This window comes from Nitrosomonas eutropha, from assembly GCF_900116685.1.
Classification (GTDB): Bacteria; Pseudomonadota; Gammaproteobacteria; order Burkholderiales; family Nitrosomonadaceae; genus Nitrosomonas; species Nitrosomonas eutropha_A.
This window is the reverse complement of record NZ_FPBL01000002.1, coordinates 57,672-288,357: the sequence shown is the minus strand read 5'-3', so window position 1 is coordinate 288,357 and position 230,686 is coordinate 57,672. Positions and strand designations below refer to the sequence as shown.

195 protein-coding genes, 6 tRNA genes and 2 pseudogenes (2 of these 203 only partly in view) are annotated in these 230,686 nt (G+C 47.1%); 108 read left to right on the top strand and 95 right to left on the bottom strand.

Annotated elements, in window-relative coordinates; genetic code table 11:
* Together BM331_RS03935 and BM331_RS03930 are read left to right on the top strand one after the other, a co-directional pair.
* Positions 1–842, top strand: the 3' portion of a protein-coding gene (locus BM331_RS03935; RefSeq protein ID WP_074927251.1) for a DUF2868 domain-containing protein. 550 nt of this gene lie to the left of the window's left edge; the window shows 842 of its 1,392 coding nt (coding positions 551–1,392); its start codon lies off the left edge, out of view; it ends in the stop codon at positions 840–842.
* Positions 842–2,269, top strand: a complete 1,428-nt coding sequence (locus BM331_RS03930; RefSeq protein ID WP_074927249.1) for a DUF3482 domain-containing protein — start codon at positions 842–844, stop codon at positions 2,267–2,269. The genes BM331_RS03935 and BM331_RS03930 overlap by 1 nt, the downstream gene beginning before the upstream one ends.
* A gap of 6 nt (positions 2,270–2,275) precedes the next feature.
* On the opposite strand, the gene BM331_RS03925 is transcribed toward BM331_RS03930, so the two are convergent.
* Positions 2,276–4,249 carry a GumC family protein gene (locus tag BM331_RS03925; RefSeq protein ID WP_074927247.1) on the bottom strand — a complete coding sequence of 658 codons (1,974 nt, stop codon included), beginning with the start codon at positions 4,247–4,249 and terminating at the stop codon, positions 2,276–2,278.
* A gap of 231 nt (positions 4,250–4,480) precedes the next feature.
* Complete coding sequence (ppc, locus tag BM331_RS03920) at positions 4,481–7,282, bottom strand: phosphoenolpyruvate carboxylase (protein ID WP_074927246.1); 2,802 nt, start codon at positions 7,280–7,282, stop codon at positions 4,481–4,483.
* 125 nt (positions 7,283–7,407) lie between these two features.
* Between ppc and hemC the strand changes: the two genes are divergently transcribed.
* Genes hemC through BM331_RS03900 form a run of 4 tightly spaced genes read left to right on the top strand, consistent with a single transcriptional unit; the run spans position 7,408 to position 11,366 of the window.
* Positions 7,408–8,334, top strand: a complete 927-nt coding sequence (gene hemC, locus BM331_RS03915; RefSeq protein WP_074927474.1) for a hydroxymethylbilane synthase — start codon at positions 7,408–7,410, stop codon at positions 8,332–8,334.
* Positions 8,335–8,353: 19 nt separating this feature from the next.
* Complete coding sequence (locus tag BM331_RS03910; RefSeq protein WP_074927244.1) at positions 8,354–9,136, top strand: uroporphyrinogen-III synthase; 783 nt, start codon at positions 8,354–8,356, stop codon at positions 9,134–9,136.
* 14 nt (positions 9,137–9,150) lie between these two features.
* A complete protein-coding gene (locus BM331_RS03905; RefSeq protein ID WP_074927472.1) occupies positions 9,151–10,188 on the top strand; it encodes a uroporphyrinogen-III C-methyltransferase in 1,038 nt (345 codons plus the stop codon).
* A complete protein-coding gene (locus tag BM331_RS03900; protein ID WP_074927243.1) occupies positions 10,185–11,366 on the top strand; it encodes a heme biosynthesis protein HemY in 1,182 nt (393 codons plus the stop codon). Before BM331_RS03905 ends, BM331_RS03900 begins: the two co-directional genes overlap by 4 nt.
* Before the next feature lie 6 nt (positions 11,367–11,372).
* Here the strand turns inward: BM331_RS03900 and BM331_RS03895 are convergent, their stop codons facing one another.
* On the bottom strand, positions 11,373–12,419 hold the full coding sequence (locus BM331_RS03895) for a CDP-6-deoxy-delta-3,4-glucoseen reductase (protein WP_074927241.1): 1,047 nt from the start codon (positions 12,417–12,419) through the stop codon (positions 11,373–11,375).
* A gap of 29 nt (positions 12,420–12,448) precedes the next feature.
* Between BM331_RS03895 and BM331_RS03890 the strand changes: the two genes are divergently transcribed.
* From BM331_RS03890 to BM331_RS03865, 6 genes are all read left to right on the top strand, one after another.
* Complete coding sequence (locus BM331_RS03890; RefSeq protein WP_074927240.1) at positions 12,449–13,354, top strand: SDR family oxidoreductase; 906 nt, start codon at positions 12,449–12,451, stop codon at positions 13,352–13,354.
* A 59-nt stretch (positions 13,355–13,413) separates the two neighbouring features.
* A complete protein-coding gene (locus BM331_RS03885; protein WP_074927238.1) occupies positions 13,414–14,634 on the top strand; it encodes a type II secretion system F family protein in 1,221 nt (406 codons plus the stop codon).
* Between the two features lie 43 nt (positions 14,635–14,677).
* Positions 14,678–15,538 (top strand): prepilin peptidase, encoded by an 861-nt coding sequence (locus BM331_RS03880; RefSeq protein ID WP_074927236.1) that lies wholly within the window; start codon positions 14,678–14,680, stop codon positions 15,536–15,538.
* A 3-nt stretch (positions 15,539–15,541) separates the two neighbouring features.
* Positions 15,542–16,153: a dephospho-CoA kinase gene (gene coaE, locus BM331_RS03875; RefSeq protein ID WP_074927234.1), complete on the top strand. Its 612-nt coding sequence runs from the start codon at positions 15,542–15,544 to the stop codon at positions 16,151–16,153.
* Between the two features lie 72 nt (positions 16,154–16,225).
* Positions 16,226–16,981, top strand: a complete 756-nt coding sequence (zapD, locus tag BM331_RS03870; protein ID WP_074927232.1) for a cell division protein ZapD — start codon at positions 16,226–16,228, stop codon at positions 16,979–16,981.
* Positions 16,982–16,997: 16 nt separating this feature from the next.
* A complete protein-coding gene (locus BM331_RS03865) occupies positions 16,998–17,192 on the top strand; it encodes a DNA gyrase inhibitor YacG (protein ID WP_074927230.1) in 195 nt (64 codons plus the stop codon).
* A gap of 66 nt (positions 17,193–17,258) precedes the next feature.
* Here the strand turns inward: BM331_RS03865 and argA are convergent, their stop codons facing one another.
* Both argA and BM331_RS03855 read right to left on the bottom strand, forming a co-directional pair.
* Positions 17,259–18,593 (bottom strand): amino-acid N-acetyltransferase, encoded by a 1,335-nt coding sequence (gene argA, locus BM331_RS03860; RefSeq protein ID WP_074927228.1) that lies wholly within the window; start codon positions 18,591–18,593, stop codon positions 17,259–17,261.
* Positions 18,594–18,616: 23 nt separating this feature from the next.
* Positions 18,617–19,378 carry a 16S rRNA (uracil(1498)-N(3))-methyltransferase gene (locus tag BM331_RS03855; RefSeq protein WP_074927226.1) on the bottom strand — a complete coding sequence of 254 codons (762 nt, stop codon included), beginning with the start codon at positions 19,376–19,378 and terminating at the stop codon, positions 18,617–18,619.
* A gap of 97 nt (positions 19,379–19,475) precedes the next feature.
* Here BM331_RS03855 and BM331_RS03850 point away from each other — a divergent pair, with 97 nt between their 5' ends.
* Together BM331_RS03850 and BM331_RS03845 are read left to right on the top strand one after the other, a co-directional pair.
* Positions 19,476–20,033, top strand: coding sequence for a thioredoxin family protein (locus BM331_RS03850; protein ID WP_074927224.1), 558 nt, complete (start codon positions 19,476–19,478; stop codon positions 20,031–20,033).
* A gap of 2 nt (positions 20,034–20,035) precedes the next feature.
* A complete protein-coding gene (locus tag BM331_RS03845) occupies positions 20,036–20,839 on the top strand; it encodes an inositol monophosphatase family protein (protein ID WP_074927222.1) in 804 nt (267 codons plus the stop codon).
* Between the two features lie 86 nt (positions 20,840–20,925).
* Here BM331_RS03845 and BM331_RS03840 read toward each other — a convergent pair whose 3' ends face one another.
* Positions 20,926–22,524, bottom strand: a complete 1,599-nt coding sequence (locus BM331_RS03840; RefSeq protein ID WP_083414672.1) for a multicopper oxidase family protein — start codon at positions 22,522–22,524, stop codon at positions 20,926–20,928.
* Positions 22,525–22,992: 468 nt separating this feature from the next.
* On the opposite strand from BM331_RS03840, the gene BM331_RS03835 reads away from it, so the two are divergent.
* Complete coding sequence (locus BM331_RS03835; protein ID WP_371265329.1) at positions 22,993–24,501, top strand: alginate export family protein; 1,509 nt, start codon at positions 22,993–22,995, stop codon at positions 24,499–24,501.
* 46 nt (positions 24,502–24,547) lie between these two features.
* Positions 24,548–24,883 (top strand): NrfJ, encoded by a 336-nt coding sequence (locus BM331_RS03830; protein ID WP_074927220.1) that lies wholly within the window; start codon positions 24,548–24,550, stop codon positions 24,881–24,883.
* A 227-nt stretch (positions 24,884–25,110) separates the two neighbouring features.
* On the opposite strand, the gene BM331_RS03825 is transcribed toward BM331_RS03830, so the two are convergent.
* The 7 genes from BM331_RS03825 to uvrB form a co-directional block, all read right to left on the bottom strand.
* Positions 25,111–28,299 (bottom strand): helicase HerA domain-containing protein, encoded by a 3,189-nt coding sequence (locus tag BM331_RS03825; RefSeq protein ID WP_074927218.1) that lies wholly within the window; start codon positions 28,297–28,299, stop codon positions 25,111–25,113.
* Between the two features lies 1 nt (position 28,300).
* Complete coding sequence (locus BM331_RS03820) at positions 28,301–29,356, bottom strand: hypothetical protein (protein ID WP_074927216.1); 1,056 nt, start codon at positions 29,354–29,356, stop codon at positions 28,301–28,303.
* A gap of 15 nt (positions 29,357–29,371) precedes the next feature.
* A complete protein-coding gene (locus BM331_RS03815) occupies positions 29,372–30,598 on the bottom strand; it encodes an endonuclease domain-containing protein (protein ID WP_083414671.1) in 1,227 nt (408 codons plus the stop codon).
* A 219-nt stretch (positions 30,599–30,817) separates the two neighbouring features.
* Positions 30,818–33,202, bottom strand: coding sequence for a sucrose synthase (locus tag BM331_RS03810; RefSeq protein ID WP_074927213.1), 2,385 nt, complete (start codon positions 33,200–33,202; stop codon positions 30,818–30,820).
* 11 nt (positions 33,203–33,213) lie between these two features.
* Positions 33,214–35,352 (bottom strand): HAD-IIB family hydrolase, encoded by a 2,139-nt coding sequence (locus tag BM331_RS03805; RefSeq protein WP_074927211.1) that lies wholly within the window; start codon positions 35,350–35,352, stop codon positions 33,214–33,216.
* Positions 35,353–35,362: 10 nt separating this feature from the next.
* Positions 35,363–36,292, bottom strand: a complete 930-nt coding sequence (locus BM331_RS03800) for a carbohydrate kinase family protein (RefSeq protein ID WP_074927209.1) — start codon at positions 36,290–36,292, stop codon at positions 35,363–35,365.
* 194 nt (positions 36,293–36,486) lie between these two features.
* The gene (uvrB, locus tag BM331_RS03795) at positions 36,487–38,586 is read right to left on the bottom strand and encodes an excinuclease ABC subunit UvrB (RefSeq protein ID WP_074927207.1); all 2,100 of its coding nucleotides are present in this window, start codon (positions 38,584–38,586) and stop codon (positions 36,487–36,489) included.
* Positions 38,587–38,664: 78 nt separating this feature from the next.
* On the opposite strand from uvrB, the gene BM331_RS03790 reads away from it, so the two are divergent.
* Positions 38,665–39,858 carry a pyridoxal phosphate-dependent aminotransferase gene (locus BM331_RS03790; protein WP_074927205.1) on the top strand — a complete coding sequence of 398 codons (1,194 nt, stop codon included), beginning with the start codon at positions 38,665–38,667 and terminating at the stop codon, positions 39,856–39,858.
* 182 nt (positions 39,859–40,040) lie between these two features.
* Here the strand turns inward: BM331_RS03790 and BM331_RS03785 are convergent, their stop codons facing one another.
* The 3 genes from BM331_RS03785 to BM331_RS11995 all read right to left on the bottom strand — a co-directional run bounded on the left by BM331_RS03785 (position 40,041) and on the right by BM331_RS11995 (position 41,498).
* Complete coding sequence (locus BM331_RS03785; RefSeq protein WP_074927203.1) at positions 40,041–40,313, bottom strand: helix-turn-helix domain-containing protein; 273 nt, start codon at positions 40,311–40,313, stop codon at positions 40,041–40,043.
* Between the two features lie 563 nt (positions 40,314–40,876).
* Positions 40,877–41,212, bottom strand: a complete 336-nt coding sequence (locus BM331_RS12000; protein WP_218154546.1) for a hypothetical protein — start codon at positions 41,210–41,212, stop codon at positions 40,877–40,879.
* Positions 41,181–41,498 carry a hypothetical protein gene (locus tag BM331_RS11995; RefSeq protein ID WP_218154545.1) on the bottom strand — a complete coding sequence of 106 codons (318 nt, stop codon included), beginning with the start codon at positions 41,496–41,498 and terminating at the stop codon, positions 41,181–41,183. Before BM331_RS11995 ends, BM331_RS12000 begins: the two co-directional genes overlap by 32 nt.
* On the opposite strand from BM331_RS11995, the gene BM331_RS11990 reads away from it, so the two are divergent.
* The 5 genes from BM331_RS11990 (at position 41,478) to BM331_RS03760 (ending at position 45,177) form a co-directional block, all read left to right on the top strand.
* Entirely contained in the window at positions 41,478–41,927 is a 450-nt protein-coding gene (locus BM331_RS11990) for a hypothetical protein (RefSeq protein ID WP_218154544.1), read from the top strand. The two genes, BM331_RS11995 and BM331_RS11990, sit on opposite strands and share 21 nt — an antisense overlap.
* A 131-nt stretch (positions 41,928–42,058) precedes the next feature.
* A complete protein-coding gene (locus tag BM331_RS03775; RefSeq protein ID WP_074927201.1) occupies positions 42,059–42,427 on the top strand; it encodes a hypothetical protein in 369 nt (122 codons plus the stop codon).
* 201 nt (positions 42,428–42,628) lie between these two features.
* Positions 42,629–43,246 (top strand): C39 family peptidase, encoded by a 618-nt coding sequence (locus BM331_RS03770; protein WP_256214805.1) that lies wholly within the window; start codon positions 42,629–42,631, stop codon positions 43,244–43,246.
* Between the two features lie 24 nt (positions 43,247–43,270).
* Positions 43,271–43,771 carry a hypothetical protein gene (locus BM331_RS03765; protein ID WP_074927196.1) on the top strand — a complete coding sequence of 167 codons (501 nt, stop codon included), beginning with the start codon at positions 43,271–43,273 and terminating at the stop codon, positions 43,769–43,771.
* A 71-nt stretch (positions 43,772–43,842) separates the two neighbouring features.
* Positions 43,843–45,177 (top strand): transporter family protein, encoded by a 1,335-nt coding sequence (locus BM331_RS03760; protein ID WP_074927194.1) that lies wholly within the window; start codon positions 43,843–43,845, stop codon positions 45,175–45,177.
* A 55-nt stretch (positions 45,178–45,232) separates the two neighbouring features.
* On the opposite strand, the gene BM331_RS03755 is transcribed toward BM331_RS03760, so the two are convergent.
* Positions 45,233–45,763 (bottom strand): protein tyrosine phosphatase family protein, encoded by a 531-nt coding sequence (locus tag BM331_RS03755; protein WP_074927192.1) that lies wholly within the window; start codon positions 45,761–45,763, stop codon positions 45,233–45,235.
* A 213-nt stretch (positions 45,764–45,976) separates the two neighbouring features.
* Between BM331_RS03755 and ribD the strand changes: the two genes are divergently transcribed.
* The 4 genes from ribD (at position 45,977) to BM331_RS03735 (ending at position 50,966) form a co-directional block, all read left to right on the top strand.
* Positions 45,977–47,068 (top strand): bifunctional diaminohydroxyphosphoribosylaminopyrimidine deaminase/5-amino-6-(5-phosphoribosylamino)uracil reductase RibD, encoded by a 1,092-nt coding sequence (gene ribD, locus BM331_RS03750; protein ID WP_074927191.1) that lies wholly within the window; start codon positions 45,977–45,979, stop codon positions 47,066–47,068.
* 106 nt (positions 47,069–47,174) lie between these two features.
* Positions 47,175–48,392, top strand: coding sequence for a TIGR04063 family PEP-CTERM/XrtA system glycosyltransferase (locus tag BM331_RS03745; protein WP_074927189.1), 1,218 nt, complete (start codon positions 47,175–47,177; stop codon positions 48,390–48,392).
* Positions 48,393–48,529: 137 nt separating this feature from the next.
* A complete protein-coding gene (locus tag BM331_RS03740) occupies positions 48,530–49,579 on the top strand; it encodes a glycosyltransferase family 4 protein (protein WP_074927463.1) in 1,050 nt (349 codons plus the stop codon).
* 7 nt (positions 49,580–49,586) lie between these two features.
* Entirely contained in the window at positions 49,587–50,966 is a 1,380-nt protein-coding gene (locus BM331_RS03735) for a phenylacetate--CoA ligase family protein (RefSeq protein WP_074927187.1), read from the top strand.
* Position 50,967: 1 nt separating this feature from the next.
* Here the strand turns inward: BM331_RS03735 and BM331_RS03730 are convergent, their stop codons facing one another.
* Entirely contained in the window at positions 50,968–51,588 is a 621-nt protein-coding gene (locus tag BM331_RS03730; RefSeq protein ID WP_074927185.1) for an exopolysaccharide biosynthesis protein, read from the bottom strand.
* A gap of 276 nt (positions 51,589–51,864) precedes the next feature.
* Here BM331_RS03730 and BM331_RS03725 point away from each other — a divergent pair, with 276 nt between their 5' ends.
* The 9 genes from BM331_RS03725 (at position 51,865) to BM331_RS03685 (ending at position 60,519) form a co-directional block, all read left to right on the top strand.
* Positions 51,865–52,344, top strand: coding sequence for a hypothetical protein (locus BM331_RS03725; RefSeq protein WP_074927184.1), 480 nt, complete (start codon positions 51,865–51,867; stop codon positions 52,342–52,344).
* Between the two features lie 89 nt (positions 52,345–52,433).
* Positions 52,434–53,594 (top strand): N-acetyltransferase, encoded by a 1,161-nt coding sequence (locus BM331_RS03720; protein ID WP_074927182.1) that lies wholly within the window; start codon positions 52,434–52,436, stop codon positions 53,592–53,594.
* Between the two features lie 51 nt (positions 53,595–53,645).
* Positions 53,646–54,461 (top strand): nucleotidyltransferase family protein, encoded by an 816-nt coding sequence (locus BM331_RS03715; protein WP_074927180.1) that lies wholly within the window; start codon positions 53,646–53,648, stop codon positions 54,459–54,461.
* An 18-nt stretch (positions 54,462–54,479) separates the two neighbouring features.
* Positions 54,480–55,553: an LPS export ABC transporter permease LptF gene (lptF, locus tag BM331_RS03710; protein ID WP_074927178.1), complete on the top strand. Its 1,074-nt coding sequence runs from the start codon at positions 54,480–54,482 to the stop codon at positions 55,551–55,553.
* Positions 55,553–56,620, top strand: coding sequence for an LPS export ABC transporter permease LptG (gene lptG, locus BM331_RS03705; RefSeq protein WP_074927176.1), 1,068 nt, complete (start codon positions 55,553–55,555; stop codon positions 56,618–56,620). Before lptF ends, lptG begins: the two co-directional genes overlap by 1 nt.
* A 7-nt stretch (positions 56,621–56,627) precedes the next feature.
* Complete coding sequence (locus BM331_RS03700) at positions 56,628–57,857, top strand: CDP-alcohol phosphatidyltransferase family protein (RefSeq protein ID WP_074927174.1); 1,230 nt, start codon at positions 56,628–56,630, stop codon at positions 57,855–57,857.
* Entirely contained in the window at positions 57,847–58,830 is a 984-nt protein-coding gene (locus BM331_RS03695; RefSeq protein WP_074927172.1) for an acylglycerol kinase family protein, read from the top strand. The genes BM331_RS03700 and BM331_RS03695 overlap by 11 nt, the downstream gene beginning before the upstream one ends.
* 13 nt (positions 58,831–58,843) lie before the next feature.
* Positions 58,844–59,812 (top strand): hypothetical protein, encoded by a 969-nt coding sequence (locus tag BM331_RS03690; protein WP_074927170.1) that lies wholly within the window; start codon positions 58,844–58,846, stop codon positions 59,810–59,812.
* A 59-nt stretch (positions 59,813–59,871) separates the two neighbouring features.
* Entirely contained in the window at positions 59,872–60,519 is a 648-nt protein-coding gene (locus tag BM331_RS03685; RefSeq protein WP_074927167.1) for a DUF2959 domain-containing protein, read from the top strand.
* Between the two features lie 10 nt (positions 60,520–60,529).
* Here the strand turns inward: BM331_RS03685 and BM331_RS03680 are convergent, their stop codons facing one another.
* Positions 60,530–60,985, bottom strand: a complete 456-nt coding sequence (locus tag BM331_RS03680; RefSeq protein WP_074927165.1) for a DciA family protein — start codon at positions 60,983–60,985, stop codon at positions 60,530–60,532.
* A gap of 490 nt (positions 60,986–61,475) precedes the next feature.
* Here BM331_RS03680 and secA point away from each other — a divergent pair, with 490 nt between their 5' ends.
* From secA to BM331_RS03645, 7 genes are all read left to right on the top strand, one after another.
* Positions 61,476–64,205 (top strand): preprotein translocase subunit SecA, encoded by a 2,730-nt coding sequence (gene secA / locus BM331_RS03675; RefSeq protein ID WP_074927163.1) that lies wholly within the window; start codon positions 61,476–61,478, stop codon positions 64,203–64,205.
* Between the two features lie 171 nt (positions 64,206–64,376).
* Positions 64,377–64,982 (top strand): ubiquinol-cytochrome c reductase iron-sulfur subunit, encoded by a 606-nt coding sequence (gene petA, locus BM331_RS03670; protein WP_074927161.1) that lies wholly within the window; start codon positions 64,377–64,379, stop codon positions 64,980–64,982.
* Position 64,983: 1 nt separating this feature from the next.
* A complete protein-coding gene (locus tag BM331_RS03665) occupies positions 64,984–66,231 on the top strand; it encodes a cytochrome b (RefSeq protein ID WP_074927159.1) in 1,248 nt (415 codons plus the stop codon).
* On the top strand, positions 66,228–66,932 hold the full coding sequence (locus tag BM331_RS03660) for a cytochrome c1 (RefSeq protein WP_074927157.1): 705 nt from the start codon (positions 66,228–66,230) through the stop codon (positions 66,930–66,932). Before BM331_RS03665 ends, BM331_RS03660 begins: the two co-directional genes overlap by 4 nt.
* Positions 66,933–66,983: 51 nt before the next feature.
* Positions 66,984–67,583 carry a glutathione S-transferase N-terminal domain-containing protein gene (locus BM331_RS03655; RefSeq protein WP_074927155.1) on the top strand — a complete coding sequence of 200 codons (600 nt, stop codon included), beginning with the start codon at positions 66,984–66,986 and terminating at the stop codon, positions 67,581–67,583.
* Positions 67,580–68,008: a ClpXP protease specificity-enhancing factor gene (locus BM331_RS03650; protein ID WP_074927152.1), complete on the top strand. Its 429-nt coding sequence runs from the start codon at positions 67,580–67,582 to the stop codon at positions 68,006–68,008. The genes BM331_RS03655 and BM331_RS03650 overlap by 4 nt, the downstream gene beginning before the upstream one ends.
* Positions 68,009–68,016: 8 nt before the next feature.
* Positions 68,017–68,092, top strand: a tRNA-Thr gene (locus tag BM331_RS03645).
* Between the two features lie 771 nt (positions 68,093–68,863).
* Here the strand turns inward: BM331_RS03645 and BM331_RS03635 are convergent.
* The 5 genes from BM331_RS03635 to xseA all read right to left on the bottom strand — a co-directional run bounded on the left by BM331_RS03635 (position 68,864) and on the right by xseA (position 73,131).
* Positions 68,864–69,253 (bottom strand): RidA family protein, encoded by a 390-nt coding sequence (locus tag BM331_RS03635; RefSeq protein WP_074927148.1) that lies wholly within the window; start codon positions 69,251–69,253, stop codon positions 68,864–68,866.
* A 339-nt stretch (positions 69,254–69,592) separates the two neighbouring features.
* Positions 69,593–70,081 carry a disulfide bond formation protein B gene (locus BM331_RS03630; protein WP_074927146.1) on the bottom strand — a complete coding sequence of 163 codons (489 nt, stop codon included), beginning with the start codon at positions 70,079–70,081 and terminating at the stop codon, positions 69,593–69,595.
* A gap of 22 nt (positions 70,082–70,103) precedes the next feature.
* Positions 70,104–71,276, bottom strand: coding sequence for a THUMP domain-containing class I SAM-dependent RNA methyltransferase (locus tag BM331_RS03625; RefSeq protein WP_074927144.1), 1,173 nt, complete (start codon positions 71,274–71,276; stop codon positions 70,104–70,106).
* A gap of 60 nt (positions 71,277–71,336) precedes the next feature.
* Complete coding sequence (locus BM331_RS03620; protein WP_074927142.1) at positions 71,337–71,717, bottom strand: DUF423 domain-containing protein; 381 nt, start codon at positions 71,715–71,717, stop codon at positions 71,337–71,339.
* Between the two features lie 67 nt (positions 71,718–71,784).
* Positions 71,785–73,131: an exodeoxyribonuclease VII large subunit gene (gene xseA / locus BM331_RS03615; protein WP_074927140.1), complete on the bottom strand. Its 1,347-nt coding sequence runs from the start codon at positions 73,129–73,131 to the stop codon at positions 71,785–71,787.
* 299 nt (positions 73,132–73,430) lie between these two features.
* Here xseA and BM331_RS03610 point away from each other — a divergent pair, with 299 nt between their 5' ends.
* From BM331_RS03610 to BM331_RS03595, 4 genes are all read left to right on the top strand, one after another.
* A complete protein-coding gene (locus tag BM331_RS03610) occupies positions 73,431–74,039 on the top strand; it encodes a MotA/TolQ/ExbB proton channel family protein (RefSeq protein ID WP_074927138.1) in 609 nt (202 codons plus the stop codon).
* 304 nt (positions 74,040–74,343) lie between these two features.
* Positions 74,344–75,063 carry an MlaA family lipoprotein gene (locus BM331_RS03605; RefSeq protein WP_256214804.1) on the top strand — a complete coding sequence of 240 codons (720 nt, stop codon included), beginning with the start codon at positions 74,344–74,346 and terminating at the stop codon, positions 75,061–75,063.
* A 212-nt stretch (positions 75,064–75,275) separates the two neighbouring features.
* Complete coding sequence (gene shc, locus BM331_RS03600; protein ID WP_074927459.1) at positions 75,276–77,180, top strand: squalene--hopene cyclase; 1,905 nt, start codon at positions 75,276–75,278, stop codon at positions 77,178–77,180.
* The gene (locus BM331_RS03595; RefSeq protein WP_074927136.1) at positions 77,177–77,917 is read left to right on the top strand and encodes a phosphorylase family protein; all 741 of its coding nucleotides are present in this window, start codon (positions 77,177–77,179) and stop codon (positions 77,915–77,917) included. Before shc ends, BM331_RS03595 begins: the two co-directional genes overlap by 4 nt.
* On the opposite strand, the gene BM331_RS03590 is transcribed toward BM331_RS03595, so the two are convergent.
* Positions 77,914–79,089 (bottom strand): class I SAM-dependent methyltransferase, encoded by a 1,176-nt coding sequence (locus BM331_RS03590; RefSeq protein WP_083414668.1) that lies wholly within the window; start codon positions 79,087–79,089, stop codon positions 77,914–77,916. The genes BM331_RS03595 and BM331_RS03590 overlap by 4 nt on opposite strands.
* A 73-nt stretch (positions 79,090–79,162) precedes the next feature.
* Here BM331_RS03590 and BM331_RS03585 point away from each other — a divergent pair, with 73 nt between their 5' ends.
* Positions 79,163–79,903: a pteridine reductase gene (locus BM331_RS03585; protein WP_074927134.1), complete on the top strand. Its 741-nt coding sequence runs from the start codon at positions 79,163–79,165 to the stop codon at positions 79,901–79,903.
* A gap of 26 nt (positions 79,904–79,929) precedes the next feature.
* Here BM331_RS03585 and BM331_RS03580 read toward each other — a convergent pair whose 3' ends face one another.
* The 5 genes from BM331_RS03580 to BM331_RS03560 form a co-directional block, all read right to left on the bottom strand.
* Positions 79,930–80,550: a YqhA family protein gene (locus BM331_RS03580; RefSeq protein WP_074927132.1), complete on the bottom strand. Its 621-nt coding sequence runs from the start codon at positions 80,548–80,550 to the stop codon at positions 79,930–79,932.
* A gap of 163 nt (positions 80,551–80,713) precedes the next feature.
* Complete coding sequence (gene folE2, locus BM331_RS03575; RefSeq protein ID WP_074927130.1) at positions 80,714–81,520, bottom strand: GTP cyclohydrolase FolE2; 807 nt, start codon at positions 81,518–81,520, stop codon at positions 80,714–80,716.
* A 115-nt stretch (positions 81,521–81,635) separates the two neighbouring features.
* Complete coding sequence (dxs, locus tag BM331_RS03570) at positions 81,636–83,483, bottom strand: 1-deoxy-D-xylulose-5-phosphate synthase (protein ID WP_074927128.1); 1,848 nt, start codon at positions 83,481–83,483, stop codon at positions 81,636–81,638.
* A gap of 62 nt (positions 83,484–83,545) precedes the next feature.
* Positions 83,546–84,439, bottom strand: a complete 894-nt coding sequence (locus tag BM331_RS03565; protein WP_074927126.1) for a polyprenyl synthetase family protein — start codon at positions 84,437–84,439, stop codon at positions 83,546–83,548.
* Positions 84,429–84,695 carry an exodeoxyribonuclease VII small subunit gene (locus tag BM331_RS03560; protein WP_074927124.1) on the bottom strand — a complete coding sequence of 89 codons (267 nt, stop codon included), beginning with the start codon at positions 84,693–84,695 and terminating at the stop codon, positions 84,429–84,431. Before BM331_RS03560 ends, BM331_RS03565 begins: the two co-directional genes overlap by 11 nt.
* A gap of 211 nt (positions 84,696–84,906) precedes the next feature.
* On the opposite strand from BM331_RS03560, the gene BM331_RS03555 reads away from it, so the two are divergent.
* Positions 84,907–84,982, top strand: a tRNA-Asn gene (locus BM331_RS03555).
* Positions 84,983–85,291: 309 nt separating this feature from the next.
* Here the strand turns inward: BM331_RS03555 and BM331_RS03550 are convergent.
* From BM331_RS03550 to BM331_RS03505, 11 genes are all read right to left on the bottom strand, one after another.
* Positions 85,292–85,720 carry a transposase gene (locus tag BM331_RS03550; protein WP_256214803.1) on the bottom strand — a complete coding sequence of 143 codons (429 nt, stop codon included), beginning with the start codon at positions 85,718–85,720 and terminating at the stop codon, positions 85,292–85,294.
* A complete protein-coding gene (locus tag BM331_RS12350) occupies positions 85,648–85,956 on the bottom strand; it encodes a winged helix-turn-helix domain-containing protein (protein WP_371265328.1) in 309 nt (102 codons plus the stop codon). Before BM331_RS12350 ends, BM331_RS03550 begins: the two co-directional genes overlap by 73 nt.
* Positions 85,916–86,332 carry a helix-turn-helix domain-containing protein gene (locus BM331_RS11815; protein ID WP_177217828.1) on the bottom strand — a complete coding sequence of 139 codons (417 nt, stop codon included), beginning with the start codon at positions 86,330–86,332 and terminating at the stop codon, positions 85,916–85,918. The genes BM331_RS12350 and BM331_RS11815 overlap by 41 nt, the downstream gene beginning before the upstream one ends.
* A 398-nt stretch (positions 86,333–86,730) precedes the next feature.
* A tRNA-Met gene (locus BM331_RS03540) sits at positions 86,731–86,807 on the bottom strand.
* A gap of 198 nt (positions 86,808–87,005) precedes the next feature.
* Complete coding sequence (locus tag BM331_RS03535; protein ID WP_074927123.1) at positions 87,006–87,545, bottom strand: NUDIX hydrolase; 540 nt, start codon at positions 87,543–87,545, stop codon at positions 87,006–87,008.
* 16 nt (positions 87,546–87,561) lie between these two features.
* The gene (locus tag BM331_RS03530; RefSeq protein ID WP_074927121.1) at positions 87,562–88,425 is read right to left on the bottom strand and encodes a DUF2914 domain-containing protein; all 864 of its coding nucleotides are present in this window, start codon (positions 88,423–88,425) and stop codon (positions 87,562–87,564) included.
* A gap of 87 nt (positions 88,426–88,512) precedes the next feature.
* Entirely contained in the window at positions 88,513–88,809 is a 297-nt protein-coding gene (locus tag BM331_RS03525) for a chaperone modulator CbpM (protein ID WP_074927119.1), read from the bottom strand.
* Between the two features lie 13 nt (positions 88,810–88,822).
* Positions 88,823–89,767 carry a DnaJ C-terminal domain-containing protein gene (locus BM331_RS03520; protein WP_074927117.1) on the bottom strand — a complete coding sequence of 315 codons (945 nt, stop codon included), beginning with the start codon at positions 89,765–89,767 and terminating at the stop codon, positions 88,823–88,825.
* 50 nt (positions 89,768–89,817) lie between these two features.
* Positions 89,818–91,422: a diguanylate cyclase gene (locus BM331_RS03515; protein ID WP_256214802.1), complete on the bottom strand. Its 1,605-nt coding sequence runs from the start codon at positions 91,420–91,422 to the stop codon at positions 89,818–89,820.
* Between the two features lie 173 nt (positions 91,423–91,595).
* A complete protein-coding gene (locus BM331_RS03510) occupies positions 91,596–92,573 on the bottom strand; it encodes an ABC transporter permease (protein WP_074927114.1) in 978 nt (325 codons plus the stop codon).
* 9 nt (positions 92,574–92,582) lie between these two features.
* Complete coding sequence (locus BM331_RS03505) at positions 92,583–94,859, bottom strand: ABC transporter substrate-binding protein (RefSeq protein ID WP_371265327.1); 2,277 nt, start codon at positions 94,857–94,859, stop codon at positions 92,583–92,585.
* Positions 94,860–94,992: 133 nt separating this feature from the next.
* Here BM331_RS03505 and BM331_RS03500 point away from each other — a divergent pair, with 133 nt between their 5' ends.
* The 5 genes from BM331_RS03500 to speB all read left to right on the top strand — a co-directional run bounded on the left by BM331_RS03500 (position 94,993) and on the right by speB (position 100,986).
* Positions 94,993–95,424, top strand: a complete 432-nt coding sequence (locus BM331_RS03500) for a group III truncated hemoglobin (protein ID WP_074927112.1) — start codon at positions 94,993–94,995, stop codon at positions 95,422–95,424.
* A 108-nt stretch (positions 95,425–95,532) separates the two neighbouring features.
* Positions 95,533–96,516, top strand: coding sequence for a bifunctional riboflavin kinase/FAD synthetase (locus BM331_RS03495; protein WP_074927454.1), 984 nt, complete (start codon positions 95,533–95,535; stop codon positions 96,514–96,516).
* 1 nt (position 96,517) lies between these two features.
* On the top strand, positions 96,518–99,325 hold the full coding sequence (gene ileS, locus BM331_RS03490) for an isoleucine--tRNA ligase (protein WP_074927111.1): 2,808 nt from the start codon (positions 96,518–96,520) through the stop codon (positions 99,323–99,325).
* A gap of 41 nt (positions 99,326–99,366) precedes the next feature.
* Entirely contained in the window at positions 99,367–99,849 is a 483-nt protein-coding gene (lspA, locus tag BM331_RS03485) for a signal peptidase II (RefSeq protein ID WP_074927109.1), read from the top strand.
* A 165-nt stretch (positions 99,850–100,014) separates the two neighbouring features.
* Positions 100,015–100,986 carry an agmatinase gene (gene speB / locus BM331_RS03480; protein ID WP_074927107.1) on the top strand — a complete coding sequence of 324 codons (972 nt, stop codon included), beginning with the start codon at positions 100,015–100,017 and terminating at the stop codon, positions 100,984–100,986.
* A 29-nt stretch (positions 100,987–101,015) separates the two neighbouring features.
* Here speB and ubiE read toward each other — a convergent pair whose 3' ends face one another.
* The 7 genes from ubiE to queA all read right to left on the bottom strand — a co-directional run bounded on the left by ubiE (position 101,016) and on the right by queA (position 107,757).
* Positions 101,016–101,747: a bifunctional demethylmenaquinone methyltransferase/2-methoxy-6-polyprenyl-1,4-benzoquinol methylase UbiE gene (gene ubiE / locus BM331_RS03475; protein ID WP_074927105.1), complete on the bottom strand. Its 732-nt coding sequence runs from the start codon at positions 101,745–101,747 to the stop codon at positions 101,016–101,018.
* Between the two features lie 52 nt (positions 101,748–101,799).
* Entirely contained in the window at positions 101,800–102,177 is a 378-nt protein-coding gene (locus tag BM331_RS03470) for a gamma-butyrobetaine hydroxylase family protein (RefSeq protein WP_074927103.1), read from the bottom strand.
* A gap of 38 nt (positions 102,178–102,215) precedes the next feature.
* The gene (secF, locus tag BM331_RS03465) at positions 102,216–103,148 is read right to left on the bottom strand and encodes a protein translocase subunit SecF (protein ID WP_074927101.1); all 933 of its coding nucleotides are present in this window, start codon (positions 103,146–103,148) and stop codon (positions 102,216–102,218) included.
* A gap of 22 nt (positions 103,149–103,170) precedes the next feature.
* A complete protein-coding gene (gene secD / locus BM331_RS03460; RefSeq protein ID WP_074927099.1) occupies positions 103,171–105,018 on the bottom strand; it encodes a protein translocase subunit SecD in 1,848 nt (615 codons plus the stop codon).
* An 87-nt stretch (positions 105,019–105,105) separates the two neighbouring features.
* Positions 105,106–105,570: a preprotein translocase subunit YajC gene (gene yajC / locus BM331_RS03455; protein WP_074927097.1), complete on the bottom strand. Its 465-nt coding sequence runs from the start codon at positions 105,568–105,570 to the stop codon at positions 105,106–105,108.
* 64 nt (positions 105,571–105,634) lie between these two features.
* The gene (tgt, locus tag BM331_RS03450; protein ID WP_074927095.1) at positions 105,635–106,720 is read right to left on the bottom strand and encodes a tRNA guanosine(34) transglycosylase Tgt; all 1,086 of its coding nucleotides are present in this window, start codon (positions 106,718–106,720) and stop codon (positions 105,635–105,637) included.
* Positions 106,717–107,757: a tRNA preQ1(34) S-adenosylmethionine ribosyltransferase-isomerase QueA gene (queA, locus tag BM331_RS03445; protein ID WP_074927093.1), complete on the bottom strand. Its 1,041-nt coding sequence runs from the start codon at positions 107,755–107,757 to the stop codon at positions 106,717–106,719. Before queA ends, tgt begins: the two co-directional genes overlap by 4 nt.
* Positions 107,758–107,914: 157 nt before the next feature.
* On the opposite strand from queA, the gene leuS reads away from it, so the two are divergent.
* The 5 genes from leuS (at position 107,915) to BM331_RS11810 (ending at position 113,090) form a co-directional block, all read left to right on the top strand.
* On the top strand, positions 107,915–110,518 hold the full coding sequence (gene leuS / locus BM331_RS03440; protein ID WP_074927091.1) for a leucine--tRNA ligase: 2,604 nt from the start codon (positions 107,915–107,917) through the stop codon (positions 110,516–110,518).
* Positions 110,439–111,032 carry an LPS-assembly lipoprotein LptE gene (locus BM331_RS03435; protein ID WP_256214801.1) on the top strand — a complete coding sequence of 198 codons (594 nt, stop codon included), beginning with the start codon at positions 110,439–110,441 and terminating at the stop codon, positions 111,030–111,032. Before leuS ends, BM331_RS03435 begins: the two co-directional genes overlap by 80 nt.
* Positions 111,033–111,046: 14 nt before the next feature.
* On the top strand, positions 111,047–112,111 hold the full coding sequence (gene holA, locus BM331_RS03430; RefSeq protein ID WP_074927088.1) for a DNA polymerase III subunit delta: 1,065 nt from the start codon (positions 111,047–111,049) through the stop codon (positions 112,109–112,111).
* Positions 112,112–112,265: 154 nt separating this feature from the next.
* A complete protein-coding gene (locus BM331_RS03425) occupies positions 112,266–112,682 on the top strand; it encodes an OsmC family protein (protein WP_074927086.1) in 417 nt (138 codons plus the stop codon).
* A 237-nt stretch (positions 112,683–112,919) separates the two neighbouring features.
* Positions 112,920–113,090, top strand: a complete 171-nt coding sequence (locus tag BM331_RS11810) for a hypothetical protein (RefSeq protein ID WP_177217827.1) — start codon at positions 112,920–112,922, stop codon at positions 113,088–113,090.
* Positions 113,091–113,159: 69 nt separating this feature from the next.
* Here the strand turns inward: BM331_RS11810 and BM331_RS03420 are convergent, their stop codons facing one another.
* The 9 genes from BM331_RS03420 to BM331_RS03380 all read right to left on the bottom strand — a co-directional run bounded on the left by BM331_RS03420 (position 113,160) and on the right by BM331_RS03380 (position 127,817).
* Positions 113,160–116,099: a bifunctional diguanylate cyclase/phosphodiesterase gene (locus tag BM331_RS03420; protein WP_256214800.1), complete on the bottom strand. Its 2,940-nt coding sequence runs from the start codon at positions 116,097–116,099 to the stop codon at positions 113,160–113,162.
* A gap of 11 nt (positions 116,100–116,110) precedes the next feature.
* Complete coding sequence (locus BM331_RS03415; protein ID WP_074927083.1) at positions 116,111–117,337, bottom strand: hypothetical protein; 1,227 nt, start codon at positions 117,335–117,337, stop codon at positions 116,111–116,113.
* Positions 117,330–117,785: a type 2 periplasmic-binding domain-containing protein gene (locus BM331_RS12140; protein WP_256214799.1), complete on the bottom strand. Its 456-nt coding sequence runs from the start codon at positions 117,783–117,785 to the stop codon at positions 117,330–117,332. Before BM331_RS12140 ends, BM331_RS03415 begins: the two co-directional genes overlap by 8 nt.
* Positions 117,786–117,803: 18 nt before the next feature.
* The gene (locus tag BM331_RS03405) at positions 117,804–118,619 is read right to left on the bottom strand and encodes a PEP-CTERM/exosortase system-associated acyltransferase (RefSeq protein ID WP_256214798.1); all 816 of its coding nucleotides are present in this window, start codon (positions 118,617–118,619) and stop codon (positions 117,804–117,806) included.
* A gap of 262 nt (positions 118,620–118,881) precedes the next feature.
* A complete protein-coding gene (locus BM331_RS03400) occupies positions 118,882–120,753 on the bottom strand; it encodes an asparagine synthetase B family protein (protein WP_074927079.1) in 1,872 nt (623 codons plus the stop codon).
* A gap of 157 nt (positions 120,754–120,910) precedes the next feature.
* On the bottom strand, positions 120,911–122,146 hold the full coding sequence (locus BM331_RS03395) for a pyridoxal-dependent decarboxylase, exosortase A system-associated (RefSeq protein ID WP_074927077.1): 1,236 nt from the start codon (positions 122,144–122,146) through the stop codon (positions 120,911–120,913).
* Positions 122,143–123,732 (bottom strand): acyl-CoA ligase (AMP-forming), exosortase A system-associated, encoded by a 1,590-nt coding sequence (locus tag BM331_RS03390; protein WP_074927075.1) that lies wholly within the window; start codon positions 123,730–123,732, stop codon positions 122,143–122,145. Before BM331_RS03390 ends, BM331_RS03395 begins: the two co-directional genes overlap by 4 nt.
* Positions 123,733–123,773: 41 nt before the next feature.
* Complete coding sequence (gene prsR, locus BM331_RS03385) at positions 123,774–125,132, bottom strand: PEP-CTERM-box response regulator transcription factor (protein WP_074927073.1); 1,359 nt, start codon at positions 125,130–125,132, stop codon at positions 123,774–123,776.
* Positions 125,133–125,438: 306 nt separating this feature from the next.
* Complete coding sequence (locus BM331_RS03380) at positions 125,439–127,817, bottom strand: penicillin acylase family protein (protein WP_074927071.1); 2,379 nt, start codon at positions 127,815–127,817, stop codon at positions 125,439–125,441.
* A 460-nt stretch (positions 127,818–128,277) separates the two neighbouring features.
* Here BM331_RS03380 and BM331_RS03375 point away from each other — a divergent pair, with 460 nt between their 5' ends.
* The gene (locus tag BM331_RS03375; RefSeq protein WP_074927069.1) at positions 128,278–128,889 is read left to right on the top strand and encodes a uracil-DNA glycosylase family protein; all 612 of its coding nucleotides are present in this window, start codon (positions 128,278–128,280) and stop codon (positions 128,887–128,889) included.
* Between the two features lie 87 nt (positions 128,890–128,976).
* On the opposite strand, the gene uvrC is transcribed toward BM331_RS03375, so the two are convergent.
* From uvrC to BM331_RS03360, 3 genes are read right to left on the bottom strand one after another with little or no spacing between them, the layout of a single operon-like run.
* On the bottom strand, positions 128,977–130,791 hold the full coding sequence (gene uvrC / locus BM331_RS03370; RefSeq protein ID WP_074927067.1) for an excinuclease ABC subunit UvrC: 1,815 nt from the start codon (positions 130,789–130,791) through the stop codon (positions 128,977–128,979).
* A gap of 15 nt (positions 130,792–130,806) precedes the next feature.
* Positions 130,807–130,995, bottom strand: a complete 189-nt coding sequence (locus BM331_RS03365; RefSeq protein ID WP_074927065.1) for a tautomerase family protein — start codon at positions 130,993–130,995, stop codon at positions 130,807–130,809.
* 19 nt (positions 130,996–131,014) lie between these two features.
* Positions 131,015–131,665 carry a uracil-DNA glycosylase gene (locus BM331_RS03360; protein WP_074927062.1) on the bottom strand — a complete coding sequence of 217 codons (651 nt, stop codon included), beginning with the start codon at positions 131,663–131,665 and terminating at the stop codon, positions 131,015–131,017.
* A 143-nt stretch (positions 131,666–131,808) separates the two neighbouring features.
* Here BM331_RS03360 and BM331_RS03355 point away from each other — a divergent pair, with 143 nt between their 5' ends.
* A complete protein-coding gene (locus BM331_RS03355; protein ID WP_256214797.1) occupies positions 131,809–133,620 on the top strand; it encodes an autotransporter assembly complex protein TamA in 1,812 nt (603 codons plus the stop codon).
* 1 nt (position 133,621) lies between these two features.
* Positions 133,622–137,611 carry a translocation/assembly module TamB domain-containing protein gene (locus BM331_RS03350; RefSeq protein ID WP_074927060.1) on the top strand — a complete coding sequence of 1,330 codons (3,990 nt, stop codon included), beginning with the start codon at positions 133,622–133,624 and terminating at the stop codon, positions 137,609–137,611.
* Here the strand turns inward: BM331_RS03350 and BM331_RS03345 are convergent.
* Positions 137,599–138,063, bottom strand: coding sequence for an RrF2 family transcriptional regulator (locus BM331_RS03345; RefSeq protein ID WP_074927058.1), 465 nt, complete (start codon positions 138,061–138,063; stop codon positions 137,599–137,601). The two genes, BM331_RS03350 and BM331_RS03345, sit on opposite strands and share 13 nt — an antisense overlap.
* A 289-nt stretch (positions 138,064–138,352) precedes the next feature.
* Between BM331_RS03345 and BM331_RS03340 the strand changes: the two genes are divergently transcribed.
* Genes BM331_RS03340 through BM331_RS03325 form a run of 4 tightly spaced genes read left to right on the top strand, consistent with a single transcriptional unit; the run spans position 138,353 to position 141,519 of the window.
* Positions 138,353–139,414, top strand: coding sequence for a multicopper oxidase domain-containing protein (locus BM331_RS03340; RefSeq protein WP_074927056.1), 1,062 nt, complete (start codon positions 138,353–138,355; stop codon positions 139,412–139,414).
* Positions 139,415–139,451: 37 nt separating this feature from the next.
* On the top strand, positions 139,452–140,150 hold the full coding sequence (locus BM331_RS03335; protein WP_218154543.1) for a c-type cytochrome: 699 nt from the start codon (positions 139,452–139,454) through the stop codon (positions 140,148–140,150).
* A complete protein-coding gene (locus BM331_RS03330; protein ID WP_074927054.1) occupies positions 140,150–140,533 on the top strand; it encodes a c-type cytochrome in 384 nt (127 codons plus the stop codon). The genes BM331_RS03335 and BM331_RS03330 overlap by 1 nt, the downstream gene beginning before the upstream one ends.
* A gap of 41 nt (positions 140,534–140,574) precedes the next feature.
* Positions 140,575–141,519 (top strand): multicopper oxidase domain-containing protein, encoded by a 945-nt coding sequence (locus BM331_RS03325; protein ID WP_074927052.1) that lies wholly within the window; start codon positions 140,575–140,577, stop codon positions 141,517–141,519.
* Between the two features lie 96 nt (positions 141,520–141,615).
* Here BM331_RS03325 and cphA read toward each other — a convergent pair whose 3' ends face one another.
* From cphA to glgC, 17 genes are all read right to left on the bottom strand, one after another.
* Positions 141,616–144,204: a cyanophycin synthetase gene (gene cphA, locus BM331_RS03320; RefSeq protein ID WP_074927050.1), complete on the bottom strand. Its 2,589-nt coding sequence runs from the start codon at positions 144,202–144,204 to the stop codon at positions 141,616–141,618.
* 20 nt (positions 144,205–144,224) lie between these two features.
* Positions 144,225–146,522 carry a cyanophycin synthetase gene (locus BM331_RS03315; RefSeq protein WP_074927048.1) on the bottom strand — a complete coding sequence of 766 codons (2,298 nt, stop codon included), beginning with the start codon at positions 146,520–146,522 and terminating at the stop codon, positions 144,225–144,227.
* A gap of 503 nt (positions 146,523–147,025) precedes the next feature.
* Complete coding sequence (locus BM331_RS03310; protein ID WP_074927046.1) at positions 147,026–147,493, bottom strand: cyanophycin metabolism-associated DUF1854 family protein; 468 nt, start codon at positions 147,491–147,493, stop codon at positions 147,026–147,028.
* Complete coding sequence (locus BM331_RS03305; protein WP_074927044.1) at positions 147,490–149,802, bottom strand: cyanophycin metabolism-associated ABC transporter; 2,313 nt, start codon at positions 149,800–149,802, stop codon at positions 147,490–147,492. Before BM331_RS03305 ends, BM331_RS03310 begins: the two co-directional genes overlap by 4 nt.
* 94 nt (positions 149,803–149,896) lie before the next feature.
* Positions 149,897–150,613 (bottom strand): DUF3619 family protein, encoded by a 717-nt coding sequence (locus tag BM331_RS03300; protein WP_074927042.1) that lies wholly within the window; start codon positions 150,611–150,613, stop codon positions 149,897–149,899.
* Complete coding sequence (locus BM331_RS03295) at positions 150,610–151,185, bottom strand: RNA polymerase sigma factor (RefSeq protein ID WP_074927040.1); 576 nt, start codon at positions 151,183–151,185, stop codon at positions 150,610–150,612. Before BM331_RS03295 ends, BM331_RS03300 begins: the two co-directional genes overlap by 4 nt.
* A 291-nt stretch (positions 151,186–151,476) precedes the next feature.
* Complete coding sequence (locus tag BM331_RS03290; RefSeq protein WP_074927038.1) at positions 151,477–151,980, bottom strand: TPM domain-containing protein; 504 nt, start codon at positions 151,978–151,980, stop codon at positions 151,477–151,479.
* Positions 151,981–151,993: 13 nt separating this feature from the next.
* Positions 151,994–152,881, bottom strand: coding sequence for a TPM domain-containing protein (locus tag BM331_RS03285; RefSeq protein ID WP_074927036.1), 888 nt, complete (start codon positions 152,879–152,881; stop codon positions 151,994–151,996).
* 194 nt (positions 152,882–153,075) lie between these two features.
* Positions 153,076–153,681, bottom strand: a complete 606-nt coding sequence (locus BM331_RS03280) for a LemA family protein (protein WP_074927444.1) — start codon at positions 153,679–153,681, stop codon at positions 153,076–153,078.
* 58 nt (positions 153,682–153,739) lie between these two features.
* Positions 153,740–154,048, bottom strand: a complete 309-nt coding sequence (locus BM331_RS03275; protein WP_256214796.1) for a BolA family protein — start codon at positions 154,046–154,048, stop codon at positions 153,740–153,742.
* A gap of 295 nt (positions 154,049–154,343) precedes the next feature.
* Positions 154,344–155,225 carry a hypothetical protein gene (locus BM331_RS03270; protein ID WP_074927032.1) on the bottom strand — a complete coding sequence of 294 codons (882 nt, stop codon included), beginning with the start codon at positions 155,223–155,225 and terminating at the stop codon, positions 154,344–154,346.
* A gap of 604 nt (positions 155,226–155,829) precedes the next feature.
* Positions 155,830–157,167: a 30S ribosomal protein S12 methylthiotransferase RimO gene (gene rimO, locus BM331_RS03265; protein ID WP_074927030.1), complete on the bottom strand. Its 1,338-nt coding sequence runs from the start codon at positions 157,165–157,167 to the stop codon at positions 155,830–155,832.
* A 354-nt stretch (positions 157,168–157,521) separates the two neighbouring features.
* On the bottom strand, positions 157,522–157,791 hold the full coding sequence (locus BM331_RS03260; RefSeq protein ID WP_074927028.1) for a PepSY domain-containing protein: 270 nt from the start codon (positions 157,789–157,791) through the stop codon (positions 157,522–157,524).
* Between the two features lie 347 nt (positions 157,792–158,138).
* Positions 158,139–160,829: an MGH1-like glycoside hydrolase domain-containing protein gene (locus BM331_RS03255; RefSeq protein ID WP_074927026.1), complete on the bottom strand. Its 2,691-nt coding sequence runs from the start codon at positions 160,827–160,829 to the stop codon at positions 158,139–158,141.
* A 28-nt stretch (positions 160,830–160,857) separates the two neighbouring features.
* Positions 160,858–162,885 carry an alpha-amylase/4-alpha-glucanotransferase domain-containing protein gene (locus BM331_RS03250; protein ID WP_074927024.1) on the bottom strand — a complete coding sequence of 676 codons (2,028 nt, stop codon included), beginning with the start codon at positions 162,883–162,885 and terminating at the stop codon, positions 160,858–160,860.
* 64 nt (positions 162,886–162,949) lie between these two features.
* The gene (locus BM331_RS03245) at positions 162,950–164,668 is read right to left on the bottom strand and encodes a glycoside hydrolase family 57 protein (protein ID WP_074927022.1); all 1,719 of its coding nucleotides are present in this window, start codon (positions 164,666–164,668) and stop codon (positions 162,950–162,952) included.
* Positions 164,643–166,034 carry a glucose-1-phosphate adenylyltransferase gene (glgC, locus tag BM331_RS03240; RefSeq protein WP_256214794.1) on the bottom strand — a complete coding sequence of 464 codons (1,392 nt, stop codon included), beginning with the start codon at positions 166,032–166,034 and terminating at the stop codon, positions 164,643–164,645. The genes BM331_RS03245 and glgC overlap by 26 nt, the downstream gene beginning before the upstream one ends.
* A 121-nt stretch (positions 166,035–166,155) precedes the next feature.
* Here glgC and glgB point away from each other — a divergent pair, with 121 nt between their 5' ends.
* From glgB to BM331_RS03220, 4 genes are all read left to right on the top strand, one after another.
* Positions 166,156–168,348 (top strand): 1,4-alpha-glucan branching protein GlgB, encoded by a 2,193-nt coding sequence (gene glgB, locus BM331_RS03235; protein WP_074927020.1) that lies wholly within the window; start codon positions 166,156–166,158, stop codon positions 168,346–168,348.
* 114 nt (positions 168,349–168,462) lie between these two features.
* On the top strand, positions 168,463–170,952 hold the full coding sequence (locus tag BM331_RS03230) for a heavy metal translocating P-type ATPase (RefSeq protein WP_074927018.1): 2,490 nt from the start codon (positions 168,463–168,465) through the stop codon (positions 170,950–170,952).
* Positions 170,953–170,976: 24 nt separating this feature from the next.
* Positions 170,977–171,933, top strand: coding sequence for a cation diffusion facilitator family transporter (locus BM331_RS03225; RefSeq protein ID WP_074927017.1), 957 nt, complete (start codon positions 170,977–170,979; stop codon positions 171,931–171,933).
* Positions 171,934–172,343: 410 nt separating this feature from the next.
* Entirely contained in the window at positions 172,344–172,631 is a 288-nt protein-coding gene (locus BM331_RS03220; RefSeq protein WP_074927015.1) for a helix-turn-helix domain-containing protein, read from the top strand.
* Between the two features lie 29 nt (positions 172,632–172,660).
* On the opposite strand, the gene BM331_RS03215 is transcribed toward BM331_RS03220, so the two are convergent.
* Positions 172,661–173,536 carry a radical SAM protein gene (locus tag BM331_RS03215; RefSeq protein ID WP_256214793.1) on the bottom strand — a complete coding sequence of 292 codons (876 nt, stop codon included), beginning with the start codon at positions 173,534–173,536 and terminating at the stop codon, positions 172,661–172,663.
* A gap of 1 nt (position 173,537) precedes the next feature.
* Between BM331_RS03215 and queD the strand changes: the two genes are divergently transcribed.
* The 3 genes from queD to BM331_RS03200 all read left to right on the top strand — a co-directional run bounded on the left by queD (position 173,538) and on the right by BM331_RS03200 (position 175,513).
* Complete coding sequence (gene queD, locus BM331_RS03210; RefSeq protein WP_074927013.1) at positions 173,538–174,020, top strand: 6-carboxytetrahydropterin synthase QueD; 483 nt, start codon at positions 173,538–173,540, stop codon at positions 174,018–174,020.
* 67 nt (positions 174,021–174,087) lie between these two features.
* The gene (locus BM331_RS03205; RefSeq protein ID WP_074927012.1) at positions 174,088–174,852 is read left to right on the top strand and encodes a TatD family hydrolase; all 765 of its coding nucleotides are present in this window, start codon (positions 174,088–174,090) and stop codon (positions 174,850–174,852) included.
* Position 174,853: 1 nt separating this feature from the next.
* Positions 174,854–175,513 carry an ankyrin repeat domain-containing protein gene (locus tag BM331_RS03200; RefSeq protein WP_074927010.1) on the top strand — a complete coding sequence of 220 codons (660 nt, stop codon included), beginning with the start codon at positions 174,854–174,856 and terminating at the stop codon, positions 175,511–175,513.
* Positions 175,514–175,531: 18 nt separating this feature from the next.
* Here BM331_RS03200 and ygfZ read toward each other — a convergent pair whose 3' ends face one another.
* A complete protein-coding gene (gene ygfZ, locus BM331_RS03195) occupies positions 175,532–176,638 on the bottom strand; it encodes a CAF17-like 4Fe-4S cluster assembly/insertion protein YgfZ (protein ID WP_371265326.1) in 1,107 nt (368 codons plus the stop codon).
* Between the two features lie 3 nt (positions 176,639–176,641).
* Here ygfZ and BM331_RS03190 point away from each other — a divergent pair, with 3 nt between their 5' ends.
* Together BM331_RS03190 and BM331_RS03185 are read left to right on the top strand one after the other, a co-directional pair.
* Complete coding sequence (locus BM331_RS03190; protein WP_074927008.1) at positions 176,642–177,079, top strand: protein YgfX; 438 nt, start codon at positions 176,642–176,644, stop codon at positions 177,077–177,079.
* 289 nt (positions 177,080–177,368) lie between these two features.
* Entirely contained in the window at positions 177,369–179,297 is a 1,929-nt protein-coding gene (locus BM331_RS03185) for an FTR1 family protein (protein WP_074927006.1), read from the top strand.
* A gap of 110 nt (positions 179,298–179,407) precedes the next feature.
* Here the strand turns inward: BM331_RS03185 and BM331_RS03180 are convergent, their stop codons facing one another.
* Positions 179,408–182,683, bottom strand: a complete 3,276-nt coding sequence (locus BM331_RS03180; protein WP_074927004.1) for an AAA family ATPase — start codon at positions 182,681–182,683, stop codon at positions 179,408–179,410.
* A gap of 249 nt (positions 182,684–182,932) precedes the next feature.
* Here BM331_RS03180 and BM331_RS03175 point away from each other — a divergent pair, with 249 nt between their 5' ends.
* Positions 182,933–183,121 carry a hypothetical protein gene (locus BM331_RS03175; protein WP_074927002.1) on the top strand — a complete coding sequence of 63 codons (189 nt, stop codon included), beginning with the start codon at positions 182,933–182,935 and terminating at the stop codon, positions 183,119–183,121.
* A gap of 796 nt (positions 183,122–183,917) precedes the next feature.
* Positions 183,918–184,085: a hypothetical protein gene (locus tag BM331_RS11805; protein ID WP_177217826.1), complete on the top strand. Its 168-nt coding sequence runs from the start codon at positions 183,918–183,920 to the stop codon at positions 184,083–184,085.
* Between the two features lie 963 nt (positions 184,086–185,048).
* Here the strand turns inward: BM331_RS11805 and BM331_RS03170 are convergent.
* Together BM331_RS03170 and BM331_RS11985 are read right to left on the bottom strand one after the other, a co-directional pair.
* Positions 185,049–185,366, bottom strand: coding sequence for a YnfA family protein (locus tag BM331_RS03170; RefSeq protein ID WP_074927001.1), 318 nt, complete (start codon positions 185,364–185,366; stop codon positions 185,049–185,051).
* A 21-nt stretch (positions 185,367–185,387) separates the two neighbouring features.
* A pseudogene (locus BM331_RS11985) lies at positions 185,388–185,555 on the bottom strand (DUF6868 family protein); the annotation flags it as partial.
* A gap of 245 nt (positions 185,556–185,800) precedes the next feature.
* Between BM331_RS11985 and crcB the strand changes: the two are divergent.
* The 9 genes from crcB (at position 185,801) to BM331_RS03125 (ending at position 191,187) form a co-directional block, all read left to right on the top strand.
* Positions 185,801–186,199, top strand: a complete 399-nt coding sequence (gene crcB / locus BM331_RS03160) for a fluoride efflux transporter CrcB (RefSeq protein ID WP_074926999.1) — start codon at positions 185,801–185,803, stop codon at positions 186,197–186,199.
* A 15-nt stretch (positions 186,200–186,214) separates the two neighbouring features.
* The gene (locus tag BM331_RS03155) at positions 186,215–186,541 is read left to right on the top strand and encodes a DUF190 domain-containing protein (protein WP_074926997.1); all 327 of its coding nucleotides are present in this window, start codon (positions 186,215–186,217) and stop codon (positions 186,539–186,541) included.
* Between the two features lie 2 nt (positions 186,542–186,543).
* Positions 186,544–186,975: an EamA family transporter gene (locus BM331_RS03150; RefSeq protein WP_074926995.1), complete on the top strand. Its 432-nt coding sequence runs from the start codon at positions 186,544–186,546 to the stop codon at positions 186,973–186,975.
* A gap of 371 nt (positions 186,976–187,346) precedes the next feature.
* Positions 187,347–187,511 carry a hypothetical protein gene (locus BM331_RS11800; RefSeq protein WP_177217821.1) on the top strand — a complete coding sequence of 55 codons (165 nt, stop codon included), beginning with the start codon at positions 187,347–187,349 and terminating at the stop codon, positions 187,509–187,511.
* 41 nt (positions 187,512–187,552) lie between these two features.
* The gene (locus tag BM331_RS03145) at positions 187,553–188,584 is read left to right on the top strand and encodes an AAA family ATPase (protein ID WP_074926993.1); all 1,032 of its coding nucleotides are present in this window, start codon (positions 187,553–187,555) and stop codon (positions 188,582–188,584) included.
* On the top strand, positions 188,550–188,951 hold the full coding sequence (locus BM331_RS03140; protein WP_074926991.1) for an ATP-dependent nuclease: 402 nt from the start codon (positions 188,550–188,552) through the stop codon (positions 188,949–188,951). Before BM331_RS03145 ends, BM331_RS03140 begins: the two co-directional genes overlap by 35 nt.
* Entirely contained in the window at positions 188,903–189,280 is a 378-nt protein-coding gene (locus BM331_RS03135; RefSeq protein ID WP_143100919.1) for a hypothetical protein, read from the top strand. The genes BM331_RS03140 and BM331_RS03135 overlap by 49 nt, the downstream gene beginning before the upstream one ends.
* On the top strand, positions 189,280–190,443 hold the full coding sequence (locus tag BM331_RS03130) for an ATP-dependent helicase (RefSeq protein WP_074926987.1): 1,164 nt from the start codon (positions 189,280–189,282) through the stop codon (positions 190,441–190,443). Before BM331_RS03135 ends, BM331_RS03130 begins: the two co-directional genes overlap by 1 nt.
* A 96-nt stretch (positions 190,444–190,539) precedes the next feature.
* On the top strand, positions 190,540–191,187 hold the full coding sequence (locus BM331_RS03125; protein WP_074926985.1) for a 3'-5' exonuclease: 648 nt from the start codon (positions 190,540–190,542) through the stop codon (positions 191,185–191,187).
* A 262-nt stretch (positions 191,188–191,449) separates the two neighbouring features.
* Here the strand turns inward: BM331_RS03125 and BM331_RS03120 are convergent, their stop codons facing one another.
* Positions 191,450–192,691 (bottom strand): exonuclease SbcCD subunit D C-terminal domain-containing protein, encoded by a 1,242-nt coding sequence (locus BM331_RS03120; protein ID WP_074926982.1) that lies wholly within the window; start codon positions 192,689–192,691, stop codon positions 191,450–191,452.
* A gap of 206 nt (positions 192,692–192,897) precedes the next feature.
* Between BM331_RS03120 and BM331_RS03115 the strand changes: the two genes are divergently transcribed.
* The 3 genes from BM331_RS03115 to BM331_RS03105 all read left to right on the top strand — a co-directional run bounded on the left by BM331_RS03115 (position 192,898) and on the right by BM331_RS03105 (position 193,222).
* Positions 192,898–192,974, top strand: a tRNA-Pro gene (locus tag BM331_RS03115).
* A 44-nt stretch (positions 192,975–193,018) separates the two neighbouring features.
* Positions 193,019–193,095: transfer RNA gene (locus BM331_RS03110), tRNA-Arg, on the top strand.
* Positions 193,096–193,146: 51 nt separating this feature from the next.
* Positions 193,147–193,222 (top strand) — tRNA-His (locus BM331_RS03105).
* 39 nt (positions 193,223–193,261) lie between these two features.
* On the opposite strand, the gene glnE is transcribed toward BM331_RS03105, so the two are convergent.
* A complete protein-coding gene (glnE, locus tag BM331_RS03100) occupies positions 193,262–196,051 on the bottom strand; it encodes a bifunctional [glutamate--ammonia ligase]-adenylyl-L-tyrosine phosphorylase/[glutamate--ammonia-ligase] adenylyltransferase (protein WP_074926980.1) in 2,790 nt (929 codons plus the stop codon).
* Between the two features lie 187 nt (positions 196,052–196,238).
* Here glnE and BM331_RS12135 point away from each other — a divergent pair, with 187 nt between their 5' ends.
* The 10 genes from BM331_RS12135 to BM331_RS03055 all read left to right on the top strand — a co-directional run bounded on the left by BM331_RS12135 (position 196,239) and on the right by BM331_RS03055 (position 210,596).
* A complete protein-coding gene (locus BM331_RS12135; RefSeq protein WP_256214792.1) occupies positions 196,239–196,412 on the top strand; it encodes a hypothetical protein in 174 nt (57 codons plus the stop codon).
* Positions 196,345–200,178 carry a YhdP family protein gene (locus BM331_RS03095; RefSeq protein WP_442753232.1) on the top strand — a complete coding sequence of 1,278 codons (3,834 nt, stop codon included), beginning with the start codon at positions 196,345–196,347 and terminating at the stop codon, positions 200,176–200,178. Before BM331_RS12135 ends, BM331_RS03095 begins: the two co-directional genes overlap by 68 nt.
* 208 nt (positions 200,179–200,386) lie before the next feature.
* Complete coding sequence (locus BM331_RS03090; protein ID WP_074926976.1) at positions 200,387–201,250, top strand: carbon-nitrogen hydrolase family protein; 864 nt, start codon at positions 200,387–200,389, stop codon at positions 201,248–201,250.
* 124 nt (positions 201,251–201,374) lie between these two features.
* Positions 201,375–202,826, top strand: a complete 1,452-nt coding sequence (gene tldD / locus BM331_RS03085) for a metalloprotease TldD (protein ID WP_074926974.1) — start codon at positions 201,375–201,377, stop codon at positions 202,824–202,826.
* Positions 202,827–203,152: 326 nt separating this feature from the next.
* A complete protein-coding gene (locus tag BM331_RS03080) occupies positions 203,153–204,856 on the top strand; it encodes an acetolactate synthase 3 catalytic subunit (protein ID WP_074926973.1) in 1,704 nt (567 codons plus the stop codon).
* Between the two features lie 4 nt (positions 204,857–204,860).
* On the top strand, positions 204,861–205,352 hold the full coding sequence (gene ilvN / locus BM331_RS03075) for an acetolactate synthase small subunit (protein WP_074926971.1): 492 nt from the start codon (positions 204,861–204,863) through the stop codon (positions 205,350–205,352).
* A gap of 87 nt (positions 205,353–205,439) precedes the next feature.
* On the top strand, positions 205,440–206,456 hold the full coding sequence (ilvC, locus tag BM331_RS03070) for a ketol-acid reductoisomerase (protein ID WP_074926969.1): 1,017 nt from the start codon (positions 205,440–205,442) through the stop codon (positions 206,454–206,456).
* 4 nt (positions 206,457–206,460) lie between these two features.
* The gene (locus BM331_RS03065) at positions 206,461–207,111 is read left to right on the top strand and encodes a phosphatidylserine decarboxylase (protein ID WP_074926967.1); all 651 of its coding nucleotides are present in this window, start codon (positions 206,461–206,463) and stop codon (positions 207,109–207,111) included.
* 29 nt (positions 207,112–207,140) lie between these two features.
* Entirely contained in the window at positions 207,141–207,920 is a 780-nt protein-coding gene (pssA, locus tag BM331_RS03060) for a CDP-diacylglycerol--serine O-phosphatidyltransferase (protein WP_074926965.1), read from the top strand.
* A gap of 507 nt (positions 207,921–208,427) precedes the next feature.
* Positions 208,428–210,596 carry a TonB-dependent receptor gene (locus tag BM331_RS03055; RefSeq protein ID WP_074926963.1) on the top strand — a complete coding sequence of 723 codons (2,169 nt, stop codon included), beginning with the start codon at positions 208,428–208,430 and terminating at the stop codon, positions 210,594–210,596.
* 104 nt (positions 210,597–210,700) lie between these two features.
* On the opposite strand, the gene BM331_RS03050 is transcribed toward BM331_RS03055, so the two are convergent.
* The 4 genes from BM331_RS03050 to BM331_RS03035 form a co-directional block, all read right to left on the bottom strand.
* Complete coding sequence (locus BM331_RS03050) at positions 210,701–211,234, bottom strand: response regulator transcription factor (RefSeq protein WP_074927438.1); 534 nt, start codon at positions 211,232–211,234, stop codon at positions 210,701–210,703.
* 26 nt (positions 211,235–211,260) lie between these two features.
* Positions 211,261–212,559: an ATP-binding protein gene (locus BM331_RS03045; protein WP_074926961.1), complete on the bottom strand. Its 1,299-nt coding sequence runs from the start codon at positions 212,557–212,559 to the stop codon at positions 211,261–211,263.
* Positions 212,560–212,761: 202 nt separating this feature from the next.
* The gene (locus BM331_RS03040; RefSeq protein WP_074926959.1) at positions 212,762–213,766 is read right to left on the bottom strand and encodes a cytochrome-c peroxidase; all 1,005 of its coding nucleotides are present in this window, start codon (positions 213,764–213,766) and stop codon (positions 212,762–212,764) included.
* 105 nt (positions 213,767–213,871) lie between these two features.
* Positions 213,872–214,435 (bottom strand): RNA pyrophosphohydrolase, encoded by a 564-nt coding sequence (locus BM331_RS03035; protein ID WP_074926958.1) that lies wholly within the window; start codon positions 214,433–214,435, stop codon positions 213,872–213,874.
* 228 nt (positions 214,436–214,663) lie between these two features.
* On the opposite strand from BM331_RS03035, the gene BM331_RS03030 reads away from it, so the two are divergent.
* On the top strand, positions 214,664–216,370 hold the full coding sequence (locus tag BM331_RS03030) for a proline--tRNA ligase (RefSeq protein WP_074926956.1): 1,707 nt from the start codon (positions 214,664–214,666) through the stop codon (positions 216,368–216,370).
* Positions 216,358–216,952, top strand: a pseudogene (locus tag BM331_RS03025) (lytic transglycosylase domain-containing protein). The gene BM331_RS03030 and the pseudogene BM331_RS03025 overlap by 13 nt, the downstream one beginning before the upstream one ends.
* A gap of 20 nt (positions 216,953–216,972) precedes the next feature.
* Here the strand turns inward: BM331_RS03025 and BM331_RS03020 are convergent.
* Positions 216,973–217,437 carry a TlpA family protein disulfide reductase gene (locus BM331_RS03020; protein WP_074926954.1) on the bottom strand — a complete coding sequence of 155 codons (465 nt, stop codon included), beginning with the start codon at positions 217,435–217,437 and terminating at the stop codon, positions 216,973–216,975.
* Between the two features lie 163 nt (positions 217,438–217,600).
* Complete coding sequence (locus BM331_RS03015; RefSeq protein ID WP_074926952.1) at positions 217,601–219,133, bottom strand: 2-isopropylmalate synthase; 1,533 nt, start codon at positions 219,131–219,133, stop codon at positions 217,601–217,603.
* A gap of 346 nt (positions 219,134–219,479) precedes the next feature.
* Between BM331_RS03015 and BM331_RS03010 the strand changes: the two genes are divergently transcribed.
* From BM331_RS03010 to BM331_RS02975, 8 genes are read left to right on the top strand one after another with little or no spacing between them, the layout of a single operon-like run.
* Complete coding sequence (locus BM331_RS03010; RefSeq protein ID WP_011634315.1) at positions 219,480–219,947, top strand: Rrf2 family transcriptional regulator; 468 nt, start codon at positions 219,480–219,482, stop codon at positions 219,945–219,947.
* A gap of 25 nt (positions 219,948–219,972) precedes the next feature.
* Complete coding sequence (locus tag BM331_RS03005; protein ID WP_074926950.1) at positions 219,973–220,302, top strand: HesB/IscA family protein; 330 nt, start codon at positions 219,973–219,975, stop codon at positions 220,300–220,302.
* 19 nt (positions 220,303–220,321) lie between these two features.
* The gene (gene sufB, locus BM331_RS03000) at positions 220,322–221,758 is read left to right on the top strand and encodes a Fe-S cluster assembly protein SufB (RefSeq protein WP_074926948.1); all 1,437 of its coding nucleotides are present in this window, start codon (positions 220,322–220,324) and stop codon (positions 221,756–221,758) included.
* Entirely contained in the window at positions 221,755–222,546 is a 792-nt protein-coding gene (gene sufC / locus BM331_RS02995) for a Fe-S cluster assembly ATPase SufC (RefSeq protein WP_074926946.1), read from the top strand. The genes sufB and sufC overlap by 4 nt, the downstream gene beginning before the upstream one ends.
* Positions 222,543–223,850, top strand: a complete 1,308-nt coding sequence (gene sufD, locus BM331_RS02990; protein ID WP_074926943.1) for a Fe-S cluster assembly protein SufD — start codon at positions 222,543–222,545, stop codon at positions 223,848–223,850. Before sufC ends, sufD begins: the two co-directional genes overlap by 4 nt.
* Positions 223,851–223,853: 3 nt before the next feature.
* Positions 223,854–225,122, top strand: a complete 1,269-nt coding sequence (locus tag BM331_RS02985) for a cysteine desulfurase (RefSeq protein ID WP_074926941.1) — start codon at positions 223,854–223,856, stop codon at positions 225,120–225,122.
* Positions 225,119–225,598 carry a Fe-S cluster assembly sulfur transfer protein SufU gene (gene sufU, locus BM331_RS02980; RefSeq protein WP_074926939.1) on the top strand — a complete coding sequence of 160 codons (480 nt, stop codon included), beginning with the start codon at positions 225,119–225,121 and terminating at the stop codon, positions 225,596–225,598. Before BM331_RS02985 ends, sufU begins: the two co-directional genes overlap by 4 nt.
* Before the next feature lie 9 nt (positions 225,599–225,607).
* A complete protein-coding gene (locus BM331_RS02975) occupies positions 225,608–226,168 on the top strand; it encodes a NifU family protein (RefSeq protein WP_074926938.1) in 561 nt (186 codons plus the stop codon).
* A gap of 407 nt (positions 226,169–226,575) precedes the next feature.
* Here BM331_RS02975 and BM331_RS02970 read toward each other — a convergent pair whose 3' ends face one another.
* The 4 genes from BM331_RS02970 to rluD form a co-directional block, all read right to left on the bottom strand.
* Entirely contained in the window at positions 226,576–227,355 is a 780-nt protein-coding gene (locus tag BM331_RS02970; protein ID WP_074926936.1) for a sulfite exporter TauE/SafE family protein, read from the bottom strand.
* A gap of 592 nt (positions 227,356–227,947) precedes the next feature.
* The gene (locus BM331_RS02965) at positions 227,948–228,418 is read right to left on the bottom strand and encodes a hypothetical protein (RefSeq protein ID WP_074927437.1); all 471 of its coding nucleotides are present in this window, start codon (positions 228,416–228,418) and stop codon (positions 227,948–227,950) included.
* A gap of 155 nt (positions 228,419–228,573) precedes the next feature.
* Positions 228,574–229,959: a type I glutamate--ammonia ligase gene (glnA, locus tag BM331_RS02960; protein WP_074926934.1), complete on the bottom strand. Its 1,386-nt coding sequence runs from the start codon at positions 229,957–229,959 to the stop codon at positions 228,574–228,576.
* Between the two features lie 214 nt (positions 229,960–230,173).
* Positions 230,174–230,686 carry the 3' portion of a 23S rRNA pseudouridine(1911/1915/1917) synthase RluD gene (gene rluD / locus BM331_RS02955; protein WP_083414665.1) on the bottom strand. Its footprint extends 513 nt past the window's final position, so 513 of the gene's 1,026 nt are visible here — the last part of the coding sequence; its start codon lies beyond the right edge, outside the window — the gene reads right to left on this strand; it ends in the stop codon at positions 230,174–230,176.

Sequence of the window (230,686 nt, the reverse complement as noted above, 5' to 3'; positions counted from 1 at the left end):
GTATGCTGACTCACCAGTTCTGGCTGATTTATCTGCTTGCAGGGATGGGAACGCTAATTTTGCTGATGTTGGCAAAACAGTACGATTTTGTTTGGGGGACAACGTTATTGCCGGAAAACAGTCTGCCTGAACTTACCCGGCTTCTGGCTGTTCCCATGGAATTGATCGGTCTGGCTTCTCCTGACAATCAGCAGATCGCAGCCAGCCGGATTGGGGCAGGTATGCAAGATGCTTCGATCAGAAACGCCTGGGCGGAATTTTTGGTGGGGGCACTGATTGTTTATGGGGTGTTGCCTAGGATAGTGCTGGTTTTGTTCACATTTTTAATGCTGAAATTATCGGAGTATCGCTATAAGCTGGATTTATATCTGCCCTACTATGTCACGTTGAGGCAGAGCCTGATTGCAAATGAATTTATGGCGAGTGTGATCGACCGCGATCCAGGAGTCGCTCAAGAGCAGCCGGTGCAAATTGCTCGTGAAGGGCACAATCGGCATTTGCCGGAGGAGGCATTGGTGATCGGCATTGAACTGGATAATCACATCATCTGGCCGAAAGGAATGGTTTGCCAGGAAAATGTGACAGATCAGGAAACATTTATGCGGACAGTGGAGATGATCAAAAAGTCCAGATATTCCTTGCTCATTGGCGTGGCAGCGCATCGGCTGCCTGATCGCGGGGTGCAACGGATCATAAAAAAGCTGACTGCATTGGCATCTGGCCAGATCTGGCTGGTTTTACTGCAAAATAATGCTGCTATTCCAATTACGGAGTCACGTAAACAAGCCTGGTTCCGGTTGGCGCAAGCTAGCGCAATTCCGGCCGAACATGTTCTTTCCTGATGACGATCCATTTTGATATGAAAGCAAGCGGGGGAGCTGGAGGACAAGGCGCACCACTTCTGGAGATTGCTGTTGTTGGCCATACCAATACAGGAAAAACCTCACTGATTCGTACCTTGTTGCGTAGTACCAGCTTTGGTAAGGTTGAAGATGCTGCCGGCTCAACTCGGCATGTTGAGCGAGCGACTATCTTTGCCGGTAGCGAAGCGGTGTTGAATCTGCATGACACACCCGGGATTGAGGATGTGTATGCGTTGCAGGACGAGCTGCAAACAATCGCTTCCAGGAATAAACGTTTAACCCCATATGAACAACTGGAGAAATTTGTATTAGCCACTTCTCTCAATGACCCACTGGAGCAGGAGGCCAAGGTTATTCGGCAGATATTGCGCAGCGATGTCCTGTTGTATGTGATTGATGTGCGTGAGCCCGTACTGGAAAAATACCTCATCGAAATCGAGATACTTGGTAAAGCAATAAAACCCATCATCCCGATATTTAACTTTACTGCTGCGTATCGGGCTGAGCTTGATCTGTGGAGAAAAAAACTGGCGGCATTCAACATCTACGCCTCACTTGAGCTGGATACTGTTGCATTTGCTTTTGAGGCGGAAAAGCGTTTGTATCAGAAAATACAAAGCCTACTGGAAATACACTATACCCGTCTGCAACGCCTGATTGACCACCGTGCACGAATATGGAACCAGCTTTGCATATCTGCCGCCAGACGGATTGCCGGATTGATCATTACTGCGGCCTGTTACCGGGAGCCGACCGGTGATGACCGGAATTCGGTGGATACATCTTCGGCGGCGATAAGATTGCAGGATTTTGTGCGTCAGGTAGAGCAAAATTGCCTGACCGACTTGCTGAAGATGTTTAATTTCACAGACAAGGATGTCGCTCTGCAAAAGATACCGGTGCAAAATGGATATTGGCAGCTTGATCTGTTTGCCCCCGGCATACTAAAGGCTTATGGTCTGGATATTGGCAGTGCTGCGCTAAAAGGTGCGGCTGCCGGAGCTGGAATCGACCTGATGACCGGGGGATTGAGTCTTGGCACTGCCAGTATATTGGGCGCAATTGCGGGCACTGGTTGGTCTACATTCAGGCGCTATGGCAAGGAGATTCAGGCAAAGTTCCAGGGAACTCGATGGTTGTGTGTGGATGACAACACATTACAGTTATTGTATCTGCGTCAGCATCAGCTGCTGGACAAGCTTATGAACCGGGGCCATGCTGCTCGCCATATTGATCAGGTAGATCAACAACCGGAGCGTGGTGATCCACCTGATGGATGGCGTGGAATGATTGATATACTCAGGCAGAACCCTGCCTGGAGCGGATTATTAAGCCTTCACAACCATGATGATCAGTATCGTTTGATTGAAAAAAATCTGGTTGATGCGCTATTAAACTCAAAATGATGAATCCTATTTTTGTTCAACAGGATAAAACAAGTTTATTGCTTCGATCGGGTGCCTGGTTCCCGGTGGGGCATAAGCGCCGTATTCTGACAGTTCTGTCGGTGAGGTATAACCTACAACTGGCTCGAGATCGGCCAGCCGCATTCCTTGTCTGATCAAATAGAGAATATAGGTCTGCCGTAGTGTTTCAGCAGAAATCCGGCTGGTTATCAGCAGATCGGCATCAATTTGCAGGCAGGTCAGCAACGCTTCCAAGTCTTCCCGATTCAACCGATTCCCGGCGGGATCAGTCAAGCAATAGCCATATTTACTGTAGAGTGCAGCCAGAGCAGGGTGTAGAGGGATTGTTCTGGTGAATATATTTTTAATCGTGAGTAAGTTGTTTTCTAGATCAACATCATCATTTTGCAGGTTTGCGATTTCATCAGGTGTCAGGCCACTTAGCAGAAAGATAAGTAGCTGTTTTTCCTTGGCGTTTGCCGCGTGGAACAGTTCATCAATTTGCCGGGGCGTATATTCATCTATTTTGATGTGCTCCAGTGCCTGTACAGGTTCTCGAAGCAGATTTGCAGGCGCTGATGGCGGTATGCTAAGAGCGCTGTGAGGTAAATTACTCTGATTGTGAAGATGAATGTCGGACAGGTGAATGGCCAGTTTCTCCTGTTCTTTATGCATCAGGAATTCAAAAATCCAGATGGCAACTAGGCCCAGCAGCAAGGATGCCAGTGTCACAATCATGGCATTCCATAAATAGTCCGGCCTGATTGGATGATGAGGTAAAAAAGCTCGTTCGATAACATCAACATAGGGATATCTCCCGGTGTGCTGTGCTTCAACCTGAGCCAGTCTTGATTGTGTGTCCCGATAGAGTTGCTCCAGCTCTTCCAGATCAGATTTTAATGCATCATGTTCGGTGAAGCGGGCAGTAAACTCGGCTGCTTTTTGTCTATGCTGGTCCAGTTGCTCTTGTATCGAGTGAGTAGCTTGTAGAGCAGCGGCATAGTTCTGTTCAGCTTCACTGATGACTACAGATTGCCCTTTATGGCGGATCTGCTGAATTTCATCATCCAGTGCCCGCAACTTGTCCGGGATGACCTTGAGGGAAGGAGTTAAGGCCATATACTCACGGGTATATTGCCGATCAAGCTCTTCCAGCTGCTCCCTTAATTCCTGGGCACGTTTTTCGAGTGCGCTCAGTGTGCGGGTATCTTCAGTGGGTACAACAACCTGCCCTCGTTCAATCGACTTTCTGATAGTGTCGAGTCGTGCTTTTGCCTTGACTTCTTCCTCACTGGCTTTGTTCAACGAGTCGGTCAGACCCTTGAGACGTGCCAGTGCTTCATTATCCTGCCGTTCGGTTGTAATAATTTCGTTATGTTTTCTAAACTGCTCAAGCTCAAGTCTTTTTTGTTCAATTTTTGCAGTTAGTGCGGCCAGTTCTTCCTGCATCATTTGTATTGTTGAGCCTTTGGATCGGGCAACTTCTTCCGCCCGTGCATCCAGATAGACATCGATCCAGGTATTGATCAGGTGTGGGAGCAGGGCAGGATCATCTCCTTCGGCAACCATTTCGACCAGATTAGTATCGGTTATTGGCCGAACATCCAGCATGTCGCGAATGGTTGCGGGTGTCAGATCAACGCCTGCTTCGGTGTCACTTCCTTTGCGCAGACGGCTTGCTGTTTCAGTTAATAGCTCTGGGCCAAGGAGAACCTGCTTTTGAATGGTGACATGCTGAATATCTGCTTCCCTGCTTGCTTGATCAATCGCTGTTTTGGCGACTGTCAGCAAAGTGGCGTAACTCTGGTAAATTGCCGGTTGCAAAAAAACAACGCCGAGAGAAAGTAACAGGCAAGATAGAAAAACTACGGTAAAGATTACCAGTCTGGTGGGCTTAAGTTGAGCAAGGTGATTTATGAAAGAGCGAGCCCTTTCTGCGATAGACATGGTATTTTCCAGTTGAGGGCTCTCTGTTTTCATAATTTTTCCAGCACCAAAAGTTAGATTCGGAGATAAGCCGAGATCAGAGATAAACCTTTAATCGTAGTCTTCAATTTTTTTCTGTTAAATATAGGGGTGCCGAGCATACGATTGCATACAATCTGAAAATGACTGCTCGCCAGCATCCTTTCCCGGATCGTAGTTGTTATTACTGTAAGACACAGCACTTTAATTCACAATAGCCTTATTGAAATAGGGTGTTACAAAATACTAGCCGCTGTTTCTTAGCCCGGTGGCCACGCCGTTGATGGTCAGATGTATTGCGCGCCGGATCGCATCATCATCATCCCCTGAGCGATAGCGGCGAAGGAGTTCTACTTGAAGATGATTCATCGGATCAATATAGGGTGTGCGGATCCGGATGCTGCGCGCCAGTGTGGGATTGTCCTGTAGAAGTTCGGTATGCCCGGTGATGGCAAACAGCCATTTCACACAAAGTTCCCATTCTGTCCGGATGGCAGTGAAGACATACTGACGTAATTCAGAATCAGTAACCAGCTCTGCGTAGCGTGAGGCAATGCCCAGATCACTCTTGGCCAGCACCATATCCATATTGGAAAGCAAGGTTTGAAAGAATGGCCAGGTGCGGTACATTTCCTGCATCTGTGTCAATACCTCCTGCGTATTTCCGGCCTGTTGTACAAAATTCTCGACAGCGGTGCCGAATCCATACCAGCCAGGGATCATAGTGCGGTTCAGGCTCCAGCTGAAAACCCAGGGGATGGTGCGCAGATCCTCTATTTTATTGGAGGGTTTACGCGAAGTCGGGCGACTGCCAATATGCAGGCCGGCAATTTCACGGATGGGTGTGGATTCCTGAAAAAACTGTGTGAAATTAGGTGTTTTATAGACCAGATCGCGATAGGCTGCACACGCGCTGGCAGACAGCTCTTCCATAATCTGATAGTACTGTGGTGTATGGCAGTGGATAGCACCACGATCAAGCAAGGTAGATTCAATGGTGGCAGCCACTAGCGTTTCAAGATTACGCCGCCCGATTTCAGGATCTGTATATTTGCTGGCAATGACTTCTCCCTGCTCGGTCAATCTGATCTGGCCATTAACGCTGCCAGGAGGCTGTGCAAGTATTCCCTGATAGCTGGGGCCGCCGCCGCGTCCCACCGTACCACCGCGCCCGTGAAACAGGCGCAGTCGTACTCCGTGACGGTTAAATACCTTGGTGAGTTCGACTTCAGCTTTGTGTATTTCCCAGTTGGAGGTAACAAATCCGCCATCCTTGTTGCTGTCCGAGTAACCCAGCATAACTTCTTGCAAGTTACTCCTGGACTGCAACATTTTGCGATATTCGGGCAGAGAAAACAGTTCTTCCATGACATTGGCACAACCGCGCAGATCATCGATTGTTTCAAACAACGGGATGATGTTTACAGTCGATCGCGCAGCTTCGCCAAACTGTACCAGTCCGGCTTCTTTCAGCAGCAGCGCCGCTTCCAGTATGTGGATGACCCCGGTTGCCATGGAGATAATATAGTTAGGCAGTGCGATATGGCCAAAGCGACGCTGGATTTCAGCGGCCATTCTCAAGATTCGCAACTCGCCCTGTGTAATATCAGAATAATCAGACAAGGATGAGACCAGCGGATGTGAACGCTTGAGTTCGGCCAGAAGCCATTCAGCGCGTTCCGATCGAGGCAAATCAGGATAGTTCCGGTTATCCTGAACGTTTTTTTCATATAATTCGGACACAACCTGCTCGTGGATCTTGCTATGTTGACGCATATCCAGCGATGCGAGGTGAAATCCGAATACATCTACCGCACGGCGCAGATCGCGTATGGCGCCTTGAGCCAGCTTGTTTGATTGGTGTTGTTTCAGGGAACGAATAACGATATCAAGATCATGTACGAACTCGGCGCTGTCAGCATACGGTTCTGCCGTATTTTCCTGGTATTGCCGGCCAACGTGGGGGCTTAAGTACCTGCTGGTTGCGATTAAGCGCGCATGCATACCGAGAAAAACGCGCCGGTAGGGTTCGTCAATCCTGCTGGCCGGCAAGCCGGGTGCAGTCGAAGCCAGCCCTTCCAGTTCGCTGGTTACTTTGATCAGACGTTCAGTCAGACTCATAGCCTGACCGATTTTTTCTACTTCCTCGATATAATAATCAAGTATCAATGCCGAATGTCGTTCGGCGGCATGCAGCATAATCTGATGGGTGACAAAGGGATTTCCATCCCGATCCCCCCCAATCCAGCTGCCAATCCGTAAAAATGAGGCAATACGTGGCGCCGCCTTGTCCATGTGACGTTCCAGGATATCTTCAATCTTGGCATAGATATAAGGAATCTGCCTGAGAAAGGTGTAGTGGTAATAGATCAGGCCGTTTTCGATTTCGTCTTGTACTGTCAGCCTGACTGAGCGCAGCACCCGGGTTTGCCACAGTGTCTGGATAGCGGAGCGCAAATCTTCCTCATTGTGGCGCAGTTCATTGGGAGTGAGTTGAGTGCGATCCCGCTCCTTGAGCAGACGTTGTATCTTCAGCTGATAATCCAGAATACTGCGCCGCTGTACTTCAGTAGGGTGAGCTGTTAATACCGGAGAGATGAGCGCCCCGGCAAAGAAATTTTCCAGTTGTTGTGTATTGATTCCTTTTGCTGCCACACGTTCCAGAGCTAACGTAACACTGCCGTCTTGGGGCGGGGAGCCTGCGCGCAGATGAGCGCGGCGACGGCGGTTATGATGCAGATCTTCAGCGATGTTCGAAAGTAGCGAAAAATAGCTGAATGCCCGGACAACAGCTGTAGTTTCCTTGTGGCTGAGATGATTGAGTATGGTATCTAGCTCTTTTCCTGCCTCTTCATCCTGTTCGCGGCGAAAGCGCACAGCGGTCTGACGAATGGTTTCGACCAGATCAAACATTGGCTCTCCTTCCAGCTCTCGTATCGTGTCACCCAGCATGCGCCCCAGCAAACGAATATCTTCCCGTAGCGGATGGTCTTTTTCGAGGGATGTGTCTTTTTCAGGAACAATATTTGCTAGGGTATTCAGACTCATTGTTGTGTGTCTCCTGTAATCATGAGCTCGGGTGTCGCCGGGATAAAATGCAGTTATTTGCCATCATCCGTACCGGGGTCGCCCGTGCTAGAATGGCGGCATTGCTTCAAAATCAGATTCTTATTATGTCTAGTCCTGAAAAAATTGTTATTGCGTCACGCGAGAGCCAGCTCGCTTTATGGCAGGCAAATTTCATTCGAAGTCGTCTGCTTGAATTATACCCGCAAACTGATGTCACCATACTTGGCATGACGACCAGGGGGGATCAGATTTTGGATGTTTCCCTGTCAAAAATCGGTGGCAAGGGGCTTTTTATCAAGGAGCTTGAACTGGCTCTGGAAGACGGCCGTGCGGATATCGCGGTGCATTCCATGAAGGATGTGCCGATGATTGTTCCACCTGGATTCAGGCTGGCCGCCATCACGGAGCGTGAAGATCCGCGTGATGCATTTGTTTCCAATGATTTTACCAGCCTGGAAGAATTGCCCGCCGGAAGCGTGGTAGGGACTTCCAGTTTGCGGCGAGAATCCCAGTTACGGGCACATTTCCCGCATCTGCAAGTGCGCCCGTTGCGTGGTAACGTGCAAACGCGACTGCGGAAACTGGATGAGGGGGAGTACAGTGCAATCATTCTGGCTGCAGCCGGACTGAAACGGCTGGAGCTGGGATATCGCATCAGTATGCTGTTGCCACCCGAGCTGAGTCTTCCGGCAGTTGGGCAGGGTGCGTTGGGTATCGAGTGTCGCGATAATGATCCTGATATGGTGGAGTGGATGAAGCCACTACACCACGCCACAACTGCTTATTGTGTGGAGGCAGAACGTGCCATGAGCCGTGTGTTGGGAGGCAGCTGCCAAGTGCCGTTGGGTGGCTTTGCTGAAATTTTTGAAGGGGTGTTGACGCTGCGTGGTTTTGTGGCCACCCCTGACGGATCAAAAATAATCGCAGATAAATTATGTGGCAAGCCGGAATCAGGAGAACGGGTGGGTGAGCAATTGGCGCAAAACCTGAAAATGCACGGTGCGGAAGAGATTCTTGCCGCACTGGCCTGAGATGTGATCGGGGCGGATATTGGTTCTTGATCGGTTAACCGGTAAAAGTATTCTGATTACTCGCCCTGTGCATCAGGCGGGTAATCTGGCTGCACGAATCAAGGAATTGGGCGGAGAGCCATGGTTGTTTCCCGTGCTGGAAATTTCTGATAGCGAAAACAAGCAACCGTTACTGGATATGATTGCGCGGCTTGATGATTTTGATCTGGCTGTTTTTGTCAGCCCGAATGCGGTGGAAAGAGTTATGCCACTGGTTCATGCAGAGCGCCGCTGGCCTGAGCATGTGCGTGTTGCAACCGTGGGCAAGGGGACTGCCCGGGCGCTTGAACATCATGGTATTCCCATCGTTATTGTTCCAGAAGATGGTTCTGATAGCGAAGCCTTGTTGCGCGTGCCACAACTACAGATTATGCAGGGCAAGCGCATCATAATTTTTCGCGGTAATGGTGGGCGGAAACTGCTTGGGGATACGCTACGTGATCGTGGTGCCAGTGTTGACTATGTTGAATGCTATCGTCGCCACCGGCCGGAGGTAGATCCCTTACCGTTGCTGAAATACTGGCGTGATAATGGGATCCAGGCAGTAGTCATCAGCAGTAGTGAAGGTCTGGATAATTTATTTGACATGATCGGTAAAACAGGCCAACAATTGCTCAGAGCTACCACCGTGTTTACGGCACATGACCGGATTGAGTGCAAGGCAAGGGAGTTGGATATCAGAAAAATATACCGTACTCCTCTCGGAGATGAAGGGACTGTGCAAGGTTTGCTGGAGTACTTCGAAAAAATACAGTCACATTGATAGCATCCGATCATATGAATAAGTACACGCAGATTTCGACTCCCGGATCAGCTCGCCGTTTGGCTGTTTTCATACTGATGATCCTGTTGATTGCAGTGGCTGCCATGCTGTGGAAATGGGCTGGAAAACAAGGGTATATCTCCACAGTGGAGCACTCCCTGGCAACATATTTGGCTGATGCCGATATCTTTAGCAGTCGTTCACGCACAATGCTTGCCGAGCTTGAGCTTGAAAAAGCAGAAATCGAGCAGCGCTTAAATCATCTGGAAGAAAGATTGCAGGCTACCCGTGAATCTCCTGTGTCTGTTGAAGTTGGCAAACTGTCTGACGATGACAGTAATCATACGGGTGTCTGGATGCTGGGTGCGATCGAACGTCTTATTGTTTCGGCTGATCGTTATCTGCGGATGACGGGTGATGTGCGTTCTGCACTTGACTCACTGGAATATGCGCAAGAACTGCTGCAATCTGCCGATGAAGTCCCTGGTTCATCAAAATTAAATGAGATGTTGGCAGGGAATATTGAACGGCTTGAAGTACTGGCTACTGTGGATATCCAGAGGATTAATCGGGATATTACGGAGCTTGCCGCACAGATTGATAATCTTCCTCTGATGATGGATGTCAATCTGATAGAGATTGATTTACTGGAGAAACAAGATACAGCTGAGCCACGTTTATGGCATCGTTATCTGCTTGAAATCGAAAAAGATCTCAGCCGGTTGATCAAAATTGAAAAAATAAATGATTCGGGAACGTCATTATTATCGCCTTCTCAGATTCATCTTCTAAAAGAAAATATCAATCTGCAATTGATGCAGGCACGTCTTGCCTTATTAATTCGGGATGAAGATAATTTTCGCGCTGCTGTGAAAACTGCAACGGATTGGACGCAGCAGTATTTTAATACAGAGGCTCAGTCAGTCAGAGATGTTCTGGAGGAGCTGGAGAGGTTGGCCAGTATTAACATCGGATCACAGTTGCCGAATCTGGGAGAAATTTTGGGAATTGTGTACCACGATCAACTCATGCTGAAAGGAGAGGGTGAATGAAACTGGTGTTATGGGTACTGGCATTATTCGCATCAGCGACAGCTATCGTATTGGCTGCGTACTACAACACGGGTTCGGTTTTATTTACCGTGCCACCTTACAAGATTGAGCTTGCGTTCAACACGTTTATCATAATGGTGCTGTCAGTTTTTACCGTATTTTATATGCTCCTGCGGATACTGTCCGGATTGTCCGGTATAAACAGGCGGTTACGAGCAAAAAAAGCCGAGCAGCTGACATGGTCTGGTGTGAAGGCATTTTTTGAAGCGCGTTACGACCAGGCAATGGAACTTTCGGAAAGGGCCTTCAAGCTCGCTGATACACAAACGACCAAGGTCTTGAATGCTGTTGTTGCAGCTCGATCGGCTCATCAGCAGAGGAATTATTTACGACGTGATCATTTACTGGCTGCTGCCAGGGAGCAGGCTCCTGCGGGCAGAGTGCTGACGTTGATTACCGAAGCAGAATTGTTTCTGGATGAAGGGCGTTATCATGATGCGTTGACAGCTTTACAATCAATTTATTCATTCGGTGGTTTGCAAAGTACTGCGGTACTTTTACTGGAGCTAAAAGCTCAACAGATGGCTGGAAACTGGGATTCTGTACTGGAATTAACTGAAGTGTTGTCAAATCGCTCATCTGTTGATAGAGCACATGTGGATGAATTGCGGCACCGGGCACACTTGGAAAATATCAAAAAAAATACAAAAGATATTGTTTTACTGAAGAAATACTGGGGAACCCTGCCATGGCAGGAAAAAACTGATGGCAGGATTGCAGTAGCGGCTGCTCGCGCGTTAATGGCTCAGGGAGATAATGTTGCTGCACAAAAAATTATTGAAAATGGCCTGGATGCCGGGCTGTATCCAGAGCTAGTTGCATTATATGCAGATTGCCAAAGTGGTATAGTCAGCTGGCAAATACAACGAGCAGAAAGCTGGCTCGTGAAGTATCCGAACAATGCTGATTTATTGCTGGCGCTGGGGCGGCTTTGTACTTACGGGGAGTTATGGGGTAAAGCGCAAAACTACCTTGAAGCAAGTTTATCAATTGAGCCAGGATATCCGGCACATCTTGCATTGGCTCAGTTATTTGAGAAGCTGGGCAAGCAAGAGGCAGCAAGCGAACATTATCGCAAGGGGCTAGATTTTGCGCTCAAGCAGATTAGCTCGGCTTGATTCGTGTCAAGTTTCTGCCGGTTTTGAGGGGATGAAGGCATCAGAGAAAAAATTCCCTTCTTGTAAATTTCGCTGACTGGTAAAGCTGTCAAAGGCAGCCTTTACCATGGCAGGAGCGCCACAGGCATAAACCTGGCAATCCGACAATGTATTCATATCTTCCATAACGGCCTGATGCACCAAGCCGGTTTTTCCTTGCCAGTTATCAGTTAAAAGTGGTTCGGATAATACCGGGATATAATTGAAGTTTCCGTTTTCTTCTTCCCATTTTCTTGCCAGATCATTCAGGTAGAGACCGTCCCCGGTGCGAGCTCCCCAGTATAGTTTTATTTTGTTGTGTTTGAAGCGGGTGTTCTCCGTATAAAAGAGATGTTCCAGCATGCTTTTAACAGGGGCAAAGCCGGTGCCTCCTGCTAGAAAGATAATGGGAGTATCATTTTTGGGGGTGTCATGAAGAAAGAATGACCCCAAAGGCCCTTCAAACCGAAGAATATCTTTTTCCTTCATGTGAGAAAAGACATATTCAGAAAATACTCCACCGGTATAATTGCGTGTATGTAACTGTAGAAATTCATCATTCCCAGGGGCGTTAGCCAGGGAGAAGCTACGACGCTGACCATCCTTCATTAGGATGTCGATGTACTGCCCCGGCAAAAATTGCAACCGTTCATTTGCAGGCAATTTCAGATAAATAATCATGACGTCGGATGCTACATGTTCCAGCTTATGTACCCGGCAGGGCATGGTACGAATCCTGATATCCTTGACTGCTTCTATTTCCTGGCACTCAATTTCCAGATCAGAAAGGGGCTTGGCGCAACAAAAAAGTGCCAACTGCTGTTCTTTTTCCTGTTCTGTCAACGCTTCTTCGCTATAAGCGCCATAATCAACAATCCCTTGTATAATTTTCCCCTTGCAGGTGCCGCATGATCCGTTACGGCAGCCGTAAGGTAAAGACAGCCCATAACGCAAAGCTGCTTCAAGGATCGTCTCGGTTGGTTCGGTCGTGATGATACGGCCACTTGGCCTGAAAGTAATACGGTAAGACTCCATTGGGGAGATATAGCTAACAAATATTGGTTATGAAAAATAAGTTGCTAATTGTGGGATGCGGTGATATTGCTTCAAGAGCGGCCAATCTGCTCGGACAGTGCTATCGACTGTTTGGTTTATGTCGCAAAATTGAAAATTTCGATCATTTACGCACATTGGGTATCACGCCAATAGCGGGTGATCTGGATCAGCCTGCAAGCCTTGAAAGAATGGCGGGAGTTGCTGCTCATTCAGTCTTGCATCTTGCCCCGCCTCCAGGTCATGGCAAGCGTGATACACGTACATTACACTTGTTGTCTGCACTTTCCCGGCGGCAATCAAACACAAAAAAAAGAATACTACCACAACAGCTGATCTATATCAGTACCAGCGGGGTTTATGGGGATTGCAGTGGTAACCGGGTTAATGAAAGTTACCCGGCAAATCCGAGAAATGATCGCGCCTATCGGCGGCTAGATGCTGAACAACAAATCAGAAATTGGGGGAGGCGTAATGGGGTGCGAGTATCTATTTTGCGCGTACCGGGGATTTATGCGCACAACCGACTTCCGCTTGAACGTTTGCGCCAGGGTACCCCCGCTTTGTTGCCAGCCGAGGATAGTTATACGAATCATATCCATGCTGATGATCTGGCACGCATTATTGTGGCTGCCCTGCGTTTTGGTAAACCAAGCAGAATCTATCATGCCAGTGATGATTCCTGTCTGAAAATGGGAGAATATTTTGATCTGGTAGCGAATCATTTTGATTTGCCCGACACAAGAAAAATTACCCGTCAGGAAGCCAGAGAGACGCTCTCTCCAAGCCTGTTATCTTTCATGCTGGAATCAAGGCGTTTAACCAATGATCGTATCAAACGCGAATTGCAAGTCCAGTTACGCTACCCGACTGTAGGATCTTGCCTGGCAGAGATAGAAAAAATACCAGTTAAATAATTCTGAACTTTCTGCCGTAGTAACTATGATCCAGATCGGTAAGATAAAAGGAAATTGGCATGGTAACTATTGCGACATCAGAAAAGAAAGTCAAAGAATTCAATTTTTTGTGGGAAGGAAAAGATAAAACCGGAAGGGCGATTAAAGGCGAAATGCGTGCGGCTGGTACTGTTGTAGTGACCTCTACACTGCGTAAACAAGGTGTCAGAGTAACAAAAATTACCAAAGCCAGGGCGGGTGGAAAAATTACCGATAAGGATATTACGCTGTTTACACGCCAACTTGCGACGATGATGAAATCGGGAGTGCCTTTGCTGCAAGCCTTTGATATTGTAGGCAAGGGACACAGTAATCGTGCAGTCGGGAAACTACTGATGGATATCAAATCAGAAGTGGAAACAGGCAGCAGTCTGGCCAATGCATTCAAAAAACATCCACTTTATTTTGACTCCCTATTTTGTAACCTGGTGGCAGCGGGGGAAGCTGCTGGTATTCTGGATAACCTACTTGACAGATTGGCTACCTATAAGGAAAAGATTCAGGCGATCAAGGGGAAAATAAAATCGGCATTGTTTTATCCTGTTTCAATCATTATGGTTGCTTTCATTATTACCGCAGTAATCATGATATTCGTAATCCCGGCTTTCAAGGAGCTGTTCCAGGGATTTGGTGCTGATCTGCCCGCCCCAACCTTGATGGTCATGACTATTTCTGACTTTTTTGTAGCGTACTGGTGGGCGATTTTTGGAGGCATCGGTGGGGGGCTTTATGTATTTTTTTATACTTGGAAGCGTTCTGCCGCGATGCAGCATGTCATGGATCGATTAGCTCTACGGTTACCAATTTTTGGGGAAGTGATCCGTAAAGCTACGATCGCTCGTTGGTCACGGACACTTTCAACTATGTTTGCTGCTGGTGTTCCTTTGGTTGAGGCACTTAATTCTGTTGCTGGTGCAGCTGGAAACCAGGTGTATTACGAGGCAACAAAAAATATCCAGAACGAAGTCAGTATCGGCAGTAGTCTGGTGGATGCGATGATGGCAACCAGTGTTTTTCCTCCAATGGTGCTGCAGATGGTTTCCATCGGCGAGGAATCAGGCTCGCTTGATGCGATGCTCAGCAAAATTGCAGATTTCTTTGAGGCAGAAGTGGATGATGCAGTGGAGGCGCTTTCCAGTCTGATGGAACCGCTCATCATGGTGGTGCTAGGGACGCTCATTGGCGGCATGGTGGTTGCCATGTATCTGCCTATCTTTAAAATGGGGCAGGTGGTCGGATAACTGGATAGTGTTATTTTCGCAACCGAATCAGGACAGGTAGTGCATGAATATTTTTAATACCCTGCAAGCTTCACCAGCTTTTTTTATTTCATTTGTCTCGCTTATTGGCCTGGTTCTGGGGAGTTTCCTGAATGTAGTAATTTACAGGTTGCCCGTGATGTTAAAACGTGAATGGATGCAACAATGTGCGGAGTTGCGCGGAGAACAGGTAAAAGTGTTGCCGACGTATAACCTGGCTATACCAGGTTCCGGTTGTTCACAGTGTGGTCATAAAATTTCCGCTCTCGAAAATATTCCGATTATCAGCTACCTTCTTTTGCGTGGACACTGTTCAAGTTGCCAGGCTCGTATTCCATTTGATTATCCCCTGGTTGAGGCTCTGACAGCCATTCTAAGTGGTTTTGCTGCGTGGCATTTTGGTTTTAGTGGGATTTTGCTTGCTGCGCTGATTTTTGTTTGGGCAATGATTGTCTTGACATTTATTGATCTGAATACTCAACTTTTGCCAGACAGCATTACACAGCCGCTGTTATGGGCGGGCCTGATCGTGAATCTGCATAATGGTTTTGTGGATATCCATTCAGCTGTTATCGGTGTGGTTGCAGGCTACCTGACACTCTGGAGCGTGTACTGGTTGTTCAAATTGATTACCGGTAAGGAAGGTATGGGGTATGGTGATTTCAAGTTGCTGGCTGCAATCGGTGCCTGGTTGGGCTGGCAATTGTTGCCACTGGTAATTTTGTTTTCTTCTGTGGCGGGGGCTGTTATTGGCACTATCCTGATCCTGGCCGCTAATCGTTCAAAAGGTACGACACTTCCCTTTGGTCCTTATCTGGCAGGAGGGGGATTGATTGCCTTGTTCTGGGGTAATCAGATCAATCAGGCGTACCTGACCATGTTTTGACGCATGGGATTCATTATCGGGCTAACGGGTGGAATTGGCAGTGGCAAGACCAGTGTAGCTGATCTGTTCCAGGAGCTGGGCATTGGAATTATTGATACTGATCACCTGGCGCATGAACTGATCCGACCAGGTGGTAGTGCGATTCAGGCAATTCGTATCGCGTTTGGTGATCATTTTATACTGGAAGATGGTTCATTGAATCGAGTGACCATGCGCGAGCTCGTATTCTTTGATGAAGTGGCGCGGCATAAGCTCGAAGCCATACTTCACCCGCTGATTTATCAGGAAAGCAGGCGACGTCTCCCGTTGATTCAATCCAGTTACGGCATTCTGGTTGTGCCCTTGTTACTGGAGACTGAAGATTATCCCGAACTGATTAATCGTGTGCTGGTAGTTGATTGTCCAGAATCTCTGCAAATTTCCCGTACCATGCAGCGCAGCAAACTGAAGGAACAGGAAGTGCGTGCAGTGATGGCCGCACAGTGCTCACGAGACGAACGCCTTGCTCTGGCTGATGATGTGATTGTCAACGACGCTGACAATCAGTACTTACGGCAACAGGTACGAGTATTGCACCAGAAATATCTTGTGCTTGCTGACAAACACAGCTTTTGAACGATTCTGGTAAGATGCATGTAATTGCAGTTTTCTGCTATGCTTTGAAATTCCTCCGTCATCTTACTTATCGTGATCTGTTACGAATTACCCCTGAATGAACGAATCCGCATGTTGTTGAGACTGGAGGATTTGTTCGACAAAATTGATTTTTTTTCGGCCAGGGACACCTCTTTCGAACACCATGCTGCTCTGGTTGCATTGTTTGAAATTCTTGATGTTACCAGCAGATCTGATCTTAAGTCGGATCTACTGCAGGAACTGGATAAACAGCGAGCCATGCTGGAAGGTTTGCAAGATAACCCGGACGTATCAGAAAAAGCACTCATTCATATATTGCAGGATATTCGAGCTGCTTTCCGTGGATTGCTTGATATACCAGGCAGGATCGGCGGATATTTGCGGGATGATGAATGGCTGATGAGCGTTAAACAGCGCATGAACATTCCAGGAGGGGCGTGCGAATTTGATTTGCCAGCCTATCATTACTGGCTGAATATGACTCCGGAAGCCCGTAGAGCCGATTTCAAGAACTGGATTGCGCCTCTTGCCCCTATTCGCAGCGGGATCAATATCGTACTGAATATACTGAGAAACAGCGGAACAAAATTTAGTTACCTTGCTGTTAACGGGGTATTCCAGCAGGCTGGTTCAGAGCATCAGGCACATCTTTTGCGCCTGCATATCAGTGATGAAATTTCCTGCATTCCGGAGATCAGTGCTAATAAATTTGCGCTCAATATACGATTTGTTCCCTGGCGATCGGGTCACAAGGCAGAAGTGTATGAAGAAGATGTTCCTTTTGAACTGACCTTCTGCAGTTTATGAGTAGTGGTGTGATTGAATGGAAAGGCGACCAGGTAAATCTCCAACCGTAAACTGTCCCCAATGTGGTGAGATCGTCATCTGGGAAAAATCAAGCAAGTATCGTCCGTTTTGTTCCGAGCGATGCAAATTACTTGATTTAGGATTGTGGGCTACGGATTCCTACCGAATACCAGATGAAGATGAGCCTCAAGAAGATAAGCCTCAAAGCTGATTTTGCATGGTTCCAGATTTGTGTTCCTCAGCAATAAAGAACAATAGGCAGAGTGGGCGATCAGGTTTAGATTGATTTGACGAAAACCTTTGAGCGACGCTGATAGTTGTAGAGATGCTGCTTTGACTGTGGAAGCTGGTCAGGGGTGGTTTCCGAGAAACCACGCTCTACAAACCAGTGAGCGGTACGGGTAGTGAGGACAAATATATGGCGGTAGCCTTGTTTTCTGGCTTGTTCTTCCAGGTGATCAATCAGTATCCGACCAATTCCTGCTTTGCGATATGCGGGATGTACTGCAACGCAGGCTAGTTCGCATGCTTTGTCATCCGGGAAAGGGTAGAGCGCTGCACAGGCAATGATCACGTTGTCATGTTCAATCACTGTAAAACGTTCAATTTCCATTTCCAGTAATTCCCGGCCACGTCTCACCAGAATACCCGTATTTTCCAGTGGTTCGATTAACTGCAGTATGGCGCCGATGTCCTTGATATCAGCCTGACGGATAATTTGCAGCGGATCACGTGTGATCATGCTGCCAACGCCACCGTGCGTGAACAACTCAAGTAACAGAGCGCCATCAGCATGACGGCTGATAAGGTGAACGCGCTCCACTCCCTGTTCGCAGGCATGCAATGCCCATGGCAAATAAAGACGGATATCTTCATTTGGTTGATCTGCTGCAGTATCCATTGCCGCAAGTAGCGCTTTACCCTGTCTGACAGTAAGTTCCTGCAATAACGTATTACCTGATTCTGTCTGTTGCTGGATGCCGGGCGTATCTACCAGAAAAATCAGCTTGTCGGCTCTCAGGGCAATGGCGACTTCAGCGGCAGTATTTTCTACTGTCAGATTAAAAATCTCTCCCGTTGGTGAATAGCCCAGAGGTGAGAGCAGCACGACAACCCCTTGTTTAAGTTGATCGAGGATGGCTGTGGCATTGATACGGCGTACTTCTCCAGTGTATTGCAGATCCACCCCTTCCAAAACACCGATCGGGCGAGCAGTTACGAAATTTCCGCTGGCTACCCGTATGGCAGCATTGGCCATAGGCGAATTAGGCAGCCCCATCGATAGCAGAGCCTCGATTTCAACTCGGACTTTACCGACCGCTTCTTTCACATATTGCAGTGTAGTGATATCGGTAACACGCATACCTTGTACGTAACTTATTTCCTGCTGATCTGCCTGCAATCTGGATTCAATTTGCGGGCGTGCACCATGCACCAGTACGAGCCGGATGCCGAGACTGGCAAGCAGGTTAAAATCCTGCACCAGCTCGATAAATTTTCCATTCGCAACGACTTCGCCACCAAAAGCAATAACGAAGATTTTTCCACGACTGGTGTGGATATGCGGAGTAACGGAGCGAAACCAGGTAACAAATTCGATGTCCGATTGCATGGCTGATCAAGGTAGAAGCACTATTAATAATCACCCCAGAGCGTCTGGGCGACGGCAATGGCTGCCAATGCAGCGCTTTCAGTGCGCAGAATGCGATTGCCCAGGCGAATGGGTATAAATCCGGCGTGAAGCATGGTGTCGGTTTCTTCTTTAGTAAATCCTCCTTCCGGGCCTGTCAGTAATGTAATGCACTCCCCGGATTCCGGAGGAGACAACTCGGCCAAGCGCAGACGGGCGACAGGGGAGAGTATTATATCGTGCCCGGATGGGTTACTATTTTCTTGTTTTTGCACCAGTTTTTGTTCTAACCAGTGAGATAAGGGCATAAATGGTAACAGCTGGGGAATTCTGTTCCGTCCACATTGTTCACAGGCAGAAATAATGATTTTTTGCCAGTGTTGCCAGCGTTTCTCGGCACGTTCTCCTGTGAGTCGGACGAGTGTCCGGCTGGTAATCAATGGTTGTATATAGATAACGCCTTGTTCAACAGCTTTCTGGATAATCCAGTCCATTTTTTCATTGGTACAGACGGCTTGTGCCAGCGTAATCATTAAGGGGGATTCACGCTCAACTGGCAGGTGGCATTTGATTTTAACGACACAAGCAGATTTTTTGACCTGTATAAGGCAGCCGGAAAATTCACCTCCCGTACCATCAAACAGAATCACTGGATCTCCCGGCTTTAATCGGAGTACCTGAACTGCGTGATGGCTGGTATCGCTGTTTAGCGTCACCTGTTTGGCATCGTGATGAATAGGGAGAGTATGAAAAAAGCGTGCTGTCATATAAAAAAGAATTGATGCCTTGGGCGAAAAAGTAACAAAATGCTTTTATGATAGTATAGGTAAGAGTGAAATTGATTAATGAAAAAGGAGTGACTGGATGGCAAGTCTTGAAACACCGGTTTGTGATTTTGGCTGGAAGGCGATAGATTTTGATCTTCCCGGGGTGGACGGCAAGCGTTACAACCTGGCATCCGTGCTGGGTGAGAATGGGTTATTGGTCATGTTTATATGTAACCATTGCCCTTATGTAAAAGCTGTGCGTGACCGGATCGTTCGGGACGTCAAAGAGCTTGCTGGGTATGGCATCGGTACAATTGCCATCATGTCTAACGATCCGGCAGATTATCCGGAGGATTCATTTGAGGGCATGGGTAAAGTTGCCCGGGAATATGCCTATCCATTCCCCTATGTAATGGATGAAACCCAGGAAACTGCTAAAGCATACGGAGCAGTCTGCACTCCTGATTTTTTTGGCTTCAATAATAAACTGGAGCTGCAGTACCGTGGTCGGCTGGATGCCTCCCGCAAGGAAGCAGCACCTGCTGATGCACGCCGTGATTTGTTCGAGGCAATGATTCAGGTGGCAAAAACTGGGCATGGGCCTAAAGAGCAGATTCCTAGTATCGGTTGTTCAATCAAGTGGCGAGCAGATTGAGCGTGCTGGATCGCGTCATCACGGCAGTAAGGGAAGTTGCACGCAAGGAGATTATTCCGCGTTATCTGCAAGTTGAACGTATCTATAAAGCAGATGGCAGTTTTTATACCGAGGCGGATCTGGCTGCACAAGGGAGTTTATTGGAGAGATTATATGAAATTTCTCCTGTGGCGATGATTGGCGAAGAGATGCCGGAATCGCAACAACTGGAGCAGTGGGACGCTGGCCAGGATGGGGTATGGAGTATTGATCCAATTGATGGAACTTCCAATTTCATGAATGGCTTACCTTATTTTGCTATTTCTGTAGCATTGATGCGAGGGGGTAGAAGTGTACTTGGCGTTATCTACAATCCGGCGACAGATGAAATGTTTTATGCCGAGCAAGGGAAGGGTGCTTTTCTTAATGGCAAGGCTTTACCTCTTTCTCGGCGTAAAATTCCATTAAACAAAGCGATCGCCAATGTCGATTTCAAGCGTCTGGATCGCAAGCTGGCAGTGGAGATTGTTGCTAAACCTCCTTATGCTTCACAACGAAACTATGGTACTTGCACGCTGGAGTGGTGTTATACCGCAGCGGGGTATTTTGATCTGTATTTGCATGGCGGCCAAAAACCCTGGGATTACGCCGCCGGCTGCCTGATACTGGAGGAGGCGGGTGGCCATCGGTGTACGCTGGATGAAGATGATTACTGGGCCAGCTATCCCTGGCGCCGTTCAGTTATCGGTGCGCTTGATTATGATTTGTTCATTCAGTGGCGTGACTGGATCAGGGCGCGTTTACCAGATACTGACTCTGCTCGCTGATTTTACCTGGATCTGAAGATTGCTCGCAGCTGATGGTATTTGTGTATGGGCATATAATTTACCTATAAACAAATACCAATCCAGATTCAGCTGATAAAGAAATTGCGCATCATGCCCATATCTTCATGTTCCAGGTTATGACAGTGATAAAGAAATAGCCCGGTATAGTCCATAAATGGCTTGATGATTTCAACTTCCTCTCCTGGCATTACCAGTACGGTATCTTTCCAACCGTTGTTGATAAATCCATCCTTAATTGCAGTGTAAGCACTATCAGCGTGGCCAGGTTTGCGTGACAGAATCTGGAATTGCTGGCCATGAAGATGGATCGGGTGTGGCTGCGCCATTATCATCCCCATCATTCCTCTTCCTCGACCACCGCGCATCCCGCCACCCATACCCCTTCCCATATCTGGATTGGCATTGGATATCCGGATTATTTGCATGGTATTTACCGGTATTTTTTCCTGGTTCGTATAATCGAGCATGTCAAAGGTTCGGCCATTGAGATTGAAGGTCATACGACGCATGCCAATGGCAATCGGCACCACGATATCCGGATTAGAAGCATCCTTCGCAGTGAAACGGCGTATGGGAACCAGGGTATCAGGTAATTTGGGGGAGTCCCCTATTTGTTCGGTGATTGCAAATTTGACGATGGTACTCTTGCTTCCCTGATTCATCATATTATTTTCCATATCCATTCCACCCCCCATGCGCATGGAAAATCCCCGGTAGGATAAAGTTTGCAGAGCCAATTCAGAGCCAGGTTTGCGGTCACTAAAATCAACCCAGAGCTCTACCCGTTCTGCTGGGGCGAGCATGATATAGGGGAAGGTTTGTGGTTTTTCCAATAATCCGCCATCTGTACCGATGGCGGTAAGCAGAGAGCCGTCACTCCAGCCCAATTTGTAGATTCTGGAGTTTGATCCATTCAGGATACGAAGACGGTAGGCACGTGTTTTTACAGGAATAACATGGTTACGCTGGCCATTTGCCAGGATGGTATCGCCAAGAAACCCCTGCATACGCTGATGCATGTTCAGTGCGTAATACAATTGATTCCTGGATGTGAAAGTTCGATCCTGGATGATAAGCGGAATATCGTACTCGCCACTTGGTAGATTCAGTTTACGTTCAATCTCGTCTGTGATAGTAATGAGCCCTGCGAGACCCTGATACACTTGTCTGGCAGTTACTTCATGTGTATGAGAATGGTACCAGTTAGTGCCAGCCGGGTTTTTTACTTCAAACTCATACACATACTGCTCACCCTGGTTGATGGCATACATCGGATGTCCATCCATAATTTGCGGTACATGCATGCCGTGCCAATGCGTTACGCAGGGTTCTGGTATTTGATTGTGAAAAAATATTCGGACTTTCTGGCCTTGTTCAAAATTGAGCATAGGCCCTAGATAGCTGGGTAGTTCTTTAAGCGTACCAGAAGGCCCTTTCAGTAATTTTCCGGTATATTTAAGAACACGGGTATTTGCTCCCGGCAGGATTGATACCTCAGTCATTTGTGCTGTTAGGGCAATTTCAACATCGGCCTTGAATGCGCTATTGGGTGTTTTATTGAGTTTATAGCTTTCTGTAAATGCAAGCTCAGGTATAGCTGCGGCAAATGTTCCAAATGCAGTGTATTGCAAGAACCGACGACGATTAAGGTTGGTATTGGTCATAATAATTAACCTTTTGAATAATTGACAGTTTAAGCAAATTCTACCCAATTCAAGATAATCCCGGTGTTCTTGGGAACAAAGTGTAGCAGTTGGCGCGAGTGCCTGATTACCTCTTCTTCAATGGTGTGGCGCATTAATAGTTGTGTGAGGATACGCTTGAGAAAAATATAGATAAGAGAAGTTTTTTATCCCGGTGTCAAAATGAATATGTGTAAAATTTGTCCGGAAATTAGTTTCCGGATATTTCGGGGTTCGATACAAAGAATAATCAACCCGAAACTTTTAATTATTCCTTTTCACAATAATTATTACAGAATGTATATAACTGACGCTACTGACCTCGGCCTGAGTCAGAACAGTTTGATTAAGAAATTGACTGAATCGTTTATAGATAAACTATCAAGTACAATCAGAGCTAGTCTGCAGGTAACCATCGCCTGTCTCATTTGTATAAGCGGGAGCAGCCAGGTGTTTGCCAGTGATCACTTTGCTACCGAAAATCAGTTTGACTGGTCTAAGGCCCCTCCGGTAACACCACCGCCTCGCTCCGGGATTTTTGGCAAGCCTCCAGCAGACCCCGGCTATTTTTCATTACTGGACTGGTTTGATGGCAACAGACGGGATAAGCCACAGTTTGACCCTCACCCGCCTTCAGCGCTGACAACAACGCCGGCGTTTGATTTTGATTCCCGCTATCTTGAACAACCAGGTCATGAGAAGGATTTTTTTGATCCGGTTAAACGTATTCATTTGGGTGATGACTGGCTGCTGTCTTTCGGCGGCAGTTTTTGGTATCGCTACATGCATGAAACCGACAGCCGTCTGAACCCAGCAAAAGCCAACAATGATTACCATCTGTTACGAACACGGCTTCATGCTGATCTCTGGTACCAGGATCGCTTCCGGTTATTTGCCGAGATGCTGGATGCACGTGCATTAGGGTTGGATTTACCGCCGCTTGCTATCGACAAGAATCATACTGATATGCTTAATCTGTTTGCAGACGTCAAACTGGGGCAATTCATGGATGGTCCGGCTTATCTGCGAGTAGGGCGCCAGGAGCTCCTGTACGGATCACAGCGGTTGATATCGACACTGGATTGGGCGAATACCCGTCGTACATTCCAAGGGATAAAGACTTTTTGGCAAAACCCGACATTCAATCTGGATGCGTTCTGGGTACGACCAATGGTGACTGAGCCTAATCAGTTTGATAATTGGGATAAAGATCGTAATTTTGTCGGTTTGTGGGGAACTTACAAAGCAATTCCAGGCCAGGTGCTTGATCTGTATTACTTGAGTCTGATTGATAACAGGGCTGTTTCTCCTGCCAATATCACCCAGGGTAATGTGCTACAAGGCAATTCGGTGCTGCATACCATTGGCGCGCGCTGGGCGGGTGATTATGAACGTATCCTCTACGAACTGGAGGGTATGTATCAGTTCGGGAGGCGTTCCCATCTTGATATTTCCGCTTTTTCTATTGCTTCCGGGGTAGGTTATCAGCTGCCTTTGCCGATGAATCCTCAATTCTGGTTACGCTATGACTTTGCTTCGGGAGATAAAAACCCAAGTGATGGACATAGCAATACGTTTAACCAGCTTTTCCCGTTTGGCCATTATTATTTCGGGTATATGGATCAGGTAGGGCGGCAGAATATTCATGACTTCAATGCCCAGTTTTCGATGAATCCGCAGCCATGGGTATCACTCACTGGGCAGTATCACCGCTTTTATCTGGCAAACAAGCGTGATTACCTATACAACGCGGCAGGGGTGGGATTTATACGGGATATCAACGGTCAATCAGGCAGCCATGTCGGAGATGAAATAGATTTTGTGGTTAATTTCCATGTCAGTCGCCATCATGATATTTTGTTGGGCTATTCAAAACTTTTTACCGGTACATTCGTCAAGAATCAGCGCCCGGGTGTTTCACCTGATTTATTCTATGCACAACATAACTTCCGGTTCTGACCGATAAGCCGGGATCGTATTTTTCAACTTTGGAAAGGAAAAAAACATGTTCAAAACGCTATTTGCTGTAATTTTGTCGGCTTCACTTATCAGCTTTAATGTCTCTGCTGCTTACGCAGAAGTACCAGCCGGAGCTGAAACGTTTCCTGCTGATGAGGGCATTGTTGTCTCATCTATCGATACAGCGGGATATACCTATATGGAGCTGGCAAACGGTGACAAGAAATTCTGGATAGCCGCACCGACAACCAAAGTTGAGAAAGGTGAACATATTCGTTTCGTAGAGAATATGAAAATGCACAACTTCACCAGCAAAACCCTGAACCGGACTTTTAACGAATTGATTTTCGTTACATCCACACAAATTAAAGTAGAGAAGTAAAGCAGGTTTTTATCAGAAGGATAATCAGCGTCTGCTGACGCTTATTGCTTTTTCTGCCTGGTTTTCTTTTTGAGCCTTTGCAGATTGATAAGGGTTATTGCGCTGATTCCAGCTGAATCTGTCGTGTTGGTAAGTACTCTCTATGGTGCTTTCGAGAATCCCTACGCCTAGATCAGACACAAGATGAGTGTAATGGAAAAAACTTTTAAATGTGTGATAGAGCAGAATCAGGAGCTTGTAAACACGTTTTGAAAAAAGGTTGAAATACGATTATCTTTTTTCCTGCCGGCCAGCTTTAAAATTTCGTGTGCAGACACTTGTTCGGCCTGCACGAGAGAAAGATCTGCCTTGATGCTGCTGACTTCTCCATTATGAATGGCGTAAAATTCCCCGGTTGATTGATTGGCCAGTTTGCTGGAAACATCCGTTTTCGCTTCACTTAACATGGGTTTCAATTTATCTAGAGCAGTTTTTTCTTTAATGCACCCGATAAACCATGTAGAGATCTGGTCACGTGATCGATAATCCAGATCGCCTGGGCTTTGGGTTGCAAGCATCAATCCAATTCCTGCCGAGCGGGCGCGTCTGAGCAGATTTTCCAATGGTTCTTTAGTAGCTGGCTTGGATTGAGCTGGCAAATAAAGATCTGCTTCATCGAGCAAAATGACGCCTTGCAGTTTATCACTCGGCGATTTTGCTGCGAAGCGGCCAATATCCAGCAATAGCTGCGATACCCAGAACAATACGTTGTCATTGTTACCCAGATTGCTGGTACTGATGATACTTAGCCTGGTTTTTTCGGTTGAATGACCGAATAAATTTTCGGTATTCAGTAATTCTCCTGACCGGGAAAACAGGGTTCCATGTCCCAACGCCAGCGTTTGCAAATCCTGCACCAGTTTTTTAGATAACTTAGGATCCAGTCTTCCAATTGCATTGAGTAACAACGGGTCATCCTTGTCAATAAAATCCAGCAGATGATTGATTGTCAATGCATGATTCTTGTTCAACTGGCCGAGAATGGAAATTGCTTTCCCGAGAATGACGATTCGGGCTTTATCCTGGCCGTGATCTTTATAACCCATAATTCTTCCTAGAGAGAAGGCTGCATGGTTGGCCAGCTGATCACATTCTCCAGATGATAAGTTCTCTAATCCCTTAGGTACGATAGGTATGCTTAAAGGACGGCCTTGTCCTTCAATAGCGCCAGGTGTGTAAACGATGACTTCAATTTTATTACGTAAATCCTTACGCATTTGAGCGCGTATTGGGTCCGCGACAGGGCTGCGCCATGCTTCGTCTTTTGCATAGCTGCAAAGGTCTCCCTTTCGATCCAGCAGGATTGCCGGAATGCCTTGCAGCAGCAATTGCTCGATAATATTCAAGGCCAAGGTTGTTTTGCCACTCCCGGAACCACCCAAAAAAGCAGCGTGACGCACGAATTGAGAAATATCAACCTTGTAAGAGGAGGGTTGGTAGCCCTGAGTCATGCCTATTTTTAGCTGTGAGGTATCTGGGGCCAATAGTTGCACGTTCACAAGAGCAGGAGGAACTGGTGGCTGTGCATTTGCTGGAACGGAGGAGGTTTCGGCTCTTTTCAGAGTCATTTCAAGATCCAGAATTTGCTGAATTGAGGGCAGGCTGAGCAATGGCTGTTCCTTTTGCAGCCAACTCTTGAAGTCAGATCGTTCTGCGTATTGTTTATGGAATGATTCCATGGCTACCATCGTGCGCCAGTCAGCATCCGGGATCAGCACTTTTTTACCACCATCTGCTACGAATTTACCCAGTTGGATAGCGATCTGGGTTTTTGGATTAGCGGGAAACTCGATAGAGCGGATAGAGATCGCCGTACGTCTGCCTGCCGCTGTTTGTAGTTTATTGATTTGTCTTGCCAGTGCGCCTCCTTGTGAAGGTTTTTGGCATAAACCTATGGTTGAACAAATGGCAATATTTTCCGCAGAATTTTGAATGTCTATATCCAGAAAATTATCCCGTTGTACAATATTGCATTTGAGCGAATGATTTAATTCAACGGCACAATGTTCAATCCCGCGTCCGAGTAACTGCAACATTTCATCCTCATTTTCGGGTATAGCATGCGGATGAGCTAAATGATCATTCCATAGCTGTTCTAATGGCTGGATGATTTTTTTATCACTCTCTTCTGTTTGTGGTGGTGTGTCTCTGTTTTTGTCGGGTAATCGCGGAAGATTACCCGTGCGGATTGAATATTCACGTTCCTGGCGGCACCAGTCAATGATTTGGCGCGTTTTCATCCCGGCCAACAGAGTAGGTGTCTCATCCTGGAAAGGAAAAATAGATTCACCTGAACAGAAATCGATTTCATGGCTATCATAGAGAGCTTTTAGCCTTATACTAATTATTTCGCGTATTTCTGTTTTGCTGCGCTCCCCGCAGAGTGTAATCGTATCGGGATCACGTTCGATCCGATCTATTAGTGAATTTGGTAGGCTGTTTCTGAGTTGAGAACGATATATCTCTTCCAGGCCCGCTATTACAACGACCACATTGGGAATTTCAGCCAGTTTTGTCATTTTTTCCATTGCATGCCGAAATTTTATTTCAGCCTCATCTGCAGGGTGAATATCTTCCAACTGATCAAGGCAAATAATAAAGGCTCCTTTATTGATTGCCATCATTAAATATGCCAGCGCCTGTAACAAACGATCCGGGGCACCTTCCTGAACACGCGGTGTGATATTGCCGAGGATCTTGCAATCGTATTCCGACATATTTTCGCAGCGAAGATACTTACGAACTCTGGCATGAATAGCGGGTTCGTCGTGCTGTAGATAGAGGAGTACGCGAATTAAATCAAGATCAACGTGCCGGAATTGCTCCCCTTCTTTATTCAGAATGGTATCGGTGATCTGAGAAATTAGCTTACTCAACTCGTCATGGTTTAATTCACCATTGCGCAGTTGCTCAATGGCATGTTGTGAAACAATCTGTCGTCTTTCAATTAACGCATTGGATAAGTGCATCAATCCCGTCGTGCTGCCATTAATTGCACAATACGGTTTGTCGAGAGAATCTATCGTGTAATGAAGCGCATAGCTCGCATAATTTGAAATAGAAGAAGTCATTTGCATATAGGAAAAATATCCTAGTGACTTTTCATGCGTGTAATTACGGAAAGCACGCATAAGATGGGTTTTTCCAGCTCCAGACTCTCCCAGCAACAGCATGATGCGCCCCGAGTCTGTTTGCTCACAGTTACTTACACGATTCAATAACCGTTCAAAGCACTCACGGCTTTCCTGGTGGATGCTTTCAATATCATAAGGATCAGGTTGCCAAATCTGATTGTGATGCGTAATGGAATGGAAAATATCTTCCTTTACGCGGGAACGAAAAATCTTTAGGTATTCTTCTTGTGAGGTTCCAGACATTTTATGGTTTCAAACGTATAAAATGGAAAGTCGAGTTTAGATAAAGAGTTTCTGACAACGAGACGGCATCTTGATCCATAGCATAAGGAAGATCTGCACGACTTAGGCTGACTAACCCCTTGTTATTGGCAAGTGTCAGGTAGTATTTGAACTCATTCAGATCCAGCCCAAATGTATTACCCTCACGCTCTATTTGGTGCCAAACGTGCGAGATAAATAGTTTGTTATCACCAAATTTACCCATTTGGCAGCGTCTGGCAGATTGATTTACCTGGTTAGCGAAGTGTTCCAGATTCAATGGTTCAGGTTGCTGTGCAAGTTGTTTTTCTAATATCTCAGGCTGCTGTGGAGGTTGTGTAGCCGTTCTGAGAATTGCTAGTCGTAGTTCTTCTGGACTGATGCGCCGTGCACCTACAGCTTTTGCAGCCAGTTGTTTTAATGCACTATCCCAAGATAATTCATGCTCGGTTCCTAATAGACCACTGAGAAGCAGGACCGCAACCGAGCTTGTCGTAAAAGGTTTGGCGTGTGTGATATTAGATGCTGCTAATTTGTGCTGTAGATTTGCGCTGTCAGTGGGCTGGGCTAATTGTTGCCAGAGCAGATTATCTCTAACCTTGATCAGAGAAGAGTAAGCGCTGATAGCAAGTTTGAAGGCATTGGCCAAAATAGCTGCCCGGAGGCCATCAGCACTTGTAATAGATAGGCGATCACGCTCATTGATCGGGGCAGGTAATCCCAACAGGGTGGCAATTAGATAGCTATTTCTCAATGTCAGCCAGCGTAATGCCGGGGGTAAAGATGGTAGCCCCAATTTTTGTAGTGCTTGTTCCTGTCCTGTAATTGTGATGTGAAACCGCTGCTTGCCTATTCTGCTTAACAGCTCCTGTTCGGTTAGTTGCTGCAATGCTTGCAGCCATTCATTATTTGAGAGCGCTTGATAGAAAACAGGACTTAATGATTTTTTTACCTCATTGATCGTTAATCCATTAGCTGAACAAGCCAGGAATCGAATTGGAATAAGCTCTTGAAGTATCAGATGTCCGATTTTTCTCATTATTGATTCTCTGGTTTAATTTTTATTTCGTCGGTGTTGTAATGCTTGGTAAACGCTATCAAGAATTTCATCCAGTCGGGAAATGACATCTTCTGCCAAGAAACGTAAGATAAGTACGTCTTGCATTTGTAACGCAAGATCCTTACGTCGATCTCGACGCCAGGATTCCGGACCCTGAAAATGATAATAGCCATCTATTTCCAAGGCTATTCGATCAGCAGTGGAAAATAAATCAATCTCCATCAATCGATTCCCAAATTTAAACGACATTTTGACGTTTAACTTGAATACACCGCGTGTTTCCGGTACCCACTCCAGTATGTGAAATAAAAACTGCTCGGCCTGACTGCGAGCAATAGAAGGATCATCTTTCTTTTCAGCGATCAACCAGAATAATGATTGCGCTTCCTCATACAATTGCGTTGGTGCATTACATTGTCGAAGAATCTGATTTGTCTTGTCAGATAAGATGTAATGAGAATTTGAATAGGGCTGTGCTTTGATAATACCCAGGCGTAACATGGCCTTTATTCTTGATTCAGGTGCTTTTGTACAGTAGTTTTCGAAATGTGCAGGCACGATCGATAATGCAACTGGTATTTTAGGCAGGCACTCTGCAATCTGCGCCAGTATGCGAGTGAATGGCGATCGTAATAATTCATCATCAGTCATTTCCACTAGTAAGCCGGGTAAAACTACCACTGGCAATAATTTGGTAAAAGCTGTGATACCTTGTGCTAGATTTTCTCCATCTTCCAGTTTCATGGCCTGTGCCAGATTTGACGCCAGATCGGGTGTCAGTTCACGAGATAAGGCGATTTGTGTCAAAAACCAGCTGAGGAGTAATGATTCTTGTGTAGAGAGCTGAATGGGTAACTGTCGTTGGAAAATCTCCAATTCGTAACTTGATTTACTTCTCAGCGTAAGGAGGATTTCTTCCGCAGTGCACTGATTGGCCTGCGCCAGATACAGTAGCAATTGGTGCTGCAGGTCGGCTCTTGCAAGTAGCTTCTCTATCCAGCTGATCGAGAGTGATTTAGCCATTCCGGATGACCAGACGACTGTATCTCTACTTTCTTGCTGTATCCAATGGCACCATATTCTCTGGATATCATTCAAAGTGCCTGTCAGAACTGTTAAGACCGGAATGCCTTGGTTGCGCCTTTCTGAATGTATGGTGAGATAAGTTTGTGGAGAAATCCGAGAATCAGTCTGCGTGGATTGAAATGTGCGTTTCGTCATCTTCTCTTATATCTTGATAAACAGATGATTGAGAAACGGCAACCAAACGAGTATTTTTGAGGATGTCTTGGGGGGATCTCTGCAAAACTTCGTTATCGCAAGTAGTATAGCGACGTACGATCCGAAGTATTTGATAAAACGGATTTTCTGGGATACTCTCTACTTCATTACATTTGTAGTCACAATAGTGGTGCAGAAGTTATGCAGACTGGTCCTTAATTAGGCATCACCGGCCAGCCTGTTCGCCAGTGGCCGGAATTGCAGGTGGTAGAACATGTTGAGGTAGCGATCGGTTTCTTCCCGTTCAAGTCCGCTGACAAATTTCCAGAAGCTGTATATGCGCGATAGCGTCATCATACGTTCTGCGTAGAGTTTCCAGGTGTAGCGGCTGGCAACGCGATCCAGTGCGCCTTGCGAGAGGCGCTCCCATTCCGATGGATTTTTCTGACTTTTTTCAAGAAAATCTGCTATCAAATCGGCAGTAGCAGCCCCCTGATTGGGGTCGATGTGAAAACCGGAACGATTGTGCTGGATGATTTCCAGTGGGCCACCGTAGCGGGTGGCAAAAGTTGGCAGGCCGGATGCCATAGCTTCAATGATAGTTAGCCCGAATGCCTCGAACAAGGCAGGTTGTACGAATATGCCGCGCTTGTCGGCAATATAGCGATAAAGCTCCCCAGCCAGATTTTTATCCAGACGCATGCCCAACCAGCGTACCTGCGAATCAAGCTTGTATTCGTCCATCAGTTGATGCATGCGGTGTATCTGCTCTTGTTCTTCATGGTCAGAGGAGTGTTGCGGATCTGTTTTTCCACCCACTATTATCAGATTGGCAAGCGAGCGTAAACGCTGTGAAGCACCGTATGATTCAACCAGCCCGGTGATATTTTTAATACGATCCAGACGTGCCATAGTGAAGATCAGGGGCTTGTCCGAATCCTGCAGCCCGCCTCGGGCTGGAAGATTTGCCGTATCGCCAAAGAGCAGAGATTCGATTTCCGGAATCAGACTATGCAGACGCCTGGGTTGATCGGTATAGGGGAAATACACTTCAGCATCAGCGCCTGGGGAAACGATATTGAATTTTGGATCGAACAGATCAATTCCGTCAATCACCCGATAAAGACCAGGCATGGAAAAGGCTCGATAACTTTCGTATTGACCCTCTGCCTCGCGCGTCCCCGCAATTTCCTGATAGGTGCTGGTTACGATAAAATCAGCCGCATTCATCGCCAGCAAATCGGCAGTGTACTGGCAGGAGAAATGGTATTTATCCTCATTTTCCTGCCAGTAAATGTCAGAATGCAGATATTTAGTTTTCTCCAGTGCGTGTGCGATGTTGCACTGGGTGACGCCCAGTTTTCTGCTGAGCAGGGTGGCAACCAGGTTGCCATCCGAGTAATTGCCGATGATGAGATCGGGCCGTCCACCCAGTTCTGCCAGTGCCTCTCGCTCGACATCCAGTGTAAATGTTTCGAGATGAGGCCATATCTCGAAGCGCGAGATCCAGTGGGGAATAATTTCTCCGCTTTGTTTGCGAAATGGTACGCGTAGAATCCAGGCGTTAGTACAGCCGCTGACCTTTTCCAACCGTTGATTGCAAGTAGTGTCACCCGCATCAGGAATCAGGCGGGTGACAATCAGTATTTTAGGTTCAACCTGAACGCCCTGCAGCTGTAACCGATCACGCATTTCCTGTTCCAGCGCGCGTACCTGATCCAGAATATAGACGACTTGGCCGCCAGTATCCGGCAATCCGAGTACATTATCCTGTCCAAAATAGCCGTGAGGAGAAAGGATCAGCAGGCGGGAAATCATGGGAATACGCGCCAGAAATGCTTCAAGTGCAGAAGGAGAGGGCGCTTCCAGAATATCCATCAACATATTCATGGTCTCAGTCACCCGTGCGGCGTTGTGCCCCCAGCCTGGCGCAAATCCAAGCCTGCTCATTTTCTGTGTCAGCTCGGCCCAGGGAGTTGCACCATCTATTGTTTCCAGCATTTCCAATGCCTGGCGCAACTGGCTGCGCATCGTGTTGATACTACGTGAATTGCTGCTGAACATTAGTTGTTGCCCATCAATGGCATGGACTCCCAGAAAATGCAGCAATCCGGTATTGCCAGTTTCAATGCGGGTAAACATTTCACTGGAGAGCTGGCGGTTAAGGAAGATGACTCCCTGTCCGATCGATCGAGATTCCTTTAACTTGGGAAATCCCCGGTTAAACGGGCCAAAATCAACTTCCAGGATGGATTCGGTTGTCTCTCCTTTGATAGTCGATTCCTTGAACCCGAGAAACTCACTGACGGTAATCTTTTCCGGGATGAGATGTTCCTGATGAATACGCACAAATTCCCATTTTGCAACGCCTGGCCGGAGCACGAAATAAGCCCAGGGTGAACAAAATACGCCTTCCTGCAGGCGAAATACGAATTCGTGAAGCATATCGGATCGCTCGCAATCTTTTTCCAACTGCAGTAGTTCATCCCGCAGATCGGATTGCAGGAGCAGGGGGCGGTTCGTTGAGAAATAGCGGCGTAATAATGTATAGACAGCATCTCTGTTTTGTTGGGTGCAAGTGGCTAGTGTGTCAATCGTGGTCATGGCAAAAATCCTTATTGTGCAAAATTGTAGTGCTCCAACCCTTCGAGGATTCCACGAGCATAAGTATTGTTTGCAAAATACATCTGTTCCAGCCCGCGTAGCGGTTCCAGTTCCGGGCTGTGATTCCCCACCACTACTCCCAGCGTATCGCCCACCAGCATTTCTTCATCGTTGCCGGAGTCTCCGGCTATCAGAAAATTTCGTAGTGATAATCCCCACTTATATGCCAGATAACGTACTGCCAGGCCTTTGGAAGCTCGTGCTGGTAATACATCCAGGAATGTTTCATGTGAATAGATTAGTTTGGCATGGAGATTTTGCTGGTGCAGATACTGGTACAGTTGTTCGAGTGGCGGCATTTGCTCGGGTGTAACCGAATAACTTAACTTGAATTCGCGCTGATTTTCATGGGATTGGAGCGTCAGCCCCGGGATTGCTTGTAGTGCTTCAGCTAGCGTTTCTCGTCGCCATTGGTGGCGGATGTGGTTACTCCAGCCCTGATCCGGGCGCAAGGATGGCCAGTAATTGATTTCGCTGCCAACCGAGGTGATCAGGATATCAGGCATTGGTACATGCCATTTTTTGAGAATTTTTACAGCACTTTCAACCGACCTCCCGGTGGCAACGCCAAATGAAACGGTATTGGCGTGTGCTCGCAGCCATTGCAGCAGTTCCGCCAGACCTTGTTCATCACCAAGCAAGGTGTTGTCGATATCGCTGATGATCATTTTTCTCGCCAGTGGAATTGGTGCCCAATCGGTGTGCAGTGTGGCTGCAAACTGGCGACGCAGACGTTTGCGTTCCTTGCGCAGTAGTTTATTGATTTCTCTTATATATTTTGTAACGTGGGCATCCCAGGTGTAGTGGCGTCTGACATTGGTTATGCCGTTTCTGGACCAGTCACGCCAACGTTTCCTGTCGGATAATGCTTCTTTCAGTGCACTGGCGATGTTTGTATGGTTCAGTGTATTGACGAGTAATCCATTGCGGCAATTGGCGATGATGTCACACGGCCCGCCATCTTCCGGCGCAATAATGGGCAAGCCGCTGGCCGCGGCTTCAATCAAAGTAAGCCCGAAGGGTTCGGTCAGGGCAGGGTTGATAAAGATACCGCGTCTGCGAACAGCCAGGCGGTAAAGTTCCGGTATGTCTTCCGCTGTGAAGTGCTTGGGGATCGCAATCTTGCCCCACAAATCATAACGATCAATATCAAGCAGCAGATCGCTCATGACTTCGCGCTGCGATGCTTCCATCATGCGAATGTCTTCGCGGGAGCCGGCAACAATCACCAGGTTGGCGATATCCTGCAACGCTTGATCCGAGCCATATGCCTTGATCAGCCCATCGAGATTCTTGCGCGTGTCCGGACGGCAAATAGCCAGAATCATCGGTTTCTTGGGATTGCTTAGAAATCGATCTACGCCTGTTTGTGTGTTGGGGTCAATCAGCTTACGCCCAGGTGGTGAGAAACGCGAAGTATCAGTTCCTGGCGGGATAACCCGGCAGCGGCGTGGATCAGTATTTTCATACATACCATACTGGTCTTCGATCTCCTGCGAGGTGCTGGTGACGATCAATGAAGCGTGGACCAGTGTTTCTTCTTCAGCTGCAATGCGCTGCGATAGATTGAATTGTCGCTCAATCGTCTGCTCTTTACGTCCAGCGGCAAGCAGGCGTTCCCGTTTGGGGCGACCAAGCGAATGGCCTGTATGTATTTGTGGAATGCCCAGCAGATTGGACAAATGCAGGCCGATATAGCCGGCATCTGCATAATGCGTATGGATTAAATCGGGTAAGCGCCCTTGTTGGCGCAGATAGTGCAGACAGCGATCCACCATCTGATCCAGGTGCGGCCACAGTAATTCTTTACGCAGATATTTACGGGGGCCGCAGGGTAATCGAACGATGTGTGCGTTCGGCCCAAGTTTTTCGATATGGGCTGCATAATCAGGGGAGACTTTTGAATCTTCGATCTGGCGCGTTAGCAGATCAACCTGGGCAATATTACTGTTGCGTCCCAATGCACGTGCCAGTTCGACAACATAGGTGATCTGCCCGCCGGTATCCGCATCACGTCCCAGCTCCATATCATGACCGCGTATCAGGCCATGTGCGCTGATCATCAGAATGTAAAGTTTTTGATCTAACATCGTTTAGTTATCATGGCAGGTTCCAGTTCTTGAGAAAAACATCATAAAATCTGGCTGATTCCGGTGTGGCGCCGCGTATTCCGCATAAGGCGGCAGCAAACCGGTTTGCGCGTTCCAGTGTTAATGCATCTGGCCAGCCAAGCAGTAATCCGAGAATGAAGACCGCGCAAAACCCATCCCCCGCACCAACAGTATCAATAATCGGTATATTGGTGATGCCAGCTGTTTCGGTGTAGTTACCGGTTTGATCAAGCAACCAGGCACCACCGGCGCCGCGTGTTACCAGTAAGCTTTTTAATTGAAAGGTTTCTACCAGATGGGTTGCACTATCACGGACGTTACCAGTTTGAAAAGTTAATAAGTCAGGTAACTTGGCCAGCTCATCTTCATTGACTTTCACGTGATCTGCCTGGGTTAGTGAATACCGTATGATTTCCGGACGATACCAGGGTTCTCTTAAATTGATATCGAGCAGACGGAGGGCTTGCGGAGTACGTCGCAGTACTTCTGCCAGTGCTATACCAGATATCGGGTTACGTTGTGCCAGTGTGCCGAAATACACTAATTGAGGTTTATTGACTGTGGCTGTATCGCCGGCAACATCTGAATCAATAAAATCGTACGCTTGATCAGCCAGAATATCGAATTCATGCCCATTTTCGAGTGGTTTAACCTGAACTTGTCCAGTGGGGTAGTGTGAATCGTGCTGGACACCGATAACAGACATCCCGGCATTATTCATCAGCTTAATCAATCTCTGGCGAAGAGGATCGTTACCTGTACGTGTTATCAGAATGGGGCACAATCCAAAAGCTTGCAGATGATAGCCCACATTAAAAGGTGCCCCGCCCATGACCGGGCCATCGGGGAAGATATCTGCTAATACTTCACCAAACAAAATGATGTTTTTTGTGGGTGTGCTGTGCTGATCAGTGGACATAATCTGTCAAACTCCTGTCAGTGATGGCCGGTCATTCCCGGAAATAACGCGGACAAATTTTTTGTCCGAAGAAGTGGGTGCTGGTTGTAAGCAGGGAAGTAAAATTGCCGGAAAACCCTGTTCCCAGCCGAATATTCTTTTTTATTTTGGCATGGATGAGCGATCTATGCAAAACCTGCAGAAGAGGAGAATAATCAGATCTGGAGACGCTTCCCGGATTTTTTTCCTGATTTTTTAATCGCTGGCGATGGTATGTCTCCGACCTCGGCGGGATCAATCATGCCGATAAACAGCTTGTTTTTAAGATTCTTTATTTCATCACGATACTGGGCAGCCTGTTCAAATTCCATGTTTTTGGCTGCTGCCAGCATGGTTTTTTCCAATCGCTGAATTTCTTTTGCAAGTTGTGTTTCATCCATGGCCGCGTAGTGAGCCTGGATTTGCGCTACCTTCTGATGTTCTGCCGCATCTTTACTGTCGTAAACACCATCGATCAAATCCTTGATCCGCTTGCTGACACCGCGTGGCGTAATATTGTTCTGCTGATTGAACAGCTTCTGTTTGTTGCGTCGCCGTTCAGTTTCATCAATGGCGCGCCGCATCGAATTGGTGATTCTGTCGGCATAAAGAATGACGGTTCCATTGATATGCCGGGCGGCGCGTCCCATGGTTTGGATCAATGAGCGTTCTGAACGGAGGAAACCTTCTTTATCGGCATCCAGTATGCCAACCAGTGAGGCTTCTGGAATATCCAATCCCTCCCGCAACAGATTGATCCCGACCAGGACATCGAATTTGCCCAGGCGCAGATCACGAATGATTTCAACCCGTTCAACGGTATCAATATCGGAATGCAGATAACGCACTCGGATGCCGTGATCAGAAAAATAATCGGTCAGATCTTCCGCCATGCGCTTGGTCAGGGTGGTAACTAATGTCCGCTCGCCCTGTTTGGTACGTATTGAGACTTCAGACATCAGATCGTCCACTTGGGTAGCTACCGGACGGATGATGATTACCGGATCCACCAGCCCGGTTGGTCGCACGACCTGTTCGGCAATCTGGCCACTGTGCTGTATTTCATAATCTGCCGGTGTGGCGGAAACGAAAATAGTTTGTGGCATCAGTTTTTCAAATTCCTCAAACCTGAGCGGCCGGTTATCCAGCGCGGAAGGCAGGCGAAATCCGTAAGCCACCAGATTCTCCTTTCTTGAACGATCGCCTTTGTACATTCCACCAACTTGAGGAACGGTAACATGGCTCTCATCAATAATCATCAATGCGTTATCCGGCAGGTAATCAATGAGTGTTGGCGGTGGGTCGCCCGGTTGCCGGCCAGATAAATGACGAGAATAATTTTCGATTCCTTTGCAGAAACCCAATTCATTTAACATTTCCAGATCGAAACGGGTACGTTGTTCCAAGCGCTGGGCTTCCACCAATTTATGATTTTCGTAAAGATGGTTCAGTCGTTCGGCAAGTTCGGTTTTGATGGTTTCGATCGCGCGCAGGGTGGTGCTGCGCGGGGTAACGTAATGGCTGGAAGGGTAGACTGTATAGCGCGAAACTTTTTGCCGGGTATGTCCGGTGAGTGGATCAAACAGCGCCATGCTCTCCACTTCGTCGTCGAACAGGGAGATACGCAGAGCCGTTTCAGAGTTTTCTGCCGGGAAGACATCCAGCACATCACCACGTACACGAAAAGTACCCCGTGCAAATTCGAATTCGTTACGCTGGTATTGCATATCTGCCAGTCGCTGGATGATATCGCGCTGTGTGATTTTTTCATGTTCGCGTATATGCAGGATCATGCCGTGATAATCAACCGGATCACCGATACCGTAAATACAGGATACAGTCGCTACGATGATGGCATCTTCCCGTTCCAGCAGAGATTTTGTGGCGGAAAGACGCATCTGTTCAATGTGTTCGTTAATGCTGGAATCTTTTTCGATGAACAGATCGCGGGAGGGAACATAAGCTTCCGGCTGATAGTAGTCATAGTAGGAAACAAAATACTCAACCGCATTTTCTGGAAAAAACTCGCGCATTTCGGCATAGAGTTGCGCGGCCAGCGTCTTGTTCGGGGCCATGATAATGGCCGGGCGCCCGAGTTGCGCAATCATATTGGCGATGGTGAACGTTTTTCCGGATCCGGTTACGCCTAACAACGTCTGGAATGATAAGCCTGATTCCATTCCATCCACCAGCTTGCGGATGGCATCTGATTGATCACCCGCTGGCTGAAATGCCTGATTGAGCTTGTAAGGACTGTCTGGAAAGGTAATAATCACAGGTTTGATCGCTGTACTCGAAATTTAATTATTTTTTAATTCTAACATGCGCAAATCACACACATCAGGAGCTGTCTCGTGAAACTCTCGCAACGCGTTCAGGCTATCAAACCTTCGCCCACCTTGGCAGTGACTGCCAAAGCGGCCAGGCTCAAGGCGGAAGGGAAAAATATTATTGGTCTGGGTGCGGGTGAGCCGGATTTCGATACGCCGTTGCATATCAAGGATGCGGCGATTACAGCAATCCGCAATGGTTTTACAAAATATACGGCTGTGGGTGGCACCGCATCTTTAAAGCAGGCAATTATCTCGAAATTCAAGCGGGAAAATTCTCTGAATTTTACTGCCGGAGAGATTCTGGTCTCCAGTGGAGGGAAACAAAGTTTTTTCAACCTGATTCTGGCTACGATTGATCCAGGTGATGAAGTCATTATCCCGGCACCATATTGGGTTTCCTATCCGGATATGGTCTTGATTGCACAGGGGAAACCTGTATTTATCAATACTGGGATTGAAGAGAAATTCAAAATATCAGCTGATCAGCTGGAGAAAACAATAACATCCAGAACCCGCATGTTTATTCTCAACAGCCCGGGAAACCCTTCCGGTGGTGTCTACAGCCAGGAGGAATTGCAGGCATTAGGGGCAGTATTGCGTAAACACCCGGAAATTCTGATCGCTACTGATGATATGTATGAGCATATCCTCCTGACCGGTGATAGGTTCGTCAATATTCTGAACGCCTGCCCCGATCTGAAAGCACGCACCGTTGTCCTCAATGGTGTTTCCAAAGCTTATGCCATGACCGGCTGGCGAATTGGCTATTGTGGCGGGCCGGCAACAATCATTACCGCGATGGAGAATATCCAGTCACAAAGTACATCCAACCCGAACTCTATCGCTCAAATGGCAGCCGAGGCTGCATTAAATGGCGATCAATCCTGCATGATTCCAATGGTGGAGGCTTTCAAGGAGCGCAATCAGTTTCTGACAGATGCGCTGAATTCCATAACAGGTATTCACTGTTTATTATCCGAGGGGGCTTTTTATGCTTTTGCGGATGCAAGGCAGGCAATCAGCCGGTTGCAATCCCAACAAGTATTGCAGGACAGCAGTGACGTTACTTTTTGCAGTTATCTTCTGGAACAGGCTGAAGTGGCTGTTGTGCCAGGATCAGCCTTCGGTTGCGAGGGTTATATGCGGTTATCGTTTGCGACTTCTATGGAAAATCTCCGGGAGGCTGTCAGACGTATCGCCAGTTTACTGGGTTGACCCGCTTCTTAACCTGTATTGAGTGATACCTGTTTTTATCAGGTCATCGCAATGTGGCGGAGAGTGACAGTAACCGGTTGTCGATAAATTGTACAGTCTTCACTAAAAAATCTTCTCTGCTTTGAGTCATCTTTGGTAAGCATAACTTACTGTAGTTGACGAGGGCTTTCCAGATTTATCTCCTAGGCTTGCGGTGAACTACTCTCTTCTGTACAGGCAGGGGGGAGGCGTCTATTTTGCCTGATCAAACCTTTCTCCTCTGCTTTACGCAGTGCTTCATATCTGCAGTGAACCTCAAGAAATGCCATGATTCTCTGAAACTGGGTTCGAATGGTTGCCGGAGATCGATTGAGGTGTTGTGCGAGGATTTTTGTATTGGTTGTTTTCTTTTCACGGCTGGCCTCAAGCAAGGTGTAATGCGATCTGGGCAGGCGCTTATATTTTTCATAGTCCATAAAACTTCATTCCAATTTTATCGAGGCTTTGTTCTGGTTACTGCTATTTGCGAGCGGTTATGAATGCTATTTTTAAGGCTTGATTCGCTACAAAGCAGTACTCCCTGAATGCTTCGGTATTCGTAAGTATATACAGATTAATAAGCAAAAATTATGCCAAGCTATGTAATATATTGATTTTTAATGTGAATGTTTAATTTTATAAAGTATTTTATTGGTAATTGTTAAATTTTCCGACATAGTATTACGTGAGCTCTGTGGGGCAAATATATTTTTTTCTGAGTATGTTAGAACCTGTTCTGAGAAAGAAATAAACAAATGCGGCTGGGGAACAATTGCATAAAAAACTTTTATCAACCGCGCAGCATTTTTATTTGTTTGTATTGGAATTATAGCTTGTATGCAATTGCAGTATTGCCCTTGTGATGGTGATCTCTTTAGTATCTCGTCTCAACAAGGGTTGTGGTTGATTCACAATGTTTGCCTTGTTGGAGTAACGCAATAGATGTTATGCAATATCTATGTTTAATTAAATAGTTGATATTAAAGGAAAATACCATGGATCAATTTTCTAAAAAAATTCTGGCTGCCAGTATCGTTCTGGCGTTTGGTTTTGCAGGTAATGCTTGGGCAGTTGAAGCGGTACCGTCACCGTTGTCTATAGCTGACTCTGCTGGCGTCAAAGGTGATGGAAGTACTGCAAGCACAGCTAACGGCAATACAACCTCCGCTGATGGCAACACAAGCACTGCTGACAACAACGGTAACGACAACAGCACCAACTCAAGCACTGCTGACAACAACGGTAATGACAACAGCACCAGCTCAAGCACTGCTGACAACAACGGTAACGACAACAGCACCAGCTCAAGCACTGCTGACAACAACGGTAATGACAACAGCACCAACTCGAGCACTGCTGACAACAACGGTAACGACAACAGCACCAACACTGCTGACAGCAATAACGACAGCAGCAACAACAGCACCAACACTGCTGACAGCAATAACGACAGCAGCAACAACAGCACCAACACCGCTGACAGCAATAACGACAACAGCTCTGCGTATGCTGACGGCTATGGTGCCGCTGCCAATAATGGAAGTACCGCTACTGCTGACAACAGCGACAACAGCGACAACAGCGATAACAGTGACAACAGCTTGGCTGATGCGAGTGGTCAAGGCAGTGCTGCAGCTAACAATGGTAGTACAGCCACGGTTGACAACAGTGATCACAGCGACAACAGCTCCGCATCTGCTGAAGGTCAATCTGCAGCTGCCAACAATGGCGGTACTGCAACTGTAGACAATACCAATAACAGCGATAACAGCCAAACTACTGCAAAAAATGGCAGTGCAGCATCCAATGGTGGCGATGCAACAGCTACCTATTCTGTTAACAATTCAGCATTGGAAGGATCTGTAACAGGTCAGTCAGCTGGCGGTTTATCAGTTGAAGAAGCTGTTGCACTTGCAGGTGGAAATTTAAGCAACAACATTTCTGATTCGTTCAATGGTGCAGGCCTGAATCAGGTTGCTCAAAACCTTGGATCCAGCTCGCTAGTTCAACAGCAAGTTTCCTTCCAGGGTAATGTAAACGTTAACCAATAATTGTAAGTTTGGATAATTACAACTTGGGTTAATGATGTAACTCTTCTGACTGGCAAGCAGTAACGATATTGCTTGCCAGTTTTTTTTGCTAAAACAGAAGATATAAATATCAGCAATATGTGGAGATTAGTATGAAAGCCAATATCAGAAAAGGCTTGGTTGCGTTTGCATTATTCATGCCTGTTGGCATGATTTACGCAGCATCCGGTACGGAATTGATGGCGGTCGAGGATACATACCTTCCTCATGCGGAAAGAGCTTCCCTGGAGGAGCTTGATGGGACGACAGGCCGAGAGGGTATTGATGTAACGGCCGTGAACAATTTGAATGTTCGCGCACTTCTTTCGGGCAATACGGCAACGAACAATGCTAGCGGCTTTAATATGATTGACAACGGTTCTTTTGCTGGATCGGGAGGTATGTTTTCAGTGATTCAGAATTCGGGTAACAATGTTCTTATTCAGGACTCGACAATTATTAATGTAACGATATTACCTTGATTTAGACTGAATATTTTGAGGGGGCAGCCGATAGCATAGTGCCCACAATTTATTGTTTTGCCAGTTTCTTGAGATTTATTGCATGAGGTGGTAAGCAATTTTAGTTACTCCAGGACAAAATCGCATATGAAACTGTCTCTGATCACGTTTGCTCTATTAGAGATCCTGATAATTCCTTGTAGTGAAGTATCAGGGATGGATATGATCGATATGGTAGGCGGTGCCAACTTTAATATACAAGTAAAAAGTTTTGCAGAACGGCGTTTCAATACTGTTTATCGGCAACAGTATGATTTCAGCTGTGGTTCTGCTGCTCTGGCGAGCCTGCTTACTTTTCATTATGACGATATGGTTGACGAACAATCTGTATTTGTCGATATGTTTCAGCATGGGAATCAGGAGAAAATAAAACGGGAAGGGTTTTCCATGCTGGATATGAAACTGTATCTTGAGCGCAGAGGATATCGTTCGGATGGTTTCAAGATTGATCTGAATAAATTACGTTCTACTGGAAATCCCGCTATTACCATCATCAACCACAATGGTTACATGCACTTTGTCATCATTAAGGGAGTGGATGAATACAAAATTTTATTAGGTGATCCGGCTCAGGGTGTTAAATCCATGGATCGTTCCGAATTTGAAGAAATGTGGGGGAATCGTATTTTATTTCTGATCCATGATAATCGCGATCCTGAAGTAAGCTATCAAAAAATACATCAGGAATGGGTGGGCAGAGTGGCTCCGCTGGGTGAGGCTGTTGATCGATCAAGTTTAGGGGTTTTTAATGTATTGCACCCAGGCCCTTGGGATTTTTGATAATTCATATGGTGCGGGGGAAAAATGAGAATCAAGAGTTTTCGTCTGATGGTTAAAAATATTCAATCATGTCTTGCTATGCTGATACTGTCTTGTTCTATGGTTGCGGCATATGCAGAGGATCTGAATACTAGAACGTTGACACAGGATCATTTCCACCAGGAATGGGAACGAGCAACAGATGAAGAGCTTTCAACATTGAGAGGGGGGTTTATCCTTCCAAACGGCATACACATTGATATGAATCTGGAAAAATTTATTCATTTGAATGATATGTTGGTACATTCATCCTCCATGCAAGTTCCTGGAGAAAGTGTAGTTTTACAGACGGGTATGCAAAATTTGGCACCTGATTCTGTTGCGATGCCACAACTCAGTTCTTTTATTCAGAACACGCTGGATAGTCAGCATATTGATGCCCTGACAAAAATCAACATAGAAGTTAGCAACTTGAAGGAAGTGATGGCAAATGGCAGTAATCATCGGGTTTTTACTGAATTTCTGGCTCCGGCATTGCTGCGATAGCTTGATCATTTACGTTGCTAAATATGAAAAGAGATGTGTCTAAAGAGGCTGGTCAGTTGACGGGTAATATAATGCACAAGTTATTCGCAGGCTGTCTCACAGTATTTCTCGTCATTTACGCTCAAGCAGGAAAATCGGCAGATGAAGTGCTTGAGCAGTATAAATCTCTTTTTACACAGCAACAGAAGGAATTTGAGAAGCAGCGGCAGACTATTATTGAGCAGGGAAAGGAAATTGAAAATCTGAAAGCTCGCTTGGATTCTTTGATTACCTCGCAATCAGCTGATCGTAATTCCTCTGGAAATGCTGCCACCAAGAATGGAGCATCCTACCCATCACAATCTTCCCCACCGAAGACGACGGCTGCTAAACCGATTAATAAGAATACTGATCATGTTCAGGCGCGTGCAGAATCCAGTAATCTTCCATCAAAACCGGTAGGACAGGCCCCCCCAAAACAGGATGAAAAACCAAGACCACCTGAAATGCCCAGGTTGAGTGACGCAGTAGGAGGGGTGCTGACACGCCAAGGAAAAATTGTGATTGAGCCTGCGCTGGAATATGCTTTTACAGACAGCAATCGGGTTTTTCTGGATGCATTTACATTTATTCCAGCAATTGCCATCGGTTTGATAGATATCCGCCAGGTAGATCAACACAGCATGATGGCAAGCATTGGGGCTCGTTACGGTGTGACAGACCGTCTTGAGATCGAAGCAAGGGTTCCTTATCGTGCACGTTTTGATGAGCAACGCTCCAGGCCAGTCAGCATTGGTGCAGGGATTGATGAAACATTCAACGCATCTGGAAATGGTTTGGGAGACATTGAATTTGCTGCTCGCTATCAGCTTAACTCAGGAGCGGGGGGGTGGCCTATTCTGGTGGGAAATATGCGAGCTACAGCACCTACGGGCAAAGGCCCTTTTGATATTAAATATGCACAGGCACAAGGAGTTCCTGGAGCTATATTTCCTACTGAGGTTCCTACAGGATCTGGTTTCTTCAGCTTTGAGCCAAGTGTGACTGCACTTTACGCGACTGACCCGGCTGTATTTTTCGCAAATCTGGCCTATAACTATAATATGGGCACTAAGGAAAAGGCACTTGATGGATCAGGTGATAAATTTAAGGTCGATCCAGGTTATGCGGTGGGTATGACTTTTGGTATGGGGTTCGGGATTAACGAGCGCTCGTCTTTCAATATAGGGTATGGCCATCGCCACATTTTTAACACCAAAATAAATAATCGTACATTGAAAGGTAGTCAGCTGGATATAGGACAGTTACTGCTTGGCTATGCATTTAAATATTCGCAGCGGACCACCTTGAATTTCTCTGTTGCTATAGGTACAACCAATGATGCACAGGATGTCAGACTCAGTTTTAGAATACCCATGGTGTTTTAGGTACAAAAAACAGGGAGGTGGGTACTCCCTGTTGCGAAATGATGGATAGATCTGCTTAACACCCACCCTCAATCTTTACACACCAGTATTTTTTGATTTTTTCTTCCATGCCGGCATTCATACCGGCAGCACGCCCTTCCTTGAGGGCAATTTCTGGAGAAATACCTTCCTTCAGTCGGTAAGCCGTCCACATGGCGCCTGCCCGGTTGCCAGTTGCGCAATGTACCAAAAAAGGAGGGGATGCTTGTTCCAGTACCCGCTTGAAGGCTGTCAATTGTGATTCATTTACGCCGTCATTGGTAATGGGGATGTTGATATAGGTCATTCCGGCTGCTTCGACAGCTTTCTTTTCATTTGGCGTACCTTCCGATTCAATACGTAAATCTATTACAGTGTTGAAGCTGTGCTTAACCAGTTCTTGAATGCTGTCATGAGTAAGAGCTCCAGAAGTGGCAATTTGAGGAGTAACACGATAATAGCGCATCAGATCATTAACCTGCGTAGCATACGGTACCTGATCTTTAGCGGACACCCAGCTTGTCGACAATAAGGCGAGAAGGGTGATAATTGTCCTCACAAAAAGCATTTCTACCTCCAACTGTAATAGTAATGTGTGAAAATCGTAGCATGAATACCGGGGCGGGTAAAAGGGCTGATATAAATTGTGCGAATGATGATAGTTTCCTAACTAGATCTGGCGATTGATTTTTTAAGTTACTAAAAGGAGGGATAGGTCATGCTGATAATTGGAGTGATTATGCATTATCGATTTATCCTTCATTGAAGGAATGATGAACTGATGTTTACTGCTTCTGATTATGTGCATATGTCGCATGCTTTACAGCTGGCAGAAAGAGGGCTGTTTACCACAAGCCCGAATCCGCGGGTAGGGTGTGTGATTGTAAATGATGGCAAGGTAGTCGGAACCGGGTGGCATGAGCGAGCGGGGGAACCGCATGCGGAAATCAATGCGTTGCGGGAAGCGGGGGATTTGGCCAGAGGCGCCACAGTTTACGTAACACTGGAGCCTTGTAGCCATCATGGTCGTACACCGCCTTGCATTGAAGCTTTGATTTGCGCCGAGGTACGCAGGGTGATTATGGCAATGGATGACCCTAATCCTCATGTAGACGGTCAAGGAAAGGAGAAGCTGCAGAAAGCCGGGGTTGAGGTGCACACAGGTTTGTTGGAGGATGAAGCACAGCAGTTGAATATTGGATTTGTTACCCGAATGCACCATAACCGACCGTGGATACGAACTAAAATAGCGGCCAGCCTGGATGGCAGGATTGCATTGAAAAATGGTAAGAGTCAGTGGATTACAGGTGAACCAGCTCGACAGGATAGCCACAGGTGGCGTGCCCGTTCATGTGCGATATTAACGGGAGTCAATTCAGTAAAGGTGGATGATCCACTGTTGACAGTGCGATATATCGAGACATCCAGACAACCCATACGTATTGTTCTAGATTCGAATCTGGAAATTCCCCTGCAGGCAAAATTGCTGGAAAGTGCAGATACAACCTGGATTTTTACGGTGCAGACTGACAGGAAGAAAATACATCCTCTGGAGGACGCAGGCGCTCATGTCGTTGTTCTGCCTGATCTGGCTGGTAAAGTTGATCTTAAAGCAATGATAACGAAACTGGCTGGATTGGGTATCAATGAGTTGCTGGTTGAGGCAGGTTCAGTGTTGAACGGGGCGTTGGTAGCAGTCGGATTGATAGATGAGATTATTTTTTATTTTGCCCCCAGCCTGTTGGGTAATTCGGCGCAAGCAATGCTGGTACTACCCGAAATTACGGATTTATCAGAGAAATATAATTTACGGATAACTGATATTCAGAAAATCGGAACAGATATTCGTCTAGTGGCAAGATTCATAAAATAAGAAAGAATACAAAAATTGCGTGGTAATAAAGAAAGAAGGATTTTTGTCGTTGGAGAAAACATTGATAGTACTGTTATCTGAATTTTATCCGGCTGAAAACTAAATTATGCGTATTCTGCACATTCTGGATCACTCCATTCCGTTACACAGCGGTTATACATTTCGTACCCTGGCAATTTTAAAAGAACAACGTGCTCTTGGCTGGGAGACATTTCATGTGACGAGTGCCAAACATGCTGGCTCGGCCGTGCTGGAAGAAGATGTAGATGACTGGCGTTTCTTCCGGACACCTAAGCATACGAATTTCGTCAACAGATTACCCATTTTGAACCAGATCTCTGTAATAGATGGTTTAACTAATCGTCTTGCAGAGCTGGTTCAATCTATCAAACCTGATATTTTGCATGCCCATTCTCCGGCGCTGAATGCTATTCCTGCTTTGCGCGTTGCCCGTCAATCCGGTATCCCAGTTGTTTATGAAGTGAGAGCTTTTTGGGAAGATGCGGCCGTGGATCACGGTACCAGCCGGGAATGGGGTATGCGCTATCGTCTAACGCGCAGCCTGGAAAATTATGCATTACGGCATGTGGATGCAATCACCACAATTTGCGAAGGGTTGCGCAACGACATGATCGGGCGGGGGATTGCACCGGAAAAAATTACTACCGTCCCCAATGCTGTCGATATTGAGCAGTTTGCATCGACATATCCTGCTGATGAATCGCTGAGAGAACGATTGGGGCTCAAGCACAAGCAAGTTATTGGTTTTATTGGCTCGTTCTATGCCTATGAAGGCCTGGATATCCTGCTACAAGCCTTGCCGCTCATGTCGCCACATCATCCTGATTTGCGCGTGCTACTGGTTGGAGGCGGGCCACAGGATAAACAGTTGCGGCAATTGGCCAGCCAGCTTGGTATAGAAGATAAGGTTATCTTCACCGGTCGTGTGCCACATGATCAAGTTCAATATTATTATGACCTGATTGATGTGCTGGTCTATCCCCGCCTTTCCATGCGCCTTACCGATCTCGTCACTCCTTTAAAACCGCTGGAAGCTATGGCACAGGGCAGAGTGCTGGCTGCCTCGGATGTCGGTGGCCACCGGGAGCTGATTCGCGACGATCATAATGGTATCTTGTTTAAAGCTGGTGATCCCCATTCATTGGCAGAAAAAGTCGGAGCGCTTCTGAATACCCCTCGGCAATGGGAAGCACTGCGCAGAGCAGGACGGGAGTTTGTAGAGACCGAACGCAACTGGCGGAAAAGTGTGGCTAGATACCAGCCAATCTATCATGGTCTGCTCGATAAACAGAAGGATGGGTAGTATTTGTGGATAGATTCAGTTCACATTCAGCGCCTTGTTCTTTGGCTATTGGCAATAGCTGTTCTGAAAAGTCTCTGCCAGGAATTGCCGAGTTACATATTGGTTTGGTTGGCCCTTTGCCACCGCCCTCAGGTGGAATGGCCAATCAAACTAAACAGCTGGCCGGGTTATTACAACAAGAAGGTATTGCCGTCACGCTGATCCAAGTTAATGTTCCTTATTCTCCAGCCTGGGTGGGAAAAATGAAGGGAGTACGAGCGATATTCCGGTTGGTGCCTTATTTGGTTCATCTATGGAAGTCAGCAAAAACGGTTCAACTGTATCATGTCATGGCTAACTCCGGATGGTCCTGGCATTTGTATGCTGCGCCTGTTATCTGGATTGCTCGGGTACGGCGGAAACCCGTTATCATCAATTATCGGGGTGGGGAAGCTGAAACATTTTTCAGTCGCTCTTTTTTCTGGATTAAGCCAAGTCTGAAACGCACTCAGATCATTGTTGTGCCGTCAGGTTTCCTGGAGCATGTTTTTGAGAAGCACGGATTCAAAAGCACGATCGTTCCCAATATTATTGATCTTGGCCGTTTTTCTATATCCGTTAGGAAGAAGAAAAAAGCGGATGGACCGCATATCATTATCACCCGCAACCTTGAGCCAATTTATGATATTACAACGGCGATTCATGCGTTTAATCATGTCAGATCGGTCATGCCGACAGCTAGGTTAACCATTGCCGGTTCCGGCCCGGAGCGTGCTTTGCTAGAAAACCTGGTGGCTAATCTTGGATTAGGTGACAGTGTTCGTTTTACGGGACGCATGGACAACACGGCAATCATTGCACTTTATCAGGATGCAGATCTAATGATTAATCCGAGTCTGGTTGATAACATGCCGATTTCGATTCTGGAGGCACTGGCAAGTGGTGTGCCGGTCGTTAGTACTGATGTTGGGGGGGTGCCTTTTCTGGTTACACATGAGAAGAGTGCGTTGCTGGTGCCTCCTGGCCAGCCAAGAGCTATGGCGGATGCTGCCTTGGTATTATTAAGTAATCAGATCCTGGCAGGTCAGCTTATTGCGGAGGGAGTCGAATTGGTGCGACATTATGCATGGCCTGAAGTGCGCGATCGGTTGCTTGTTGTCTATCAGCAAGCGCTGCAGGTATTTGAAAAATCATCAGTACCAAGGTAAGTGAGAGATGGAGCATGATCTGCTAAAGGAGCGTTCAAGTATTTACACCACATGTATATCAGGATTGTTTTTTCCAGTCCATGAATATCTCAAGAGGCATACCAGTGTCGATGTGCGTAAATCTATGGAGAAAACCCAGTGGTTTTCTCCTGAAAAGATTACACAGTTACAGATTGGAAGATTGCGTCAGTTGCTCATCTACGCGAATACTCATGTTCCTTATTACCAAAAATTATTTGCCGGGTTAAATTTTCAGCCGGAGAAACTGAATGTGTTGGCTGATTTGCAGTATCTGCCTTTTCTGGATAAACCAGCTATTCGTGCCAATCTGGAGGCACTTAGATCTAATCAGGCGCGTCATCTGGCCCGCTTCAATACAGGTGGATCAAGTGGTGAGCCGCTGGTATTTTTTATCGGGAAAGAGCGTGTCAGTCACGATATCGCTGCCAAGTGGCGTGCTACACGCTGGTGGGGAGTGGATATAGGAGATCCGGAAATTGTGGTGTGGGGCTCTCCAATCGAGCTGGGGGCACAGGATGAATTACGTGCCGTGCGCGATCGCCTGTTTCGCAGCAAATTGTTGCCGGCATTTGAAATGTCTGATCAAAAAGTAGAGAGTTTTCTCAGTACTATCCGTGAATTTCGACCCAAAATGCTGTTTGGCTATCCCTCGGCTTTATCCCATATCGCGAAATATGCTGATAAAACCGGTATCATCATGCGCGATCTGGGTATTAAGGTGGCATTTGTGACGTCTGAACGGTTGTATGACGATCAGTGCAGGCAGATCAGCGATACGTTTGGCTGCCGGGTAGCAAATGGCTATGGCAGCCGGGATGCAGGTTTTATTGCGCATGAATGTCCTGCAGGCGGGATACATATTACCGCTGAGGATATTATTGTTGAAATTATCGACTCTCACGGCCATCTTCTTCCATATGGGGAGTCAGGTGAGATTGTCGTGACTCATCTGGCCAGCAGGGACTTTCCTTTTATCCGTTATCGAACGGGTGATATTGGCACGCTTGATGACAAAGTGTGTGATTGTGGACGTGGCTTGCCGCTGATCAGGGAAATACAGGGCCGCAGCACTGATTTCATCGTCGCCCGGGATGGTGCAGTTATGCATGGCCTGGCACTGATTTACATCCTGCGAGATATGTCGCAGATAAAAACGTTTAAAATCATACAGGAAAGTATAGATCTTACCCGCGTGCTGATCGTTACTGAAGGCAGCCTGAGTCAGGTGGATATAGATCAGATTACTGCGTCGTTCCAGGCCAGGCTGGGCCAGGATGTAATAATCAAAATAGAGCAGGTATCCGAAATTTCAGCCGAAAAATCAGGTAAGTTTCGCTATGTGATCAGCAAAGTAGCTGCAGGTTGAATTAATCAGCCGGATGCAGGAAGGGTATCGGAACTCCCATCCATAACAGTGCAACGATTATCAGAGCTATCCCAACGCCGATGGTGCCGACGATCATGCCGGCGAAAATAGTCAGGCCATCTTTGCTGAGTAATCCGAGCGACATAATAAGAATGCCCCAGCCTGGCAAAAAATTGATCAAGGGAATGGGCAGTGCAATAGAAATTGAAAAAATAAATGAGAAGAGGCCAATGATGCGTTCCCAGGCATGCACACTGATGTAGGTTAGCCGTGGGTGCATGTGACTTTCTATTTTTCGCAACCATGGTGTGATCCCGTTGATCAGTTTATCCAGTACTTTTTTTCGCATTACTTTCCTTGCCAGCCACTGGGGAATCCAAGGCGCCCTCATGCCGCATATCATCTGTATCGAAAAGATAAAAAGTGGAATAGCAAAAATAGTCGTAAAACCAGGTGGGGCGGGGATAGGAAGACAAATTGGTAAGGTTGCAATAGCCAGCAATACGGCAAATCCCCGTTCATCCAGGGAATGTTTGATCTGATCGACAGAGATCATCTGATTGTTATTTTGTATAACAATCAGTTGTAATAATTCAGACGTATTTTTTTCTTTGTCCTCCACTACTCCCTCCTTGGCTGTTTCGATATAAAATTCAGGCCATTTCTGTTATCAGGATTACTTTTCTACCGGGTTTTGGTAATACAGGCATATGGCAACGGGTGATTTATCATGTCCTTTATTGTTTCTATGAATTTGCTTCCTGTAGAGGCCGTGTGCGAAACTACCGAATTGTAAAGCATTGCGACCGCTGGTGACCTGTGGCAATATCAATTGGTTGCAGTGGCAAATATCAGTTATCTTGAACGTTATCTCTTTTAGAGGAAAGACGAGGATATTTTGGAAAAATTTATTGAGCAGGTATCACTCTATATTCACGATGCCCCGATTTGGCCATTTACTCTGCTGGGTTTGGTTCTGGTTGTGGGAGTGGGGGTAGATGTTATTAATCACCGGCGTCGAATGGGAGCAATGGAATATTTCGACTCCGTTTTTCATGAGGAACTAATTGGCCTGTATCCTGCGATTACCCGCTGGCCGGATGATCTGGTGGCTTATATGCAGCCTCGCCTGCCTGTTTTGCGTGATGCCTTTGAAGTTCTGAGAAACTTTATTCCACAAAATCAGTTGCGTGAATATAACGCTACGTGGAACCGATTCTACCAATTTTCACGTTTAGGTGGAAATGAGCAGGCAGGCTTACCTGCAGGAACTGCACAGGACTTTACTGCGGAACAGCCCGATCAGCATCAACAGCAACAGATTTTCCAGAAAATGGCTGCAGATTTGCTAGCTTATACTGATCAATTTAAAAAATAATCAGGTTGCAATTATATCCGGGAGGAAGTGTTCAATTTATCGGGCAAGTCGTTACTTTGGCTTGAACGAGCCTGTTTATTCATGGATACATGAGAATATTCCCGGATCATCCATCAGACGGAAAAATCAAAATCCTCCCGATTTCTGGTTTTCGCGGGATAGGGAAATTTATCGATGTTCCCTGGCGGATATATACAGATGATCCGCTGTGGGTGCCTCCTCTTCGGCTGGAACGACGGCTGCACTTCTCCAGATTTAATCCCTATTTCAAGCATGCCCAGTGGCAAGGATGGATCGCCTACCGTAATAATCAGCCTGTTGGCAGAATCAGTGCGCAAATAGATGAACTGCATCGGCAGCGATACGGGCCAGATACCGGGCACTTTGGTATGCTGGAATCAATTAATGATGAAGCTGTTTTTAGTGAGCTGATACAGGTGGCTGAAGATTGGTTGGTTAAACGGGGAGCGCGTCAGATTAGCGGACCATTCAATTTTTCTATTAACCAGGAGTGTGGCCTGCTAGTTCAAGGGTTTGATACCCCCCCTGTTTTCATGATGCCGTATTCACCTCGGTGGTATGTCAATCTGCTGGAACAAAATGGTTATCATCCCAGCAAGGATTTGCTGGCTTACTGGCTTGAAACAGATTTTGAATCACCTTCCGCCATGCAGCAGGCTATCGACCATAAATATCAGCATCGAATACAGATCAGAACACTGCGACGTGATCGGTTCAGTGAGGAAATCGAGATCATGCGAAACATATTTAATGATGCATGGTCGGAGAATTGGGGGTTTGTTCCCTTTACGCTGGAAGAATTCGCTGAACTGGGTAGCTCTTTACGTTGGTTGGTTCCGGATGAATTCGTCCAGATAGCAGAAATGGATGGAGAGCCTGTCGCTTTCATGGCAGCGCTGCCAAATCTGAATGAAGTGCTACCAGATTTGAATGGAAATCTTTTCCCTCTGGGCTGGCTTCACCTGGTTAATAAACTGAAATCCAATTCAATTACCACCGGAAGAGTTCCCTTAATGGGTGTTCGCAAGCAATTTCATCATACGCTTCCCGGGATAGCATTAGCCTTCAAGATTATTGATGCACCAAGAAAAATAGCCCGAACTAGGGGTATTCAGCACGTTGAATTATCCTGGATACTTGAGGACAATTTACCCATGCGTACTATTCTCGAAAGAATAGGAGGGAAAGAGTACAAGCGTTATCGTATTTATGAGAAAACGCTGGCATGATCAGGGTGCGATTAAATCAATCCAGCAAGACAAAGTCCCGCTTTGCCCGCGATGTGCAATAACGATCAATTTGCTGCCTTGGTATTGGCTGCCGACCGGGGTGATCAGGATCCTGTGGCAAAGTATACGGGAGCGGTCTGCAAGGCTTATGCCCCTATTTGCGGAAAACCAATGGTTATCCGGGTGCTCGATGCCTTGAGCAGCTGTAACAAAATAAAATCCATTCTTTTGTGCGGCCCGCCTGAATCGCTGTTATCTGCATGTGAAGAACTCAAACAACGTATAGAAAACAGGCAGGTAGATTGGGTAGAGAATATGGACTCACCCGCCCGCAGTGCTGTTCATGGGCTCTCGCAAATTGATATACATCAACGAATTTTGCTGACAACAGCCGATCACGCCCTGCTGACACCGGAAATTGTGGAATATTTCCTGCGAGCCTCCCGTCATTTGGAATGTGATGTGACTGTCGGGGTCATCCGGTACGAGACTTTGCAAAACAGGTATGGTAATGCCAGGCGCACGGTAATTCGTCTGCGTGATGGAAATTTCTGTGGCTGTAATCTGTTTACATTCAATTCACAAGGACGTGTATTGGTGGATTTCTGGCAGCAGGCAGAAGCATTGCGCAAACGCCCCTGGAAACTGATTAGCCGAGTGCTGGGCTGGCGAGCTGTCTGGTCATATCTGCTCGGGCGTTTAACGCTTGATCAGGCGCTACAGGAAGTTTCAGAAAAAACAGGTGTTCAGGTGCGCTCGGTAATTTTGCCATTTCCTGAAGCAGGTATTGATGTTGATAAAGTGGAAGATTTACAGCTGGTAAAATCTGTTCTGGCCAAAGCAATATCGATACATCCACCGGTGTAGAACGGACAGCTGACTTTCATGGGAATTATTGAAAGATATATTTCACGGGAGCTGTTACTTCCTTTCTTTGTAGTAACCATCATCCTGATCGGGCTTTTCGTAAGTTTCAGCGTTGCACGTTTTTTAACCGGGGCGGTGGCTGAGACCCTGGGTGCTATAGCCATGTTTAAGCTGGTGGGGCTGAAAACTATTATTGCGCTGGAAGTGTTGGTGCCGATTGCTTTTTATGTTGCGGTAATCCATGGTTTAAGCCGAATGAACCGTGATCAGGAAATTAATGTGTTGCGTTCCGTCGGCTATGGTGACAACCAGATCATTCGTACTGTTTTCATAATTTCCCTGCCCATTGCCATCCTCAGCGGAGCCCTTTCCATTTATGCTCGCCCGTGGGCGTATGCAGAAAGCTATGTGATGAATGCACAAGCTGAAGCCGAGTTGAATACTGATCGATTTCAGCCCGGGAGATTTTACGGCAGCGAGAAAAGTGGCCGGGTCATCTTTATCCGGAGAAAAGATGATCTTGAAAAACGCATGGAAGGCGTTTTTCACTACATCAGAACAGCTGAAAATAGAGAGATTATCGTATCCCGAGAAGGCTACCAACGGCCCATGACACAGGAGCAATGGCCGCATATCGAATTGCTGGATGGAAAAATCTATCGTCTTGGATATGATGCAGTCAGGGATAGTACCGTTCAGTTTGAAAAGATGATTTACTTCAATGAAAACGATCAAGCTCAAAACTATCGACGCAAGGCTGCATCAACGCAATCATTATGGAATTCTGAGCAACCACAGGAAATCGCGGAATTACAGTGGCGGCTTTCCCGGCCAGCCGCAACTATTCTGCTGGCTTTAATCGCGGTTTCTTTTACCCGGACAGCGCCACGTAAAGATAAAGCTGACAGAACATTTATTGTTGCAGCACTGGTATTCGCTGTTTATTACAACCTTAGTGGATTGGCCAAAACCTGGGTGGAGCAGGGCGTTGTTGCTACTGTGCCGGGGATCTGGTGGGTATATGGATTACTTTTCATAGTTGTTGTATTGCGCCTGCCCGAGCTCAGATTGTTCTTGTCTGCAAGAAAATAGTGAAGATCTGTTATCGCCACATCGCCTTGCAAGTTTTGACAGGGATGATTATCGCTACTGTAGTGCTGTTGCCCTTGTTCAGTTTTTTTGATCTGCTTGATCAGCTGGATGATGTGGGGAAGGGGACATATACCACCCGAGATGCTTTCCTGTATACGGCAATGCTCATGCCTCGCAGATTTATCCAGATTGCGCCTTTCATTGCGCTGCTGGGGACAGTGGGGGCGCTGGGTGGGTTAGCAGTCAACTTGGAATTGGTGGCGATGCGTGTGGCAGGATTTTCTCCTTTGATGATCAGCCTTGCTCCGATTGGAATTGGGGGGGGGCTTATCACCTCAACCATAGCACTTGAGTATTTGGTGGCACCACAATTTCAACAGCAGGCAATTGTATTGCGTGCTGTGGCATTGGAACAGGGTGCGGAGCTAGGGAGGGGGCTCGGAATCTGGACGCGTAATGAGCAGAATATATTACGTATTGGTGAAATGCTGCATAAAGGGCGGGCAATGGATATCGAAGTCATGCATTTTGATAAACAGGGACTGATGACTGCCCATATACATGCGCAATATGCGGATATTTTCGATAAAAGTATTTGGAAATTGCATGATGTTACTGTACGTATGTTTGCCCCGGATCGTATCCTTTCCAGAAAAGTACACACGCTTCAGTGGCACTCGTTTCTCGGTCCTGAAGATATTGCGACACTGACCAAACCACCTGAAAGCCTGACCCCATTGGAGTTACTGCACCATGCTGAATTCTTGAAGATGACCGGTCAGAAAGCGGATGCCTATGTTATGGCTTTGTGGCGCAAGGTCGGTAGTGTAGTGATGACTATTGCAATGATTTTGATAGCAATTCCCTTCATTTTTGGCTCGGTGCGTGAAGGATTGGGAGGAAAGCTGGTTCTGGCTTCATTGATGGGGATCAGTATTTATTTGCTCGATCAGATTATCGCTAATATTGGGCTGGTATTTCAGTTGAATCCCATTATCGTTTCAATTGCGCCCGGATCAATTCTGATTGTTATTGCAGCATATTGGCTGTTACGACGAACTTTTTGAGATAAACATGTCTGCAACTTTCTTTGTTCATATTGTCGGCAATAGTAAAGCTAATTTGTGGGGGATGAGTGGGCGTACCCGCCTTGAACGGATGCTGGGCACAATCAGGACAGCTGTTGTGGTGGAGGATTTGTCACAATTGACTGGGGTGGATTTCGTGTTGTTGCTGCGAGCTGATTATCTGTTCGATGCCAGAGTGATCAATGCCCTGATGGTGTTGGATAAACACATGGCACTTGTTACATCTGTAGATGAAATTCCGGTGGCGATCCGGACAGACGGAAACAACGCCAGTGTGATGTGTGAAGTATTGAGCAAGAAACGGTCGATACCTGATGATTTTCCACGCTGCACCTTAAAAGACCTCCCGATTCAGGTGCAGCAAAATCTGAAAAAGAAAGATCCGCCTTATGTATTGCCGATTTTACGTTGCAACCAGGCCGAGCTTGAATCCGAGCTTTTTGCAGCCTCCTATAAAGGTGTGACTGATCTGGTCACTAAATGGCTATGGCCCTGGCCAGCGTTTATGACCACACGTCTATGTGTGCAGCTGGGCCTGAAACCTAATCATGTAACATTATTTAGCCTGGTTCTAGCTGTGCTGGCGGGCGTGGCATTCTGGTATGGGGCGTTTGGTATCGGCCTGATCATGGCATGGCTGATGACTTTTCTGGATACGGTCGATGGCAAACTGGCACGGGTCACACTGACATCAAGCAAGGTGGGCGATGTATTAGATCACGGCCTGGATATTATCCATCCACCCTTATGGTATCTGGCTTGGGGTGTTGGTCTCACGACTGCCGCCACATCGTTGGCTGATCTCGAATTATTGACTTGGTTAATGTTTATTGGCTATATAGGTGGTCGTCTTTGCGAAGGTGCCTTCCAGTTCTGGCTGGCCTCTTTCGATATTTTTATCTGGCGTAAAGTTGATTCATTTCACCGCCTGATTACCGCACGGCGCAATCCGAATTTGATCCTGTTAACTGCTGGCTGGATGGTTGATAGGCTGGATATTGGATTCATTCTGGTCGTGCTATGGCATTTACTGTCTACCTTCTTCCTTATTTGCAGGCTGTTTATCGCCTGGCAAAGTCGATCCCGGGATGGCGTACTTCACTCCTGGATGGAGGGTATTGATCCCGTTCGTGACAGGCAGCAATTTGCAGTCAGAGTATTTACCCGACTGCCTCTTCCCCAGCAATATGTCAGGCCAACATTAGATGGTCAATAACTCTGTGGGGGATTTCGTGCCTGCCAAGGTAGGTTTGATCTACAACCCGCTGGGAGGCTGGTTTCGTAAACATGCTGCACGGATGCAAAGCCTTCTGGCAACATTGCCGGAAATCAGACAAATTCGGGCAACCAACCCGGTTGAGTTTGAGCAGGCTGTTATCGCTATAATCGAAGCGAAGATTGAATGGCTGGTTGTTGTGGGGGGGGACGGCACTCTGCAAGGCGTGATCAGTTGTTTATTTGAATACTTGCCGCCGGATAGATGGCCGGAAATCACCATTGTGCCGGCTGGAACAACCAACATGACCGCGCTGGATCTGGGGACGAATGGGCAGGCAGAGCAGATTTTGACCAGAATCAGGCAATATGTGCACCAACCTGGTGAGGTGAAGCGGGTAAAGAGGCCAGTATTGCGGATTGAACAGGCCGGTACAAGAAATGTATACGGAATGATATTCGGCCTTGGTTTGATTGCTCGTGGCGTGAAATTTTCACACAGTCAGATTAAGCAAACGGGGATTACCGGTAACGTCTTTACAGTGTTGATCGTACTGCGTTCATTGGTGGGTTCCTTTCTGGGACGCTCGCAAACTGAGTGGGCCCCGGTGCGTATTACTCAAAAAGATAACACGGGTACTTTGAGCGAAAAAGTATATCTGTTTGCGCTCATCAGTACGCTGGAAAAGTTATTGCTTGGCATTCGCCCTTATTGGGGGCAGGAACCTGCGCCGTTACGTGCAACGTTTGTCGGACAATACAGTAAGCACTTCTGGCGAAATATCTGGCCGTTGATCGCAGGGCACGGCCACCATTTGAAAAGAGAGGAAGGTTATATCAGTTATAACGCAGCTTCAGTTGAACTGTGGCTGGATGATGAATATATTGTGGATGGCGAGCTTTATCATGCTTCCAGTCAGTACGGACCAGTGAAAATTACGGCTGATGGCCCGATTCTGTTTCGTGTTTTCTAAAAGAGAGATCTGAATGGGCAATTCCGTTGATTTACAAAGTATCCCCGGCCTTCTGATACAGGAAATAGCGATCCAGGATGCCCAGCCTGTACACCCGTTATTCCAAGGCTTTACTGATGCATTGAGACAGCATTTCGGGGAAGCTCTAGATGCAGTCATTCTATATGGCTCATGCCTGCATACTTCTGATCTGGCCGAAGGTATTGCCGATTTTTATGTGCTGGTCAGTGATTACCGACTGGCTTATTCCGGTCATTTGCTGGCCTATCTGAATGCCTGGTTGCCACCGAATGTCTTTTATCTGGAGATTCCCGTTTCAACTGGTGTGCTGCGTGCAAAGTATGCAGTTATATCCACAGCAGATTTTGAACGTGGTACTCGTCACTGGTTTCATCCCTATATCTGGGCGCGTTTTGCGCAACCGGCCAGATTGCTTTATACACGTGATGACCAGATTCAGAAACGTATCCACCGTGCGCAAGCGCATGCCATACTTAAATTTATCAGCTCGACATTGCCTGTACTTGAATCAGGCTCCAGTAATCTGGAGACAATTTGGACCTCCGGGCTGATGCTGACTTATGCGGCCGAGCTGCGTGCTGAGCGTAAGGGACGCGCTCAACATTTAGTACAGCTTGATCCCGAGTTCTACAACCGATTAACCGTAGCAGCCGTACCTGCCTTGAGCCCATTGCTGAGTTTGCAAACTGATGAGCAATATCATGTTGGAGCGGTAACCCCTCTAAAGAAATTAAGTACACGTATCCAGTGGCGATTGCGGCGCTGGCAGGGAAGAGTTTTATCGATACTACGCCTGAGCAAGGCGACGATAACTTTCCGGGATTGTCTAGATTATGCCGCGTGGAAAATTGAGCGGCATACAGGCATCAAGGTGGAGATTACGCCGATGTTGAGGCGTCATCCGATACTCTGGGGCTATAAGGTGATGTGGCAATTACTGCGGCGTGGTGTACTGCGGTGAGATTAATATCCATATTCCGGGTTCTCCCGAGGGTTTATGAGATTTATTAGGGAGCGACAATGAAATACTCAAATCAAATTTTTGTTATAGGTTTTGCAGTTTTTCTGACTGCTTGTTCCACCATGTATTACAGTGGGCTTGAGAAAGTTGGCATCCCGAAACGAGATGTATTGGTTTATCGCGTGGAAAAGGCGAGGGATACGCAAGAAGAAACCAGAGAACAATTCAAATCAGCCTTGGAGCAGTTTTCTGCTGCCACAAATTTTAAAGGTGGTGATCTTGAGGGAGTCTATAAAAAGCTGAATCGTGAATACGAAGCAAGTGTGGATAAAGCAAAAGAAGTCAGAAGCCGGATAGAGGATATCGAAAGTGTTTCGGCTGCGTTATTCAGGGAGTGGGAACAGGAGATTACACAATATTCAAACTCGGCTTTGAAACGAAGCAGCCAGGAAAAGCTCGATACAACAAAGTTATATTACAGACAGCTTGTTGCTGCCATGAAGAATGCTGAATCCAGAATACAACCTGTATTGACAGTTTTTAATGATCAAGTCATGTATCTTAAACACAACCTGAATGCCCGGGCAATTGCCTCGTTGAAAGGAGAATTGAAAACACTGCAATCGAATGTCTCAACTCTGGTTACTGCAATGGAAAAATCTATAAATGAAGCCAATGCGTTTATCAGCAATATGGAGAAGAGTTAAACAGCGGTTTCTATTCGTGACGGCTGTTTGCCAGCAAAGCTTTGAGGGAAGATTGCAGAAGGGATTCGGCTGGCAGTGAACCGGATAGCCTGTTCAGATGCTCAATGGCAGTCTGGCTCAGTAAACGCTTAATTTCACGAGTGTCTTCAGATTCCTGGGAATACGACTGCGGCTGGATGCGAAACCTTATATCTTCAACCTTAATTCCGGCTGTATTCATTTTTTGCTGAATTGATGGGGCAAAGTTGCGTAACCAGGTGGCAACGGCACCGTTATCCACATAAATAACCAAGAGACCGTCAGCGGTATGTTGCCCCGCCGTGCATCGATTTCTGAATTGGGATGGAATGATATCCAGCAGGTATTTCTGCACCTCTGTCAGATGCCTTGCCTTAATAAATAATTGATCATAATCGGGCGTGTTACTCAGAGCTGTCAGATAGTTGCTTAGATTAAGGATGGACATGCTATTTTACTTTGTATGCGTATTATAAATACTGAAGATTATGCTGGATAATCAGGGTTTGGGGCGGTGCACCTGGTACTAAAACAGCCATTGTCTTTTCTGCTGATCATTTCGATTATGGTAGTATGGTCAGACTTTATTATCGCAACGATTTGATGTGTCGCTGCGGAATTTATCCTAACGTACGATGAGTTAGATCAGCTGATGCTCAGCCAGATAAGTGATTGTGTAAACAAAAAAGTGCGGATCATAGCAAACACTACTTAACGCACTGAATCCAAATATAATGTGTGCCATTTATCCTTGTTACATATCTGCAACTATTATGCACTTGCATGCATTTTCTATGACGTTATTCTGGTCTGATCATGAGTCAACCAGCAAGCAATTTCAGCGCTCCTCTGCTTCCCCTGCTGTGAAATAGATCATGTTTAATAGTTGATCTGTATTACAGTGCATTTTTACATCAATAGATAAACAACAATTTCCCATGCTGAGCAATTTACTAAAAGGTATTTTTGGTAGTCGTAACGATCGGTTGGTAAAACAATATTCAAGGATTGTCCGCACCATCAATGAGCTGGAAGCTGTCATTTCACCGCTGTCGGATGAGGAGCTGTGTAACAAGACGAGCGAGTTCAAGCAACGCATCTCAAATGGTGAGAAACTGGATCAGTTGCTGCCAGAAGCGTTTGCTGTAGTCAGGGAGGCGAGCAAACGTGTACTTGGCATGCGTCATTTCGATGTACAGCTAATCGGCGGAATGGTGCTGCATGAAGGGAAAATCGCCGAGATGCGTACCGGTGAGGGAAAGACATTGATGGCCACCCTGCCAATCTATCTTAATGCCCTTTCCGGAAAGGGAGTACATATTGTTACGGTCAACGATTATTTGGCGAAGCGTGATGCTGAATGGATGGGACAGATTTATCAATTCCTCGGATTGAGTGTCGGGGTGGTTCTATCGCAGATGCCTCATGAAGACAAGCAGGCTGCTTATGGTGCAGATATAACTTACGGTACGAACAACGAATATGGCTTTGATTACCTGCGTGACAATATGGTGGGGCATAGCGCAGAACGAGTGCAACGCGTGCTTAACTTTGCAATTGTGGACGAGGTTGATTCGATCCTTATTGATGAAGCTCGAACGCCTTTGATCATTTCCGGCATGGCTGAAGGGGATACCGAGGTTTATAAACGTGTTGACGTATTGATTCCCCGGCTTACTCGGCAGAAGGATGAAAATAGTCCGGGTGACTATAGTGTGGATGAGAAAACACAACAGGTATTACTGAGCGAAGAAGGATTTATACATGCTGAGAAATTATTGGGTGAGGTTGGTTTGCTGCCAGCAGAATCCAGTTTGTATGATCCGGCTAACATTACCTTGATTCATCATTTTAATGCGGGATTGCGTGCGCATGCGTTATACAACCGTGATCAGCATTATGTTGTGCAGAATGATGAAGTAGTTATTGTAGATGAATTTACCGGTCGTTTAATGCCGGGAAGACGGTGGTCAGAGGGATTGCACCAGGCCGTTGAAGCTAAAGAAAATGTTTCCATTCAGAAAGAAAATCAAACTTTAGCATCTATCACTTTCCAGAATTATTTCAGGATGTATGAAAAACTTGCCGGTATGACCGGTACTGCTGATACGGAGGCATTTGAGTTTCAGCAAATCTATGGATTGGAGACAGTTATAATTCCAACCCACCGTCCGATCGCGCGAGAAGATCGTATGGATCAGGTTTTTCGTACGGCACGAGAAAAATATCAGGCGATTATTGCGGATATCAAGAACTGTTACGAGCGTGGACAGCCAGTCCTGGTTGGAACTGGCTCAATCGAAAACAATGAATTGCTCTCAACCATGCTAACAAAGGAAAAGTTGCCTCATCAGGTTCTCAACGCCAAGCAGCATGAACGAGAGGCCGATATCATCGCTCAGGCAGGGCAATCGAAGATGGTGACCATAGCGACTAATATGGCTGGTCGAGGAACAGATATTGTGCTGGGCGGAAATCTGGAGCAGGTAATCAATCGTATTCGGGTAGATGATGCTCTTGATGATATGACCAAAACAGAAAAAACAAAGGAAACCCGCCAAGCGTGGCAAGTCAGGCATGATGAGGTAATCAAGCTGGGAGGATTGCATATCATTGGCACTGAACGGCATGAATCACGCCGGATTGATAATCAGCTGCGTGGACGTTCCGGCCGGCAGGGTGATCCGGGCTCCAGTCGTTTTTATCTTTCCTTGGAAGATCCACTATTACGTATTTTTTCTTCCGATCGGGTGGCCAATATTATGACGCGTCTTAAAATGCCAGAGGGAGAAGCAATCGAGCACCCATGGGTGACGCGTGCCATAGAAAATGCTCAGAAAAAGGTCGAGGCCAGAAATTTTGATATTCGCAAGCAATTACTGGAATATGACGATGTGGCCAATGATCAGCGCAAGGTTATTTATCAGCAGCGCAACGAGTTGCTGGATGCCGAGCAAGGTATTTCAGAAACTGTTAGCGCTATTCGTGAGAGTGTAGTAAATCAACTTGTTAGCCTTTATATTCCTGCACAAAGCATAGAAGAGCAATGGGATGTTCCTGGGCTGGAGAAAGCCCTGGCCAGTGAGTTTCACTTGCGAATTCCCGTGCAGGAATGGTTGGAAGCCGATAGTGAGCTGCATGAAGAAAACCTGCGTGGTCGTATTATGGAATCCGTGAATACCGGCTATCAGGGTAAAGTTGAGCAGGTGGGTGCATCCATCATGAATCAATATGAGCGTATGGTGATGCTGCACAGTATGGACTCACATTGGCGTGAACACTTGGCTGCGCTGGATCATTTGAGACAAGGGATTCATTTGCGCGGCTATGCTCAACAGAATCCTAAGCAGGAATATAAAAGAGAAGCTTTTGAGCTGTTTGCAGGGATGCTCGATGCGATTAAAGCTGATGTAACAAAGATTCTTATGACCGTGCAAATCCGTAGTGAGCAGCAGGTTGAATCAGTAGCGGAAACCTCAACTCCGAGAAATTTGCAATATCATCATGCTGCTTATAGTGAGGCAGAAGAGGAGCAACAATCGGTTGTGGAGAGTCACGAAGCCAAGCAACAACCATTTGTACGTAAAAATGACAAGATTGGACGGAATGATCCATGTCCTTGTGGATCAGGCAAGAAATATAAGCAATGTCATGGTAGATTAGATTAAGGTTATGTTAATTAGTCGATAGTAATCAATCTATCTTGGCGAGTATAGTCTGTGCTAAAATAATTGCGCTTTTTAAAAGGGTGCCATTTTTAGAAATTCGTGTGCTTTAAGGTGCCGGAGTTAAGTGTGTTATTGATTAGCTGGTAATTAATGAAATGGAATTGTTAGAAAATGACAGACAGTGGTGATAACGGAAAGATGAGCGGGCGACGTCGCTTTTTACTGGTGGCCACTTCGGTTGCTGGGGTAGTTGCTGGCGCGGGTGTGGCAACACCTTTTTTACGTAGCATGATGCCTAGTGAACGAGCTAAAGCTGCGGGGGCGCCGGTTGAAGTGGATATCAGCAAGCTGGAATCAGGCATGTTGCTAACAGCTGAGTGGCGAGGAAAGCCTGTTTGGGTGCTTAAGCGTACTTCTGAAATGCTGGATGATCTGAAGAAATTAAATGACCAGCTGGCTGACCCAAACTCTGAGCGGGATCAACAGCCTCCTTACGCGCAAAACCCGACAAGATCAATTAAACCCGAGATACTGGTTGTGCTGGGAGTTTGTACACATCTTGGATGTTCCCCGGTGTATCGGAAGGATATAGCGCCTGCTGATCTGGGTGCAGACTGGTTAGGAGGGTTTTTTTGCCCTTGTCATGGATCCAAGTTTGACTTAGCTGGTCGTGTCTATAAAAACGTACCGGCTCCTACCAACCTGGTAGTACCTCCTTATACCTATTTAAGTGATAACCAACTTTTAGTTGGTTCTGACAGTAAAGAGTCCGCCTAAAATGAATAAACAGCAAAATTCAATGATGGAATGGATAGACAAGCGTTTTCCTTTGACAATTACCTGGAAAGCGCACCTATCTGAATATTATGCTCCCAAGAATTTCAATTTTTGGTATTACTTTGGATCGTTAGCGCTATTGGTGCTGGTTAATCAGCTACTGACAGGTATTTTTCTGACCATGAGTTATAAGCCTGATGCTGGAATGGCTTTTGCATCGGTTGAATATATCATGCGAGATGTAGATTTTGGCTGGTTGATCAGGTATATGCATTCAACTGGCGCTTCCATGTTTTTTGTGGTGGTTTATCTACACATGTTTCGCGGAATGATGTACGGATCTTACCGAAAGCCTCGTGAACTGCTGTGGTTGATAGGTATGGCTATATTTTTTGTTCTGATGAGCCTGGCCTTTACAGGATATATTTTGCCATGGGGTCAAATGTCCTATTGGGGAGCTCAGGTTATCGTCAGTATGTTTGGAGCAATACCACTTATAGGCGACACCTTGTCAAACTGGATTCTCGGCGACTTCATGTTGTCGGATGCAGCTTTAAACCGGTTTTTTGCTTATCACGTGGTCACACTTCCTGTTTTGATTGTAGTGCTGGTGTTTGTGCATATCATTGCTTTGCACGAAACGGGATCCAATAATCCTGATGGTATAGAGATTAAGGTTAACAAAGATCCACAAACCGGGATTCCGGTCGATGGCATACCATTTCATCCTTATTACACGGTTAAGGATATCTTTGGGGTAGTTGGGTTTTTGATTGTATTCTGTGGGATTATTTTCTTTGCGCCAGAAATGGGTGGGTATTTTCTGGAAGATAATAATTTTATACCAGCTAATCCTTTGCATACCCCGGATCATATTGCCCCGGTATGGTATTTCACCCCGTATTACTCCATGTTGCGTGCAGTGACAGTGAATTTTTTGGGTGTGGATGCCAAGTTATGGGGTGTGATTTTAATGGCGGCGGCTGTGGTTATCTTTTGTTTCCTGCCTTGGCTGGATCGCAGTCCGGTTAAATCAATCCGTTATAAAGGGCCTTATTTTAAAATTGCGTTGACTCTTTTTGTGATCAGCTTTTTTGTTCTCGGATGGTTGGGAACTAAATCGGTAACACCTTTGCATACTTTACTGGCACAAATCTTTACTACGATTTATTTTGCTTTCTTTCTGCTGATGCCGTGGTATAGCAAAATAGATAAAGTTAAACCTGAACCAGAGAATGTAACAAAATGAGAATGATAAAAATTTTATTACTGGCTGTATTACTAACTCCTTTTGTCGCACATTCTTCCGGGCAGGAAGTTGAGTTAGACAAAGCTCCTATAGATAGAACTGATAAGGAATCGCTGAAACGCGGTGCCAATAGTTTCGTTGAATACTGTCTTACGTGTCATGGCGCTGATTTTATGCGCTATAACCGACATCGTGATATCGGGATGAGTGAGGATGATATTCGTACGGAACTTATTCGTACCGGACAAAAGACTGGCGATCTTATGGAAGCAGCTATGAGAAAGAAAGAGGCTGAGCAATGGTTTGGTGTGGCTCCTCCAGATTTATCTGTTATCGCTCGATCCCGTGGAGCAGATTGGTTGTATACTTATTTGCGTACTTTTTATCAGGACACGTCCACTTATAGCGGTTGGAATAACCTAATTTTTGACAAAGTTGCAATGCCTCACGTTCTGCATCATTTGCAGGGATGGCAGACACTGGAGCCGGGAACCAAGAACTTGGCTTTAACAAAATCGGGGACGATGACAAAAGAGGAATACGATAAATTTGTAGCTGATTTAGTAAATTATATGGTTTATTTAGGTGAACCACATGCATCTTATCGTAAAGAGCTTGGAATCATCGTATTGCTGTTTCTGTTTGGTATGCTTGGGTTAACCTATCTACTTAAGAAAGAATACTGGAGAGATATACATTGAAGATTCTTCAGAGTTATCTTCTGTGAGTTAATTATTTGTTATACAGAAGCTATGATGACATTATATTCAACAGCAACTTGTCCTTTCAGCCATCGTTGTCGAATTGTATTGCATGAAAAGGACATGGATTTTCAGGTTATCGATGTTGATCCTAATAATATACCTGAGGATATCGCTGTAATTAGTTCACACGGAAAAGTACCAATCCTGGTTGAAAGAGATCTTGTATTGTACGAAGCAAACATCATCAATGAATATATTGATGATCGTTTCCCCCATCCGCAATTAATGCCTGCGGAACCAGTGATGCGTGCTCGCGCAAGATTATTATTACACCGATTTGAGAAAGAACTTTTCTGCCATGTTGAGTCTCTGGAGCAGGGCAATCAAAAAGCAGCAGACAAAATTCGCATAGAAATTACGAATGGATTGACAATGATTGCCCCTATCTTTGACAAACAGAGATATATGCTGGGAGATGAATATACCATGCTGGATGTGGTAATTGCTCCGTTATTGTGGAGACTTGATCACTATGGGATCAAGCTACCAAAGCAGGCTGCTGCGTTGCTAAAGTATGCTGAAAGGCTTTTTAGCAGACCGCTATTTATTGAAGCATTGACTCCAGCTGAAAAATTGATGCGTAAATGAATAATGTCTCTTCAATCAAACCTTATTTAATACATGCAGTCCATGAGTGGTGTATTAATAATGAATATTGCCCTTATATCTCAGTATTAGAAGATGGATGTTCTGGTATTCCGACTGAGTTATTTAAGAATAAAGAAATTATACTTAATATAAGCAGCCAATCAGTGAATGATTTACAAATTGATAATACAATAATTCAATTTGTAACTCGATTTAATGGAGTACCAAAAAAAATCAGGATCATGATTGAAGCTGTATCTGCAGTATTTGCGCGAGAATCAGGGCAAGGACTTACCTTTATTCCGGAGATTAATATGGAACGGATTAAGGAAAGTTGCGTAGATGACTCTATTTTACAGAAAGACCAGGCTTTATCCATTGAAAATAAACAACAAAATAAAGCTTTTTTAAAAATTGTAAAATAGTGTTATTTGCCGGCATAGCTCAGTTGGTAGAGCAGCTGATTTGTAATCAGAAGGTCGCGAGTTCAATTCTTGCTGCCGGCACCATTAAATCAATAGGTTACGGTATTTATTTATTATTTGTATTATTACCTGTCCCCAAAAACGTAACCAGTCAGTGAATTTCTCCGCTCATTTTTTCCGCATATTTGGCTAAATAGTTGCTGGAAAGATGAACATATCTCTTTACCATCTCTTGCCGACTTCCAGCTGCTTAGCTCCTATAATGCAATGCATGCCACAACAGCCTGTATATGTCAGCTTGTCCATATTTTATGTATACCCCAGATCGTGATTGTGCCTCTGCAATCCTCGATGTCAGTCAATTGTGGCTTAATCATTGCGCATTCTATATCCGATTGGTTACTGATGGCGTTGAACAAACGTTTGAATACACAGGCCAACCCTGCTCTAGTCCCGAAAGCGGTTAAAAAGATCGTGTTCCATTTGCCAAATTCAGCTGATAAGTCACGCCAAGGATTGCTTGTGCATATGTATCTGCAAACTGGCAATTAATTGTTCGTACCGCTGCGTCCCAGATGCCTGTCTTGCCCAAACAATGTGGCTCTATCTTTGCTCGCCGCGCCTCCGTTCATATCCCCAATAATCCATTAGAAACCCATAGAATTTACGCTTGATGGACAAATTTAGGTTGAGGCACAATCCGCTATACAACGGATATCGAATCTCAACAGATCTTGGCGTGAAGCCATGAATACTGCAGTTATTTAGGGCTGGCTTACTGTATAAGCAGCCTATCGGGACGTTGAGTTGTTTTTTTAGTAAACACTCTTCATCCTGAATGCTTGAATGGAAAGATCAAGTTTTAGTATTGCGATAAGCTGTCACCTGAATCTCTATTTTCATGCGTGGATCTGATAAAGCTGCGGTTAGCATCATGGCGGATGGCCTGATATCTCCCAGATATTTACGCATTACTGGCCAACATTTCTCAAAATCTTCTGTTTCAGGAAATACATAAGTAACTCGTACCACATCTTTCATGCTCGATTCTGCCTGATTGAGTGCGATTTCAATATTTTTGAAACACTGCTCCGCCTGTTCCAGCAAATCATCAGAAATAATCATTTTGCTGTAATCGAAACCTGTTGTACCGGATACTAATATCCAGTTATCTACGACAACTGCACGCGAATAACCAATTTCCTTTTCAAATGTAGAACCTGAGCTAATAAGTTTACGCGTCATGACATGCTATCCTTTTATTAGTTGAAGAGCTTATGCAGGATACTATACTGTTATTACTGATTATTAATCGCAGTAGATGTAAAGTTGCTTACAAGAAACTTTATGCACTGTAAGGTTATTTCAATGGAAGCAGATGTTATTCCTGGTTGGGAAAAGCTGCCAGAGAGACTAGCGTTTACACGGCTCACATAAACCGAATGTATCCCTCGATTTTTAACGCATCACCAATTATTTGTAAGTAATAGTTCAAGTACGCAAAACCTACTCCATATATTTTTCTATTAACCTTGAGGCCGTTAGCCTTCTGGATCCCGGATTGATATGAATCAGGCTGCCGTGTTATTGATTAATAAAGTTATATTTCTTGTGCCAGAGTAATCCTACAATAATTCCGAATGCCAAAAATATGAGTAATGACCAGTCAGGCAGCATCAATGATAGGAATTGCCAGGTGCTATCACTGCAGTCACCGTTGGCTTCAAACATATCCGGCCACCATTGTGCGAGAGGCAATTCGTTCAAAAAAGCTTCTTCCGGGCTGATGCCGCATTCGAATGCTTCAGGAAAACGTATTAACCAGGCTTGTCGGCCGGCAACGGTAGCACCTGCCAGTGAAAATAAAACGATTAATCCACAGTAGATATGTCGTCCCAGTGATTGTGTATTATGTATGAATGTAAATAAAGCAGTAATCCCGATCAGCCAGTAGGCAATGCGCTGGAAGATGCATAACGGGCAGGGTAGCAATCCATCTATTAGTTGCAGATAAAGTGCATAGCCAATTAATCCGGCACAGGCAAAAAAAATCAGTAGAAAGATTATTCTCATAACTCTGTCTTAAAGTTTATAACTATTTTTTGCTTGATTCATTTAGTGGTTTCTCTCTGCGCATGCTGCCGGTAACCAGTCTGTATTCGAATAAACGACATTCCAGTGTGCCATTAAAAAGTGGAATTCGGCGCGAAGGTGTAAGCCGAATAGATTTTGCCAGCAGGGGATCAGCAGTCAGTAGAAAAGCCTGCCAGCCACTGAATCGTTGTTTCAGTACATTTCCCAATTGGGGATAAAATTTGGCCAATGTCTGGTGATCTCCAACGCGTACGCCGTACGGTGGATTACTGATCAACATGCCGGTTTCGGCTGGAGGAGAAATTTCCAAAACGTTTGCCTGTTTCAGCGCGACGCAGTCGGCTAATCCTGCTGTTGCCAGATTGTCACGAGCATTAACCAGTGCATTGCCGTACAGATCACTGCCATAAATGGATTGGAATGTACGTTCACGTTGGCGGTTTGTAGCTGTTTGTTTAAGTTTTTTCCAGGAGTTGGTATCAAACAGCTTCAGATTTTCGAATGCAAATTGCCGCCCGGCGCCGGGTGCAATCTGGCAGGCAATTTGTGCTGCTTCCAGTAACAGAGTTCCGCTACCACACATTGGATCAAGCAATGGAATGCCAGGTTGCCAGCCAGCCAGTGCCAGGATGCCAGCAGCTAGGTTTTCACGCAAAGGAGCATCTCCCTGGGTTTGACGCAGCCCCCGTTTGAATAATGCTTCGCCTGAAGTATCCAGGTAAAGGGTAAATTGCCGCGCATCAAGAAAACCGTGAATACGCATATTGGGGGTAGCGGTGTCGATGTCAGGACGTTTGCCGCAGGTGGCGCGAAATTTGTCGCAGATTGCATCCTTGATTCGGAGTGTAATGAAATCAAGACTGCGTAGCGGACATTTAATTGCAGCCAGATTGATCTTTATTGTCAATCGTGGCTCAAACCAGTCGAGCCAGGACAAGCCATGCGTGATGTCATAAATGTCGGTTTCACTACGGTACTGATCTCTGGCTACTTGCCACAAAATGCGGCTGGCGATGCGACTTTCAAGATTGGCCTGGTAACAGGTTAGCCAGCTTCCACGGAAAGCTACTCCTCCGGGTGAAATTTCAATAGAGGTCGCTTCAAGACGTTCAAGTTCTGTTGCCAGAACAGATTCCAACCCACGCGGACAGGGAGCGAAGAAACGTTCTGTCATTTTACTTTTTGTTGTTTTGCAATCTTATAGCGGTTGGTAGTAGAAATCCGGAATATGGTTTCACGCCTGTTTGTTCCTCCAGACAGCATAGGCAAACAGAAGCCAGGCACTCATGTAGGACATTCCGCCCAGTGGAGCGGTCATACTCAATCCTTTCCACCCGGTGAGGCTGACAACATACAATGTGCCGGAGAATAACAGAATTCCCGTTATCATTAGAATGCCGGAAAATTTTAATGCGCGCGCTTGCGGGAATCGTTCTAGCGCCAGTCCAACCAGTATCAGCCCGATTGAATGGTAGAAGTGATATTGTACACCGACCTGAAAATTGGTAAGCATGTCGGGTGTCAGTATAGGTTTAAGGCCATGTGCTCCCAAGGCACCCAGTGCCACACACAGAAATGCATTCAATGCCCCCAACGCAAGAAAGATTCTGGACATTATTGGTTGAACTCCTGGTTAATAAAGTGAAGTGTGATAAGAACGAGGATAAAAAGTCTGCTCTGGGTCATTCGTTTGCTTCAGTGATATTTGCCTTGGCCGATCCTTTGGCAAAGACTATCTGTACGTTATCGCCAGTATGAATCTGCTGACTATCTTGCAGAATTTCACCCCGGGCAGTATAGGTGATACTGTAACCGCGTGCCAGCACTGCTTTCGGGTCGAGATGAGCAAGATGCTGTTGATGTTGGGTGAGTTGAATCTGCAGGCTTTCCAGCCGATACACCATCGCTCGTTGCAACCGCGTAGCCAGTTCTTGCTGATGCCTTTTCCCAGCATTGATATTGGGTTTGGTGAATTGTATACGTTGTCTGAATGCTTCGATTCGCCATTTGTAAACTTCCTGTTGTTTGCTCCATGCATGTAGTAAACGGTTGCGTAATTGCGACAGATGGATTAGCTGGTAGCGGATTCTCTCTCCAGGGTGAATCAGACGGTGAGTAAGCAAATCAGTTGCTTGCATACGGTGTTCAATATTTCGTTCTATCGCCTGTTGCAAGCGGTGCTGCCAGTACCGCAGACGATGCAGAATGTCTTGTCTGTCCGGGGTTGCTAACTGAGCGGCACCGGTAGGTGTCGGTGCGCGAATATCTGCTACAAAATCAGCAATGGTGAAGTCGGTTTCATGACCGATACCTGTTATGATTGGAATTGGGCAGGCAGCAACCGCTCGCGCAACGATTTCTTCATTGAATGCCCATAAATCTTCTATTGAGCCTCCTCCACGACACAGGATCAATACATCGCATTCACTTCGCCGTATGGCGATTTGTAGTGCAGTCACAATTGCAGCAGCAGCCTCTTTACCTTGTACCGGTACAGGATAAATAACGACAGGTAACGAGGGTAAACGCCGCTGCAGCGTCGTGAGTACATCTCTCAGCGCAGCAGTATTGGTTGAAGTGATGATTCCGATTTGTTGAGGGTAAGGGGGAACTAGCTGCTTGTATTCGGGATTGAACAGTCCTTCTTGCTGAAGTTTGGTTTTGAGCCGCTCAAACGCTTCAAATAAAACACCTAATCCAGCGTGGCGCAGCTGCTCAATTGTTAGTTGAAATTCTCCGCGTGCTTCATATAGCGTAATCAGTGCCTGAGCTTCTACTTGAGCACCGTCCTGCGGCACCCAATCCAGGTACATATTTTTATGGCGAAACATGACACATCGTACCTGCGCATTATCATCCCTGAGCGAAAAGTACCAATGTCCCGACGGATAGCGTTTCAGATTGGAAATTTCTCCGTTTACCCATAACAATGGAAAAGTCTGTTCGAGTATTACACGAACATTCCAGTTTAATTCACTGACCCGCCACACTATTTTCTTTGGCTCGGGAAAAAGGTTGCTATCAGTCATGCCGGTTTATAATCATCCACAATGACATTTGGTTATTACATTATGAATAGAAAAGTTTGTACGATAACAATAGTTTAAAATAAACATTTGTTTTTAAAAATTTTATTTAGCCTAAAAATCAGGCAGCTCAGAAAATCCCATGTCTTCAATGACACTTATCCAACTTGTCCATGATTTATTCACACAGTTATCCACAGGAATTGTGTATAACCTTTCAGTAAAAACTACTGGTTGAGCAAAGCATATTGGTGTTGCAAAATATAATGCAGTGATTTCACTACAACTAAGGGGATTAATTCGTGTTTTCAATTATTCAGGCAGCAGGATGGCCGATATGGCCGATAATACTGGCTTCTGTCATAGCAGTGGGTATTATCGGTGAACGTTTGTGGAGTCTGCGTCTGTCAAAAGTTTCACCGAGAGATTTATTACCGAGGGTGTTGCAGGAATATCGTCGCTCTGGTGTGCATGCTGATACGCTCACTCGTTTACAGGCACATTCTCCACTCGGACAGGTGCTGGTAGCAGGATTGAAAAACATCGATAGTCCGCGAGAAATTATGAAGGATTCGATCGAAGAGGCCGGGCGAGTAGCGGCCCATGAGCTGGAGCGTTACCTTACCACACTGGGAACAATTGCTTCCCTAAGTCCGTTAATGGGGCTGTTTGGTACATTGATCGGTATGATTGAGATCTTTGGATCAGGCACACCAACTGGCAGTAATCCAGTACAACTGGCCCATGGAATTTCAGTCGCTCTGTATAATTCCGCATTCGGTATTCTGGTTGCGATTCCGAGCATTATTTTTTATCGTTATTTTAGAGCTAAAGTGGATGAGCTGGTTCTGGAAATGGAATTGCAGGCCTTGAAACTGGTTGAGATAGTGCTTGGCGAAAGGCGCGTCTAGAAGTCTACAGACCATGCATCGGAATTACAAATAACGGTCCCTGATTTCTTCACCTGGTTCACTCAATTACTCAAATCTGACGGGCTCCTGGTTGCTATCTTATCTCGGATAATTATATAGATAGAACCAATTACCCTCTTTTCAGGAAAGTACTTTGAATTTTTACGTGAAAAATAGCAGCAATACAATCAGGAATAGAGAGAGCTTTATATCTGAAATTGGGTCGAGTTACTTGCGATATATTTTTCTGTGCATTGTATTTTTTTGCGTAAGTTGCAGCTCGGTGCCAAGAGAAGAAAATCAGGTGAATGTGTATGATCCGTATGAGTCACTGAACCGTAAGTCCTACCATTTTACTGATGAGCTTGATCGCAGATTGATTGAGCCAGCTGCCGATATATATATCGAATATGTACCGGAAGCAATACAGCGCCCTGTCAGTAATTTTTACCGTAACCTCTCCTATCCAAGCGTAGTTTTGAACAGTTTCCTGCAGGGAAAAATACGCCAGGGATTTTCGGATACGATGCGTTTTGTGATTAATACTACGATTGGTGTTGGAGGACTTTCCGACATGGCCGGGCACATGGGGTTTGAGGAGCATAATGAGGACTTCGGGCAGACATTGGCAGTGTGGGGAATGGATAGCGGACCTTATCTCTTCATTCCCGCTTATGGCCCGAGCAATTCACGTGATGTGGCGGATATACCGGTGAGTGTGTTTGCAGATGGGCTTTTTTATCTGGCCTATGTGCTGAGTGGGCCGGTAATCATTCCGCTGGCTATTTTGCGTATCATTGAAAAAAGAGCTAGCTTCTCAGGGCCAATGAAAATACGTGATGAATCGGCATTAGATCCTTATCTATTTGTTCGCGAAGGTTATATGCAGCAGCGTGAGTACCAGATATATGATGGGAATCCTCCCATCAGTCATTACGATGATTTGCTGACTGACGATCTGGATGACCCCGCAGAAATCAATCCGATAGAAGCGGATCCCACAGAAACCAGTCCCACCTCTTAAACGTTGTGGTTTGTTATATAATTTTTTTCAAAAAATACAACTTCATAGGTGGTTGAGCTATCTTTCACAATTGGTGGCTACACAATCATTTCGTGCCAACTTACCAAATGAGGGCTTTACGCTTTATGTCCATTTTTAAAATATTTTCCGGATCTCCGATACAAAAATCTTCATTACACGATTATCCGTCAGCTGATGCAATTGATAACGGGATGAATAGTATTCCTGCTATTTCACTGGATAGTGCCATTGCCCGCGCATGCACAGCTTTGCTAGTGCAGCAGCGGGAAGATGGTCACTGGTGCTTTCCACTGGAAGCAGACTGTACAATTCCAGCTGAATATATCCTGATGATGCATTTCATGGATGAAGTGGACATTGTGCTGGAGCGCAAAATTGCAAATTTCTTGCGCGCCCGGCAGGTAACCGATGGGCATGGTGGCTGGCCACTATACTATGGCGGTGATTTTGACATGAGTTGCAGTGTTAAGACCTATTACGCTTTGAAGCTGGCTGGAGACTCGCCGGAAGCAGCACATATGGTTCATGCCCGTAACGCCATACTGGAGCGAGGGGGGGCGGTGTGCTCGAATGTATTTACCCGTTTGTTGCTTGCCATGTATCGGCAGATTCCATGGCGTGGAGTACCGTTTATTCCAGCTGAAATCATGCTGTTACCACGCTGGTTTCCTTTTCACCTGAGCAAAGTGGCGTACTGGTCACGTACGGTGATGGTACCGCTTTCTATTCTATGCACGCTGAAAGCCAAGGCAATCAATCCTCGCAATGTGCATGTACAAGAACTGTTTACTGTTGATCCGGAGAAGGAAAAAAACTACTTCCCGGTACGTACCTCTCTTAATCGTTTGTTGCTGTATGTGGAGCGATTGGCTTCAAAGCTGGAGCCGCTTATTCCATCGTTCATCCGTCGCAGGGCTTTGAAAAAGGCTGAACAATGGATAATCGAACGTCTTAATGGCAAAGATGGTCTGGGGGCAATTTTTCCGGCGATGGTTAATGCCTATGAGGCATTGACATTGTTGGGTCATGATCGTGATCACCCGCTACTTCAACAATGTCGCCAATCTTTACGTGAGCTGCTGGTGGATGAAGGGGAAGAGATTACCTGGTGTCAGCCTTGTGTATCTCCCGTGTGGGATACTGTGCTGGCCACCTTGGCGCTGCAGGAAGATAAACAGGTTGATAGCGAGCCGATTCGTCGTGCACTCGACTGGATTGTGCCCCTGCAAATACTTGACGAACCGGGTGACTGGCGCGATAGCCGGCCCAATCTGTCAGGAGGTGGCTGGGCATTCCAGTACGCTAACCCGCATTATCCGGATCTGGATGATACAGCTGCTGTAGCGTGGGCATTAATCCAGACTGGTGCGGAAGATTACCGTGTCAGTATTACCCGGGCAGCAGACTGGCTGGCGGGTATGCAATCGAGTAATGGTGGCTTTGCTGCATTTGATATAGACAATGCGTATTATTACCTGAATGAAATTCCGTTCGCAGATCATGGCGCATTGCTGGATCCGCCCACAAGCGATGTATCAGCACGTTGTGTAGGCCTGCTTGCCTTGAATGGCGAGGTGAGACATCAGGAAGCTGTGAAGCGCGGCCTGGATTTTCTGTTCAAGGAACAGGAATTATCCGGGGCATGGTTTGGGCGCTGGGGCAGTAACTACATTTATGGCACCTGGTCCGTATTGGAAGCATTCAGGCTGGCGCGTGTGGATCAAGGCCATCAGGCAGTGCAGCGTGCTATTCAATGGCTGGAATCGGTACAGCGTGCCGATGGTGGATGGGGAGAAACCAATAATTCATATCTCGATCCACAATTGGCCGGACAACTGGAAGCCAGCACTTCCTTCCAGACCGCGTGGGCTGTGCTTGGACTGATGGCTGCTGGAGAGGTGGAAAATACAGCAGTGAGAAAAGGGATTGATTATCTGCTGCGTACCCAGATTGCTACCGGGTTATGGGAAGAGCCATGGTTCACCGCGCCCGGCTTCCCAAGGGTTTTCTACCTGAAATATCACGGTTACTCCAAATATTTCCCACTATGGGCACTGAATAGATATCGCACACTAAGTAGTAGATCTGCCGCATGAGTAGTCGTGTTGGCATCATTGTTGCCTTGCGAGCAGAGGCCAGATGTATCACGCCGCGCCGTTTGGCTTTTGATCGAGCAGTAGCATTGGATGAAAGTCTGACGATCAGAATATGCGGTATGGGTGGCGCAGCTGCTCGCCGCGCAGCAGCCGATTTATGTAATCAGGCGGGAGTTACCGGACTGATCAGTTTTGGCGTGGCAGGTGCACTGGATGATGGTCTGCAACCTGGCCATCTGGTTTTGCCGGAATCGGTGTTGGCGGACAAGAATTATCCAACAGATGATATGTGGCGTACACGAGTCCAGCATTGCCTGCCGGATCACATCAATGTGACCTGTGATCCGTTGGCAACCAGCGATGAAGTGCTGACCACAGAAGCTGCCAAACGTATGCTGGCATTACAAAGCGGCGGGTGTGCAGTTGATATGGAAAGTGGAGCTATTGCTGCGGTTGCAGCGGAAAAAGGAATTTCATTTCTGGTAATACGGGCCATTTCAGATCCGGTACAGTTTTCTCCCCCTACTGTACTGATGGATGCACTGCAGCCGGATGGCAGCGTCAAGCCAATTCCTTTGCTGACCTTATTGCTAAAGCGCTCACTCAATCTGAATGAATTGTTGCATCTTGTACCCGGTATGCAGGCAGCCTGCAGGACCTTGAAACAGGTTGCCCAGTCTGCCCGGCATGAACTGGGTCGGAAAGGGCAAGCTACCAGTAATCAGCGCTTCAACTAAAGCAGACGCCGTAAGTCTCCCCGCACGAAACCGCAAGAGGTGGTATCAATGTTGATAGCCTTACTTAAAGTCATGACTTTGAACAATTCTCCCATTTCAGCTGGGCTGATCAGGCACTGTACCTGGCTGACCAGCGGCAGGTAATCCCCCGGTTGGTCTGCTGGTGTGCGTGCCAGTAAATCAGTAATTCCGCAGTTAATCAGGAAATGCGCCTGCGTAGTATAGCCAGCTAACTGCAACCCGGAATCCAGTGCGATCCGGGAAATGGCGCTGAAATCGACATGACTGGTGATGTCCTGTAACCCCGGCAAAAAAAACGGGTCATCATGAGCATGATGTCGATAATGGCACATTAGCGTGCCCTGATGACGTTGCGGGTGGTAGTACTCGCTTTGACCAAATCCATAATCAACCAACAGAATGGATCCTTGTTGCAATATGCTTGCAAGGGAGTGGATAAAATGCCGGTTGGCAAGGCTGATTTCACTGACATAGGGATGGGGGAGGGAAGGTTGATCAGATGGAGGAAGTTGTCGGGCGATATCGAGTAGTTCACCTTCTGCCAGAGGCTGATCTTGCCATGCCAACCCGTGATCTTTCCAGATTACGCCGCGTTCTGCAATGTTACCGTTTTGCCAGATAACTAGGTGGACGGGCATGGCATCAAGCACTTCGTTAGCAAGTATCAGCCCATTGAACTGATCTGGCAGGGCGGTAAGCCAGTGTACCCGTGTGGCTAAATGTGGAATTTGCTGTTCGATGATTGCTTGCTGTCGTTGCTGTAAATCTGCGCTGAGATCAAGGATGTTGTAGTACTCCGGCAGACTTTCCAGTGCCTCAAGCGCCAATAGCAGATCAACAGCCAATTTCCCTGAACCTGCACCAAACTCCAGGATTGAACCATGATTTACTGATCTTAGTACTTGTGCGACCTGTCGCGCCAGTGTTTGACCAAATAACGGAGAGACTTCAGGCGCCGTGACAAAATCACCTGCTGCGCCAAATTTAGCTGCACCACCACTGTAATATCCTGTTTCAGGCGTATACAAAACAGCTTCCATGTAATCCGCGAATGAAATCCAGCCACCGGAAAGGGAGATTCGATTGTGAAGTATGGTTTTCAGAGTATCGCTGTATTTTTGTTCGGGAGAATTCGGTAGGGGTAGAGTCACGGGTGTTTTTAGCAGCAAAAAAGTTTATGGTAGATTGTAGTGCTGAAGTGTAGCGTAAACAGAAGGAGTGTTCGTGAAAGATAAAATAATTTTGGTGACGGGAGGGGCGCGGCGAGTGGGTGCTGCCATCTGTAAGCGATTGCATCGCGAGGGTGCCAAGCTTGTGGTTCATTATCGCAATTCATCTGCTGACGCACAACTGTTGAAACAGGAGCTTGAGCAGGAACGCCCGGATTCGGTTGCATTACTGCAGGGTGATTTGCTGGATATCGACGGAATTCCGACATTGATTGATCGGGCTATTTCACAATTTGGCAGACTGGACACTCTGGTTAACAATGCCTCCAGCTTCTTTCCAACCCCTGTTGGGGAATGTACTGAACAGGCTTGGGATGATTTGATTGGCAGTAATCTGAAGGCCCCACTTTTTTTATCCCAGGCAGCGGCCCCCCACTTAAAAAAAAACCAGGGAAGTATTGTCAATATTATTGATATTCACGCCGATCAACCCCTCAAACGTTATGTTATTTACAATACTGCCAAAGGCGGGCTGGCAGCATTAACACGTTCACTGGCCATGGAGCTTGCGCCGCAAATCCGTGTCAACGGTATTTCACCCGGGCCAATTCTATGGCCGGAAGCAGGTGAGTGGCAGGATGAAGTAACACGCGCACATATTATTGATAGGACGCTACTCAAACGTATGGGGGAGCCGGATGATATCGCACGAGCTGTCAGCTTTCTGATTGAAGATGCTCCCTTTATTACCGGGCAGATTATTGCTGTCGATGGCGGACGCAGTATTAACCTTTGACATCGTGCTGGCTGTATATTAGCTTCTCATTCGTGCTCGCCGGGATACTGTATAGTTTGTGAAATGATCCGGTCGCAATACGCTATTGCGAGCGCTGAGAGCAGAAATGCAAGGTGAATAGCAGTCTGCGCAATCAATGTTTTTTCATCATGAGCAGTAGCGTTGATAAATGTCTTTAGCAGGTGAATCGATGAAATACCGATAATAGCAGTTGCCAGTTTGACCTTTAATACCGAAGCGTTGACATGTGACAGCCATTCCGGCTGATCGGGATGACCCTCAAGATTCATGCGTGAAACGAAGGTTTCATATCCACCGATAATTACCATGATGAGTAAGTTCGAAATCATTACCACATCAATCAAACCGAGTACTACCAGCATAATGGCTGTTTCGGTCAGATCCTTCTCGGTCCTTTCTGTTCCTTTGACTGCCACCATATCAAGGACATGCTGTAAAGCATTCTGGTTAGAAAATACGGCGCCAATCAGATCTGATAGCTCGATCCAGAAGTGATATACATAGACACACTGCGCCAGCACCAGTCCCAAATATAAAGGTAGCTGTAACCAGCGAGACAGAAACAGGAAGTAAGCGATAGAGGATATTCGTTTTGAAGGAGGAGGGGTATCATGATCCTGTTGCATGGTGATCTGTTTCCTGAAAAGCGCAAAAGATTACCATGACAACAGGCAAATGCGAAGATTGTTACTTTAAAATTATCACAGTAAGAAGGCTGCCAAAGTTAAGTATATTCATTACCGTAGTTTTGGAATTGCTGTTGTATACCAGAGACACAGTAGCCCTGACTTATTGCTTTCGCTTGTCGCGCTCTATCAGCGCATATGCAGAGTGATTATGTATGGATTCAAAATTTTCTGATTCAACAACATAGGCATCTATCCGGTCATCATGATTAAGTATTTCGGCGACATCACGGACGATATCTTCGACAAATTTTGGATTATTGTAGGCCTTTTCTGTGACATATTTTTCATCCGGCCGCTTCAGCAGACCGAACAGTTCGCATGAGGCCTGTTCTTCCGCAATTCTGATCACGTCCTCAATCCAGATGAAGCTGTTGGTGTGCACGGAAATAGTGACATGTGAACGCTGGTTATGTGCACCATAATCGGATATTTTCTTGGAGCAGGGGCACAGGCTGGTAACAGGAACGATTACTTTCATGGTAAATCCATATTGATTGCCATGTTTAATCTCACCAATAAAGGTTACCTCATAATCCAGCAAGCTTTTTACACCTGAGATAGGGGCTGATTTACTGACGAAGTAGGGAAAAGTCATTTCAATATGGCCGGAATCAGATTCCAGTCTGCTGACCATGGAGCGCAAAATTTCTTCAAATGATTCAACCGAAATTTCACGTTCGTGGCTATTTAGTATCTCCACAAAACGGGACATATGTGTCCCTTTGAAGTTATGTGGCAGATTGACGTACATATTAAATTGCGCCACAGTGTGCTGGGAACCGCCATCCTTATCAGCGACGAGAACTGGATGACGAATTGCTTTGATTCCGACTCTGTCAATTGCGATATGTCGGGTATCTAGTGAGCCCTGCACGTCAGCGATAGGCTGATCAGTATGTTTTTTCATAAAAAATTCCTTCCTGTCCAGATTATCTGGCTGTGAAGCTGTATAAAAGTATTGGAGCAACCGGTAAGGAGTAGAGCTCGCCAGCTTTGCTGCTAATTTGTTACGTATGCGAGCACTATAGAGAGAGTCTTTCTTTTACTGATTTAATGATCCCGGTTTTATCCAATCCGCAATCAGATAACATTTGAGCAGGATCACCCTGATCAAGGAAACTATCTGACAAACCTAGTTGCAGTAATCTGACATTCATACCCTGACTAGCAAGGCATTCCAGCACAGCACTGCCTGCCCCTCCCATAATCGTATTTTCTTCAACAGTCACAAGTAATTCGTGTTCGGCCGCAAGTGTTATAACCAATTCCTGATCTAGTGGTTTTACAAAACGCATATTGACGACCGTAGCATCCAATTCATCCCCTGCTTCAAGACAGGGGGCCAGCATGCTGCCGAATGCAAGTAATGCAATGCGTTTATTACCCTGACGGCGAATTTCACCTTTGCCCAGTGGAACGATCCGCATCTCCTGTTTTATTTGCACACCAGGGCCAGTGCCACGCGGATACCGGACGGCAGTGGGGGTGTCGAGCTGGAAGGCGGTATAGAGCATCTGACGACATTCATTCTCATCAGCAGGTGTCATCACTGTGATATTGGGGATACAACGTAAATAACTCAAATCAAAACTTCCTGCATGAGTCGGGCCATCTGCACCGACAAGTCCGGCCCGGTCAATCGCGAAAACAACTGGTAAATTCTGAATGGCAACATCATGAATCAGCTGATCGTAGGCACGTTGCAGGAACGTTGAGTAAATTGCCACAACTGGTTTCAATCCTTCGCAGGCCGCACCGGCAGCAAATGTTACGGCATGTTGTTCAGCAATGCCCACATCAAAATAGCGATCCGGGTATTCTTTTGAAAAACGGATAAGCCCAGAGCCTTCTCTCATGGCGGGTGTTATGCTAATCAGTCGTGGATCTTTAGCTGCCATATCACATAACCAGTCACCAAATATTTGGGTATAAGCTGGCCTGCTAGATGGTTTCGGTACAATTCCCTGCCTTGGCTCGAATTTTCCAACCCCGTGATACAAAACAGGATCTTCTTCTGCCGGTTTGTAGCCTTTGCCCTTGCGTGTCACAATGTGCAGGAATTGCGGCCCATCAAGCTGCTTGATGTTATTTAGCGTAGTGAGCAGGATATCCAGATCGTGGCCATCAATTGGGCCAATATAGTTGAAACCAAATTCCTCGAACAGTGTGCTTGGAGTTACCATGCCTTTAACATGCTCCTCGGCACGCTTCGCCAGCTCCAGTACTGGAGGAACTACACCCAGCATTTTTTCTCCTGCGCGTCTTGCAGTGGCATAAAAACGACCTGACATCAGTTTGGCCAGATAGTGGTTGAGTGCTCCCACGGGAGGGGAGATAGACATGTCATTGTCATTCAGGATAACCAGCAAGTCTGCATCCATTACACCGGCATTGTTTAGCGCTTCAAAAGCCATTCCCGCACTCATCGCACCATCACCGATAACCGCAATTGCGTGCTGTTTTATTTTATTGATTCGCGCTGCGACAGCCATACCCAGCGCGGCGCTAATAGAGGTACTGGAATGTGCTGTGCCGAAAGCGTCATATTCACTCTCATCTCTTCTGGGAAATCCTGCAATGCCTCCCTGCATGCGCAAATGAGCCATTCCCGTTCGTCGACCTGTTAGTATTTTATGTGCATAGGTTTGATGCCCGACATCCCATACCAGTCGATCAAAGGGTGTATCAAATATATAGTGCAGCGCGATGGTCAGTTCGACTGTCCCGAGATTGGAAGACAGATGTCCACCGGTTTTCGCTACGGATTCGACCAGAAAGTTTCGCAGTTCATCTGCTAACTGTGGCAATTGGCTGCGTTTCAGGGTACGTAACTGTGCGGGTATCTCAATGCGATCGAGTAATGGATACATGCGAATTGTAGCTAAGAGTGGGTAACGTAAAGATTGGTAAAGATTGGATTAGTAGCGTAAAACTAAAACTCACGCTGTACAATGAAATCAGTGATTTGCTGCAAACGCAGGGCTTTGGAACCAAATTTATCCAGCACTCCGCTGGCTTCGCGCTGAAGCTCGTGTGCAAGTTCTCGGGCTTGTTTGATACCCAGTATACTAACATAGGTAGGTTTGTTGTTTTCTGCATCCTTTCCTGCGGTTTTGCCGAGTGCGGTAGTGGAGGCTTCTGCATCGAGAATATCATCTACTACCTGAAATGCCAGGCCGATACTTTTGGCAAAGTGGTCCAACTGCTTAAATTGGTCTTCATTCAATCTGCTGCCGCAGCGGGCTCCAAGTATTACCGCAGCCCGGATCAGTGCACCAGTTTTATGAATGTGCATGAATTCGAGTTCCGGAAGGCTGAGTGTTTTGCCAACACTGTCTAAGTCAATTGCCTGCCCTCCGGCCATACCTCGAGATCCGGCAGCGAATGCGAGATGCCGAATCATTTCCAGCTGTGTACGAGGATCTTCGATCAGAGCAGGTTCAGCCAATAATTGAAAAGCCAGACTTTGCAGGCTATCTCCTACCAGCAAGGCGGTAGGTTCGTCATATCTGATGTGGCAGGTTGGTTTGCCGCGCCGGAGTACATCATTATCCATACAAGGAAGATCGTCATGTACTAGGGAGTAGGCATGAATTAACTCTACTGCTGCACTGGCAGCAACAACTTGTGTTTTATCAGCTCCACTGAGTTCTCCAGCGGCAAAGGATAGCAGTGGCCGTACTCGCTTACCCCCATTCAGTACCGCGTAACGCATTGCTTCATGCAGGCGTGCAGGAGCACAATTCGTGGCAGGAAGATCCTTCTCCAGGAAAGATTCAATTACAGCAAGGCATTCAGCTGCCCACAGCTGGAAATCAGGGTGCATCGTGTTCGGTAGTAGAAAAATTTTTCAAAATGTTTGCTTCAAGTATTTTTATCTGTTGCTGTGAGTCTTTCAGCATATTTTGGCAGTATTGTAACAATTCCGCTCCGCGTTTGTACGCAGAAAGAGCATCTTCCAAAGACATTTGCCCGGTTTCCATATTTGCCACAATCTGTTCCAGTTCAGTAGTGGCTGTTTCGAAATTTTCCGGGGGAGCAAGTAATGCCGATTCCTCTTTGCTTAGTGATTTTTTTTTCATTCGGATAGAAGGTTTTTCTGGGGTACATGCAGACATTGACTCTCGACATATAAAAAGGTCAATTCAATGAAATAACCGAATTTAGCACCGTTTTTTAACAAATCAGTTTAGTCCGGCAAATGGTATTATTGATCCCATAACTGACTACAAGAAAAGTTGACCAGAACGACATAAAAGTCTAACATACCGCGCTTGTAGTGATTGCCCATATTCCCCGATAGCTCAGTCGGTAGAGCGACGGACTGTTAATCCGCAGGTCCCTGGTTCGAGCCCAGGTCGGGGAGCCATATAAATCAAATGATTGTATGTATTTTACTTGTTGTGGCATTTCCACAATTCTCTATTTTGTCGGGGAGATTTCATCACCTTTCCTGTCTCCAATATATGTCTTTGTCATGGTAACACTCGCATGACCAAGCTGCTCTTCTCCGTCTGCCTAATATCACTTGATGATTCTGTCTCGTAGTGCCAACCGGCAAGTGGGCTAATTCAAAATTTTTTCATTCATTCAGGTGCTAGTTCAGATTATTGTTGATTGCCATTATTTATACCAGAGTTCCATAGGCCTGCTTCAGTAAGTGTGAGTTATTCAATTTCTAATTCAATAAAGCAGTAATAATCCAATTCCATGTCACAATGGACTTAACCGCTGATGTGTTGTTTTCGAATGCTCGTAGGGCAACTTCCAGTTGATTTTCAAGCGCATCAAGACTATCGAAGACTTTGTTGTGAAAGTGCTTCTCGCGCAATTCATCCCATACATGCCCGACTGGGTTGAGTTCAGGCGCATAGGGTGGCAAGGGCAGCAGTTTCATGTTCAGTAGCGGCTTGAGCGATCCACTGGTGTGCCAGCCTGCGCCGTCAAGCACCATAACGATCTTCTCATTAGGGTGGCATGCTCCCACCTCGTTCAGAAACAGTTGCATACACGCGCTGTTGACATGCGGCAAGATCAAAGAATCGAGCTCACCGCTTTGGCCTCCACTGCCGCATAGGCGTACTCGTGGGTCAGCATGGCTTGGCATAGCGGGCGGATGGGCTTGGGAGCCCGGCATCGGCGCACGTCGTTGATGCGCTCAAAACGTGCTCCGTCCTGGAACATCAATCGGACAGGCTCGTCTTGGGCCCAGTTCTGGCGGATTTCGGCGAGTTTTTTTCCAGTCTTCCTGCGTACAGGATCGCTTTGCGGGTGTCTTTTGTCAGGAGCGAGTTTGCGCCAGTTATGCCGATGCAGCAACTTGTACACTGACGACAACGCCATCTTCCATCCCAGCGCCGCTTCGAGTTGGAGTTTTGATCTGGCCGACCACCAAAATACCGCCGACACCAGCAGATTCCAGGAACGGTTTGAGCAGTTCGGCCTCGCGCTCAGGAGTAAAGTTCTCTCTGTGCCGCCCTCCGTGCACAGATTTGCCTTGATCGCCGACTGCCTCGCCTGTAATGAATTTGTTACGCATACGACACACCCAACCTTTGGATAATCCGGTGGCCTGTGCCGTTTGTTCCAGGCTCATGCCATATTGGGGCGGCAAAACAACCGCCTGTGCTTGCCGTAGTTGCTCAATCGTTGTGGCCGAGGCCAGGGCACGGAGTGCGTCATCAAGTACCTCTTGGCCTCGCAGGGGGGAGCGTGACATACATTACCTCATCCGTGTCTTAATGATAAAAAAATTACTACATTATTGATCGGTAAATGGAATTAGTCAGGCTCGCGACAAATGTCTCGTCATTTTCTTTTCTCAGGCAAGTCAAGGGTGTAGGAAATACAGCAGACTAATAATCAGAAGCGGTGAAATTACAGGTGCTTGTCTGTTTGTAGCCTGGGTTTTTTCTTTGCTACGACAATAAGTAACTGGCTCAGAAGAAATTACTAGTCTGTGGTAAATCTGAGTTCGATAACAAGAGTAGTACTTCAGCCGTCTGTTAAAAACAGCAATTGTAAACTATTGATGGGTCGTCCTGTAAGGATGCGCAAATATTACTGACGATTTCTATAAATCGTATCAAATGACCAAGGGGTTTGATAGTGGGAAAGTGGTTGCGGGGGCAGGATTTGAACCTACGACCTTCGGGTTATGAGCCCGACGAGCTGCCAGACTGCTCCACCCCGCGACTGAACTTGTAACTTTAAAGCAAGAATTAATTTTAGTCAAATGATAATTTCTTAGTATTAAATACCAGCCATGGTTTACTGATTTTAATCCGGATAATCTAATGAGTTATTCCATTTAGCTTCCTGTCAAAGAAAATTGATTGAAATTGATCTCTAGTTTTTTAAAATTTTCCAACTTCCTATTTGATTAAGCAGTGTTAATCCTGGCGTTTGTCGATTATTCCTATGTGAGGCTCAGGTTGTCCGTGATGTCGTTCTTTCAGATAACGTTTTAGTGGATCATGAATTACACGAAAAGCGATATCGTCCCAAGGAATTTCCTGTTCTTCGAAAAGCCTGACTTCTAGACTTTCGATTCCCGGGGAAAAATCAAGATCCAGTAATTTTGCCTGGAATAAAAGGTAAACCTGACTGATATGCGGCAAACTATAAATTGCATAGAGTTCGCGAATTTCTACTCGGGCATTGGCTTCTTCGAAAGTCTCCCGCGTTGCACCCTGAGCCAGAGTTTCATTATTTTCCATGAATCCTGCAGGCAATGTCCACTTACCCCGATGAGGTGCAATTGCTCGTTTGCATAACAGGATCTTGTTTTCCCATTCTGGAATACACCCAACAATTACTTTGGGGTTCTGATAATGGATGGCGTGACAGTTTGAGCAGATGTAGCGTGGCAGTGTGTCACCTTCCGGAATACGTAAAACAACTTTGCTGCCACATTCGCTACAAAATTTCATGTCTAGAAAGATGTAATTAACGTGTTACTCTGAATTTGAATTCAGCAAGCCATTTGCCTGATTGATCTGTGGCTGTAACACGCCACGAACCCAATCTGTTCTGATTAAGTATCTTGCTGGAATAAGTGCGCCAGTCATTGTTGCTAACCGGAAGCATAACCTTGGCGACACGTTTGTCACGATAGTACCAATTGATAAATATTTTTCCACCTTTGAATTTATTAAAATGTAAAAAGAGGAAGATTGGTCGGCTTGACTTTCCTGTGAGTGAAATCCTGTTGATGTCATCAACCGGAGCTCTTTGTCGAATATTTGAAGTCAGCTGTGCTTTAACCAAACCAACAGGATAATTGATTTTTTGTGTACCACTTTCTGTGGATTGAAAAGTAATGCTCCCAGGCTTGGATCCTGGTCTGGTTGGTGGCTCCGATGTGGCTGCAGAAATTGAATCGAATATCGGACTGGGTATATCTTCAATATGCTCGAGTTCGGTATGTATACCAGCGAGTTCGTCGGCTTCTGGATTGTTTCCGGATGACTGGTTGGGCGAAAGCTCGGTTATGGCTGAAATAGATTGTGCTGGCGGAATAGGAGGAATATCGGGGTTGGTTGAAAGTGCTGCTGATGAGGATATTTTAGCTGGATTTATCCCGGATTCTTTATCGCCAGATATCCAGTCTGAAGCCAGCCGGAAAAGTACTGCCAATACAAGCAGCAGTACCAGCGATGCACCAATGATTCTGGGCCAGTTATATACATAAATAGGGGGAGGGACTGGCAATACAGATTCTTCCGCTAGTTCCAGCAAGTCTTGCTCAGTTGCAGAGTGATCAATTGGCTGATCTAGCCGGATGCGAATTTTTAACTGGGTATTGGACATAACGATCGGGTATTGTATGAAATCAACCAGCCGTTCAATGGGGGCTTGGTGGTTTTATGAGACTGCTTTTAATACAATTACGAGCGATTACAAATTTGTTTTAGCAAGCAGGGCATCCCTTTCTTCCAGTAACCTCACCACTAGCGCAGCGCCTGCCAGGTTAATATCCAGATCATGCTGCAGACGATTAACAATCAACACACGTCTCAAAGAAACCCCACTGAAAAACCAGTGTTCCGGCTCGGCTCCAACAGGTTCGAGAATGCCTTCATGCACCAGTGCTGTTACCCATTCAGTATCGACCTTGCAAATCTGGCAGAGTTCAAGCAGTGAAATCTCTTCATTTTCTTCAATAATAATGCCATTTAATATGCCGTGCTCCATATGTGTCAGGTAATCAGGTATTGAATCTGGCTCTTGGGTTGAATGCGAGTTTCTGCTCCATATCGCGATAAAATGTTCGAGCTTGCTCGCTATCAGCAGCGGGCAAAACAATCTGCAAAACTACATATAGATCACCCGGTAATTTGCTCGGGATTCCACGTCCTTTCAAGCGCAATTTTTGTCCTGAACGGGAATTGGCTGGAATTTTTAGATCAACCTTGCTGGCAGGGGTCGGGATCGAAATGGTTGTGCCCAGCGCAGCTTCCCAGGGTGCGACAGGTAACTCCATGAAAATATCTTTACCTTCCACGCTAAAGTACGGATGAGACTTGAATACAATTTCGAGATATAGATCACCCGCCTTGCCTCGGCCTGCCCCGGGGCTTCCCTGGCCGGCCAGCCGAATATGCTGCCCCTGCTGTATCCCTTTGGGTATACGAACATTTAATGTGCGTTCCCGGATGTGTGGCCTTCCATCCTGGCCGGGTTCCGTATGTTGCAGAGTCAGGCTACGAACGCCCCCATTGAAGGAATCTTCGAGATCTATCGAAATTTTTGCATGAGAATCTTCTCCCTGCAAATTGAATCCTTGATTACCATGCCGCTGACTACTCTGGTTTTTCCCAAATAGTGCTTCGAAAAAACTGCTGAATTGTGAAGCGGCAGATTGTGTAAATTCACCGCCATGAAATTCAAATCCCTGATCCCATTCAGGCGGGGGTTGAAATTCCTGTCCACTTTTCCAGCGTGTTCCCAGGCGATCATAAGCTGCCCGTTTTTCAGGATCCTTAAGTACCTCGTACGCTTCACCGATTTCCTTGAAACGTGCCTCAGCTTCCGGCTCTTTGCTGACATCGGGATGGTATTTACGCGCCAGTTTGCGATATGCGCGTTTGATATCATCCTGCGTTGCATCACGCGGGATACCCATAATCTGATAGTAATCCTTGTATTCCATTTCTGTTGTACCCGGATGGAGTAAGTTATGTTGAAGCTGGTTAGAGTGTATTATGCATCAGCACAGTGTACTCGGTTGCGCCCAGATTCCTTGGCTTCATACAGTGCTGCATCTGCGCGAGCAATCAGATCATTCGGTGTTATATCGTCGTGACGACTTTGGGTAATACCGATACTCAGAGTAATGTGGACTGGGTGTTCCTTGAATGTAAGGCAGGCAGAACTGACTTCAGCCCGGATTCGTTCTGCTGTTTTGATCGCTGCGCTGGAGCTGGTTTCAGTCAGAATAACCATGAACTCATCCCCCCCATAACGTGCGGCATAGTCTATTGTTCTGATCGATTTCAGCAGGACGGAAGCTACCGTGACCAGAATCCTGTCCCCTACAATGTGGCCAAGTTTATCATTTATAGTTTTGAAATAATCAACGTCTATCATCAGCAGGCAGAAGGGGCGATCATGGCGCTTGAATCTGGCCAGTTGTTCTGACAGGATAGTATTGAGTTTTGTGCGGTTATACAGACCCGTCAGGCCATCTGTGATCGAGAGTTTCTGCAGCAGCTGGTTTTGTTGTTGCATAGCCTGATTGGCGGTCATGATTTCTGTATGCTTGTTGCGTAATGCATCCGTCATTTGATTGAACATGTCGGTAAGCTGCCCGACTTCATCTCTTCGCTTGGCTGGCAGATAAATATCCAAATTACCTTCCACAATCCCTTTTACGGCGTTAATCAGCTGTTTTAGTGGTGTAACGATAGAATGCCCCATATACAAGGCTACGCCGGTTACGATAATGATAAGTATGCCGACAAACTCAAGAAAACGATTACGTAACTTTATCCATGCAGCTTGTATGGCGCTGTGATCCTGCTCTACCAGAATCGTTACGGGAATATTTTCTGATGTATAAGCCAGGCCGATTGCTTTGGGGTAAGACAATCCATCATAGGATATTGACTCGTCGAACATCTGAATTAATTCCCATTGATGTGGACTTAATGCTGCCTGGTGATCAACGCCAGGGGCGCTACCCAGCAATACCTTGCCATTCCGATCCAGTATGGCAATTTCACCGGATGAAAATTTTTTAATTTCAATTAATCTGTTTTTGAAGGTTCCCAAATCCAGAGTAGCAGCGATGGCGCCTATTAACTGGCTGTCATACGACAGCACTGGATAAATAATACTGATGGTTGCCGTAGCAAAGCGATTGTTCCAGGCGGGGGGGGTGGCAATGGTTCCCGAGGTAAGGGAAGCATGCGTCCATTGTTCAGGAGGTTCGCGCACTTCAGGTGTACTAGCGCTGCTTGCCACAATTTTTCGGGTGTTATCGAAAACAGTTAATTCAAGTACTTCGTCCAATTTCATCTCCACCGAGCGCAAATAACTGGTCATGACAGATTGCGTCTGTTTTACGGCATTAGTATTCTCGCTATCTGAAAACCGTTTTAAAGTGGCTAGCCCCTCAATAACGGGATTGGATGTTGATAATGCACGGATGGCAAGCGTATTTTCTCCTGCCCATTGATCTAGTTGGCGGTTGATGTTGTCAGCAAGTATGCGCAGTTCACGGGTAACGCTGTCGCTGATCAGTGCTTCATTCTGCTTGAACGACAATAGCCCGAGACCGATTGTAGGTAGCAAAGTGGCAATCACAGCAAAAATCACAATCTTGCTTTTTATACTGTACAGAACCGGTCTCAAGATGAGTTAAACCATCATAAAATGATAAAAATAGTATTGCTTGATATTTGCAGCCAGCGCTTCATGCCAATTACGGAGGTATTGACAGTTGTTTGGAGAAAGGGATAAAACAATAGCAAAAACAATTATCCCAATCGTACTCTTGGATCTGCAAGGGTATAGGAAATATCTGTCAGTACTAATCCCGCGATATACAACAATGATCCCAAAAACACCATTGCGCGTACTACTGCAAAATCCTGTGATTGAATGGCGTCAATGGTGTAGCTGCCCAATCCGGGAATGCCAAAAAATGATTCAGTAATCAATCCCCCAAGAAATAACAATGGAATGACAACAACTGCCCCGGTTAATATAGGAATCATCGCATTCCTGAGCACATGCCTGAACAATACTATATTTTCTGATAATCCCTTGGCTCGGGCTGTTCGTACATATTCTTTATTGATTTCTTCCATGAAAAGGGTGCGATACCAGCGCGTATTGGCACCAGCACTGCTGATGACACCCACAATAATCGGCAATAAAAGAAAGCGGGTGGTATCCAGCCCACTGCCGTATCCGGATATGGGTACCAAGTGCCATAGCTTGCCGATCAGAAATTGGCCGGCGATGATATAAAACAGGCTGGAGATGGACATGAGCATGACACACAGAACGATGCCCCAGAAATCAATGTAGGTAGCCCGAAAGAAAACCATTATCAATGCGAAGGTAATATAGACCAGTAACCCAAGCAAAAATACAGGTAATGCAATAGCCAGGCTGGGCCACATGCGTGATTGAATTTCGTGAGCGATATCACGCCCGTCATCGGCACGGCCAAAATCGAAAGCAAACATTGAAACGGATTTTTCAAAAAAAATAGTGTCGGTGAACTTTTCGATTCCGTAAGCAGCGTTGTTGTAGAGCAGTGGCTTGTTGTACCCATGCTCTTGTTTCCACTTCCAGATAGCTTCTTCTGTAACGTGTTTCGTCCCCAGATGCATGCGAGCCATATCGTCAGGAGTGTTCACTACAAAGAAAAGTGCAAATGTGATGAGATTGACGCCAACAAGTATCGGAATCGCATAAAACAGCCGGCGAATAATGTAATTTAGCATTGAATCAGGCTATCTGCTTTGCAATATTCTGCGTTGCTCTTTACGGCGATAAGTTGCCCATGCCGGGAATAGAACGATTATCAATAGTACTATTCCTGCGCCAATTGGCCATACTATCGGTGTATTCCATTCATGGCGCTTTTGATCACGCAATTCAGGATCAATCCGATAATACTTGAGTGTGTTATACGCCATTCTGTTAGGCTTCACGTTCTGATACCAGGCATGATACAAAGCGAATATTTTTGGATGATAGCCCCATAACCAGGGAGCGTCTTCCCGTAAAATAGCAACCATCCGATCAATAATCTGTATGCGCTGCGGGCCATGTTCCATATTTTTCATCTGCTCGAACAGCCGATTGTATTCAGCATTATCGTAATTGGCCGCGTTTTCACCACTATTTTCCACTTTTCGCTGCGGCCCATACAATAAAAACAGAAAGTTTTCCGGATCCGGATAATCTGCATTCCAGCCCCATTCAAAAATCTGTGCGTTTCCCTTGCGTATCTTGTCCTGGAAACGATTGTAATCAGTACTGCGCACTACCAGCTGGATATTGAGTTTCTGAAACTGCATCCGCATCCAGTCCAGGATTGATCTGTCATCTGCACTGCGTGCGGTGACATCATAATACAGTACAAGCGGTTTACCGGTTTTACGACTGATTCCTCCGGGATAACCGGCTTCTGCAAGCAATGCTTGTGCCTGTTTGATGGATTTACGTCGGGCTTCCCCGTTATGCCATTCATAGGAAACCGGGTTTATGCCCGCTTCACCTTCATGATAGCCTTCAATGCCCGGTGGAATGGGACCTTGCGCAGCAATACCCCGGCCATTGGCAAAGATAGTCAAAAATTCTTCATAATTGACAGCTATAGAAATGGCCTGACGCAGTTTGCGCGCTGCCGCTTTCTCTTCTGGAGTACGACCACCTACCACTGGATCAAGCATATTGAACCCCATGTAATAGGTGGATGGGGCTACTTCTGTTCCAAGGCGAATACCTTGTGCCTCCATTTCTTCGGTGATAGCTGCTTCACCTTGTCCGGTTATTTGTACCGCTTGATCAAAGCTATCCGAGCCAATACTGGAGGCATCGTAATATCCCTGCAAAAATTTATTCCAGTAGGGGATACTTTCCTTTTCGCGGCTGAATATGATTTTATCTATGAATGGCAATGCTTTACCGGCATCACGCAGCAAGCCATTTTCCATATCTTCCGGCATACCCTCATCCGGATAGTACTCGCCTTTGAAGTTCGGGTTGCGCTCCAGCACCATAATCCGGTTCGGGTTGTTTTCAGTTAGCATGTACGGGCCGGTTCCGACCGGATGCCAGTCAAGCGTAAAATTCTTCTCGGTCATGCCCGGTTGTGAGAAGAAGTGATCGGCTTCCCATGGAACTGGTGCAAAGAATGCCATGGTCAGCCAGTAGATAAACTGCGGATATTTACCCTTGATACGAATATGGTAAGTGTAATCATCTATCCGTTCGACTCCGGCCAAAGGAAATTTGCGTAAATCCAGGAAGCTGTTTGGGGGTTGGGTTTTGTCCTGATCTCTTAAAGTGTCAGCATATTCGCGCAGCCCCACAATGTAATCTGCCATTAGGCCAAAGATAGGGGAGTGCAGCCGAGGATGGGCCAGCCGCTTGATTTGGTAGATAAAATCGTCAGCAATCAGTTCTCGTGTCCCTGCGTGCTCAAAATCACTGATTTTTTGGACTGCCTGTATATCTTGCCGAGTTAATGTATGGTAAAGCAGGTGTTTATGCTTATCCTGCGCGAATGCCGGGTGAGGTTGATAAAGAATACCGGGTCTGATGGTAATTTTGTAAACAGAGTAGGCAACACGAGTGTCAGCCGAATTGGAAGGCAGTTGCACGCCATTGTCATCCTGATAGCTTACAACGGGTATTTTGCTGGCCGTTTGAGGAACCAGAACCAGCGGGCGTTTCAAAAAATGGTATTGCAAAGGTGGTTGATAAATCTGGGCGGTGAACAGGATTTCATTTGAACTGTACGATTGTACAGGATCCAGGTGTTTTGGACGCTCAGCAAAAGCATTGTAAAGAATGTTTTTACCAGAATCCGAAACCGGGTATGGGTTGTTCCAGGTATCTGAGCAGCCGGATGATATTAGGCACGGTATTAACAAGCTGATGTGGCATATTTTATTAAATTTCACTTTCAGGCAGAAGCCGACCAGTGCAGAAAAGCAATTCGCGTCAATTACCCGCATCCAGTTTCTTTTCATGAACGATTGAGGGAGGTTAAATAACATCCGGGCTTTATATACAAAGGCTCGAAGCTATATTGCAAATATGAGAAAATAGGCGTTTCAGGCTGCCGGATCGTTATCCAAACTATCCGATCTGTGCGAACTTTAATCCAATGAATATATTAAACACAACATCATGATACCTCGTCCTATTCCGGAACCTAGCCCCGATCTGTATACCGAAGAAGAAGTTTCAAAACTGGTGCACGAATTTTATGCCAAGGCGAGAAAAGATGCTGCATTGGGCCCCATCTTTGAGGAGCATGTGATTGATTGGGATGCACATTTTGTGCAGATGATCAATTTCTGGTCAGCACAGTTGCGTGGCACCAGCCGTTTTCGTGGTGCGCCCATGCCCAAGCATGTTGCTTTACCTGAGCTCAGCGCAGCATTATTTAGACGCTGGTTGCAGCTTTTCCGGGAAACGACCCATGAACTGGGAAATCCGGATCTGAAGCAGCACGCGGATACTGTCGCTGAATTTATCGCCGGACGTCTCTGGATGGGCTATCAGATGAGTCATTTCCCGCATCGTGAGCCGGTTGGTCTTAATACTGTAGAGGTATAAAAATAATAAATCCACGCTACTGATCGTCATGGAACAATCATCAGGCTATCACGAGGTAGCTGTTCAATCAGGTTATATTTCTGCTTGATCAGTCATCGAATTGTTGATATGCGTATAACCAGGCGGGCTGCAGCCAGCAGGGAGGAGCCAGTTGCTCTGACTATAGGGAATTTCGATGGTGTTCATCTTGGCCACCAGGCGATGATTGCGCGATTGAAGCGCGCCGCGCGTCGTCTGGGGGTTGCATCTTGCGTTATGACATTTGAGCCGCATCCTCGGGAGCTTCTGATGCCTGATCGTGCCCCTGCTCGATTGACAAATTTGCATGAAAAACTTGAATTGTTGGCGAATCTGGGTGTGGATCGGGTGCAGATCTATCGTTTCAACCATGCATTTGCGAAAATCAGCGCGGAATTGTTCATTACACGCATTTTGTTGCAGGAAATGAATGTCCGCTGGTTACTGATAGGAGAAGATTTTCGCTTCGGTGCCCGGCGGTCAGGAGATATTGCCTTGTTGCAGAAATTCTTTTCGGAATCAGGCGAGAGGGAACTGGAGGTAATGTCCCCAGTTGCATTGGATGAGCTGAGAGTCTCAAGTACGGCAGTTCGTCATGCGCTAGCGTCTGATGATCTTGATTTGGCAGCAGAGCTCCTTGGGCGCCCTTTTACCATGGGCGGGCGGGTTGTGGATGGTTTGAAGCTGGGCAAGAAACTGGGGTTTCCAACCGCCAATATTCAACTCAAGGATCATTATCCATTGTTAAATGGTATTTTTGTGGTGGAAGCAAGTTGGCGCGATGGTGATGGTTCCGGTTTCACACGACGGGCAAGGGGAGTGGCCAGTCTGGGGGTTCGGCCAACTGTTCTCGAATATGCCCAACCCGTACTTGAAGTACATTTATTTGATTTTGATGAAGATATTTACGGGCAACGATTGCGAATCGAGTTTCTACAAAAACTTAGGGATGAGGAAAAATTTCCGGATATGGAAACGTTGGTGAAACAAATAGAGCAGGATGCTGTCCGTGCCAGGGCCTATTTTTCCCAAATGGATTCTTCCATGCACGCAACAGCTTGCCTGGATTGCTGATATGACGAACGATTATAAGAAAACACTTAACCTGCCTGATACACCTTTTCCTATGCGCGGAGATTTGGCTCGGCGTGAACCCGTCATGCTCAAGGCCTGGCAGGAAAAGAATCTTTACCAGAAAATCAGGGTTGCCAGTCAGGGGCGGCCGAAATTTATTCTGCATGACGGTCCACCCTACGCGAATGGTGATATTCATATTGGCCACGCTGTCAATAAAATTCTCAAGGACATCATTGTCAAGAGTAAAACCCTATCTGGCTTTGATGCACCTTATATTCCAGGCTGGGATTGTCATGGTCTGCCAATCGAGCACCAGATTGAGAAGAAGCATGGCAAACATCTGCCGGCAGATCAGGTGCGCAAGCTGTGCCGAGCCTTCGCGCAGCAACAGGTGGATCGACAAAAAGCTGATTTCATACGGCTAGGGGTACTGGGTGGCTGGGAACATCCTTACCTTACGATGAATTATGCAACTGAGGCAGGCATTATCCGTGCGCTTGGGAAAATTTATCGTAATGGTCATCTTTATCAGGGGCAAAAACCGGTCAATTGGTGTATCGACTGTGGCTCAGCCTTGGCAGAAGCTGAGGTGGAGTATGAAAACAAGCGTTCTCCAGCGATTGATGTTGGCTTTGAAGTGACAAACGAGCAGAGTACTTATCACCAGCTTGCCGCAGCAATGCATGCACAGATACCAGCTGATGCCCGTATTCTTGCCGTGATCTGGACGACAACGCCGTGGACGCTTCCTGCCAATCAGGCGGTATGTGTGCATCCCGAGTTTGAGTACAGTCTGATCAGTACTGCCCAGGGGTGGCTGTTGCTGGCTTCCGAGCTGGTGGATATCTGTCTTGCCCGTTACCAGCTTGAAGGGCAGGTGATGGCAACTTGCAAGGGGCAGGCGCTGGAAGGGTTACCCTTGCGTCATCCTTTTGCAGATCGTCCCATTAAAATAATCTGCGGGCGACATGTAACGCTGGAAGCCGGCACAGGTCTTGTTCATACCGCACCTGCGCACGGCCTGGATGACTATTTTGTTGGTCAGCGATATGGATTGCCCAGCGACAGCCCGGTCAAGGGGGATGGTAAATTCCGGGAGGAAACTCCACTGGTTGGTGGGTTGTTTGTCTGGAAAGCCAATGCTGTTGTAATTGATGCACTGCAAGCCGACGACCATCTGTTGCATGCGGAAGAAATTGAGCATAGTTACCCGCACTGCTGGCGCCATAAAACACCAATTATTTTTCGTGCGACACCGCAGTGGTTCATTGGTATGCAGCAATCCGCTGATTCGCACTCTCCCGAAAAATCATTACGTGACCTTGCTCTTCGCTCAGTGGAACTCACCCGTTTTTATCCAGCATGGGGCAGGGCGCGGCTGGAAGCAATGATTGGGAACCGCCCTGACTGGTGTATTTCTCGCCAGCGCAACTGGGGAGTACCGATGACCTTTTTTATCCACAAGGAAACGCATGCATTGCATCCCCGGACACAAGAATTGCTGGAGAAAGTGGCCGATTTGGTTGAGAAACAGGGGATTGAAGCATGGTTTAGCCTTGATGCGGCTGAGTTGCTGGGAGAAGAAGCACAACATTACCTAAAGCTGACAGACACACTGGATGTCTGGTTTGATTCTGGCACCACGCATGAAACTGTACTAAAAACGAATCCACAGTTAAAGCACCCGGCTGATCTTTACCTGGAAGGCTCTGATCAGCATCGTGGCTGGTTTCAGTCGTCGCTGCTGACAGGGTGTGCAATTGACAGCTGTGCACCTTACTCCGCCCTGCTTACGCATGGTTTTGTAGTAGATGGGCAAGGTTACAAAATGAGTAAATCGAAAGGTAACGTCATTGCTCCGCAAAAAATTGCTGATACGCTTGGTGCTGATATTTTGCGGCTGTGGGTAGCTTCTACCGATTACTCTGGGGAATTGTCCATTTCTGATGAAATTCTTAAGCGCACGGTTGAAACCTATCGACGCATCCGCAATACTTTGCGTTTTCTGCTGGCCAATCTGGCTGATTTCAACCTGGTTACAGATGCATTGCCACTACAGGAATGGATAGAAATTGACCGCTACATGCTCGTCTATACTGAAGCATTGCAGAATGAGCTTATCCAGCTTTATGAACGTTATGAATTCCATCAGGCGGTTGCCCGGTTACATCATTTTTGCTCCGAAGATCTGGGAGGGTTCTATCTGGATATCCTCAAAGATCGTCTCTATACCACGATGGCGGGTGGGATTCCACGACGCTCTGCCCAGAATGCGCTCTATCACATTGTGCACAGTCTCGCACGTCTGCTTGCACCAGCGCTAAGCTTTACCGCAGAAGAAGTCTGGCAGCAACTGAGTGGATCGACGGATGACAGTGTTTTTTTACATACCTGGCATCGCTTCCCGGAGCAGCCGGGAGATGCGCAAATTCTGATCCAGCGCTGGCAGCAGCTGCGTGAGTTGCGCGCTCGGGTGTTGAAACAACTGGAAGATGCGCGTATTCAGGGAAAAATTGGTTCATCGCTTGCCGCTACAGTAGAAATTCGCACAATCGGGGAAAACTATACATTGCTCGATTCACTGGAAGACGATCTCAGATTCGTACTGATCACGTCCGAAGTCCATTTACAGTGCGTGGATAATGCGACTGAAGAAACAATTATTGTAACTGCCAGCTCTTATCAGAAATGTGAGCGTTGCTGGCATTATCGGCAGGATGTAGGATCAATCGCTGAACATCCGTCACTGTGTGGCCGCTGTGTGATCAATCTTTCGGGGCCTGGTGAATACCGGCGCTATGCCTGATTTCCGTGAAGAATCACTGGAAAAATATATAGGAGTACGTGATGAAGCTGTATTTCAGTCTGAGTTTGGCCACAGTCATCCTGATGCTGGATTTGCTCAGCAAACGCTGGGTTGAGCTTAATTTATCGTATGGTCAGCAGATTGTTGTCACCGAATTCTTCAACCTTGTACTTGCTTACAATGCAGGAGCGGCCTTCAGTTTTCTGAGTGATGCCTCTGGCTGGCAGCGCTGGTTTTTGAGTGCAATTGCTCTTCTTGTATCAGCTCTGATTATTTATCTGCTGTACAAAAACACAACAAACCGGCTATTTTGTATTGCGTTGAGCTTTATTCTGGGGGGGGCATTGGGTAATCTCTGGGATCGGATTATGCTGGGGCATGTTGTCGATTTTCTGGATTTCCATGTGAGTGGCTATCATTGGCCAGCATTTAATTTTGCCGATTCGGCCATAGTCTGTGGAGCGTGCTTGCTGATTCTGGACGGGGTTATAAACAGACAGAATGATTCCATTCGGGGAGGGTGAGACAGAATCTTCAGGGATTTATCTGTGATCAGCGCGAGCTGATTCACCCTGCCGCGTATTAGGATCAATGGTCTCTCCTACCTATTATCAGGATACCGTCATGGCAGCAAGATTCTAATCACGTCATACAAACACATTCAACGATAAAGGAAACAAAACTGGATCATGTCGAACGACAACCCTGTCAAAGTTGATGGAGCGATAGTACGCAAAACACCTTATGGCATGCTGCGGGAACCAACATTTTCAGGCATGCTTTCTTTTATGCGTTGCAGTTTTCAGAAAGACTTGACAGGTGCCGAGCTGGTGATTAGCGGCATTCCACTGGATCTAGCGGTATCTTATCGCTCTGGCGCCCGCTTCGGACCGCTGGGAATTCGCCAGGCTTCTGCTGAAGTGGCTTCGCTCAAACCTTATCCATGGGGATTTGATCCATTCGAAAATCTTGCTGTGATCGATTTTGGAGACTGCTTTCTTGATGTGCATAATCCAATGACGATTCATGAGGCGATTATCGATCATGCCCGACATATTCTGGCATCTGGTGCACGCATGTTGACGTTCGGTGGTGATCACTCTATTTCTTATCCGTTGTTGGAAGCATATGTAGAGAAAACTGGAACTCCACTGTCTTTAATCCATTTTGATGCGCATTGCGATACCTGGCCGGATGATTCACCCGCTTCACTGAATCATGGTTCCATGTTTTACAAGGCGGTACAGGATGGTTTGATTGATATCGAGCATTCAGTACAGATTGGCATTCGTACCTGGAATGATAATTTCATGGGGATTAATATTCTGGATGCTGATCGAGTACATCGGCAGGGGACAGATGCGGTGGTTGCAGAAATTAAACGTATCGTTGGTAATCAGCCAGCATATTTTACGTTTGATATCGATTGCCTTGATCCAGCTTATGCACCGGGTACAGGCACGCCGGTTTGTGGGGGGCTATCAACTGCACAAGCGTTATCAATCATTCGTGGGCTTACTGCGATCAACCTGATTGGAATGGATATCGTAGAAGTATCTCCGCCCTACGATCACAGCCAGATAACCGCACTGGCTGCGGCACATATTGCTTGTGATCTGATTTGTCTGCTGGCAAAACGCAAAGCTGAGGGGTTGTTGTAAATCCTGTTTGAATATAATAATCAACGAGATCAGAATTTGTATCCGCGATGCAGTGCTACAACACCCGCTGTCAGATTGAAATATTCAACCCGTTCAAATCCAACCTGCTGCATGATCTGTTTTAGATCTTCCTGGGAGGGATGCATCCGAATGGATTCCGCGAGGTAGCGGTAACTAGCATCGTCACGGGTAACAATTTTCCCCATGAACGGGAGGGCCTTAAAGGAGTAAGTATCATATAAAGGCTGCAGTGGTTTCCACACTTTGGAGAATTCCAGCACGATGAGCGAACCACCTGGAGATAACACACGCCACATTTCCCGGAGAGCAATATCTTTGTGCGTCATGTTCCTCAAACCAAAAGCGACACAAACTCGATCAAAATAATTATCCGGGAAGGGTAGCTTTTCAGCATCACATTGAGCCACCGGCACACTCTTACCATCATTCAGCATACGATCACGGCCAATCGACAGCATGGAATTGTTGATGTCGGTCAGCCAGACTTCCCCCGTGTCCCCCACTTTCTCCCGGAACAAAGCAGTTAAATCAGCGGTTCCACCGGCGATATCCAATACCTTGTCACCTCTTTTTGCACCGCTGACATCGATTGCAAATTTCTTCCACAAACGGTGCAATCCCATGGACATCAGATCGTTCATCAGATTATAACGTGCCGCTACTGAGTGGAAGACTTCTGCAACCTTACGAGCTTTCTCTGTTTCTGAAACAGTTGCGAAACCAAAGTGTGTGGTATTCATTGTTCTGGAGATATATTCCGAATGAGTAATTTATGTCTGGTAAAAAGTATTACTATTTTACTTCGCGGCTGCTGCCGGAAGCTTCCAGTCGTTGCAGGTAATCTTGCCACATGATTCCCTGGTTCAAGCCATAATCATAAAGCAAGTCCCATGAATACAATCCAGTATTGTGGCTATCAGAAAAATCCAGCCTAACAGCATACCGGCCAACCGGTTCAATATGCGTGATAGTTACGTCTTTTTTACCGGTTTGCAAAACTTCCTGACCAGGCTCGTGGCCACGTACCTCAGCAGAAGGAGAGTAAACTCGCAGGAATTCACACGGGAAGCTGAAAGATTTTCCATCATTGAAGGTTACACTCAACATCCCTGATTTACGGTGCAGCTTTAACTCTGTGGGAATGGGCGTTTGTGGATTGAGTCCGGCCATAAAATTGGAATTTTTTATTCAAGACATCAAAAATAACATCATGGCACAGCTTCTTCCTGAGGTTTACGCTCAATTTTGACCAGATCCTCTCGTTTAGCCCCTAACAATATAAGTATCGGGCTGGCAATCATAATGGAAGAATAGATACCGAACAAAATGCCAATGGTGAGTGCCAACGCAAAATTATGTAATGCTTCTCCGCCAAATAGAAGCATGGAAACCACCACCAGTTGCGTACTTCCATGAGTAATTATAGTGCGCGACATGGTTTCGGTAATTGCGTTATTAATCACTCTTGTTACATCTGCTTTGCGTAGTTTGCGGAAATTTTCCCGAACCCGATCAGAGATGACTACAGACTCATTTACCGAATAGCCCAGGATAGCTAGTACAGCAGCCAGAACAGTCAGGTCGAATTCCCACTGAAAAAAGGAGAAACAACCCAGAATAATTAATACGTCATGCAGGTTGGCAACTATACAAGAAACACCAAATTTCCATTCAAATCGGAAAGCCAGATAGGCAACTATACCCATGGAAACAAACAGCATTGCCAATAAGCCATTTTCCAGTAATTCATCTCCAACCTGCGGGCCCACGAATTCCACTCGCCTCATTTCAACTGAAGGATCGTCTTTCTTGAGCGCAGCTATAACAGCTTCGGACAGATTGCCCCCAGTGTGTTCTGCCTTGGCAGGGAGTCTGATCATGACATCTCGGGATGTACCGAAATTCTGCACGATTGCATCAGGCATTCCAATGTCAGCAAGGATTTTGCGGGTTTTATTAAGATCAGCAGGTTGCTGGTAGCTGATTTCCATCACAGTACCACCAGTAAAATCTACGGCGAGATTTAACCCCTTCGTGACGAGAGAATAAATCGCCAGGATAGAGATGATTAGGGAAAAAGTCATTGATAACTTTCCCCAGCGGGTAAAGGGAATATCGCGTTCGAATCTGAAAAAATCCATGGTTATCTGGTTTCAGTAAGTTTTAATATTTGTGGTTACTTTTCTTCGGCATTTTTATGGTTCCAATCGGGACACGCGCAAGTTTGCGGTTGCCGTACAACAGATTAACCATCGCGCGCGAAACGGTGACCGCACTGAAGAGCGTGGTCAAAATTCCCAGACATAGCACGATGGCGAAACCCTTTATCGGCCCGCTGCCGAATATCATCAGGCCAAGACCGGCCAGTAATGTGGTGAGGTTGGTGTCGATAATCGCATCCCATGCGCGCTCATACCCAGCATGGATAGCTGCCTGTGGCGAAGCACCATGACGTATTTCGTCGCGGATACGTTCATTGATCAGTACGTTTGCGTCAATCGCCATCCCAACAGTCAGCGCCATTCCGGCCATTCCGGGGAGCGTTAATGTCGCCTGCAGGATTGAGAGCAATCCAATGAGAAATAGCAGGTTGACGGCGAGTGCCACGACAGAGATGACACCAATGGCCGAGTAATAAGCCATGATGAATGTGGCTACCGCCAGGAAACCAAACAGGGTTGAATTGAAACCTTTGGAGATATTTTCAGCCCCCAAGCTTGGTCCTATTGTACGCTCCTCGACAATTTCCATGGGGGCAGCCAGCGCGCCCGCACGCAACAGCAGAGCAACATCACGTGCCTCGATACTGCTCATTTTTCCACTGATCTGTACGCGCCCACCACCGATTTCTTCGCGAATGACTGGTGCGGTAACCACCTCGGTCAGGTTTTTTTCCACCAGCAGAATGGCCATGCGCTTACCTACGTTATTACGTGTTAGCTGTTTGAAAATTCGTGAACCATTGTTGTCTAGTGTTAAATGGACAGCAGGCTGGTGATCCTGATCAAATCCAGGTTGGGCGTCCGTAATGCGGTCACCGGTAAGCAGGATCTGTTTTTTGACCAAGAGTGGGCCACCCCCACGCTCGGTGAACAGTTCGGTACCAGGGGGAACTGATCCGCGCAAGGCAGCATCAATATCACCCTCTTCATCTACCATGCGTACTTCCAGCGTGGCGGTTCTGCCCAGAATATCCTTCGCCTTGGCAGTATCCTGTACCCCCGGTAACTGCACGATTACCCGATCAGCTCCTGCCTGCTGAATAATTGGTTCTGCTACACCCAACTCGTTGACTCGGTTGCGCAGCGTGGTGATATTGCGCTGGACGGCAGTATTTTGCATACGCACTAGCGCTTCCGGCTTAATGGAGATTGTCAGACGTGCCTCTCCGCCAGCATCTCCTGATTGAAAGGCGAGATCTTCAAATGCTTTTCCAAATTCCGTAATTGCTTTTTCCCGTGCCTGCTCATCACGGAATCTGATTACAATTTTTGACCGATCCCGCTCAATACCGGCAGACGGGATTCTTTGTTCACGCAGTGTACTGCGCAGATCGGCGCTGAAACGATCGAGGGATTTTGTGAGTGCGCCCTCCATATCCACCTGCAACATGAAATGAACTCCACCGCGCAGATCCAGACCCAGATACATGGGTAAAGCACCGATATGACGCATCCATTGCGGGGAATTTGGCAGCAAGTTTAATGCAACAACATAATCGCTACCAACCTCGGAACTTAGAATATCTTTCGCCTTGATCTGGGTATCTGTATCGGCAAACCGAATTTTAATCCCGGTTGCTTCCAATATTGTTCCGCTATACGGGAGATTTTGCTGGTTAAGGACTTGTTCCAAACGTTGCAAAAGTGCTGCATCGGTCCGTGCGTCAGTTCGTAGTGGTGAAATCTGAACGGCGGGGGATTCACCAAAAAAATTAGGCAGGGTATACAGCAATCCAAGCAGGATCGAAACGGCGATGACAATATATTTCCAGAGGGGGTAGCGGTTCATAATGGCCAGTATTTCAGAAGAAAAGGGGGTGCCGGAAGTTACGCCACAATTTCAGATAATTAAAAAAGAGCGGAGCATACCGGTAAATTAATTCTTTTCGTTATCCTGTTTTGTTGAATCGGCTTGACTGATTTCAGTTTCCTTATTTTCTGGTTCGGCCTGGCGGGGTTCATTAGATTTCTGCTTGCCGTTTTTGAGTGCCCGGCTGCTTTTGCCGGTTTCTATGCTTCTGAGTGTTCCCTTAGGCAATAATGTTTGAACAGAAGATTTGAGTACGGTAATTTCAACGCCTACTGCAATTTCCATGGTGAGGTAGCTGTCCCCGGCACTTACAACTCGGCCCAGTTCTCCTCCACTGATGACGATCTCGTCACCTTTCTGTAATTCGTTCTGCATTTGTTTTTGTTCTTTAGCCCGCTTGGTTTGTGGACGGATCAGCAAAAAATAAAAAATGACCACGATACCAATCATGGGCAGAAAGCTCATCAGTGTGGGGTCGGAAGTCTGAGCCGCGCCATTGGCAGCCTGGGCGAAAGCTTCTTTTATGAGCATAAGGTCTTCTCCTTCAATCGGGTATGAATGAAAACTGAATCGTTGTGTATTTTAGCATGAAGTTCTAGCCGGAAAATCTGCGTGCAAACTGTTCAAACTGACCAGCTTCAATCGCCTTACGGATATCGGACATGAGTCGTTGGTAGTAATACAAGTTGTGCAGTGAGTTGAGCCGGGCGCCGAGCATTTCTCCGGTGCGCTGCAGATGGTGCAGATAGGCACGGGTAAAATGGCGACAAGTGTAGCAATCGCAATTTTCATCCGGCGGGGAGGTGTCTAGCCGGTAACGGCTGTTGCGCAGCTTGAGAACACCCTGGCTGGTATAGAGCCAGCCATTGCGCGCATTGCGGGTAGGCAACACGCAATCGAACATATCGATGCCCTGTTCAACAGCATGAACAATATCTTCAGGCGTACCTACCCCCATCAGATAACGTGGCTTGTCTGCTGGTAGCTGTGGCGCGGTATGGCTGAGGATCCGCTGCATTTCCGGCTTGGGTTCTCCTACGGATAATCCGCCAATAGCGTATCCATCAAAACCGGTATCACACAAACCGGCTACTGAGCGATCACGTAGCGATTCGTACATACCACCTTGCACGATACCGAACAGTGCGTTTGTATTACCGGTATGCGCTGCTTTAGAGCGCTCGGCCCAGCGCAGACTCAGTTGCATGGAATCTTCGGCAATCTGCATATCCACCGGATAGGGGGTGCATTCATCGAAGATCATGACAATATCCGAATTCAGCACGCGCTGGATGCGCATGGATTCTTCCGGTGTTAGAAAGCAGGTATCGCCATTGACTGGCGAGCGGAAACGCACTCCTTCTTCGCTGATTTTGCGTAACGCGCCCAGGCTGAATACCTGGAATCCGCCTGAGTCGGTCAGGATCGGCCCGTCCCAGTGCATGAATCGGTGCAACCCGCCATGCGCTTCAATGACCTCCAGCCCGGGACGCAACCACAAATGAAAAGTATTACCCAGAATGATCTCGGCCCCCAGGGTTTGCAGCTCGTCTGGAGATAATCCTTTGACTGCACCATAAGTGCCAACTGGCATGAAGGCCGGTGTTTCTATCGTGCCATGGGCAAGCGTCAGCGTTCCTCGTCGGGCGTGATGGTCGCAGCAATGTAGCTGAAACTTCATGATTGACTATCACCCTTGATCAGCATGGCGTCACCGTAACTAAAAAAACGATAATGATTATCAACGGCGTGCTGATAGGCATGACGAATAGTTTCTATGCCAGCAAAAGCGGATACCAGCATCAATAAGGTGGAGCGGGGCAGATGAAAATTGGTCAGCAGTTGATCTACAACGCGGAACTGAAATCCGGGCGTGATAAACAGATTGGTTTCGTTCGATCCAGCAACCAGCTCTCCATCACCAATCAACGCACTGGCTTCGAGTGCACGCAAACTGGTGGTACCAACCGCGAGCACACTTCCACCACCCGCCTTGCATTCCCGGATAATTTCTATCGTTTCTGCCGGGATATGGTATTGCTCGGTGTGCATAATGTGCTGATCAATGTTTTCCACGCGCACTGGCTGGAAAGTCCCAGCTCCGACATGCAACGTGATCCAGGCGACCTTTACTCCCAGAGTCTGTAATGTTGTCAGCATTGTTTCATCAAAATGCAAGCCTGCAGTGGGTGCTGCAACCGCTCCGGTTTCTTGGGCAAACACAGTCTGATAACGACTTTCATCAGAAATTGTAGCTATACGTTCAATATAGGGAGGCAGCGGAGTATGTCCGTATTGATCAAGCAATTCGATGAGTGGCTGTGAGTGTATAAAGCGCAGTGTATAAATATCCTGCTCGCGTGCTTCTACCTGTGCGGTAATCACATTTTCCAGCAATAACGTGGAACCAATCGCCGGAGCATGGCTGGCGCGGATCAATGCCCGCGCTAGCTGCGTATCCAGAATGCGCTCGATCATGACTTCAACCTTGCCGCCGGTGGATTTGAAGCCTGCCAACCGTGCTTTGACGACACGAGTATTGTTGAACACGATTACATCGCCTTGTTTGAGGTAAGCGGGCAGATCTTTGAAAGCTGCATCACGTAAAGCAGATTGATTGCTATTTACATACAGCATGCGGCTGTCTGCCCGGTTTGCGAGTGGGAACTGTGCAATCAGCTCATCGGGAAGGGGAAAATTAAAATCATCAGTTTTCATGCTGCGGATTATACCGGTGACCAGTAAAGCGCCTGTGTTTTTTAGGAGAGAGTGCTGGGATGAGAGGTTTTTGCAAGGAGCTTTCTGCCAGTCAGAATGGTTGACTGTATAATTAATTTTTTAATTTTTATTATTCGGCAGAAAACTTCATCTATCCATGCAAGAAAAATATCATCCACAGGAAATAGAACAGCAGGCCCGGCAAAGCTGGCAGGAAACGGGCATTTTCAATACAACTGAAATACCTGATAAGCCGAAATATTATTGCCTGTCCATGTTTCCTTATCCTTCCGGCAAGTTACATATGGGGCATGTGCGCAACTATACGATTGGGGATGTGTTGTCGCGTTATCGTCGTATGCAGGGGTATAACGTTATGCAGCCGATGGGCTGGGATGCATTCGGATTACCGGCTGAAAATGCTGCCATCCAGAAGGGTGTGCCGCCTGCAAAATGGACGTATGACAATATCGCCTACATGCGCGGCCAGTTGCAAAGCCTGGGGTTTGCTATTGATTGGAAACGGGAATTGGCCACGTGTGATCCAGAATATTATCGCTGGAATCAGTGGTTATTTTTGCGCATGCTGGAAAAGGGTATTGCTTATCAGAAAACACAGGTAGTTAACTGGGATCCGGTTGATCAGACCGTACTGGCCAATGAACAGGTCATTGATGGGTGCGGCTGGCGTACCGGAGCGGTGGTCGAAAAACGAGAAATCCCCGGTTATTACCTGGCTATTACCCGTTATGCGGATGAACTGCTGGCTGATCTAGAGAAATTACCGGGCTGGCCAGAGCGCGTAAAAGCTATGCAGGCCAACTGGATTGGCAAAAGCTTCGGCGTGGATATTACCTTCTCACCTGATATTGTATCCGGAATGCCACAAGCGCTGAAAGTCTTTACTACCCGGGCGGATACGCTGATGGGGGTGACTTATGTGGCAGTTGCTGCAGAACATCCAGTTGCTTTGCACGCAGCACAAAATCAGCCTGATCTGATCACTTTTATTGAATCCTGCCGGCAAGGTGCCACCATGGAAGCTGAGCTAGCGCTCCAGGAAAAAAAAGGAATGGCTACCGGGCTTTATGTCCTGCATCCATTGACGGGCGAACGCTTGCCGGTGTGGGTCGCCAACTATGTGCTGATGAGCTATGGCGAAGGGGCTGTCATGGCGGTACCGGCGCATGATGAACGCGATTTTGATTTTGCCCGCCAGTATGCTTTGCCAATCAGACCTGTTATTAGACCGGAAGATGATGAATTGCCTGTACCATTTGTGCAAGCTTTTACTGACTATGGTGTGGCATTCGATTCCGGTGAATTTTCTGGCCTGAAATCGAGGGATGCGGTTGATGCTATCGCTACCAAGCTGAAGCTGAAGGAACAGGGGGAGAAGCGTGTGCGGTATCGCCTGCGTGACTGGGGTATCTCACGGCAGCGTTACTGGGGTTGTCCGATTCCGCTGGTTCATTGTGACCAATGTGGTGTGGTACCGGTGCCGGATGATCAGTTACCCGTTACCCTGCCGGAAGACCTGGTGCCGGATGGCTCTGGTAATCCACTGACAAAAACACCTTCGTTCTATGAATGTACCTGCCCGCGCTGCGGGCAGCAGGCGCGTCGTGAAACTGACACCATGGATACATTCGTTGATTCTTCCTGGTATTTCATCCGTTACGCTTGTCAGGATCAGCAGGCCGCTATGACTGATCAGCGAGTCAATTACTGGCTGCCGGTTGATCAATATATCGGTGGCATTGAGCACGCCATCCTGCATCTGCTGTATTCACGTTTCTGGAGCAGGGTTATGCGTGATCTCGGGCTGGTGTCATTCGATGAGCCTTTTACCAATCTGTTGACGCAAGGTATGGTGCTGAATGAAATATTTTTCCGTAAAACCGGCAGCGGCCGTATTCAGTACTTTAGTCCGGTAGAAGTTGATGTGCAGCATGATACAGAAGGAAAAAAAACCGGTGCCGTGCTGCAGGCGGATGGTCAACCGGTTGAATCTGGTGGTATCGGTACCATGTCGAAATCAAAGAATAATGGTATCGATCCGCAGGAAATTATCGAACAATATGGTGCTGATACTGCCCGTTTGTTTATGATGTTTGCCAGCCCACCCACGCAGACGCTGGAATGGTCAGATGCCGGTGTCGAAGGTGCTTTCCGTTTTCTCAAACGGTTATGGCGACAGGTTTATCTGCACAAGCAGCAAGAAGGTGACATGTCTGCAGATGTAATACCGTATCAGGAGTATCCGACTGATCTGCAGGATTTACGTTGTCAATTGCATCAGACAATAGTCAAAGTGAGTGATGATCTTGAGCGGCGCCATACATTTAATACCGCAATTGCTGCGGTGATGGAGCTGATGAACAAGCTAGCCAGCATACAAGATATCAGCCCGGCTGCACGCCAGCTCATGCAGGAAGCACTGGAGAACAGCGTGCTGTTACTTTCACCCATTGTTCCGCATATCTGTCATGTCTTGTGGCGTGAACTCAGACCTGGTACCGAGCTGCTTGATCAGCCCTGGCCACAGGCGGATGAGCAGGCGCTGATCCAGGATGAGATCGAAATCGTGGTTCAAATCAATGGCAAGTTACGCGGACAAATACGTATTGCCAGGGAAGCAGATCAGGCCACTATTGAGCGGGTAGCGCTGGAGCATGAGCATGTTCAGAAAAATATTGCCGGGCAGCCGATCAGGAAGGTGGTTATCGTGCCGGGAAGACTGGTCAATATTGTTGTTTAACGAGGCAGGTATGCTGCGGATGATAACGTTGCGAGCTTTACTGTCCATCTTGCTGATATTGAATCTGGTTGCCTGCGGCTTTAAGTTGCGCGGACAGGTTTCCGAACTCCCTTTTGAGCGGATCTATATTACGGCACCTGCAGGGATGACTATTGGCTCTGATCTTGAACGAGTAATTAGTACCCATACGCAAGCACGGGTAGTAAAGAAGATCGAAAAATCTGACGCAGTTGTTCAGATTGTGCATGCGATCAGGGAAAAAAGAATCCTTTCTCTCTCGGAGGGGGGAAGGGTGCGTGAGTTTGAGCTAATTTACCGGGTAGCTGCCCGATTGCTGGATTCACACAATACCGAGCTGGCACCTTTGCAGGAAATCAGATTGACACGTATTCTTCCGTACCTGGATGCACAGGAGCTGGCCAAGGCAGCAGAGGAGGAAATGTTGTATAAAGATATGCAAAAAGATGCCGTGCAACAGATTCTTCGCCAGATTACGGCTGCCGCTTCCGGGTGAAATGTGTATAACTCATGCGATTAGATCCGAAGTCTTTGACCAGTCAACCTGGTGAAAGTATTGCCTCTCTGTATATCGTGCTGGGAGATGAGTTACTGCTGGTTATGGAAGCAACCGACCGGATTCGTGCCCATGCCAAGGATCAGGGTTACATTGAGCGCGAAATCTTTACGGTTGATCAGCGATTTGAATGGGTAAACCTGTTTCATTGGGGACGTCAATCCTCCCTGTTCAGCGAACGCCGTACACTTGATTTACGTATTCCAACCGGCAAACCGGGCAGGGAAGGCAGTGCGGCTATCGAAAAATTTTGTCAGGATCTGCCGCGTGATACGGTAACCATTGTGACGTTACCGGAAATTGATAAACAGGGACGTGCCAGCAAGTGGTTCAAGGCACTCGAACGTACTGGCCGGATCGCTGAAATAAAACCGGTCAGGCGTGATCAGCTGCCCCACTGGATTAAACAGCGTCTTGAACAACAGAAACAAACGACAGATCGGGATACGCTGCAATTCTTTGCGGATAAGGTCGAAGGTAATCTGCTGGCAGCTCATCAGGAAATAAGAAAGCTGGGATTACTCTATCCTGCCGGTAGACTGACTTTTGAGCAGATCAGGAATGCCATTCTGGATGTTACACGTTTTGATGTACTGCAGTTGCCGGAAGCCATGTTGACAGCCGATATGGTACGTTATAACCGTATTCTGGAGGGGTTGCAGGGGGAGGGGACAGCTCCGCCGCTGATCCTGGCTGTTTTGTCAGAGCAGATTCGTTTGCTGATAAAAATCCATCTGGCCAAGAACTCCAGTCGGAGCATGACGCTGGAACAAGCCATGGCAGCATTGCGCGTGTGGCCTTCAAGGCAAAAACTGATTGCAAGTGTCTTTCACCGTATTCACTATCAATTACTGGTGCAGGCTTTGCTGCGGGCGGCTGCCATTGATCGAATGATCAAGGGAGTCGCGAAAGGAGATGTCTGGGAAGAGCTTTTGAAACTCGGGATGTATTTTGCTGTTAATGACAATCGTTGTCAGAACCTGTTCAATATCACCCTGAAGGGTGCATTACGGTGTTGAGATTAAACTCAAAATACTCACATACTTCAAATATGCTCCGCTTTCTCGTTCAATTTTGCCTTGCACTGCATCCCCTGATCGAGACCTTGAACAGGTTCTAAGGTAATCGAAAAGAATAGTTTTCTATCTACGATCAACTTATCTCATAAAATAAATGAAAGCAAAAATCGCATGGCAGGAAGGAGTCAGTTTTCTTGGACAGGTTGGGAGTGGGCATTCTGTACTCATGGATGGCGCACCGGAAGCCGGTGGGAAAAATCAGGGCCCACGTCCAATGGAAATGATATTGCTGGGCCTGGGAGGGTGTACCTCCTTTGATGTCGTACATATTTTGCGTAAAGGTCGTCAGGAAATTACCGGATGCCAGGTTGAAGTGGATGCGCAACGCGCAATTGAAGATCCAAAAGTGTTCACCCATATTCATTTGCATTTCATCATTACCGGGAAAAATCTGGATTCGCGGCAAGTGGAACGGTCCATCAATTTATCTGCTGAAAAATACTGCTCTGCTTCCATAATGCTTAAGGCAACAGTTAACATCACGCACGATTATGAAGTCATTGTTGGTTAAACAGGCACCTTAAAAATACAGATTGAAACAAGGTGGGGATGTTGATTTTTCCAAATTTTCAATGAGTTCCAAAACGATCCCAAAGTCGGTCTACACGCCGCTTATAAATATCTGGACAATAAATTTTGATTCTGATAATAATAGTGAGCGCTGGTTCTTCGAGAACGAAGGCCAGGCAGAAAAAGTGTAGAAAAAGACACTATATTATTTTTAAATATCTATAGGGAGACAGGGAAAATGAAGCTCTTACATATACTGATTGCTGCAATGATTACAGCTGTTACTTTGACTGGATGTCTTGATACGGACAAACCTGCTAACTATCCGCCCAGCATGTCAATGGAACGTGATTCCATGCCTGACAACGTAGATAAGTCTGAACATAAGACGGAACAAAACAAAAATTGAGAAGAGATATGGTTCAAATTTTCTAACCGCCCCTCGGGGCGGTTTTTTATTCGCATAATTCTTTAAGCGTTAGTCGTTAGTATCAGGAAAGAGTTTTTCTGCCAAGGTTGGCATGCCGATGTAATAGCCCTGTGCAAAATCAACCTCCAGCTTATCAAGGATGCTTAGTACTTCCTTGTTTTCAACAAATTCTGCAGTGATCTTTTTACCAAATCCCTTTGCTACGCTGCACAATGCACTGACAAGTATCTGATCATCGGGATTGCTCGCCAGGTTACGGATAAACGAGCCATCGATCTTGACCGCATCAACCGGCAATTCGCGAAGATAGTAGAAGGAAGAGAACCCCACCCCAAAATCATCCAGTACAAAGCCACAACCAAGTTGCTTGAGATCGTACAAAAGGCCGCGTGTCCCAGGCAAATTATCCAAGGCGGCTGTTTCTGTTATTTCAAACATTAACAGACCAGGATCAATCTGGTTAACTGAAAGCGCCTGGCTGATGGTCGGTAATAATTCCGGATCGTTAAAGGCGTGTGCTGACAGGTTAATGGACAGACCAATACGTCTGTTTTCTGCTTGATTGATTCTTGCGGCCAATGCAATTGCCTTGTGTAACACCAGATGATCGATTTTATGGATAAGGCCGGTGTGTTCTGCTGCGCGGATGAATGCTCCGGGAGAATGAATGGTTCCATCTTCATCCTGCATACGCAGCAAGACTTCGTAATGATGGGTTATTCCGTCGCGCAAGGTTTGAATGGGCTGCAGATAGAGCAGATACCGGTCATGCGCATTGGCATATTCAATTTTTTCTTTCCAGTAAACCAGTGTACGCACGCGCTCACGCGACTGATCATTGCTGGAAAACAGATGCCAGGTTCCACGTCCCGTTTCCTTGGCCTGGTACATTGCGAGGTCAGCAGCGGCCAGCAAATCGTGAACATTATTGCCATGTTCGGGAAAGACCGCAATGCCAATACTGGCTGAAATACTGTGTGTTCTGCCATTAAGTGAAAGCTGGGTTTCATTCAGCCTGGCCAGAATTTTTTTGGCAACCTCAATGGCTGCTTCGGGCGTAATTTCAGGCAGGATAACAGCAAATTCATCCCCACCCAACCGAGCAGCAATATCAGCAGTACGAACGGTACGGGATAACATATCAGCGACCATTTTCAACATCGCGTCACCCGCCTGGTGGCCACTGGTGTCATTCACAAACTTGAATCGATCAAGATCGAAAAACAGTAATGCCCCAGGATGCTGATATCTTTCTGCCCAACTGAGAATCTGCTCCAATTCTTCACTGAAACGGCGGCGGTTGTACAGGTTTGTCAGTGGATCATGGTCAGCAAGCCACGCTAGATGACCTTCCACCCGCTTATACTCGGTGATGTCGAGTCCAACGGAAAGAATCACGGAAGGATCATCCTTGGATTGCCACGTCAAGCGAGAATGGAGCCAGGCAACATTCCGTTTTGAATCATCTTTACATAGCACGATTGCTTCATGCCGCAATTGATCGCGATTTCCCTGGCGGATTTCCAGTAAATATACATCCAGGTTGTATTGCTCGCCATCCGGCGCCAGCAGTTCCATAAAGTGCTTGCCCTGCAGTTCCTCTTCACTATACCGGGTCAGTATTTCGCCGTATGTATTGGTCATGATTATTTTTCCGCTGGCATCCTGTGTCAGGACGATAACTTGTGCGGTATCCAGCAGATTCTCAATGAAATCTTTTTCCTTGCTGAGTTCGTCGCGCTGCTGAACCAGCATGCGGGTGCGATAGGCAACTTTCTCTTCCAATTTTTCAAGCTTATGTGAAAGTGCGAGTGATGCATCGTGCAGGAGATCAATTTCATCACTTAACCGACGCTTTCGCCAGCGTGAGGAAAGAGCGCTGCGGAAATTGCTAAATCCTCTCCCGGCCAGCAATGGCAGGAGAGATACGATATATTTGAGGCGGGATAGCGGCCTTGAAATCATGCTAAACAAGATGATCTCTGAAAATACCATCCCGATCAGCCCGATGACGACAATACGCCAGATGGAATTCTGGATTGCCTGGACAGTATCAGTTACTTCGGTAATGATAACCAGCTGCCCTTGGTCAGGTATACGGATACCGTGCAACGGGAGCAACTTGATCTGATAATGTCTGTTATTCCATTCATATTGGATACCCTGTTCGATCTTAGCAAGATTCGGGTAGCTTTTGGCTGCTCTACTCAGGATGGTGAGATTTTTGACGCTATTTGTCAGAGCCGTAATACTGACATTCCATTCGGGTATCCCCATAAAAGCAGCGTTATCTGACAGTATGCTGTGTGAGTCATTAGCGGCATATCCAACAAACAAGCCAATATCAGAACCGGAAGCACGTTTGAAATTTAAAAAAACATCAACCAGAGAAGAACCAATGACAACGGCACCCGTTCGTATTCCATTAATCAGCAATGGTTCAATAATATATTGGGTACAGCTTTCAACACAGATCATCAGCGTAGCAGGCTGTTCACGTGCATTGACTTCACGAACATGCTCAAGAATAAGATTGTCCCGGTATGCATTGGCATCAAAATTACCCCACTGTGCGAGCAATGATCCGGAAGAGTTATAAAAACGGATATCTTCGATATCACTCTGAATCTGGAACAATGTCCAGTACCGTTCAAAGGTGGTGAGTATTTCTTGAGAATCATCTGCCTGCAGGCTGGTTTTCATTCCTTTCAGATAGGGAATAATTCTGACAAGTCCATGTAGATTTTCAGAATTGCGCCCGATCAGGCTTTCTATTTCTCTAGCGTAGCGCTGGTATTGCGTTTCTCTTTGCTGATCAATGCTGTCGATCAGACTGTTGTAGTTGATCATGCTGAACGCTGTTACCACAAGCAGCAAAATCAGGCTGCTCAGCAGGGAAATTTTCCAGCTTAGTCCGACAAATATCCGGGAAAATTTATGGCCAGTATTTTTTAAATCAACTGGCTCCTCGGAAACGGCAGGTTTCACTTGATTTTGCATCAGAACCGGTAGGAAATTTGTGCGGCAAACAGATTCCAGTTTTTCTCGGCACTGTCAATGTCCGGATTATCCAGTGGAGAAAGCCAGGCGGCTCCATTGATCCGATGATATTCAGTACTCAGCATAATGGATGGGGTTATATTCCAGCGTAATCCTACCGTCAGATCTCTGGCGTACTGACTGTATGCCGGATGACTGCTCGCCGCCAAAAACTTCTTGCCATTGCGATCCTTTTTGTTGGCGAAAAGTAGATCGTAGCGTAATACGGCTTCCCAGTTTGGTAAAAAACGGTAGATACCCTGCAGATAGAAGCTATCCCCGGTAGAACTCTGATCAAGTCTGGGATTGCCAAACCCATGACGACGAGAATAACGTAACGCATATTCTGACGTTATGCTCCAGCGTTCTGCATTGTATTGCGCTGACAGAATCAGGGGAGAAAATCTGAATGAACCTGATTCAAAAATATCATTTTGGCTGGGGTCATAGCCAACATTGAGTTGAGCGCTGCTGACAGCCAGGCGTAGCCGCCCGTCAGGTAGCTCATAGAGGATGCGGCCGATATATGAGAGCCTGCTTTTCAGCTCTCCCCGGACGGGGGTCATATGACCAAAAATAGATGTTTCGGAATCTTTGTCATCCACCTGCGGAAAAGCAGCGCCAAGCTGAATGGTAATGTTTCCCCAATCTGTACGTGATTCTCCGTACAGCTGAACACCATCCGAAGCCAGTGCCAGGTTACGGGTCCGATCGAAATAGATTGATTGAGGTAACAGTATACTTGGTCGGGTAAAAGGCACATCACGGGTATCGTTATAGAACCCAAATGGATTCTTCATTCTGCCCAGGCGTACGCCGAGCTCTACCTCAGGCATATTAATAAAATTGTAATCAAGGAAGCCAAAATCGATATGGATGCCACCGTCACTGCCTTCTCCCGCCCTGCGATGAAGTAATTGCCCGGAAAGTTGCAACCCGGGCAGTGGGCGCAGAGAGGCTGTCAGGCCAATTTCCCTGAAATCAAAGCTGCCCGAGTTGTTGCTGTGACCGAAAACATTGTTTCCGGTTGTCTTGATGTATCCTTGGCTGAGGAAGCCATGTACCTGCAGCTGCTTCAGAATCTGCACTCCCTGATGCTCATTGGCAAATCCGGAAGGTGCGGAAAGCGTCAGGAGTAACCCCGCGATGCTCAAAAAAAGATTGGTGAAAAACTTTTTGCTATTCATTGATATGAACGATCTGGACGCTTCCATCAATCTTGATTTCACTTAAATAGCCGATTGACCCCGGTGTCGTCGCAATTTTTGTGCGCATCTCTTCTTCAGAGTGCACGACAAGTGGTGCTTGCCCGGTTCCTGAATAGACCAGGCGATCCCATGCAGAGCGTAATTGATAAGGGAAGACGTTGAGTTTTTTTTTGGCAAATATATTGTGTAACGGTGCATCGTCGGGCAGCACGAAAACCCGGATTGGTACACCGTTCTGCCAGGTTCTGAGGCGCATACTAAAGACAGAACGTAATAAATTCTTGGAAAGATAATTTACATTGGTACCGGGATGAGTAATTACTTCGACTGCCTCACCGGAGGATAAGGCATTATCCGTGAAAAGAAGTATGATTAGCAGTGCGGGGAGAAGAATACCCCGAAGGCAGTAAGTAAAAATTCCCGTCACAATAGTGAATGTTATTGGCTATCCCGGTATGCAAACACTATCGGAGCCAACCGGTTGTAGTCTGTTTTGTTGACGCAGAAAAGTTAGATCGGCCGGCCAGATATTCCCATGGTCAGTAACAAGTTCCCAGATCACTTGCTGATTGCGGTAAATTCTATCCAGAACATCCAGCAGGCAGACATGATAAGGGCTGCGAAGTCCGTGGTAATCAGTTGATGGGCCAATGGCATTTAATTGCAAGCCGTAAAATCCCAGTAATTTGTTCAAGGCTGGTTCCATGGATGAAAGTAAATGATAAATTTCATACTGGGCACATATTTGTATAATTCCGACGACAAGCGCCAACATCGGGTGAGGAAAATGACGTCGTTCCTGAGGTTTGTCAACGGATCGAGTGGGTATATCAACAGGTCCAGCTAACGTATAGTGTTCATTCTTGCGTTTAAAGAAATTACTTGATATGGCAAAGCGGGATATTTCAGCAGTATGTTTACGAGATAATGGATCTACCTGAAATTCAGGATAAAACCGGGTATGCAGCTCGGTTGGCAGTTTATTTTCCGGGTGTTGCGAATCAGGCAGAATCAGGCGAGTGGTCCCGATAAATGTATCGGTTGGCCGATGGCGCAGCAAGAGATGCACAGAGCGACTATCGTATTCGTCACTTTCCAGTTTGTTCGGATAATTTACTGAATTGAAGCCAGAGATATCGTTATGTACGCACAAAACTCGGAATCGTAAACTGAAAGCCTCTTTAAGCAACTCCGGTGTGTTGGCATGCACAATTTCAAAATACTGGTGAAAAGCTGCTTCAAGATTGTTCATATGTTTCATATTTTCCCCTGACTAAATCCTGTTTAAATAGGATAAATTTTATTGCCTGAACCAGTTTTCAATTCAGGGAATATGTCAACGATATGACTTTATATTTTATTTGCATTTTTCTGCTGGCGTGATTGCAGTTGATCATATTTTGGAGGATGTTAAACAATAGAATAAGAGCAGGATAACTGTGTCGTTAAAATAAGACATACACAACTATACTCATGTCATCAAAACATGACAAATTAATGATATTTTCGGTGTTGTTTTTATGTTAGTTGAATGAGGTTTGCACTTTTGCCGGGTGATGCTGTTTGAACCAGTATTCCAGCATCATTAACAGCCATACCATGGTACCGTGGTAGCTGGCGTGTTCGTGAAGGTGCTGATCAAGCAGCTTGTCGATGAAATCGTTCCGTATGATGTTGCGGGCCTTGAGATCGCTCAAACTGTCTGCAGAAATCTCCCGTAATGGTTTATGTGATTGCAGCCAGACACCAAACGGCAAGCCAAATCCCTGTTTTTGCTTGGCGATGATCTCATCCGGCAAAAACCCCCGTAATGCTTGTTTAAAGAAATAGCGCAGCTGTGTCCCCTTCAACTTCTGATCCGGATCCAGAGCGAGAGAGAAAGCGAGTATTTCATCATTGGCAAACGGAAAAGCTACTTCCATACCTCCCAAACGACAGGCCTGGACTACTTTGGGAAAATCATTGTCCGCTAGCGTAAATTTCCAGTCGAAGGCAAGCATGCGGTTGATCAGGCTGCGTGCATGAGAAGCATCGTGGTAAGTTTGTTCGATCAACTGCGCAGGTTGCCCGGTATTAACCTGTGCCAGTAATTCCGGTGAAAATACAGTCTCAAAACCGTAATGCGTCAATAGATTATAAGTTTCCATCCGATGAGGCATGGGGACAGTTGCCTGTGCGACATAACTGCGTGCCTTGCGGAGCAATTTAGGGCCGGTATCGGGCGAGATAGACAGGATAAGCGGTGAGAGCAGATAATTTCTCAAGGGCGCCGGAATTCTGTCATACAGCGAAAAAATATACTGTTTTGCATAACGCACATTGCCACCGAACAACTCGTCACCACCGTCGCCTCCAAGCAACAGATCCAGGCCATCTTTCCTGGCCATGCGTGCACAGTAATAGGCTGGTAGTGCCGATGCATTGCCAAAAGGTTGATCAAAGACCGAGGCGATCAGTGGGATAGTTTCGACTACATCATCCGGTGTGACATAGTATTCGTGATGATCTGTCGAGAAATGCCGAGCAGCAATCCGTGCGTAGTACATCTCGTCATAGCCGGTTGCTTCAAAACCGATTGAATAGGTTTTAGCCGGTTTTCCGGTAACTTCTGTCAGTATCCCTGCCAGAGTGGAGCTATCTGTGCCCCCACTTAGAAATGCTCCAGCTTGCTGATCTTGTATCACTTCACTGACACTTTTTTTAAGCAGCGAGAGAAATTCCTGTTGGAGCTCTGGAAACGGACGTTTTATATCCTCATTAAACTGAGCCTGCGTGTAGCGATTGATTTCTGCACGGCCATCGTGAAAATACAGGCATTCACCGGGAAGCAAACGCTGTTGAGCCTGATAAATGGTGCCAGGCCCCGGGATCATGTGAAAATAAAGGTAGTTGAGCAGCCCTTGTGGATTGATTTCCTGGCTGGCTTGCGGATGTGCGAGCAAGACATCAGCCGAGGAGCCAAACAGGATTCCATTATCCAATTGTTGATAGTAGAGCGTATGTGTCCCCAGTGGATCAATGGCCAGAGCGGCTTTGCGTGCATGGCTGTCCACGATGCAGCACACGAACTCACCGGCGAGGTCAGAGAATAATTTTTCACCTTTCTGCCGCCATAGATCTGCAAGGGTTGCAGCCATTCCTTTGACATCAATATCTGCCTGCAGCTGTTTATTCCGGGATTTTATCCTTCCCCAGATACCAACTAACAAACCATCTTTTTCATAGAGATGAGCATGGCTTGCTTTTGCAACAACAGACAGGGCTGCGCTGCCTTGTGCTGCTGTTTGTGCAGGATTGCTGTCAAAACGGGTTAGCAAACGGGCCATACGATCAACAACCTGTTGGTTCTCTATTGCTGAATGCTCAACACTCAGCCAGCCACATATACCACTCATATCATCTCCTCATCTTTCCGGATTGCCCCTAAATGCTGTCGTCATAATAGCACCTGGGTATACTTAATTTATTTACTTTCTTGTACTTGTTACCAATGGCTATTTGATTTGCATGTTGTATCATTGCAGAGAAAGGTATCAGTTTGGCAGCAGATTCTCAGGCCAGTATTTCCAGCGGGGCAGGGTGACTAAGAAAAGAGGTGGGACTGGCTGTTAATCCATAGGCACCGGACTGGAAAACAACGATCAGATCCCCGGGTTCAGCTTTGGACAGTTCCATCTGGTTGGCGAGTAAATCCAGTGGCGTGCAAAGTGGCCCGACCACTGAGGCAGTTTCAGCTTCACTGATGTACATTTTATTTCCGACCGCAACAGGGTAATTTTTGCGGATAACCTGGCCAAAATTTCCTGAAGCGGCAAGATGATGATGTAAACCACCATTGGTAATAAGAAAAACCTGCCCTCTTGATAGTTTCTTTTCCAGTACACGGCATACATAAATACCCGCTTCTGCCACGATATAGCGTCCCAGCTCAACCACGAACCGGATATTCGGGGAAGAAGCAGGGATTTCTGCCAGCAATTGTTTCAGATTAGTGCCAACGGCACTCAAATCGAGCGGGTTTTCACCGGGGAAATAAGGAACGCCGAATCCACCGCCGATGTTGACTGTGCGTATTGGAACGGGTGAGATTGAAGCAAGCTGCAAGCCGAGCTGCAGTGTCTTTTCGTGTGCTTCCTGAATGGCTTCCACTCTGAGATTTTGTGAGCCGCTAAAGATATGCAATCCCTCAAAATCCAGTTTCAATTGCGCAATACGTTGCAACACGGCCGGGACGTGCTCGGCATCGATACCAAACTGTTTGGAGCCTCCTCCCATTTTCATGCCGGAAGATTTCAGCTCAAAATCAGGATTGACCCGTACTGCGACTTTAGGATGGAAACCGGTTTCGTCTGCCAGTTGAGCAATTATTTCCAGCTCCTGTTCGGATTCCATATTAATAACAATGCCAGCAGCAATGGCACAGGCCAGCTCCTGACGACTTTTGCCGGGGCCTGCAAAACTGATATTCTCTGGAGTCACGCCTGCGTCCAGTGCTACTTTCATTTCACCAACCGAGGCGACATCAATCCCGTCTACCAGGCCAGCCAGGTGTTGTACCACAGCCGGCATCGGATTGGCCTTCATCGCATAGTGCAGAAGTATACCTGACGGCAGGTGTTGTCTCAGGGACTGTACGCGCGTGGAAATCAACTGGCGATCGTAGACGTAGAAAGGAGTGCTTCCAACCCGTTGAGCCAGTCGTGTGAGTGGAATGCCGCCGATAACAAGGCAATGATCCTGTACCGGAAACTGTGTCATCGGCGCATGTTTAGGTTGATTCGTCGTCATATTTTTTCTGTTTGGAAAATTTGTTGAAATTCACTGGCCAGACTTTTTCGATCGATCTTTCCATTCGGGTTACGCGGCAGACTGGTCTGTCGTAACTCAATCAAACCAGGTTGCATAAAAGCAGGTAAATGATTTTTGCAGGCAGCCATCAGGGTATCCTGTTTCAGTTCGATTCCTGTTTTGGGGACGGCAATAACAACAATTGCCTGGCCAAGCGTTGGGTGTGGTGCTCCAAATGCAGCAGTTTCTGCGACTGTTTCTGTTGCATAGATAACTTCCTCGATTTCTGTCGGACTGACACGGTAACCGGAGGTTTTGATCATGTCATCACGCCGGCCAATAAAATACAGATAGCCTTCTTCATCCATCCGCACAGTATCACCTGACCAGACAGCCAGCTCGGGAATGGTCAATCCGGACTGACGGGGAGCAAGGGGGCGAAAGCGAGCTGACGTTTTGTCCGGATCGTTCCAGTAACCCAGCGAGACCAGTGGCCCACGGTGCACCAGTTCGCCTGGTTCACCTGGTGCGCAATGGGAGCCATCTTCCCGCAATACCATAACTTCAGCATTGGGAATTGCTTTGCCCATGGAATCCGGGCGTTTATCCGCTTCTTCCGGCGGCAGATAGGTTGAACGAAAAGCCTCCGTCAGACCATACATTAAAAAGATCTCTGTACTTGGTAGTGCTTCGCGTAAACATGCCAGGGTGGTTCGCGGCATGGCTCCCCCGGAATTGGTGATGTAACGCAGTGTCTGTGCACCTTGCCAGTCCAGTTGTGCCAGTTGTGTCCACAGTGGCGGGACAGCCGCCAGCCCGGTGATCTGCTCACGTTTGATGATGGAAAGAATGTCACGTGGCAGTAGATAATTCATCAGAACGGCAGTGGCACCCACATAAAACGCAGTATTCAGCTGGCTCAATCCGTAATCAAAGCTAAGTGGCAGTACCGCTAGGATCCGATCATTCGATTGATTGTTCAGATATTGCGAAACACTTTTGGCGCCAGTTACCAGGTTGCGGTGGGAAAGTACCACTCCTTTGGGTTTGCCGGTGCTGCCGGAGGTGTACAAAATTGCCGCCATATCGCTGTCGATGCAACGTGGTAAGCGTACAGCTTCAGAAGAGGATGTTTGTGTTTGTCTCCATGAGATGACATTGAGCCCGGGTGTTGACGATGATTCTTGTGCTTCATCAACTGTGATTACAGTATGCAAATCATGACATTGTGATAATGCCGGGTTGAGCAGGCTGAATCGATCAATGGAAGTGACCAGTACTCTAACGTTACAATCGTTAAGAATATAGGCCACCTGTTCAGCTTTGAGCAACGGGTTGACCGGTACAAATGCCCCTCCGGCGGCAGATGTGCCAAACAGGGCAATAACCGCTTCAAGCCGCTTTTCAAGGTAAACGGCGACACGCTCTCCCCGGCTTAGCCCTAATGTATGCAAAGTACCAGCGAATGATTGCACTGCTTCGGCCAGCGCTGGATAAGATAAATGACGTTTCCGATCGATCAGAGCTATAGGGTTTATATTCCGATCGACAGACTGATAAACCAGTTCGTGAAAAAGAGAAGTCATGAGTTGGTTTGGTAACTAACGAGGTTGGTAGATTTTATAGTCTATTTAAGTCCGTGGCGATTCATCAGGTCGTAAAGTGTCGGCCGGGTGACGCCGAGCAGTTCCGCAGTTTTAACGATATTACCATCCATCCGAGCTAAAGCCTTGGCGACTACTTCGCGTTCTGCCTGTTCCCGGACTTCACGCAGGGTGACGGGTTGCTCAGGATTATCTGCTGGTTTCAATCCCAGATCCTGGGCCGTAATTTGGGAACCCTCCGCCATAATGACAGCACGCTTGATGCAATTTTCAATTTCCCGGACATTACCCGGCCAGCGGTGGTTACTGATTGCGTTCAGTGCATCCTGGCTGAAGTTGAGTGTTTGGCGCTTTTCCTTGATACGGAACTGATTCTTGAAGTGATGCGCAAGCAATACGGCATCACCGATACGTTCACGCACTGGTGGTATATGAATGCTGATCTCGCACAGCCGATAGAACAAATCTTCTCGGAAAGTACCGGCATCGATCATTTTCTTCAGATCTTGATGGGTTGCACAGATAATACGCACATCCACCGGAATTTCTTCTCTGCCGCCAATACGTTCAATAACGCGCTCCTGTAAGAATCTTAGCAGCTTGGCCTGCAGTGAGAGAGGTAGATCACCAACTTCATCCAGAAAAAATGTGCCCCCTTGTGCGGTTTCGATTTTACCGAGGGTTTGTTTTGCAGCATTGGTAAAAGCTCCTTTTTCGTAACCAAACAATTCGGCTTCCAGTAACGATTCCGGAATTGCTGCGCAATTTACTGCAACCATGCGTTTACTGTTTCTACCACTGAGTAGGTGAAGTGCTTTAGCCAGTACTTCCTTTCCAGTACCGCTTTCACCCAGCAATGCAACTGCAACATCAGAAGATGCAATACGTTCAATCTGTTGACAGATTTTGGCTATTCCCGGATCTCCGGTAATAAATCCAGGAACGGACGAAATCAGGCCGGCTTGTTGCAGCTTATAATTTTCCCTTTGTAACCGGTGCAGATAAAAGGCCCGATTGACGATCAGGTTAAGTACGCCCGCATCAAGGGGCTTCTGATGAAAATCATAAGCACCCATGTCAATTGCTTTCAGCGCATTCTCATGATTCTGATTGCCGGTCAGCACAATTACCTTGGTGTCGGGAGCCAATGCAAGAATCTGCTGCAAAGTTGCCAGGCCTTCTGTTGCCCCATCCGGATCGGGGGGCAAACCAAGATCCATGGTTACAACTGCGGGTTCATGCCGGCGGATTTGTGCCAACGCACTTTCACGATCAGAAGCAACAGCCACGTTGCAATCATCAAAACTCCAGCGCAATTGTTTCTGGAGCCCGGGATCATCTTCTACAACAAGCAATTTTTTTTGTGTTTCATTTGCTTTCATATCGTGACCGCCATTGTGAATTTAATATGGATAACGGAATAGTTTTGCTGTTCTACGTATAATTTACTGACATTAAAACCAAAATTGGTTTTCAGCCGAAAATTGAATCTCAGTCAAATTTAACCGATTTCAGCATACTGCTATCTTTAAAGAATGCGGCTATTAAGCTGTCATTAAATTGTGTAAGTTTTATCGACACCATTGCAAAAATATTAAGCTAAATCGAATTAATCAGGAAGAAAACAGTTACTTGCTGATACTCAAATACCGCTAGAGCAACGCAATGTATCAGCCAGGCCTGTTTTATTAATATGGCTTAATTTCGGTGGGGTGCAGGTACAAAGTTTGTTGTGGTGGGCCCGGCAGGAACGGGCTGGCATTTCCTGCCACCCAATCAGAATGGCCGCTGCCGTAGTAAGGGGAGAGCGGATGGCCGCTTTGTCCTCCCGGCATCTGAAAATAGCCATTTTCTTCTTCTCCGGGTGCAACTACAAAACGCAGAGATGCACCAAAATTTGGTGTCTGGACACGAGGCATGTGGTGATCTCCAGGCAATTGATCTGCAGGCATATCCAGCCATGCAGTAATCCATGTTGGCAGGGCGCGGCTGAGTGGATGCTGGATAGCGGCAGTATTTTCTTCCCCCCAGCTGCGCGCGCTAATGCCACCTGGCTGCGCTTGCAGCCATTCTGTCACACGCTGTGCACAAGCTGCGAGCATATCGTCCCAGCTATCATCACCGGGGGGCAATAAATGTAGCGGGCGGTGCTTGATCAGCTCCCAGACTGCATGTTCAATCTGACTCAGGCGGGGCAGCACAAAATTAGGGTAATCGAGCTTTACTATTGCCGCGAAGGCACTGAGAGTATGTTCCATAACAGCGTAACGAAAACCGTGCACAACGCGATAAGCTACCGATTGAGGTGATGCGTGGCCATCCCAGTCGCGTAAGGCTTGTTGCATTTCCTGGCGCCACGCAACTGGTGAGGTTTTTTGCAATGTTTCTTCCAGCAATTGTTTCCAGCGAGCAAGCAGCAGTGCGCGATCATCCAGTTGTATGGCCAGCAGATCTTTTGGTGCAGCATGATTGAGCACATGTAATTGATCACGGATCTGCTGACTGCGTGCGCCGAGATCATACCCGCCATCCCCCAGTTTTTTCAGTAAAGTGCCATCAATCATCCTGGAATTGCCATTCCAGAGCCGCATCTCTGGCGGATTGATAACCAATGGATAATCAGCAGGCGCAAGCCAGCTACTCCAACCGATTGTCTGCTGACCCCAATTTGCGGGCAGATTTGCATCATAGCTGCCCATGCGTACAGGAATGCGGCCGGCAATTGTCCAGGCGATATCGCCATTTCTACTGCCTGCAATAAAATTCTGTGCTGGAATGCCCATCCTTTGCGCAATCTTGACTGCTTCTTCCAGATTATCTGCCTGTTCCAATTCAATAATATCAAGGTTGACAGCGTCCGGCTGGAGAGCTGTCCAGACCAGTGCCAGAGGGATGTCATCATAATCTCTAGCAAGGATAGGGCCCCACTCAGTTTCATGGATTTCGAGCTTTTCATCGAGCGCATCACGTACATGCAGCGTTTCTTGCCATACCTTGATTGCTTTCCACTCACCATGATCGGCATAACGGGCGGGGTTATTCGGGTCAGGCTTGACTCTAACCCAGTCGGCAAAATCTCCATAAGAATTGGTGAATCCCCAGGCAATATGACGATTGGAACCGGCAACAATAACCGGGTTACCAGGGAGGCTGACCCCGGTGATATCGATCTTCCGATTCACATGCGAAGGATCCGGATAAACCAGGCGAGTACGAAACCATAAGCCAGGAACGCGCAGAGACAGATGCATGTCATTGGCGACCAATGAGCTGCCATTAGTCAGATTACCCCCAACCGCAAAAGCATTACTGCCGATTGCAGGTAATTCCTGAAAACTGTTATCTGACAAGGTTTGCCGGTTGATTGAGCGCAAATCAATATCGGAAGCAGGAGGATAGGGTGGCCATTCAAATTGGCTGTCATCCAGGGGGGCATCCCATTCCCCGCCGCTGGCAGTCAGAAAACGGTAGGCAGATTCCGGCAGGGAAGCATGCATCATTGATAATCCCAGTTCACGATCAATGCTGTTTTCCTGCAGTGTTATGTGCATAGCAAGCACGATCAGCAGGCTATCTTCGCTACGCCAGGGTCGGGGTGATGTTTGTGTAAGCAGGTAACCAAATTGTTTAATTTTGAGATTGTTCAGCCCAGTATTGACTCCGTCGCGATATGCTTCAAGCAGGCGAAGCTGATCTTGCGGCAGCTTTTGCAGCATTGACTGTGCACGGGTACGCATCCGATAAGCACGCGCCTTGCGATCCACCGGTAATGCGGCCGCGCCGAATAGTTCCGCCAGTTCTCCGGCGGCCTTGCGACGCATCAGATCCATTTCAAAGAAACGTTCCTGCGCATGAATGAAACCCAGGCCGCGCGCCAGATCAAGTCTGTTCTCGGCACTTAGTGTTACCGTGCCGAGTGCATCCCGTTCAACCGTCACCGTATCAGCCAACCCGGGAAGCGGCAGGTTTCCTTCATAAACGGGCAGGCTACCTCTGAGAAATAACCACGCAGCAGCCGGGATAATCGCTATGAGTACGAGCAGAAAAAGCAGAAATTTACGCAACATATCAACAATAAATTTAGAGAAATTGAAACGGGTGGGATTGTAACAATCACGCTGTCTGTTTTTAGAAAGTTTATCCAGAGGTTCCTTAAGTACTTATACTTCGATCACGCGCATACTTGTCCACAATTCCTGTGGATAAGTTTGTGTATAACTTGAGGATGATTGCCTTAAGGGTGTCTTTTCAAACAGGATTTTGAAATCTGCTGAAATTTTGCACACTTATTTTTTTCATTAGAAACAGTATGTTATATTTACAACCAGTATTGACGCGGGTTTGGGGAGTTGTCAATACCTCGGGTAAAAAATGTGGATATTTTTATACCTGTCAAGAGAAATGTTCCTGGCAGATAGAAAAAATTGGAACTTCTATCTTTCTCAAAGCCATAATCAGGCATGAATTTTTGTGTTATTTCTGATTTTAAAGTGAATAGAAAACCATTTTGCGGCAGATCAAACCAATATGGATGATTTCATATCACTGATTCACCAGGTACGCCGGTGTACTTTATGTGCTGAACATTTACCGCTGGGGCCAAAACCAGTATTTCAATTGCATGAATCAGCCCGCATTCTGATTGCCAGCCAGGCACCCGGCAGGCGGGTTCATGAAACCGGAGTGCCGTTTGATGACCCCAGTGGCAACCGGTTGCGCGAGTGGTTGGGCGTGTCTCGTGAAAAATTTTACGATTCGCGTCAGATAGCTATTTTACCCATGGGCTTGTGTTTTCCGGGAACAGGTAAATCCGGTGATTTTCCTCCTCGACCTGAATGTGCGCCTGCATGGCGATCGGAGTTACTGTCATATCTGAAAAGTATCCGGCTGACGCTGCTGGTGGGCCAGTATGCACAAGCTTATTCTTTTGCTAAAGAAAAGGAGGAATCAGGCAGAAAACCTGGTGCATCACTCACTGAAAATATTCGTGCGTGGCGGGAATTTTGGCCAGATGTTGTGCCACTTCCACATCCAAGCCCGCGTAATAATCTCTGGCTGAAGCGTAATCCATGGTTTATGGAAGAAGTTATTCCTGCTCTGCGGGAGCGTGTAGCGGTAATTCTTGAATCAGATAGCTGAGCTGAATTCCGGCTTATGCCGGAATGACGTTGCTGACGTTCATTGCTAATCAGATTGGATTTTACGTTCACGAGAGGTGAGCGAGGATCAGTGTAATTCCCGGTAGATTTTTTCTGCCAGCGCCCGGCTGACCCCTTCTGTCTGCTGCAATTCTTCGATGCTGGCATTTTTTACACCTTTAAGCCCGCCAAAGCGGGTGAGCAGGTTCTGGCGGCGTTTGCTGCCGATGCCGGCAATCTGTTCAAGGGAGGAGGTTTTACGAGTTTTGGCACGTTTTGCTCGATGTCCCTGGATGGCAAAACGGTGTGCTTCATCACGAATCTGCTGGATAAGGTGCAGCGTCGGGTGGTCATTTGGCAGATGCAAGGTTTCTTCCTGCCAGGGGAGGATCAGCTGTTCCAGTCCTGGTTTACGTGTTTCTCCCTTGGCAACGCCCACCAATGGAATGTCGTTTAGTCCCAGTTCTGTCATTACTTCGCTGGCAACGCCTATTTGCCCTTTGCCACCATCAATCAGGATCAGATCGGGCAGCTTTCCTTCTTCCATGGCAATTTTTGCGTAGCGTCGTTGTAATACATCACGCATCGCTGCATAGTCGTTTCCCGGCGTGATACCGGTAATGTTATAACGCCGATATTCACCGTTACGCATGGCATAATGGTCATACACCACGCAGGAGGCAATCGTTGCTTCTCCCATGGTATGGCTGATGTCAAAACATTCGATACGTGCCAGACCTGGCAGATTCAAAACTTCCTGCAGTGCCTGCAACCGCTCTTCCTGGCTGGCTTGCTGGATTTGTTTTTGCTGCAGCGCCAGTTGTGCATTTTCGGTTGCCATGTCCAGCCACTTGCGTCGTTCTCCAATTGGATTGATCGTCAGGGTGACTTTATGACCAGCCTGTTCGGATAGCAATGTTTGCAGGAGTGTCACCCGAATTTTTTTGCCCAGGATGATCAGTGGTGGAACGCTGCGATTCAGGTAATGCTGGCTGACAAAAGCTTCCAGTACAGTGCTGATGTTGTCTTCATGTGTGTTCTGTGGGAAAAAGGTTTTGTCACCCAGATGCCGTCCGCTGCGGATCATGACCAGGTTGACCGCAACAGCATGTTTGTTTGTCCCGGTTGTGCAGGCGATAACATCAGCATCCAGTGCTCTGCCGCTGTCAACAAACTGTTTTTCCTGAATCATGCGTAAAGCCTGCATCTGGTCACGGAACAGCACTGCCTGTTCATACGCTTGCCGATCCGATGCTTCAAACATTTTCTGTTCTATGGTTTTTAATACTTCGTCCTGTTTGCCTTGCAGAAACAGGGCTGCACTGTTGACATCTTCCCGATACGCTTCCGGAGTGATCAGGTTAACGCATGGCGCGCTGCAGCGCTTGATCTGGTGAAGCAGGCATGGCCGTGTACGGTTATTGAACACCGAATTTTCACAGGTGCGCAGGCGAAAAATTTTCTGCAACAGCTGGATGCTGGATTTGACCACGCCTGCATTGGGAAATGGACCAAAATACTGGTGACGGTTATCCAGTGCACCGCGATAAAATGCCAACCTGGGAAAAGCATGATTCGTCAGTAGCAGGTAGGGGTAGGATTTGTCATCCCGGAACAGGATGTTGTAGCGGGGTGCAAGGCTTTTGATCAGATTATTTTCAAGCAGCAGCGCTTCCGCTTCGGAGCGGGTGACTGTCGTCTCAATCCCCATAATCTGCGACACCATGAGCTGGATACGTGGCGACAGATTTGATTTCTGAAAATAGGATGACACCCTTTTCCTCAGATCAATGGCTTTGCCTACATAAATCACATCGCCGGCCGCATTCAGCATGCGATATACGCCCGGCTGTGAAGGGAGCGTCAGAACAAATGCTTTACCGTCAAAAAGGGAATCCGGCAAGACAGAATTACCTCACTATTTGTCGTCACCCAGCAATTTGCCGCCGATTGCCCAGCTTTCATGTGGCATTTCGTCAAAGGCGATATAAACGTAAGATTTAGGCTTGTGCGCGATACGTTCCAGCGTATCGGTAATTTCAGTAGCGATCTGCTGCTTTTGTTCGTTGGTTAGTGTACCAGCCAGCCGGATGTTCACATAAGGCATCTTTATCTCCTGTTATTTATCAAGTTGCAGCCATATCCTGACAAATTCTGTCAAAAATCTGTTCAAACATGGATTCCGTCAGGCGTTTGGTCTGGGTATTGTAGCGACTGCAATGATAGCTGTCATAAAGCCTCAATCCTCCCGCAACAGGGTGAACAGCACCATGACTGAAGGGATAATCTGCTTTTCGATGTTGCAAGGCTGTTAATGTAGCCTGATGGGCAATCGTTCCCAGTGCCAGTAATGCCTGCCCGCCATTGTTCGCAAAATCGTGCAGTTCGGACGCCAAAAAGACATTGCACTGCCGTATTTCTGCCGGTAGTGGTTTGTTGGCAGGTGGTAAACATTTGACTGCATTGGTTATCCGGCAGTTAATCAGGCGAAGTGCATCATCGGCCGCAACAGATTTACTATGGTTGGCGAGGCCAAATTTATGTAATGTTTGATACAGTAAGATACCGGCGTAATCACCGGTAAACGGGCGGCTGGTTCGGTTAGCGCCATGCAATCCGGGTGCGAGCCCGATGATCAGTAACTTTGCTGAAGTATCTCCGAAGGGGGCAACCGGCCGGGCATGATAATCCGGGTGATCCATTTTAACCTGATCCAGATGTTGTGCCAGGCGCGGGCAGTCACGACAATCCTGCTGGAATAGTCTTGATACAGACATGTTGTCCTCTTGTTGTAAAATGGGGGTTACTTACCGCAGCCATGCTATCCATGAATTTCCCTTTCACCACAAAAATTTATACCAGCGTCTCAAGCAAACGGGATATGTATTCGTGGTATATATTCAAATACTGTTTCGCTTGTATGAACAGGCTGGACAAGTTTTTTGACCAGGCAAAATGTAACTGGCGTGCTGCGTTGTTATTGCTCTGTTTGTTGTATTTATCCTGCTGTGGTACTGCTTTGGCAGCTTCTGCCACTGGCAAGGATGCAGAAAAAGAAAAGAAACCGGATCCTGTTGAAGTGACGATTATTGCACCCTCAACTGCCAAAAAGCTGCTGGAAAAATATATTACCCCTCCGGTCAAGCCATTCAAGGATGAAATCAGTCGAGCGGCTTATGCACGCAAAATCAAACAGGAATCCACTGAGCTGCTAGCAACAGAAGGATACTTTACCCCCGAAATTGAATTTGATGAACGGGAAAGTAATAGTAAGGCGTATGAATTGCGCGTTACACCTGGCCCCCGCACACGTGTCACTGCGGTATCTATCGAATTTCGGGGGGATCTGGCGATGGATGAACCTGAACAGCGCGCACGGGTAGAGCAGTTGCGTGCCGAATGGCCATTGCAGCCGGGCAAGATTTTTCGCAGCGCGCGCTGGGAAGATGCTAAATCTGCCCTGCTTTCCAATGTGGCGGATGTAGATTACGCCGCAGCCAGGATCGTTGAGAGCCAGGCAAAAGTGGATCCTGATGCTGCTCAGGCAACCTTGTCGATCATTATTGATTCTGGCCCGGCATTCCGGTATGGCGCGTTACAAATTACCGGACTGGAGCGCTATCAGCTGGATGTGATTCAAAACAGCGTACCTTTCCGTCCGGGTGATCCCTATCGTCGGAATCAGTTGCTTGCTTTCCAGGCAGTGCTGCAAAATGGCCAGTTATTTAACTCGGCTGCTGTCACGATCAAACCCGATCCCGCCTTGCACGAAGCCGTGCCGGTGATCGTCACGCTAACCGAGGCTAAATCCAAACGTTTTGGTGCAGGTGTTGGTTACAGTTCCAATAATGGCGCACGCGGTGAAATCAATTATCGTGATTACAATTTTCTGGGACGTGCCTGGAACTTGGGTAGTCTGCTGCGCCTGGAGCAAAAACGTCAGACGTTTTCCGCCAGAGTGGATACCTTGCCGGATGCCAATCGTTACCAGTATTCATCTGGTGTACGCGTCGAGAAGACTGATATCAAGAACCTGAAAACCTTTAATCAGCGCGTAGATTTTTCAAGAATACGCACTACGGCTCATTCCATTTTGCAAGTGGGCGTCAATTGGCAGCGCGAGGAACGGGAACCTTCTGGCGCACCCAATACCGTGAATGAAACCCTGGCACTGGATTCATGGTATCGCTACCACGATATTGACGATCCGGTAAATGTTCACAGTGGTTTTGTTTCAGAGGTGCGATTGGGTGGCGGTTCCAGCTATGTGCTGTCTGATCGGAACTTTGTCCGCAGCTACCTGCGACATCAACAGTGGTTTCCTGTTGGCCGGCGGGATACATTGTATTTCCGTGCAGAGGCTGGTTATACCCTGGCTTCCTCGCGTCAGGGGATTCCACAGGAATACCTGTTTCGTGCCGGGGGCATTCAATCTATCCGGGGTTACGATTTTCTGAGTCTGGGCGTGCGCGAAGGGAATGCTATTGTTGGCGGACGTGTTGTGGCAACTGGAACGGCTGAATATGTTCACTGGTTCTCGAATGACTGGGGCGGGGCGGCATTTGTTGATGCGGGTGATGCGGCAGACAGGTGGGAAGATTTTAAACTGGCGCTAGGTTACGGGGTGGGTGCACGCTGGCGCAGCCCGGCTGGCCCGTTTGCACTGGATCTGGCCAGGCGGCACGATACCGGCACATTACGGGTGCATTTCTCCATTGCGGTGGCGTTCTGATATGGATCATCAAACAGATAACGAAAATCCGGCAGCGCAATCTTCTGTAAAACCTCCACGGCGTTTCAGGAAATGGCTGTCAGTAATACTGGTCACGTTGATGCTGGCCATGACAGGTGGTTTTTATTGGCTGGTTTTTACTTCTTCCGGCCTGCACTGGTTGTTTGCAACTGCTTCCCGAGCTACGGATGGTGCGCTGACATTTTCAGGTGTATCCGGCAGTTTGCAGCATGCTTTTCATGCGCAGCTCATCACTTTCAAAAGTGATGAGCTGGATGCCCGGGTAGAAAATCTGGATTTTCGCTGGCAACCACAACGCCTGCTAACGGGTAATCTGTTGATTGAAGCGCTGACCATTCAATCGGTTGCAGTACATAGTGCGCCATCTGAAGAAGCTGAAGAGCCAGCTACACAACCTGAAACCCTGTCGCTGCCAATCGGTATGGTAATCGAGAAATTCGGTATCCGCTCCCTCAAGACCTATACATTGGGTAATGATCGGCCAGATCTGGAAATCTCTGATCTTGCCTTGCGGCTGGACAGTGATGGCAAGCGCCATCGTCTGCAAACACTGGCACTTGAACTGGCGCAGGGAAAAATTGCAGGCAATCTGGAGATTGCTCCCGATGCACCGTTTGACCTGACATCACAACTGGTGTTTTACAGCTGGACGAATGCCGTCAATACTGACAATAAACCAAGTTATGCAGTGCTTCAGCTGGGCGGTAACTTGCAACAGGTAAAGGCAAAACTGGCTGTAAAAGATGGTGAATTGAATGGAGCAGGTACTTTTACCATTCGTCCTTTTGATAAATTACCTTTACTTGATGCCCGTCTGGTATTCAATGGACTGAATCCTCATGTTTTTTCTCCAGATCTACCCAAAGCTGATCTGAGTATTCGCAGCTATCTTGAGCAAACACAGGTTGAGCGCCTGGAAGGGCGTATTGCTGTGAGTAATGCTATGGCACATCCGTTGGATCAGGAAGGTATTCCACTGAAAGAGGCACGTTTACAATTTTTATTTACCGGTGATGACATTCAGCTGGATGATATCGCGTTGCGTTTGTCGGAACAGGAAGCTGCGCCTGGCAGCCTGACAGGAAAAGCCAACTGGCAAATCAGCACTAAAACAGGGCAGATAAACATTCAGGTCCGGCAATTGAATCCGGCTTCTTTAAAAAGTGATTTACATCCGGCAAATCTGTCTGGGAATCTGCGTTTTGCAGGCGATCAGGATGCTCAGCAGGGAATGATCAAGCTGCGTGATGAAGCGTTACAAATGAATATGGATATGGCATTGGTGCGTACAGCTTCAACCATCACCATCGGAAAACTTGATCTCACCCGAGGGGATTCCAATCTGTCAGGTCACGGTGCATTGCAGCTGGATGAATCACAGCCCTTTACGTTTGAGGGGTTACTTAAACAGTTTGACGTTTCTGCATTTGCTGATGTGCCATCCTCCAATCTCAATGCCAAATTTAATCTGGGGGGGCAGCTGGTACCACAGCCAATTGCTAATATTGATTTTTCGATTGATCAAAGTCACTTCTCTAACCAGCCGGTGACTGGTCAGGGGGCTTTGGCTTTACTGCAATCCAGGCGAGTTAAAAGTGATACCCGCTTGCGTCTGGGGGATAACCAGCTTGAGATAAAGGGGGCATTGGGCGGTTCAGAGGATCATCTGTCAGTGGTACTGGCTGCACCCAAATTGGCCCAGATCGGATTCGGGCTGCAAGGCGATATGCATTCCCGGATTGAGCTAAGCGGTAAGATTGATCGTCCGGATGTGGCATTTGAGCTTGATTCAGATCATTTCAATTTTGATAATAAACATCAGCTTGCCCAGCTCAAAGTCAAGGGCAGTTTGCGTGGAACTGCCATTCAACTTGATCTTCAGACAGGAGCCTATCAACAAGGTACAGAAATATTCTTGCAGCAATTATCAATCGGATTGGCCGGGACTCAATCAAATCACCAGCTATCGGTCAACAGTCAGATCGACCAGGCAACTGAAGCACAATTTCAGGCAAAAGGAGGGTTGATCACCCGTCATGGGGATGCACAGCATTTTCAATGGGATGGGGTCATCGATAAACTTGCTCTGACTGGCTCGGTACCCCTTGATCTGGTAACTCAGCCAAGTGTCCGGATCAGTCCAGAGGCGGTTGTATTGGGGCATACTCGTATAAAGGTTGCTGCAGGCGATATTAATATTCTTGATGCACGCTGGGCCCCCAAACAATGGTCTACCCGGGGTAATTTTTCCGGTATTGCATTGCAATCGGGCGGGCTGCCTCCGAAAAATTCTGAGCCACTGAAACTGGGTGGAGACTGGCAGTTTGCAGCTGATCGACACTTAACCGGGCGTCTGCATGTACAGCGAGAGAAAGGGGACTTTATCCTGCCGACAGAAACACCGTTTGCATTAGGTTTACAAACGCTTGCACTCAATCTGCTGGCTGAAAATAATAATCTGAACGGACAGTTGGTTATTCGTGGGGAGCACGTCGGCGAAGCCACGGCGAGGGTTAGTATCCCGTTGCAGCCAGCTGGTTCCGCCTGGGAAATCCGGAAAAATGCCCCGTTGAATGGAGATCTGCACCTCAATCTGCCTGATCTTACCTGGGTTGGCTCGGTTATAGGCGATAATCTGCGCAGTGAGGGGCGGCTAGCTGCACGTGCCCGGTTGACAGGAACGCTTGAACAACCCGAGCTGCAGGGCAGTATGACAGGGGATGCATTGGTGATTGCGCTGCTGGATCAGGGGTTGCAATTAAAAGAAGGCAAGCTTGTTGTGGATTTTAACCAGGATAGAGTTTTGCTTGAAACGCTCAATTTTACTGCGCCGCTTGAGAAACCCACGAAGGATAAATTGCTTAAAGGACTGAAGTTGAGGCAGAAGTCCGGCCGGCTAAGTGCGCATGGTAGTGTAGATATCCATAACCAGCACAGTAATCTTGCCATTGAAATTGATCATTTGCCTGTTGCACAACAGGAAGATCGCTGGATCGTCGTTTCCGGAAACAGTTCGGTTGGCTTCAGGGATAATGTACTTGATATCACTGGGAAAATCATGACAGATATTGGCTTTATCAAGCAGCCGGAAGCCGGAATGCCCGGGCTGGCAGATGATGTCATTATTACGGGCAAAGCAGAACCTGAGCCAAAATCCCAGGCTCTGAAAATGAATCTGGATGCAACTCTTGATCTGGGAGATCGGTTCTTTTTACGGGCATCCGGGTTGGAAGGGCGATTAGCCGGCCAACTGCATCTGCACAGCAAACCGGATCAACTACTCAGTGCCGTCGGAACCATCGCCACTCGCGACACCCGCTTTGAAGCCTATGGCCAGCGTTTGCAGGTACGGCGCGGTATTGTGAACTTTGATGGACCACTTGATAATCCGGGGCTAAATATCTTGGCGGTGCGTACAAATCTTCCACCGGGTTCCGAAACCGAAGCATCCAGGAGTATTGATGAACTTTCTCAGAATAGTAGTGTTAACGCATTGACTGTACGCAGCAGCGGTTTGCGTGTGGAAGCCGGTGTGGAGATCACAGGGACAGTCAGGCAGCCTAAAATCAATCTGGTGTCTCAGCCGGAAGTCCCTGATTCTGAGAAGTTGTCCTGGATTGTATTGGGGAGGCCTGCCGATAAAAGCGGTCTGGACAGCGGATTATTGTTGAGTGCGGCTGGCAGTATTCTGGGTGGGTCTGATGAAGGTATTCTGGACAGTATTACCCAAGGGTTGGGTATTGATGATTTCTCAATCCGGCAGCAGGAGGGCGGTTCTTTGACCGATCAGGTGGGCACGATCGGCAAACGGCTTTCATCACGCGCCTACCTGAGTTTCGAGCATGGATTGACTTCTGCATCGGCCGGGATCGCCAAGCTGACTTACAGTTTATTTCCTCATGTTTCAGTGGTGACCCGGGCAGGAGATGACAGTGCGGTTGATCTGTTTTATGACTTTCAGTTTGATTGATCCGTCAGGTTATCGAACATTCCCATAGTTTGTAGTTGCTTTTTTAACTGGCGTTTAGGAACCATCAGATCAGCCAGAGTATAGCTATCAAGCACGGTCATAAACGCCGCGAGCGCTTCCGCGATGATTGAGCGCAACACACAACTGTCGCAGATAATGCATGCATTCTGGTCGCTGAAGCACTCAACGAGATCCATGGAAGCTTCCGTATGACGCATTACTTCACCGATATTGATCATTTCAGGTGCTCGTGCCAGACGAATGCCCCCGTGTTTTCCGCGCAATGTATCCAGGTAGCCGAGTTGGCCTAGATGATGCACGATCTTGACGACATGATTACGTGAAATGCGGTAACAATCAGATATTTCAGTAATGGTAGATAATTTTTCTCTTTTTAAGCCGAGATAAATCAGGATACGCAAAGCGTAATCACTGTAATTCGTCAGTTTCATGAGGCATACCCCCTTTAGTAATAGGCGCGGATAACAATATACCCCCACATTTTATTTCAGCCCGGAAAGCATAGGTGCCGGGAGCAACAGGCTGATTATTTCGTTTTCCCCCGATAAAAGTTATTGACAATTGGATTGATATAAGTAAAATTCGCACAAAGATACATTCTAAATATATCTTTATCGCTGCAAGGAGGGATCTATCAAGTGTTGATGAGGTATTACCACAGTATCTAAGAGAGTTTTGTGCATCAAAGGCGTATTAAATATACACTAAAAGGACCGATTTATGAGAAATTCAAATTCGATATTTCCGCATTACCGATTCATCATCGGCATCATTCTTGGACTGTATGCACTGGTGATGATTCCTGCAACAAGCTGGGCCGAAAAACGTGAATTCGATATGTCAATCGAAGATACCCGGATCGTTCTGGTCGGCAAGAGAGATTTTCACACATTTGCCTTTAATGGCCAGGTTCCTGCGCCGCTTATTCACGTCAAGGAAGACGATGACGTCGTAGTAAACGTGACCAACATGACCACGCTGCCACATACCATCCACTGGCACGGCATGCTTCAGCATGGCTCCTGGCAGAACGATGGCGTTCCTCACGCTACCCAGCATGCGATAGAGCCTGGTGATACGTTTACTTATAAATTCAAGGCAGGACCTTCCGGCACCATGTGGTATCACTGCCACGTCAACGTTAATGAACACGTTACCATGCGTGGCATGTGGGGACCCTTCATTGTGGAACCGAAAAATCCTCTTCCGATCGAGAAAAGGGTAACTAAGGAATACATCATGATGCTTTCCGATTGGGTATCGTCCTGGGCACACAAGCCAGGCGAAGGCGGTATTCCAGGAGATGTATTTGATTACTACACCATCAATGGTAAATCTTTCCCCGAAACACAGCCAATACGTGTCAAAAAAGGTGATGTGATTCGATTACGCCTCATCGGTGCAGGGGATCATGTTCACGCCATTCATACCCACGGACATATCTCGCAAATTGTATTCAAGGATGGATTCCCATTGGCCAATCCGATCCTCGGTGATACCGTCCTCATCGGCCCGGGCGAACGTTATGACGTTATCCTCGAAATGGATAACCCTGGTTTATGGATGATACATGATCACGTTGATACGCATACCACCAATGGAGACAAGCCTGACGGTGGAATCATGACAACCATTGAGTATGAGGAAGTCGGGCTTGACCACGATTTCTATGTATGGAAAGACAAAAAATTTGTACCTGATTTCTACTATGAAGAATCTCTGAAAAAAGACTTCGGAATGCACAATTCCAAAGTTTTCAAAGGGGAACTCATCGAAGAATGATGTGTATGTGTAATACAACAACCAAAGGAGAAGAAATATGATGAAAGCCTATTTGCTTGCGGCGATGATTGGTGCAGGTTTTCTTGCATCATCGCTGACAGCCTCCGCTGCGGACGGATCCGCAATACTGCAATCACAATGCGCTTCCTGTCATGCGCTGACCCAGCCGGAAAACACTTCCCTGGATCGTTTGTGGGAACGTAAAGGGCCGGATCTTTATTACGCCGGAGTTAAATTTAACAAGCCATGGCTGGTGAAATGGCTGCAGGATCCGGCCAGAATTCGCCCGGCTGGTGAGTTCTATCGCAAACATATCAAGAAGGGTGATAAGACGGATGTTGTGGATGAGTCTACGCTCACGGTACATCCAAAACTGGCACAGGCCGATGCTGAAGCAGCTGCTGATGCCTTGCTGGCCCTGAAAGGACCAGAAGGGTTGATCGAGACAGGAAAATACGATGCAGGCAAGAAACCATCTCCAATGGCAAAAATGCTCTTCACCAAACTGCGTGGCTGTTATGCCTGCCATTCAACCGGTGATGGAAAGGGTGGGTTATCTGGCTCGAGCCTAGAAACAGCTGGTGACCGTTTACAGCCTGATTTCATTTACAGCTATATCAAAGATCCGCAGAAAATTGATAAGGGTATCTGGATGCCAAAACTCAAAATTTCCGAGCAGGATTTGCAGAATCTGACCGGCTATATTGCTCAATTGAAAGGAAAGGAGGGTAAATAATGAATATCAGTCGTTCTGTTTCACTGCTTGCAGGAATGAGTTTGATCTTTTTAGGATCACTGGCTACGCCAGTTTCTGCAGCAGATGACCAGTTTAAACATGCCGAAAAACTCTACGATACGTATTGTGCACAATGTCATGGTGCCGATCGTGATGGCAATGGTCTTAACAGTACTTTTATATCTGTTCAGCCGCGCGATCATAGCGATCCGAAGGGTATGGGTGATATTCCCAACGACGAGATTATCGAAGTAATCAAGAAAGGAGGTCTTGCCGCCAATAAATCAGTGTTGATGCCAGCCTGGGGAGAAATTTTCAGTGATGAAGAGGTTGATCAGCTGGCTGCCTACCTGCGTCATATCTGTAAGTGTGGTTCAAATTAATTAAAAGCTGATCTGTAAATAAAGTAGAGGAAGAAAATAATATGAAATATAAGAAATTATTTAATGCAAGTTTTGCTGCACTGGCAGCCAGTGTTGCCCTGCCAGGATTTCATGCAGAAGCCGTAGCTAAAACGGTACCAGTCACGATTCATGCAGTGGAAAAAGATGTGGCCTACGATAATAAGGGCAGCACCTATCATGCATGGACTTTTGGTGGTGTTGTTCCGGGTCCGGTTGTGCGTGTTACTGAAGGTGACACAGTCGAATTTACTCTGGTGAATGAAGAAAGTAATAAAAACTCACATAGTATGGATTTTCATGCCGCCAGAGTGGACGTAGTAACGGATTTTGATTCTGTCAAACCAGGCGAAACAAAAAAATTCACTTTTACTGCTGATAATCCAGGTGTGTTCTTTTATCACTGTGGTTCGGATCCGATGATTCAGCATATCGCCCGTGGTATGTATGGCGTTATTATTGTCGATCCGAAGGATGAGAATGCTTTGCCCAAGGCTGATCGTGAATATGTGCTGATTCAGGCCGAGCACTACGAAAATCCGGATGACAAAACAGCCATGATGAAGAATCAGTGGTCCAATGCCGTTTTTAATGGTGGCGTTTTCAAATACGATCCGGTACATGATCCGGAAGCGACACGCTGGTTGCAAGCCAAGCCGGGTGAGCGGGTTCGTATCTACTTTGTCAACGCTGGACCCAATGAATTTTCCTCACTGCATCCTATCGCCGGGATCTGGGAAAATGTCTACGCCAGTGGAAATCCCAAGAATGTCCAGTATGCATTGCAATCCTATACGATTGGACCAGGTGATGCGGCAACACTTGATCTGATTTCTCCAGTTGCAGGCGCTAATGCAATCGTTGACCATGCCATGAATCATGCATTGACTGGCGCAATCGCCGTAATCATGTTTAGTGATGATGCTGATCCGGAAGCTGGTAAAGGTGACAATATCCTGGTCAGATAAGCTGCTGTAATAACATTGTGTAACTGTAGCATCATGGGGCTGTACTTCAGGGCTCCATGAAATATCCTCTTCAGGATAGCAACATAATACCCATTGTCAGGCAACGGCAATACGAGTATCAGCGGCAATGCGAGAGTGGATGTATCCAAGCGCCTGCTCCACCTGATCAATCAGAATAAGGCAAAGCTCCCCGGCTTCCAGATTGGTCAATGCGGTATCAATCGCCTTGAACTCACCACGAATTTCACTGACTTTGCGTACGCGTTTTGCATTTTCCAGGCCTTCTCGCAATAACCCAAGCACTTCACCATCAGCACGTCCACGCTGGCACTTATCCTGAAATAAAACAACCTCATCAAAGACATCACCCAGAATCTGTGTTTGTAACCGAATATCTTCATTCCGGCGATCTCCAGCTGCACTGATGACGACTGTACGTTTCTTGGCCGGGATATGATCAATGGCACATACCAGTGCTTCCATCGCATCCGGGTTATGTCCGTAATCCGCAATTAGCGTGGCTTCACGATAATTAAACAGATTAAATCTGCCCGGGACAGTCTGCGCATCACTGACAAAATTGGCCAGGCCCGCGCAAATAGTTGACCAATCCAGCCCGGATGCTAATCCTGCACCGATAGCCGCCATGACATTCTCAATCTGGAAGCTGATCATTCCATTCTTCGTCAGCTGGATGTTACTGAGAGGTATCCGCCGTTCGGTTCCGGCTTCCGTTACAACAATATGCTGTTCTTCCAGGTAGATCACACGTTTTCCCTGGATGCGTTGTTCCAGAATCGCCGGATGACGGCTATTGCAGGAAAAAAATGTGACAGAACCCGGGCAGTGGCTTGCCATACCGAGAACCAGTGGATCGTCAGCATTCAATACGGCAACACCTTTCTCCGGATTGACGTTTTCCACGATAGTACGTTTGACAGCCGCCAATTCCTCGGCTGTATTAATATTAGCCAGACCAAGATGATCTCCCCGGCCAATATTCGTAACAACTGCCACATCACAGTAATCAAAACCCAAACCTTCACGCAGAATGCCGCCACGTGCAGTTTCCAGCACTGCAGCATCAACATCGGGGTGAAACAGAATATTCCTGGCACTCTTGGGGCCGCTGCAGTCGCCCGTATCCACACACTGATTATTAACAAATACACCATCTGTGCAGGCAATACCAACCCGCATCCGGTTGTGTTCCAGTATGTTGGCAATCAAGCGTGCCGTAGTAGTTTTTCCATTGGTGCCGGTTACTGCGATCACTGGAATACGGGCATCTTCATCCTGTGCAAACAGATGATTGACGATAGCCTCTCCCACTGCGCGCGGCTTGCCGAATGAAGGTTGCAGATGCATGCGCAAACCCGGTGCGGCGTTGATTTCGATGATTGCGCCACCCTGTTCTTCCAGTGGTTGCGAGATGTTGCTGCATATTACGTCGATACCACAGATATCAATGCCAACCATTCGGGCAGCCATCACTGCGCAATCAGCAATATCCGGATGAACTTCATCCGTTACATCTCTTGCTGTTCCCCCGGTAGAGAGATTGGCATTGTTACGCAATACTATTTTCCTGTCTTTTTCAGGGACAGAGGTGGCGCCCAATCCTTGCGATGCAAGGTGTGCAAGAGAAATTTCATCCAAATGAATTTTGGTCAGCAGATTTGCATGGCCTTCGCTGCGCAACGGGCTGCTATTGATCTGATTCACCAGCTGGGCAATATTGTGAGTACCATCACCCACCACCTGGGGTGGATCACGTCTTGCGGCTGCAACCAACTTGTTGCCTACGACCAACAATCGGTAATCGTATCCGCTTACGTAACGTTCAACCAATATACTGCTACTTTCCTCTGCTGCGACATGATAGGCAGTTCTTATCTGATCACGATCAGTGAGGTTGGCTGTAACCCCTCTACCATGGTTCCCATCCTGCGGCTTGACAACGACAGGCGCGCCAATTTCGCAGGCTGCTACCCAGGCATCATCAGCACTGATCACCGGTCTCCCGGTCGGAACGGGAATGCCGGCTGCGTGTAAAAGTATCTTGGTCAGATCCTTGTCTTGTACAACGGATTCTGCCACCACACTGGTTTGATCGCTTTCAGAAGCCAGAATACGCCGCTGCCGGCTTCCCCAGCCAAATTGAACCAGACTTCCATCAGTCAGACGGCGATATGGAATCTTGTGTCGGACAGCCGCCTGCACGATCGAGTTTGTACTAGGTCCCAGACGAACATCCTCGTACAGTTCATGTAAACGGATTATTGTTTCAGCAACATTGAATGGGGCAGATTCTGCTGCTGCCTGATATAACGCAAGAGCTTGTTCAAATGCCATTCTTCCAACGGCTTCTTCAGTGTATTCCACGACGATACGACAAATATTCGGCTCGGCCATTCTGACCACACAACTGAAGCTTACGGGGCAACCGGCCTGTTCTTGCAGTTTCAGGGCAATAAATGCCAGAATATTGGCTGGTGTTGTCTCTTGCCAATCAATTGGCTGCAGCTGTGCAATATCCGGGAAATAGCTACATAAGCGCTCTTCCAGGGAGGAAATAGTGTCAGGCGTGTGTTTATTCTGTTCCAGATCTAGTGTGGCTTCGATGGCGGTACGTTTTCCCCAGACGTTGGGTCCCCGCAGTGCACGAACTTGTAATACCTTCATGGATACTTTCCTTAAGTTATCTAACCTTCGAGAGTTTGATATACCGGTGGATGGTCTTCCTGATCCTGCAAGAAGGCCGTTAAACCGGTTTTGATGAGATCGGGCGACATGCCCAAGGCCCAGCCGGCCCCAACGCCCGCCAGAAGATGTATCGTTTCCACGATATGATTGCCGGTTTCTGCCCGCAGCTTATCCAGCCGGACAAGAGGTGTTTCTACAGAGCCGTCAATCAGCAGGATTTCCCAGTTGCGTACAGTAACAGCCCGTTTCCCACGGGTTGGACCTGTTCCCTCTTGCCGGTGAGTATTCATTGCAGGCAATTCGGGATTATGACTGATGTAAATGACCTCACCATGGCACAAATCTGCCATCTGGATCAGCGCAGGATCTCCCGCATCAAGAATAGCGGTACCGATTGGCAGCGTAACTTCCGGCAAGATGTCATCTTTCTTACCTCCGGTGGGAGAAACCACATCAACCTGAGTTCTCAGCACCTTGAAAATCTGCTCAGGTGTTTCAATTCCCCGATAGCCAATATACTGTGCGGGCTCAATCCGGGTAACAATACCTACCTGACAACTGTCATACGCCAACCCTTCCTCAAGCATACTATTGAAACCATTTTCAAAAACAGCTGCTTCAACGGTACGGTTCATCAGAATGCGACGAGCCGATTTGTGATTGGCGCAGTCGTTGTAATCAATTTTTTTGTGGTCGAGGTAAAGTCCATTGCTGCATGCTAAACCTGTACGTTTACCCGCAAGCATGAACAGATAGGCAACAAGACGGGCGATAGTGGTTTTGCCATGACTGCCGGTAACGCCAACAACGGGAATACGGCCCTGATTCTGATCCGGAAACAAATGATTGATAATCGCTTCACCAACCGGCTGTGGTTTGCCGATAGCAGGTTTGATATGCATCAGCAAACCGGGTCCGGCATTGACTTCAACAATGGCTCCTTCCTGTTCGGCAAGCGGCCGTGAAATATCTTCCACCACTAGATCAATCCCGGCAATGTCCAGACCAACGACTCGTGCAGCCAGCGTAGCCAGATCGGCAGTGGCCGGATGTATGCTATCGGTGACATCAATTGCGTGATTACCGTTACGCTGTACCCGTACTTTTGAATCAGCAGGTGGGATAGAATCACAGGTGCAGCCCTGATGTGTGAGTTCCATTTTGACTGCATCGTCCAGCTTGACAAGATTGAGAGGATGATTTTCAGTAGTGCCCCGGCGCGGGTCGGCATTGACCTGATTCTCAATCAATTCTGCAATTGTGGAAACACCATCACCAGTAACAAGTGCGGAATCTCCCCGTGCTACGGCGATAACTCGTCCACCAACAATAAGCAAGCGATGTTCTATTCCCGGAATATAGCGCTCAACCAATACATCGCTGCCTTCCTGTTGTGCAATCGAGAAAGCAGATTCAATTTCTTCGCGCGTACCCAGCTCAATAAACACCCCGCGGCCGTGATTGCCATCGCTGGGCTTGACAACAACTGGCAACCCGATATCTTCAGCGGCCAGCCAGGCATCTGCCGGGTCAGTCACGACACGTCCTTCCGGAACCGGTATGCCACAAGCACGCAACAGTGATTTGGTCAGTTCTTTATCACGCGAAATACTTTCAGCAATGGCGGTGGTCCGATCGGTTTCAGCGGTCCAGATATATCGACTGCATGCTCCTTGCCCTAACTGGATAAGATTGCCTTTATCCAGCAAACGAATGAATGGAATGTTGCGCGCTGCAGCGGCATCGACAATACAAGCGGTAGAAGGACCAATCCAGAGTGAATCAATCATGTCACGCAACTGCTCGATAGCATTTTCCACATCATAAACTGGCTGTTCCTGGTCAAACCCCATTGCGGCCAATACTAGTTCCCGCGCCAGATACAAAGCTTTGAGCGTTATTTCCTCATGCCACGCGCTGACAACTACTTTGTAAACTCCTCGCTCCGTGGTCTCGCGTGCCCGGCCAAATCCTCCCCGCATCCCGGCAAGATTTTGCAATTCAAGTGTTACATGCTCAAGAATATGACAGGGCCAGGTTCCTTCCCTGATTCGACGTAAAAATCCACCTCTCTCACCATAGCTGCAGCGATGTTCAATTAGGGATGGCAACCAGGCTGACAAGCGCTCATAAAAACCAGGGATCGTATCTGATGGATAATCCTCCAGTTCACCGATATCAACAATTGCCTCCAGGACGGGGTTGTACGTCCACGTATTGGGGCCATTCAGATAACGAATCTCAAGAAACCTAAAATCTTTTTTACTGCAAGCGGGAAAATCAGATTGAATCAACATGAGTGAAAAACCGAATGTACACCCTCCAATTAACGCGAGACGTATTCAATCGGTTTACAAGGAATCCGGAATTTCTGGATACCTCTTATTTTTTGCTGAGAGTGAGCGTACAGGAAGGGATTCACAGCTGTTGATACTGCTGCTGGTTGTGGAGGGTTGTTTTATATTTACATGCATCCGCGTGTACAACTGCTCGATATCGAATACCTGAAAGCAGTGGGAGGGACGCTTCCCGAGTGGGCAAACGTAACTGATGAGAAATTTTATCGTGAATTATGAGCGCTTCACGGTGTTGAAAGTGCCTTTCCCGTTTGCCGATTGCACAGTTGCCAAAAACCGTCTGGTACCCGTACTCTTGGATACAGCCACATTCAATAATCTGGTTAGTGCTGGTCTCTGTTATTCAGGTCACGCGATTTCTGCACCATCTGTTTGGAATTACTGCAGCGTGATAAAGAAAATCTTGATGTGTTGATATTTGGGGATATTGTTTTTGTTTTATTTCACAAAAAACGATCCAGCAATCTGTTGCTGTGATGATCCAGCATTAACCGATCGCGAATCAGGAAGTGAATACCGTGGCTGTCGGTGATCAGTAGTGTAGCGAGTGATAGCCGGCGGATATCTTCTTCTCCCTTGAGGATGAGGCTGGTTTCCCCTCGATTTGTTTGTATTTGCCAGGTGCTGGGAGTCGCGAAGCTGGAAACCTTGTCAATACGCTTTATTTCAGGCATGAATTCGCGGCTGGCAAGTTCTTCTTCGATCAAAGTTCGCTCTGATTCCGGCAATTCAACAAGATTGTCAATCCAGGTCACTTCATGGCCATGACCATCGACCAAAGCTATTCCTTCATCGGCAGCAGTAATTGGAAATGCACGCACGGGTATGATGCTTTCGTAGATCTGATCTTTGCCTATAGCTACCAACCGACCGAAAGCATTCCTTTCCAGTTTGTATTCAGATAGTTTCATACACGATTTCCCCTGATATCAGATAGGTTACCGGGTTCAATAGAGGATTCTTCATTATCCGAGCTGCGTGACTGTGACTGATAAAGCTGGTAGTAATGTCCCTGGCAGGCCATGAGTTCCGCATGATTGCCCGTTTCTACGATTTTGCCGTGGTCGAGTACAATCAGCCGGTTTGCTTCCTGTAGAGTTGACAGGCGATGAGCAATGGCAAGGGTTGTCCGACCGGAAACAAGATTATCGAGTGCCCCTTGAATTTCCTGTTCCGTCTGGGTATCCACAGATGAAGTGGCCTCATCCAGTATCAGGATACGAGGGTCAATCAGCAGTGCCCGGGCGATGGAAATACGCTGCCTCTCGCCACCTGAGAGTGCCTGGCCGCGTTCGCCCACCAGAGAATCATAGCCGTAAGGCAGGCGCAAAATAAATTCATGGGCATGGGCAGCGCGTGCTGCTGCAATAATTTCCTTGCGGGAAGCATCGGGTTTGCCATAGGCAATATTCTCGGCAATCGTGCCGAAAAAGAGAAAAGGTTCCTGTAGCACCAGCCCGATATGTTTCCGATAATCTGCGATAGGCAATGAGCGGATATCGATGCCATCAATCAGGATAGCGCCCTCGGTCACATCATAAAAGCGGCAGATCAGGTTGATGAGCGTGCTTTTACCTGAGCCACTGTGCCCGACCAGCCCGATCATTTCGCCTGGTTCAATTGAAAAATTGAAATTTTGTATTACCCGGCGTGTTCCATAACGGAAACCGATATTACGCAACTCAATATGGCCTTTTATAGCTGGTAAATGAACAGGCTTGACCGGTTCCGGTACGCTGGAAACGTGATCGAGAATATCGAATATCCGTTTGGTTCCAGCTGCTGCTTTTTGTGTGGCTGAAACGATCCGGCTCATTGAATCCAGCCGCAGATAGAAGCGACCGATATAGGCCAGAAAAGCGGTGAGTACCCCGACGGTGATGTGATCTTGTGATACTTGCCAGATACCAAAAATCCACACAACCAGCAGACCGCATTCTGTCAACAGGGTTACCGTAGGGGTAAACAATGCCCAGACTTTGTTGACACGATCATTGATCTCTACATTACGCTGATTGACTGCACGGAAGCGCTCGATTTCCCGTACTTCTTGCGCGAATGCCTTGACCACCCGGATGCCGGGCAGAGTATCAGCCAGAACATTATTGACTTCCGCCCAGACACGATTGGTTTTTTCAAAGCCGACGCGCAAGCGATCACGCACCAAATGAATCAGCCAGGCAATGATCGGCAATGGGAGCAGGGTAATAAGCGCGAGCCATGGGTCGATTGAAACCAGGATGATGACGGTCAGGACGATCATGAGCACATCCGTAGCGAAATCAAGCAGGTTGAGCGAAAGAAACAGGTTGATCCGGTCGGTTTCTGCACCGATGCGCGCCATCAGATCCCCGGTACGTTTCCCACCGAAATAGGCTTGTGACAGTTTGAGCAGATGTTCGTAAGTTGTTGTTCGCAAATCAGCGCCGATGCGCTCTGATATCCTGGCCAGAACATAGGTGCGCGCCCAACCGAGAATCCAGGCTACTATTGCCGCTCCCAGCAGACCGGACAGATAAAATATCACCAGATTAACATCGATCGGATGGCCGTTCTGATAAGGGATCAATACATTATCCATCAGTGGCATGGTCAGGTAGGGTGGCACCAGTGCAGCAGCCGTACTGCCCAGCATCAACATAAAACCGGTAAACAATTGCCACTTGTACGGCCGGGCAAAGCGCCACAGGCGAAACAATGTCCAGGTGGAGGGTGGAGTGGAGATTGCTTCCTGATCGTGAGCGTGTGCCGCTTCGCTATCATCGTTGCCAGCAGTATTCTGATTATTGCTGGCTTGTTCTGCCGCTCCTCCCGCTGGCAGGACTGCCTGGGTATCAAGTGCATTAATTCGCCGGATAAAATGGATAATCAGTTGATCCACTACCTGCTGTTTGCTCAATGTGCAATGCCAGCGCGCCAGCCGGGCGCTTGTGTCAGACAGTTCGATGCTGCAAATTCCGGCGTGATCCTGATAAGCCAGTTTCATATTTTGTTGATACTGCCATGCCTGCCAGTGCTCATTGTCCGCCATTCTGCCCAGAATTCGCCGGGTGGTAAGCACAATCAACCCTGGTGAGAAATGTAACTGATGATCGAGATCAGTTTCCAGCCAGGCAATTACCTGTTCATGGTTGATCAGTGCGGGCTCAATTTGCCTGTTCCAAGCGGATGGGAAATCAGTAGGAACAAGGTGGAGTAAATCACTGGTGTTGGAGTGCATTGGCTGGGGCAGAGTGCTTAAGCAGAAATGAATTTTATCGTCCGGGATGAAACCGAAGTAGCTGGATCAAATCCCCGGTTATATATCGGTTGGGCTATGGGGCAGATATCTCACTATCGATTTCTGTATCCTGCATATCCCTGTCTTCGGAATCTGTATCCGGGGATTCTGCATCATGAGCGTCTCCCGCTTCCTCAAAATCCTGAACATCACTGGTTTCATCAGGGACGGTATCCGTTTCTGAATTACTGTCATCTTTACTATCGGAGGGTTCATCCATCCAGTCGGAATCCTGAGCTTCACTGGAATCAACGGAATCGGTAATCGCATCAGAATCTGCTTCCTCATTGACATCAGTTTCGGAAACATCAGTCGTGTTCTCCGAATTATCATTATTTTCAGTATCGTGAGGAGCCGTTTCATCAGAAGTTCCATCGTCAGTATCTTCTTCGAAATTGGTAGTGTCCTCGGTACTGAATGATTCGGCAGGTGCATTATTGGTAAATATGGCATGCGATGCCGCCGATTTATCTTCAATCCTGTAATTTACCTGCCAGAAACTATGAATTATCAGAAGAAGCAGAAAGCTGGCTGATAATAATAATTTGCCGGCATGATTGGCAAACCAGTGATGCCCGTTCCGGGCTGATATTCCCGCGCCAGCGTGCAGCATTTTTTCTGCCGGTTGATAACTTTCCAGGGCGGCTCTGCGTGCAGCTCGCAGTTGATACAGAGTACCCGGGGTAATGTCATGCAGGCTGTGATCCAGCAATCTTGCGATCGTTCTCCCTGTTTTTTCCTCTTTATTCATCGTTTGACTCCTTTACCCTCTAATATAGCGGCAAGTGTGTGTGTCGCACGGGAGCAATGTGTCTTTACGCTTCCTTCCGAGCAATCCATGATTTTTGCTGTTTCGGATACATCCATCTCTTCCCAGTAACGCAACAGGAAGGCCTCCCGTTGACGTGGTGGTAAAGTTTCCAGCGCCTTGCTGATCAGTTCGATCAATTGAGATTGCTCTGCTGCAGCGCCAGGATTGTTTTTCTGGTCGAAATCCTGCGCCAGCGGCAATGATTCGGGGATGTCGGAATATTCAGTATCTTTTTCACCTGAAGCAGGCATAAATGCCGAGAACAGCGTCACCCAGAGTGAACGGGATTTCTGCCGTCGATAATAATCACGAATCGTATTTTGCAGAATGCGCTGAAACAGGGGGGGGAGCTCGGCAGGCGGTTTATGCGCATACTTCTCGGCCAGCTTCATCATCGAGTCCTGCACGATATCCAGTGCCGTGTGCTCATCCTGCACCGCGAATAATGCTTGCTTGTATGCGCGCAGCTCGACTTCGCTCAGGAAATCAGAAAGTTCTTGCCGAGTAGCCAGAATAACCTGCCTTGGAATTGATGATTCATTTTCGGTAATGCAACGGCCATCGTCGTTATCGGATACATAGAGGTATACAGCACCACGACAGCAATATTATAACTTCCTGCTGTGTAGCAGGTACATTGAATCAGGTAGTGGACCAGGGGGAGATCAGCCTGATTGGATTTATGCTGATCCGGCTGATCTGTCTTTCAGAACGTATGGTGAGCATTTTGAGTTCAATTTCAACACCGTAATGCGCCCTTCAGTGAGGTATTGAACAGATTGTCAGAGAAGCGGAGGATGGGCTTATAACACGACCGGGCTATCTGAAAGTTCGTTTTTCCTTTTGTCAGCGCTGTCGGATGGAAAATATTGCTGTAGCACTCTGGTAATCGCATCAATTCCGGTGAGAATGCCCTGTTCAAACTGTCCCTGGCTGAAAGCAGTTTCCATGGTATCGCAGGCAGCTTCCCATTCTACCTGTTCCACGCGGGTGTGAATACCCCGATCCGCTATGATCTCTACGCTGTGATCTGCCATTAACAAATAAATCAGCACGCCATTGTTCTGTCCGGTATCCCAGACCCGCAGCAGGGAAAAAACATCAATGGCCCGCTCACGGCTGGAATGGTTTTTCAGCAACAATGACAGATCAAGCGATGCTTCCACTGCAAAAACGATTTCACCGTCATGTGTAGCTTCAGAGTGCGTAATTGTCTGCTTGATTATGTTCAGAGTATCCGACGGAAATGCACGCTTTACAACTGATTGACCAGTTGCAAGATGGCAGATGATGCGCATCAAATTCATTAATTCCTCCTGATTACCATCTTCCTGAAGCACCGCCGCCACCAAAGCCGCCGCCACCCCCGCCACGGAATCCACCGCTGGAAAAACCACCTCCTCCCGGCCAGTTTCCGTATCCGCTCCTAGGTCCGCGCTGGTGAATGATTCTCCCTGTCTGCTCAAACAGGCTGATGACGAATGCTGCGATGGCAATCAGGATAGCGATCAGCAGTGAAGAGGAAATCAACCAGATCAGCAACCCTGCAATACCACTGGTTATGGTTGCACCGGATATTTTCCCGAATGTGGCTTGCAGCATCCTGCCCAGCATCAGCATGACAAATAAAACAGGAATAATGTTCTCCAGCACAAGGTTCGTGCCGGTTGATTCTCTCGCTTGTTGTGCAGGAGCAGGCAGTGGTTCACCTTCAATTACGCTGATAATCTGCCTGATCCCTGTCTGTAAACCGCCAAAAAAATTGCCTTGCTTGAATTCCGGAGTAATTCCCTCATCAATAATCCGTCGGGTGATAGCATCCGGTAACGCACCTTCAAGCCCGTAGCCGGTTTCAATGCGCAGGGTTCTGTCATTCCTGGCAACCAGCAACAATACGCCATCATCGATCCCTTTGCGGCCGAGTTTCCACGCCTCAACCACACGAATTGAGTACTGCTCAATCGTTTCAGGCTGTGTGGTGGGGACAATTAATACGGCGATCTGGCTACCTTTTTTTGCTTCAAAATTGGCCAGTTGTTGTTCCAGTTTAGTAGCTTCTATTTTGGTGAGCGTTCCGGTCAGATCGGTAATGTATGATTTAAACGGAGGAATGGCGACATCGGCCAGCGTCCCGGTGCTGGCGATGCACAACAATGCCACCACCAGCAAACGGGCGTACTGTTTGATCCCTGTAAAGATAGCTGACATATCAACTTATCGTGCTAAAAGTCATGGTAACTGGTATCCCTGTGGGAAATGAAGGAAGTATCCATTACTGGATCGCCATCCCATCACTGGGCTGCCGTCATAACACTGGATCACCACAACCCAGAGGACTTTGCCACCTTGTCCAATCATTGCGAGAAGCGCAGCGATGAAGCAATCCAGTGTCTTACGCTGATTTATTGCGCGGTTGCTGGTACACCAAATTCTACCGTGGGTGGAACAGCGATCGCTTGTTCGTTTTCCACCGTGAAGTTGGGTTTGATCTGAAAGCCGAACATCATCGCAGTCAGGTTGCCTGGAAAAGAGCGAACTGTTACGTTATATTCCTGTACTGCCTGGATGTAACGGTTACGGGCGACCGCGATACGATTTTCGGTACCTTCCAACTGTGCCTGCAGATCACGGAAATTGGCATTGGATTTGAGCTGCGGGTAATTCTCCGCCACCGCCAGCAAACGAGTAAGCGCACCGGTCAGCTCACTCTGAGCGTTCTGAAAACGGGCAAAGGCTGCCGCGTCGTTGATTAGTTCCGGCGTCGCCTGAATACTGCCTGCCCTGGAACGGGCAGCAGTCACTCCCAGCAACACTTCTTTTTCCTGTGTGGCAAAACCTTTTACCGTATTGACCAGGTTCGGAATCAGATCCGCCCGGCGCTGATACTGATTAACCACCTCCGCCCAACTCGCCTTAATCTGCTCATCAGTCGATTGCAGGGTGTTATAACCGCAACCACTGAGCAGCAGAATGCTGGCAAGTGTCAGAAAACTTAACAGTTTTTGCATAAAGATCTCTCCGAAAATTGATTGGTGTTTTCGCAGCGTGAGGTTATCACTCCCGGCTTCATTCGGCAGCCGATCCACCAAGGCAGGGTGGGGATGTGCGTGTCGCATCATGACGTTTCTGCCATTCCGCAGGTGTGAACGTGTGCAGCGCCAGTGCGTGAATGGAGTGAATTATCTCATTCGTCAGTGTGGCGTTGATCAGCCGGTGACGCGCCACCAGCGGTTTGTCATCAAATACAGCGGATACGATTGTTACCTTGAAATGAGACTCGGATCCCACCGGGACATTGTGACGATGGCTTTCATTAAGTACTTCCAGAAACTGCGGCTGTAACGATTGCAGCCTGCTTTCAATCCTGTTCTTCATGTCTGTCATGTATTGTGATCTTCTGTTGTTATTTCCTGGCTCAGATTGATATGCTTCCGGTGAGACTTCTTTATGAAAAATGGGTTCAGTCAATTGTAAAAATTGACAATTTTCTTATGAGTTGTAGATATTAATCAATATATGGAGGGTGTTCTTTTTTTGGAGGCGCAGGCCGAATTGAGGGTGCCTGCAAAATATACCGAATAGGTTGGAAGGGCGAGTACCACGCAACGCAGTGCTTCGCCTGAAAATGACTTTAGAAAGCCGGAGATAAATTCTCCGGCTTGATGGTAGATTAGCAGCAGCGCAGCTTTCTGGTGAATCCCAATGCTAGTAAACCGGCAGTTAAAAGCACCAATGGCATAGGTTCGGGGATTTCGCTAGGTGCGTTTGGATCTTCCTCTATGTCTTTTTTAGCCACCCAGGAAATAAGGTTTTGAGAGTCTTGAGTATATATATCACGGTAGATTGGTTTGGTTTTATCGTCTTTCCATTTTGTACAGACTCCATTTTTATATTTACTACATTTTTGTTCGTAACCAGTCAACTCTTTACCAGATACATGCTCGCTTGATGTCAGGAAAAATAAATTATATTTCTTACTTTCTTCGCCCTCTTTAGCATTTTTATAAATATCGTTTATCCATGTATTTGCCAGATCGTCGGCATCACCAAATCCTCCTACCTGGAAGTTGCCTTTTGAAAGTGAGCTTCCGTTTTGATTGCCCTGGTTTTTGCCATTTTCAAATAGAATTTCCCACATTGTGAGCTGGAATGCCGTCAATTCTTTTCCATTTGCCGACTTGTCAAGGTAATTGCCATAATTATCGAACAGGTAACCAATCCGGGCAATTTCCCAGGAACCAATACCAGCTACGCTTCCTGTTGTCAGGGCATCCATTTGGTATGTAGTTCCAGATTTTAGCGTATGGAAAATATCAGCACAGAATGCGTAAAAATCTAATCCTTCAGATGTTTGGAATTTAAATTCTCCCGCATATACATTTCCTTGAATAGGTTTTCCCTGATTCCATGGGTTTCCTGACCAAGATGAATTATTAGGAAGGGTTCCTACTTGTTCATTTCTAAATGTATCTGTATGGGTCAATGTAACTGGATCAGCATGCGCTGTTCCAATTGCTGCAAATAGAGCTGCTGCAATAAGTGCTTTCTTCATAGTAAATCTCCTTCGGATTAAAAATTTTGTTTTTATTTAATTGGTTACCACTACCGACTATCAGGGCTAATGAAGCATCGATTCTGAACAACCTTGATTTACTATAAGCACATTACATGCCAACACTTTATTTGCAATATAAGTGCATGACATTAATAGATATATGTTCTATTTGCAGGGGTGGCTAAGTAGAACAATTCTTTGCTTGTAAATTTTTCTGACAAGCCTTGATACTTGCTGGAATTTTTATAGCAATTTGTTTGTTATAAGGAGATAACCTGAACTCTTGTTTTCTCCATTGATATTTTGTATGGAGAGCCAGGGGGGCTGGTTTATACGAGGAAATATAGGAAAAGTTGTGGGGCTGGAGAGGATTTTGGCTTTGGCATTGTGCCAAATCAATGACACGGAATGGTTTCGAGTAGTGGCGTGCAAAAGCACAGCCACTCAATCAGAATCAGTTACTGGTCAACGCGGTACTGGATTGCTTCGGCGTTGCTTCAACACAGCACCTTGTAAAGATTGAGGAAAAAGTGGCAATGATACAAATGCCGCTTTTGCGGACAGGCAGTCGCCGAAGCAATCCAGGAGTTTACTGTTCGCGTCAGATTTTCTCTGCCCACAGGTCGTGAATGTCAGTATCGGTAACGCGCACATCTGCCCAGTCACCTGGTTTAAGGGCTGAGGCATCATTAATGTAAACAACGCCGTCAATTTCCGGTGCATCGGCATAACTTCTGGCGATGGCACCTTCTTCATCAACGGTATCCACCAGTACTCTGAGCTGTCGGCCTTTCTTCGCAGCCAGGCGTTGTTTGCTAATGATTTCCTGCTGTTGCATTAATCTTTCCAGTCGTTCCTGCTGGATTTCAGGAGGAATATGATCAGGCAATACATTGGCAGCCGCGCCTTTGACCGGCGAGTAGGTAAATGCCCCCACCCGATCCAGTTGTGCTTCTTCCAGAAAAGCGAGCAGTTCCTCGAATTCTGCTTCGGTTTCTCCCGGAAAACCAACAATAAAAGTGCTGCGCAGAGCAATGTCCGGGCAGGTTTTGCGCCACTGCTGAATACGCGCCAGTACGTTTTCACTGTTGGCTGGGCGTTTCATCAGCTTAAGTATGCGTTTGTTGGCGTGCTGAAAAGGAATGTCCAGATAAGGCAGGAGCTTGCCTTCTGCCATTAATGGGATCAGTTCATCCACATGTGGATAGGGATAGACATAGTGCAGCCGTACCCAGATACCGAATTCCCCCAGTGCGTTCGCCAGTTCGGTGATGCGAGTGCGAATTGGTCTGCCTTGCCAGAAGCCGGTCCGGTATTTGATATCCACTCCGTAAGCACTGGTATCCTGGGAAATAATCAGCAACTCCTTGACGCCCGCTTCGACCAGACTTTGCGCCTCCTGCAGTACACCACCCACCGGTCGACTGACCAGATCACCGCGCATGCTGGGAATAATGCAGAACGTGCAACGATGATTGCAGCCTTCGGAAATTTTGAGATAGGCGTAATGCTTCGGCGTGAGCTTGATTCCCTGTGGCGGTACCAGATCAAGATAAGGATCGTGCGGTTTGGGTAAATGATGGTGAATAGCGGCCATCACTTCCTCGGTTGCCTGCGGGCCGGTCACTGCCAGCACGCTGGGGTGCGCCTGTCGGATGACATCCTCTTTTGCACCCAGGCAGCCGGTTACAATCACCTTGCCATTTTCAGTCAGTGCTTCGCCAATGGTTTCCAGTGATTCCGCCACGGCACTATCAATAAAACCACAGGTGTTGACGACCACCAGATCAGCATCGGCGTAGTTGGGTGAGATCAGGTAGCCCTCTGCTCGCAGGCAGGTGAGGATACGTTCGGAATCAACCGTTGCCTTGGGGCAGCCAAGTGATACAAAACCAACACGCGGAATTGCAGGGGGGTGTGGGGATGGAGCAGATGTCATTCAGATTTCCGTATATACAATAGTTTATATCCATCACCGTTTTCCTGGCTCCGGATGAAAGGCGGTATGGTGCCACCGGGGAATATATTGCACAAGATTTTTGCCGGTTCAATCATTTTCCTGGAAAAACCAGGATTCAGCAGAAGGGTAGCAACGAGGGAGTGAGAATAACGGTCTGATTTTTATGTTACCGACTCTGCTGGACTGTTTCATGTCTGCGACATTCGCAATAACGGGGTTATGTGCAGATGGCTCAAAGACAGAACCTTGCCATAACAGGCGGGGTGTTATTGTGCGAATGCCAGCGGCGTAAAAGAATCCAGCAGCAATTTTATCGAATGGTGTCAGTCAGGGTTATTTGTTCGGGATGACTGCATTTTTTGCTGGATCGATTTTTACTTTGATTTTTTTGCCGTTGGCGTCGATGATTTTTACCTCGACAATTAGCTTTCCTTGTTCCTTTTCGATTTCCACCTCATGGATATTTCCAGGATTTGCAGCAACAGCTGCCTGAACAGCTGAAATTACCTGATCCGCTGGTAATCCTTCATTGCCAGCAAATGCACTATTAAACGAGAAAAGCATGGCTGCGGTGAGGATGGTTGCTCCGGTAATTTTTTTCATCGTGATCTCCTTTCAGTTTATCTAAATATACCAACTCTCTTATAGAGCTGGTTATTCAGAATATTAGTCTTGCGCTTGCTCATGTGCAAATCTTTTACATAAAAATCTCTTCTAGAAACTGATTTTTTAGCAGCATTGCGTAGAGCTCATCTCTCGCCTATTTGTCTGATATATCCCGTTGTTGCGTTCTTTTATTCTGTATCAACAGACCATAGCGAAAAAGAGATAAAAAACACGTCATCATTCCGGCGCGAGATCAGGCAAGTGATGTGTTTATTTTTGGAGGGCGTTAATAACCGGTATGCCGATTGGTGTGAACAAGAAGGGGTTGATAGGGATAGATGGGTTTATACGCTGTTATTTCCTGCGAGGATGGCCGGTATTTCCTGCATGCCCAGTTCTGCCAGCTCCTCTTCTTCCAGGGAGCCGAAGATACTCAGCAGGGCGGCCATTACGCCTGTCCAGCCGGTTTGGTGGCTGGCGCCCAGCCCGGAGCCATCCTCGCCGTGGAAGTATTCATAAAACAGCAGGCAATCCCGCCAGTGGGGATCAGTCTGAAATTTTTCAGTGCCGCCAAACACCGGTCGTCGGCCATATTCATCCGGCAGGAAGATATGGAGTAGCCTTACGGCAATCATTCTCGCAACCTGGAACAGGTTGCACTGCCTGCCAGATCCGGTAGGGCATTCGATCTGGAAATTCTCTCCGTAGTAGGCATACAGCGCCAGCAATGCGCGAATGATCAGGATATTGACCGGCACCCAGACAGGACCGCGCCAGTTGGAATTTCCTCCAAACATGGCTGAATCAGATTCACCTGGCTGGTAATTTGCAGAGAAAGTCTGTCCGTTCCAGTGAAATTCGTAGGGATGTTCCTGATGATATTTCGATAATGATCGAATACCGTGAGGGCTCAGGAATTCCTGTTCATCGAGCATTTTTGTCAATATTTGCCGCAATTTCTTTTCATCCATAATTGCCAGCAGACGGCGATTTTCCACGCCAGGTTTGATTGGACAAAAGATATGGGCGGTTAGATGATTCCTGCGTTTGACCAGGTTTTCAAAATATTTTGCAACCTGCGGCAGCTTGTTTAGCGTGGATTCCTCTACTACAGTCACTGCACATAACGGCAGCAGCCCGACGAGTGAACGTACCTTGATGCGGGTGGAGTGGCCGTCCGGGAAACGCAGGACATTGTAGAAAAAGCCATCCTCTTCGTCCCACATGTCGCGGTGTTCGTCGCTGATATCCTGCATGGCGGCGGCAGTGGCCATGAATTTGTTCAGGTAGGAGAGCACTCTTTGTTCATAGTCTGGATCGTGCAGGCTGAGCTCCAATGCAATCTGCAACATACTCTGCGAGAACAATGTCATCCAGGCGGTGGCATCTGATTGTTCCAGATGGCCGCCGGTTGGCAGCGCGGCACTGCGATCGAATACCCCGATATTATCCAGTCCCAGAAACCCGCCTTCGTACACGTTTTTATCCGGCTCACGGTGAGATTCCCACCAGGAGAAATTATGTTCCAGGCTGGCAAAGGCGGATTTCAGGAATGTCAGGTCGTTCTGGCTATGGTAATCCTGGCAGATCTGATAAACCACATAGACGGCCCAGGCGTGAACGGGCGGGTTGACATCATTGAAGTTCCATTCATAAGCTGGAATCTGTCCATTCGGGTGCTGGTAGCGGTTTCCCAGAAACAGATTGAGCTGCTGTTTGGCAAAGGTAGGATCTATCATGGCCAGGGGCAGAACGTGAAAAGCGGAATCCCATGCGGCAAACCACGGGTATTCCCATTTATCCGGCATGGAAATGATGTCCCGGCATTGCATGTGTTGCCAGTCAGCATTGCGTGTGCTGTGCCGGGGGTGCTCATTCAGCCAGCGCGCTACATCAAACTCGTAATATTGCTTGGTCCATATCATACCGGCCAATGCCTGCCGCAGGATACATTGCTGTTCCTTGTTCAACCGGTCGCCGGACAGTGATTCATAGAAATGATCTGCTTCCTTTTTTCTCTGGTCGATGCGTTCGTCGAAACCGGTAAAAAATGTATCTGCCTTGACGGAATCAGCTTTGCACAACCGCAACCTGATTATGCGAGTTTCTCCGGAGAGGATGCTTAGTGCATAGTCTGCCACTGCTTTGGTGCCGTTGTTGGCAGGGTTGATGGCATCTGTTTTACCATGAACGACATAGTCGTCAATGCCATCCTTGGTGTAGGGGCCTTTATTGTTGCTGCGAAACAGCCGCCAGGCATTGGTTTCGTTTTCGCAAAAGAGCAGGGTTGGTGTATCTGCACAATATAGTTGGTAATCTCCCAGTTCGTTATGCCTGGCGCGAATGATCCGGTAATCGTTCTGATTACCCTCTTGGGATAGCTGTGGTTTGACTGAACCGGGTTCCCATGACCAGGTATTGCGGAACCAGAGTGTCGGTAGCAGCCGCAGATCTGCTGTTTCAGGGCCACGGTTGATGACGCTGATGCGGATCAGGATATCTTCCGGCGCAGCTTGAGCGTATTCCACAAAAATATCAAAATACCGGTTTTCATCAAAGATGCCTGTGTCCAGCAGTTCATATTCCGATTCCTGCCGGGAGCGTCGCCCGCTAGTGGTGACCAAATCTTCATAGGGATAGGCAGTTTGCGGATATTTGTAGAGATATTTTAGATAACTGTGAGTGGGTGTGGCGTCCAGGTAGAAATAATATTCCTTGACGTCTTCGCCATGGTTGCCTTGTGGATTGGTCAGGCCAAACAGACGTTCCTTCAGGACGGGATCGCGGCCGTTCCATAGTGCCAGGGCGAAACAAAGCAACTGTCGGTCATCACTAATACCAGCCAGGCCATCTTCTCCCCAGCGATAAGCGCGAGCGCCAGACTGACTATGTGGAAAGTAATTCCAGGCATCGCCGTTGTCGCTGTAATCCTCGCGCACCGTGCCCCATTGTCGCTCACTCAGATAGGGCCCCCATTTTTTCCAGGGAATCTGCTCTTCATCACATAGTTTGAGACGATTGGATTCTTCTGTCATGGTGTAGCTCCATTGTTCTTTATCTGGGTCAGGCAGCGGTGTTCATTTCATCAAAATGAAGGGTGATATGTTGTTGCTGGCCATCCACTACCTTCCAGGTAAGTGTCAGTTTGACTGCCTGCATGATTTTTTCAAATCCACCTTCCGATTGAGAGACGGTGAAGTGCGGGCTGGCATGAAGTTTTGTCGCAGGTGTGATTTCAAGCGATAGACTGCCGCCCAGCGTGTCGTCTTCCAGTGTTATGGCTGTCAGATCATCCAGTTCGATGGGTTGTCCGAAGCCGGACAGCACGGTGTGATTCCGGATGTAACGTCCGCCCGGTCCGTCGCAACTGGGCATAGCCAGATTGATTTCTGTCTGCATGTGCCCGCTGGCTTCTCCGCTGCATACATAGCTGACAAGCAGTTGGTTGCCGGTAATCCGGAAGCATTTATTGATTGACCCGAAATCTGTCATCGCCTGAAAGATGACTTCATCTGCTTGATCTGAGGGGTGCTGCAGTTGATAATCCAGTAGCTCGTCGTTTAAATGGTCAATAAACAGGTGCTGTGCATACAGATCCGGTTCCAGATCTGCCTGGCTAATGGCATGTTTGAAACTTACCCGATCATGTGCTGAAGCTATTCCTGATTGCTGATGGGATGAAGTTCCCTGTAGATCCGGTTGGATCTTTCGGTAGTAATGCTCAGTCTGGCGGGCGAGAGTATCGGCAAAGTTGTGTTTGAGTGGATAGCTGTCCAGCTCACAAATACTGGCACGGTTGTTGAGTTTCAGAACTGCCTGCACAGCCCCGTTTTGCAGATAGATTTCCTCCGTGCCATCCAGATCGGTATCTTCTCGATATGAGGTAGAGCGGGGCGTGCACTGGTCAAGCAGCGCTTCCAGTTCAATCAGATTGTTGTAGACGGTGCGCCGCAAATGCGGTAGGTATAAGCCACCAAACAGACCATGCCAGTAGGCATCATTGGCCTGGGAAGCGTACAAGCATTGTTGCATGGCAGAAGTGCGTTGCCTGGTCGGCAGACTGGCGTAACGTGCAGACAGGTCGAGCATACGCTTGTGCATCCAGTTGGATTCAGGGTAGCGTGAAAAAAAGTTTTTCCACATTCCTCCGCGCAGGAAAGATCTGGTTTGTTCGTACTGACCTGTAGACTTGGCTTGCTGCACCAGATCATCATAAATATGAGCAGGTTCAGCGGGCAGTGTCCATTCGTTCATCTCGATATAGGAGGTGGTGGGGAGGTAAACAATGCCACGGGTTTTTTCGCTGGCATGGTAATCCCGGTAGTGCTGCAGCTGGATATGAGGAGAAGCCAGTACGCCCTGGATAAATTTCTCCAGCCAGCCGTGTTCGTAAACCCACTGATAGGTTTCCGGCCAGATGCCAAATTTCTCAATATCATCAAAATAGACTGCAGCAGGTTGATGCTCGGTTGTAGTCTGATCAATCAGGGATTCAATATAAGCAATGGCTTCCGGCGCAGGAGAAAATGGGAGCCGGTAGCGCAATGCTTCGGAGATGGGAAAGAGATCAAGCGTGTGATGATCTTCTTCGGTGGTGAAGTAACCATCGAGCTCTGTTTTATTTTTTCCGGCACAAATGAAGTGGTAATCATCCACAATGACATAGCGGATACCGCAATTGACCAAAGCGGGTACGATAGTGGATTCCCATACGCGCTCAGTCAGCCAGGCGCCTTGTGGCGGTTGCCCCAGCTTTTTCTTGAGTTTAGTCGAAAAAGTCTTGAGCTGGCCGATGCGATCCCGTTCGGGAATGGCTGCCAGTACCGGCTCGGTATCGCCTGCACCAAATATCTCGATCTGCCCGCGTGTGACCATTTCGCGTAATAACGCCATATCTTGCGGGTAGTGTTCAAATAGAAAATCCAACAGCCAGCCGGAAAAATGGATGGCAAAACGAAATTCCGGATAGCGGTATAAGGTTTGCAGGAAGGGCTTGTAACAGCGTTCGTGCGCATCAATGACGACCTCGGGGAAATTGCCAATCGGCTGGTGGGCGTGGACACCAAACAGCAATGATACGGATGAGGTCATCGGGATATCCTTAAATATTTATCGGTTGTTTCATATTGTTTGTATTACATTTTTGGTGAGTCCTCTAGGAGGCGTGCCGCATCGCGCCACCTTTGCCTGTGGATGTGCCGCCGTGACTGATGGGTTCGAGAATGGTCACCGGAACAGGTATGTTCAGCAGGCGGTAAAGGTTGGCAAGGTTTTTGCGGAAAGCCAGATCAAAGCTTTCTACTGAGTGTGGCGAGTTGTAATCGCCAAACCACCAGAACCAGTCTGAACTTTCGCAAGAAGCGAGCTGTTGCCCGGCAGCCGCCTTTTCTTCATCCGTCAGGCGCGATCCTTGCATGACAAGATCGTAACTTTGTTTGGCAGCACACAATAAATCCCATGCCAGATTTTTGTCACGATCCCCTATCCAGGTGGAGAAATTACCATATACCCAGCTGCCGGCCGTTAGTGACGGTAATCGGGTAATTTCAATTTTGTTTTCGGATAACCCGGTGATGTGTTCATGGAAGGTTGTTGTACGGATGTCAGCATTTTTTTCAAGTATTCCATACAGATCATCCAGAAAATAGTAACCGTTGTAGGGATAGGTTTCCCAGGCATTTTCTCCATCAAGAATAATACTGACGACTGGAGCGGGATTGCCGTTTGTTTCGTTACGGATTTGTTCAAGCCGCTGCACAAGATTTTCTGCGGCATCACGCCCGAACCATTTTGCATATTCAAATCCGATCAGGTCGGATAACTGATCATCCCGATAGAAACACAGAATACTGTTATTACCGGATTCAAACCGATAAGGGCGATAAAGATATTCGCTGCGGGCAGGCAAGGGCTGGTCAGGATAAGATTTGTGCAGGCTGTTGGCCAGCACGCCTTCGCCGCTGGCACACCATTGACGACCATGCCCGGCCAGGATATCCAGTAACGGTTCTGATACTGCGCCCTCGGCTGGCCATACACCGGAAGGTTCGCTGCCAAAACGCTGTCGATGGCTGTCAATGGCCGATTGCAGGTGAAACGCTACCCGGTTACGCCCACCAGGGTAGATCGGGTTGGCTGGCAGTTGGGTTTCAGGAAGGCTATCCCGCGCGGAGGTGAGATCAATCAGCAAGGGAGCTAGCGGGTGATAGTGCGGTGTGGTGGAAAGCTCGATCTGGCCGGATTCTGCCAGTTTGCGATAACGCGGAATAATACCCTGGATGAGTTCGCCAATAAGGTTAAACAGCAGGATACGATCACCATGGCTGAACAGTTTTTCCTGGGACATGAGGTGTACGATGCATTCATTTTCCCGGCGCACGCTTTCGCCCATCCAGGCGAGGTGGTACCACACCAGCAGATCGGCCAGATATTGGCCGGAGACATACATCAGTTCCTTGTCATTCGTCTTTTGCAGATGATCATACAGATCACGTAGATGCTGATAAGCCGGATAAGGTTTGAGCATGGTCTCGTGATTATTCAGGAAGCAGCTATTCAGAATCAGTAAGCGTTCGCTGGGAGAAATATGATCAAGATCCGGTACAGAGAGCAAGCGCAGTAATGGATCACGAATCGTACCGCCAGCAAACTGATCAGTGTAATCTTCCAGCTGATCCAGCAGAACAGGAACAAAGTTCACCACTAGCCGTATACCCGGGTGATTTTCAAGGTGATGCGCCATATCGGTATAGTCCTTGATGGCGTGCAGATATACCCACGGCAGCATGAATTCACCGGTTTTATAATCCCGGTAATCCGGCTGGTGCATGTGCCAGAGCAACACGAGCTCAAGTTTGGAAAAATGACTGGTCATGGCGTATCAAATCGTATACAGAAAGTTGATAGAGATCAATCGGCCGGAAAACTGGATTGCAACTCCAGCGAGTATAGTGAACGTGCTGTCTCAACATTTCCGGCGTAATCAAAGTAATTCCGTTGTCCGTGACATAAAAATGTTTTTTGTCCGCTTCAGGATCAAAACCAATTTCGAATCCCTCTGGAATATGGCATTCCTTTTCCACCACTACTCGTCTGAGACGAACATATCGGCCGATACTGACGTCGGGCAGAATGACCGAATCTTCAATGGTACTGAAGCAACGCACTTGCACATTGGAAAACAACAAGGAGCGGCGCACTGTTGCCCCGCTGATAATGCATCCGCCTGATACCATTGAATCCAGTGCCTGGCCACGACGATCATCGTCATCAAACACAAATTTGGCGGGTGGCAATTGTTCCTGATACGTCCATATCGGCCAGTCTTCATCGTACAGATTCAAATCCGGTGTGACAGTGGTGAGATCGATATTGGCCTCCCAGTATGCATCCACTGTACCGACATCACGCCAGTAAGGTACACCTGAAGCCATGTTGACGCAGCTATTCTGAAAGCGGTGTGCATAAACCTGAATATTGCTTGCTACCAGGCGAGGTATCACGTCTTTACCAAAATCATGTGATGACTGATCCATATCGTGATCCAGGATCAGTTGTTCGTACAGGAATTTTGCATTAAAGACATAAATACCCATACTGATCAGGGCGTGCCCAGGTTTGCCTGGGATCGGGGCGGGGTGAGCGGGTTTCTCGGTAAAGCTGGTGATGCGCCAGTCGTCATCAACCGCCATGACGCCGAATGCGCTGGCGTCTTCAATCGGTACTTCCAGGCAGGCGATTGTCAAATCGGCTTGTTTTTCGACGTGTTCGGCCAGTATTTGCCCATAGTCCATCTTATAGATGTGATCACCGCCAAGGACCAGTACATAGCCGGGGTTGTGCGTGCGAATAATGTCGAGATTCTGAAAAACTGCATCAGCGGTACCCTGATACCATGTTTCTTCTTCGGTACGTTGCTGGGCAGGCAGCAGTTCGATGAATTCCTTGAATCGGCCATCCAGAAAACTCCAGCCGCGCTGGATATGGCGAATCAGGCTTTGTGCCTTGTATTGCGTGACGACACCAATGCGGCGTACACCTGAGTTGACGCAATTGGATAGTGTGAAATCAATAATACGGAATTTACCACCGAAGGGAACCGCCGGTTTAGCGCGCCAGTCTGTCAGGTTTTTGAGGCGTGTCCCGCGTCCTCCTGCCAGGATTAGCGCCAGTGTGTTGCGGGTAAGTGTGCTGACAAAGCGCGGGTTGTCATTCATCTGGACAGCCTGTTGAACGTTCATGGTTACCTCACTGATTTGCAGTGTTTAAAAAAACCGCATACCCTGTATTTTCTGTGTTTATCTTACTTGATCCGAATAACCATTACCAGCCGGCGTTGCAGGTGATAGCGAGCCCATACCAATGAAATCTTTGCCTTTTCCATCCCAATATTTAGCAGGTGATTCTGCGCAATCATTGCTGCTGGCCGCGAGGCTGCACGACCCCGGTTCTTATCTGGGGATACATTCTGTTCCGGACGGTGAGCTGGTTCGAGTGTTTCAGCCGTATATGTCACGGGTATGGCTGCAGACTTCATCCGGCTTTCAGGCAATGGAGTGTGCACACGATGCGGGTATTTTCGAATGGAAAGGGGAAGCTGTTGCGCGTCCCTATTTGCTACGTCTGGAACATGCGGAAACCGGGATGATTGAGGAACGCCATGATCCGTATGCCTTTTCAGTACAGATTTCGGGACATGATCTGTATCTGTTCAATGAAGGGCGCCTGCTCCAGGCATACCACATGCTGGGTGCTCATCAGGTAAAAAATCAAGGCGTTACGGGCACACGTTTTGCTGTATGGGCACCCAATGCCGAGCGAGTCAGTGTCGTTGGGGATTTCAATCACTGGGATGGCAGGGTATGCCCTATGGCTGCGCGTGATCACAGTGGGGTGTGGGAACTGTTTATTCCGGATCTGCCCGAGGGTACGCTATATAAATATGAAATCCGTAATCGTCTCACTGGGGAAATTCTGCTCAAAACGGATCCTTATGCAACCTGGTATGAATTGCGCCCCAATAATGCCGCATTGACGCCGGCTGAAAACCGTTATGCGTGGCAGGATAATGATTGGATGGCGCAACGCGCAGGATGGGACTGGCTGCATGCGCCAGTCAATATTTATGAGCTGCATGTCGGTTCATGGAAACGTCATCCGGATGGCGGTTTCTATTCATATCAGGAATTAGCCGATCATCTGATTCCTTATCTGCAAGAGATGGGTTATTCCCATGTTGAGCTGTTGCCAATTTCCGAACACCCGCTGGATGAATCCTGGGGATATCAGGCAACAGGTTATTTTGCAGCAACCAGCCGCTATGGTAATCCGGAAGCATTCATGCATTTTGTGGATAGATGCCATCAGGCCGGAATTGGGGTGATTCTCGATTGGGTACCGGCACATTTTCCACAAGACAGTTTTTCATTGGCGCGGTTTGACGGTACGGCACTGTATGAGCACGAAGATCCGCGCCTGGGTTATCACCAGGATTGGGGGACGTATATTTTCAATTACGGACGCAGTGAGGTGAAATCTTTTCTACTTTCCAGCGCCCATTACTGGCTGTCCGTTTTCCATATTGACGGGTTGCGCGTGGATGCGGTGGCCTCGATGCTCTATCTGGATTATTCGCGCAAAGAAGGAGAATGGCTGCCCAATCGTTTTGGCGGGCGTGAGAATCTCGATGCAATTGATTTCTTGCGTGAACTGAACACGATGGTACATGGTGAGTTTTCCGGCGCGCTCACTTTTGCCGAGGAATCCACCTCCTGGCCAGCGGTATCCCGCCCGACTTATCTGGGTGGGCTGGGTTTTTCCATGAAATGGAACATGGGATGGATGAACGATACGCTGAATTACATGCAACTGGATCCAATTCACCGGCATTATCATCACAATGAACTGACGTTCAATCAGCTTTATGCCTATACCGAAAACTTCGTTTTGCCGCTTTCACATGATGAAGTGGTACATGGCAAAAAATCCCTGTTGGACAAGATGCCGGGAGATGCCTGGCAAATGTTTGCTAACTTGCGTTTACTGTTTACTTATCAGATGACCTGCCCGGGCAAGAAAATCAATTTTATGGGCAATGAATTTGCTCAGGGACGTGAGTGGCGGGTTAGCCATGAACTTGACTGGTATCTGCTGGAGCGTGATCCGCATCGTGGTATACAAATGCTGTTGCAGAATCTGAATCATCTCTACCGGGATACACCAGCGTTGCATGAGCTGGATTTTTTTGCAGAAGGGTTTTCCTGGATTGACTGTCATGATTCGGAACAATCTGTCATCAGCTATCAGCGCCGCGCCAGAGACGGATCATTCATGCTGGTGATCCTGAATTTCACACCAGTGCCACGTACCAGCTACCAAGTAGGCGTACCGGAATCCCGAACATACCAAGAAGTATTCAACAGCGATTCAACTTACTATGGCGGCAGTAATACCGGTAATCCTGGGGACATTATTCCAACCGGGCAACAATGGTCTGGCCAGGTTGATTCCATCATCATTACCTTGCCGCCACTGGCGGGTATCATCCTGGTTTGACAGCAGATTCCTCTTATAAAAGCAGGAATTTATTCGAATTAGGGTTTGTCTTCATATAAAGAGGGTGGTAAAGGGCCTGTTTGTATATTGAAAATCGATTCCGGGAAGCAAAATATGAGCGCATCAAATGATAGTAAAGTTCAAACTGGCGCTGCAACGATCAGTCTGCCTATCGAGGGTATGACGTGTGCAAGTTGTGTTGGCCGGGTGGAGGCAGCCCTGGCCAGGGTTGAGGGGGTGAGTGACGTGTCGGTTAATCTGGCCACCGAGCGCGCAGATATCCATCTTGCGAATCCGGTTGATCGCATGGCATTGATTCAAGCAGTTGAGAAAGTGGGGTTTGATGTTCCTGCAACCACTATTGAGCTGGCAGTGGAAGGTATGACATGTGCTTCATGTGTGGGGCGTATCGAACGGGCGCTCAAAGCTGTGCCCGGTGTACAGGAAGCAACCGTGAATCTGGCTACGGAACATGCCACAGTGCATGGGGTGGCCGATACTGATGCGCTGATCAATGCCATTGTGAACACGGGTTTTACCGCCAGAGCCATGGATACCACGGCGCAGGCCAGCGATGAAGCGGCAGACAAAAAGGACGCAGAGCGCGCGCTACTTAAGCGGGATCTGATTCTGGCTGGTGCGTTGACATTGCCTGTATTTGTAATTGAGATGGGATCACACCTGATTCCCGTTGTGCATGAGTGGGTGATGGCCACTATCGGCATACAGCAGAGTTGGTATCTGCAGTTTGCATTGACCATGCTGGTGATGATCTTCCCGGGTCGCCGTTTCTATGAAAAAGGTTTTCCAGCGCTGCTGCGGCTGGCACCGGACATGAATTCACTGGTGGCAGTAGGTACGGTTGCTGCATTCGGTTACTCCGTGATTGCTACCTTTGCGCCTGATCTTTTGCCCGCTGGCACGGTAAACGTCTATTACGAAGCAGCAGTCGTCATCGTTACATTGATTTTACTGGGTCGTTTTCTTGAAGCACGCGCCAAGGGACGTACTTCTGAAGCGATCAGGCGACTAGTTGGTTTGCAAGCTAAAGTGGCACATGTGTTGCGGGATGGCAACATTGTTGATATACCGATCGGCGAAGTTGCACTGGATGATAGCGTTGAAGTCCGTCCTGGCGAGCGTATACCGGTGGATGGTGAAGTAGTGGAAGGTCGCAGTTTCGTGGATGAATCCATGATTACTGGCGAGCCTGTTCCTGTCGAAAAAACGGTTGGCAGCGAAGTAGTGGGCGGAACCATCAATCAACGAGGCGCTTTTACATTACGTGCGACTGCCGTGGGCGGACAAACTATGCTGGCGCAGATCATCCGCCTGGTTGAGCGGGCACAGGGTTCCAAACTGCCCATTCAGGCAATGGTGGACAAGGTGACACTGTGGTTTGTACCAGCTGTCATGCTGGCTGCGGTAATTACCTTCCTGATCTGGCTGGTTTTTGGTCCTGCACCGGCACTGACGTTTGCGCTGGTCAATGCGGTGGCAGTACTGATTATTGCTTGCCCTTGTGCGATGGGGCTGGCTACACCGACTTCCATCATGGTTGGCATTGGTCGCGGTGCCGAGATGGGCATTCTGTTTCGCAAAGGTGAAGCGCTGCAATTGCTCAAGGATGCTCGGGTTGTGGCGGTGGACAAGACTGGTACGCTGACCGAAGGCCGGCCTGCACTGACTGATCTGGAAGTTGTGCCCGGCTTTGATCGCAATCAGGTATTAGCACAGGTTGCGGCGGTGGAATCGCGCTCGGAACATCCAATTGCTCGTGCCATCGTCGAAGCAGCGACACAGGAGGGTATTACGTTACCGGCATTGACTGAATTTGAATCCGTCACTGGCAGAGGCGCGTGCGCCACGGTGGAGGGTATCAGCGTAAAAGTGGGTTCTGATCGTTATATGCGTGAACTGGGAATAGATGTTACGGGTTTCGCCAAAACAGCTGAACGTCTGGGGAATGAAGGCAAGACACCGCTTTATGCCGCTGTCGATGGTCAACTGGCCAGCATTGTGGCGGTTGCAGATCCAATCAAATCCAGCACACCTGCAGCGATTGCGGCACTGCATCAATTAGGCCTTAAGGTAGCGATGATCACCGGTGATAACGCACGTACTGCACAGGCAATTGCCAGACAACTGGGTATCGATGACGTAGTGGCCGAAGTGTTGCCTGAAGGAAAGGTCGAGGTGGTGCGTCGTCTGAAAGTCACCTACGGGCGAGTAGCGTTCATCGGTGACGGGATTAACGATGCGCCGGCGCTGGCCGAGGCTGATGTTGGCCTGGCGATTGGTACCGGTACCGATATCGCGATGGAATCGGCTGATGTGGTGCTGATGTCCGGTAATTTGCAAGCTGTACCCAATGCGATTGCGCTATCGAAAGCAACTATTACCAATATCCGCCAGAATCTGTTCTGGGCGTTTGCCTATAATACCGCTCTGATTCCCTTGGCGGCAGGTGCGCTGTATCCCACTCTGGGTTTGTTGTTGTCGCCGATATTTGCGGCAGGTGCCATGGCAATGTCGAGTGTGTTTGTGTTGGGCAACGCACTGCGCTTGCGTCGGTTCCAGCCGCCTCCACTAGTTGTTTCGTAAGATCTCCGGTTGGAAAAATAACCTGTGACTGCTCCACAGCCTCACTCGCATCGTGAGCATGGCAAGGATGGTCATGATGATCGGGATGGCAGCCATGACCATAATCACAAACAGGTCATCACAGCTGGTAACGAGCGCCGCATTCGGTTTGTCTTCTTTTTTACTGCTGGTTATGCGCTGATACAGGCAATCGGCGGCTGGCTGTCCGGATCGCTGGCGCTGATCGCTGATTCAGGTCACATGATCTCGGATGCGGCCGCACTGTTGCTGGCGCTGGTAGCTTATCGCATTGCCAGACGACCGGCTGATGGTACGAGAACTTATGGTTTTCACCGCGTGCGTGTACTGGCAGCTTTGGCCAACGGTGTGACCTTGCTGCTTCTGGTAGCCTGGATCATCCTGGAAGCAATCGGACGGATGCATACACCAACGGAGATTTTGGCTGGGCCCATGTTGATAGTGGCTGTGATTGGCCTGGTTGTAAATCTGGTCGGGGCATGGGTTTTGTGGTCAGGTAACAAGGAAGATGGCAACCTGCGCGGTGCCTTGTTGCACATGATTGGCGATTTGCTTGGGTCAGCAGGGGCGGTTGCAGCGGCTGTTGGCATTATGTTTACTGGCTGGACGATTCTTGACCCGATCCTGTCGGTACTTGTTGCCTTGCTGATCATCCGTTCTGCCTGGGTGCTGGTCAAGGATTCGGTACATGTGCTGCTGCAGGTTGTTCCTCGTGGTATGGATACACGAGTGGTAGAGAACTGCTTGGCACAATTGCCGGAAATTGAGGAAGCCGGGCATTTTCATGCCTGGATTTTGGCGGATGAAACCACTATCGCAACGGTTCATGTCAGTCCTGCTCGTGGTGTTGATCCGCTTTCTCTACCCCCTTTGGTATCGTCCTGGTTGCAGGAACGTTATGCCATTGATCATGTTACTGTACAAATTGATCCACCCGGACAGCTTGATCGTGAGCACCGATAAAATTCCGCTCGATCAGGGCTTTCATGTCATGTTATTGGTAATAAAGAAGCTCGGTTTATTTTCCCGGTAAATTGTTTCCTGATTTTTTGGGAATAATCGCGTAGCACCTACAGCCCCAGCGAACTTTTATCGCGATATTCCACTCTCATGCCGGATATAAGCAATAACCGTGATACAACGGTTTTCCTTCAAGCTGCTTTATTCCATAAGATTAATTTTAGATTGATAATTTTATCCTTGCAGAATAAGTATTTTGTCCGGGATCATGCTTAAAGGATAAAAAAGACGGGTAAAAATATTCTTAATGAATGAATGGACAAGCTTAAGTCAGATCTTTTTATGACGATAACAAAAATATGATATTGCACTGAATCACTACTTATATTTTTGATATCCTGAAAGAAAATAAAATGAAACTTTTTAAGAGCATACCTAACCCGAAAGAAATACGTCAGAAACTGGGATTGAATCAACAGGAATTCTGGAGCAAGGTAGGCGTGACCCAGAGTGGTGGTTCGCGTTATGAAAGTGGCCGGGAAATGCCGAAGGCAGTGAGGGAGTTACTAAGGTTGGTTCATATTGAGCACGTTGATCTGACCAGAATAAAAAGAGATGATCTCCTCATCGCAGCAATGCTGAAGACCCAACACCCTGATCTGTATAAGAATCTTAGAAAATCAGCCAAACAATTGAAGTAAGTTTGATTTTCTTCGAACTGTTTCTGTTCTTAAGCAGTTGTTTTTACCTGTATACCAAGCGCCCTGATTTTGTCAGCGAAGGCTTCCATCCAGTCCGAATCTGCTTTTGAGAGGATGGTAGCTTCCGGCTGCAAGGCAGGGCGCGCCAGGGTGTAAAGCAATACTCCCTGGATTCGGGTTCCTTCCTGTAACAGCGTATGAACGAAGTAGATATAAGCATCGGTTTCTGCTTTGTCAGGATGTACACCATTCAGTTTGAATATACAGGTTTGAAGCCAGATCGGGCAGAGTGAGGCTGCAATTCGCAGATTATCGCGTATACGCTGCAAACTTGCCCGGGTGTTATTGATGCGCAAGCGCCCGGCTTGCGTAACACTGTCCAGCTTGAACCAGACTTCTCCATTGAGCTCAGCCATCCGGCGCAGGCCCTTTTGTACCACAATCCGGTTAATCAAACTGCCGTTAGTGATGAGTACCAGCTTAAGTTTTTCCGGCAGAGGGAAATCAGCTTTTGTCCTGCCAATGATCTCAATGATCTGCTCAAATTCCTGAGCGTTGGTCGGCTCGCCATTGCCAGATAAGGCGATATCTTTGATTACTCTGGCTTCCGGCGGAACGCTCTCTTGCATGAAATTTCCAAATAGCAGTTCATACAGAAAAGTACGCAACTCCTGCTCCAGTTTGATCAAATCAATGGCAGGGGCTGCGCCGCGCTTGAGATTGGGTACCTGGCAGTAAATGCAGCGCCAGTTGCAAGCATTGTTGGGATTGAGATTGATACCGATGGATATTCCACCAGCACGACGAGAAATGACCGGATAGACATAGGTCAAACCGGCGCTGTCACGGCTGTGATTATTCTGGCTTAATCGTCCGGTGGCAGGTGGCAATGTTATAATTCCCAAGATGTTGATTACACGAAAATTCGAGTTTGATGCGGGTCACCGCATCTCCACCCACCGGAGCCAATGCCGCAATCTGCACGGGCACCGCTATGTGCTGGAAGTTACGATTTGGGGGAGCATTATCACTGATGCCGGAGCGCCAGAGCAAGGTATGGTCATGGATTTCTCAGATATCAAACGCATTATTCTGGAAACCCTGGTGGATCAGTGGGATCATGCTTTTCTGGTGTATGCCGGTGATACCCGCGTGCTGGAATTTTTGCAATCAATGGATGATCACAAAACAGTTGTACTGGAAGTACAGCCTACCGCAGAAAATCTTGCACTGATCGCTTTTGACAGCTTGCATCGCACATTCCAGAACAGATATGCGGGCAGATTGGAGCTGGAACATATCCGTTTGTTTGAAACCCCTAACTGTTGGGCTGATGTAAGCAAAGCGGATTTCAGATTTAATTTGGTGGGCGAAGTTCCTGAATCTTAAACGGGAGTTATTTAGGCTTTTCCAGTCTTGTTGCTTGAATATAAAATCAAACTGATGCGTAAATCTTATGTTTGTTGATTCTCATTGTCACCTTGATTTTCCTGATCTGGCCAGTAACCTGGATAGGCTGCTGGCGAATATGCAAGCCAGTCAGGTCACGCATGCTTTATGTGTTGCAGTTAATCTGGAAAATTTTCCGCGCGTGCGCGCACTGGCTGAATCACATCCAAATCTGTTTGCTTCGGTAGGCGTGCATCCCGACTACGAAGATACGGTAGAACCCGAAGTTGAACAGTTGCTGGAACTGGCAAATCACGACAAGGTGGTTGCGCTGGGAGAAACTGGACTGGATTATTTCCGGCTGCAAGGTGATCTTGAATGGCAACGTGAACGGTTTCGGCGGCATATTCGTGCTGCCAGGCAATGCGACAAACCGCTGATTATCCATACCCGCGCAGCGGCTGAGGATACGTTGCGTATCATGAAAGAAGAGGGGGCAGATCAAATCGGTGGTGTGATGCACTGCTTTACTGAATCCTGGGAAATCGCCCAGCGTGCGCTCGATTTGAATTTTTACATCTCGTTCTCCGGGATTGTGACATTCAAGAATGCGGCAATCATTAAAGAGGTGGCAAAGAAAGTGCCAGCCGACAGGATGCTGATCGAGACGGATTCCCCTTACCTTGCGCCCGTTCCTCATCGAGGCGAAACTAATCAACCCGCATTTGTCCGGCATGTTGCCGAGGAAATCGCCCGGTTGCGTGAAACGGATGTTGCTGAAATTGCTGCGGTAACAACCAATAACTTCTTCAACTTGTTCAAGGTGGCCTGAGATGAACAAATCTTTGTGGAATCAATGGAGTATTGCATCAGTCATCACCCTGTTGTGTGCTTTCTGCCTGTATTTGCCTGCTTACGCTGGTGCGGATGAGGACTTGATCTCGGCGGTAGAGAACAATAAAACCCATCGCATTAAAAACTTGCTGGAGGAAGATGCGAACCCGGATGTGCGTGATCTGCATGGTGAAACAGCACTGATGCTGGCTGCCCGCAACAAAAATTCGGAGATGGGTAGGTTACTGCTGGAGGCAGGCGCGAATCCTAATCTGCAAAACAAATATGGTGAAACGGCCACTATGTTGGCGAGCTATTACGGGCAGCTTGATCTGATCAAACAACTTTATGCAAAGGGTGCAAAAATTGATCATGATGGCTGGAATCCGCTGATTTATGCGGCCAGTAAAGGCTATAAGCAGATCGTTGAATTTCTATTGGACTATGGCGCAAGAATTAATGCCACCACGGATAACGGCACGACGGCACTGATGATGGCTGCACGTGGCAATTATTACGATACCGTTGACCTGCTGCTGAAACATGGCGCAGATGTTTCAGTTAGAAACGAGGCTGACGGCACGGCACTGGCCTGGGCCCAGAAACGCGGGCATACCGACATCGTGCAGTTACTGACGCATAACGGTAAGACTGATTAAATTGCTGTTGTCTTCTGCTTAATGGGTGTGCTGATCAGGTATTGAATAAGGAAGCGAATGGATGGCTAACTGCGGGCCATCCGGTGTTTTGCAGTGGATGGGATTGGCTGCTACGCTGCTGACCTGAATTACTGCCAGTACATCAACGCCTCCAACAGGGGCAGGGGCAGTATTAACGATCATTCCACATGCCTGGCCACCAGTATCTGCACTGAACAGGTTATCACCTGCCGCAATCTCCAGGAATGAATCTGAATCCAGATGGGCTCGATACATGCGGCGCTTCACCTTGCCAAGGTATTGCGTGCGGGCAACGATTTCCTGGCCGGGATAACATCCTTTTTTGAAATTGACTCCGCCAATCGCATCCAGATTGATCATTTGCGGGATGAACTGCTCTTGGGTGGCTTTGAAAATTGCCGGGACTCCTTCCTGAATTTCCAGCCAGTCCCAAGTAGCAGCCCCCACGCAACGTGCTTGACTGCTTAGTTGCTTCCATAATGCAGGTGCGTGGGCTGGGGATATCAGAATTTCAAACCGGTTCTCACTGTGACAAATTACCTGCCCGCCCGGAATGGACGTTACAGCCAATGGTGCGATGGAGAGAGCCGTTTCCGACAGCGTATCTTGCAGCAATGTGTGAGCATGCTTGCCGGCAACACCAATACGAATGCAATCATCGGTATGATCCTGAATAACCACCTTCGCCCGCAGTACAAACATTTTTAGTCGTTTAGCAATAACTTCCGTCAACTCTGCCGGGAGCTGCATCAGGTAGCTGTAATCGGAAATGTCCTGCCATAGCAAAAAGCTGCTCAGCAGGCGACCTTTGGGCGTACAGTAGCCGCCATAAGTGGCTTTGCCGGAATCAGTGGTGTGAACATCACAGCTTACCTGCCCCTGCAAGAATTTTTGTGCCTCTTCGCCAGAAAAGCGGATCAGACCGAGGTGGGAAAGGTCAATCAGCACCGATGCCGATTCTGCTTGTGCCAATTCAACATCGGGTTGGCCAAAATGCAACACCCGCTTCTGTTCGATATGGGCATTACGGCCTGTCAGAAATGTAAACCAGTCAGGGTTCATGGAAAGAAAGGGAAAATTACGTTGGGTGATATAAATAATCAATCGGTGAATGCACTGTCAATTCAGCTGCAACCTTCCAGACAGCTGGCGATGTTGCTGAGTCTTGCGCATTGTACGGCAGCCGGTGTGTTCTGGCCATTGGCACTGCCTGTGGTGGTGAAGATTATGATCACCTTGCTGCTGGCAGGCAGTCTCTATTATTACCTGCAGCGCTATGCCCGGCTTGCCTTTCCGCAATCCATCATGACACTGCATTTGACTGGAAGAAATCACTGCAAAATAGAAACTTGCGCAGGAAAGTCCATTAATACCGTCATCGACGCCAGCACCTTTGTCGCCCCCTATATGACTGTACTCTGCTTGAAAATGGAGCAAACGTACCGGTATCGCACAGTGGTCATCTTGCCGGACAGTATCGATGCAGACAGCTTCAGGAGACTGCGTGTCTGGCTAAAATGGAAATGGCGGGATGAAAGTAAGTAGCAGAGGAACTCGATTCGTTCCGAAAAATAGCAGTCAGCAGCAAGGATTTTTCAAGGGTGATTGCCTGCAAAATCCGGTTATTAAAGAACACTTTGACAGATTTTAGAATATAATATTATTATTGCTGATGTTTCTGCCTCGTCAATGTTTTTGAGTCTTACCTGAATTTTATCATCCCAAGTGTAGATTATTACAGTCTGTAATGATAACGACACGCATTTGCAGTCGTGTTATATTACTCACTTTCCCAGTATTTTCTTACAGATCAATCGACTAAGTGTGAGGCTTCATGATCTCAATCAATCGACATCCTTCAGCCTGTTTTTCCATTTTCTTCTTGTTGCTGACTTTAACTTTTGGTATCCGGGCAGATAATGTTATTTCTGTGGTGCCACAAACCTGGCAGATGCTCGATTACCTGGCAACTGATTATGCTGGAGCCGTGGATCAGGGAAAAGTTATCAATGAAACCGAATTTGCTGAGATGCGAGAATTTTCAGCAACGGTACGCACGCAAATTGCTGCACTTCCGGAGCATGCTGATAAAGCCTCTTTGCTGGAACAGGCTGATGGTCTGATGGCCTTAGTAAAGAACAAAGCGGATATTGCTAAAGTTGCTTCACAGGCTCACCAACTGGCGGATACCTTGCTGGCGGCTTATCCTATTCCGACTTCACCTGCTGCAGCGCCCGATCTTGCCCGGGGTGCCACGCTTTATCAAAGTCACTGCGCAAGCTGTCATGGTGCAAAGGGGGGCGGAGATGGTCCGGCTGCAGTCGGACTGGAACCGCCTGTTATTGCCTTTACTGACGTGGAACGTGCCGATCAGCGCAGCCCTCTGTCGCTCTTTCAGACCATTTCTCAGGGAGTGGAGGGTACTTCCATGATCAGCTATGGCGAGCAATTGAGCGAGGCTGATCGCTGGGCACTGGCTTATTACACGGGCACGCTTGCTTATGCAGATGATATTAAAAGAGGGCAGACTCTCTGGCAACAGGATACCGGTACACGTGCTCACATCAGTAATCTTGATGAGCTGTCACGTACCCGTGCCGATCAGATCAGTGCTGTGTTGGGCAGGGAGCAGGCTCATGCCTTGATAGGTTATTTGCGCATGCAGCCTGATGCACTGGAACAGGCACTGACCGGTATCGCGCTTGCTCGCGGGCGGATGGCTGCCAGTGTTAGTGCTTATCAGGCGGGAGATAGTAAGGAAGCGATCCAGCTTGCGCTATCCGCCTATTTGGATGGTATTGAACCCGTGGAGCCGCGCCTCAATGCCGTCAATAGTGCATTGCGTGCTCGTATAGAGCTAAGTATGGGAGTTTTTCGTACCAGTCTTTCCAAGGGGGCTGATATTAACAACATCGTTATTCAGGCAGCCGAAATTGATGAGCTGTTGGCAAGTGCCCAGGATTTCACTGCCAGCGAAAACGATAATGCTACTACTACTTTCCTTGGTGCTTTTACTATTCTGGTTCGTGAGGGGCTGGAAGCGCTGTTGGTAGTTGTTGCCTTGTTGGCCTTCCTGAATAAGGCCGGAAGACAAGAAACAATCCCTTATGTTCACGCCGGATGGATATTCGCGCTGGTAGCAGGGGTGGGGACTTGGGCAGTAGCACACTATCTAGTTGATATTAGTGGTGCTAGCCGTGAACTTACCGAAGGGTTGTCGGCATTATTCGCTGCGCTGATTTTGCTGGCGGTGGGGCTATGGATGCATCAGAAGAGTACCGGAGATCGCTGGCAAGCCTACCTTAAGGAAAAAATGAACAATGCGTTGAGTAAGAGATCTGCTTGGTTTTTATTTGTTCTTGCCTTTGTATCGGTTTATCGTGAGGTATTTGAGACTATTTTGTTTTATGCCGCCCTGTGGCAGGAAGGCCAGGAAATCTGGCTGTTAGGCGGTATTGGTGCTGCCATCCTGGTGTTGGCACTGGTTACCTGGGGGTTGTTGCGAACCAGTCGTCGTTTACCCATTTCTACATTTTTTGCTGCCAGTTCAGCATTGATTGCCGTTCTTGCCGTCGTACTGACTGGGAAAGGAGTTTCTGCTCTACAGGAGGCTGGCTGGGTTGAGGTGTCGTTGGCATCGATTCCGCATATTGATCTGCTTGGCATCTTTCCAACCTGGCAAACTTCCCTGTCGCAACTGGCGGTCATCTTACTGCTGGTAATCGGTTATTTCTACAATAAACGCAAAGCTACGGTAGTCTGAAGTATTTGTTGCGGCAATAGTCTGGATTGATATTCGGAGTAATCGCGCATTCGAACCATAACCGCTTCTTACCGCAAGGATCTTTATTAAAATGGTGATAGAAGAGGCGGTTATTTAAAGTGTCTGCAACCCGGTCCGGATAACAGGCTTCTTCCACCTGATTGGGGAATGACCTGAATCCGGGTGCTGATCCGTTCCTGCAACGCGGCAACATGAGAGATGATCCCAATCAGCTTACCTTCCTGTTGTAAGTTAGCGAGGGTTTCCAACGCGATATCGAGTGCTTCTTCATCCAACGTGCCAAAACCTTCATCCAGAAACAGGGAATCAACCCGGATATTGCGGCTGACCATGCGGGAAAGGCCAAGTGCCAGTGCCAGGCTGATGATGAAGCTTTCCCCTCCAGAGAGGTTCTTGGTAGAACGTATTTCACCGGCCTGGTAGTTATCGATGACATTAAGTTCCAGCGGACGGGTTTCATCACGAATCAAAAGATAACGATCAGACATTTTCTGTAGTTGCCGATTGGCGTGGCGAATCATGACCTCAAAAGTTAGCCCCTGGGCAAAGTTGCGATATTTCTTGCCATCTGCCGAGCCGATCAGCTCGTGCAGCAAATCCCAGTGTGAATATTCCCGTTTTTGCATATCAATTACTTGAAGTTGTTCCTGCTGTTTTTGCTTGATATGTTCGTTATCTTTGAGCTTTTGTTGTATCCCGCCAATTTCCTGCTGTAGCGTTTGCTGGTGAGTCACCAGCTGTATTAGTGCCTGTTCGTGAAAATCATCGGGCTGATCAGTCATGCGTTTTAGCTGCTCACTTTCCAGTGCGGTAGTTTTATCCTGTTGCTTTGTGTCTAGTGCAGTTTTTTCGTCAGTAAGCTGCTGTGCCTGTTGCGCCAGGTACTTGCGCTCCTCTTTTGGCAGGCAGGCGGCTGTGAAAGCGACTTCATCTGCAAATGCTGATTGGTGAAGCCGAGTTGCAAAGGCTTCTTCCAGTACTTTTAATGAGATGGTGCGGGTGGCTATGCTTTTCGTTAAATCTTCCACCCTGTTTTTTAACTTGTTGATTGCCCGCATTTCAGCTTCCAGTTGTTGACGTGCGTTATCCATCTGTTTCTGTGCGATTTCTATTGCCTGGGTGAGCAATAGCTCTTCCTGATCGGGCTGTTTATCAACAAACAACTGAAAGCGCTTTGTGCTCAGGTCAGTAAATTCCTGCCGGAGCTGATCAAATTGCTTCTGCTGCAGCTTGAGCGTTGCTTCGTGCTGCTGAATCTGTGTGGCCTGGTGTTGTTGCTGCACCAGCATGATCTCGATTTCCTGTTTGAGTCCTCTGGTTTTATCCAGGGACTCACGCAGAGTATTAATTTCGTTCCCCAGCATTTCTACTGTCTGCAGGGTGCGGGTTGTTTGAATCAATTTGTCATCTGTTACTTGTAACAATGGGGGCAGTTGTCGTAACAAATCTGGAAGTGCTGCAGCGGGTGATAGGGCAGGGAGCAGAGAGGTGACGCATTGTTGTAGCAGCGCTTCATCTGTCAGAATTTGCTTGTGGTTTTCCTGTTGTCTGCAAATAATCTGTTCGATATCTTTATTTATTTCTGCTTGTTTGATTTTTAGTGCCGAGATACCGTCAATCTGTACTTTGAGTGTGATTCTCGCTTGATTCAGTACGATTATGTTTTCATCCGGCTTTGGAGGGCTTCCTGCTGCATAAGGATGATGTAGTGCGCCACACAACGGACAGGGTTGATCATCCTGTAGCTGTTGTCGCGCTTCTTTAAGACTGCTGATTTTTTGGAGCAGGAGTGCCTGTGTTTCAAGCAGGCCAACTTCTCGTTCAAGGGCGGCTAGAATTATTCCCTGCGTTTTGAGTTGTTCTGTGAGTTGCGTATTTTCGTTTTGCAACTGCTTGAAGCGCTTCTCCAGTTCATTGAAAATTTGCTTCATTCCCTCCAGTGCTTGCATGGCTTCGATCGCCCGGGTTATCTGAACTTTTCGCTCAGATAGCGTGGTGGTTTCCTGTCGCCAGTCTGGCAGGCTTTTGTTTTCCAGTAGTTGCCTGTATTTAGTCTGTTTCTGGTTCAGCAGATCCTGGCTGTGCGCAAGATTCACTTGTGCTCCGTCCGGTTGAGTAACATTAATCTGCAGCAGTAACCCTGCCAGTGTTTCTTGCAGATTGTTGAACTGAGCTTCGCTTTGCTGATACTGATTAATGAGCATAGCGTGTGTGTTTTCTTGCTCCGCGATAGATGTGCTTGCTGCCTTGATCGGTATTTCCTTTTCCTGAAGTTGGATATCCAGTTCTCGCACACTGCGGATCAACGGGATAGCTTTCTGCTGCTTTATCCGTTCAAGTTCAAGTTGTTCAAGTGCAGATTTCAGGGTTTGTTCGGCTTGGCTAACCACTTGCTCTAATTTGGGCAAGGATTCCGTACAGATGGCCAGGTTGCTTCGGTCTGTTTCCTGTTCATTCCGGATTGAGATCAATCTGCTGTATTCACCTGTCAGTTCGAGTGCGCGGTTGGCTGTGTCGAGTTTCTTGCTTGCGGGCACAAATGCTTCTTTCCGGATCTGCCATGCTTGCTGTTGTGTTGCAATCAACTTGAATTCTGCTTTGAGCCGAGCAATATTTTCCAGCCAGACAAGGATTTGTCGTTCACGGAGGATCTGACTGTTTAGCACAATATCCTGCTGGATTTTTTGTGTAAGTTCAGTGCGAAACTGCTGTTCATCAGCCTTTGCTAGCACTTGCATGCCAGTAAATTCGCTTGACAGTCGATCCAGCTCCCGGCGTACGGCTGCCCGAATTTCGTGTACGCGTATTGAGATACGACTGTATATTTCAGTGCCGGTAATCTGTTCCAGGATCGGTGCACGTTCATCTGCTGCCGCCTGCAGAAATGCGGCAAATTCTCCTTGGGCCAGCAACATGGAACGAGTAAAGCGGGGGAAATCCATTCCGGTTATTGCTTCAATCAACTTGTTGATTTCCACAAGCCGAGTTTCCAGAATTTTTCCGGAATGAGCCTCGGCGAGCTCATGCCGGGGATTTTGTAATTCTCCGTCCGGTTTTTTGCGCGCCCGGTGCTGGCTCCAATGACAGCGGAAGCGCCCGGATTGGGTAGCAAAGGTTACTTCAGTGAAACATTCACCCGTCTGTCGCGACATGATTTCATTTTCACTTTTGGTGACTTTATTGAGGCGAGGGGTGCGGCCATACAGTGCCAGGCAGATAGCATCAAGCACAGTTGTTTTACCAGCACCGGTTGGGCCAGTAATTGAAAAAATTCCATCTGATATAAAGGCAGGATGAGTGAAGTCAATTTCCCATTCGCCGATCAGGGAATTCAGATTTTTGAGGCGTACCTGCAATATCTGCATGGGTTATTTTTACTTCTGGATTTTAAATTTTGATGAGAAACATATATTATTTTTTCATTAAAGCTATTAAAAATCATTTATTTATAACATAAAGATTACTTTATAATTTTATTAAAAGAGGCAATTAAAAAGTATTGACAACAAGTATAATATCTGTTATTAAATAATTGTCTTCTGAAAAGGGAGGCAATAAGTCAAAGCAGCTAGAAGAGTTATATTGTCAATATATTTTTCTTAGAGGAGACTAAAATGAAACTCATACTTACCATCGCTACCTTGTTAGTAGCTTCAACTGTCCTGACCGGATGTCTTGATACGGATAAACCCGGTAACTATCCGCCGAGCCTAATGATGGAACGTGATTCAATGCCGGATCAAGTGGATCAAAAAACAGATCAAAGAGCCGATCAGCAAACGGAACAGGCAATCACGAAATAAAAAAAGGAAGATATGATAGAAAAAATGTAACCGCCCTCCCCGGGCGGTTTTTTATTGGGCATCATTTATTTTTATGCCCGAAATTGAGAGTGTGGTTTTTATAAATACCTGTCATACATATTTATTTGTGTCTACAATCTTTCCCGTAATTTTGTTTACATCCAATAATCAATTTTTCTGCTGGCTCCAGTGCGATGGGCTTCCTAAGTTTTTCCAGAATCGGTTTCGGCGAGCTCATGCCGGAGACTCTGTAATTATCCACTAGGTTTTGTGCGTGCCTGATACAGACTTCAGCAGTGTCGGAAATGCCCAGATCGTACTTTAATAATTTAATAAAGCATTTTCCTATTTTCCTTGAACTTCGCTGAGATGGGGCCTATGCACTGTAACAGTGCAAGATAAATGGTATCAAACATAGTTATTTACCAGCATCAATCAAGTCGGTAATTGAAAAAATTTCATCTGGTACAAAGGCGGTATGAGAGTGAAATCAATTTCCTATTCACTGCCTAAGAAGCTCAGATTTTTAAAGCGTGCCGACTCTATTCACGTAGGTCATTTCTGTTCTTCAAATCCATTATTTTGTAAATAAAGCATAGTGTGCTACAATTATTCCTTAATAATCAAGTATTTATATTAGGAAATATAAATATTATTTTGCTGAATAGATGATTAAAAATTTACTGACAACAGGTTTGTATTTGATAACAAGTGTTGTCTTCTGAGATTGAAGCAATGAACCTAAACTGAAAAAGTAGTGACGTTGTCGTAAATTTTTTCTTAGAGGAGATTAAAAATGAAACGTGTACTTACTGTTACAACGCTGTTAATAACTTTAATTACGCTGACTGGATGCCTGATTGACACGGATAGACCTGGTAGTAACCCACCCAGTATGATGATGGAGCGTGATTCAATGCCGGATAAGGTAGATCAAAGAATAGAACAAGCAAACACAAAATAAAGATATAGTAAAGTAAATACAACCGCCCTCCGAGGCGGTTTTTTATTGGGTATTGTTTATTTTTATATCTGAAATGCAGCGCATACCATACCTTTTACTGCCAATTCAATGGTAGTTGCAAGAACATCAAATCCCACTTTCTCAACTGCTTGAATCAATGCCATACGATTAATGATTCGTAAGATGGATATCTGTGCGCTCGGTGACCAGCTTAACAGACACATTACTTATATACCCCCTCAACCCTAGCAACGCAGCTCGCACACGTCTGTCTACCCAAGATCGCCTCCACAAAAGAGATGGAATACTCAGTAACAGAAGTGCTGGGAACTTATATAGGGCTGGGCAGGTATAAGATAAGGTTTAAAAACGTGGAAATGGTGTGATATGGGTAGTAAGGAAATTGAGTTAGGGGAATCAATACAGTATCAGATGCTTCCATGACGACAATGGATTCTGGCTTGAGGTTTTTGATGTTGAGCACGGTGCTGAGAACAGGGATCGTATTGCCAAGGATCTTGAAAGGGTGGCGGAAGATCTCTTAAGAACGCAGGGATTTTACGAATACGCTCTTCATTTTGTTCATTGTGAAGAAGGTATGAGGTTGCGAATTGATGGAATTGATCTTACACCAGAAAATAAAGCCAGGCTGGCCAGGCAATTAAAATTCGCAGCCAGTTCTTTTCTGGATAATTAATTTTTTGGATTAGTATCTACAGCCTGCTTCCATGTTTATCCTTGCGCACCTGTGGACAAAACGGCTCTCCGTTAACCAGCGCAGCTCGCTTTTGGTTTGATATGTTTAGCAGGCTGATTATGCTTTACGTCAGGGCAGCTACTTATCCCCCAAAACCTTGAGTGATTCTGTGGATAACTGCTATAAGGTATTGGTTGTACTGGGAAGATGGGGTGTGGTTAAGAATTGGGCAAAGCTCTTTGCATTCAAGTTAGGTTCGCTGTTCCTCAATGGGGCTGGAAGGCGATGATACTCATGCCAATCAGTGCGACGATGACGCCTGTTACATCCCAGCTTGATGGGCGGATGCCATCCACTGTCCATAGCCAGAGAATGGCTACGTAAATGTATACTCCGCCGTAGGCAGCGTATACGCGGCCGGATGCAGCATCGTGTAAGGTTAGCAACCAGGCAAATGCTGCCAGGCTGATTGCAGCGGGTAACAGTAACCACAGCGATCCATTTTGCTTGAACCAAAGCCACGGCAGGTAGCATCCGATGATTTCAGCCAATGCCGTGACGAGATAAAGCGCGATTGTTTTCAATCTGAGGACTTGGATGAATTGTTAGCTGCTCGAACCCATGAAGTACAGAGCGAGTAAGGGTGCCAAATTGAACAAAATAATTCCGATTTTATAGGCTGCCATGCTGCCATAATAGATTGCATCAAATGTGCTGTCAGAAAGATGAAACCAGCGCCCGTGAATTCCACGCATCCATTTTCGTGCAAATGTAAATACAAAGAACTAAGCCAACAAGATTACATAGTTGACAGTTATCGACCAAAGCAGGAAGTGGCATAGGGAATCTTGACTCACGTTAATCTCCTTTGAGGTGGTACTTCAGTAAGTTATCTATTATTTAAACTCTCTACCTTTCTGAGTAGGTTCAATTATTCTGGGTTCTCTCAATCATATTTTCGACAGCTTCAGTAGTATATTTATCCATTTTATTCTGGCGTGAGTCTGCTTCATAAAATATGGAAACCAGCGCCTTAATCCGCTCTCTGCTAGCGATAGCGCTGGGAGCATCATTGGGAGCCATCCTGCGCTGGGGCCTTGGTATGGCTTTCAACGCACTGTTCCCGGTAATTCCACCAGGAACGTGGCTGGCCAATATGTTCGGTGGCTATCTGATGGGCATAGCGCTTGCTTACTTTAGTCAGCACGCAGATTTGACTCCCGAATGGCGATTATTCATCATCACCGGATTTCTGGGTGGATTGACAACTTTTTCGACATTTTCAGCAGAGGTTACCACACTGATTCAACAGGAACGTATGTTGTGGGCTGGTATGGCGGTATCAGCGCATGTGATTGGCTCATTATTGATGACATTTTTGGGGCTGGCTACCTATAATATTTGCAAGCACCTTTGATACAAGGGAGGCACCATGCAAGGCTATCAATTAACATTTTTTACCCAGCAAGACCGCAAGCACGGACATCAGCCCTTGGGCAATTGGTTGATTGAAGAGGCGCGTAAACTCGGTGTAGGTGGTGCAACTCTGATCGCAGCAACTGAAGGTTTCGGGCATGATCGTAAGTTGCACGCTGCATGTTTCTTTGAGCTGGCTGATCAGCCCATTGAGGTAACGATGGCACTCAGCGAGGCGGACAATAAACGTCTGTTCCAGCGGCTGCGCGATGAGAAAATCAGTGTGTTTTACATCAAGACACCAATTGAATTCGGAATGACCGACGATTTGCAGGGAAATTGAAGATGACTTCAAACGACTGGTTTTATTGGGCATTGCTGTCCGCTGTTTTTGCGGCATTAACCGCTATCTTTGTTAAAGTAGGTGTTCAGGATGTGGATGCTGATTTGGCCACCTTAATCCGGACAGCGATTATCATCGTCGTTCTATCTGTGTTTGTGATCTCCGCCGGTAAATGGGCCAACCCTTTCGGGCTGTCACCCAAAACATGGTTATTTCTTGGCCTATCCGGTTTGGCTACGGGGGCCTCCTGGGTGTGCTACTTCCGGGCACTTAAAATTGGCGATGTTTCCAAGGTTGCCCCTGTGGATAAATTCAGTCTTGTATTGGCGGCTGTATTTGCTTTCACTTTTTTGGAAGAACGTCCATCATCTCAGGAATGGTTTGGAATCGCGATGATTGCAGGGGGCGTGCTTCTCCTTGCGCTTAAGCGATAATACATACAGACAAAAATAGTCGAATATCCAAAAATTACCAATGTCATAGCTCAATAGCCTGACTTTATAACGCTTTGGCGTAGGGTACTACTACATTGTAGTTTCCCCTGAATACCATTAGATCTATCAATCAACAGTATGAATTTCCCGTTTGAGTTGCTTTTGGCTATCTGTTTACGGTTCAAGTTCGATATTTTTATACTATTCTATTGTCATTTATCATCGATTAATCAGATCCATGCTTACGAAAAGTAAGGAAGGTAAAATTCTTGCGATCAGGGGTGTCGCAGAATATCTAAAAATACGGAATGGATGATCTATCATTTTGGCGCTGCTAAAAAGATCCCGGTACTCAAACTTGGTGGAGCGTAGTGCTTTCACCGATTTTGACACCGCATCAAAGCCAGTATATTGCCTGGCTGCTCACGCGCCGAGCAGCCGGAGGCAAGCACGCCAAGCTGTACCGTGAGCTGTTCAATCAGCAGGACGAAGTTGAAGCGCAGCGCAATAACTTGATCAATCGGTTGGAGATTTAGCTCTAGCAACAGGTAGACGCGTAGACGTTGTTCACCATTGAATGGGAGCTTCAGTGATGCTTTTAACTAAGCTGCGAATTGAGTACTACCGTGGAATAAAATCTCTTGAGCTTGATCTAGGGTCGACGACCATCTTGATCGGCGAGAACAACTGTGGCAAGACCACGGTGCTGCATGCCCTGCGCGCATGCCTGCAAACGCTGCGCTCCTCTGGCCGTGCGTCACCCTTTGACGAGTTTGACCTTCATTTCGACAGCCGGGCGGCAGACCCGACGACGGCGCCACCTATTGCCATTACGCTGACCTTTGCGGAATCGACGCCTGGCGAATGGTCGGACGAGGTGGAGCAAAAACTCGGCGGTGATAGCGGCGTGATTGCCTTGATGCCCCCGGATGACCGTAGCCGCGTGCAGTTGCGCGTGAGTGCCGAATATTCCAAGGTCACCCAGGACATCGACATCACCTTCGATTTTCTGGATGCGGCGGGCAAGCCGCTGCCCCCAAAGAACCGCAGCCGTTTGGGCAGCCTGCAGCAATTGCGCCCACTGTTCTACCTATCTGCGTGCGTGATGCAGGCAAGGAGTTCTCTCGCATCTCGCAGTTCTGGTCGCCGTTCGTCAAGAACTCCCAAATTGATGAGACGACCAAGGCCGACATTGAAAAGCAGCTTGAGGCCATCAACGCCCAGATCATTGAGGCCCACGGCACTTTCAAGGTGTGCGCGAGCACTTGGGCAAGGTGCAGGAGCTGGTGGCGCTGGGTGGGCACGATGTGGTCAGTGTCGATGCGGTACCTGCGCAGGTGTTCGACATGCTCAACCGAACCCAGGTCAGCATTGCGTCGGCAACGGGTGCCTGCTTGCCGATTGGCAGGCATGGGGAAGGTACCCAGAGCCTGACGGTGTTGATGCTCTTCGACGCTTTCTAGCCAGAAAGCAGGGAGTGAAAGAGTCCAAACCCATTGTCGCGCTGGAAGAGCCGGAGGCGCATTTGCATCCGAATGCGGTGCGGGCGTTGTGGAAGACGATTGAAGATATTGATGGACAAGAAACTTGTGGCCACGCACTCTGGTGATTTGCTGTCGGAGGTCGATGTCTATTCAATTCGGCGTTTATACAAAAAGGGAAGCGCCGTTCAGGTAGGAGCGCTTCAATCCGGCACTCTCGATGAGCGCCAGTTGCAGAAATTTGATCACTTCGTTCGCGGAACTCGTGGGGAGCTATTTTTCGCCAGAGTCTGGATATTGGTTGAGGGCGAAACTGACGTGATTCTTTTAAGTGGTTCGGCAAGGGTTCTTGGTCTTGATCTTGAGCAATCTGCAATACGTTTGGTTGAGTATGCACAGGTTGGCCTTTCTACATTTATTTCAGCGGCAGATTCGCTTGGAATCGCATGGCATATTTTTTCGATGGTGATGCTGCGGGAATTAAAATTGCGATGATAGTACGCAACGCCGTGAATGGAAGGTCAGAGGTAGAGCACTTGACATTGCTCCCCAATGGAGATCCGGTGGAGCCATACTTATGTCGAAATGGATTCATAGATGTTTATGAGAAGCATGCGAACGATCAGAATCGGCAGCGTTATATCACCGTTGAAAAAGGCAATGAAGCATATCCGGGGCAGCTCTATCAGTGCCTGCCGAATAATGGGAAACCCTCGGCAGCTCACGCAGTTGTCGCAGAGATGAAAACTAAGGGCAGCGCATCTATTCCCAAAGAAATTGCTGATTGCCTGACAACGGTTATTGCGCTTGCAGGAGGTAAGTGATGAATTTTTTAGATCGGCTAAATACCAATCAACGTGCTGCAGCGCAGTGGGACGTTGGGCCTCTGTTCGTTCTTGCGGGGCCGGGATCAGGAAAAACTGCAACGCTGACTGCGCGTGTCGCTCGTTTGGTTGAGCAGGGGCAGGATGAGTCTTTCCGCATTCTTTGTCTGACTTTCACACGAAAGGCTGCTGCAGAAATGCGGGAACGTTTGTTGGCGCTGGTTCCCGATGCGAAAGACCGGGTGTTGCTGACGACATTCCATTCTTTTGCCACCGACATCCTGCGCCAGCATGGAAGTCACTTCGGCCTCAGCCCGGATTTTGAAATTCTGGAGGAGGCTGAGCGTGTTGGCATCGTCAAGTCAGTGCTGGAGGAAAAGGCGGGGGAGTTCACAAAGTTCGTATCGGCAGAAAAGGCACTGACGGCGATTGAGTTCCTGCTCAGGAATGTGACACCTGACGACAAGGTGCCCACCCTGTTGAAAGATGCGGAGGCGGGCCAGCAGCTGCAGACGCTTTTTGTCCGGTACAAAGAGCTTTTGAGGCAGCAGAACTGCTTGGACTACGGTGCCATTCTTTATTTTTGCGAGGAATTGCTGCGCGAGCGACCGCGCGTCAGCAAACAGCTCCGCACGGTGTATCGGTATATCTGCGTCGATGAGTTCCAGGTCACCAATGCTGCGCAGTACCGGATGCTTCGCGCCATCGCGCCCGACAAGGATGCCAATGTCTTCATCGTTGGAGATGATGACCAGGTCATTTATCAATGGAACGGCGCCAGTCCGAGGCGAGTGAAAGAGCTGGAGCAGCACTACGACCTGACCACAATTCAGCTGCCGGAAAACTACCGATGCCCGCCTGAAGTAGTCGACTTGGCAAATGCGCTCATCGTGCATAACGGTGAACGCTCGCCGGACAAGAGGCCTTTGCTTTCCATGAAGGCAGGCACGGGTGCCAACCCCATCGAGCTGCTGTCACTTGACGACGATCAGCAGGAGGCCCGTGGTATCGCCAAGCGGGTGGCCGCACGATTGCAAAGTTGGCGCGCGTCCACCGGACATCGTGATCCTGGCGCGCGCCACCAAGCTCTTGGAGCGGGTGCAGCAGGCGCTGGAAGCGCTGTCGGTTCCAAGTCACGTGCAGCGGCGCAAATCGCAGTTTGAGAGTGCGCCACTGCGATTTGTGGTGGCAGCGCTGAAATTGGCGTTGGTGCGGTCTGATGATGACTTGGCGGCTACGATCACGAAGGCGCTATCCGATTGCGTCGAGCAAGACGCCAGTGGCGAAGACCTGGCTGGATTTTTTGGGCGATCAATGGTGATCAACTGGAGGCGCTGGGTGCGTTGGTTGCGGCTAGCGACGCAGTGCCTCAAGAGCTTCGTCAAGCTGTCGCATCGCTTGTGCAATGGCAGTACGCCCAATTCATCCAGTCGGCTCTGGCCTACTTTGACTCTGTGGAGAAAGCGGGCCAAAACGACGGTAATGAGCAATACGTCGAGTACGCGACGGAGCGGACTGTGTGGCAGGGCATTCTTCGTGAAGTGGGTGGCGAGGACGATGCTTACTTGTTGCCGTTAGGGCAGTTCCTACAAGAGCTTGCACTGGCGAACAAGACGCCAGAGGCACCCTCCAATGCGGTGCGATGCCTGACGGTTCACAGCTCCAAGGGGCTGGAGTTCCAACACGTGTACCTGGTAGGTATGGCCGAGGATCAATTGCCGTCCTTTCAGAGCAAAAAAGCTGGTGATGACAGTCGCGAGATGCAAGAAGAGCGCCGTAACTGCTTTGTTGCCATCACTCGAACCATTGAGACTCTGACAATGAGTTATGGTGAAAAGTACAACGGATGGAGCAAGAGATCTTCGCGTTTTCTTTTTGAGATGGGTTTACTGGAAGTAACTAAATGAAAGATTTTCAGCAACTTCCTAAATTTTTGAGGAGGAATAAATATCAATGAGCAAGTAAAAACTTGAACTTACTTGGATTGGAAAGAAGAAGCAGCCAGGGCTGGGGCCGTGCATCCTGCTGGAAGATCCGGATAAGCCCTGTTGAGGTCAATAAATCGCGGCAGTTTATCGACTTTCTGCGGTTTGAAGTGAGGGGTTGAAGAAGTGATCGCAATACAATTTTGCCTGGATTGATTTTATTAGATGAGTTTGTGGCTGATATTCATTCGGTATTGGTATCCTCTTCCTGGAGGGAGGCGAGAGTTTCCCGATAGGTGTGCCATAGTTCTGTTTGTTGTTCTGATGAAATGGCGTTGGCTGACAGACATTGCTCGAATACTTCGCTGACACTGAGTTCTTCCAGTGTTCCGCTATCGTCGATCTGATCCTGCATCTGGCTGATGATGCGGCTATTCTTGATACGCAGAATTTCAAGCCGTGACCCTTCTATGGCTGATTGCAGGCGTTCCTGTAAATTAGGAATGATTTCATCACCCTCATAAATAATTTCCAGCCAAGCACGAGAATCTTCGGCAGTAAGTGCGGAGATTCTGCTGGCAATATCCTTCCAATTTCCCTTGATGCGTTCAAGCGGTTGAAAAATGGGGATGTTGATCAGTCGGATAGTCGGGCTGGCTACAGGAATTTGCTGATCGAACTCTATCAGGCATACACTTTTTTCCTGATTTGCTTCACCGAAGCCTATCGGCAGGGGAGAGCCACTGTAGCGCATGACGGAGGAGTTGTTTACTCGTTGTGGGACATGCAGGTGACCAAGCGCGAGATAATCAATATCCGGTGGAAAAATTCCAGCTGGGATATGTGCCAGTGATCCGATATACAGTTCCCGTACGCCATCGCCTTCAATGGTCTGCCCACCTGCAACAAAAAGATGTCCCATGGCAATGATTGGGATGGAAGGAGAGAGTGCCGCACGCTGTTGTCTGGCTGCATTGACTACTTCGGCATAATGATCACGTATTCCTTCGATGAGTTTGCGGGATTTGTCTTCCACACTTTCCCCGGCTTCTACAGTACGAATATCCCGGTCTCGTAAATGGGGTACGGCACAAACAATCAGTTCTGTATTACCTTCGGTATCACGGAGAATGAGTACTTCATCGGCAGGATTGCCCGATATACTGCCGATGACATGCACATCTAGTGTTTTCAGTAATTCTCCGGGTGCACTCAGGAAGGAAGGTGAATCGTGATTCCCAGCGATGATAACAACGTGCCGACAAACGGAAGCCGCAACGTGATGCAGAAAACGATAATAAATCTGCTGTGCACGATTACCAGGGGTGCTAGTATCAAAGATATCTCCTGCTACCAGCAACACATCTACTTGCTCCTGCTCGATTGTTTTGAGCAGCCAGCTAAAAAAGGCTTTAAATTCATCATGCCGTTTGCGGTTATATAAAGTTTTACCGATATGCCAATCAGATGTGTGGAGAATTTTCATGGATGTTGAAAGAGGTGTTAGAAACTGGATATGTCAGTTAGATCCATAATTCTATCTTGTGCATGTTTGAAGGGTTGCCTGTATTTATATTGATCTATGTGCAATGCCAGATCTAATCTGGTGAGTCATTCAGACAATTTATTTTTACATAAATATTACAGCTGATTGACGCTTTCCTAGTTAATCGGTATAGTAACCGACTTTTCCGGGGTGTAGCGTAGTCTGGTAGCGCGCCTGGTTTGGGACCAGGATGTCGGGAGTTCAAATCTCTCCACCCCGACCAATTTTCGTATCGTTGATACGGACCAGAGCCCGGTTTGAGTAAAGGTGCCCGTAGCTCAACCGGATAGAGCACCAGCCTTCTAAGCTGGGGGTTACAGGTTCGATTCCTGTCGGGCACGCCAAATTAGATCTGATCTTGTCTTGATCAGATTAGATTGGTTTTAAGATCCATGGTGGCTGTAGCTCAGTTGGTAGAGTCCCGGATTGTGATTCCGGTTGTCGTGGGTTCGAGTCCCATCAGCCACCCCAAAAAATCCTGCTTTTGTTGCCCGCAATTTCAATATTTCCTTACGTTCCGAAAACATCTTCCCACAGTTGAAAGACTGCCCGTCTGGCATTGCTTAAATAATCGTTCGTTACACGAGCAAATTTCTGGGATAGATCCTTTGGCAAGGCAGTACCGGTGGCTTCAGGTATGCCGCTCAGCCGGAGTTGATGTTGTGTGCGCCGGAGTTCACGATAGGCGATAAACGCTGTATTTGCTTTCTCAGAAGATGTCAGCCCAAGTTCCCCAGCAAGCTTGAGTAAAGCGATGTTACCAAGGTTGCCGGTTAATTGTGGATAGCGATGGGCGTAACCCAGAACCAGATATTGCACAATAAATTCTACGTCGATAATGCCACCGTGATCATGCTTGACATCAAATAACGGCGTGGGATTCGGGTGTGCTTCCAGCATTTTTGTACGCATCATCAGAATTTCCCGTTTGAGATTTGCCAGATCACGTGGTTGGCAAAGGATGTTTTTACGTATCTGTTCAAATTTTTCGCCCACTTCATGATCGCCAATAACAAAGCGCGCTCGTGTCAGTGCCTGATGTTCCCACACCCAGGCCTGCTCATGCTGATAGAGGGAAAAAGCCTCAATGGAATTGACCAGCAATCCGCTGGTGCCGTTCGGACGCAATCTTAGATCTGTCTCATAAAGTACGCCGGCGGAGGTGTGGCTGGTTAGCCATAGATTAATGTTCTGAGCAAGTTTAGTATAAATTTCCATGGCATCAGGGTGATTGTCCTGGTAGAGATAGACGATATCGAGATCGGACACGTAACCCAGTTCTTTTCCCCCCAGTTTGCCGTAGCCGATAATGGCAAAAACAGGAGATTTCCGGTGTTTCTTTTTTAATCCCTGCCAGGCGAGTTGCAAAACATTATCAAGAATAAGATCAGCAAGTGCGGTTAAATGGTCGCTGAGTGTTTCCAGCAACAAATTTCCTTCGAGATCAACAGCCAGCAAACGAAACACCTGCGCATGCTGGAAATGTCGCAGTACATCCATTTGCCATTCTATTATCTGTGCCTTGGGTATATTGGCATGATGCAGCTGATGGATAAGTTCTGTTTTAAGCGCTGGCCAGTCTGGCAGGGTGTGCAGGCCAGATGGGGCGAGTAATTCATCCAGCAGAATCGGATGGCTGCCAAGATAATCGCTGGCCCATTGGCTGATGCTGACCAATTTGGCTACTCGTGGCAGGGTTTGTGGATACTCCTGCAATAAAGCAAGGTAGGCTGAATATTGTCCGATTTTTTCGAGTAATTGCAGCATACGTTCCAGCGTAATTTCCACAGGAGGAAATCGAGTTACCACTTCCATTAATGTAGGCATTAATTCCAGGATGCGTTCCTGATTAGGGTGGCTTAGCTGTCGGAAAGTGGTGCCATCGTAAAATTGCTGAACACGTGCAGTAATTTTGTCAGGATCAATATATCCCAGTGTTTTCAGTTGATTACTGAAGGCTTTAACTATTTCATTGTCGTTGGTTTGCTCGGGTCTGATCCGGGCGAATGTGCCAAGCTTTATAGCTTTGCGGCGGACTGCAAAAATTTGTTCAAAATGACGGGTAACATTCTGGCGATGCAGATCAAGGTGTTTGAGAAAACCGCTATAGTCGGTAAATCCCATACTTTTTGCAACCAGTATCTGATCATCCGAATGTTGTGGCAGATTTTGAGTTTGCTGGTCATCCAGATATTGCAGGCGGTGTTCGAGCTTGCGCAGAAAGTAATAGGCTTCAATCAGCTCCTCTACTGTCTGTTCAGGGAGAGGCTGTTTCTGCTTTAATCGCTGCAAAACGCCAAGTGTAGGGCGAATACACAGATCGGCATCCCGTCCTCCCCGGATTAACTGGAATACCTGGGTAATAAATTCAATTTCACGAATACCGCCGGGGCCCAGCTTGATATTATCGTGCAGCTCGCGTCGATCTACTTCTTTGCGCAGTTGTGTATGCAGGCTGCGCATCGCCTCATAGGCCTCAAAATCCAGGTATTTGCGAAATACAAAAGGGCGCACGATCAGTTCCATCAACGCTGCTTCAGCGATTGATGAGCCGGTGATTACGCGACTTTTGATCCAGGCGTGGCGCTCCCATTCGCGGCCCTGTGTGACAAAATAGTCTTCAAGCATGGGTAGGCTGATAGCGAGCGGGCTGTTTTCACCATACGGACGCAGCCGCATATCGACACGAAATACATAACCGTCCACGGTATAATCATTCAGGCTGGCAATCAGCTTTCGTCCGAGTCTGACAAAAAATTCATGATTGGTAATGGATTTTCTGCCATCTGTTTCGCCATCTTCGGGATAGATAAAAACCAAATCCACATCAGAGGATACATTGAGTTCGCCCCCACCCAGTTTTCCCATGGCGACAATCAGCAATTGTTGCTCTGTACCGGTTTTTTCTCCTGTTGGTTTACCAAAGTGTCCGGGTTGTGCCATTGCTGCATGGAGAAATTCGAGTGAAAACTGGATTGTTACATCAGCTAGAGCCGTCATGGTTGCCATGACTTCGCTCAGATCAGCCAGCCCGGCCAGATCGCGTGTAGCCAATCGGAGAATGACGCGCTTGCGCAGTTGACGCAATAAACGGTGTAAATCTGCCTCATCTATTAGGCGTGCTGTGGAATCTTGCAGAAAACCAAGCATTTCTTCCCGTGTAAAGGAGCTGTGTAATTGCTCCAGAAGTTCTTGTTGAAGCTCGGATTCATTTTCCAGTATTCGTTTCAAGTATCGGCTATAAGGCAGAATACTGCTGACAATGGAAGCTGCACGGGATGTACTGACCGGTGTCGTCATATAAGATAGTGGTTACGCGACAAGTTATTACTGCTGATTTTGTTGCTTCGATGTATTACGGATTTGTTGATCGCTTCGCATAAAATGCTTTGTTTTTACTGTAGTGCATGATTTTACGGAAATGATATCCCGTTGAAGGGTGTAAAGACTGTTATTTCTTAAATGGAAACTAAATTTCAGGTAACGGATGAAATATTCCGGGAATCAGCTTTTTCTTTGTATTGAGTCGGTTTATGTCGCGTTACTTCTTGCATTATTGTGTGATCTGCTTGGGCTGGGCGAGCAGATGTCTTCTGACCGGCGTAATATTTCTTTGCCTGGTGCTGCTCGCGTTACGTTACTGGATTTTGCCAGATATTGACAATTACCGTTCTGATATTGCTGCAGCAATCACCCGTGTTGCCGGGCAACCAGTGCAAATTGATGTTATCCAGGCCAACTGGGATGGATTGCGTCCACATTTGTTGATGCAAGGCGTTAGTGTGCACAATCAGCAAGGCCATCCGGTATTAATTTTTCCAGAAATTGAAGGCACAGTTTCATGGCGATCAATGCTGCGTGGCGAACTTAATTTTCACGAAATTGTAATTGATCGACCTGCTTTGGTAACGCGCCGGGATGCGGAGGGCTTGTTACATATTGCAGGCATCACCTTGGGTGGGGATCGGCAGGAAAGTGGATTCTTTGACTGGCTGCTACGCCAGCAGCGCCTGGTGGTTAAGCAGGCGATTATCTACTGGCAGGATGATTTGCGATTTGGCGCTGTACATTATTTTGAATCTGTCAATCTGCTTCTGCGGAACAGGCAAGGAGGCAAGCGTCATCAATTCGGGTTACGGGCACAATCATCTGGCCCACTGTTTTCCAAGGTGGATATTCGTGGAGATCTGATTGGTGATTCTGTGCAGGCGCTATCAGCGTGGCAAGGGCGTCTGTTCGTCCAGTTGCAGGATTTTGATCTGGGGAACTGGCAAGAATGGATGACATTGCCAGCTGATCTGACGTTTAAACATGGGCAAGGCAGTGTGCGTACCTGGATGGATATTAGTGCTGGTAATCTCTCCCACTGGGTGGCTGATATCAATCTGCGAGAAACAGCTATTCGTTTTGTGCAACATTTACCTCTGTTGGAAATAGATCATTTGTATGGTCGTAGCGGGTGGAGTAAAACAGAAGATGCACAGGGTACAGATGAACAGTGGTTTGTACGTGATTTAAGTGTTGAGTTGAAGGGTTTGCCCCTTGTTGAACCAGTTGCAGCGTTATGGCATGTGCGCAATCACAAAGACAGTGATCTGCCGGAATACAGATTGCAGGTAGAAAAGTTCGACTTGAATGTACTGACCAGACTTGCCACCAGCCTGCCACCAGAAAACACGTTATATAAATTCTTATCTGAAGTATCCCCTCGCGGCATAGTAAAACATGTAAATCTCGAATGGCAGGGCAATTGGTCCGAAAAATCATCCTTCAAAGCAAATGCCGCCTTCAGTGATCTTGCTGTGCAGTCACTTGATAAATACCCTGCATTCAGCGGTGCCAGCGGGATCATCAACATGACAGAAACAGGCGGCTCCCTGTTTCTGTCTTCGAAGAATATGGAACTTCGTAAGACGCAGCAACCAGAAGAAAAATTACGATTGGATGCTTTGAATGGGCGAGTAGATTGGGAAACTGTGCACGGTCATGAAACAGCTCGGCTGAAATTCAACGATATTATTTTCACGAGCGGTGCAGGGAATGGGGCACTTCAGGGGAGCTATGCTTTTAATGGTAATTTACCCGGGCAGATAGATTTGACCGGATATTTGTCACAAGCCGACATACCTCTTTTTGGTCAATATATCGCCTGGATGACCGATGAAACTGTGGTGAGCGAGATCAGCAAAGCTGTCATCTCAGGGCGGCTGCATGATGCAAGGCTTCATATCAAGGGTACATTAAATAGCCAATCAGCTGATAAAAAGAACAGGTTATCCATTCGTGCAGAAACGGATATTGGCAATGCTACTATCAAACTCCCCGGTGACTGGCCGGAAATTTCCGGCATGGCAGGATATGTCTCGCTACAGGATGGCGTTCTGGATATGTCACTTTCTTCTGCCGATATTGCTGGTATCAAGTTGCAAAAATTCACACTGCAATCCGGTGATCTGTATGCAGAACAACCAAAAATCAGGATAAGAGGTCTGGCGGAGGGTGAAAGTGGTGAAATAGCTACTTTGTTGCGCAAGGCAGATGTAGATCAACATGTTGGCGAGTTATTAAATCAGGCTGTATTTTCCGGAAAAGGACGATTGCAGGCAGATGTTTCTTTGTCAGTTGCCCGGAAAAAATTTTCTATTGCCAGGATGCAGGGGCGCTACCAATTTATGGATAACCGGATCAATTTTGACCGCTATATTCCTGATTTTTATCAGGTTAATGGATCATTGGTTTTTACTGATACCAGCATGGTACTGGAGGGGATTCGTGCCAAAGTACTGGGTGGGCCAGTCGAGATATCCTCTGTCTCTACTCCTGAAGGAGGTATGCATATTACTGCAAGCGGACGAGCTGATTTTGATCGCTTTCAGTCGGACAGAATCGCAACTGAACCCGTGAATTTGTCACAGTTGTGGACACAATTTATGCGAGGTAGTACCGATTGGCAGTTTGGAATGGATATCGAGCATAATAAAGCCAGCATCGTGATCGAATCTTCCCTGAAGGGTGTGGAACTTACGTTGCCGGCTCCTCTGTCTAAAACAGCGGAGAAGGTTGTTCCGTTGAGTCTGGAAAAATATTTTACCTGGCCGCATGACGATCATACCCGTTTGCGCTACGGGGATATTGTTACTGCGGAATTTCAGCGTGTTCATGAGGCTGTGCATCATTACCATCCGGTACGCGGCATCATCCACTTTGGTGGAAGAGGAGTGCTGCCACAGGATCAGATTACCCGGATTGAAGGTGCTGTTTCCAGATTGGAATGGGATCAGTGGCGGGAATTGTTCCGAAGACATGCAGAAGCGGATGTTTCGATCGACCGTACCGCACGTGGATTGGATAATATTCTGACCGGGCCGGTGCAGTTTGATTTGCGAATTGGGCAGCTTGAGTTTCTATCCAGCTATTTCAATGATGCCCACCTTGTCATCGACAGACAGAGTGATGTCTGGAAAATGCAGGTTTCCAGCCGTGAAGTCGCCGGTAAAATAGACTGGCATGCAACATCCCCACAGAAAGTGGCGGCGCGCCTGAGCAGATTAATTATGCCGAAGGACGCACCTGAGTCCGCATTGTTACAGCACAATCTTGATGCCCCTGGAGATTGGCCAGCTGTGGATATTGAGGCCGATGAACTGATCGTGGATAGTGCGTTGCTGGGTCAGATGAAATTGAGTGCTGTACAAAAGCAGAATGGCTGGCAGGTGGAGAATTTGGATATTAGACATCCAGATAGTACATTGCAGGCCAGTGGATTGTGGGAAAATCACAGGCCACCTTACCGGGTGTTTAGCCATATTCAGTTGCAATCAGGCAATATCGGGAAATTTCTTAAGCGCCATGGCTATCCAGGCCGTGTCGCTCGTGGGGAAGGGGCGATGACAGGTAATCTGGAATGGGCAGGTAAGCCGTTCTCAATCGATTTTCCAACGCTATCTGGTAATCTGCAGTTGGATGCCCGGTATGGGCAATTCACAGAATTGAAGCCTGGTATCGGCAGATTATTGGGGGTTTTTGACCTGAAATCTTTACCTCGCCGATTGACGTTGGATTTTTATGATGTATTTGGTAAAGGATTTGGCTTTGATGAACTTGGCGGTCATGTTGCTATCCGGAGCGGCATTGCTGCGACTGATGGTTTATATATTATGGGGAGTTCGGCCGAACTTGTCGTGAGCGGGGAATGGAATCTGGTAAATGAGACTCAGGCCTTAAATTTGAAAGTATTTCCCTCATTTGGATTAGTAACACCCATTGCTGGAATTGCTGCCATGATCGCTTCGGGAACGCTGCAAGATCCTTTTGGCCGGGTGCTGCTTAATGAATATGCCATAACCGGGAGCTGGAGTGATCCGGTTGTAATCAGGCTGGATGAGGAAGAGAATCAGGTTAGACAGCCGAGAATTGAACAGCCATAAGTCATGATGTAATTTTTAATATGAAACAAGGTACGATTATTCGGGTTTAAGCAGGTCAGGTACAATAACAATTGTGAAAAGACCTGATATTTACGCTCTCGTCATTAAATTAGAAATATAAATCCGGGGCAAAATAAACTTGAAGAGAAAGGAAAGCTGAACATAGGCAGCTTGACAATATTGATTGAATACAAGAGAGGGAAGAACTATGTCGACTAGTATAAATGTTGAACCGACTACTTTTCCCAGTTCAGGTGCTGATTCTAAAGTGCGGGTGGCAGCCGTACAGATGGCCTCTGGTCCCAGTGTAACAGCCAATCTTGAGGAAGCTTTTCGTCTGATTGAAGAGGCCGCTACAAAGGGAGCGCAACTGGTGGTATTACCGGAATATTTCTGTATCATGGGGATGAAGGATACCGACAAGTTGGCGGTGCGTGAAAATCCTGGAGAAGGGGAAGTCCAGAATTTTCTGAGCGCAACTGCCAAACGATTTGGTATCTGGCTGGCAGGAGGGTCAGTACCTTTAGTTTCACCTTTTTCCAATAAGGTGTACAACAGCTGTCTGGTATACGATGAACATGGTCAGCAGGTGGCGCGATACGATAAAATTCACCTGTTCGGATTGTCACTGGGTAACGAGAATTTCGCTGAGGAAAGAACGATTGACGCAGGTAATCGGGTGGTTGCAATTGACTCGCCCTTTGGCCGTATGGGGTTGTCCATTTGCTACGATCTGCGTTTTCCTGAGCTATACCGCATGATGGGCAAAGTGGATATCATTTTGGCGCCTGCTGCGTTTACCGCCATTACCGGAAAAGCTCACTGGGAGACACTTATTCGAGCCCGTGCGATTGAGAATCAGGCTTATCTGATTGCGCCAGCGCAGGGAGGATTCCATGTGAACGGGCGTGAAACCAACGGTGACAGTATGATTGTTGATCCATGGGGAGTAATTATTGATCGTCTTCCGCGTGGGGCCGGAGTAGTGTTCGCAGAAATAGATCGCGTATATCAGTCAAGCGTTCGAGCGAGCCTGCCTGCACTGGAACATCGGTGTCTGCTTGCCTGCTGAGAAAATATAGATCTGGTCTGACTCTGTACGTTACTCTAATTTTTCTACAGGCTGCCTTCATTGCATGCCTTGTAGCAGCGGTTTATTTGTTTACCCGCTTTACTAAAGAGAATTTATTTCTGGAATGATGGATTCATTTGCGATAGCTGATCAGTACTTGCTGGCCCCGTATGAGTTGAATACAATCAGGTTGCAGGATGTATTTGGCCATATTCTTTCCCATCGAGTTGATTATGCTGACATTTATTTTCAGTATAGCCGGTCGGAGGGCTGGGTGCTGGAAGAGGGCATCGTCAAATCAGGCAGCTTTAGCATCGACCAGGGAGTCGGGGTGCGAGCAATCAGTGGTGAGAAAACTGCTTTTGCCTATTCGGACGACATCAGCAGTCAGGCTCTGATTTCCGCAGCTCGTGCCACACGCGCGATTGCTGCCCAAGGCAGTGAGAAGCAGGCACGTATAATGGGTTTGTCAGGAAATATTACTCGACAGGCATTGTATTATCCGTCACTGGATCCCATCGCGCTTTGTCAGGATGCTGACAAGATCAGGTTACTCGAGCGGCTGGAAGAATTTGCGCGCGCACTGGATAAACGGGTTATTCAGGTCATGGCATCGTTGGCAGGAGAGTACGAAGTAATTATGGTTGCACGCAGCGATGGTTTGCTCGCTGCTGATGTACGGCCTCTGGTGAGGGTATCCTTGCAGGTTATAGTTGAAGAAAGCGGTCAGCGGGAGCAGGGTGTTGCTGGGGGTGGCGGACGTTTTGACTATGGTTATTTTACTGATGCAGTGTTGCAGGATTATGCGCACAAGGCTGTTCATCAGGCGATAACAAATCTGGTTTCGAAACCAGCTCCAGCAGGAAGTATGACGGTTGTGCTGGGTAATGGGTGGCCGGGTATTTTGCTGCATGAAGCAATTGGCCATGGTCTTGAGGCAGATTTTAACCGCAAGGGAAGTTCAGCTTTCTCTGGGCGTATCGGGGAACGAGTTGCTGCGCCGGGAGTGACGGTGGTCGATGATGGCACGATACGTGATCGTCGCGGGTCACTGAATATCGATGATGAAGGTAATCCGACACAATGCACTGTATTAATTGAAGATGGTATGCTTAAAGGTTACCTTCAGGATAATTTAAATGCCCGGTTGATGAATCAACCTGTTACTGGTAATGGCCGGCGTGAATCATTTGCTCATATCCCTATGCCGCGCATGACTAACACCTGCATGCTGAATGGAGACAAAGATCCGGAAGAGATCATTGCTTCTGTCAAACATGGTTTGTACGCCGCTAATTTTGGAGGCGGACAGGTTGATATCACCAGTGGCAAGTTTGTATTTTCTGCTGCAGAAGCCTACATGATTGAAAATGGTAAAATTACCTATCCGGTGAAAGGGGCTACTCTAATTGGTAACGGCCCCGATGTACTGACTCGCGTTTCCATGATTGGTAATGATATGGCTCTGGACCCCGGAGTCGGCTCGTGTGGTAAGGAGGGGCAAAGTGTTCCGGTCGGTGTTGGGCAGCCAACTTTGCGGGTGGATGGCTTAACGGTTGGGGGGACAAGCGGATAGTTGTGCGTGCTGGTATTATCTGCGTGTTTTACTGGAGATATTTACGAGAAGTAAATATATAATCCAAGTAGTATGGTTTGGATATTGTTTATCTCACGTCTTGCGTATTTTGCAGCCAACAAGGAAAATCTGGAAAGCTTGTTATCTCTGATCGATAAGGGCAGCGGCGTTTTTTTTCTGTATTACTGTTTAATTTCGAGCCCTGAGTGCGGGTCATACAATAGTGCTTTATTGCTTTGTAATCGGCAAACGGTATAAAGAGAGTATTGGCATTGGTTTTAATTACAAGATGAAAAAAATTATTTTAAATCTGGGAATTTCCTGGTATGAGTACTGAATTGACAGGTGCTGAAATCACAATACGCTGTCTGCAGGAGGAAGGGGTAAGTCATATTTTTGGTTATCCTGGTGGTGCCGTGTTGTTCCTGTACGATGAATTGTTCAAGCAAGATAAAATCAAGCATGTTCTGGTTCGCCATGAGCAGGCTGCGCTTCACGCAGCAGATGGCTATGCACGTTCCAGCAATAAAGTAGGCGTGGCTTTGGTTACATCTGGCCCAGGCGTTACGAATGCTGTAACGGGCATTGCTACCGCCTTTATGGATTCGATTCCAATGGTGATTATCAGCGGGCAGGTACCAACGGCTGCCATTGGCCAGGATGCGTTCCAGGAAGTGGACACAGTGGGGATTACGCGCCCCTGTGTTAAACATAACTTTCTGGTGAAAGACGTGGCAGAGCTGGCCACCACGATCAAAAAAGCTTTTTATATTGCATCAACAGGACGTCCTGGGCCCGTTTTAGTGGATATACCCAAGGATGTTACGCAGCAAAAAGCCGAATTTAATTATCCTGCCAGTATTTCACTGCGCTCCTACACTCCAGTAGTTACCGGAGATGTTCAGCAGATTAAAAAAGCCATCCAGATGATTCTGGAAGCAAAACGCCCCATGGTCTATTTTGGGGGGGGGGTGATTCTGGATAATGCGGCAACAGAATTAACGGAATTCGTACGGACGCTGAATTTTCCATGCACCGGTACACTCATGGGGTTAGGTGGTTACCCATCAACTGATCAGCAGTTTGTCGGAATGCTGGGTATGCATGGTACCTACGAGGCAAACATGGCTATGCAATATTGCGATGTGCTGATCGCAGTAGGCGCCCGCTTTGATGATCGGGTTATCGGGAATCCCAAACATTTCTGTAATGAAGAAAGGAAAATTATCCATATTGATATCGACCCATCATCAATTTCCAAACGTGTCAAAGTGGATGTTCCTATTGTGGGCGGTGTATCGGCAGTATTAAAAGAGCTGAACATGTTGCTCAAGGCTGGCAGGGAAACAACAGATGCTAATGCGCTGCTTAAATGGTGGGAACAGATTGAGCTGTGGCGTGCACGAGATTGTCTGAAATATGATCGGGCAGCTAATATCATTAAACCCCAGATGGTGGTTGAAAAGTTGTATGAAATAACCGGTGGGGATGCCTTTATTACATCCGATGTTGGGCAGCATCAAATGTGGGCAGCACAGTTTTATAAATTTGATAAGCCACGCCGCTGGATCAATTCAGGAGGTCTGGGTACGATGGGATTCGGCTTGCCTGCTGCAATGGGTGTGCAAATGGCCAACCCAGGAAGCAGGGTGGCCTGTATTACCGGGGAGGCAAGTATTCAGATGTGTATACAAGAATTATCTACTTGTAAACAATATCACCTGCCCATCAAAATCATCAATCTTAATAATCGCTACATGGGAATGGTGCGGCAGTGGCAGGAGTTTTTCCACGGCAACCGCTATGCTGAATCCTATGTGGATGCGTTACCTGATTTTGTTAAGCTGGCTGAAAGTTATGGGCATGTCGGCATGCGAATTGATAAACCGGAAGACATTGAAGGTACGCTCAAAGAAGCCTTCAAGCTGGATGAGCAGCTTGTATTCATAGATTTTATTACAGACCAGACCGAGAATGTTTTTCCTATGGTGCCCGGTGGCAAAGGTCTATCCGAAATGATTCTGGTATAACAGTATGCGACATATTATTTCTTTGTTAATGGAAAATGAGGCTGGCGCACTATCGCGAGTAGCCGGCTTGTTTTCTGCCCGTGGTTACAATATTGAATCCCTGTCTGTTGCTCCTACTGAAGATCCGACATTATCTCGTATGACGCTGGTCACGAATGGCCCTGAAGAAATTGTCGAACAGATTACCAAGCAGCTCAACAAATTGATAGAAGTTGTCAAGCTGATTGATTTGAGCGATGAGGGTTATGTTGAGCGAGAACTCATGCTGGTAAAGGTAAGGGCGGTAGATAAGGATCGTGAGGAGATGAAGCGACTTGTTGATATATTTCGGGGCAATATCATTGATGTTACAAATAAAATCTACACCATAGAACTTACGGGTACCAGAGCAAAACTGGATGGTTTCTTGCAGGCAATAGATCGCAATCTGATTCTGGAAATAGCCAGAACAGGTGTGTCAGGTCTCGGCCGCGGAGAACGGATTTTAAAGCTATAAATTTTTACCGGAATCTGTCGGTAGATTCTGATTTCATCAATAGCTCATCTGCTGATGTGGCTGCATAAACACTCAGGAAGGAAAATAATGAAAGTCTATTACGATAAAGATGCGGATCTGTCCCTCATCAAGAAAAAGAAAATTGCCATTATCGGTTATGGTTCACAAGGACATGCGCACGCTAACAATCTGAATGATTCGGGAGTCGAGGTTGTCATTGGTCTGCGTAAGGATGGAGCATCGTGGGATAAAGCAAAAAAGGCTGGTTTGACTGTGAAGGAAGTTAGTGAGGCGGTCAAGGATGCCGATGTTGTCATGCTGTTGTTACCGGATGAGCAGATGGCATCGATCTATCAGACTGAAGTTGAGCCGGCACTGAAGAAAAACGCCACACTGGCTTTTGCACATGGTTTCAACATTCATTACGGACAGATCATCCCTCGTGAAGATTTGGATATCATCATGATTGCGCCTAAGGGGCCTGGCCATCTGGTGCGTTCCACTTATACTCAAGGAGGAGGGGTCCCATCTCTCATCGCTGTTCATCAGGATAAGTCTGGTAAGGCGCGTGATCTGGCACTTTCTTATGCTGCCGCAAATGGTGGTACTCGTGGCGGTGTCATTGAAACTACTTTCAAGGAAGAAACGGAAACCGATTTGTTTGGTGAGCAGGTGGTGTTGTGCGGTGGATTAACATCACTGATTCAGGCAGGATTTGAAACCCTGGTAGAAGCCGGTTACGCACCGGAAATGGCCTATTTTGAATGCCTGCATGAAGTCAAGCTGATAGTAGATCTGATCTATGAAGGCGGTATCGCCAACATGCGTTATTCCGTATCAAATAATGCAGAATACGGTGATGTATCCAGAGGCCCTCGTATTATTACTGAAGCAACCCGCAATGAAATGCGCAAGATTCTGCGCGAAATTCAGACGGGTGAATATGCTCGTGAATTTATTCTGGAGCACCGTGCTGGTGCACCTGTACTTAAATCGAGTCGCCGTCTTGCTTCCGAACATTCGATTGAAACAGTCGGCTCCAGATTGCGTGACATGATGCCGTGGATAAAGAAAAACAAACTGGTTGATCAAGCGAAGAACTGAGTATATGCCGACTTCTTACTACCCACATCCGATTATTGCGCGCGAAGGTTGGCCTTTCATCGCTGGAGCATTTGCCATTGCATTATTAGTACAATTTTTTGCGGGTTGGCTATGGGCACTGCCATTGTGGCTGATTGCCCTGTTCATTTTACAGTTCTTTCGTGATCCCCCGCGGGTTATACCCGCACTTGCCGGAGCAGTGCTGGCCCCGGCGGATGGAAGAATTGTTGCGGTGGATAAAGTTCAAGATCCTTATCTTTCGCGTGAAGCACTGAAAATCAGTGTTTTCATGAATGTTTTTAATGTGCATTCAAATCGCAGTCCGGTAGATGGTGAAATACGTGATCAATGGTATTTTCCCGGAAAATTTCTGAATGCAAGTTTACCTAAGGCCTCTTTGGAAAATGAGCGTAATGCCTTGTGGATTAGAACCAAAGAGGGGCGGGATGTAACTTGCGTGCAGATAGCTGGCCTGATTGCAAAACGAATTGTTTGTCATGTACACCCCGGAGGGCATCTTGCTCGTGGACAGCGTTTTGGCTTTATTCGCTTTGGTTCGCGTGTTGATGTTTATCTTCCATTAGGAACGAAAGTCAATGTTGGAATTGGCGATAAGGTTCAAGCTACCCAAACAGTACTGGCTGAATTTCACTGATTATTTCCGACTGATATCCATATCTATTTATGCAGGAATCTGATTCGGAACAACTGCCTGTTGCAAACATCCGGTGGAGAAGGCGGGGTATTTACCTGTTGCCTAATCTCTTCACAACGGCAGCGTTGTTTTCCGGTTTTTATGCGATTGTGCAGGCAATGAATGGCCATTATGAACATTCTGCTATAGCTGTATTTGTGGCCATGGTGTTTGATGGACTAGATGGTCGGGTGGCACGCCTGACGCATACACAAAGTGAATTTGGTGCGGAGTACGATAGTTTGTCTGATATGGTTTCGTTTGGTGCTGCTCCTGCATTGATTGTGTATGAATGGGCTCTGAAAGACATGGGAAAGCTGGGCTGGATTGCTGCTTTTATCTATTGTGCCTGTGCAGCGTTGCGTCTCGCCCGGTTTAATGTATCAATCGAAATTGTAGATAAGAAATTCTTTCAGGGATTACCAAGCCCGGCCGCTGCTGCATTGATTGCCGGTATGATGTGGGTAGCACTGGGCTTTCAGGTCGCTGCAGATGATATCAAATGGTTAGCTTGGGCCATGACTCTATTTGCAGGATTGACCATGGTAACCAATATTCCTTACTACAGTGGTAAAGAAATTAATCTGCACAGAAAAGTTTCATTTTTCGTAGTATTGCTGCTTCTCCTGTTCTTCTTCGTCTTGATTCCAAGTCATCCGCCGCTTGTATTGTTTGGATTGTTCCTGACTTATGCATTATCTGGATATGGCATGAAGCTCTGGCGGCTATACAAAAACAGGAGACGCAGCGAATTACGTAAGGATACCTAAGTAGCCGGCCTTGTTTTAGATATGATCGACATTTGTACAATCTACCATCCAGATCAGTCTTTTCTGTGTGCGAATGAAGCAGCTTAGCCAACTTGAGAGTTGGTAAATTATGTGTGTAAGTTCCCGGATTATTCTCGTGTTCCTGACTGTTGTTTTTCTGCTAAAGCTAATATATTTTTGATTCTTGCATCAACCTTCACTACTCTTTTCTTATTGTTCAAAATAATCTGGTAGCAACGTTCGAGAGCTTGTTTTCAAGCCTGGTTCAGATAAATTAACTGGATTCCAGTGTTTTTAATATGAGCTATTCTTCTTCTGAAAATTTATACATATGGTTATTAGACAATAAGATGCTGAATTGTTGAGATAATTGATGTAATAACGTCTTCATTACTTATTCTCCTTGCAAAAAATTTCTAAAATTCGATTTCTGTTTTTTTCTTATTTATATAATATAATACAGGAACGAGAATGCTTATCAATAATGTATAAATAAGGAATTTTTGAATGAAGTTTATAGTTTGGCCGGGTGGTGTATACATTGCGGTTACTATTCTTGTAATCTCAAGCGGGATACAAACAGTATGGGCACAGTCATCAACAGGCCAGTCGGCCAGCGATAATTCAGCAATACTGCCCGCCATTAACATTTCCACAGATTCGATCAAGCCGACTGATGGGTATGTGACCAAAGAAAGTTTTAGTGCAACCAGAACAGATACTCCTCTACGAGATGTTCCTCAGTCTGTTACTGTGATCACGCAGGATATGATTCGTGATCAATCCATACAAAGCATTACCGAGGCTATACGGTATGTTCCGGGAATTGTTCCGTCTCAGGGAGAAGGTCACCGGGATGCCGTGATCATCCGTGGCAACAGTACCACCGGGGATTTCTTTATTGATGGGTTGCGTGATGATGTTCAATATTATCGTGATCTTTACAATATTGACCGTGTTGAAGTCTTGAAAGGCTCCAATGGAATGATATTTGGCCGTGGCGGGGCAGGAGGTGTCATCAATCGCGTCACCAAGGAAGCTGACTGGCACCCGGTCAGGGCGGCTACCGCAGAATTTGGTTCTTACAACCACAAGCGTTTCACTGCAGATATAGGTCAGCCGATCAATGAGATTGCTGCAGCTCGGCTCAATGGCGTATTTGAGCATTCAGACAGCTTTCGCGATAACGTTGATCTGAAGCGCTGGGGGATAAATCCAACGGTTACTTTGTTACCAACCGATAAGACCAAGATCGTCCTGAGCGGAGAATATTTTTATGACCGCCGGGTTGTTGATCGCGGTATTCCCTCATTCGGAACTATGGCCAATGTTGTCAATTCCGGCCGACCGGCAAATATCGATCGATCCACTTTTTTTGGCAATCCGGATGACAGTAACTCACATCTCGATGCCTGGTCACTCAATTCGCTGATTGAACATACCTTTGACAACAATATCAAGCTACGCAATCGTACTCGTTATGCCGATTACGATAAATTTTATCAGAACGTATATGCTGGTAGTCAAGCAACAGCTGAAGATGCAGCAGGTACGGTAAAACTGTCTGCCTATAACAACGCCACCCGGCGGGAAAATCTGTTTACCCAGACGGATTTATTGTTCAAGCTGAATACGTGGGGAGTAGGTCATGAATTCATGACAGGCGTGGAGTACGGTCGTCAGGTGACAGATAATTTTCGCAATACTGGTTATTTCAACAATACCAGTACGAGTCTAACCGTATCTTTTCTTAATCCAACAGTATTTACGCCTGCTGCCTTCAGACAAAGTGCTACTGATGCAGATAATCACGGTATAGTCGAGGCAGTAGGGGTGTATGCACAAGATCAAATTACCATTATCCCCCAAGTTAAAGCAGTGCTGGGAATACGCTACGATAATTTTGATACGACTGTCCGTAATAATCGCAATGGGGATAAGGTTCATTCCAATGATGGGCTGATCTCGCCACGAGTGGGACTGATCTTCAAGCCGATAGAGCCACTTTCCATTTATGGTAACTACAGCCTGGCGTATGTGCCGCGGGCTGGTGATCAGCTAAGTTCACTGTCATTGACCAATGAAGCATTAAGGCCTGAAAAGTTTATGAATTTGGAGCTTGGTGCAAAATGGGATATTCGCCCAGATCTAGCGCTAACCGCGGCCCTGTATCAGCTTGAGCGCAGTAACGTTATTACAGCAGACCCGAATGACCTCTCTAGAACGATACTGGTTGATGGTCAACGTACGCGTGGAGCGGAGGTCGGGTTGATGGGAAGAATCACTCCACATTGGAGTGTGATGGGGGGGTATGGTTATACTGATGCCGAAATCACCAAGGATATTACAGGTGCAGATAAAGGGGCAACTGTGGCACAAGTTCCAAAGCACACGGTAGCCGTATGGAACCGGTATGATTTTACCTCGTATCTTGGCCTGGGATTGGGAGTGATTCACCGCGGTAGCATTTATGCAGCAGTTGATAATACGGTGCTGTTACCCAGCTATACGCGGCTGGATGCGGCGGTATTTGTGCAACCCCACAAAAATGTTCGTATTCAGGCGAATGTCGAAAATTTGGCCAATATCGAATACGCTACCTCCGCACATAACAATAACAACATTATGCCGGGCGCTCCACGTATTTTTCGTTTAACGGCAATGGTCAATTTTTAGGTTGTGCTGATGACTAGAATTCTGACTGGCGCTTGATCAGAATCAGCTACTGACAGGTGTACGCTCGCAGCGCGTGGGTGTACGTCTGTCAAGCGGAACAGCAACTAAAGCTGTACCGGTTTTTTTGAGAGTTTACGCTGCAGAGTTCTACGGTGCATATTTAACGCCTTGGCTGTGACAGAGATATTATTGTCATTCTCCATAAGAATGCGATGTATATATTCCCATTCCAGCCGTTCGACTGAAAGTGGGTGAGGACTGATAGGTGTATCGACATTCCCGGTAGTACGCTCGAATGCCGTCATGATGTCGTTTGCATCGACTGGCTTTGCCAGGTAATGCGTAGCACCTAACTTGATGGCTTCAACTGCAGTCGCGATACTGGCATAGCCGGTTAGGACGATGATACGGGTTCCAGGGTCTAATTCCCTGATTTTTTCAACAAGCGATAAACCGGATTCGTTACTCAATTTGAGGTCGATGATGGCATATTCCGGCATGAGTGATTCCGCCTGTTCGATCGCAGTTTTAATATTATGTGTACAAGTGGTGTCAAACCCGCGCTTGGTCATCGCCCTTGCCAGTACATCACAAAAAACTTCATCATCATCTACGATTAACAGACTTGGGTGATCCATGGAATCATTCACAGGGCACTCTCCTTTCACAGTGAAGTACTGCTTGTTCTGTACGAAATCGGGATGGTGACATGAGTACATGCCCCTCCTTCGAGTCGATTAAATAAACGTACATTCCCGCCAAAGCGTTCAATATTAGTGTTGGCGAGAAATAATCCGATCCCAAAACCTTGTCCTGGTCCCTTGCTGGTAAAAAAAGGCTCCCCTGCATGTTCGACAGCTTCTGTGTTTAACCCTGTCCCATCGTCGAGTATTTCGAGGTGAAACTGCTTTTCATCCCAACGGCTGGTGATGGTTACCAGCCTGGTTGAGGCATCCGCTGCGTTATTCAACAAGTTCAGGATGGATTGGCTCAACAGGCGAGTATTCATGATAATCGGTGCTGGCTTTGTGCCTCCACATTGATGGGCGAATTTGACAGATGGGCGGATCAGCTGCCATTTATCAATTACCTGTTGTAGAAAAAGATCGACAGATTGCCCGTTGCCTTCTTCTACTCTGGCTGGTCCGGCATCTGCCAGCAGATGAGTCAGTGTTTGTTTGCAATGAGAGATCTGGTCGCGCAGGATACGAATATTGTTCTGAAATTCAGTGTTTTCTAGGGATTCCTGCTGCAATTCGCCCGCAATAATAGCCATGGTTGATAAAGGAGTGCTTAACTCATGTGCTGCTCCGGCGGCAAGGGTGCCTAGCGCAATAATCTGCTCATTTTGTAGTGCCCGCTCACGCGACCTGGATAACTCTTTGTCACGGTCACGAATAGAGGCATTCATTCTGACGACAAATGAGGTAATGAGTAAGGTACTCAATACAAATGTCAGCCACATTCCTGAGACGTGTAAATTGAATTCAAACATATGCCGACTGTGATCATCGAGATGATCGTGTGGGAAAGGAATATACTTAAAGAGAAGGAAGGTATAGCAAGAAATTGTGATTGCTGCCATGCCCCAGGTATAGTGCCATGGCAGTACAGTCGCAGCGATGGTAAGCGGAAGCAGATAGAGTGAGATAAAAGGATTGGTTGATCCACCACTGAAATACAACAGTGCAGTCAATCCGGCAACATCAATCAACAACTGAGTGAAAAATTCGGGATGAGTTACCGGCCAAGGATAACGCAGACGAACCCAGGTGAAGAAATTCAGAATTGCAAGTATGGAAATAGTCAGAATAATTGCTATCCATGGCAGCTCAAGTTCGATAAGACTGTGGACAGCCCCAAAAACAATGATTTGGAAAACAATGGCAATAATCCTGAGCTGGAATAAACGCTGCAGATTTTTGCCGGAAGGAGACTGGTTCAGAATACTGAAAATACCCATGACCTGTTGGTTTGCTCTGTTAAGTCTGCTGGTTTGCTATGCAGGGTCTGTTAAATAGCAGGTTGTCAGTTTTAGCCGGGTAGATTAAAGCATATTTTTGCAGTGTTAAACTTGATTGATACTGCTCAACCATCTTCATTTGAAATGAAGTGGCTGAGCAGTTCAGAAAATTCCGGATGGAATTAGGATTTTCTTTTCAGCATTACTCAAATGGCTGAGGATGCGGAGTATCATTGTTGGAAGGTGGCAGAATTGGCATCTTAAAGTCGGGCTGGTTGCCAGTCAACGTTTTCAGGAAGGCAACAATCTTGGAGATTTCATCCTTGTTGAATTCGCGATTCAACTGAATGCTTCCCATGGTTTCTACAGCCTGTTCAAGCGTTGCTGCTTCTCCATCGTGGAAGTAGGGGTAGGTCAGCTCGACATTTCGTAAGACTGGTACCTTAAATACGTTGCGATCCTCTTCCTTGCCTGTTACCCCCATCCGTCCTGTGGCGGGGTTTTTTGTCTCGTAGGGTTTAAAAACTCCCATTTTCTGGTAGGAGGTTCCTCCTACTGCCGGTCCATTGTGGCACTGAATACACCCGCTGCTCTTGAACAGGTTGTAACCTTCCAGTTCGTTCTGACTTAATGCGTTTTTGTCGCCTTCCAACCATTTGTCAAATTTTGAGTCCGGTGTTACCAGTGTTTCTTCAAATTGGGCAATCGCGGTTGTGATGCGATCAATTGTCACTTCATCGGATCCAAAGGCTTTTTTAAAGTGTTCGCGGTACTGTGGCATTGAGGCGATAACTTTTTCTGCCATCTCATGGGTAAAGGCCATTTCCTTCGGGTTGGCAATCGGGCCTGCAGCTTGTTCTTTCAAATCTTTAGCTCTGCCATCCCAGAATTGTGCCAGATTCATACCGGAATTCAGTACAGTTGGCGCATTAATTGGACCTTGCTGCCATTTGTGGCCAATTGAGGTTTTAATATTGTCGGTGCCACCCATGCTCAGGTTGTGGCAGGAATTGCAGGAAATGAATCCCGATTTGGAAAGCCTGGGATCAAAAAAAAGCATTTCCCCCAGCTCGGCTACTTCGGCATTTTCGGGGGTGACTGCTTTAATCGGCTGGATTGGTTCGTTGGCAGCCATTGCGCCAACAGATCCAAATATTGCTCCCAGACTTAACGATAACAGCGAAGCAGTCAATGTACGCTTGATCATTGTATTCTCCTTAAGGTTTGAAAATAGTAACGGCTAACGTGGCGCAGCCGCTTGCGCCTTGAATTTCTCGTTGCCGGACCGGAGTCAGGGTTCCAAGACATTGAATCAGCCCTGTCGGGCATCAGAAGATTTCTCCTCAAGTTCTTTAACTGGTTCTAGCGGCTCCCTGTAGGCTTGATCATTGCCCAGGCAGGTTTCATGATCCAGCAATCGTGAAAGTTCTGTCAGCGCCAGACGATAAACCTGTCGCTTGAATTCAACCACAGATTCCAGCTCAACCCAATACTGGTTCCAGCGCCAGGCATCAAATTCGGGATGCGCACAAGTTTTAAGCGATACATCACAATCTCTTCCCAACATGCGCAGTAGAAACCATATTTGTTTCTGACCACGATAGTTCTTACGCCAGTCGCGGCGAGTCCAGCAGGCAGGTACATCGTAACGTAACCATTCTCGGGTCCGTCCCAAAATTTCCACATGCACAGGTTGCAAGCCTGTTTCTTCAGCCAGTTCCCGGTACATTGCCTGCGTTGGTGTTTCGCCTGATTTAATTCCGCCTTGCGGAAATTGCCATGAATTCTGTCGGGTACGTTTTCCCCAGAACACCTGGCTTTTTGAGTTCAGGAGGATAATACCGACATTTGCTCTATATCCATTACGGTCGATCATACGATTTATCTGTCAATTTAACTTGATTTACAGTGAATTTCCGATAATTTTTCCATATTTTGAGTGTAATTCACAGCCGCTGTTCTCAGCAGGAGCATCATCATAATCTTTACAGCATGCTAAATTTGACTTGCGATGCTGTGGTCAATTCCCGTTAAAGCGTACCGGATCAAAACAGTTTCAAGGTAAAATTATCTTATTACCTACTATGATAAATGGAACCTCATCATGCGTGTTTCCCAATTCTTCCTTTCGACGCTCAAAGAAGCTCCTACTGAAGCCGAACTGGCCAGTCATCGCTTGATGTTGCGGGCCGGGCTGATTAAGCGTCTGGGCAGCGGATTGTATACCTGGATGCCGCTTGGCCTGAGAATTCTACACAAGATTGAACACATCATCCGTGAGGAAATGAACAGCAGTGGTGCACTGGAGCTTCTGATGCCTGCTGTTCATCCGGCTGAACTTTGGCAGGAATCAGGTCGTTGGGATGTATTTGGCCCGCAAATGCTGAAAATTCAAGATAGGCATCAGCATGATTTTTGCTTTGGGCCAACACATGAAGAAGTTATTGTCGATATTGCTCGTCGTGAAATTAAAAGCTATCGGCAACTGCCTATTAATTTTTATCAGATTCAGACCAAGTTTCGTGATGAAATTCGCCCACGTTTTGGTGTGATGCGCGCCAGGGAATTTATCATGAAGGATGCATATTCCTTTCATGTTGACCTGGTCAGTCTGGAACAAACCTACCAGCTTATGCACGAAACATACAGCAGGATTTTTACCCGGATCGGATTGAAATTCCGTGCAGTGGCTGCTGATACCGGGGCCATAGGAGGCAGTGGATCGCATGAATTTCATGTCCTGGCTGATTCGGGTGAGGATGCTATTGCATTTTGCCCTGATTCCGATTATGCCGCCAATATTGAACTTGCTGAAGCAGTACCACATGGAATTCTTCGCAAGGATCCAGCGGGCGTAATGAAAAAAATTGCTACTCCTAATCGTAAATCCTGTTCAGATGTTGCTGAATTTCTGAGCGTTCCAATTGAGCAGACTCTTAAAACACTGGCAGTGATAGCAGATGGCCGATTTTATCTTCTGTTACTGCGAGGTGATCATCAGCTCAACGAAACAAAAACCAGAAAAATACCATTTCTGCGTAACTTCGAATTTGCTGATGAAAGCAGAATTATTGCCGAAACAGGTTGCTTTCCAGGATATCTCGGTCCGATCGGTGTGAAAACTGAAATTATCGCTGATCAGGCAGTTCTGGAAATGAGCAATTTCGTCTGCGGGGCAAATGAAGAAGGCTATCACCTGACTCAAGTTAATTTTGAATGTGATCTGCCATTGCCGACCCAGGTATTCGATATCCGCAATGTGGTTACAGGTGATCCTTCACCTGACGGAAAAGGAATGCTCGAAATTTGCCGTGGTATTGAGGTTGGTCATATTTTCCAGTTGCGCACCAAATATTCTGAAAAAATGAAAGCAACCTATCTGGATGAATCTGGCCAGACTCAAATTCTGGAAATGGGTTGTTATGGTATCGGTGTTTCACGCATCGTTGCTGCGGCTATTGAGCAAAACTGTGATGAGCGCGGCATCATATTTCCAGTAGCAATTGCTCCATTTCAGTTGTCGATTATCCCGATTGGTTATCATAAAAACCTTCAGATCCAGGCTGAAGTGGAAAAACTGTATCGAGCATGTCGTGCAGCAGGCATCGAAGTATTGCTGGATGACCGGGAGGAGCGACCAGGTGTTATGTTTGCAGATCAGGAGCTGATTGGGATCCCGCACCGTATTGTTATTGGTGAGCGAAATTTTCGGGATGGGATGGTGGAATACCAGGGGCGGCTGGATAAAACATCCCGTTTGCTCTCTCTACAGGAGGTCATCCCTGTTATCAGGGAAATATGTGGCAGCTGATAAGTTTTCTATCATTTTTAATTGCAAGTACGGCTATGGCTGGATCTCAGGCTTATGAATCCTTGTCGGTCAGCACCCTGGACAGTATTGCAGCGTACCGTTAGTGACAGGGCTGTACCTGTGTTTGTTACGCTTTCCGATCTCGAGGCACGAAATTGGCTGGACAGCATGACGGAGCGCCTGGAGAAACGGATCTCTGAAATTGAAGAGCGGAAGGCATTTCTGATGACCGTTCACTATGAAGCTACTCGCGCTGGTCTTGATCCTGAGTTAGTGCTTAGCATTATCCAGGTTGAGAGTAACTTCAGAAAATATGCGGTATCTTCTGCCGGAGCGCGCGGATATATGCAGGTCATGCCGTTCTGGATAGATCTGATAGGCAGTAAGGAACACAACTTATTTCATCTGCGTGTCAACCTGCGTTATGGCTGCACAATCTTGCGCCATTACCTCGATTTGGAGAAAGGTGATTATTTCAGAGCGCTGGGGAGATATAACGGTAGTTTGGGCAAGGCTGATTACCCTAATCTCGTGTTTAATGCCTGGCATCGTCATTGGACTTATTCTACAGTTTTACAATAACCAGAATTTATCTTGCCTTCTTAGCGGGCATCAATGAAGGTTTCAATTTCGGCACGAGTAATCAGTCCGATTTTACGTGCTGCAGGCTTTCCATCAGGATCAAACAGATACGTGCTCGGCAACATCGAGATGTCATCTCCGATCTGGGCCGCCGCTGCCTTGTCACCCAGTATAATTGGGTAGGAAATTGCCATTTTCTTTACGAATTGCATAACGTCTTTAGTATTGTCGTATTCCATAGCGATTCCGATGATTACGACATCGCTTCTTTCCTGTGACAGCCTCGACAGATCCGGAATTTCTTTCAGGCAAGGTGGGCACCATGTTGCCCAAAAATTAACCAGCACCCACTTCCCTTTATAACCCGATAAAGTGTGAGTTTTACCTGCGCTATCCTCGAAATGGAAGCCGTATGCTCCAGCTCCTTTGACAGGCAGGCATAAAATCAAGACGAGCAGAGTTACAATTCCCCATTGTTGTTTCATCATATATCCCGATATGGCTGGCCAAGACAACGCGTCTCATAAGATCTATTGAGTTTTTGTAAAATTCCGGTGCAGCAATTGTATCTGTACCGGAATTAGAATTTCCCTTGATTATTTTTATGAAATCAACTTTATGGTAGATAATTTTTAATTATTTTCGGATCTAAACCTGTGGGTGTGTGCGCTCCAGGCTAGAGTGCAGTTTATTACAGGCATTCAGGTAGGCTTTGGCAGAAGCTGCAATGATATCTGTATCTGCTCCATGGCCATTGACGATTCGTCCGGCTTTTTGCAATCGAACAGTTACTTCACCCAGAGCATCTGTTCCGCTGGTGATGTTATTTACAGAAAACAATTGCAATTCTGCCTTGCTGTTCAATATTTTTTCAATAGCACGAAACGTTGCATCTACCGGGCCGCTGCCTTCTGATTCAGCCTGTTGCTCGTTATTTCCTGTAGCGATAACGACTTGTGCAAAAGGTATTTCTCCGGTTTCACTGTGTGCAACCAGTGAGAGTAAACGGTAATGCTCTTCGGGTATCTGTGCTTCATCCGAAACAAGCGCGTGCAGATCTTCATCAAAAATCTCGTGTTTCTTGTCCGCAAGATCCTTGAAGCGGATAAACATGGCATTCAGTTTCTCTTCCGATTCCAGTTCGATTCCCAGTTCTTTCAAGCGACTGCGAAATGCATTACGACCAGAATGCTTGCCCAACAATAATTTGTTCGCTCCCCAGCCAACATCTTCTGCGCGCATGATTTCATAGGTCTCGCGATGTTTGAGTACACCATCCTGATGAATGCCTGATTCATGGGCAAAAGCATTAGCACCGACAATCGCTTTGTTGGGTTGCACCGGAAATCCGGTAATTCCCGAAACCAGCTTGCTGGCAGATACAATCTGGGTTGTATCAATGCGTGTGTCGCATGGAAAATAATCCTGTCGTGTACGCACGGCCATCACTACTTCTTCAAGGGCAGCATTGCCGGCGCGTTCACCCAGGCCATTGATGGTACATTCAATCTGGCGCGCGCCATTCATGACTGCAGACAGCGAGTTGGCTACCGCCAGGCCGAGATCATTATGACAATGAACGGAGAAAACAGCTTTATCAGAATTCGGAATTCGTTCACGTAACGTGCGGATCAGGCCGCCAAACTGATCCGGCATGGTGTATCCCACTGTGTCTGGAATATTCAACGTCCGGGCACCCGCATCAATCACTGCTTCCAGAATCCGGCAAAGAAAATCTATCTCGGATCGTCCGGCGTCTTCAGGAGAAAATTCAACATTATCCGTATACTGGCGAGCCCACTTTACTGCCTTGATCGCCTGTTCGACGACCTGATCAGGCGACATGCGCAGTTTGTTCTTCATATGAATTGGTGAGGTGGCGATGAAGGTGTGGATGCGCATATTCTGATTTGCCTGCAGGGCTTCACCGGCACGATTGATATCAGCTTCTATTGCACGGGAAAGGCCACACACCGTGCTGTTGCTTACGGCCTCTGCCACTGCCTTGACAGCCTCAAAATCACCTTTTGATGCTGCTGGAAAGCCTGCTTCGATTACATCCACACCCATGCGCTCCAACTGTCTGGCGATGCGCACCTTTTCTTCCATGGTCATGGATGCGCCAGGGCTTTGCTCGCCATCGCGCAACGTTGTATCAAAAATAACCAAACGCTCTTTCATTGTTCTACTCCATATTATTCTGGCTAAAACCGGGCGGTTGGCTGGTATACCAGCCCTTACACTTCAAACAGATGGGGAATAGTTAGAATAATTAGCGCCCAGGGCGCAGCAGTCGTCCGAGCGAACATAACAGAGTCGTCGGGTAAGGAGGATAAAAGGAGAAGGTGATTTTAACGAACTGAATCATGTCGGTAAATATAAAGTGTTTATTTGCGTTTCGCAACAACAGATATTTACCCTTGACTATAGTTGACTAATATAGTCAGGTATTATATAGTTTCAGTTTTGCGCAAGGTCAGTGGTAAGTGGTTCTAATCGCTTCAAAATTACATGCTAAGAGGTTGAAATGAGATTAACGACAAAGGGGCGGTTTGCAGTAACAGCACTTCTGGATATCGCGATACGACATGGGGGCGGGCCGGTTGCATTGGCGGACATTAGTGAGCGACAAAGGATTTCGCTATCTTATCTGGAACAGTTGTTTTCCAAGTTGCGTCAGCGGAAGCTGGTTGACAGCGTGCGCGGACCCGGCGGGGGGTATTGTCTAGCCAAGGGATTGGATGAGGTATCGGTGGCCGACATTATTCTGGCTGTAGATGAGCCCATCGATAGCACGCAATGTGGTGGCAAGGAAAACTGTCTGGGTGACAGTAAATGCATGACCCATGATTTATGGACAAAGCTGAACGAGATCATATTTGATTATCTCGGTAATGTCACCCTGGAACGGCTGGTGGAGGAGCAGAGTCAGCGTGAACTGCAGCGTGAGCAGGCAGTAGTCAAATTATATGACATGCGGGAAGCTGCATTCTGATCATTTGTTTGCGATAGAGTAAATTATGGCGATTACATTAACTGAGCGTGCGGCCAGACAGATTCGGCATCAACTGGACAGGCGAGGCAAAGGGGTTGCGTTACGACTTGGAATCAGGAAATCAGGCTGTTCAGGATTCGCGTACAGTTTTGATTATGCTGACGATGTGCTGGAAGATGATCAATTGTTTGAATCAAATGATGCCAAGGTTATCGTTAAACGCGATCAATTGTCTTTCATTGATGGTTCTGAGATTGATTTTGTCCAGGAAGGTCTGAACAGCTCTTTTAAATTTAGCAATCCAAATATAGACAATACTTGCGGCTGTGGAGAGAGTTTCAGCCTTAAAACTTAGAAATTCAGGAATTATAAAAATGAGTGCTGCATTACAGAATTTGGTGAATCAGCCATATAAGCACGGCTTCGTCACGAATATAGAATCCGATATTGCGCCTAAAGGGCTCAATGAGGATATCATCCGGTTGATTTCTTCCAAGAAAAATGAACCTGAATGGCTGCTTACATTCAGATTGGAGGCTTATCGGAGGTGGCTCAACATGGTCGAGCCTGTCTGGCAAAATGTTAAATATCCCAAAATTGATTTCCAGAATATCAGCTATTATTCGGCGCCCAAGCCAAAGAAAAAACTTGCCAGTATGGATGAGGTTGATCCTGAGCTGTTGCGTACATTTGAGAAGCTAGGTATCCCCATGCATGAACGGGCGGCGTTGGCAGGAGTTGCTGTTGACGTTATTTTTGACAGCGTATCGGTCGCAACAACCTATAAGGAAAAACTGGCTGAGGTTGGTATTATTTTCTGTTCAATTTCGGAGGCCGTTCAGCGGTATCCCGAGTTGATCAGGCAGTACCTGGGTACAGTTGTGCCGCCGGGTGATAACTACTATGCAGCCCTGAATTCTGCTGTATTTACGGACGGTTCTTTCTGTTTTATTCCAAAAGGGGTTAAATGCCCTATGGATTTATCTACCTACTTCCGTATCAACACGGAAGAATCCGGGCAATTTGAACGTACGCTGATTGTTGCAGAGGAGGGCGCGTCCGTTTCCTATCTGGAAGGATGTACTGCTCCGCGTTTTGATACTAATCAACTTCATGCGGCCGTAGTTGAACTGATCGCTTTGGATGATGCAGATATCAAGTACTCAACCGTACAGAACTGGTACGCCGGAGATGAGAATGGCATCGGGGGCATTTATAATTTTGTTACCAAGCGTGGACTGGCCAAGGGCAGGAATTCACGTATTTCCTGGACGCAGGTGGAAACTGGTTCAGCTATTACCTGGAAATATCCTTCGTGTATCCTGCGTGGAGAAAACTCTGTCGGAGAGTTCTATTCTGTTGCAGTGACCAATCATCATCAACAGGCTGATACCGGCACCAAAATGATTCATATCGGTCCGAATACGCGCAGCACTATTGTGAGCAAGGGAATTTCGGCAGGCCAATCTAACAGCAGCTATCGCGGTCTGGTGAGAATTACCCCGACAGCACGGAATGCTCGCAACTATTCACAATGTGATTCGATGTTGATTGGCAGCCAATGCGGGGCTCATACTTTCCCTTATATTCAGGTACAAAATAATAGTGCACAAGTTGAACATGAAGCCTCAACTTCCAAAATTGGAGAAGATCAGCTATTTTATTTTGCACAACGTGGTATCGACGCGGAAGAAGCAGTCTCAATGATTATCAATGGTTTTTGTAAAGAGGTTTTTCAGCAATTACCTCTGGAATTTGCAGTCGAGGCTACTAAATTACTCAGCTTCAAACTGGAAGGGAGTGTCGGATGATAAATGCAAACAGCAAGATTCTGCTTGAAGTTCATGATTTACATGCAACAGTTAGCGGGACCGAGATTCTCAAAGGAGTAGATATCACAGTAAGAAGTGGTGAGATCCATGCCATTATGGGATTAAATGGCTCGGGAAAGAGTACCTTTGCCAAGGTGCTGGCCGGGCATCCAAGTTATGAAGTTACTCGGGGAACACTGTTGTTTGATGGTCAGGATCTGTCAGCATTGGCACCAGAAGAGCGTGCGCGTGCCGGGATATTTCTCGCTTTTCAATATCCGGTGGAAATACCGGGCGTTGCTAATAACCAGTTTCTACGGTTGGCTTATAACACTGTTCAGGGGCAGCGTGGTGAGGAAGAGCTGGATCCTCTTGAATTCGATGATTTCGTGCGAGAGAAAATGAAACTGCTCAAGATGAACCCGGATTTTCTTGATCGTAGCGTCAATGAAGGGTTCTCGGGAGGTGAAAAGAAACGCAACGAAATATTGCAGATGGCTTTACTTGAACCTCGCCTTGCTTTGCTGGATGAAACGGATTCAGGATTGGATATTGATGCGCTCAGGATAGTTGCAAATGGGGTTAACCAGTTATCCAATAAAGATAATGCCCTGATTCTGGTGACACATTATCAGCGTTTACTGGATTATATTGCTCCTGATTATGTGCATGTAATGGAGGCAGGGCGTATCATCAGAACAAGTGGTAAAGAACTCGCACTGGCTCTGGAAACACATGGCTATGACTGGATTCATACAGATGAACAAGTTACCGAGACACGGCCATGAGCACCGTTATCTGGGATGATTATCTTGAGAAATTAATTGACTCTTGGAAGAAAGAAGACTCGCCTTCTTTTACTACATCTTATCTGAATCGGCTTCGGGCAAATGCGTTAAGTCGTATCGAGTCACTCAGGTTGCCTACGATCCGTGATGAGGAATGGCGCTTCACTGATATTTCTTCACTCAGGAATACACTGTTTTCGAGAGCTTCAATAGTTTCATTACCAAGCTTGGATAGTCAGAAAAGTACTTTTCTGGATGAGCCTGCCTGCAGACTGGTATTTGTTGATGGTCAGTATATACCGAGGTTGTCCAGCCTGACAGATGATGACTCTGTCACTGTTTGCGGTTTATCCGAATTGACTGGTGTATGTGCTTCCAAAACGGAACAGTTTCTCGGCCAGCTTGCTGATTTTCAGGATGACGTATTTGTGGCACTGAATACTGCTCTCATGCATGATGGTATTTGTATTGTTATACCGGCCAATGTTTCCACAATGGTACCTGTTCATATTTTATATATGACTTCCGGAAAAGAAGTGGCTGCCTATCCGCGCTGTCTGCTTGTTGCGGAACCTGGAGCTGAAGTAACAATTGTCGAAGAATATGTGGCGTTGCAGGAAGGCGCATCCCTGACAAATGCAGTAACAGAAATATACGTCGGAGAATCAGCTCGTGTGAATCATATCCGTGTACAACGCGAAGATTTGCAGGCGTTTCATATTGCTAATAACGCTACGTTTGTTGCAAAGGCAGCACATTATGATTCGGTCAGTCTCGCGCTTGGCGCGCGTATTTCGCGTTTTGACCAGAAAATTACGCTAGCAGGTGAGGGCGCTGAGTGTCAGATAGATGGATTAGCGCTAATAGCTGGTCGTCAGCTCGCAGATACACATACTTTTATTGATCATGCTAGTCCACATGGCAGGAGTAGACAGCTTCACAAATGCATTGTGGATGAGAGAGCGCATGGTGTCTTTAGTGGAGAAATTATGGTTCGTCCGCATTCACAACAGACAGATGCCCGGCAGTTGAATCATAATTTGTTGCTGTCAGAGAAAGCGCGTATGGATACCAAACCTCAGCTTGAGATATTTGCCGATGATGTTAAATGTGCGCATGGTGCCACGGTGGGCCAGCTTGACAAGGAATCCCTTTTTTATCTGCAAAGCAGGGGATTTGCAGAAGAAGTAGCGCGCAATTTGCTGACATACGCATTCGGAGGCGAAATTATTAACCGCGTTATAGTGGCTTCACTCAGACAACGACTTGAAGAATATATTCTTGCAAGCACACGAATTAGCTAAATCATGAAAATTGTTGACACATTAGTGACTTCATCTGCACAGCAAACAACTGTATCTGGAATAGGACGATTTCGTGCAGATTTCCCGATTCTTGATATCAAGGTAGATGACAAACCGCTGGTTTATCTTGACAACGCTGCTTCCAGCCAAATGCCGCAGGCAGTCATTAATTGCCTGGTCCGTTACCAGAAAACCCAGCATGCAAATATTCATCGTGCAGTACATTATTTATCCAACCTGGCTACGCAGGAATATGAAGCGGCACGGTGCAAACTACAAAATTTTATCGGTGCACATGAAGATAGAGAGGTGATATTCACCAGTGGCACAACTGATAGTATCAATCTGGTAATGCATGGGTATGGACGCAAGTTTATTCAGAGTGGCGATGAAATTATCTTGTCCGAGCTCGAACATCATTCCAATATTGTGCCTTGGCAGATGTTGGCCGAGGAAAGAGGTGCGCATATCCGGGTAGCCCCAATTAATGATGCGGGTGAGCTTCTGGTGGAGGAATATGAAAAACTTTTTAATTCCAGGACCCGGTTTGTAGCTTTATCACATGTTTCCAATGCGCTTGGCAGCATCAATCCGATCAAACGCATGATTGCCATAGCACATCAGCATGATGTTCCTGTTTTGATTGATGGTGCCCAGGCAGCACCTCATTTAAAAATAGATGTGCAGGACCTAGATTGTGATTTTTATGCTTTTTCGGCACATAAAATGTGCGGTCCCACCGGGGTTGGTATTTTGTACGGAAAGGCGCATCTGCTTGAATCCATGCAGCCATTCAAGGGGGGAGGGGACATGATTGTCTCGGTTTCCTTCGAAAAAACAACATATAACGAGATACCATACAAATTCGAGGCAGGTACTCCCCCTATTGCGGCGGCCATAGGTTTTGGTGCGGCAATTGATTATCTGGAGCAGATCGGCCTTGATGCTATTGCTGATTATGAACATGAGTTGCTGCTTTACGCTTCCGAGCAAATTAGAGTGATCCCGGGCGTGAAAATCATAGGTGATTGCCCGGATAAGGTTGCGGTAATATCGTTTGTTATTGATGGTATTCATCCACATGATGTTGGTACTTTGCTGAACCAGGAAGGTATAGCTGTGCGTACAGGTCATCATTGTGCACAACCGATCATGCAGCGTTTTAATGTGGCGGCAACGTCGCGTGCCTCATTTTCTTTTTATAATACTAAAAAAGAGATCGATGCTCTGGTGGCAGGTATTCGATCTGTACAAAAGGTTTTTGCGCAATGAGTCTGAAATCAATTTATCAGGAAGTTATTCTTGATCATAATCGCAAGCCGCGTAACTATGGTTCTCTTGACCATCCTACCCACCATGCGACAGGACATAATCCGCTGTGCGGCGATCGTATTGATCTGGATGTCAATATGCTGGATGGACGTATTGAAGAAATTGTATTTCAGGGTGAATCCTGCGCAATTTGCAAGGCTTCCTCTTCAATGATGACCAGTGCCGTCAAGGGAAAATCTCGTCAGGAAGCAGAGGCTCTAATTCAGGAATTTCGGGATATGCTGGTAAGTAGAGAAAACAAGGATTTTGATCATCTTGGTCGGCTCAAGGTGCTTGCAGGGGTACGTGATTTACCAACCAGAGTCAAGTGTGCGATTTTGCCGTGGCATACCCTGCATGCTGCCATGAATTCAACAGGAGATGCCACAACTGAAGCAGATGGTCACTTAAACAAGCCCGTAGCAAATAATTACTGATATATAGCCATGCCGAAGATTGCAGAAATTGAGGGGACTCCAAATCCTAATGCATTGAAGTTTATCCTGAAGGAGCCACTGACTTGGGGAGTTACCAAATCTTACAATAATGCCGAGCAGGCGACTGATGATCCGCTTGCTGCCGCATTGTTTGATATTGATCATGTTATCAATGTCTTTTATGTGGATCGTTGGATCACGATTACACAGGATGGAGGTGCAGACTGGCAGGATCTGGCGCGAGAGGTGGCAGATCCAATTCGGGCTGCACCGGCTGCGACGGATCAATCAGCCACTGTGGTTGCTGCTGCTAGCGAGGCGCTGGCAAATCTTAGTGAAGAGGATCAGCAACGATTGGAGCGAATCAATATTTTACTGGAAGAAGAGGTGCGACCCTATTTGCAACATGATGGTGGTGATCTTCATGTGCTGGCTTTGGAAGGCAGTGTTCTGCGTATTCATTATCAGGGGGCGTGTGGAACCTGTCCCAGTTCGATTTCCGGAACATTGCGTGGAATTGAGCAGCTTCTGAGAACGATTGAGCCAGATATTCGGGTAGTGTCTAGCTAATTTGCTTTACGTAAACTGGCAAAAGAACACGCATCGTAATAGGTTTGCTTAATAGTTTTACTAGCACCATAACACGGTGCTCGCTGTCCGCCATTTGATAAATAGCCTCTCAATACCTGCAAATGAGCCTTTAGTCAGGCGTACTCGTTCTCCTGCTTTGTACAGCTGTTCGGGTCTAATCAGAGTATTGTCAACTCTGGCTGGATCTGCTTCAAAACATACCAGCCGATTAACACCTTTGGTTGAGTGAATCGACGCCCAACTCTTGGCTGAATTACCCTGTCTCAGCTGTATAAACAAGTAACTTGCAATAGATGTGGATTTTCCCTATTTTTGCAGTTTCTATATTTAATAGTCTGGATAATCTGGTTACAGCTTTCTAGGGGTGCTGCAGTTGAAATGGCTCTTTATAAAAGAACTTTCAACCCTGCTGTAGCAAGCACAATTGCTAAAGCGAATCGGATCCATCGTCCTGTAATCCTGCTGGCAAGCTTGCTTCCTGCAATGACCGCCGGTATTGAACCTGCTAACAGGCTAATGAGCATCTCTCCGTCCACCATACCTGCGAATAAATAGCCCAAGCCAGCAATAATCGCTAGTGGTATAGCGTGTACAATTTCTGTAGCAACTAGGCGATGTGGAGTTATACGTAGCGGATACAGGTACAGAAGTATTACGCTTCCCAAGACTCCGGCACCTACTGATGTCAGTGCAACGCATACTCCAAGAATTGCGCCTGCGAAAATTGTTAGCACTGCTTGCATTGTCTTAAATCGTTCCGGCTGTCCAATCTGCTTTCTTTTGGCAAAAGCGATCAACTTAGGAGCTACCAGTAATCCGATAGCTGTAACCAGCACTACTATACCGATACCCTTTGTAAGCCAGTCCACCTTTACGATATGTGTCCCCATGCTTATCAGTAGTACGGTCAGTGAAGCCATTGGAAGACTGCCTACCCACAAACGCTTGACTACCTGCCAATCCACATTGCCATTGGTATGATGTATCCGTGCACCAGCTATTTTGGTGATGGCAGCAAACCATAAATCGGTAGCGACAGCGGTTGTTGGCGATATTCCGAAAAACAGTAGCAAGATGGGTGTCATCAGAGCGCCGCCACCAACACCAGTCAATCCGATAATAAAGCCAGTGAAGGTGCCGGCCGCCGTATAGGACCAGTCAATCATACAAAAATATCCTTACACTGGTTGTGTGCTACTGTGAAAGTAGTGTTCCGGGGATCTAGCTTGTTATGCCGGGATTGGAGCTTAATTAGGTATGGAGCAGAACTGATATTTCTTTTTGTAACTGGCTTTGTCAAGGCAATACATTCAAATTGTTTCATATTTGTTCAGTTGCCGTCCGGGATTGATAATATTTATCCGGAGAGTTGCTGATAATAAATTTCGCGTGCACAAAAGGATGGCAGTTTATCGTGATTTTGTTTTTATGATGAAATTTTCTTTCCAGATTGCTGGTTGATACAACAAATCAAATGCAGAGGACATCTGATCGTTTTCGAATAGAGTGAGAGGGTGTGTTCTTCAAATACAGATGCTGGTCGATGGCCTTACTCGTCATCCACAAATATAAAATATACGGATATTAAATCCAATTATAACGGAGACCGCCAGCCTTCAGAAGCATCACGATTAGTTATCGTGCGATAAGGAAAAGGGATGGATACTATTCAGATAGCTGCAGGTGGCTGCGAAATTCAAGATGGTAAATCTGAGGCAGCCAACCAAACAGCGGATTCTAGCCGCAACCAGGTTTGTTTCAGAGATTACTGAGCTCCGCATTAAGTGCCTTGATGTTACGTTCGTGTGAAGCTGCCTGGTTACGCAGTTGGAGGATATCAAAATAATTTGACGTGAAGTACGGGTGACTTGGTAAATAATTTTCCGTTTTCCGAAGAGTCAGATCAATTGTTTTCAGAGCATCTTCCAGCAACCTGGTTTCATTAGCGAGTTCCTGAGAAAGAATTCTCCGACGTTTGGTATCTCGCTGATCCTGCTGCAGTTTGCTGACTCTAGGGTAATTTCCGGCAACAACATTTATTTGGTGGGAGGAAATCGTTGATCTGGATTTTTCGGATTGAATTTTTATGGAACTTTTGGTTACATTATTAGTAAAGACGGTGCGTCCATGCTCATCCACTAACTTGTGGATACCGGAAGCCATACAAACAATGGAAAATCCGAGTGATATGACCCCAGCCAGTATGATCTTGCAGTAAGTTTGTTTCATGGATACCACCCCGATTTCTAAAATAGATGAGTTTGAACCGAACCCTCGCATTTAACGAATTAGAGAAATACGAGGTTTTATCCGGTAAAAATTAGATTTTAAGTCGGATGGTGTTGTTGGTGATCTGTGAATAAGCGTTGATTAATACCGTCTTTTTACAGGCTGTAGTACAGGGCAAACTCAACGGGATGTGTAGTGGTACGTAATAATGTTGCCTCTTCCGATTTAAGCTTGATAAAGGCGTCAATCATATCGTTGGAAAATACATTGCCACGTGTCAAAAATTCACGATCCTGATCCAGGCTTTCCAGAGCCTCTTCCAGTGATGCGCAGGTATTGGGTACCATCGATGCTTCTTCCGGGGGCAGATCATACAAATTCTTATCCATTGGGTCGCCTGGGTGGATTTTATTTTGTATGCCATCCAATCCTGCCATCAGCAGAGCGGTAAAAGCGAGGTAAGGATTGGCACTGGGATCGGGGAAGCGTATTTCGATACGACGTTGTTTTGGGCTGCTGGCATAGGGGATACGCACAGCGGCTGACCGGTTGCTGGAAGAATAGGCAATATTGACAGGAGCTTCAAAGCCGGCAACCAGCCTTTTATACGAATTGGTGCCTGGATTGGCAAAAGCATTCAGTGCTTTGGCATGTCGGATAATGCCCCCGATGTAATACAGTGCGGTTTCGGACATGCCAGCATAACCGTTTCCTGCAAACAGGTTTTTACCATCCTTCCAGATGGATTGATGGACGTGCATACCCGAACCATTGTCACCAACAATCGGCTTGGGCATGAATGTTGCTGTTTTCCCGTAGGAAACAGCAATATTGTGAATAACGTATTTCATCAGCTGATTCCAGTCGGCGCGTTTCACCAGGCTGTTGAAGCGAGTACCAATTTCACATTGCCCGGCATTGGCAACTTCGTGGTGATGAACTTCCACAGGGATTCCCAGTTCATCAAGCACCATACACATGGCTGAGCGAATGTCGTGCAGAGAATCTACTGGAGGCACCGGCATATATCCGCCTTTGACTGCGGGACGATAACCATTATTACTGCCTTCATAGCGTTTTTTGGAGCTCCAGGAAGCTTCTTCCGATTCAATCTTGACAAAGCACCCGGACATGTCGGTGTGCCAGCGTACCGAGTCAAAAATAAAAAATTCCAGTTCCGGGCCAAAGTAGGCAACATCACCAATGCCGGTGGATTTCAGATAAGTCTCTCCCCGTCTGGCCAGTGATCGCGGGTCGCGATTGTATCCCTGCCCATCAGCAGGATCAATCACATCGCAGGTCAGCAGCAATGTGGTTTCTTCCATGAAAGGATCCAGTGAAGCAGTTTCCGGATCAGGTATAAGCAACATATCGGATGCGTGAATATTTTTCCAGCCGGCAATTGAGGATCCATCGAATGGATGACCATCCTCGAATTTATCGGCATCCAAGACATGTGCGGGAACTGTGACATGATGTTCCTTGCCGTTGGTATCGGTGAAGCGCAGATCAATGAACTTGACTTCATGGTCCTGAATCATCTTTAAAACATCAGCTGCCACAGTTTTTTCTCCAGAAAAATAACATTTACTTGTGAAACGGTTTGTAAGATACGTTGGCCGGTATTGTACCGTTGGGCAGGCATCGAATAAATAGGCCAATCATTTTATTTCAGATAGAAAACTATGGCTTATCTGTGTTTTGGATAGAAATCCGGAAACAATCACACCGATTGCATCCAGAAACACGGGTTCATCAAAATATTGGGATGGGCCGTGGGATCTTTCGCATTGTCTGCAAGAGTCTATCCATATCATCCGGTAGCGAAGATTTCCAGCGCATGATCTGTCCACTGTTAGGATGCGTCAGTTCAAGCTGTCGGGCATGCAACGCTTGTCTTGGCAGGTGTGCGATCGCATCAGCTGTTGGTGGATCAGATGAAATTTTGCCATACACCGGATCTCCCGCCAGCGGATGGCCAATAGACATAAGATGAACGCGAATCTGGTGCGTACGTCCGGTTTCCAGACTGCATTGCAGCAATGTGCAGGCAACAAATCTTTCCAGAATCCGATAATACGTGCGGGCAGGTTTGCCATTTTGTACTACGGCCATGCGGGTGCGATGCACAGGGTGTCGGCCAATGGGTGCGTCTACCAGGCCATCTTTCTCAATTATGCCCAGCACGAGCGCGAAATAGTGACGTTTGACGGTACGCTGCTGTAATTGCCTGACCAGATCAAGTTGTGCCTCGATTGTCTTAGCAAC

What these genes read in the sequence shown, in the direction of transcription:
- BM331_RS03930 (WP_074927249.1), top strand. Translation starts at nt 842, where the DNA reads ATGACGATCCATTTTGATATGAAAGCAAGCGGGGGAGCTGGAGGACAA.
- BM331_RS03925 (WP_074927247.1), bottom strand. Translation starts at nt 4,249, where the DNA reads ATGAAAACAGAGAGCCCTCAACTGGAAAATACCATGTCTATCGCAGAA.
- ppc (WP_074927246.1), bottom strand. Translation starts at nt 7,282, where the DNA reads ATGAGTCTGAATACCCTAGCAAATATTGTTCCTGAAAAAGACACATCC.
- hemC (WP_074927474.1), top strand. Translation starts at nt 7,408, where the DNA reads ATGTCTAGTCCTGAAAAAATTGTTATTGCGTCACGCGAGAGCCAGCTC.
- BM331_RS03905 (WP_074927472.1), top strand. Translation starts at nt 9,151, where the DNA reads ATGAATAAGTACACGCAGATTTCGACTCCCGGATCAGCTCGCCGTTTG.
- BM331_RS03900 (WP_074927243.1), top strand. Translation starts at nt 10,185, where the DNA reads ATGAAACTGGTGTTATGGGTACTGGCATTATTCGCATCAGCGACAGCT.
- BM331_RS03895 (WP_074927241.1), bottom strand. Translation starts at nt 12,419, where the DNA reads ATGGAGTCTTACCGTATTACTTTCAGGCCAAGTGGCCGTATCATCACG.
- BM331_RS03890 (WP_074927240.1), top strand. Translation starts at nt 12,449, where the DNA reads ATGAAAAATAAGTTGCTAATTGTGGGATGCGGTGATATTGCTTCAAGA.
- BM331_RS03885 (WP_074927238.1), top strand. Translation starts at nt 13,414, where the DNA reads ATGGTAACTATTGCGACATCAGAAAAGAAAGTCAAAGAATTCAATTTT.
- BM331_RS03880 (WP_074927236.1), top strand. Translation starts at nt 14,678, where the DNA reads ATGAATATTTTTAATACCCTGCAAGCTTCACCAGCTTTTTTTATTTCA.
- coaE (WP_074927234.1), top strand. Translation starts at nt 15,542, where the DNA reads ATGGGATTCATTATCGGGCTAACGGGTGGAATTGGCAGTGGCAAGACC.
- BM331_RS03865 (WP_074927230.1), top strand. Translation starts at nt 16,998, where the DNA reads ATGGAAAGGCGACCAGGTAAATCTCCAACCGTAAACTGTCCCCAATGT.
- argA (WP_074927228.1), bottom strand. Translation starts at nt 18,593, where the DNA reads ATGCAATCGGACATCGAATTTGTTACCTGGTTTCGCTCCGTTACTCCG.
- BM331_RS03855 (WP_074927226.1), bottom strand. Translation starts at nt 19,378, where the DNA reads ATGACAGCACGCTTTTTTCATACTCTCCCTATTCATCACGATGCCAAA.
- BM331_RS03850 (WP_074927224.1), top strand. Translation starts at nt 19,476, where the DNA reads ATGGCAAGTCTTGAAACACCGGTTTGTGATTTTGGCTGGAAGGCGATA.
- BM331_RS03840 (WP_083414672.1), bottom strand. Translation starts at nt 22,524, where the DNA reads ATGACCAATACCAACCTTAATCGTCGTCGGTTCTTGCAATACACTGCA.
- BM331_RS03830 (WP_074927220.1), top strand. Translation starts at nt 24,548, where the DNA reads ATGTTCAAAACGCTATTTGCTGTAATTTTGTCGGCTTCACTTATCAGC.
- BM331_RS03825 (WP_074927218.1), bottom strand. Translation starts at nt 28,299, where the DNA reads ATGTCTGGAACCTCACAAGAAGAATACCTAAAGATTTTTCGTTCCCGC.
- BM331_RS03820 (WP_074927216.1), bottom strand. Translation starts at nt 29,356, where the DNA reads ATGAGAAAAATCGGACATCTGATACTTCAAGAGCTTATTCCAATTCGA.
- BM331_RS03815 (WP_083414671.1), bottom strand. Translation starts at nt 30,598, where the DNA reads ATGACGAAACGCACATTTCAATCCACGCAGACTGATTCTCGGATTTCT.
- BM331_RS03810 (WP_074927213.1), bottom strand. Translation starts at nt 33,202, where the DNA reads ATGACCACGATTGACACACTAGCCACTTGCACCCAACAAAACAGAGAT.
- BM331_RS03805 (WP_074927211.1), bottom strand. Translation starts at nt 35,352, where the DNA reads ATGTTAGATCAAAAACTTTACATTCTGATGATCAGCGCACATGGCCTG.
- BM331_RS03800 (WP_074927209.1), bottom strand. Translation starts at nt 36,292, where the DNA reads ATGTCCACTGATCAGCACAGCACACCCACAAAAAACATCATTTTGTTT.
- BM331_RS03785 (WP_074927203.1), bottom strand. Translation starts at nt 40,313, where the DNA reads ATGGACTATGAAAAATATAAGCGCCTGCCCAGATCGCATTACACCTTG.
- BM331_RS03775 (WP_074927201.1), top strand. Translation starts at nt 42,059, where the DNA reads ATGAAAGCCAATATCAGAAAAGGCTTGGTTGCGTTTGCATTATTCATG.
- BM331_RS03770 (WP_256214805.1), top strand. Translation starts at nt 42,629, where the DNA reads ATGATCGATATGGTAGGCGGTGCCAACTTTAATATACAAGTAAAAAGT.
- BM331_RS03765 (WP_074927196.1), top strand. Translation starts at nt 43,271, where the DNA reads ATGAGAATCAAGAGTTTTCGTCTGATGGTTAAAAATATTCAATCATGT.
- BM331_RS03760 (WP_074927194.1), top strand. Translation starts at nt 43,843, where the DNA reads ATGCACAAGTTATTCGCAGGCTGTCTCACAGTATTTCTCGTCATTTAC.
- BM331_RS03755 (WP_074927192.1), bottom strand. Translation starts at nt 45,763, where the DNA reads ATGCTTTTTGTGAGGACAATTATCACCCTTCTCGCCTTATTGTCGACA.
- ribD (WP_074927191.1), top strand. Translation starts at nt 45,977, where the DNA reads ATGTTTACTGCTTCTGATTATGTGCATATGTCGCATGCTTTACAGCTG.
- BM331_RS03745 (WP_074927189.1), top strand. Translation starts at nt 47,175, where the DNA reads ATGCGTATTCTGCACATTCTGGATCACTCCATTCCGTTACACAGCGGT.
- BM331_RS03740 (WP_074927463.1), top strand. Translation starts at nt 48,530, where the DNA reads ATGGCCAATCAAACTAAACAGCTGGCCGGGTTATTACAACAAGAAGGT.
- BM331_RS03735 (WP_074927187.1), top strand. Translation starts at nt 49,587, where the DNA reads ATGGAGCATGATCTGCTAAAGGAGCGTTCAAGTATTTACACCACATGT.
- BM331_RS03720 (WP_074927182.1), top strand. Translation starts at nt 52,434, where the DNA reads ATGAGAATATTCCCGGATCATCCATCAGACGGAAAAATCAAAATCCTC.
- BM331_RS03715 (WP_074927180.1), top strand. Translation starts at nt 53,646, where the DNA reads ATGTGCAATAACGATCAATTTGCTGCCTTGGTATTGGCTGCCGACCGG.
- lptF (WP_074927178.1), top strand. Translation starts at nt 54,480, where the DNA reads ATGGGAATTATTGAAAGATATATTTCACGGGAGCTGTTACTTCCTTTC.
- BM331_RS03700 (WP_074927174.1), top strand. Translation starts at nt 56,628, where the DNA reads ATGTCTGCAACTTTCTTTGTTCATATTGTCGGCAATAGTAAAGCTAAT.
- BM331_RS03695 (WP_074927172.1), top strand. Translation starts at nt 57,847, where the DNA reads ATGGTCAATAACTCTGTGGGGGATTTCGTGCCTGCCAAGGTAGGTTTG.
- BM331_RS03690 (WP_074927170.1), top strand. Translation starts at nt 58,844, where the DNA reads ATGGGCAATTCCGTTGATTTACAAAGTATCCCCGGCCTTCTGATACAG.
- BM331_RS03685 (WP_074927167.1), top strand. Translation starts at nt 59,872, where the DNA reads ATGAAATACTCAAATCAAATTTTTGTTATAGGTTTTGCAGTTTTTCTG.
- BM331_RS03680 (WP_074927165.1), bottom strand. Translation starts at nt 60,985, where the DNA reads ATGTCCATCCTTAATCTAAGCAACTATCTGACAGCTCTGAGTAACACG.
- secA (WP_074927163.1), top strand. Translation starts at nt 61,476, where the DNA reads ATGCTGAGCAATTTACTAAAAGGTATTTTTGGTAGTCGTAACGATCGG.
- petA (WP_074927161.1), top strand. Translation starts at nt 64,377, where the DNA reads ATGACAGACAGTGGTGATAACGGAAAGATGAGCGGGCGACGTCGCTTT.
- BM331_RS03665 (WP_074927159.1), top strand. Translation starts at nt 64,984, where the DNA reads ATGAATAAACAGCAAAATTCAATGATGGAATGGATAGACAAGCGTTTT.
- BM331_RS03660 (WP_074927157.1), top strand. Translation starts at nt 66,228, where the DNA reads ATGAGAATGATAAAAATTTTATTACTGGCTGTATTACTAACTCCTTTT.
- BM331_RS03655 (WP_074927155.1), top strand. Translation starts at nt 66,984, where the DNA reads ATGATGACATTATATTCAACAGCAACTTGTCCTTTCAGCCATCGTTGT.
- BM331_RS03650 (WP_074927152.1), top strand. Translation starts at nt 67,580, where the DNA reads ATGAATAATGTCTCTTCAATCAAACCTTATTTAATACATGCAGTCCAT.
- BM331_RS03635 (WP_074927148.1), bottom strand. Translation starts at nt 69,253, where the DNA reads ATGACGCGTAAACTTATTAGCTCAGGTTCTACATTTGAAAAGGAAATT.
- BM331_RS03630 (WP_074927146.1), bottom strand. Translation starts at nt 70,081, where the DNA reads ATGAGAATAATCTTTCTACTGATTTTTTTTGCCTGTGCCGGATTAATT.
- BM331_RS03625 (WP_074927144.1), bottom strand. Translation starts at nt 71,276, where the DNA reads ATGACAGAACGTTTCTTCGCTCCCTGTCCGCGTGGGTTGGAATCTGTT.
- BM331_RS03620 (WP_074927142.1), bottom strand. Translation starts at nt 71,717, where the DNA reads ATGTCCAGAATCTTTCTTGCGTTGGGGGCATTGAATGCATTTCTGTGT.
- xseA (WP_074927140.1), bottom strand. Translation starts at nt 73,131, where the DNA reads ATGACTGATAGCAACCTTTTTCCCGAGCCAAAGAAAATAGTGTGGCGG.
- shc (WP_074927459.1), top strand. Translation starts at nt 75,276, where the DNA reads ATGAATAGTATTCCTGCTATTTCACTGGATAGTGCCATTGCCCGCGCA.
- BM331_RS03595 (WP_074927136.1), top strand. Translation starts at nt 77,177, where the DNA reads ATGAGTAGTCGTGTTGGCATCATTGTTGCCTTGCGAGCAGAGGCCAGA.
- BM331_RS03580 (WP_074927132.1), bottom strand. Translation starts at nt 80,550, where the DNA reads ATGCAACAGGATCATGATACCCCTCCTCCTTCAAAACGAATATCCTCT.
- folE2 (WP_074927130.1), bottom strand. Translation starts at nt 81,520, where the DNA reads ATGAAAAAACATACTGATCAGCCTATCGCTGACGTGCAGGGCTCACTA.
- dxs (WP_074927128.1), bottom strand. Translation starts at nt 83,483, where the DNA reads ATGTATCCATTACTCGATCGCATTGAGATACCCGCACAGTTACGTACC.
- BM331_RS03565 (WP_074927126.1), bottom strand. Translation starts at nt 84,439, where the DNA reads ATGCACCCTGATTTCCAGCTGTGGGCAGCTGAATGCCTTGCTGTAATT.
- BM331_RS03560 (WP_074927124.1), bottom strand. Translation starts at nt 84,695, where the DNA reads ATGAAAAAAAAATCACTAAGCAAAGAGGAATCGGCATTACTTGCTCCC.
- BM331_RS03550 (WP_256214803.1), bottom strand. Translation starts at nt 85,720, where the DNA reads ATGCCAAGCCATGCTGACCCACGAGTACGCCTATGCGGCAGTGGAGGC.
- BM331_RS12350 (WP_371265328.1), bottom strand. Translation starts at nt 85,956, where the DNA reads ATGGCGTTGTCGTCAGTGTACAAGTTGCTGCATCGGCATAACTGGCGC.
- BM331_RS11815 (WP_177217828.1), bottom strand. Translation starts at nt 86,332, where the DNA reads ATGTCACGCTCCCCCCTGCGAGGCCAAGAGGTACTTGATGACGCACTC.
- BM331_RS03535 (WP_074927123.1), bottom strand. Translation starts at nt 87,545, where the DNA reads ATGAAATTTTGTAGCGAATGTGGCAGCAAAGTTGTTTTACGTATTCCG.
- BM331_RS03530 (WP_074927121.1), bottom strand. Translation starts at nt 88,425, where the DNA reads ATGTCCAATACCCAGTTAAAAATTCGCATCCGGCTAGATCAGCCAATT.
- BM331_RS03525 (WP_074927119.1), bottom strand. Translation starts at nt 88,809, where the DNA reads ATGGAGCACGGCATATTAAATGGCATTATTATTGAAGAAAATGAAGAG.
- BM331_RS03520 (WP_074927117.1), bottom strand. Translation starts at nt 89,767, where the DNA reads ATGGAATACAAGGATTACTATCAGATTATGGGTATCCCGCGTGATGCA.
- BM331_RS03510 (WP_074927114.1), bottom strand. Translation starts at nt 92,573, where the DNA reads ATGCTAAATTACATTATTCGCCGGCTGTTTTATGCGATTCCGATACTT.
- BM331_RS03505 (WP_371265327.1), bottom strand. Translation starts at nt 94,859, where the DNA reads ATGTTATTTAACCTCCCTCAATCGTTCATGAAAAGAAACTGGATGCGG.
- BM331_RS03500 (WP_074927112.1), top strand. Translation starts at nt 94,993, where the DNA reads ATGATACCTCGTCCTATTCCGGAACCTAGCCCCGATCTGTATACCGAA.
- BM331_RS03495 (WP_074927454.1), top strand. Translation starts at nt 95,533, where the DNA reads ATGCGTATAACCAGGCGGGCTGCAGCCAGCAGGGAGGAGCCAGTTGCT.
- ileS (WP_074927111.1), top strand. Translation starts at nt 96,518, where the DNA reads ATGACGAACGATTATAAGAAAACACTTAACCTGCCTGATACACCTTTT.
- lspA (WP_074927109.1), top strand. Translation starts at nt 99,367, where the DNA reads ATGAAGCTGTATTTCAGTCTGAGTTTGGCCACAGTCATCCTGATGCTG.
- speB (WP_074927107.1), top strand. Translation starts at nt 100,015, where the DNA reads ATGTCGAACGACAACCCTGTCAAAGTTGATGGAGCGATAGTACGCAAA.
- ubiE (WP_074927105.1), bottom strand. Translation starts at nt 101,747, where the DNA reads ATGAATACCACACACTTTGGTTTCGCAACTGTTTCAGAAACAGAGAAA.
- BM331_RS03470 (WP_074927103.1), bottom strand. Translation starts at nt 102,177, where the DNA reads ATGGCCGGACTCAATCCACAAACGCCCATTCCCACAGAGTTAAAGCTG.
- secF (WP_074927101.1), bottom strand. Translation starts at nt 103,148, where the DNA reads ATGGATTTTTTCAGATTCGAACGCGATATTCCCTTTACCCGCTGGGGA.
- secD (WP_074927099.1), bottom strand. Translation starts at nt 105,018, where the DNA reads ATGAACCGCTACCCCCTCTGGAAATATATTGTCATCGCCGTTTCGATC.
- yajC (WP_074927097.1), bottom strand. Translation starts at nt 105,570, where the DNA reads ATGCTCATAAAAGAAGCTTTCGCCCAGGCTGCCAATGGCGCGGCTCAG.
- tgt (WP_074927095.1), bottom strand. Translation starts at nt 106,720, where the DNA reads ATGAAGTTTCAGCTACATTGCTGCGACCATCACGCCCGACGAGGAACG.
- queA (WP_074927093.1), bottom strand. Translation starts at nt 107,757, where the DNA reads ATGAAAACTGATGATTTTAATTTTCCCCTTCCCGATGAGCTGATTGCA.
- leuS (WP_074927091.1), top strand. Translation starts at nt 107,915, where the DNA reads ATGCAAGAAAAATATCATCCACAGGAAATAGAACAGCAGGCCCGGCAA.
- BM331_RS03435 (WP_256214801.1), top strand. Translation starts at nt 110,439, where the DNA reads ATGTTCAGAAAAATATTGCCGGGCAGCCGATCAGGAAGGTGGTTATCG.
- holA (WP_074927088.1), top strand. Translation starts at nt 111,047, where the DNA reads ATGCGATTAGATCCGAAGTCTTTGACCAGTCAACCTGGTGAAAGTATT.
- BM331_RS03425 (WP_074927086.1), top strand. Translation starts at nt 112,266, where the DNA reads ATGAAAGCAAAAATCGCATGGCAGGAAGGAGTCAGTTTTCTTGGACAG.
- BM331_RS11810 (WP_177217827.1), top strand. Translation starts at nt 112,920, where the DNA reads ATGAAGCTCTTACATATACTGATTGCTGCAATGATTACAGCTGTTACT.
- BM331_RS03415 (WP_074927083.1), bottom strand. Translation starts at nt 117,337, where the DNA reads ATGAATAGCAAAAAGTTTTTCACCAATCTTTTTTTGAGCATCGCGGGG.
- BM331_RS03405 (WP_256214798.1), bottom strand. Translation starts at nt 118,619, where the DNA reads ATGAAACATATGAACAATCTTGAAGCAGCTTTTCACCAGTATTTTGAA.
- BM331_RS03400 (WP_074927079.1), bottom strand. Translation starts at nt 120,753, where the DNA reads ATGAGTGGTATATGTGGCTGGCTGAGTGTTGAGCATTCAGCAATAGAG.
- BM331_RS03395 (WP_074927077.1), bottom strand. Translation starts at nt 122,146, where the DNA reads ATGACGACGAATCAACCTAAACATGCGCCGATGACACAGTTTCCGGTA.
- BM331_RS03390 (WP_074927075.1), bottom strand. Translation starts at nt 123,732, where the DNA reads ATGACTTCTCTTTTTCACGAACTGGTTTATCAGTCTGTCGATCGGAAT.
- prsR (WP_074927073.1), bottom strand. Translation starts at nt 125,132, where the DNA reads ATGAAAGCAAATGAAACACAAAAAAAATTGCTTGTTGTAGAAGATGAT.
- BM331_RS03380 (WP_074927071.1), bottom strand. Translation starts at nt 127,817, where the DNA reads ATGTTGCGTAAATTTCTGCTTTTTCTGCTCGTACTCATAGCGATTATC.
- BM331_RS03375 (WP_074927069.1), top strand. Translation starts at nt 128,278, where the DNA reads ATGGATGATTTCATATCACTGATTCACCAGGTACGCCGGTGTACTTTA.
- BM331_RS03365 (WP_074927065.1), bottom strand. Translation starts at nt 130,995, where the DNA reads ATGCCTTATGTGAACATCCGGCTGGCTGGTACACTAACCAACGAACAA.
- BM331_RS03360 (WP_074927062.1), bottom strand. Translation starts at nt 131,665, where the DNA reads ATGTCTGTATCAAGACTATTCCAGCAGGATTGTCGTGACTGCCCGCGC.
- BM331_RS03355 (WP_256214797.1), top strand. Translation starts at nt 131,809, where the DNA reads ATGAACAGGCTGGACAAGTTTTTTGACCAGGCAAAATGTAACTGGCGT.
- BM331_RS03350 (WP_074927060.1), top strand. Translation starts at nt 133,622, where the DNA reads ATGGATCATCAAACAGATAACGAAAATCCGGCAGCGCAATCTTCTGTA.
- BM331_RS03345 (WP_074927058.1), bottom strand. Translation starts at nt 138,063, where the DNA reads ATGAAACTGACGAATTACAGTGATTACGCTTTGCGTATCCTGATTTAT.
- BM331_RS03340 (WP_074927056.1), top strand. Translation starts at nt 138,353, where the DNA reads ATGAGAAATTCAAATTCGATATTTCCGCATTACCGATTCATCATCGGC.
- BM331_RS03335 (WP_218154543.1), top strand. Translation starts at nt 139,452, where the DNA reads ATGATGAAAGCCTATTTGCTTGCGGCGATGATTGGTGCAGGTTTTCTT.
- BM331_RS03330 (WP_074927054.1), top strand. Translation starts at nt 140,150, where the DNA reads ATGAATATCAGTCGTTCTGTTTCACTGCTTGCAGGAATGAGTTTGATC.
- BM331_RS03325 (WP_074927052.1), top strand. Translation starts at nt 140,575, where the DNA reads ATGAAATATAAGAAATTATTTAATGCAAGTTTTGCTGCACTGGCAGCC.
- cphA (WP_074927050.1), bottom strand. Translation starts at nt 144,204, where the DNA reads ATGAAGGTATTACAAGTTCGTGCACTGCGGGGACCCAACGTCTGGGGA.
- BM331_RS03315 (WP_074927048.1), bottom strand. Translation starts at nt 146,522, where the DNA reads ATGTTGATTCAATCTGATTTTCCCGCTTGCAGTAAAAAAGATTTTAGG.
- BM331_RS03310 (WP_074927046.1), bottom strand. Translation starts at nt 147,493, where the DNA reads ATGAAACTATCTGAATACAAACTGGAAAGGAATGCTTTCGGTCGGTTG.
- BM331_RS03305 (WP_074927044.1), bottom strand. Translation starts at nt 149,802, where the DNA reads ATGCACTCCAACACCAGTGATTTACTCCACCTTGTTCCTACTGATTTC.
- BM331_RS03300 (WP_074927042.1), bottom strand. Translation starts at nt 150,613, where the DNA reads ATGAATAAAGAGGAAAAAACAGGGAGAACGATCGCAAGATTGCTGGAT.
- BM331_RS03290 (WP_074927038.1), bottom strand. Translation starts at nt 151,980, where the DNA reads ATGAATTTGATGCGCATCATCTGCCATCTTGCAACTGGTCAATCAGTT.
- BM331_RS03285 (WP_074927036.1), bottom strand. Translation starts at nt 152,881, where the DNA reads ATGTCAGCTATCTTTACAGGGATCAAACAGTACGCCCGTTTGCTGGTG.
- BM331_RS03280 (WP_074927444.1), bottom strand. Translation starts at nt 153,681, where the DNA reads ATGCAAAAACTGTTAAGTTTTCTGACACTTGCCAGCATTCTGCTGCTC.
- BM331_RS03275 (WP_256214796.1), bottom strand. Translation starts at nt 154,048, where the DNA reads ATGAAGAACAGGATTGAAAGCAGGCTGCAATCGTTACAGCCGCAGTTT.
- BM331_RS03270 (WP_074927032.1), bottom strand. Translation starts at nt 155,225, where the DNA reads ATGAAGAAAGCACTTATTGCAGCAGCTCTATTTGCAGCAATTGGAACA.
- rimO (WP_074927030.1), bottom strand. Translation starts at nt 157,167, where the DNA reads ATGACATCTGCTCCATCCCCACACCCCCCTGCAATTCCGCGTGTTGGT.
- BM331_RS03260 (WP_074927028.1), bottom strand. Translation starts at nt 157,791, where the DNA reads ATGAAAAAAATTACCGGAGCAACCATCCTCACCGCAGCCATGCTTTTC.
- BM331_RS03255 (WP_074927026.1), bottom strand. Translation starts at nt 160,829, where the DNA reads ATGACAGAAGAATCCAATCGTCTCAAACTATGTGATGAAGAGCAGATT.
- BM331_RS03250 (WP_074927024.1), bottom strand. Translation starts at nt 162,885, where the DNA reads ATGACCTCATCCGTATCATTGCTGTTTGGTGTCCACGCCCACCAGCCG.
- BM331_RS03245 (WP_074927022.1), bottom strand. Translation starts at nt 164,668, where the DNA reads ATGACCAGTCATTTTTCCAAACTTGAGCTCGTGTTGCTCTGGCACATG.
- glgC (WP_256214794.1), bottom strand. Translation starts at nt 166,034, where the DNA reads ATGAACGTTCAACAGGCTGTCCAGATGAATGACAACCCGCGCTTTGTC.
- glgB (WP_074927020.1), top strand. Translation starts at nt 166,156, where the DNA reads ATGAAATCTTTGCCTTTTCCATCCCAATATTTAGCAGGTGATTCTGCG.
- BM331_RS03230 (WP_074927018.1), top strand. Translation starts at nt 168,463, where the DNA reads ATGAGCGCATCAAATGATAGTAAAGTTCAAACTGGCGCTGCAACGATC.
- BM331_RS03220 (WP_074927015.1), top strand. Translation starts at nt 172,344, where the DNA reads ATGAAACTTTTTAAGAGCATACCTAACCCGAAAGAAATACGTCAGAAA.
- queD (WP_074927013.1), top strand. Translation starts at nt 173,538, where the DNA reads ATGTTGATTACACGAAAATTCGAGTTTGATGCGGGTCACCGCATCTCC.
- BM331_RS03205 (WP_074927012.1), top strand. Translation starts at nt 174,088, where the DNA reads ATGTTTGTTGATTCTCATTGTCACCTTGATTTTCCTGATCTGGCCAGT.
- BM331_RS03200 (WP_074927010.1), top strand. Translation starts at nt 174,854, where the DNA reads ATGAACAAATCTTTGTGGAATCAATGGAGTATTGCATCAGTCATCACC.
- BM331_RS03185 (WP_074927006.1), top strand. Translation starts at nt 177,369, where the DNA reads ATGATCTCAATCAATCGACATCCTTCAGCCTGTTTTTCCATTTTCTTC.
- BM331_RS03180 (WP_074927004.1), bottom strand. Translation starts at nt 182,683, where the DNA reads ATGCAGATATTGCAGGTACGCCTCAAAAATCTGAATTCCCTGATCGGC.
- BM331_RS03175 (WP_074927002.1), top strand. Translation starts at nt 182,933, where the DNA reads ATGAAACTCATACTTACCATCGCTACCTTGTTAGTAGCTTCAACTGTC.
- BM331_RS11805 (WP_177217826.1), top strand. Translation starts at nt 183,918, where the DNA reads ATGAAACGTGTACTTACTGTTACAACGCTGTTAATAACTTTAATTACG.
- crcB (WP_074926999.1), top strand. Translation starts at nt 185,801, where the DNA reads ATGGAAACCAGCGCCTTAATCCGCTCTCTGCTAGCGATAGCGCTGGGA.
- BM331_RS03155 (WP_074926997.1), top strand. Translation starts at nt 186,215, where the DNA reads ATGCAAGGCTATCAATTAACATTTTTTACCCAGCAAGACCGCAAGCAC.
- BM331_RS03150 (WP_074926995.1), top strand. Translation starts at nt 186,544, where the DNA reads ATGACTTCAAACGACTGGTTTTATTGGGCATTGCTGTCCGCTGTTTTT.
- BM331_RS03145 (WP_074926993.1), top strand. Translation starts at nt 187,553, where the DNA reads ATGGGAGCTTCAGTGATGCTTTTAACTAAGCTGCGAATTGAGTACTAC.
- BM331_RS03140 (WP_074926991.1), top strand. Translation starts at nt 188,550, where the DNA reads ATGGACAAGAAACTTGTGGCCACGCACTCTGGTGATTTGCTGTCGGAG.
- BM331_RS03135 (WP_143100919.1), top strand. Translation starts at nt 188,903, where the DNA reads ATGGCATATTTTTTCGATGGTGATGCTGCGGGAATTAAAATTGCGATG.
- BM331_RS03130 (WP_074926987.1), top strand. Translation starts at nt 189,280, where the DNA reads ATGAATTTTTTAGATCGGCTAAATACCAATCAACGTGCTGCAGCGCAG.
- BM331_RS03120 (WP_074926982.1), bottom strand. Translation starts at nt 192,691, where the DNA reads ATGAAAATTCTCCACACATCTGATTGGCATATCGGTAAAACTTTATAT.
- glnE (WP_074926980.1), bottom strand. Translation starts at nt 196,051, where the DNA reads ATGACGACACCGGTCAGTACATCCCGTGCAGCTTCCATTGTCAGCAGT.
- BM331_RS12135 (WP_256214792.1), top strand. Translation starts at nt 196,239, where the DNA reads ATGAAATATTCCGGGAATCAGCTTTTTCTTTGTATTGAGTCGGTTTAT.
- BM331_RS03090 (WP_074926976.1), top strand. Translation starts at nt 200,387, where the DNA reads ATGTCGACTAGTATAAATGTTGAACCGACTACTTTTCCCAGTTCAGGT.
- tldD (WP_074926974.1), top strand. Translation starts at nt 201,375, where the DNA reads ATGATGGATTCATTTGCGATAGCTGATCAGTACTTGCTGGCCCCGTAT.
- BM331_RS03080 (WP_074926973.1), top strand. Translation starts at nt 203,153, where the DNA reads ATGAGTACTGAATTGACAGGTGCTGAAATCACAATACGCTGTCTGCAG.
- ilvN (WP_074926971.1), top strand. Translation starts at nt 204,861, where the DNA reads ATGCGACATATTATTTCTTTGTTAATGGAAAATGAGGCTGGCGCACTA.
- ilvC (WP_074926969.1), top strand. Translation starts at nt 205,440, where the DNA reads ATGAAAGTCTATTACGATAAAGATGCGGATCTGTCCCTCATCAAGAAA.
- BM331_RS03065 (WP_074926967.1), top strand. Translation starts at nt 206,461, where the DNA reads ATGCCGACTTCTTACTACCCACATCCGATTATTGCGCGCGAAGGTTGG.
- pssA (WP_074926965.1), top strand. Translation starts at nt 207,141, where the DNA reads ATGCAGGAATCTGATTCGGAACAACTGCCTGTTGCAAACATCCGGTGG.
- BM331_RS03055 (WP_074926963.1), top strand. Translation starts at nt 208,428, where the DNA reads ATGAAGTTTATAGTTTGGCCGGGTGGTGTATACATTGCGGTTACTATT.
- BM331_RS03050 (WP_074927438.1), bottom strand. Translation starts at nt 211,234, where the DNA reads ATGGATCACCCAAGTCTGTTAATCGTAGATGATGATGAAGTTTTTTGT.
- BM331_RS03045 (WP_074926961.1), bottom strand. Translation starts at nt 212,559, where the DNA reads ATGGGTATTTTCAGTATTCTGAACCAGTCTCCTTCCGGCAAAAATCTG.
- BM331_RS03040 (WP_074926959.1), bottom strand. Translation starts at nt 213,766, where the DNA reads ATGATCAAGCGTACATTGACTGCTTCGCTGTTATCGTTAAGTCTGGGA.
- BM331_RS03035 (WP_074926958.1), bottom strand. Translation starts at nt 214,435, where the DNA reads ATGATCGACCGTAATGGATATAGAGCAAATGTCGGTATTATCCTCCTG.
- BM331_RS03030 (WP_074926956.1), top strand. Translation starts at nt 214,664, where the DNA reads ATGCGTGTTTCCCAATTCTTCCTTTCGACGCTCAAAGAAGCTCCTACT.
- BM331_RS03020 (WP_074926954.1), bottom strand. Translation starts at nt 217,437, where the DNA reads ATGAAACAACAATGGGGAATTGTAACTCTGCTCGTCTTGATTTTATGC.
- BM331_RS03015 (WP_074926952.1), bottom strand. Translation starts at nt 219,133, where the DNA reads ATGAAAGAGCGTTTGGTTATTTTTGATACAACGTTGCGCGATGGCGAG.
- BM331_RS03010 (WP_011634315.1), top strand. Translation starts at nt 219,480, where the DNA reads ATGAGATTAACGACAAAGGGGCGGTTTGCAGTAACAGCACTTCTGGAT.
- BM331_RS03005 (WP_074926950.1), top strand. Translation starts at nt 219,973, where the DNA reads ATGGCGATTACATTAACTGAGCGTGCGGCCAGACAGATTCGGCATCAA.
- sufB (WP_074926948.1), top strand. Translation starts at nt 220,322, where the DNA reads ATGAGTGCTGCATTACAGAATTTGGTGAATCAGCCATATAAGCACGGC.
- sufC (WP_074926946.1), top strand. Translation starts at nt 221,755, where the DNA reads ATGATAAATGCAAACAGCAAGATTCTGCTTGAAGTTCATGATTTACAT.
- sufD (WP_074926943.1), top strand. Translation starts at nt 222,543, where the DNA reads ATGAGCACCGTTATCTGGGATGATTATCTTGAGAAATTAATTGACTCT.
- BM331_RS02985 (WP_074926941.1), top strand. Translation starts at nt 223,854, where the DNA reads ATGAAAATTGTTGACACATTAGTGACTTCATCTGCACAGCAAACAACT.
- sufU (WP_074926939.1), top strand. Translation starts at nt 225,119, where the DNA reads ATGAGTCTGAAATCAATTTATCAGGAAGTTATTCTTGATCATAATCGC.
- BM331_RS02975 (WP_074926938.1), top strand. Translation starts at nt 225,608, where the DNA reads ATGCCGAAGATTGCAGAAATTGAGGGGACTCCAAATCCTAATGCATTG.
- BM331_RS02970 (WP_074926936.1), bottom strand. Translation starts at nt 227,355, where the DNA reads ATGATTGACTGGTCCTATACGGCGGCCGGCACCTTCACTGGCTTTATT.
- BM331_RS02965 (WP_074927437.1), bottom strand. Translation starts at nt 228,418, where the DNA reads ATGAAACAAACTTACTGCAAGATCATACTGGCTGGGGTCATATCACTC.
- glnA (WP_074926934.1), bottom strand. Translation starts at nt 229,959, where the DNA reads ATGATTCAGGACCATGAAGTCAAGTTCATTGATCTGCGCTTCACCGAT.